This window comes from Halioglobus japonicus, from assembly GCF_001983995.1.
GTDB lineage: Bacteria > Pseudomonadota > Gammaproteobacteria > Pseudomonadales > Halieaceae > Halioglobus > Halioglobus japonicus.
Genome location: NZ_CP019450.1, coordinates 1,438,906 through 1,669,591, shown reverse-complemented (window position 1 = coordinate 1,669,591; position 230,686 = coordinate 1,438,906). Strand labels below are relative to the sequence as shown.

Here is a 230,686-nt window from a genome sequence, read left to right as displayed (position 1 = left end):
GAAACCATCGAAGAGATGGGCGAGGAAAATCGCGAAGTTTTCATAGACAACGGCGGTACCAGCTACGGGTTTATACCCTGCCTGAACAGCGGCCAGGACCATGTCGCCGCGCTGGCGCACCTGATCGAGGATCAACTCGCGGGCTGGCTATGACACCTGCCAATTCATTTACGGGACAACAACATGCGTCAATTTCTAGCGGTTCTCATCTGGCTTTACACCTCCGTCACCTGGGCCTCTGAGCCCGTATGGATTGACGTAAGGTCACCGGCCGAATTTAACGCAGGTCACGTCGACGGCGCGCACCATATCCCCTTTGACCAGGTTGAATCTGGCATACATGGCCTGGACGTGAATAAAGACAGCGAGATTTACCTGTACTGCGGCGCCGGTGGCCGGGCACAAGTAGCCAAGGAAAGCCTGGAGCGGCGCGGTTACAGCAATGTGATCAATGCCGGGGGCCTGGAAGAGGCCCGCGACCTGTCAGCCCAGCAGCAGCGCTGAACTAGATCCAGCGGCGCACCCGCTTGCAATAGGCAGGAAACTCTTCGGGGAACAGCTCCCGCAGCATTTGCTCTTCCGGGAGGATAAAACGCAGCTGGATAATCGCCATAAACACCGGCGGCACGATAAACGCCGCCGCTGCCCCCACCGTTACCGCACAGCCCAATAACACCAGCGTCATTCCCAGGTACATGGGGTTGCGAGTGAAGCGGTACACACCGGTAGTGACCAGTGCAGACACATTCTTGAAAGGAATCAGGTCGGTATCCGCCTGTTTGAACAGCCCGCCAGCCAACACCAGCAGCGCCAGTCCGGCAACTAGAATCACCCCGCCGACCATTTGCCCCGCCGTGGAGGTGAAGCGCGCCAAGGGGAAGTACTCATTGCAGACAAACTGCACGATCACCCCGATGGCAAGCCACACGGGAGGGTAGATGATGCGCTTTACCTGGGCCACTGTGTTATCCCCTCCGAATCAATGATGCATGGAGCTGGGTTCGATTGCCCCGATGCCATACGCAAGGACGATACCGAGCAGAAATGCCGCGGTCAATTTGCCACGGTCGTGGCTGTGAAAGTGGACCTCGGGCAGCAAGTCGCTAAGGGCAATACAGATAAACGCGCCGGCTGAGAACGCCAGCGCCGCACCTACCAGTACCTCGGGGCTGCCAGTGAGCGAATCGATGCCAAAGTAAAATGCCAGCGCCCCCAGAGGGCACAACAGCGCAAACGCCAGGTTGGTTGCCAGCCGGGCGCGTGGGCTCCAGCCGCCCGCTTCCATCACCGAGGTAATCGACATCGCATCAAGTGGTTTGTGCAGCAAAATCGCCAGGAATACGCCAAAACCGGCCAGTACAGTAGTATGCGAGTGAGACTCACCCACCATGACCGCACCCAGCGCCACGCCGTCAATGAGTGTGTGCACGCCCAGGCCCAGGGCAATCCCCACCCAGCTGAGGCTGTGCACGCCCTCCTGGCCATTAACATGGCCATGACTGTGCCCATGGCCATGCTCATAATGAACGCCCTCCTCCAGGCTGAAATCGTGCTGGTGGAAGTGAAACATGCGCAACATCAGCAACATGCCAATCAATCCGAGCATTAACCACCAGACCGAGCGATCGACACTGCCCTGCTCCAACGCGATGCTGTGTGGCAACAGGTGATAGAACGCCACACCCAGCATCAACCCTGACACCAGGCTCATCATCAGCTGGGTACGCGTGTGGGTCATCTTTACCCAATTCGGCAACTGCCCCCCGCCAGGGAGAAGCAGGCAATGGCTACGCAGTAAGCCAACAATAACAGTACGGGTGAGCCCGACATGACCAGAATAGTGCCCCGAGGTGGAAACCGCGCATTATTCCACAATCGGTCATGCGCCGCAGTATATGATCGTTTTCATCAGCTGAGGGGGCGGTGCAGGACATTGACGGCGAGACTAACGATCATTAGTTTATAACAAACCCAAGCATCCGTAGCAGGCCCTGACATGTCTCTGTACGAACCGATTGAATCCAACGACTCACGCCGCCACCTGCAATTGCGCAGCCCGGTGACCCTCGAGCCCACCGGCGAACTGGTGTGCGCCAATAGTGAAGATGTCGCCGCGGCCATCCAGAAGGCCCGCGCCGCGCAGCCGGCATGGGCAGCAACCAGCATGAAGGCGCGCGCAGCTATCGTCGAAAAGGCGCTGCAGATTCTTCTGGAGCGCCAGGACGAAGTCATCGACACTGTGGTCAGCGAAACCGGCAAGGCACGCACCGATGCGATGAGCATGGAAGTGTTTTCCGTGGCCGACCAGCTCTGCTACTACGCCAAGAACGCCGAGAAATTCCTTGCCCCCGCAAGCGCAAGGCCCACGGCCTGATAGGCATCATGAAACAGCTCCGCATCGTCTATAAACCGCTGGGTGTCGTGGGCCTGATCACGCCCTGGAATGGACCGTTTGTACTGGTAATGAACCAGGCAGCGCAGGCGATCCTGGCGGGTAATGCCGTGGTAGCCAAGGGCTCAGAAGTCACCCCCTATTCTGCAAGACTTGCTGAGGATATCTTCCGCCAGGCAGGCCTGCCTGATGGCGTATTGCAGGTACTGCTGGGCGATGGGGAAACCGGTGCTGCCATTGTTCGCGGTGGCGTCGACAAGGTTTCCTTTACCGGCAGCGTCGCCACCGGCAAGAAAGTGGCCGTGGCCTGCGCCGAACAGTTGATTCCCGTATCCCTGGAACTGGGCGGTAACGACGCCATGATTGTCTGCGCTGACGCGGACCTTGATCGTGCCGCCGACGGTGCGTGGGTGGGCTCATGTATGAACACCGGCCACTACTGCTGCGGTACCGAGCGCATCTATGTCGTTAAAGAGGTCTACGACGAGTTCCTGCAGAAGGTGCTGGAGAAAGGCAAAGGCCTGCGTCAGGGTAGCGAGCATGGCTGGAATGAAGACGTCGGCGCTGTGTTCTGGGATCGGCAAATGGCTATCATCGAAGCCCACGTCGAAGACGCCCGAGCCAAGGGCGCCAACATTCTCATGGGCGGCAAGCGCAACCCGGATCTTCCCGGCCTATACTACGAACCCACGGTGATCACAGAAGTCGACAACAGCATGGATATCATGCTGCTGGAGACCTTTGGTCCGATTCTCTGCATCCAGAAAGTCGACACTGAAGAGGAAGCTCTTCGCCTGGCCAATGATTCCGAATTCGGGCTCAACGGCAATGTCTGGACCCAGGACAAAGACAAGGGCTATCGCCTCGCCGCAGCCATCGACACCGGCGCCTGCTCGGTAAACGATATGGCCGTCAGCTACGGCATTCCCGCCGCTCCCTTTGGCGGCAAGAAGAATTCTGGCCTCGGCCAGGTCAACGGCAAGAAAGGCCTGCGCGGTTACACCCATGAAATGCCGATTGTCATCGACCGCTTCGGTGGCAAGATGCAAAACGGCTACCCCTACAGCGCTGACAGTGCCGAAGGCATGAAAAAGCTCATGAATTTCCTGTGGGTGAAGACGCCTCTGGGACGCTGGATGAGCTAATACCGGTGCGGGTTCAGCGCCTGCGCTAAAACAGGCGCTGATAGTTCAGGGAGAATACGTCGAAGTCTTCTTCGGCGTCATTGACCGAGCCCGCGGCATAGCTGAATTTCAGGACCTGACCGCGGGCCACTGGCCACACCACCGTGGCGCCGTACTTGGAATCCCGCTTCAAATCATCCAGGCGCCGGCCGTCGATTTTGCTGCGCCCGCCGCGATAACCGTTCAAATCCAGCGACGCCCAGAACCCCGGCGAAAAGCGATGCACAAGGTGCGCCTGCACCGTATACACGTCATCCTGCTCGCGGCGCAGGCCGAGAAAGTCGTCGTTATCGCCAAACATCCAGGCACCGACAGCGACCTCAATCAGCCACTGGCGCTGCAGCGGCAACATATAACCCACCTCGGCGCGCAACGCCCAGCGGTTTGCGCCCGCGTTAACGAGTTGGTCGTTGTCATAGCTACCGGTTGGCGCCACCACCTTGAGGATAGCGCCAACAATGGATGACGGGGCTTCGCGCATCGCGGTGAGCTCTTCCCGGGACATGGTCGGCGCCCCCAGCAGATTTATCGAGAGCGTGGCGGAGATATCGCCCACGCCCTTGTAATCCTGCTCTAGCAGGCCCATCTCTTCGTGCTCAACCCGGGTATTACCATCGGAATAAGGCAGCTCGACGATAAAGTTCGCGGAGCGGCCAAACAGGGAAATCGTGCGCAGGTAACCGAGATAGCCCTTAGTAATACGGGAGTCCACCCCCGTCAGGGGCAGTGAGGGATCGGGGACCGTATCGCCCGAGTGGTGCAGCACCCCCATGGTCAACACCTGTGTGCCCTTGGGCGCGGGCCAGTAGGCACGAGGCGTGAGCTCCTGAGCCAGACTCACACCACTTGCCAGTGACAGAATCGCAGCAAGAAAGCTTCTCATACCACTATTATTGTCGCCCCTCCGGCACAGGGCAATTTCAGAGGCACCCTAACTTTGGCGACTCTCCAGCAGGCGCCGCAGGCCCTGTATTTCGTCGCGCAGTTCAGACAGGGTAGGTTCACCGGCGGCCAGCGCCTCTTCCCGGGCCTGAGCCTGGTGCTCTTCCTCCAGTACGTTCACCACGATACCGATGATCATATTCAGGAAAGCGAAGGCCGAGAGGAAAATGAAGCTCAGGTAGAACGACCAACTGAGCGGATAAATCGCCATGGTTTCATACATGACATCAGTCCAGTCCTCAAACGTCATAATCCGGAACAGGGTGAGCATACTGATGGAAATATCGCCCCAGAGTTCGGGGTTAATGGCGGCAAAGAATGTGCTGCCCAAGGCCGCGTAGATGTAAAAAATAATAAACATCATCAGCATGACATAGCCCAGCTGTGGCAGGGCCTTGAGCAGTGAATTCAACAGGGTACGCAGTTCGGGAATAATCGATACCATGCGCAACACCCGGAAAATCCTCACCAGCCGGCCGATCAGGGCGAGTTCGGAATCTTCAATGGGTATCAGGCTGACCGCCACAATCAGCGTATCAAATACGTTCCAGCCACTACGAAAAAATTGCCGCCGATCACTCTCCCCCAGAAAACGGACGACAATTTCGACGGCGAAAAACAGCGTAATCGCCCAGTCCATGATGACGATGGCCTGGTTCGCCAGCGGTGGTAGCGGATAGGTCTTCACTCCGATCACCAGGGCCGAGATCAGGATGACGCTAATAACCAGGAGTTCAAACAATTTATTACTGCGCAGGCGCTCAAACTTCGCCTGCCAAACATCGGTCCGGGCACTCATTTCAGGGATTAACTCTCACAGGAAGGACAACAACAGTGGGCGCCCATTCTAATAAATTTACCCTGTCACTGCACCGCCACATTTTCGTAGCAATATCGTCACTGAATAGACACGCCGCTGCAAAATTCGCGCTCTAGGCTGGCCTGATAAATTGTTCACATCAGGAAAAAGGAAAGACCGCATGACCTTCGCCAAACACACCCTCGCCACCGCCATTGGCTACGCTGCCCTTGTTGCCTCGGCTCACTCAGCGCCCTTCGTAGTTACCAGTGCCGCCGACAGCGGCCCCGGGTCACTGCGCACCGCTCTGGCCAATGGCGCAACGCACATTACGATCGCCGAAGGCGTGGGGGATATCGGTATCAGCGACACACTGGTTTATGAACACAGCGATGCCCTCACTATCGTGGGTAATGGCCAGACGATTTCCGGCGGTGGTGCAGGCAACACACTGCTGGAAATTACCCAGGGAGCGAGCTTAAAAATTTCCAATCTCAGCTTTGAAGACCAACCTGCAGGCGGCTGGCAAATCATGCAGGGCGGCGGCAACGGCATTCTTGTAAGTGTTCCCGTGACCCGCCAGGGTATGGTGGAACTGACGCTGAATAATGTCAGCGTCAGTCATACAGGCGACCATGGCGTTCACGTCTTCGATTGCGACCTCGCAGACTGTGGGGCCGGCAGTGGCGGTGGCGGCAATGGCTCGCCCGCGTCGGTCAGTATCACCCTGTCTCGCGTCCATGTCGATTCGGTCGGTACCGGCCAGTTCGACGCGGACGGTGTCCGGGTGGACGAACGCGGCGACGGCAGTATTTTCTTCCGGGCACGCCATTCCACTTTCGAGAATGTTGGCGCAGATGGCATCGAACTGGATGAAGGCGACGATGGCGATGTCAGCATTGCGGCACAGTGGCTAACTCTCAAGGCCAACGGTCATTACTGCGCAGCGATTACCGACCTGGAAAACCCTGAAGACCCGACTTGTGTTGAGGATGATGATGGCGAACTCGTGCTGGACCTCGACGACGGGTTTGACATTGATGAAGCGGGGCCAGGCTCTATTGTGGGCCAGATTGGCAACAGCGCACTGAGCTTTAATATGGACGAAGGCCTGGACCTCGATGAAGAAGGCCCGGGTGGCTTTGACATTAGGGTGCAACGGGTTAGAGCTTTCGGCAACGCAGATGAAGGCATAAAAATGAGTGAGGCTGACGAGGGAGATCTCGTCGCCTACCTGCGCCGGGTCGTTATTGTGGATAGCAACGATGACGGTGCGCAACTCGAGGAAGAGGGCCCGGGTACGCTGGGTATCACCATACTAGGATCGCTCTCAACCGAGAACAAAAAGGAAGATTTCAAGGTCACGCAGGAGTCGGTGGACGGCGACAGTGATGGAGTACTTGAACTGCGCAACACTATCTTTGACAGCCTGGAGCTGGAGGCCGTCGAGAAACTGTGAAGCCACGGGGGACCGGGCTAGACTGCTATCAATAACAACAAGCAGGAAGCCCGGATGTCCTTCGTCAACGTAGAGTACCCCCACGACGGGGTCTGCCAGATCACCCTCAACCGGCCCGAGCGCATGAACGCCATGGCATTTGATGTCATGGTACCGTTTCGCGAGGCGCTTGAAGCGGCGAGCTTCAACAACGATGTTCGGGTGGTCATTGTGACCGGCGCCGGTGAAGGATTCTGCGCCGGGCAGATCTGGAAGACCCGGGTTGGCTGGATATTTTCAATGGCCTGACGGTACCGGGCATCGCAAGGCGCGCCATGAAGATTCTCGAGGACGTGGTGCGCACTCTGCAGGATATGCACCAGCCTGTTATCGGCGCCATTAACGGCGCAGCCATCGGCGGTGGCTTTTGCCTCGCCATGGCCACTGATATCCGCATTGCGTCGCATAATGCTTGCTTCCGCCCCGCGGGCATTAACAATGGCCTGACTTCCGCAGAGCTGGGCCTGAGTTACCTGCTGCCCCGCGCTATCGGCACCAGCCGCGCCTTCGACATCATGCTGACTGGCCGCGATGTAGACGCCGCCGAGGCCGCAGCCATCGGCCTGGTCTCACGCACGGTAGACCACGAGGCACTCCTTGAAGAATGCTATACCATCGCCGAGCGCATCTGTGGTTTCAGCCGACTGGGCGTGGAATTCAGCAAGCAAATGCTGTGGGCAGGTATGGACGCCGGCAGCCTGCATACCCACATGAACCACGAGAGCCACGCCCAGCTGTTTGTACGGATGACCACCGAAAACTTCGAGGAGGCTATCCGCGCACGCAAGCAGGGTCGCAGCCCGGAATTCAAAGACTAGAGGCACAACGCAGGCATTCAGGCCCGGCAAATCGGGGGGCTATTGCGCGCGGCGCATTTACTGTACGATAGTACAGATATAACGATAACACCAAGTTCGATAGGTTACCCCGTGGTAGAAACCCTCACCAAACCCCTGCGCCGGAGCCATGCTCAGAAGCGCGAAGAAACCCGTGGCAAAATTCTCCAGGCAGCCCTGGACATCATCGTCGAGGAAGGCATGCGCAGTGTACGTAATCGTGCCATTGCCAAACGTGCCGGCGTATCCCTTGGCAGTACCACGTACCATTTCAGCAGTATTGAAGACCTGATCATCAGCGCCTTCCACACCTGGAGTCAGCGCACCCAGATCGGCAATAACCCTTTTTACAAGGAAACCAACGAACTGCTGGCGCCTTTTGGCGAAGGTTCGGTACCGCCAAAGCAGCGTGCCAGTGCCGCCGCATTTATCTTCGAAATTGCCGTGGACTATGTGTTGGACCAACTGACCCGCGGTCGCCAGGACCGGCTGCTAGAGTTGGCGTTCTACCATGAATCTGTGCGCTACCCGGCGTTGCGCGCCATGCTCCATCAAGAGTGGCAGGCACAACTGAATATACTCGCCAGCATCCACAACGCCATGGGTTCCAATGATCCAGATACCGATGCCATGCTCACCGCAGCGGTTTTCCGCCACCTGGAGAGCACACTTACCCTCGCCGGCAATGAACAGCCCAACAAGCAGTTGATCGACGTCACCCTCAGGCGTCACCTGGCTCAGTGCTTTGATATCGCCATACCCGGTTAGGCCCCACATACATGACACAGTTTGTTGCGTACCTGAGGAATCATCATCTACAGAAGCACGCGTAATAACGCTTAGAACAGCCGCCCACTGCTAGACTGGCTAGATTATCTGTTTGGAACGATCCGGCCATGCCTCTCGCCCTACGCACACAGGATATTGCGCTTTCCAGTTACGATCGCGACTGCCTTGATGGTCGCTGGGGAAGCGCAACGGCAAGGGCCATGCAGTTCGTGGTGCAAACCGCCAAAGCGCTTCAGGCAAGGCGCCTCATCGACGTTAACCACTGTCACCTGGTCGGCCCCTACTACAGCGGCGAGGCTGACCTGACATTCTTGCGGCGGCTCGTTGAAGACGGCGCCCGGGTCAGAGTCCCCACAACACTCAATGCCAGCTCCGCCTGCCTCGCACACGACTCGCCCAGCCCACCCTGTGACCGCGAAGCAGCGGCGAGTGTGGTTGAACTATATCGGGCCATGGGCTGCGATGCGCAACTCACCTGTGCGCCCTACCAACTACCGGGTCGACCAATGCTAGGCGACACACTGGCCTGGGCGGAATCCAACGCCGTAGTATTCGCCAATTCGGTGCTGGGTGCGCGCACCAACAAGACCGTGCAGTACCTCGATCTCTGCGCGGCACTGACCGGGCGCATACCCGAGTACGGCCTCTACCTGGACGACATGCGTCAACCTACCTGCATTATCGACTGCAGTGCGCTCCCGGATGAAACCTGGCGTACACCGCTAGCGGGAGAACTCATCGGCTTATGGCTGGGCCAGCACTTTGGTACCGAGGTGCCGCTGTTGCGGGGGCTAAGCATTAAGCCAAGCGAGGACTACCTGCGCGGGCTGGGTGCCGCTGCCGCAAGCGCGGGGGCCATTTCCCTGTTTCACGTTGCCGGCGTTACACCCGAGGCGGACCAATACCCGGTGTCGCACCTGCACAGCGTGCAGCTGACGACTGAACAGTTGCACACCACAGCGGCGCCCTATCAGGGTACGCCCACGCAAACGGTGAATGCGGTTTGCCTGGGCACACCACACTATTCCCTGGACCAGCTCCGCGCCCTGACAAAGCGCATGATTGCAACGGATACCAGGGCGACCATTCCTGTATTTGTTACCACCTCGCGTTACAACCGCGATCAGTTACACAGTGAGTTATTGGCCGGTGAGCTGGCAACGCGCGGCGTAACCCTGGTGGTCGATGCCTGCAGTTACTATCGCGGTGTGATTCCCAACCCGCAAGGGACGGTTCTGACCGATTCCGCCAAGTGGGCTTACTACGGCTCAGGCAACCTGAATATCGCCACGGTTCTGGGTGACCTGAATGACTGCCTGGCCACGGCCAGCAGCGGACACTTACAACGCCTGGGGGACAGCCCATGGCTTTAGGTATTGCATTGGACATGTTAGTCGATGGCAGCGCTGAGGGCAGGCTCATGGTGCTCTCACAGGGACTGAGCTTCTGGGGCGGGCTAGAACCGACGTCAGGCATGATCGTCGATAACCAACACCCACAGCGTGGCGCCTGCGTGGGTTCGCGCATTCTGGTGCTACCCGCGCCGCGCGGCAGTACTGCGGCTCCCGGCGCACTGCTGGAATGTCTCGCTGCCGGAAGGGGCCCCGCCGCCATTGTGCTCGCCTACAGCGACCCCACCGCCGTTGCCGCCGTGCTCGCGGCCAGCATGATCGATCTGCCGGCGATTCCCGTGGCGCTGATTGCGAACACCGATGTGCTCGCACAACTTCCCGATGGCCAACAGGCCCTGGTGAGCCAGGGCCAGCTCATGCTCCGCTAAGCGGGATGATCCTGATGCAGTTGCACCATCAGGGAGCGCGCCATCATGTATCCCACTGCCAGTAACGGCACCGACACTACAATGGTGGTGGAGAGAATCACCTTGAGCCCGCCATCGACAAACATCAGTGTTATGGGGAGTACACCCAGGGCGCAGGCCCAGAACATCCGCAAGCCACGCGCGGGGTTTTCGCCCGCGTGCAGTTCCATGGTGGACACGGACGCCAACGCATAGGACGCCGAGTCATAAGTAGTGGCCAGAAACACCACCGCCACGACAACAAAAACGGCCAGGGCCAGAGTGCCCAGCGGCAGACTGCTGAATACCGCAACAATGGCCACTGCAGCGCTTTCCTCACTCATCAATGTGGTGACCGGTACCAGATTGTTCAGGTCCAGATGCATGGCGTAGTTGCCGAATACGATAAAGAACAGCCAGGCCCCTGCACTACCGAACGCGAGCATGCCACCAATGACTTCGCGAATTGTGCGGCCGTAGGAAATACGCGTCACAAAGATACCCACGAAAGGTGCGTAGGCAATCCACCATGCCCAGTAGAATATGGTCCAGTCTTCGACAAAGCGGGTGTTTTCTACCGGGTCGGTCCAGGTCGCCATGCGCACGAAGTTCTGCACCATCAGACCGATACCGTTCGTACCCATCTTGAGAATGAACAGCGTCGGTCCCACCGCCAGTACAAAAAACAACAGTGTCATCGCCAGCCAGAAATTGAAATCTGACAGCTTCTTGATGCCGCGCTCGAGGCCCAGATAAGCACTGGTACCGAACACGCCAATACAAAGCACAACAACAAGCGCTTCAAGCACGAAGTCATGGGAGACACCCAGCAGTTCAGCCAAACTGGCGGCAATCATCGGCGAGGACAAACCCAGCGACGTACCCGTGCCACCAATCAGGTTAATCATGAAGAAGAAGTCGAGCAGGCGGCCGCGTTTACTGGTCACGCCCCCCGGCAGAAAATGCAGGCAACCGGTGGACAACCGCAGGTAGGGAATTTTGCGCACGTAAAAAGGGTACGCAATGGCCAATGCCGGCAGGCAATAAAAACCCCAGGCACTGAAGCCCCAGTGAAACAAGCCATAACTCGCCGCCCACTCTACGGCCTCAGCACTGCGCGCCTCAACACCAAAGGGCGGCGTATCAATATAATAGCCCCACTCAATGACCGCCCAGTAGAGTAAACCGGCGCCAATACCAGTACTGAAGAGCATGGCCACCCAGCTGAGGGTACTGAACTCGGGCCGACTATCCGCCTCGCCGAGGCGAACTTTGCCAAAGCGCCCGAAGGCGAGATAAAGCAGAAATACCAGTACCGCGACCCCGTACCACTGATACAGAAAGCCCAGGTTCTCGGTAAGGCTGTCATACGCTGCCTGAATCAATACGCCAGCCTGTTGCGGCGCGACCCACATGGGCACCACCAGTATGGCGATCGTGAACAGCGTTGCCCCAAAGGCCCAGCGGTCGATACTTCCCTTGCTTGCGTCTGTCATGCGCCCTCCGCGGCGTCTTTTTCTTTCAGTATGCCGCAAAGTGACGCACTGGGGTGGGCTATTGCCGAGATTTGGGTATCAAGCTGCATGACCTGCCCTGCAATGGGCTTGAACGCAGGCCATGAGGGCTTGTCATCGCCGTTGGGATTCCCGCTGCGAGCGAAGTTCATCCAGTAGTCCATCATGGCGCTCGTTAGCGCGCGATCTTCCGCCGCCGTCGGCAGCCAGCTGTCATGCGTATTAAATACATAGGGCAACTCGGCGCCGTGATAAGCGCCCATACCCTCGGCCTTGTGCCCCGGCCGTACCCGCGAGAAATAGTAAACCCAGGTATTGGCACCGACCTCTGCCAATCCCTCTGCGAGGTCCATAGAAGGACACACATAAACACCGGCGGTAATCAGCCGGTCGAGAGCCTGCGCCTCATCTAACCCCTCGACGGCAGCGCGAGCGCGATCGTGCAATGGCTCGGGCAGGTTTTGCTGCAGCCAGGTATCGAGCGTCTCGTCCGCTGACAGATAGATTTTCCATTCATCCGCGTTGCTGCCAATGAGCAGGTCAATGGCCGGTAACTTGTCCGCAGCCAGTTGATCGGATAACGGCAGTGGCACGACCGTATCACCGGCCACAGGATCGAAACCGCTGTCGGCGTAAACCGCTTTCGCCAGCGTGTCCAGCTGCGACGCCGGCAGCGCACGCAGCCCCGCCAGATCCTCGACATTGGCCGCCTGCTGTAATGCAAGCCCCTGCTGCTGACCGGTCTCCAGACTGGGCAGTTCGCGGATGGCCCAACCAGCGCTCTGGTGTATCAGCCGCTGAAACAACAAGTTCGCCTCAGGCATCACCAGCAACATAGAGATATTCGACGCACCTGCCGATTCACCCATTACCGTGACCCGCTTACTGTCAGCGCCAAGCTCGGGTGCCCAGGTGCGCACCCAGCGTAGGGCTGCCACAATATCCTGCAGGCCGAAGTTGCTATTCGCCAGCTCCGGGTGGGCAAAGAAACCAAAGGGCCCCAAACGGTAGGCAACCGTAATGACAACAGCACCGCGGGACGCCAACTCATGGCCGAAATAGTTGGGCTCGTAAGACCAGCCGCCGGCGTTGCTGCCGCCGTGCACATACACAATGACCGGCAGCGTCTCGTCGCCGCGCTCGGCGGGCCGCCATACGTTCAGGTAGAGGCAATCCTCACTTACCGCCGGTGCCATTACCTCGTCGGGGTTGCCACCAAAACCCTCAACCACACCGCGATACCAATTGGTAATGTGATCGCCCTGAAAACAAGCAGGTGCAAAGGCATCCGCCGCTAGCTTGCCGACGGGGTATTCAGGAGGACGGGGAGATTGCCAGCGCAGTTCACCTACCGGTGGCTGGGCGAAAGGCAGCCCGAGAAACGCATCTACCGCACCCTGTTGCGCACTAACGCCCTGAAACCGGGCTTCGCCCAGCACCAGTTCCGGTACAGGTGCAGCCACTACTGGCGATGCCAGTCCACCTAACAACGCCAGCAATGACAGACATTTACGCATCAGTCGTTGATGCGTACCACGACACAACCGCCGAAGCCTCCCTGCTCGATCAACTCGTGGGAGCGCGCCATCTCAGCGAACGGCACACTGTGCGCGATGCGGTGCTGGAGACGACCGGCGGCCAGGGCCTCAGAGGTATCGCGAATGGCATCCTCTTTGGCCTGCTCGGGCATGGCGTACACAATCACCATGCGCAGCGTCAGGTCCATAAACATCATGTCGCGGAACGGCAGGCTGGGTTCGGGCACCACGGTGGATGAATAAGTCGCAATAGTTGCTCCAATGCGCACACATTTAAGCACTTCGGGCAGGTTAACCCCGAACTCGACTTCAACCACGCGGTCGACCTTCTCGCCGCCATTGGCAGCGACCACCTGCTCGCCCCAGTTTTCTTCGCGGTGGTTGACCACCTCGCTGGCACCCATGTCACGACACAGGGCCGCATCGGCATCGTTACTGGCTGTGGCGATTACCCGGGCACCCGCCTGGGCAGCCCATTGAATGGCGTAATAGCCAACACGGCCGGCGCCGCCGGTCACGAGAATGGTCTGCCCATTCACGTCACCGTCGGCAAACACACAACGGTGCGCGGTCATCATCGGAATACCGATACACGCTCCCACCTCAAACGACGCCTCGTCGGGAAGCTTCGGTGCCAGGGCAGCATCCAGTGCAACATATTCTGCAGCTGTGCCCAGACGTCGCCCGTACTGCGCCTGGTAGACGAATACGCGTTCACCGATCCGGCTTGCGTCTACGCCTTCGCCCACGGCTTCGATCACACCTGCACCATCGCTATGGGGAATCACCAGCCCACCATCGAGCAGATTGGGAAACGCGCCAGCGCGCTTCTTGACGTCAGATGGGTTGACCCCCGTGGTGTGCAAACGCACCAAAACCTCGCCGGGGGCGGGTTGCGGGGTGGGTTGGTCGCCCAAGATCAATGCATCTTGCGCCGAGCCAAAGCTTTCAAACCAGGCTGCTTTCATAGTGGTAACTCCTTACAGAAATCGGTTTAGTCCAACCAGTTGGAAAGACCTTCAGTGTGGCCATCAATGCCCATAGCCTGGCCGGAAATGGAGTGGCCGGCCGGTGAGCAGAGAAAGCGCACGGTTTCGGCAATATCGCTGGCCTCCACAAACAGGCGCATTGAACTCTGGCGCTGATAAACGTGCCGTATCTCGTCGGGGCTGACACCGCGCTCGGCGGCGTCTTTGTTGATGACATTTTCAATGCGCGGGCCACTAACGCTGCCAGGGCACAGGGCATTGACGTTAACGCCGTCCGGGCCAAGTTCCATAGCCCAGGTTTTCGTCAGGCCGATCAGGCCCCATTTTGCGGCGGTGTACGCCGAGCGCAGCGGGAAGCCAAACAAGGCCGCATTCGAGGCCATGTTCACAATACTGCCGCGACTTTGTTTCAGCAACGGCGCCGCAAGACGAGTCACGTAAAAGGCGCTGTTAAGATCCACGGCGATGGTGCGATCCCAATCCCCCGGAGCGATATCCTCCACGGCCGCGGTAGGGCCAGCAATACCCACGTTGTTCACCAGTATGTCCAGACGGTCGTAGTGCTGCCTGATGTCCGCAAACAAACCCTCTACCTGGCTCGCATCCGCCACATCACAACAGCTGGTGGTCACATCGGCCAGCTCTTCACGGCAAGCGGCAAGCGCAGCCTCATCAAGATCGCAAATATGAACACTGGCGCCATCAGCCAACAGACACTCGGCGATTGCACGCCCGATACCGGACGCACCGGCTGTCACCAGGGCTACTCGCTTTTCACTCATTCTTATTTTCTTCCTGTGGCCGAAACTCGGCTCCGATAGTGCGCTCATGCTCGCAGCCGACCCGCCGTCGGGCAAATGAATATATTCCATGCATACATGAATTATACTCATCATTTTTCATCATAAAGCTTTCGTGTATGCTGTCGGCAACGAACTACACCCGAAAAAATCTAATTTGAGAGTGTTATGTCAGGATTCCAGCAGCGACGCAAATTACCGCCCCTGAATGCGCTGCGCGCGTTCGAAGCCGCCGCCCGACACCAGAGTTTCAAGGAGGCCGCAGAGGAATTGGCGGTATCCCAATCTGCGGTCAGCCACCAGATCAAAGCCCTGGAAGAATACCTGTCGACGTCACTGTTTACCCGGCGCACCCGGGCGGTGGAACTCACCCGCAAAGGCAAGCTGCTCTATCCTATTCTGCGCAATGCCTTCGACAGCATCTGGGAAGGCACCCAGATGCTGCTGGAAGAAACCTCAGTGTCAGTGCTAACACTGCATGTGTATTCCACGTTTACCATGCGCTGGCTGTTACCGCGCCTGCCGCGCTTTCAGGAAGCGAACCCGAACATTCAGGTCAGGCTCCATACCTCACAGGCCGATGTTAACTTCGCCCAGGAGGATATTGATGCCGCGATCATGGTGGGCCACCCCTCCGACAGCAACCTGCACTACGACTACCTGTTCGACTGCGAACTATTCCCCGTATGCAGCCCCGGCTATCTGGAAAAACACGGCCCGATCAACACTCCTCAGGAACTGGCGAACCATCCGATTCTGCAGGTGTACCCCTCGGCGGGTGACTGGCACGTGTGGCTGGAGGGCAACGAGGTAACGGGTGTGGCACCCGATTCGGGCCTGCAACTGGAGAGCTACGATGTGGCCTTATCGAGCGCCGTTCAGGGGATTGGCATTGCTCTGGGACAACAACCCTACCTGGAAGGCGAGCTGGAAACCGGCGACCTAGTGGAGCTATTTCCCGAACTGCGCATGCCCAATACCAATCGCTGGTATCTCGCCTGCCGCACCGAAAAGCGCGACACCGCCAAACTGGAGGCGCTGCGTCAGTGGCTGATCAGCGAAGTGGAGAGCGACCCCAACCTGCCTCAGCTCTCCAAGGGATAACGTTCCAGCACAGGCCCAAGCGCCTCCTTCAGTGGATCCAGCCATTCCTCAAAAGGCCTCCAGCGATCCATGCCGCTGCGATTGATTGGCTGTCGCACCTGCTCGGAACTTGCGGTGCGCACGGTGCGGGTGTTGTCATGGAAATTCAGGCAGGCCTCTTCAAAAGGCAGGCCGCAATAATCGAGTAAGCGACGCACCTGGTTTTCGGTATCCGCGACCATCTCCTCATACTGGACGCGCAGCACCCGCCCGGGGAGCACCGCATCCCAGTGATCCATCAGTTCAACATACTCGCGATAGTACTGGCCGATGCGTTGCTGTCCGTAGGTAAACCCCTGACCGGAGGCGAACAGCTGTTTAAAGCCGCTGAAACAGCAATCCATAGGATGGCGACGAGCATCAATGATGCGCGCGTTTGGCAGCACCAGCTGAATCAGACCCACGTGGACAAAATTGTTTGGCATCTTGTCGATAAAGTAAGGCGCATCGGTGACGCGCTGCACGGCGGTATTATCGATGTAGCCCTGCCCCATCTGCGCCAGCTGATCAGCACTCGATTCCGCAAGCGCCTCCGGATAACGGGAAGGATCGTCGCGCCGCTGCTTGGCTGCGATTTTGCGCGCCAGGGCCATCATATCTGCCAGTTCCGCCGTACCTTCCACCTGTGAGTGGCTGGCCAAGATCTGCTCGATCAGGGTCGAGCCGGCCCGGGGTAATCCCACCACAAAAATGGGATCAGGCGCCTCACAGCCCTGCCCCTGGTGCGCAGCGAAACGCTCAGGCGTAAAAAACTCACGCAGCCGCAGACATTCATCGTGAAACGCACGACCATCCCAGGGCACATTGCGACCACGCACCTGGTTGCCTTTTACATAGGCGGCCATGGCCGCACGGTAGTCCTTGCGGTCCTCGCGGGCTTTGCCCAGAGAGAACAACAGGTGGTAGTAGTCGCGGAAAGGACACTGCTTGTTCTGCAACAGTGATTCAATGTGTTCAATTTGCGCATCGGTGAAACGGTAGGTTTTGAGATTGGCCAGGCTCCAGTAGGCCTCGCCCACACCGCCATCGAGCTCGATACAACGCTCATAGGCCACGATGCACTCATCAACCCGGCCAACCGCGCGCAGGGCATGCCCATAGCTCAAGTGAGCCTGGCGGTGATCCGGATGAAGCTCAATGATTTTTTCAAATAGCGGAATCGCCTGGTCGTGCTCATTAATTTCCACCAGATTCGCTGCCTTGAGCGTAATCCAGGCAGCATGATCTGGCTCTTTGGCCAGCAGCTGATCCAGCTGCACAAGCGCGTCGGCATAGCGATGACGTTTGTACAACGCATTCGCCCAGGCAAATCGAGCCGCGTCGTAATCTGGCGCCAGCTCTACGGCGCGGGCAAGCAGCCGCTCTGCATCGCGCAGTGCACCGAGCGACAGCCCCACTTCACCCAGCATGCGAATGCCGTTCACATCCACCGGATTATCGTGCACATAAGGGCGCAGAATCGCCTCGGCTTTGGCCAGTTCGCCCGCCACGATATGCGCTGTTGCGGCTCGCAATGGCTCTGGCAGGCTTTGTTTATCAGTTTCGATCTTCACTCGGATACTCGCGAACTCAGGTAAGACGCCAGTCTATGGGGGCAGCGCAGAAAAAAAAACCGCCGGTGATGCTACCGGCGGCTTCTCGGTCAGGCCTGGCCTGTTAGTCGAAGCGCATACCGAAGCTAACGCCAATGGTACGCGGCTTGTTGACGGTAACCAGGCGCTGGATATCGACGCTGTTGATATACAGCTCCGCCACTTCATCAGTGAGGTTTTCACCGAAGAGCGTAGCGTGCCAGCCATCACCTTCCACGCGCAGGCTTGCATTCAACAGGCCATAGTCATCCATCTTCTCGCGATTAGCGAGGAACAAATCGTTGTACATCTCATCGGTATACGCGTAGTTCAGCTGCACCGAGGAAGGCATGCTGAACATATCGAAGCTGTAACGCGCGGTCGCGGTGTACTTATTGTCAGGCGTAAACGGCAAATCCTGCCCGTCTTCGGCGTCCGGCGTTGTTGAGCTATCGTTGGCAAAATAATCTTCCGTCAGCTCCGCCTGATTGTAGGCGTAGGCCAGAGACAACTCAAGATTTTCGGTGGCGAGGAACGTAGTATCGAACTCAAAGCCAAGGCTCTCTGCCGTACCAACATTATCCACCAGGCCCAGCAGCGAGATGTCCGGGTTGAAGAAGCCCAACTGGATATCGTCCCACTCCATAAAGTAGGCGGCGCCATTCAAACGCCAGCGGCCATCCAGCAAGGTGCTCTTAAAGCCCAATTCATAACTATCCAGGAAGTCGGGGTCGTATGTTTCACCGACACCCGGCGAACGGTTTGCACCACCCGCGCGATAGCCTTCTGCATAGGTGGCGTACACCATGACATCTTCAGAGACATCGTAACTCAAGCTCAGCTTAGCAGTACCGTCATCGTAGGAAGCTTTGCTGTCGACGTTATCCGGTGGGCGTGTATCAGAGAACGTATAGCAGCAATTAGGCCACCACACGGTTCCTACAAAGCCCTCCAACGTGGTTTCGCCATCAAAGTAGCGATAGCCAACTGTGGCAGAGAAGTCCTCTGTAAATCGATATGTGAGTTCACCGAAGACCGAAACTTCCGAGTCCTCCCGCACCTGGTCGGTCTGGAAGTAGAGATCATCCTCTACCGCTGCGCCGGGGTTGATCGTAGGCACAGACCAGCGACTATCAAAGGCAGTCTCCTGCTCGGAGTAGAACGTACCGACAATCCAATCGACCCGATCACCCTGCGAGGCCAAGCGCAGCTCGTGCGTCTGGAAGGTCAGCTCAGAGTGGTTAGAATACTGAATACTCGGGTCCACACAAGGGCCAAAGTAAGAAACGTAACAGGTGTAATATGCCTCTACAGCACCATCAATGGAATAGTGCGAATAGTCGTTGTAAGTATCAAAGTCGCGATCCAGATACGAACCCGCATAGGTCAGATCGGCAAAACCCAGATCGCCCTCAACGGTCAATGCAAATTGCGCCCACTCGTCTTCCTGGCGATCATCGAAGAAGCGGTCGACCTCAAAATCATCAAATTCTTCTGGGTCGTGGTCCCAGACACCCTCAGCCTCCAACTCCTGATACATGGCGCTGGCAGTAGCCGTCCAGCTATCATTTAGGTCAACGAGCAGTGCCGCGCGCAGGCCCCGCTTTTCCGAGGTGTTGAAATCGTCTTCAACATAACCCTCGTTGCTCCGGGTAATTCCGCTAAGTGGATAGGTAATCGTATCGGGAACGGCGTCGATGTAGCCGCCGTCATCGTCCCACCACGCCGTCAGGCGCAACGCGGCAGCATCACCGAGAGGCATATTGAGAAAGCCCTCAGCCATATAGCCATTGTCACCCTCAGAAATCGTTTCCGCGGTGAGGTCAAAGCCCGCGTCAAACGCCTCTGGGTCAGGTTTGTTGGTAATGATGCGCAGGTTACCCGCCTGGGAAGCTGCGCCGTACAGCGTCCCCTGGGGCCCCATGAGCACTTCGATGCGCTCGACGTCGTAGACATGCACATCCAGGTTGAAACCAATGGCAGTAACCGGCTGCTCATTCAGGTATATCGCAACAGAGGGTCCCTGCAGTGACTGGTTACCGTTGCCGCCATCTGAGATGCCGCGCATGAATAGATTAGCCTGGCCCGGGCGTCGCTGAGCGAACGATACCGACGGCAACTGCATCACGTAATCCTGGAAATTGGTGATATTCAGGTCATCGAGATCACTTTGACCCAGAGCGGTGATGCTAATCGGCACGTCCTGCATACTCGCCGAGCGCTTGGTAGCGGTGACCACCACCTCCTCCAGCTGCATCGATTCCTGTGCCTGAGCAACAGGTGCACCTGCAACTGCGGCGATCAAACCGGCCCGGGCGATCTGGCCCACACTTTGCGACAAGCGGTGACGAGTAAAGGGGACGGACTTCGGGTGGCGAGGGTTGGTCTTGCGCGCCATAGAGTTTCTCCGGTGTTTATAGTTATTTGGCAGGTGTTCTATTCACCTACGCTCAGGTTACGTTTGCTCACCGGCGTGACGCAAACGAGTAATTTTTCAGAATACATTAGAAAAAATAACCCATCAATTTCTGCGCCGAGAAATTGCCAGTTAATCTGTAAAAATAACCGAAACACCGGCGCAGGGTTCGCTCTGATAGACCGTCTCACGAAGCCCAGTGGCGGCAAAGTAGCGCCTATTGACCTCATGCAGCGCCGAATCAACTAGGTCTTCGGCCAGTAGCGCAACGACACAGCCACCGAAACCGCCGCCGGTCATACGCGCCCCACCGCGCTCACCCGCCACCTCAGACAGGGTCTCGACCAGCAGGTCGATTTCCGGCGTGGTGATTTCAAACAAATCACGCATGGAGGCGTGGCTGGCCGCCATCAACTGCCCGAGCCTTGGCAGATCACCCTGCTCCAATGCGGCAACGGTATCCAGCACCCGTTGATTTTCCTCGAGTACGTGCTGGGCGCGCTTTCTGGCGACGGGCTCCAGCTCAGAGGCCCTGGCCGCAAACTGGGCGGGGTCTAACTGGCGCAGACTGCTGAGGCCGAAGTGCGCTGCTACCGCTTCACACTGCTCTCGGCGCGTGTTGTATTCACTATCGACCAGCCCGCGCTGCACGTTCGAATTAATCATGACCAGGCGCAGGGAATCCGGTAAGCGGACCGATGTGATGGCAAGGTCCTGGCAATCGATCAGCAACGCCTGCCCATTGACGCCAGCAGCGCTGATCAGTTGATCCATAATGCCGCAGGCACAGCCGACAAAGTCATTCTCTGCAGCCTGCCCGATCAGCGCCAACTCCAGGGGGTGCGCATCGAGATCGCTGGCGATCAGCATAGCCTTGGCGAGGCCTACCTCCAGCGCGGCGGATGAGCTCAAACCAGCCCCCTGGGGCACGTTGCCGGTGATGGCGATATCGCAGCCACGCAAAGCGTAGTCGCGCCGGATCAGCTCCACTGCGACACCACGCACATAATTACTCCACTGCTGCTGTGGGTGATGGTCTATCGGCTGCTGTAGATCAAAAGTGTCGCACTGCAACTCCCAGTCCAGCGCAATCACATTGACCTGTGAATCCTGCCGGGGGCTGATCGCCACCAGTGTTTCATAGGAAATGGCACAAGGCAGCACATAGCCCGCGTTGTAATCGGTGTGTTCGCCAATCAGATTGACTCTGCCAGGGGCTCGCACCAGCGCCGCAGGGCGGGCACCGAATGTCGACTCGAAGGCCGACAGGATTTGGTCTTGCATGGGCTAGCTTTCCAGATAATGTTTGCCAGGCTGGTCACGCAGCCTGGCAGCGGCCTGCTCAGGTGTGAGGTCTCGCTGCACTTCAGCGAGCATTTCATATCCCACCATGAATTTCTTTACTGTCGCTGAGCGCAACAACGGCGGGTAAAAATGGGCGTGCAACTGCCAGCACCCTCGCGTGTCACCCGCCGGCGCACCATGCCAGCCCATACTGTAGGGAAAAGAACACTTGAACAGATTGTCGTAGCGCATTGTGAGGTTTTGCAGTATGCCTGCCAGCGATACACGGCGCTCATTGCTCAGAGCCGCCAGGTCTGGCGTCGGGGCCAAAGGCATGAGTAAAGTCTCAAAAGGCCAGCTTGCCCACCAGGGAACCACCGCCAGCCAGTCATCGTTCTGGCAAACCACGCGCTCGCCCTGTTCCAGCTCGCGGTGGGCGTAGTCGAGCAGCAGTGAGGAACCATGCCTCTGTAGATAATCCGCCTGCTGCTCATCTTCGCGCGCGACCAATGTGGGCATAAAGTCACTGGCCCAAATCTGGCCGTGTGGATGGGGGTTCGAGCAGCCGTTAATCGCTCCCTTGTTTTCAAAGATCTGCACCCACCGGTATTGCCTGGACAATTCATCCCATTGTTCGCACCAAGTATCAACCAGCGCCTGCACGCCGCTCACGGGCAATTGAGGCAGCGTAAGATCGTGGCGTTCTGAATAGCAGATCACCCGGCTGACACCTGATACCGCCTGCATTGCCATGAGCGGGTCATCGCTGCGTTCGGTCAGCCCGGTATCCTGCAGGGCCGCGAAGTCGTTATCGAATACCCAGGGGCCGGTATAGTTCGGATTCTGCTCACCATTGACACGACGATTGCCGGGACACAAATAACAGCTTTCTTCATAGGTTGACGCCTCGCTTGGCACGGCCTCTTCAGTCTGTCCCTGCCAGGGACGTTTGCTGCGGTGAGGAGAGACCAACACCCAGTCACCGGTTAGCGGATTACGCCGGCGATGGGGATTATCTTCCCGATTGAAAGCACCCATTGTTCTATCCTTTCGCAGACTTATTTTGCGACGCTCATTCTACGCTTGCGAGCATTGGTCTGTCGCGGGTACTCTCCTGTTACTCCGTAAAAAAAGCCGTTTTTCATGCCACAATCACCAGCTCCTGAACAGCAATCCATCAGTGCCGTGGTCGCCGCCCTGCGCAATGGGGATATTGGCACTGCCGAAACCCTGTGCCGTAACTATCTAATCGAGAGCCCGGGTTCTGTTCCACACCTGCAACTATTGGCCCGCATCCTGGTTCGCCAAAGCGCGCTAACCCAGGCGCTGGAACAACTGGAGATGGCCATAAAAATCGCGCCGGACTTTGCCCCCCTGTACGAGGACCTCGGCAGCATACGCGGCATGCAAGGTGATCATCACGCTGCTATCGATGCTCTCAAGCGCGCGGTACAGATTGATCCGGGGCTCAGCTCTGCACACAAGAAACTGGCCCAGGCCCTGCAGGCAACAGGACGTCACAATGAGATCGATGAGGCCATGGAAGGGTTTCTCGATCACAATGCGGACGCCGCACTCGTGGCTACCGGCGCTGAACATTGGCGCGCCGGACGTATGACCGAGGCCGAAGACACACTCAAGAAAGCGCTGCGCTCCAATCCCGACAATGTAGACGCAATGCGTTTCCTGGCCATGGTCTATCACGGTGAGGGCCGCCAGCTCGACGACGCTGAAGCCCTGCTGCGCCGCGCTATTGGCATCGCCCCGGACTTTCACCAGGCGCTGGGCAATCTGGGTCGGATTCTTATCGAGAACGGCAAAACAGAGGAGGCGGCGGAAATCTACGAGCGCTGGGTCGCACTCAAACCTGACAATGACGAGGCCTGGTCAGGCCTGGGGCGCGCCCGCGCCCACCTCGGCGAAATCGAAGCCGCGGTTGCGGCGTATCGCGAGTCAATCAAGCTTAATCCAGACATCGCCTCGGTTCACATGGCCCTGGCACATATGCTGAAGACCATCGGCCAGCAAGAAGACGCCCTGACGGCGTATCGCGAGTCAGTACGCATCAAGCCCAGCCTGGGTGAAAGCTATTGGAGCATGGCCAACCTCAAAATATTCAAGTTCAAGCCCGAGGAAGTCACTTCAATGGAGGCTCAGCTGAACACCGAAGAAGTTTCGGAACAAGGTCGGGTCAACTTTCACTTTGCCTTGGGCAAAGCCTACGAAGACCAACGCGATTACGAGCGTGCCTGGCATCACTACCACACGGGCAATCAATTACAGCGCCCACGCGTAGACTACGACCCTGTCGAAAACGGCATGCACCTTCGCAAACTTCGCGAGGCATTCAGCGCAGCGCGTTTCGCCGCCAATACCGATGCTGGTTGCGATGATCCATCACCCATTTTCATTGTAGGCATGCCGCGCTCTGGCTCTACCTTGATTGAGCAGATTCTCGCGTCCCACAGCCTGGTTGAAGGCACCGCAGAGCTCCCCAATCTCGCTGCGATTGCCACTGGCACAGGTCGGTACCGCCATGACGGCCTGATTTATCCGGGCACCGTTGATGCGCTGACGTCGCGTGATTTCACAGCGTATGGAAAGGAATACCTGCAACAGGTGCAGCGCCATCGGGTTCAGGGTACACCCCATTTTATCGACAAAATGCCCAACAATTTTATTCATGTCGGGTGGATTGCACTCACCCTGCCCAATGCCCGCATCATCAATACCCGACGCCACCCTATGGACAGCTGCCTGGGTGTTTACAAACAGCTGTTTGCCAAGGGCCAGCATTTTACCTACGACATGTTTGAACTCGCCGAGTTCTATCAGGGGTATGTCGACCTTATGGAGTACTGGCACGAAGTACTGCCAGGTAAAGTGCTCGATGTCCATTATGAGGACACGGTGACAGACCTCGAAGGTCAAGTCAGGCGTATTCTGGATTATTGCGGACTACCCTTTGAGGAAAACTGCCTGCGCTACTACGAGACCGACCGGGCGGTAAAAACCGCCAGCTCCGAACAGGTCAGGCAGCCCATTTACACCAGCGCACTTGGTCTGTGGCGCAACTACGAATCACACCTGGGAGAGTGGCAGGAAGCGATGGCAGACATTATCGACACGCTGCCACCGTCGGTACGTGCTGCGTCAGGATGATTGCTTCAGGAGAAGGGCCAGACTTCGAGCCCGTGAATAGCGTTTCGCACGTCGGTGGACAGTGACACGCTGAGCAGTGTTTTACCGGACTTCAGATCGTGCACCGACAGTGTCGAAGGTGAAGCCCCTGCCGCTATCAGACCATTACCCAATACGCAAAGGCCCCGCCCAAACCCCGGGCGGGCGACTTTGCTGTCGTCCTTACCCTGACCGGTGACCTGGTCTTCAGCCATCATCGGCACTTTGAACGCGCGATCCTCCTCAGATACACGGCTGGCGTAGCGCACGAAATCGGCTTGCGTATCGTTGAACAACACACCATTGCCATAGGGCTGTGCATTGTGGGTGCCCGCCGGCAGACTGGCGCTGAGGTTCACTTTCTTGCCGTTGAAGTGCAGCATTCCCCCACTTTTCACGCCGGCGATATACAGTCCGTCAGCATTGGCAACGACACTGTTTAAATGCAACTTGTTGAGCTGCAGTGGTCCTTCGCCACAGCGCGGATCAAACACCCGGCCCTCATAACGATAGCCCGTGTCTTCCACGTATAAAGCCCAGTGAAACTCAGCTCGGGCAGTATCAAACGCCAGAATGCAGTCGTACCCGGTTGAGCTGAGAAACACCTGCCCTTCGTGCACAGAAATTTCATGACAGTGCTTGAGATAGGGGTTGCGCCATGCACCGGTCTGCCTGAAATTTCTATCGAACGCCATTAGCTCATCGCTGGCAGCAATGAAGATGGTGTCGCCATGAAAGGCAATCCCTCGCAAGCCGCGATCAGCGCCGCGGCCTTGCCAGTCAATATCCATTGTATTCCAGTCGAGCACCTGCTCGACCTGCTGCGCGTCCAGATCAACCAGGTAAACGCCGCCGTGGCTGTCGCCCTGCTGACTGCCGCGGACAACAGAACTGGCGATAAGTGTTGTCATGAATTTCTCTTTATTCTAAGTGCGAACTCAGGCTTCAGCCGGCACGCCCTTGCGGGTTGTAATGTGCTCGATGACCTGCTCCTGAAACTGATCGTGCAGTTTATACCAACTGCGATAAATCAGCGCACTCAGGATGACGAGAATAAAGGGGGTTCCAATCATCATAAACCGCAATCCGAGTACAGTTTCCTCAGACTGCACGACGTTCGGGATATAGCCCACCAACGACAAACCCACACCGATGAAGAACCCGGAGAAAGCGCCGGCGAATTTCACCAGCATTGTCTGCACCGAGAAAATAATGCTCTCTGAACGCTGACCGGTACGATATTCACCGTAGTCCACTACATCAGCCAACATGACGGTGGACAGGCCGTTGGACAGGCCGCCGCCAAATTTGAGCACCCCGCCCGCGATAGCAGCCAGCAGCGCGCTCTCCGGTGAAAAGATGCCGGTAAACAGCAGCACCAGCGAACACAGCACAGGGAACGCACACGCTAACAGCCACATGATCCGCCGCGGCAATACCCGGCACAGCCAGGGGAAGACAAATACACCGGCTATCTCGGCGGCACCGGAGGCCAGGGCGAAGGTCGGATATAGATCTTCGCGACCAACGGCATAGGTGTAATAGTAAATGGCGAAGCCGCCAATCAGCTGAATGGCGATATTGAACGTCAGTACAACACCGATAAGTACCTTGAGCTGGTCGTTACTCATGATGATGTTTTTCACATCGGCCATCGTAAACCGGGCCGCGGTCGCAGGAGCGCTGAATTTCTCTTTCACCATGAAGAACGTAATCAGGGCGCTGGCGACAAACGACACAACAATCGCCAGAGAGAGATAAAAGAAGCCTTCGCCCTTATTATCGCCGCCCAGGATACCCACGGCCCAGAGGCCATACCCGCCCATTAACATCCAGGCAATGCTCGCGAAAATGCGCGGCCAAACCACAAGACGCTCGCGCTGGGGGCGACTGCTGGACAAGGCCGGGACCATTGACCAGTAGGGAATATCCATAATGGTGTAGGTCACACCCCATAAAATGTAGGTGACCGCGGCATACACATACAACCAGGGGCCAGTCAGCATATGTGTGCTGAAAACCGCCACCAGCGCAAAAGAATTGACCAGCGTGCCGATAACAATCCAGGGACGAAACTTGCCAAAGCGACTGCGAGTGTTGTCGACGACCAGCCCCATCATCGGATCAGTCACCGCATCGACTCCCCGGGCCACCAGGAACAAGGTGCCAACAAACGCCGCCGACAGACCTGCCACGTCGGTGTAGTAATACATCAGGAAGATGTAAATGATGGAGCAGGCGAAGTCTTTGCCCAGCGCCCCCAGGCCATACGAAACCTTGGTACCGAGGCTGACGCTGTCGCTCTGTTGCGCGTCCATTTCGTTGCTATTGCTCACAGATTACACCTGCTTCAGTTCTAACGACCAATGATAGCGCTTACCGTCCAGCCGATACGCTGGCTTCACACTTGGCGACCAGGAGTCATCGCCACCGACACCCATATGAAAACCATCCAGATAGATATAGACAACACCCGCAGGCTCCAAATCGCTGGTATGCATTGCCTCACGCAGCTGCCGCTGCCCATAAGGCGATACGCTGAAATAGAAGTCTCCCTGAGCCTGCACGTTACCCAGCCGCAGATTCTGACAATGGGAGCGCAAGCCGTTGTCGGTAGGGAAAATATAGTCCGTGTGCATTTGCTCCAGTGGCAACTGCCACCGGCCCATTTGAGCGGCACGCAGGCGATCCGGGTAATTCTCATGGGGCCCGAGACCGGTCCAGTCGATGACCTGGGGGGCTGCGGTAAGTGCCATTGCCAGGCCGACTCTAGGGAGTGGCGGCGCATCTTCGCTGACCTCCACATCAATGCTCAGTGTCGCCTGCCCAGACTCGCTGAAATGCATGTCCCAGACAGTCGCCAATACAGTACGTCCGTTGTGCATATAGTCATGCATGCTGGTAACGGAACCCCGCTCCGGGTCTACAACCAGGTCACGGCACAAGTGCTGCAGATCCCATAGGCCCGCATTGTCCCAGCGCACTTGCCAGGCATTCGGATCGGGTCTGTCCACCTCACTGACGCCTATATCGTTGTCCAATGGCGCCCGCACAAAATTGTCCGCGACCTCTACCGCCAGTTGTTCCACGCCATCGACCAACCAGGATTCGATGCGGCCACTGGTCTTGCCAATTCGCCACTCACTGCGAGCAGCCTGAATACGCCAGTGATCACCCTGATCGAGAAATACTTGAGCCGACACATCGTAGTGCGATGCAGACGCCATGTCGCGCAGCACGAACTGATCCTGTGCCACCACGTGCTGCGACTCTGACCAGGCGGTGGCATGAGGCTGTTCGACGCGCAGGTTAAGCCATATCGACTCTCCGTTGTCAGGGAGCTCAACGGGCAGCTTAATCTCGCTGACCTCACCGGGTGCCAGACGCAGCACATGGTCACCGTGCGCAAGCACTTCGTCTGCGCTAACCACTTCCCAGTAGAGATGCTCGTTGTCGGTGCTACGGAACAGGTGCTCACTACTCACCTGGACGCGCAGTGGCTGTGCGGAACGTAATTCGAACTGCAGCGGCTGCTGGCAATAACGCGCTTCCTGCAGCGCCGGATGAGGCGTCATATCAGGAAACACCAGGCCATTAATACAGAACTGGCGATCGTTAATGGTATCGCCGAAGTCACCACCATAGGCCCAGAAACGGCGCCCTGCGTCGGTATACTTATCCAGCCCCTGATCCACCCAGTCCCAGATGAAGCCGCCCTGCAGTCGGGGCTGCTCACGGAAGGCATCCCAATAGTCGCCGAAGTTGCCCAGTGAATTCCCCATGGCATGGGCATATTCACAAAGAATCACAGGGCGCTCATGATCAAGTTCAAGCCGCGTCATCAACGAAGGCACCGGCACTGTATCGCCCGGATAAAGGAAATCTTCGTCGGTGCGTGCGTACATCGGGCAGATAATGTCAGTAACCGGTGTATCTGCGCCGCCGCCTTCATATTGCACCGGCCGGGAAGGATCGGCGGCGCGCACCCACTGGTACATCTTGTCATGAGCTGCGCCGTAGCCAGACTCATTCCCCAGCGACCAGATAATGACACTGGGATGATTGAAGTCACGCGCGACCATGCGCTGCATGCGGTCCACGAAGGCGCCCGTCCAGGCGGTGTCCTCGGCCAATGCATTCATGGGCTGCATCCCATGGGTTTCGATGTTTGCCTCGTCTACGACGTACAGCCCCAGCCGATCACACAACGCGTAAAACCCAGACTGATGCGGGTAGTGAGAACAGCGCACCGCATTAAAGTTATTCTGCTTCATCAACTTAAGGTGCTGCTCAACCTGCGCCAGAGGCTCAGCATGGCCAAGCGCGGGATGGTGCTCATGCTTGTTCACCCCACGAATCAGCAGTGGCTGACCATTGAGCATGAGCAAGCCATCAGCAATCGCCACTTCGCGCAGCCCCACATCAGTGGCCTCCACATCAATCACGTGACCATTGTCATCGAGCAGGCTGAGCGTCAAGCGGTACAGGTTCGGGCACTCTGCACTCCACAGGCGGGGCGCTTGTACAGGCAAGGACAGGTGGCACCAGCCTCCCTCCATATCGCTGTCGATGGTGGCTAACGTTTCGCTAATAGCGGTGCTGCCATCGTACAACTGGGCCAGTAGCGAATGGCCTGCATCTGCGTGCACACTCGCTCGCACCTCCACCTGCGCCACCGTTTGCAGGCAATCGCTGGTTGTGACCCGATAATCTGCCAGGTAGCTGGCTGGCTTATGGAGCAAACGCACTGAGCGAAAGATACCGCTCAGCCACCACATGTCCTGATCTTCCAGGTAGCTGCCGTCAGACCAGCGCAGGACCATGACGGCGATACGATTCATACCGGGAGTAAGTGCTCCGCTGATATCAAATTCAGCGGGCAGGCGGCTATCCTGTGAGTAGCCAACAGGCTGGCCATTAACAACCAGATAGAATGCACTATTAACGCCTTCAAACTGTAGCGTTACTCGCCCGTCATCGAGCCATGCCTCGTCCAGCTTAACGTCTAGCGAGTAGCAGCCGGTCGGATTGTCTGCGGGTACCTGTGGTGGCTCAACGGGGAATGGGTACTTCACATTGGTGTAGATGGGATGGTCGTGGCCCTGCAACTGCCAGTTGCCCGGCACGGTAATCTCATCGGTTCCTGCCACGTCCTCGTGTAACCACTGCGCAGGCACTTGCTCAGCGCACGCAAACAACTTGAATTGCCACTGCCCGTCCAGACACCTTACACGCGGACTGTCAGCACCGATCCTCGCCGCTGTTTCATCCGTCCAGGAAAACAGTGGCGCATGAGGCGCCAGCTGATTAACCGCGAACACAGCGGGATTTTCCCAATCACGCGGTTCGCTCTTACAAAGTATTTCCAGTGCATTCATATCATTGTGTATCCGCGACGAGATCCACCACCAGGCTGACGATACTGTGTGCAGGCAGCGTTACCCGCCCCTGATTCAGTAGAGCTGGTGAGTGGGCGAGATTGCTTGTCGCGTCGGTCTTGTAGATTTTGGGTAAGGCGACAGCACGTTCTGCCGGCAAGTTCTGGTATTCAAGTGACAGCGACTGGGATTGATCACCCGCATTAACGACAACCACCACCAGACGCTTGTTTTCGGGGCTGCGATAGGCGGAAGCCATTAGGCCGTGAACATCGTCAAAGCCGGGTGCTGCCACACGCTCGTAGCCCGGGCGAATAAAGCGGCTGTACTGCCCCAGCGCCCAGAACACTTTAGAAGGCTTCACGGACCCTGCATCGAGATCATCTGCCACCTGAATCAACCCGTCCTTGTAATCGTAGGGCGTCAGTGCCAACCACCAGAACCACGCGGTGACGTTGAGGCGAGTGAAGTCGCGATGAATGATGCGCGCAATATGCTCCGCCAGGTGATAATCCTCGGCATCAAAACCGTGCCCATCGAAATCGCGAACATCGCCTGGGCCGCCCAACACACAGTATTCACTCATCCACACCCTGGGTGACGGCGAATATCGGGAAAGATTTTCCATCATGGCGTCACGCAATGGACCCAGCTGTAACTCACCCTGCTCAGAGAAATAACCGTGCAACGAGACCTTGTTACCGAGCAGGGATTGCATCTGTGGGTCGCCCAGAAACTCGGTAAAGTAGTTCCTGAAACTGCCCTCGCCTTCCTTATTCATGCCGCCCTGATAGACCTTGCCATAAAGGTCCTTGTGCAGATCGTCGTCGAGGGCCACCCGATATTCGGGGGCTTCAGGGCCATCTATCTCCACGGCATGTTCAAGTCCCTGAGCTTTCAGTGCCCCGAAGAGTGAACGATACAGTGCTTTCAGATCTTCGTTGTTATAACGACTACCTTCCTGAGTCTGGTCCTGCCAATGCCAGGTGGGCTCGTTGGCGGGGCTGATGTAGTTCACGGGCACACCAACCGCATCACTGCGAAGATGCTGTAGCACCCGCACAAGAAACTGGGTGAAGTCATCACGGTGCACGGGGTTCAGGTTGGTGGAGCCCACGCCCGCACCGTCTGCTGGATGCGTCAGGCCATTCTTGGTCGCCCAGTGTGGAGGACTGTTCGCAAAGGCCACAAAGGTTTCCACGCCCCGCTGGTGAGCCGCCTGCAAAAACCGCACCTGGCCCGCCTGCTTACTTGCATCAACCTCACCGCCGGGCTCAGCCACAAACAACTCAGCACGACGATAGGGATCGGGAATACTGCTCTCATCCCCTTGCTCGGCACTGCCTGCGCCTATATTGAACCGCCAGGCTGAAAGGCCTATGCCCTCTTGGGTGTCAAACAGGAGATCGGCCAGCATGTCGACGGCCTCTGGATTACCCTCGTGCTGCCAGCGTTTCACTGCAGGGTCGATCGCCCAGGCATCGGATGCGCCAAAGGCTTCGATGGTCTGGAATGTCTGCTGGTAATCAATACTCAGGGTTTGAGCATCAGAAGCCTGCAGCGCAGGCGCCACCACCAGAGAAAGAAAACTGAAAGAGCGGAGCAGCCGCCGTGATCTGATCACTGTCTACCTCGGAAATTGCTGCCGCAGCGGCGCCCCGGCGCCGCATCGCGGCCCCGGGGAACAGAGAAGGTTTAGAAGGAAAAGTCCTTGCGGAACGTCAATTCGAATTCACGGGGACGGTTATACCCGGGCATATTCACGTAGCGACCGACACCTGGCCAGGTGCCCTCTGGCCCGAAACTGCCGTCGTAGCCAGAGTCAATCCACTCGGCATTACGATCGTCCCAGATATTCCATACACTCAGTGTCACGCTCCAGCTACCCGGTGCAAACAGCCCCACCTGCAGGCTGCCTTCATCGGCTTCTTCGAGCAGTTTGCGCCCGCCAAAGCCGGTTTCGGCGTTCATCGCGTTCCACCAGTCGTGGTACATCTCATCGCGCCAGGAATGGTCGTAGCGAATCCAGCCGTCCATGCCACCGATCAGCGCTGGCATGTTGTACTCGACACCCACCCACCATTTGGAGGGCGGTGCAATAGCTAACTCCTGCCCATCGGCACCCAGCTGCCAATCCTGACTGGGGTCACTGAGCGGGAACGTGTCGCTGGCCCAGTAATCATCCTGCAGTTCTGAATCACTCCATGCATAGGAGGCATCAAGTCGCAGGTTATTAGTGATCTGGTAGGCAAGCGTCGTTTCTACACCCATGATCTCGGCATCGCCCATGTTAATGGTGCCATTTGCCGTCCAATCGTCGGGATCGGTAATGCCGCGCTGGATGTCCTTCCACTCCATAAAGTAGCCAGAAATATTCCACTGCAGACTGTTATCCAGCCACTCGCTCTTCAGGCCGGTTTCGTAGTTGATCAGTTCATCCGAATTGTATGTGTCCGGCAATCGAGAGGACGGATTCTTGATCGAGTTGTAACCTCCCAGCCTGAAGCCTTCGCTGTATAGGAAGTAAATCATCTTGTCGTCAGACAGATCATAATTCACTGCGAACTTGAACAGCGTATCGTCGTCGGTTCCCTCGTAGATATCAGTATCGTAGGGGTTACCTTCCGGCCAACTCTTGAACTCGGTGCGATCGCGATCATATTCAAACCAGCGTGCACCCACCGTCGCTGAAAGGTTGTCAGTGAACTGGTAATTGACCTCACCAAACACGGCGATCTGCTCCGTGGTGGCTTCGTAGTCTTCCTTGTACCAACTGTCGGTATCTGGCAGATAGCCACCGAGATCCCAGTACTGGCCAAAATTGGTTTCACTCAGGTTCTCGACACGGGCAAAATCGTACACCCAGGCGTCGTCGGTTTTTTCGTAGAACGCACCGAGCATCCACTGCAGGCGAGAGTCGCCATAAGAGGCCAGGCGAAACTCCTGGGTTACCCTCTCGGCAGTCTGATCATTTACCGCGGTCTCAGGCTGGAAGCCAGTGTCATACCATACGTTGTAGTAAATATACTCACCGGGTGTACGCACGGACTGGGCGCGCACCTGCCCATCGAGATTGCCATCGAACTCATAAGTAATCTCACGATCCAGATAGCTGGTAATCGACTTGAACTCGGCAAAGCCGACATCACCGGTCACTGTCAGCGATGTAATCCACCAGTCATCTTCACGTTCGTCTTTGTGAAAGCGCACGATTTCCAGATCGTCGACACCTTCGGCATTGGGGTCGGACTTCCAGTCGCCCTCCGACTTCTGGTGCTGCTGCATGTACATGAGCTCAGCATCCCAGTCTTCAGTGATGCTCCAGAGGGCGGTAATACGTCCGCCGCGCTGGGTCCATTCGTTGAAGTCGTCCTCCACAACATCGGCATTGTCATCATCGCTGAATACGTTGGTGCCGTAGATGTTGTCGATAAAGCCACCGGTTTTGACGTCGAACAGCGCAGCGCGGATCGCCAGCTTGTCGTCGACCAGTGGAATGTTCATCCACCCCTCCAGCTTGTGGCCGGGATCACCTTCTTCCATATAGGTGCCGCCCACATCAACAGCACCGTAGGTACCGGAATAATCGGGACGGTTAGGGATAATGCGCAGAGCGCCGGACTGGGAGGACGAGCCAAAAAGCGTACCCTGGGGCCCGGGCAATGCCTCAACGCGTTCAATATCCACATTACGTGGGTCAACCGCCTGGGTGGCAGAGGTCATAGGTACGTCACCGAGGTACACCGCCGAACCGGAGTCCGTACGCCATTCGCCGGTGCCGGTACTGATACCGCGGAAAACCACTTCGTTGCGACCAGGCGAGGTCGTGACAGTCGACATACTTGGAATAGCGCGAAGCAGGTCGCCCATGTTGTCCAGACCGAGTTTGGAAATCTGCTCCGTATTAAATGCCTGGACACTCTGGGCCAGGTCCTGCATGTTCACTTCGCGCTTGGTAGCAGTGACGATGACTTCTTCCAGCGCCGGCGTTTGCGCTTCCTGACCGTAAACCAGTGCAGCGGCAGGTGCGGTGACGGTGGCAAGAGCAATCGCCCGGGCCAGTGGGTGCAGTTGGTAGCGAACCAGCTTGTTCTTCATGTGCGTGCAGCCTTGGTTATTTTTTTCATTATTGAGTGGTGCACCCTTGCGTAGGTGCGACTCTCCCCATTACCTGTATCCTAAACCAATCCCCCGCTTCATTGCTCGCCATACAGGGTGAGAATAACTACACGATGGATCTAATAATCTAATCTATAAATCTATTCACAGGGCTTTGCTACCGAGGTTTACTAGCACCCTCGAGAAACATACAACAATAACGCTCACCAATTAGCCCTTTCTGCCCCCCGGAGGAACCGCATGCGGACACTGGCCCTGAAGACCCTGATACTGCTCACCTGCCTGAGCCTGCTTGCCCCGGCTCAAGCGGCGGACGACACACTCTACGAGCAGCACGCCAGTGTCATGATCCCCATGCGCGACGGTATTGAGCTGTCCACCGACTTTTACTTCCCCAAGGGCTACAAGGGAAAGATGCCGCTTATCCTGGTACGCACGGTGTACAACAAGCGCCAGGTATTTGGCTGGAACCCGGCCTGGGTAGAACTCATCGGCCAGGGCTATGCCCTCGCAATACAGGACATCCGTGGCCGCTATGAGTCTGGCGGCAGCTACAAACTGGGGATTGGCCGGCGCGAAGACGGTATCGATACCCTGGACTGGATTACCCGCCAGGCGTGGTCCAACGGCAAGGTGGCCACGGCCGGTTGCAGCTACCAGGGCGAATCACAAGTGGTACTGGCCGCTACCAACCACCCGGCCCTGGTAACGGCGGTGCCAATGTGGCCCGGCTCAGGCTTCTATGCGCCAGGACGCGCCTGGCAGGCCTGGAGTGGCGGAGTGTTTGAACTGGGCCAGACGGCCGGCTGGTTCGCCGGCAGCGGCTCCAAGGTGTATACCCAACCGCCGGAAGGCGTCGACCGCGGTGAGTACTTCCGCGAACACGGTGGCAAGATCGAAATGACGCCTCCGGTAGACTTCGCCCGCTACCTCAAAGAACTACAAACCCTGCCCACGATCGACGTACTTCAGCGTGCCGGCGTACCCCCAACTGATTTTGAAACCTGGCGCCGCTCGGCACCGGACGGCGACTACTACCGCAGCCTCGACCTGGTACAGCGCGACGATGAATTCAGTATTCCGGCCCTGTTTATGGACTCCTGGTACGACTATGGCGCCACCGAAACCCTGGAAATGTTTGCCCAGTTCAGCGCCAACGGTCGCACCGAAGCCGCGCGCAAACATCAGTACCTGGTGATTGGCCCCGGCACCCATTGCAGCTTCTCCGGTGCAACCGAAAACACGATCGTCGGCGAACGCCCCGTGGGCGACGCCCGCTTTCCCTATCATCAGTTACAGATCGACTGGTACAACTACTGGATGAAAGGTGAAGACAACGGCGTACTGGATCGCGACCGGATCCACTACTTCCAGATGGGCGACAATGAATGGAGGTCCACCAACCAGTGGCCACCTGAGGGCGTAGTGCCCCAGAAGTGGTACTTCAGCAGCAACGAGGGAGGAAACTCACGTAACGGCGATGGCCGCCTGCTGGACGAGGCTGGCAAAAAAGCGGACGATGACCGCTTCACCTACGACCCGGGCAACCCGGTGCCGTCACTCGGTGGCCATACCTGCTGCACCGGCACTGACACCGAAGCCGGTGGCTACGATCAGAGCGAGATCGAGTTGCGCGATGACGTGCTGGTATACACCAGCGAGCCATTGACCGAAGACCTGGAAATGGTCGGCCGCATCAACGCCAAGCTGTATGTCAGCTCCTCAGCCAAAGACACCGATTTCACGGTCAAACTCGTAGACGTCCACCCGGATGGCACCGCCTACAATATTCAGGAAGGCGCGCTGCGAATGCGTTACCGCAACAGCCTGCGCGACAGCGAACTGATGACGCCTGGTGAGATTTACCCGGCCGATATCGATCTACATACCACCGCGAATACCTTTAAAGTTGGGCATAGGATCCGGGTGGAGATCAGCAGTTCGAACTATCCGCGTCTGGAACGCAATTTGAATACCGGTGGCAACAACTACGACGAAACAACCTATATCAAGGCCGACAACAGGCTTCTGCTGGGCGGTCAGAAAGCCAGCTACATCGCGCTGCCAATAAAAACCAGGTAACTGGCCCCGGGGCGGGCGAAACCCGGTTTAACAAACTGCGCCAACGGGGCCTGTCAGCAGGCCCACGTTTGTGGGGCACACTCTCAGCACATACACTGCACTGGCACAACATTAATCGCCAAATGCTGCGGAGTCTTACTATGACGGCAAGGTTGCCATTCGCGGTTCGGGCTATAAACGGCGCATTCAGTCTCACCGGCCCAGTGGGTCGGCGCATAGCCCGACTGAATCCTGACAAACTCATGCAATCGGCCCAGCGAAGTACCGGCCTCACGAACTTTGGGTCGGACTATTTCCGCGCTCCGCTGGTACGCCTGTGCCAATCTCTTGAAGAAGACGCCCACCTGAATGCGCTGGGCCGGATGATAGCGCGCCAGGATATTCTGCGCCTGCTGAGTAACCGCCTGCGCTTCGTGGACTTACTGGAGCGACACCCCGAAATCAACGACACTCCCATAGAGCAGCCTATTTTCATTCTGGGTATGCCGCGCACAGGCACCACCAGCCTGCATGAACTGGTGGCCCTGGACCCGCAGTTTCGCGTACCCATGAGCTGGGAAGTGGCATACCCTTTCCCACCCCCTGATTCAGCCACTTATCGGAGTGATCCTCGGATTGCTGAGGTTGACGCAGAGCTAGCAAACATCGACCGCCTGTTACCCGACTTCAAATATATGCACCCCATGGGCGCCGAGTTGCCCCAGGAATGCGTAGGGCTTTTTGCCTACGACTTCACGTCCATGATTTTTGACGTGCAATTCCGGGTTGCACAGTACCAGGAGTGGCTGCTGCAGGAAGACATGTCAGAAGTGTTCAAAAACCATCGTCGCTGGCTGCAAATCCTGCAATGGAAGTGCCCCGCCGACACCTGGGTGCTCAAATCGCCTCAGTACCTGTGGAATATCGAAGACATGCTGCGCGAGTACCCCGATGCCCGCATTGTCCAGACGCATCGTGACCCAGTGCGGGTAGCCATGTCGATAGGCAGCCTGACAGCTACCCTGCGCGAGCTCAGCTCCAATAAGGTCGACCTGACCGAGGTCACCCAGGAATACGCTGATCTACTGCATTACGGTGTCGGCAAAACCATGAGTGTCCGGCAGCGCGGCCTGCTAAGTGCAGAGCGAGCTTACGATGTACAATTCAAGGATTTCCGCCAGGATCCGCTGGCCGTGGTGGCAACTATCTATGACCAGTTCGGTTACGAACTGTCAGCCGATGTGCGCGAGCGCATGGCCGCCTTCCTCGCTGCAGGGCATGAGTCGAAACGCCACGGGCAACATGGCTATACCCTGGCAGACTCCGGCCTGGACCTAGACTTTGAGCGCGAACGTTTTGCCGATTATCAGAACGCTTATGGTATTGCGCTTGAGGAAGTGAGCTAGGCAGCTAGAGTGGCGCCGATACACAAGAGGCTGTTCACTCACCAGACCGCCATGCTCCATCAGCTATTCTGTTAATGTTATCAGTGCTTTTAAAGCGCCGAGGCTACCAGGGAATTGACTCGCCCTGGTAGTCATAAAAACGACCGTTGTCCTTCGTACCGAGTCCGGCGAACACCTTCAGCATACCCTTCACACTCTCTTCAGAGGTAATCGCGGCGCCAGGCCCTCCCATACGCGTTTGCACCCAGCCAGGGTGCATCACTACACAAGTGTAGCCTTCCTCTCCCAATTCCTGAGCGAGGGACTTGTTCATCATGTTCAGCGCCGCCTTGCTCGCCCGGTAGCCGTAGTAGCCACCGCGGTTGCGCTCGATGCTACCCATCACGCTGCTGATATGGATAACGGTCTTGTGCTTACCGGCGTCCAGGTTGTCGATCAGCGCCTGGGTGACCCGCATCGGCCCCAGGGTATTCACGGCAAAGGTCCAGTCGGTGGCGGCGAAATCAGTTTCCCGGAAACTGACGGGGGCCTGACCACCGACACCGGCGTTATTCACCAACATATCGATCTTCACGCCCTTGAGGGTTTCGGCGAGGGCCGCCAGTGATTCAGCATCGGTCACATCCAGCTGCTCTACCCGGGCACCGGTAGCACGCAGCTCCTCTGCCTCGGCAGGTTTGCGCGCCGTACCAATCACATCCAGGCCCTGGGCTTTCATTTGCTTGACCATCTCAAGCCCGATACCGCGATTGGCGCCGGTCACCAGCACCGTCATTACTGTGGCAGCACTGGCGGACACACTGGTCAGGCTAACCAACACAAAAAGTACAATTGATTTGAACACCGTTGTTATCTCCTATGGATTATTCAGATGGATTCAGTCTAGCAGCTGGGCTAGATTCGGCGCCGCGGTGTGGCTCGCAATGTGAACAGCTAGTTGAGCCAGCCCCCTGCGGCCTGCAGGGGACGCTGGGCGTCAGACCCACTCACCCACGCGGCAATGCCCAGGCGCGTCGCCTCTTCCCTAAGCGGTGCTTCAGGCAGCGTACCCTGCCATCGGCCATTGCCCTGGTAGCTCACAAAGCCCAGCACCACAAACTCATGCTCGAGCTGCTCACCACGGTTTTCACCGGCCCGCACAGGGGTTTCCAGACCAAAGCCGAGAATCGCCACAGACAAGCGAGCATTGTTCACCAGCTTGTTGCTGTTCAACTGCGCGGTGAACCCATTGCTATCCACTGCAAGGGACAGCGCACCTACCACCTCATCGCTGCGGGGAACGCCACTGCCTCAACGCCAGGCGCGCCATTCCCAACCCATGGCCATCACCCCCGGGGGTACACCACCTGCACGGCATCCTCGGCTTTATAGCGGCGCTGCCGTTGGCTGAACTCGGCCCGGGCAAAGCGATCTTTCCAGCCCAGGTAGCTCCAGTCATCCACGTGAAAGACCACCGGCACGAGATCGTCCCAGAGGCGAGATGAATCAGTCAGGGTATTAAACCAACGCTCCGCCGGCGGACAGGAGCTGCAGCCCTGGGAGGTGTAGAGTTCGAGCAAAGTCGCCTGGCGCTCGGGCGATACAAAGCGCTGCTCGGCCAGTGCCGGCAGTGTCAGGAAGACAAGAAAAATCGCAAGAGAAAAATATCGCGCCATGTGGGTAGGACCACACCACGGCGCGTAGGTTCGCCCGATTCAGCCGTGGCAAGACTTAAACATAGGCCACCGCACCACCATCGATGCGAACATTCTGCCCGTTGATAAAGGCGGCCTGCTCGCTGCACAGGAACACCACCAGATCCGCCACCTCCTGGCGTGTGGCCAGCCGGCCGCAGGGGTTGGGAAAATCCTCGGCGACGATGTGACGCAGAATGTCGTCCCAATCTTCACCCCAGCCTTTCTTCTGCGCCTTGAGGCGATAACCCGCCTCCAGCTCCGGCGTGTGGATCAGGCCCGGCGACACGGTGTTCACCGTAATGCCTGTGCCGGCCAGTTCCTGCATCAGGCTCACCCCGAGCGTCGCCAGCGCACCTTTGGCACCGTAATAATGGGGCATCAGGTGCCCGGGCCGATGCGAACCCACAGTGCCCAGGTTCACAATACGCCCCCAGCCACGCTCGACCATGCCCGGGCTCAGCCCCTTCACCAACCGCGCCATCGACATCACATTCTTTTGATACATATCCAACCAGTCCTCTTCGCTGGCGCTCTGCCACTTGCCCCGGGAGGCGGTGCCGTAGTTGTTCACCAGGACGTCTACGGTCATACCTGCTGCAGACAACTGCGCCAGCACCTCATCGCAACCGTCTACCGTGGCGACGTCCCCGACCACAGCATGGGCCTGCTCAATCTCGGCCGCGGTGGCCTGTGCGCTGCCGTCGTCGTTGCTGTGCACCACCACCTTTGCACCTGCCAGGGCCAGTGAGCGTGCGATCACCTCCCCGGTATTGCGGGAAGAGCCAGTGACGAGGGCTGTGCGCCCAGCTAATTCTATATTCATTGTGTTTCGGTTTTCCTGTCGCGCTGCGCGTATATGTTTCGATGCCGTAGCCGTGAAAGGATGATTTTTCTCGCCGCCGGTATCGCCGGTCATACTAGCAGGTGCACGCGATATACACTTATAGAAATGACCCATGACGCCGTTGTTATGATGGCGCGATGAAACGCACAACCATAGTACTCGCTTCACTGTGTGCCGCATTATGGCTGGGCTGGGCCTGGCTTAACGCCGATCCGGCGCGACCCACACCGTCAACAGCGGCCGACGTCCCCACTTTTCTCGGCAGCCCCGCACAGCCACGACCTGTGGCACTTACGGAACAGTCATCCATCCAACACCCGTACCTCGCCGGCGCCGGCGTGAACAGCATGCACAACGATGCAGGCCAGACCGACAGCTATCCGTGGAGCGGCCCCCTGGGGCACTCTGCGCAGGTGAGCTCGCGTCAGTTTCACCGTCTGGCGGGCAGCTGTGTGGCCCAGTCATTTACGCAGGCGGGGCCCATGGTAGGCACCTGCGTCAGCCCCTTTGGTGTCACGCTGGTAGCCCGTGATCCGGAGTCGCTCGAAGTATTGGCTCGGCAAATCATTACCCGCTGGCTACCCATCGGACAGAAGTTCAGCGGCGGCGTCTACTTTCATCTCGACCACCGGGACCGGGTATTGCTGGCCACCAACGATCTGGCGATACAGTTGTGGAAACTGGCCCGAGAAGGTGAAAACTGGCGCTGGCAGTTGGACGAGAGCCTGGACCTCGCCGCGCCACTTAACCGCATCGACAAGGGCCCTCACCACATCATCGACGTGATGCCGGACTGGCAGGGCAACTATTGGTTTATCACCCGCGCAGGCATTATCGGCAGCATCGACCGCGCCGGTCAGAACGGCCACGCAATTCAACTTGGTGAGGCGCAACGTAAAGAAGGCATTGATAATGCCCTGGCTGTGGGCAAGAACGGTGTGTTCGTTGTTTCCAGCCATGCCATGTACAACTTCAGCCGCGATGACAGCGGCAAGCCCAGCATTATCTGGCGCGCACCCTACGACCGGGGCAGCGCTCCCAAGGAAGGCACGATGGGCTGGGGCTCCGGCACCACGCCTACCCTTGTCGGCAATGACTACGTGGCCATCACCGACAACGCCGACGGCCGGGTGAACGTTATGGTGTATGCGCAGGCACCGCGCAATGGTTCGCAGCAGATCTGCAAGCATCCGATATTCCTAGAGAACCGAGGCACCACGGAGAATTCGCTGGCCGCCGTCGGCCTGTCATTGATCGCCGAAAACAACTTCGGTTATTCGGGCCCGAAGAACATCCCGCAATCCGAACCCGGCCTCGCCCGCGTGGACATTCGCGCTGACGGCAGCGGCTGCGACACCGCCTGGGAAAAACTGACAATCACCTCGCCTTCTGCCGTGCCTAAAGTGTCTACCGCGAATGGCCTGATATACCTCTATACCCGTGACGACAAGAACCCGGAGGGCCTACACGCCTGGTACTTTACCGCAGTGGATTTTCACACGGGTGACGTGGTGTATAAGCAGCTCACCGGCACCGGCTGGTTGTTCAACAACCACTATGGGTCGATCTCCATCAGCCCTGACGGCGCAGCCTATGTCGGCATGATGGGCGGGCTCGTGAAAATCACCGACAATGAGTGAACGGCTGCACCCGAACGGGTACAGCCGCTCCCGTTAGAGCGCTGACAATGCGTCCTCATCCTGCTTTGCTGGCACCAGCGCCATACCGTGCTGATCGACAAAACTGAGTTCACCGTCGACATCGCGTGTGCAGCGGACTCGTGTCACCCCCTGCCCTTCCGGATAAACGCGCAGCTTGAGAATCGTTCCTCGACCTGGCGCCTTACCGTCTAAACGCATGCGGGTGTCGTCGCCATAAATCGTCGCCAGTTGCGCCTTGCATTCGGTGAATTGCTGCCCGAGCGGGGACTCAGCCTGGGCCACACCTGCGCCGCTCAACGCGACGCCCATTACTGCCATTGCCACTACCTTGTTCATTACTCGCTCTCCTTTATGGGGTCTGCGAGATCAATACTAGGCATGCCCATTTATGTTGAAAATGGCCAAAAATGATTAGCTGCGTTGCATTTTTGGGCACCCTAGGTGCCGCGGCGATCCAGGTGCGGCCGCTGGTGCTGCAATTCATCGGCAATCACATCCCGCACCGCACGCAAACGGGCACTGGGGCGGAGGTCCTTGTGGGTTAACACCCAGAGGTCGGTTTGATGGACCACCGTGGCACCAGGAACACGCACCAATTCCTCATGGTCTGCTGCGTAAAAGCACGGCATAAACCCCATACCCATTTTGGCCTGCAGGGCGCTCACCAGTAACGAGAGATCGACAATAGCATGGCGCACCGGATTGTCCTGCAGATTCGTTTCCGCAAGCCAATCCTCACTGTCGCCAGCAGCGGCCTTTCCTACCCACGGCAGGTGCGAGACGTCATCGGGCGTATCGGGATTCAGCAGATCACGGTGTACATAGGTGCTGGCAGAAATGGGCGAAAGATAGCGCCCAATCAGGTAATCGGGAGGCTTCACACCCACCGGCATCACCCGCAAGGCAATATCGGCCTCCCGCCTGCTGAGATCCAGGGCTTGGGCGCTCGAGGATATCTCCAGTTCAATACCGGGGTACTCCTCGGCAAACAGCGCCAACCGGTCAATCAGGCGGCTCATACCACCACTGGCTGGCAAGGTGATTCTCACCGGCCCTTCCAGGTGCTGATCTCCCCCCTGAATACGGCGCTCCGCCGCAAGAATCAATTCCTCCACATGCTCGGCGGTGGGCAATAGCTGCTCCGCCGCGGCCGTCATGCGATAACCATCCGGGGTGCGATCGAACAAGTGCGTTTGCAGGGTTTGCTCAAGATCATCGAGACGACGGGTCACGGTGGAGTTGCTCACGCCCAGCACCTGGGCAGCCCCCCGTGCAGAACCCTGGCGCGCCAGCGCCAGCAGCACCTTGATATCGTCCCAATCCATCCCGTTCATCACTCGTTACCTGCAAGCTGCGAAGTCAGGCCATCTATAGTGAGTGATTGCAAAATGAGATGCCAGTGGCGCCTGATTGGGCGTGATTCTGACCCTGCAGACAGCCGCCAACCGACTGTTTTTAGGCCTGATCAAGGAGGGGGTAGAAATGCCTTCGCTGGGCCTTGACTCGAACCCGACAATCGCGGAAAATGCGCGCCTCCTCGGGACAGCCAGTCCCGTTTTGCAGAATGTGGCTACGTAGCTCAGCTGGTTAGAGCACAGCATTCATAATGCTGGGGTCGGTGGTTCAAGTCCACCCGTAGCTACCACTTAATTCAAGCACTTTTTCTTTATTATTCATAAGCTTAGCCGCATATTTTCGATTGCGCAAGATTGGCTGTTTTTTCCCGAAAATCGCTGGGGCCCAAATGGGGCCCAAATTGAGCCCAATCTGGGCCCGACCCAATATCTGCGTTTTCCCCTCCTCGAAAACACCCGCTGGAACAACGGTTAGCGGTTTCCCACAGCGAGGACAACCTACAGAATCTGTGATCGATATGTGGCCTTTGGCGGCGGCGAAAAATCCGGGCCTACAGCCCAGATTTTTCGCAGATTTGATGGGACAGCTTAGCCAAAGCCCTTCACTGCCTCCGCTGTGGAAAACGCTCATTTCCCATCTGCCAGCGCAATATCAATATCCATGAAATCTTGGCTCTACATGGTGATCAACAGGGCATGGGGCCCACCGGTCACCCAATTGTCTGGAGCCATTTTATGGACAACTTTACATACCTGACCACAGCACAACTTGCCGAGAAAATAGGCTACGACGTACGAACTGTGAGGTCACGACTGAAGGACTCCGTCCTCCTGGAGGGCATCCATTATTTCAGGCCGTTTGGCGGTAGGAAACTTCTTTTCATATGGGAGCGTATTGAGCAGGACATGCGGCGTCCCACTACCTCGGCCCTTATGGCCGGCATTCAATAAGGAGGCACCCATGGGATCCATAAGGTCTAGACGCGGTCTGCTCTTTATCGATTTCCGATATCGGGGAGTCCGCTGCCGTGAATACACAAAACTGCCGGATAAACCCGCTAATCGAAAACGGCTAGCCGCAATTCTGGAGCGCATTGAGGCGGAGGTCCTCTTGGGCTCCTTCAAATATGAAAATTATTTTCCTAACTCAGATCGAGTTGGTGAATTCAGGCAGCACGAAAACCGAATAGAGCAAGTGCAGGCAGATACGCCCACGTTCAGCGATTTCTCCCAGACCTGGTTCGACGAGAACGAAGTCAGCTGGAAGCACTCCTACCGGACCACGCTGCGGTCCTCCCTGGACAAGCATGTCATCCCAGCCTTCGGTGAGATACCCGTCAGCCACATCACCCGGGCTGACATCCTGGCCTTCCGGGCTAAGTTGGCCAAAATCCCCCGCAAAGACGGTAGCCAGGGACTCTCTCACGCCCGGATCAATACCGTCATGGTGCCCTTGCGCCTCGTGTGCAATGAGGCTGCGGACCGCTTTGGCTTCGAAACACCCTTTCAGAACATCAAGGCGCTGAAAGTTCCCAAGACCCAGGTGAATCCCTTCACCCTGGACGAGGTACAGCGGATCCTCACCCACGTCAGGGAGGACTTTCATTGCTACTTCACCGTTCGCTTCTTCACAGGTATGCGTACTGGTGAAATTCACGGCCTGAAATGGAAGTACATCGATTTCGAGCGCCGGGAGATTCAGGTGCGCGAGAGCCTGGTGGCCGGAGAAATGACCGACACCAAGACGGACAGTTCCTTCCGGGATATCCCCATGTCCCAGTTCGTCTATAACGCTCTGAAGGAGCAGGAAAAGCGTACCGGCGGCATGGAGTACGTGTTCTGCAACGGCGAGGGCAACCCCCTCACCATCCAGAACGTCAACAATCGCGTCTGGAAGCCACTACTGCGCCTCCTGGACCTGCCCTACCGCAGGCTCTACCAGAGCCGCCATACGGCCGCAGCCCTCTGGTTGGCAGCCGGCGAGAACGTGCTCTGGGTATCCCAGGTTCTAGGGCATTCAGACCCCACAGTTACCCTACAAAAATATGCCAAGTTCGCCCCCGACCTTACGCGGCGCGATGGCTCTGCCTTCGAGGCACTCCTCAACGAACGGATGAATAACGACTCTCAGAAAGGCCAAACAGGAGATCAACAATGAGTATCTGGAACAAGACATTCACACTGGATCAACTGGTTCAAGAGGCGAAGAAAGCCCAAAAAAAGTACGTTCAGCAGGTGGCCCGCCACCTCTGCCTCCGAGAAGGGATCGATCCTCAAGGGAAGACCATAGCGAGCTTCATCGCTAGAGAAATCTGCTCTTCCAACGAAGATGCAGTAGTAATTTGGCTCAGGGATTACCTGCTGGAGAATGATCTTCTCCCCATGGACGCAGACCTCACAGTGCTCGAGAGAGAGTTCCATCTACTTCTATTGGATCGCCTCCCGCCACACATGATCGGAGGGTATGAATAATGGATGATCCTGTAGTTACTGCGGTTCTATTCATTTTCACATGTGGGGGTTACCACTTCCGTACTATCTGGCGGATGCACAAGCAAGCCAAACGACAAGGGGACCAGGAGTCTCTGGGCCGTACCTGGCTCAGGCACTGGTACCGACCGGAGGTGGTAAAAACCTCCTTCAAATGCGCTACCCGCTCGCTGGCCGTGTACCTGGGTATAGAGATCGCCGAGGACGAACGCGATAAAAAGCCGGATACCGGCTCCACACAGGAAACCGACCACTACTAGCGGTGCTCGCACCGCTCCTCTATTCCCATTCTCTGGACGACACCACACCATGATGAAACCTTTAAACCAGGAAACCGCCTTAGAGATACGTTACCAGCGGTCCATAACAATCCTGCTCGACCTGGCCCTGGACCACAACCACAAGCAAGCGCGTATTGCCGCCTCTGTACTGCTGAGCGCCAACCGCGCCCTCATCCGGCCCACGCAGGAGTGGCTGGTCTCCATTCCGGACATCGGTTTGCTATACGAGAGAGAGCGCGATGCCGCCATGGGCGTAATCCATGCCAGAATAGCGCTGAATCGATACCCTGAGACCGTTATCCAGGGAGGGGCTGCTCTCTTCCATCGGTTATGGCACCGGTGGCGGAATGTTGAGCAGTGGCAGCCTGAATATGGCTTTCAATAAATTTTGAGTAAGTGATATGAGAACTAGAGAAGATTATCTTGAAGAAGTTGAAACCCGCCTCGCGCGCATGTTTCGAGCGTCAAGGGACGGCCACAAGGCCTCTCCAGTCGACCGTCATCGTCTTGAGGGGTTTATTCAGGCTGGCTCATTCCTGGGCCTTGCATCCAAAGATGAACTGCAGTCCCTGATGGCCCGAGTCCATTTCGAGGTATTCGGGAAATCTATCGAAGAGCGACAGTCTGAGCAGGCAAACTCATGGGTACTAGAGAGCATTGATTACAGCCAATACGATCAACCGGCTTACGAGCGCGGTAGGATTTGATCAGTCGCTAGAGTTGGATTATCCGCGACTGAGCTTCCCACCCTCAGCGGCCTGCAACCAACTCAACAAAGCCTGCCGGACGAGGACTGCTCCCTGGTTTTCGCGAGCATCGATGTTTTGACTGACAACCTCCACCGTCTTAATCAGGCTGGAAGAACACCGATAACTCAAAACCAAGAGTCACCTACCCGACAGTATCCTACAGGCTCAGTTTTGCAGAGCGAGTAGTGAGCCTCCCCCCGAATCAGCTCCGATCTGAAGTCAAAAATATCCGGCTGCCGTCCTTTTCCACCCGAAACCCTATCGTAACGTAACCTGTGTGACATGAGTGGTAGGCAACAGGCCCGGCCGGGTATGTAGGCGGGACACTGTGAACAAGCTCCAGTTCGAGGCTGCACGGCGTAGCCATCGCAAACCCACTTAGCGATACCAGGAGTAAAGTTAAAGTGACTCTTTGATTCATGTCCGCAATGGGGCCAAAAGCGGACGTTGATCTTAAGCACTTTCTCTCCTTCGAAAGCACCACGCTAGAACATATGTGAGAAGAATAGGAAGTCCAACAGAGACAACAAGCGTATACCACGCACTGAAATCATTGAAACGACTCTCTACGCCATTCAGCCTTGGAAGTAGCTCGTACCAAAAGTAGTAACTACATACTGCAAATGTGAAACCACTCACCTTTACTTGGGTTTTGGCCAACAAGGCCGCTATGCCAGTACAAATTATTGCTGCCAGACCAAAGACTAGCGAATTCATCAAGATCCGACCAATAACATCACCGCCTCGCAAGCCAGCAGATAGCAAGATCCACAAAAAGCCATAAGACAGGGCCGGATAAAGCGGCCCAAGTGATACGGCGATAAGAAGTGATTTATTATCTCCTGTGGATGTATTACTCATTGATTGTATCTACAGGAATGGGGCCAGGAGCGGACATTCATTTACGCCAAAGCTCAGGGTGTACGGCTATTTGCTTGCACTTTGATTGGTAGACTGTTGCAGACGCTTGCTCCCACTTAGCAGACGATTCTATAAGTACAATACTAGCTATATCTAAGTCGAGATTTAAATTGAATTGCCAAACGTTGGGGCCACTAACCGAGTAGGCAAACTTATAGTGTGGCTCATCCAAAACCACTGTCAGCTTCATAGCGGATTTACTGTCTCTATCCAAGACGGAATGATCAACAGCGTAGTCTATGGTGTCTTCGCCCTCCCTTAGGCCAAAACTAAAACTTAAGGGAACTTCTTTGTTGGCAAACTCTTTGACTTCCGACACTTGGGAATGGGAGCTGAGTGAGACCTCCGCACCAGATGCATCGTGGCACTCGTAAACTAGATCATACCTCTTCTCGGCAGCAGCAACAGATGCTGAACCACTAAATATCGTCAAAACTATTACTGCTAGAACCCTCTGTATCCGCTTACTGGTGACTATTGAGTGCAACGAAACATCCTTACTGTTCTCGCTTAAAGTTGAGGGTGACCATTAAAGGCAGCTAAGGGGCCAAAAGCGGACACGCGTGAACGCGAGCATTTTGGGCAATGGAAATGCAGTAGAGGCTGTCCCAGCCTCGAAATCGGAGACAAACTTGCTTCTTAGGTAAATTAGTCAAGTGAAAGGTCATCTGATTTGCCGAAGGCTCCACATAAACAGCATTGCTCTGGGTACCAAAACACTTGCAAGAAAGGAATATGCCCTTCAATTTTCTCTAATTCAAAAGAGGAAACATAGTTAGAGCCTTGCTCTATTAATTGAACCCTTTTTGAATACTCACCAATCCTGTGCTCAGAACTAGCAGGATAATATTGTACGGTAGCTTCAGCACCGTAACTTAGCCCCTTTGCTTCCTTAGAAATGGTAGCTTTAAAACCATTATTTCCGATTTCCTCTACTGTAATGAGCTCATCAAAATCTGCACCCATCATTGGAACAGTGCAAGCGAGCGCACACGCCGAAAAAAGTGAAAGAAGAATGCATGTAATAACTCGAATCATGCTAGTCATCTAACAGATACGTTTACGGAAAAGCCAGTGTGCATCGAAAATCCTTTCCAATATGAAGGGCAGCTAAGGGCCAAAAGCGGACGCTCATAACACTTGACGCGGGGGCGCAGGTCACGGCGTCCCCGCGCGAAGCCCCCTTGCTGCCGTGACTTTTTATGAGGCACGACGCTTGGGCCATAGTATTAATGCAATGCCGAGAAGAATAGCCATGTCTGCAATATTGAAGATACCCGTTCTAACGCTACCGATCCCTAAATTTAGAAAATCGATTACAGCACCATTGTTAAATATGCGGTCGTGGAGATTACCTAGCCCACCGCCAATAACTACAGACCAGCCGAATTGCTCCAAGCTCGTAAGACTTGGGCTTGTTAGAGTGTAAATGATGGCTCCGAGAAGCATTCCTCCTACCAAGATGGAGAAGATGGCGAATCTTGTGGTGTCCGGAAGTTTGGAACCAAGACTTAGAAAAGCCCCGGTGTTTTCGGCATAGGTTAACCGAAATGAGTCATAGAAATAGCTATGGGACTTATCGTGTGCCAGTTGCGACTGGGCAATATGTTTAGTGGTCTGGTCGCAACCAACTACTGACAAGGCAATCATAGCCACCAGGAAAGCTCTCTTAAGCATGACGCTCTGTTGCCTCATAACAGCTTGGAATGTAGAAAAAGTCAGTTTGCATCGAAAATCCTTTTCAATGTGAAGGGCAGCTTTGTGGACGAAAGCGGACGGTTTTACAGCCTATCCTAAAGACTCCCATAATCAAATAGCGGGGTCCTGGATATGGCCATACACCAAGCAACTTGTAAACGTACCGCGTGGAACCGAGGCCTAATCATTGGCCAAAAGAGACCGCTGAAATTGCGGGACATCTGGGAGATACGAATCCGGCTAAAAATTGCTCAAAATACACGCAATCTCGCCATGTTCAACCTAGCTCTTGATAGCAAACTTAGAGGCTGTGACCTGGTTAGGCTAGTCGTAGGCGACGTAGCGCAAGGAGGAAGGGTCGCCAGCCGGGCCACTATTATGCAGCGAAAGACCCAGAGACCAGTACAGTTCGAGATAACGCCCCAACTAGGGATAGCCTGACAGCCTGGATTCGTGAGCGGCAACTGAGAGATTGCGACTATCTATTTCCGAGCAGAATTAATGCTGAATCACATATCTCTATTAGGCAGTATGCTCGCCTCACTGATAACTGGTTTCGCTCCGCAGGTCTGGATGTCAAAGAGTACGGCACCCATTCCTTACGCCGCACGAAGCCATCGATGATCTATAAGCGAACCGGGAACCTAAGGGCTATCCAACTACTACTCGGGCACACGAAACTTGAAAGCACGATCCGCTACCTCGGAGTCGAGATGGAAGACGCACTGGAACTGTCCGAGCAGACTGAGATTTGATTACTAATTGATCAATGCCTCCAGAATCAAGCCGCGACCGGCAGCTGTTGTCTATGATAATCTTGCCGTACAGTCCGCTTTCGTCCACAAAGCGGACATTCTCTTTTCCAACTCATTTGATGGTTTTTTATGCACACTTCTTCCCGCTCTTTGATCGTAATTGGCGTATTGGCGCTGGCAGCTTGTTCAGCCACACCCCCGTATCAAGATTTATCTTCTGGATTTGGGGGCGGCTACGAAGATGAAAAACTGGGAGAGGGAAAATACAAGATAACTGCGGCAGGTAACGGCTTTGCTACGAATGAAGGGGTTCGTGAGCTATGGCATAGACGCGCAACGGACTTGTGCGGCAGTGGCGAATACGACTATCAATTTTCATATGACGGCGACAAGCCATCTACTAGCCATGCCACCGCTGTGCCGATGACGTTCGATTTTCCGACTGTTGTCGGTATTGCTACGTGCAAAGAAGTGGATGCACCAACCTCATAGTACGGACGGCAGATCCTGGCCCCTTAGCTGTCCTTCACATTGAAAAGAATTTTATATGCACACTGACTTTTTCCACATATCTGGCTGTTATGAGGCGTTGTGCTAACTGGAATGTTATCCGCAATCGCGCTATTGGCATTGCTTGTTTCGACATACGGTCTTGTCTCTTATCCGATTCTTAAGGGTTGCGGAGTAACGGAAAGACTCTGGCCCAGGTCGTATCTGTTTGGCACCGTCATATTCTTTCTGAATGTATTGCCTAATACAGTGTTCGCACTTATGGGCAGCGAGTGGATCGGAGCCGCAATCGGATTGATACTATCGGTAGCCTATATTGGAAAGGTCCTGAATATCGGCATGATAACGAAGGTATTGATAGCATTAGCCGTACCGTTCTTCGTGACCATCCCAGTTACATTCGTGATACTCATGCTCGTTGAAAATGCCTCATAACAAGTCAAGGCAGCAAGGGCGCTTCGCGCCGGGACGCCCGCTCTGCGGTCGCCCCTGCTTGAAGCGTTAAGTGTCCCAGTTAAGAATGTGCCAAGTTCATTCTGCATCGGTGGAAAAGGGATTATAAATGAGTGCTAGGAAGAGATTGCTGATAACTTGGTTAGGTCTCATGATGATCTTTCTATTGTCTATCATTCTTCATCCAGTGTTGCTTGTATTTGCTGTTTTTTGGGGGCTTTTCTCATATAGCAAATTAATACATTGTAATTGTCCTCAGTGTGGCGGTAGCTTAGGTTCACACTTGCAAAATATGAGTTTAATTACCGGTAAGTGTTTGTCTTGTACGAGCAAGGGAAACGCCTAACAAGCGCATGTAAAGGAATAGTTTCCGCTGCGCTCCAATTAATTCGTTAATGCGGGCTTTATGAACGTCCGCTTTTGGCCCCTTAACCACCGCTCATGATAGAGAGTTTTCTGTGCACAATTACTTAGTCCATATACTTGGCTGTTACATGGCGGGCTCTGATGCAAGTTCGAACTAAGGAGTCATCTCAATGGATAGGTGTGGCAATGGTTCTTACTATCATCGGCTCGTTTGTAGCAGTCGTTGCGTACGGAATGCTCACATTCGAATCACCCAATACCTTCACCGCCGAAATTGTTGGTTCAGAAACAGCTTTATTCCGAGCAGGGGGCCATGGTGCAGCTGGCAAAAAATACACCGTTCGATTGGCAGATGGGAGTGAGCACCAAATTGTTTCTAGGTATTCTTTGCAAAACGAATCTATGGTTTGCCTTACTCAAGCGGCCGGGGAATCTGTGCCCCCATTTGGCAGCTATCGCATTAGAAATCCGGGTCCTTGTGGCTAGCCATGTAACAAGTCAGGGCTGCAAGGCGCCTTCGGCGCAGGACCAGCTGACGCTGGCCTCAGCCTGAGGCGTTATGGTTCCTAATCCTATGACCAGCCATCTCGATCGTTCAGCCATAGCTCTATTGTTTGTGCTGTTTTCAAGTCCTGCGATTTCAGAGGCCCGAAACTGTAGTGGCGCGCACCTCGATTTGCTGAAATTCGGTCAGCTCGGAGAGATCGAGTATGGCCAGGTAGTTACACCGGTGGAAGTATCAAAGCGAGCGCTCCAAGAGCGAGCGCACGACATGCTAGATCTCTCCAAAAATGACCCCTTGCCAGGGGAGGAAATGGCGTATGTTTCAGCTTCTCTCGGATATCTAGGTGGGGCAGAAGGCCCTAGCTATTCGTGCCTCTTAGAGTTCTGGCAAGATGGCGATAAGCTTTTGCCATTTGAGGAGTTCGGAGATGATTCAAAGCGAACTGGGTATGTTCTGATCAGGGATGGCATAGCAATAGCCTATCTCTATGAGAGTGTGGTGAATGTCTAGCTCCGGCACCATAACAAGTACAGGCATTCGGACGGCCACTCCGTGGCCGCCGTTGATGTAGGCGTTATGAACGTCCGCTTGTGGCCCCATATCTGACATGAAAACCGTTGGCGTAATACTGATTTTTACAGCCTTCCTCGGAATGGCGCTATTCTGTTTCCAGGGTCTGGCAACACTGATCTTCGTTTCAAAAAGCGGTAGCGGCCTTCCTTTTCGTCATTGTGCTGCTCCGGGGCGGGCACTAAGGCATTACCGACAATGGTGTGAGGGTCTCGAGATACAGCCGGATCAAGGTCAGCTTCAAAGGTACAATATCGCCGCGAGAATATTAGGCAGCGCTGTCCTCGCGATGGTTGTTGGTCTCGGTCTGATAATCATCACTTTGGAGCCAGTCTGATGTCCGCTTATGGCCCCAAAGTGGACATTAGACTATCAGCGATCAACGTCTCCTCTGAGGTGAAAACGGACAGGCTGAGTCAGTCAGACTAACATCAGTCCATGCTCCCTTGGCAGCAGTGACGTCCGGTCAACCTGAGTACGTAGAATGCAGCTTTGACCAAAGTGTCAGTGATGCTGGGGTCAGCCTTGAGCAGAATCCATAGAGCTCATAAGCTCGAGATGACTGAATCGGCTACGCCCTATCGGCTACGCCCTATCGGCTACGCCCTATCGGCTACGCCCTATCGGCTACGCCCTATCGGCTACGCCCTATCGGCTACGCCCTATCGGCTACGCCCTATACGAAGGCAAACGCGCCTCTAATTGATCATATTTCGATCAATTAGAGGCGAGATTTCTCAATTTCTAATACTTAGATAACTCCTGAGAGCCTTTGCCTGCCTCTCCTTAGCCCCGTCAACCTTCATTTCGGCGGATTGAGGAACGACCTGTAGCCGATTGGACCACCCGAAGCCACCCTACGAACATCACGCCATTTTCCTGCCAAGTTCTGAGAAAAACGACAGATGAAACTCATTCACAAGATAAAGGAGTCTAAAACAACGCGTCTCTCTCGCGAACCAAGCGATCTAATGAACTATTTGGTATCGGGCGATTACAACCTCGCATCTGATGCAATTTCCGATGCTGACCTAAATGTGCAACGACCGAATGCTTAGGTGCCGATTTCGGCCTGGTAAAACGCGCTTTGCACGCAAAATAACCGAGGTTGACTATCTTGCCCTGATACTGATGAAGGTGATTCACATTAACCCTCTTCGCATCATTCCGCATTTTTCCGTCAAAACAACACTTAAGGAGCTCAATCTCCGTTGTCGGAGTTCGCCTGCCTACAGAGCCACCATCCACCACCATATAGACCCTATCGTTAGGCGATACAAATGCAGTCCATACATAGGTATCAATGGCTTCCTGCATGTGCCTTTCACGACAAGGATCCTCGTTCATCGCCTCAATGAGGCTATCTGAGGGACAGACCGGGATGTCGGTGTCGTCCATGCAGATTACCGATGAATTCAGCAGCCTGTGTTTCCGTAGGGACCGTTCAATGAAATCCGCGATATGCCGACTGCTCACTTCTACTTTGTCATCTATCTCAGACACTTTCTCGCTGGGACCCACAATGTATATAGGATGCTCCTCATCCAAGCTCTGCTGTTTGTGTAACAGGTCCTCCAACTCTGCATAAATCTTCCGCGTGGCATCCACAGCAGAAAAAAAGCGCTCCTGAATAGACCGCATAGCGGCTCGGATATCATCCGACCCGAACGGAAGGCAGTGCTGCGGCTCAAGCACTACCTCCAATCTCATAGAACAACCATCGCGAGGAATCTCGTCCGTGCTTACCAGGAAGAACCCCATTTCATCTATACCAAGCTCAGGGCTTTGTTCTTTGACCCAGCGAAAGATCGTAGAATAGAGAGAGTTCAACTGACCACACGCTTTCATCTCCCCCGCCATTATCCGCTTGACTTCACCTGGCGCTAAAGCTGACCAACCTTTAGGAAAATCCCGTTTCACGGTTGCAATAGTAAGTTTTGACTCTAAAACGCAATTTGATTCATTTGCAGCCTCATAGAAATCAAATGAATACTGCCTGGCATGTAGCTCCACTATGAGTCCCTCCCACATTTTTCGAGATACCGTTGATAAACGTATTCGACGAATGCCAATTGGTGATACCGCTTGTTCAGCTGAATCTTGGATTCAATGTCTCTGGCTAGTGTGACAATTGATGCTGCTTCGTAGGCCTGAAATACAAACTTACGTAGCCTCCGACGTGTGACCTCCACCAGATTCGCTCCCTTTTCCTGAACCAGCTGACTCGCCCTGCCCCCACACATCGCCTCGACAGAAATCTTCTCCGGTGAAAAGCCGAGCTTAGATAGATGCTCGATGAGTCTTTTCAAGTCCTCGACGCTTCGCATGACGAGTCGCTCACTGAACTCGTCGTGCTTCTTCTCTTCCACTACATATGACTGCAACCAAAGGCCGTCTTCGCTATAGATGGTGGTGTCGAGATTGGATCGAATTTCCGAATACCGTGAAATGGCTTCTCTGGGAATCGCTATGTCAAAGAACGGTGCGTGCGGAGTCCATGATGCCCCTTCCTCAAATCCAGGGTTCATGGACAAGTATTTGATCTCCGATGCGATCGCTGCGGCCAGCGACTGGATCTCGTACACTTTCGAAGAGACATCTCCCAGAAGTACATCTGTATGGGAAGTGTCATCAGGCAAACGCCCTGACATCAGCAAAGCAACCTCGGCTACATTGGATGGAAAACCTAATTTCCTAGGTTTTTCTGCCAGAGACTCCGGAGGGGTCTTGAAAGGTAGATCGGGCTTAATAATGCCCTTGGTACCAGCTTGGCGCTCCAGAAAGTCGCGGCGTTTATGCCCCGTGTTCAACTCCCCGAAGGAGAGCGCATGCATTGCAGGTTTCAAATCTTTCTCAAGCCCGATGCGACTCCAGTAGAACTGATAGAGCTCAGGGCCGTAAACCAGATAGTTTTTCACCGTGACCTCAAAACTCGAATGACCGAATCTGCTCGCTACCGCGTCGCCAAAGTAGGCATGACGTGCGCCACCGATCCTCCATTTTTTCGGGATATTCATATTGGGAAGAGAGCTAGGATGCCAGAGATGCTCAAGCCTGGCCGTAGCGTTGAGCGCACTCAGCATCGGATTCTGACTACTTTTGTCGTCTTTTTCGTCCAGCTTAAGCATGGATAGAATGACGTGATTGATATTCGTTTTGCGACAATCATGGCACCGAGCCGTGCTCCTCCCCGTAGCAACTTTCAGAATATCGTTGATGCTTCTTTGTAGCCTTGCACGATCAGCTTGGAGAACCTTCTTGTCAGCACAACGAAATACAAATCCTGTTGGTGCGCAACCCTCTTCCCTTTTCATTCTTACAAACTCGTCAATTGCCCACCGCTCCAGTTCAGTAAGCTCACCGAGCAAGCTGGACCACCTATGAGCCGCCTTCGACTTGGGCGGAGGGCCTCCTCGCCCGCCTACATACACATCAATCAGATCCTCGCTCACCAAGACCTGATTAAACTTGATGTTGTAGGCCTCAGAAATGCGAAGTCCACCTCGATACATAAGCGTGAGCACAAAGAGTCTTTGCCATTTCTCGCCCCCTTGGAAATGCTTAGCCACCAGGGATAGCGCTCTACCATATGCTTTTAGATGTATTAGCTCAGAGCACGCGGGCCCCTCAATTCGCTTAAGACCCTCGTAGATCACCGCTGGAGGTGGAGGCTCTAACACCTCCATCTGATCCATACATTGTAGAAAGTAGTGCAGACGATCTGCCCGCTTGACGTTGTATGCGCCATCGCCCCTGAGCTTGCGTAAAACCTCGGCCCAGTTTTCATCAGTAGTCTCTATATCGGACTGCCTACCATAGACTTCAAAGACCACTTGCTTGGCATGTGATAAGTAAGTTTTTAGCGTGCCTAGTGTACCGACCGAAGCATCCTTCACCGATTCAGGTATACCGACCAGTCCCATGTATTGCAGGAACAATCCAAGCAACTTCTGCGCACCAGTCAGCTGATACAATTCTGACGTGCCTTTCAGATAGAACATTACCTCTTCGGCGAGGGTCAGTCGCGCTTGCTCTTCCCCTCCACAGCTCATGCTTTCAACAAGAGCGATCTTTTCAGTTAACCCGGAATAGAAATCACCATCAGATATCTGACCCTCGCCAACATCTGTGAGTACTGCATCGATTCTGTCGCTAACCTCCTTGGGAATATGCTTATCTGGCCACGCCTTGGGATACTGCTGAGTTGTGCAAATAAAGTCGGACAACGGTGAGATCGGCGTCGAGAGGATTCGCCCCTCAAAAAGATCTCGGAGATAGACGGGAACATACAACTCACTAAGGGTATGTATGTATGCACCCACCTCCTCCAGTCCTTCGCATCCTCCATGGAAACCAACAATGCCTGCATGATTGAGTAATGCAGACATCGCCTGATCAAATTTCTTTGTACCAAGAATCTTTTCAGCCGAGTCTCGGCAGAAGCGACGGCGCATTTCCTTCAACAGAAACAGAACGGCTCGCGACAAAATCAACTTATGTGTCAGCGCAGGATTCGCGCAATCGTCACCATCGAACTCCAATGGCACCATCGCTACGTTCTTGATCGAGTACGCTTTATCGATGGCATTCAGCATGAACCCCTTAGCCAGATTTGGGTTGGGTACACCATGCAGAATCATTACTAGCACCCAAGCGACACATAGAAGATCCTCGTTACTCCATGCCCTGGCCGTCTTTACTTCACACTTCTGCGCCAGATATTCAGTTAAGAGTCCGATCGAGACCTTGGCGCGAGACTCCCGGCAAAACAGGTCAATACCTGGATATCGCGTGACCTCTTCCGCCTCACGCTCGAATTTCTTCTGGTCCTTCTTGGTGAGTTCAAGACCAAAATGGGACAACACAGCTTTCTTGGCGAGAAAGCGCTTGTTGAGAGGCTCATCCACCCTCTCCCTGATCTCACGTTCGGTATCGATCGACATCAAACCCTGGCTAGCGCCATGGATCTCGGTCAATTCATCGATCAAGTCCGAAACCGTACGATCAAGATTCAGGCGGCGTCGTTTGGCTCTGCCTAAACTACCCAATTCATTATCAAGGGGCCGTGTATGTAGGGCTGCGTTCACCAGTAAAGAGGGGCGGAACAATTCAATCTTACTCATAATCCCACCCTAGTTCCTCTACATATAGATCGAGAAACGGCTGCATGACCAGGCCGAATTCGAGTACCGTCAATTGGTTAAGGCGAGAAAATGCCGGTCGCAGACCTTTCATGTGGCCCATCTGAAATGCCACAAGGTGCCTCGGCGCCCCGGCACGCAGTAAGAACTGACACAGCTGAGGCCGAAATTCCTTAAGACGATGGTCGATCAGCTCAGCCAGGCCTTTTTTCATCGCTTCTCTATTCAGTTTTACTGCGTGATGAGAACCGTTGAGTAGAAAGAAATAGGGCAAAATCTGCTCTTCTCGGGAGATCTCCCGGGTCAGCAGCGCCTGTATTTTCGCGGCTAGCTCTAGATTACCGACGGATTCACTAGCAAGAGCTGATACCAACTGGCGTAAGTGCCTGGAAAACATAACTAGGACAACTTCGGCAAAACTGGGCAATGCCACGATGCGACTGGCATGAAATGCAGACACGATCTTGTCTTCGGCGTACATCACCGATAAATCATCACTGATCACGCGTGGCAAGAAACAGAATGGATGGACGGTGAAACGCACACCAGTGACAACGAGCAAGAACAGCACGACTAGAATCACAATTTCATTGTGGTTGCTGATCGGATCTCTCTCGGCCTTCTCAAAGGCATCGCGGAGATTGGCACTGGCAATCACCATCGGAGAAGCAAATGTCTCAAAAGGCAATGTGTGTGCGCCATAGAGTTTCTTTTCCCAATTCATCTCATAACCTCCCTGAAAAGTACGATTCGACGTACAAAGCGTAGAGAGAAGAAAGCTCCAGACCGCTCGGCGCCTCGTAGTGAGAGCCGACCGGTGGCAGGTGTTGCTTACCCCCGATCAGACAGTATGTAACCCAGGGCGTGGACTCAGAGCACATTTCATCATCAACTCCGTCGACACAGTCGTTCATATAGATGGGCAATTGTTGCGCCCACTGATCCATCCCAATCCGCGGAATGCCCATTGCATCAAGCAATATGCGCTTCCTGGTCTTCATGGCTTTCTTCAAAGATTCCCCAGTAAGGTCCAAATACTCACTAAGGCAGAAATCCGTGGAGACAGCTCTCCTAGTGACGAGCAGTGCGAGAATATCGGCAAGAATCGGCGGGATGGAAATCCGGAGCGTCTTGTGGACTTTCCTGTACCTGGACTTACTGTTTCCGGACGGCTTAAAACGTTCCTTGGGATACCGGATCTTTTTCTCTATCTGATATGTCTCGAGCGAAATGCCCATCTGTTTGATGCTAGAAGTCGCCAATGTGAGGGGATCGCGCGCCAAAACGATGGCCATCAAGTATTGAATGTCAATAAGAATCTCTCTCAGCAGTTCTTCACAGAGATCATTCTCTGCTTCCAGGCGAACTTTGATGCTATGGAAATGCTGGTAGATTAATTTGCGCTCAACAGGAGAACGGACTGATGAATTCCAGGTGGTTGCAGCTTGCAGATTTCTATTCTGCCATTGCGAGTTCTTCCTCTTCTTTTTCTTCTTCTGACCGTTTTTATTGCGAATCGCCTCATTCGCTGCCTCTCGGGCCCACTTATCGGGACATTGCTCCACCGTCGAAGGAACATTCCGAACAGGCTGAATCGACCGTGCGCGGTCAAGATCGACGGCAGGACCGGGGCCAATCCGTCTGCAAATGCTGCAAGTCGGGTAAAAAATATCTGCGACGACGTCTTTTCCTTCATTTTGAGACCCGCCCCACTCAAAGTCTCAATATCTTCAAAGAGCGCTTCAAAAGAAGGGTACAAGGAGAGGATAGCAACGACCTCAGGGACTTCTTCATGTGTGATAGAGCGACCGCCAGTTACCGTCGTAACACTCTTGCGCATCTGAGATTCAGGGTTTGTGGGCTGGCGACCATAATCCGAGGAAGAACATCCAAAATTGCGATATCGGTGGCAAGTCGCTACAACTATCGCAAAGGCATGAGTCTGATTTCTGGGGTTAAGGTTTCTTATCATGTGGAGGTGAGGCTGCCTACGCTGCATGTCCTTAAGGCTGCCCTCCTTTCCAGGTCTAACCGAATTTTCGACGTTCTCAGTGAGCAGAGGGTCAAGATCACGCTCTAAGGATGAGAGGATCTCATCTGTCTGCAACGAAAAGGTTCGAACGACCTCGATGCTGGTTTTAATAACCTGTAGATCTTGCTTCTTGATCGTTCGCAGCCAATCTTTACCAGTCATCAAATCATTGGCTGCAAGCTCACTTACCGCAGAAGATACGGCCGCAACTAAAGTTTCTGTATCGGTCTTTCTGTATTTCTCATCCATTTTCAAGTCTCGCTATGTGGCGGATACCTGAGATAAGAATAGGACTTTCCGAAAATCGACGTGGTGCATGAGGACAACAAAAAGCGCGAACGGTGGTGTGCAAACACAACATCACTCAACATCCGAGGCGATTCTGGAGGAAAACTCTAATGTTGCATCTGACAATCCGATGGATATTTAGAGCAGGCTTCGGTTTTCGATAGCAAACTGCCTATCCATAAGATAGATGAGGTATTATTCAGGTCTGGGGATAGCCCGTTGTTCGAACAGAAGCTTTGCGCACGGCTTGCCCCATAATCGATATGAAACATAGCCCCTACACCAGGCTAGATTCGACGCAGATAGACCACCACGAAGGAATGGCGTTGGGAGCGAATCAATATTTTGAGCCCAAATATTAAGCGTTGGCCCGAATCAGTGGGGGTGGAAATGCACGGGAGACATTTGGCCTGACTTCTGCGCCCGGGAATTTCCACCCCCGTATACCTTGTAGGTCATTGATTTAACAAGCAGGGTCAAGAAATTTACATCTCTTGAGGTGAATTAGCATCCCTCCACCCCCCTTAAAGGGGTGTGGGCGAAAGACTATTCATAAGAGCTTTTCCTTTCTATTGATAAGCTCTGTTCGGCGTCCTTAGATGGCGTGATCGTTCTATCAAGCAATCAGTTTATTGAGATAAAAACTGCGCTCAGGGTCGACTCCCGATGCTGATTTCAAGTATCGAGCAGCCCCCGGGGATTCAATCTCAGGCTTTTAAAGTCTGCTTAGCTGGCAACTGAGTCCGCAATGGTAGTGCGGTGAAGCAGCCGATCATAGCCATCGTAGCCACCAGTGGCAGAGTGCAGTAGCGACCGGTTATCCCATATAACCAGCATGCCTTTTTCCCACTTATGACGATAGACGAACTCTTCAGTTGACTGGTGGTTATAGAGGTCAACCAGCAGCGCATCAGAATCAGTCTTGTCCATACCGACAAACCCCTGAATATAGGCCAGCGAAGAGAACAGCGCTTTCTTGCCCGTTTCCCGGTGCGTAATCACCAGTGGGTGCTCTTGCTTTTCTCGCGCCTTTTCGCTGGTCACAATCTTCATACTGCGCTTGCTGTTTTCTTCGCTATCACCGTACAGACCGTCCGGCGCATAGCCTAATTCAGCGGAGTGGATCGCAATAAGTCCCTCTGTTCTCACTCGCAAGTCATCCGGCATCTGCTCATAAGCAGCTACCTGGTCGGCAAAAAGGGTGTCTCCTCCCATCGGTGGAATAGTAATTCCATAAAGCGCTGTTGCAGCGGGCGGTACTGGCATAAAGCTCCAGTCGGAGTGAAAGACCTCGGCAAAAACCGGTGCGGTTTCATCTGCATTGCGTTGAATCGCACAGATATGCTCATGTCCGTCGATATGCGCAAAGAACGGGTCGTCACCCAGCTCACCAAAGTAAGCTGACACACGCTCCAGATCATCATTGCTCAGGTCCTGCTGCGGGAAGACCAGCACCTTGTGTTCAAGCCAGTGCCTGCGCAGCTCAGCCACAACTTCAGGCGAAACCTCCTTTGCAAGGTTAACGCCGGTAGCGAAGGCGCCGCATGCCGCGCCTGACGGTTCAATAGTTATAGACATTATATTCTCCAACATTTTCTATGCTTGAATTGGGAGATGCGTTCTCGCAAGAGCCCCTCATTCGGGGTGTGGAGTTCACCGGTACTGGTCTTCGTGCGTACAGCCCTCGACCCACCAGCCACTTCCACTTTCTCAACTTCTTCAAGAATACAATTCAGTTCGTCTCCAGGCTATCAGTACACAAGGCAGGTAGCTCACTGCCGCATCATAGCGATATTGTTCCTTGGTCAGCGCTGCATCACCCTCTGGACCACGGGGGGCAGCCACTTTTAGGGCGGGTGAGACAGGCCGCATACCAACGAATAGGCACGGGCAATTCCAATAGAGCCAGCTCACCACGCTCAACCTCTCTACTGAAAACTGCACTGGGCCCCATGGTGATATGGTGGGATTCAATGACGACATCTAGAGGGGCCTTCGAAACGTAAGCACCACCCGCTCCCCCGCCCATACTGACCACTGCTGCCACCATGTGGACCAATCCCGCCCTGCGACACCTTATCGCAGGTTCAGTGGTCGCGGGGCTGATAAGTTACGGCCTCACACAGTGGTTGCCGACCTTCTTTTTCAGGGTTCACGATCTCAGCCAGTCCCAGACTGGCATGCTGATGGCCGGCGTATTTGGCATTCCGGGGTCAATAGGCGCGCTGGCCTTTGGCAAGTGGTTCGATCGGCTCTCCCACCGCGGCTTCCAACACGGCATATGGATGCTCGCCATGGTTTCCTTTGTCACCCTCCCCTTCTTCATCGCGGGCTTACTGGCCGACGACCTGCTCACAGCGATATTGCTGTTCATCATTCCGGGCGTAGCGGCAAACTACGTCATAGGACCCACGATCGCCATGGTACAGACGCTGTCGCCTGTGCAAATGCGAGCCGTATCCTCGGCCATCATGATGTTGTGCCTGAACCTGATTGGTATGGGCCTGGGGCCACTACTGGTAGGCTTGCTGAGCGACCTGCTGACCCCTCAACATGGCGAAGATGCACTGAGCGTGGCACTTGCCTTCTTTACCCTGGTGGGGCTTTGGGGCTCCGTACACTTCTGGCTCTGCGGGAAGGCCCTGGCGAAACAGCAACAGGATTTAGAGTAAACCCTCAGAGCACGGAAAACAGGAAAGTCATCGCTTTGCTATTGATAGAGGCCATCAATTTTGCGACGTTCATTGAATGCCCCATGAGACCTACAGAATCTGGGGTTCATAAATCCACCCGTTCATGTGTAAGGGCCCACCGATCGCCGCATCGTTAGGAGCCTACTATGGACAACCAAACCTATCTCACTACCACCGAACTTGCTGCCCTCGTAAAGTAAGACGAGCGGACGATTCGGAACCGGCTAAAAGACGCTGTACTGCTCGAAGGCGTCCACTATATCCGAGCGTTCAGTTCAGGCCGCAAGCTGATCTAGATTAGCGAAACAACGCTTCGTGATATCAGTCGCCCCACGAGTACCAGAGCCCTCATGGCTGTCCTTCAATAAGAAGGCGACCATGGGTTCAGTTAGAGCGATGGGAAAATATCTATTCCAAAGCCAACAGCAGTATGAAAACCACCGGACTCAACAATCACACGGGGCGACTGGGGTGCAAGAACAACGGATGCGACGATGCCAGTCCACTGACCAGACTCAGGTATTCGCAACCGCCTATGCTGCGGCTCAGCATTTGTTCGATCTAGGAAGGCAACTGGTCAGGGCTCAGCATTACGTCGCGCCGAGCTCGTTGCGATAAAAAGCCACTTGTAGTTCAGGTCGCTAGAATACTTGTCGCTGGCAGCAAACGAAAACTGACCCAGCCAGCGACAAGACGCTGTATGAATGCCTCGGCCTTGACGCCGTTTTTCAGTCCCTGGTGGACTGCCATTCAGTAGAATCATCCAGCATAGCCGAGATGAAATCCACTAAACGTACGCCCCCCGCTGTACGCTCGAACTCCTCACTAAATTGAACGAAAGTATGGCCGGTGGCGTCGGGAATCCAGTACTTGCTGCGCTCGGGGTGAGCATCTTCGAGTTGCTGCATTTCGGGATAGAGCGCCTCCTTCCAGGCTTCATAACCAATTTGGAGAAAACCCAATGCAAAGACAGTGTCCTCGCTGTGACTCAGCATGCTGCGACGCACGTTCGGATCCTGATTCATCTGCCAAATATGGTACTCACTGAAGTGACCATCGTCTGGAATGCACTCGGGGCAGCTCTCCGGAATAAATTCACGGGAGTTCCAGTCACTGAACAGCAATTCCAGATACTCTGGTTGCTGGGGCCTTGCTACACCCACTCCGGCATCGTTGATGATGTCAATGCGTACGTCCGGGTAAAGCAGTCGCACCAGGGGCAACGCAACCGTCGTACCCAGGCCACCTGCGCTTGATCCTGCGAGTACAATTCTTCTGGGATTTGGAAACGTACGTACGGCAACATCCAGACCGGCCGACAGATTATGCAGGCCGCGCTGGAATTGATCATCGCTCCCGTCTTCATCCCTGTCATAGTCGATATCGCTGCTAAAAATGCCGCCGTCGCAGTAGGGTAAGTAAGCAACGTTGTAGCCTTTCAGCGGATTGTCTGCTTTACCTGGGTCCAAAATGCCGACCTGCGGCACGCCAGAACCCTCAACTGACGGGGTTGCCGCACACAGTTCTGACCAGCAAGCACCCCCTCCCTGAAGAAAGATCATAAGATCTTCAGAGCCCACGTCCCGCGTGGCCATGGCATACTCAGAGCCATCGAGGCACAGCGGGCCATCACCCGCGCCGAAGGTGTGATCGACAACACCGTCGGCTCCTTCAGATTGCATCGGCGTGTAAACGCCTATGTACCGATTGATACCCTGGTCATAGAGTTCCTGAAACGGTGCGATCACGGGGTCTGGCCCGGAATCACTGCCACCGTCGCTACCGTCAGAACAGCCAACCAACAACGTCATTAACATCGCGCTGCACACCACCCAGCCGCGCCGAGCCCCGGAATTTCTCAAACTATTGATTTTTAACACTTTTATCTCTCTTTTCACTCATAGACTTGTCGGTAGTAGTGAAGGTTTGGCGGTCCCTGCGGTGCGCAACCTACTACACATCGTCGATCGCAGAATGACAGGCCATCCTGCGCTTAGTCGCAGTCTTCAGTCCATTTTTTCAACTGGTGTATCCTGAACTGGAGCGCCCGCCCGGTTTTACCTTTCAACCTCGCCGGGTGCGTCCGAAGGATATTCTTCAACGCACTCTTGTGCGTCCCTCGTTGTCACTGCTCAAGGTGTAAATTCGATTGATCCATGCTCGGTGCCGTAGCCCACGGGCTATCAGCCCGCGCCAATCAACATTCCACGCACACCGGCCGGATACTAACCTGAAAGGCCGCAACTTGACCAGTCCGGCACAGTGCGTTTCCCGGTCACAGGCATGAGCTACGAATAGCAATATCGGGGCAGTGCCTTATGATCATTGATCTAAACTGCGTGGGCAGCTTCAGGGCATCAAGGAACGACTTACTCGCCTGTCGACCTCATAGAATGAGCTGATGGTCTGGCTGAACACGGATACCTTATGAATAAACTCGCATTGATACGTTACCGCCTTGCAAGCGACGACGAAGCCACCTACCAGGACACATGGGTGGACGAGAACGCACTGCAGGATATTTAAACAAGGAGTTTCCTAAATTATTTGCTCAGGGTCGTTGCACAGAAACATTCATACGAATTATTGCTAGCAATACCGCGCAAGTTACGGCTCACAGTTATGCGCAAAAAATCAGCACAGTGACTGTGTATGGCTGTCAGGACGGATGCTGCTTCCCTCTCACAGTAACTTCTTACCAACAGCCGTAGGCAACAGACCGCCCATCTGTGGCGTTTTGTAAATAGACAGGTAACAGTTTCAACTTCGGCCCCAAAGCTGACGTGGGTCTCTATACTTAAGCTGCTCAGAAACTGTTGAGACTAACAAAAAGGAAAATAATCGTGAGCGACAACAGCAGGCCAGAGAAATCTCCCGGCGTAGAGCCTTTTGCCCGTATTGAAGAAGCCGGCACCGGAACACATGAACAGCCCGACCTCTCACCAGAGCAGGCGGCTATGTTGGCCCCTCTGCTAAAACCTTCTCTGTGGTTGATTGTGGTAGGGCTTATCTGCGCCCTGTATGTTCACTTCAATATTGATTCCCACTGGCTTGAGCAAAAGACCGTTTATCAGGTTGAACAGGGCGCCGAGGGACAGCTGGTGTACTCCCATCGTGGCAAGCAAATCGAGCTCCCAAACGTGGTGCCTTATGAGCGCTCGCCGCTGCGTCAGGAAGCGCTCGACGTACCCGGAGCGCAGCCCACCCTGGGACAACAATGGGTGGTGGAATTCGCAGATGACGCCACCCCCACCTATTCAACCTTGTCAGCCACCCGCCATTTCGGCTTCTGGTCATTACTGCCTGCGCTCGTGGCTGTCTCCTTATGCCTGCTGACCAAGGAGCCTCTCACCGCTCTGCTCGGCGGTATTATTGTCGGAGCGTTCCTACTGGGTAGGTTCGATATCACCGACGAAGTACTAATACCCAACCTGGCGACCGACAGCGCTGCGGGCGTACTCATGCTGTACCTCTGGCTTCTGGGCGGGCTCATGGGCATATGGTCGCGCACCGGGGCAGCCCAGGCCTTCGCCACATTCATGACCCAGCAGTTTGTGCGCGGGCCACGTTCAGCAAAACTGGTCGCCTGGCTACTGGGCGCCCTCTTCTTCCAAGGGGGCACCATGAGCACGGTATTGGTGGGATCAACCGTCAAGCCGCTGGCGGACCAGAACAAGGTCAGCCATGAAGAGCTTGCCTATATTGTCGACTCTACAGCGTCGCCGATTGCCTCAATACTTGCGTTCAATGCCTGGCCTGCCTATGTACAGGCCCTGATCTTTGTCCCCGGGGTTGCTTTTCTTGCAACTGAGGCGGACCGAATCGCTTTCTTTTTCAGCAGCATTCCATTCAGCTTCTATGGAATATTGGCAGTCACCGGAACCCTTCTGCTGAGCCTGGATATCGACCGTTTCGCGGGCAAGGGACTTCGGGAAGCACGGAAGCGCGCGCGTGAAACCGGTGCATTGGATGCCCCAGGGGCCTCCCCACTCAGCGCTCGTGAGCTGCAGGAGAGTCGCGTTCCCGCCGGCTATAGCCCACATGTACTCGAGTTCCTCGTGCCGCTTATCGTACTGATCAGTATTGCCATAGGGTCATTCATCGTCGGCGGAACCCCCAAGGTCAATTGGGCCTTCGGCGCGGCTTTGATGGTTTCGGCGTTCAGCGCGCTGTTCAGGGGCATGAGCCTGGGCAACCTGATCGAGGGTTTTGGCGATGGACTCAAGGGGGTTGTCGTGGCGTCCGTCATTCTTATGCTCGCCATTACCGTGGGTGCGATCAGTAAGGAGGTAGGTGCCGGGCAGTACATGGTCGACCTGCTTGGTCAAAGCATACCTTTCTGGGCCCTGCCGGTGATTCTGCAGTTGCTTACCATGGTGACTGCATTCTCCACGGGTACTAGCTGGGGCACGTATGCGATTACGTTCCCCCTGGCAATGCCGCTGGCGTGGGTGATTGCCCAGCAGCCCGGCATAGAAAACCCAATGCTCTACATGTCAATCTGCTTTGCGGCGGTGCTCAACGGAAGTGTCTACGGCGATCAGTGTTCGCCCATTTCAGACACCACGATTCTCAGCTCGATGACAACCGGCTGTGATTTAATGGACCACGTGAAAACACAGATTGCTCCCGCCACATTGGCTGCCGCCAGTGCCGGCGTATTGTGGACCTTTTCGGCACTGTTGCTTGCCTAGTTGAATGAACACCCGCCCAATCTGAAGAGGCCATGAGCCACCAGTAGGTGGCTCATAGCCGAGGATTGCTACTTCAGCGCACTCGACGGAGCACCACCAGCAGCACACCTCCAATAGTGAGCAACAGCAAGCCGGCAAGCAGTGCCGGAATGGGCTAAGGTATGCGGTTCACGATCTCTTCGGTCACTTCATTGATAATCTGGCGAGGTCCTGGCGTACTGCCGGTCATGCGCCAGATGACACTATTGGGATCGACAATTCGGCTATATTCACCAATGCTGTCACTCAGTGCGCCATCACGCAGTTTCGGCAACTTTTGTAAAAAGAGAGAAACAAGTCACTTCACTGGACCAGACTATTCGCGCGTCTCCTCTCCTTGCCGGCGGACTAGGCCTCCGAGCAGAAGCGCGCAATGCTCGCGGCGGTCTCGCGGCTCACATCGGGGCAGGCCACGGCGAAGATCTCAGTACCGTGGATAGTGCCCATAGTCTGCAAACAGCGGGCTGAAACACCTGCCCGCAGCAGCAAGCGGTAGAATTCAATACCCTCATCCCGCAGAGGATCACACTCGTTCACGCTGATGACCGTGGGTGGCAGCCCCTTCACGTCGTCTTCCGTTGCAAAAGCAGGCCAGGCCAGGGGGTTGCCCTTATCAAACTCCGCCATCCCGTACGCCATAGCGCCATAGTTACTGTGGAGGTCCAATAGCAGGCCATTATTCTCGATGGATGATGGATAGCGATCCTGAGGCCAGGCGCCGGCAATGTAAGGGCACAATGCATAGAGCCCCCGAATGAGATTGAGATCGCCATCCTGCTTCAGGCGCAGGGCCGTCGCAATGGTAAGGTTACCGCCGCCGCTCTCACCGGAAATTATGATGTGGTCTTTGTCGATACCCAACTCGTCGGCCTGCGCCGCCAGCCAACGCACACCGGATACACAGTCGTTCAGCCCTGCCGGGAAGGGGGCCACTTCCGGGGCGGAGGATGGGTTCACGCAATTGCGAAAATCGACCATGGCCACCGCCACGCCCTGGGCGGCAATAATCTTGCCCCAGGCCCGGTAAATGCCGTAATAACAGGACATAGACTGCATGCCTCCGCCGTGAATGTAGTACACGCAGGGCAGCGGCGCTTCCGATTCCGGACGAATAAACTGGATCTTGATCGTATTGCCATCGGGCTGGGAGGTGAATTCAAGATCGCTGATCGTCAGCCCCTCCGAGGGCGCCACATCTTCGTTGTCTACCATGTCCAACATGGCCCGCATCTGTTCCAGGCGCTCCTGGCTCTCCGGCCGCTGGGCGGCCTCCAACAGTTCTTCACGCGAGGCCATGTCCTTGCTCACAGGGGCGGGCATGCCGCCCATGAGGGCCTTGATGCGGGGATCGATTCGGGGATCGTCGTTGAGGTTACTCATGACTTACTGTTCCTTGGTTGTCGAGGTGGGAGACCGCCTCATTCGGTGATTGATACCAGATCGGTGAGGACCAGGCACGTTCCTGGAGAGTGCGCGGCAGGTCGCTGCGCGGCGCTACACCCGCCCTCAATGCATCCCAGGTTGACCAGCGGCAGGTGGGATTTTGCAGTACACGCACATAGTAGAACGCATCCTGATTCGATTCTGATTCCGGGTCCTGCCACTGCGCCTTGAGCTCCGACGCGCCAATTTCGGCGGGGATACTGCAGTCATCGCTAGACACCCAGGCGCCATTATCAGGGCAGCGGTGGGTCACGGGATCAACCTCGCCACCCCCGGAGCAGGCCACATCGAAGACCTTTTCGTGACTGACCCCCTTTTCCATCCACCCCTTAATCACCTGCATACGGTCCAATGGCGCGGCTTCAGCATCGGCGATCGCCCAAACCAGGAAACTGGGTCGTTCTTCGGGCTCGCCCACCAGGGATCCTCCCATAGGCACGCCCTCAGCATAGGCGGTCGACAGCAACTCGGGATCATTGATCAGATTGTCGGGGTAATGATTACCCGCGAAGAATCGCACCTGAATGCGCGGGCCCGAGGTGGCAAAGGTTTCCTTGCGCCGCAGCGCTGCATACACCGCTTCACGGGTATTGGATTCGGCCCACACTGCGGCCAAGCCGGAAGCACCCCAGTATTCGAACACACTGCTTGCCATGTACCTGCGGCCATCGACGTCCTTAACGAGGTCATCCGACACCCAGCTCGCCAGCACCCCGTAGAGCCAGTTCATGGGTATCGAGCCACGCCGCTCGGGCAACCCGTCTTGAACACCGGCTTTGGAAAAGTACTTCTCTTCCTTGAGTGCCCCGCCACCCACATGGGTATCGGTTGAGCCGATAAAACCTAAACGATAGGGGTTACCGTTTCCCGCAGCTTCCATCTCCAGGCCCATACGCAACGCATCACGCAAATAAGAGCCTTTGGGCTCTGAAGCCAGCTTGGTAGCTACCCGGTACTCCATAAGCTCGAAGCCGGCCCATTCGTCGGTATCCGACAGCATCGGATGCGTCTCGGAAGTACCCTTAATCTGAGTAATCTCTGCCAAGGGTTCGTTGCGCAGGCGCTGCTCGGAGTAGGCCTCATCCATGGCCTGGCCCGACCAGTCAATCTGTTTGAACATCTCCCCATTGGAGCCATTGGAGTTATGCGGTATCGCCAGGCTCTCAACCCCCTGCTCCCGCAAGCCATCCATCCAGGCCCACAATCCTTCCGGGTTTTGTGAGTGCAAGCGTGAATATGGCACCGCCGGCAGACGCTCAGTATCCCTGAAAATCACGTTGCGATGCAGGTTGCCACGCGCATCGGTGGAGGTGGTGTATTCGTAGGCCGCAAAGGTAGTCAGCGTGCCTGGATCATATGCGTCGTCAGTCGCCTGCACATTCTGCTTCCAGGTGGAGCGAGTAATCTCCAGCACCAATTCAGGATCGACCTCACCGTCCTGCAACATACGCGTCATTTCCGGCACAAACAGGCCAAACGCCAAGCCGCGCTCGAGCAGGCTTAGCGTTCCCATGTTGTCGGAACGATTCATATCATGCATGCGCTCTGAGATCGCCAGTCTGGAAACCTCAGTACTGGTATCAGCCGCGGCCTTGGCGACCCCCATCAACATACCGTGGTCAGTCACCGCATAGAAATCCAGCGGGCGATCAAGTTGGATGTCGTAACCAACCGGATGGGCGATAGCCTCGCCCCGCGCATAGCGATAGGCGTCTGCCGGAGTGGCCAGCGATGCGAAGGTGTAAGCGTCGAAGGAATTTTCGGTGTGCACGTGTAAGTCGCCAAATAAAGCCGTGCGTTGGGGGTAAACAGTGGTCTCCTTTGTCCGCGGATAGGGGCCCCGCTCAAGCGTGCCTCGCGGCTCAGGTAGCGCGGGGACGCTGGAGTTGGTGCCGGTCAGGCTGGCATTTTCGTCAGAGCCAATGCCCTTGAGGGCCTCGCCGTCACTGCCACAGCTAGCCAGAAGGCTTATGGCAGCAGATAACATCAACCTTCGGGCTATTTTAAAGTGCATATCGGATGCCGTCTAAATCAGATTGTAAAGGCTGTTCTGGCACATGGATCGAAAAGGTGACGTCCCCATCCGACACAGTATTGTTGTTATTCACAGTGTCCTCACATAAGCACTCATCATAGGTCTTGATTCAATCGATTTGCAATCGAATTGACTGGCAATCAACGTCCGGTGAATACCACTGTTCACTATGCGAAATCGCCGTGTACGAAGAAAAATCTGAATTCCGCGGATCGTTTATGCAAGTTACTGGCGAGACATACAATCGCCTCGCTGCAACGTAACTGGGATAAATATATCTAGATTGCGAGAGGACGAATATCTCTTTTAGTGCTAGCTTATCTATATTAGAGAAGGGACATTTCATGAAACACCCCGGTAAAATAAGAAATAAGTCGACCCGCGTTAACTCGAGCGGATTATTATTGGCACTCCCCGTTGTTCTGCTCTTCGTAGTCGCCCAGGTCTACGTGGGTTATAAACAGCGCGAAGCCACCGAAAAGTTATTTCAGACCCAAACGGTAATGGCCGCTATCACCGACCTACTCTCGGTCATGAAGGATATGGAAACCGGCCAACGCGGATATGTTCTCACAGCAGACCCCAAGTATCTGGCGCCCTTTGACAAGGCGCTGCGCGACGTGGACGGAGTGATCACATATCTAAGCGCCCTGACCGCCGATAATATCCGCCAGCGAGCACTGATCGACGACGCACGACACCTGGTAGATGCGAAAACAGCCGAGCTACAGGAAACCATTGATCTGACGGCCAATGGTGACCGGGCGGGAGCGCTGAAAATCGTGGACTCCGACCTGGGCAGGTCACTCATGGTACAGCTGCGGAAGGTATTGAAGCGCATGGCAGATGAAGAAACGTATCTGCTGAGTACTCGCGAGGCGACACTGAAAAGGACTCAAATAGCCGGCACTACCGTTGAAATTGTCAGCCTTGTTCTTATTCTGGCGATTTCATTCTCGGCGATTCGCAATTTTCGCCGACTGCTGGCGCACAGCCGCGGTGAAAGCCAGAGTCTGATCGAAGCACAGAAAGAGCGAGCCGCTGCACTAGAAAAGCTCAGGATACACTCAGACAACCAGGAACTACTGATTGAGGAACGCACACGCCAGTTGGCTGTGAAAGTGCAGGAGGCCGAAAAAGCAAACAATGCAAAAACCGAATTTCTTTCGAGCATGAGCCACGAACTGCGCACACCGCTCAATGCCATTATCGGTTTCGGCCAATATATGGACCACGATGAGAAACTTAGTCCAGAACACCGCGACAGCGTGCATGAAATCACAGCGGCAGGGCACCACCTTCTGGATCTCATTAACGAGGTCCTTGATCTTTCCAAGGTCGAAACCGGTACAGTGTCACTGTCATTGGAATCACTGGAGATTGAGTCAATACTCAGAGAATGCATCGAACTTGTACAGCCAATGATCGAAAGAAGAAGCCTGACTTTTAAATTTCAGAATATCCAGCCAGGGGTGATTTTTGCTGATCGAATCCGTCTGAAGCAAGCTGTACTTAACCTGCTTTCCAACGCGATTAAGTACGATGTTGAGTACGGCGAAATCGAATTATCGGGTGCCATAAGCAGTGACGGGAAATACCGCATCAGCATCTCCGATACGGGGCCAGGAATCGCCGAGGAAAACAAGGCAGCACTATTCAAGCCCTTTGAACGACTGGGTGCTGAATTTACCGACATTGAGGGCACAGGTATCGGGCTGACGCTCACCCAGAAACTCATCACACTGATGGACGGTGAACTTTCCTATGCAAACAATCGATACAGAGGAGCTACGTTCCACATTCTCCTCCCTCTTGGTGAACCGGTGTTTGCCACATTAGATGACGTCAATGAAAATGACGGAGAGGTTACTATGAGCACTCTGCCTGAGCAGCTGAAAACTGTCCTGTATATCGAGGACAACCCCGCTAATCTTAAGCTCATGCGAAAAGTTCTGGCTAAACGGAGTAAACTGCGGCTTCTAACCGCGCATACCCCCCAACTTGGTATCGAACTGGCGAATACTCACAAACCTGACCTGCTCTTATTGGACATTAATCTCCCCGGTATGGATGGTTATCAGGTACTCAACATCATTCAGCAAACCAACGAGCTTAAGACCATACCTGTGATCGCAGTGACCGCTAATGCTATGCACCGGGATATCGAGCGAGGCATGGACGCAGGGTTTGCTGCTTACCTGGCTAAACCTTTCGACTTTGCCCATCTCCACGATCTACTCGACGCCTACCTTAAAGGCCCGAATAATATAGTAGTGCCTGCTCCATCCTCGTGACGACAATGGCCAATGACAGTGATACGTAGTGGCTAGCAGGCCACTACCGGTCTATGTTGCACGAACTGGATTCAACTCGTGCAACCGCACGGTTATTGTAGTGATCTAAATTTGAAACAACTCGTTATGGCAATCAAGTATCGCTCTTGCATATTGACGATTCTGTGCCTGCTGTCGGCGATGAATACATCGGGCAATGAGCTTAGCGCTGAGATTAATCTGCTCGCAGACCAGAATTCCCTTGCTGTGTTCGAGACGAACCTCGACAGCAGGAATCTGAATCCGATTGGACTCGCCGAAGGATATGCGTTAATCGGCGCTCGGTGGGAAGCGTTCGAGCGGCACGAAAACGCGCACGCAAGTTACTCTCGCAGTGTGTCGTTGCTGGAGCCCTTTGGAGCCAGCCCTGAATTGATTCAGGCCCTTATCGATCGGTCTTATATGCAGTATCTCCTCACCGGGAGTACCGAAGACTATTGCCCTGATAGAGAGCAGGCCGTTGGGCTGGCGCGTCAACTAGATACAGCCGAGCCATTGGTGCGAGCACTGGTGCATCGGGCGTTCTGCTTTCACGATCAAGGCGAAATGCAACAGGGCCTCGGGGACGCCCAGGAAGCCATGGCGATTGCCACTGAATACCAGCTGAGCAGTGACTTAAAGGGCATGGTCGCGAATGCCACAGGTAATTTATATCGCAGCGCGTTACTGCCTGACCTCGCCTATGAGGCGTATGCTCAGGCCTATCAGCACTGGCAAAAGCGCGACGACCGCCCAGACATCTTCAACATGCTGCACAATATGACCGGCGAAGCGTTGAAGCTCGGGCTATGGGAAGCCGCGGAGGCCCATATCAATGAAATGTTCAATATGGCCGATCAACCAGGTGCCGGACGGGACTTCCTGTTTTTCGCCTTTTACAACCGCGGCCTGATGGCCATGGAACGCTACCAGTTTATGGAGGCTGCAACAGCGCTAGATAACGCTCTGGCGCTGAAGAAAACCACCAGTGAACTGCGGTTCGTGGCCCTCGCATATCATTTGAGGGCGACCCAGCACCTCTGGGGCGGCGAGCCAGACAAGGCTTTGGCCGACCTTGCCCGGGCGCGCGCGAGTGGTCTGATCGAAGAAGACAAACTCATGCCCCTCGAGGATCTGGCCATTGCTCTGAACGCTGTCGAGAATCCACTGGCTCTGACGAATCCCTTTGAACTGCTCCTTAGACAAGTTCGCGAGCAACAGCGCAAGTTCCGCAACGAGTACGCCAGAGCCGACTATGCACAACACATGCAACTCACAGCGGAGTACGAGGCTGAATTACTGGAGCGCCAACTGCAAGTGCAAGCACTGGAGCTTGCTCAGGCCCAGAGCGCGGCAGAACTGGCCCGCCAAGGCACGTTGAACGCAACGCTATTAATCGTATTACTCTGCGTGCTATTGCTTATTCTGGTCAAATCCTGGCGCAGCCAGAAGCGGAGGAGTAATACCGATTACCTCAGCGGAATCGCTAATCGCGAACGACTATTCGAACTAGGATTTCGGGCTGCGCGTACTGCCAGCAAGCAAGGCCAGCCAGTGGCGGTGATCCTGCTTGATATAGATCACTTTAAAAGCATCAACGACAGCCATGGCCACGCCGTGGGAGATCGCGCTATTGCCCTGACGGCCCAGACGATTGAGGAATTGTGCAGACACCGAGCATTGGCAGGCAGGTTGGGCGGAGAAGAGTTTCTGGTCATACTCCCTGGCTCAACTCTGGAGCATGCCTGCTTACAGGCAGAAACCATGCGTAAGGCAATCGCTGGGCTGGAGATACGCGGTTCACAAGAGCGAAAACTGTCGTTTACTGTCAGCGCTGGAGTTGCGATTGGCTCTGGGGAGCAGATCGATTTCGAGGGTTTGGTTCATGATGCCGATGTAGCTCTATATCGCGCCAAGTCTGCCGGTCGCAACCGAACCAAAGCCTTCCAAGATATGGGAGAAGGCACCATGCACCCTACCCCGGTGACGCGCTCAACCACTCGCGACCTGCCTGCATCAGACGCGCATACTAAAGCTACCGAGAACGGGTAAAACGAAGGTAAAGCGCCGGTGCCTCATGACTGCTGGATCGCTTGGAGTAGCTATGGCTGGATTGCGATGCGCTTTGCTCCGGCAGCACGACGAGCCACTCGCCGATTTGCCCCAGCAGTCGAGTATCAAAGCTAAATCTCTCACTACCGCGTTTCTTAGTGACCGACAGGTCGGCGATGACCGTGTCACCCTCAACACCCGGCGTGACACTGAAGGCCTCAACATCATGGGCCACCTGCTGAACCTGAGGCAAGCCAAGATAGCTGGACCGTAGCTCATAATCCACGCCGCTCTGGCGCTGCAACCGCGTGGTGCTGCCCGTCACTACTTGCACTAACTGTTGCTCTGGTCGGGCATCTCGCGTGCTGTAACGAGGCTCTACAGCCGGCGTCTGCCAGCGGATCTCCATGAGTAATGACTCCTGCGCACGTAGCGAACCTGCCAATACGGCCAGGGCTACCCCAACAAAAATGGTAACGAAACACTGACTCATACACCTACCTCTACCCAACATTATCGACGACGAAAGGCGTAACTTAAGGCTCCGGCATAATATTTATTGGCGTGCTCGGTCATGTATTTCAGAGAAGCCGCCAGCGGCCGATAGAACCTGGAATATCGAAGTTTACAAAGGCGATCGTGATGTCGAAATGCGACAGATCTGACACGCTCAGGTCAAGGTAATCGGGATGCAATATGCGTAAGTTCGCCATGCCACTGGTGTTATTGCTGCTGTGCCTGCAGTTGATATTTGGTCTGGTGTCGTACTATCAGCTGCTTTTCGAGACAACCGAGTTTTTCGGCTCGAAGGCCCTGCTGTGGAGTCACCTCCTGGTTACTCCCATGGCGCTGTTGCTGCTGGCCTTCCAACCACAACAGTACAACCAGCTCAGCGACAAACTCGTTCAGGCAGGTGAGCGCGCCAGGGCCATCAACCGGCTGATGCCGACTGGCCTGCTAATCATCAACAGCAAGGGGCTCATAACTGAGGCCAATAGCGCAGCGTGTCGATTGTTTGGTTTTTCGGAGGAGGAGTTTATGGATATGCCTATCGAGAACCTGATTCCACAGGAAAAACGCTCAATCCATCCGCGCTATCGCACCGCCTTCTCGCAGGAAAACCGCCAGCGCAATATGTCTGAAGGGAATGATCAATTATTCGGCTTGTCGCGGAGCGGTGAACTACTGCCGCTGCAAATCGGGCTGGCGCCTGTTGTGCTGGGTAAGGATCGTTCAGTTGCAATCTCCGTTATGGATGTTAGTGACCGTCGCCGGGTGATGCAGCAACTCGAGGAAAGCAATCGGGAAATGAATGTTGCTCTTGAAAAGCTTACCCAGTCCAATGAGCAACTGGAACGTTTCGCCTTTATTTGTTCACATGACCTACAAGAACCTGTGCGCATGATGCATAGCTTCAGCCAACTCCTAGAGAAACGCGCGGCAGATTCACTCGACCACAAATCCCGCGAATACTTGGAGTATATTACCAATTCAGCAACCACCACCAAGACCATGATCACCGATATTCTTAGCTTTTGCCGGGTAGATCAGAGTGCCGAGAATTATGCGCAGGTAAACCTCAATATTGTACTTGAACAGGTATGTACAACACTGCAGATTTCTCTGTCTGAAGCTAACGGCAGTGTTCAATGGCATGACCTGCCTACAATAGTAGGTGTGCACTCCCAGATTCTGCAGCTGCTTACCAACCTGATTACTAACGGCATAAAATTCAACGAATCCGCAGCGCCCTGTGTCGAAGTATCTGCTGAATGTCACGAGGACCTATGGACGATCAGCGTAAGCGACAACGGCATTGGCATCCCTCCAAAGTATGCCGACTCATTGTTCGAAATGTTTTCGCGATTGAACTCAAGAGCAGACTATCCGGGCACGGGTTTGGGGCTCGCCATTTGCAAGCGGGTAGCCGAGCGACATGACGCCACTATCAGTCTCGATCGCAGCGCCGATCAGGGTTCTCGATTCGTCCTGAAATGGCCCAGAAAGAACGCCACTAGCGCCGACAGCAGTAGCAATACCAGCGAGGAAGGTCATCATGTCAAGTCAGTCGCATAACCTATCCCCATTTAACCGAAGTATAAGTAGGATCGATGGTCAAAGCGATGACTCGACCAGGGCGAGTGGCTCGATAAGCATTCTCCTTATCGAGGACAATCCTGGAGATATTGAACTCACCCGCGAAGCACTTCTGGAAACGGGGCGACTCACCAATCAGCTGGATGTCATCACCGACGGCGAGACAGCCCTGGATTATCTACTACAACGTGAACCCCATTCGTCCACAAACTTACCTGACCTGATCTTGCTCGACTTAAACCTACCTAAGGTAAGCGGCAGGGAAATTCTCGCCCAGGTCAAAGCCGATGAAAACCTCAGGTGTATTCCAATCATCGTACTATCCAGTTCTGAGGCCAGCCGCGACATTCAAGAAACCTATCAGCTTCACGCTAACTGCTTTATTACCAAACCCGTTCAGCTACAGGATTTTCTCAATGTCATACAAATGATCGAAACGTTCTGGATTAACATAGTCGCGCTTCCACGCGCAGATCAGCCTGCAACCCCAAACTTTCAAGAGAGCGAAGTATGAGCCGACTTGAGCCTACAAACCAGACTGATATTGAACAAAGACTGCTATACGGGCTTGCCCATGACATGGGCGCACCGCTACGTTCGGTCGTACAATTTTCGGGATTATTGCTGGATCGTCTGGACTCGCGCCTGGACGACAAGGAACGCTTCTGGCTAGAACTCGTCGCCGAAAATGGTGCGCGTAGTCAGACAATGCTCGCGGCGCTTCTTCACTATACTAAACTAGCCAGCGAGCGGCAGGAGGGCCAGCCAATCGACGTTGACCAGGCCATCGCTAATGTACTGAGCGAGCTACAAGCCAAACTTCGAGAGGCCGGTGCCGTCGTCCATTCGAAAGCATCCAATCAATACATCACAGGTGATCGAGCTCAGTTCGAGGAATTACTGAAGCATCTGCTGAACAACGCCTTAACTTACCAGCTCACCGGTAACGCAGCACAAATTGCAATTTCTGCAAGCTCAATAGCGAACCAGTTTGAGCTTCTGGTGGAGGACAATGGCATTGGAGTAAAGCCCAAAGATTACGAACAGATTTCATCGCTCTTCTCTCGTCTGCATGGGGCAGAGGAGTACCCTGGCATTGGCATGGGCCTCGCTCACTGCTGTCGAATCGTCGACTTGGCGGGCGGTCATATTTCTTTCAATCACAGTGCTCTAGGCGGGCTAGCAGTGCACTGCAGAATGCCTCTTCGAAATCAAGGAGATGCACCATGTTAACGACACCAACTATCGCTCCAGCTATCCGAAGAATATTAGTTGCGGAAGACAACCTAGCAGATGCCGAACTCATCAAAGAGATGCTGAACCGCGCATTCCCGCAGCATCTGGAAGCTTGCTTTGTCACACGCCTGGACGATACTTTGGCAGCCATAGAGCGCAATGTGTTTGACATACTACTACTCGATCTCGGCCTCCCTGATCACCAGGGTGTCGACAAGATCGACGACATCAGCAACCGCGTGCCGGCACTGCCGATTGTAGTGCTTACAGGCAATGAGGACGATGAAGTGGCGGCATGGGCACTGCGCTCGGGCGCTCAGGACTATCTCCCAAAAAGCCAACTTAGCCCAGAACTACTCTCGCGGGGGATTCGTTACGCCGTAGAACGCAAGGAAATCACCCAACGCCTTCAGGAAGAGCTGGAGCGGACGGCCGAGCAAAACGAGCTGCTGGCCTGCGCAGCACGCTACGACTGCCTCACAGGGCTACCGAATCGTCTGATGCTGCAGGAAGTCGGAGAGCGCGCGATTAAACAGGCACGTCGGAGAAAACACTCGCTGGCGCTTATGTTTCTTGATCTTAACGGCTTCAAGCTGATTAACGACAGCTATGGCCACGATGTCGGTGATGAATTGCTCAAGGGCGTGGCTAGTCGACTAAATTCTCTGGTGCGTCAATGCGATCTGCTGGCCAGATTGGGAGGCGACGAATTTGTCATTCTCACCGACATTCTGCAAGACCTTTGTGAAGTTAAGAGCCTGACTAAACGCATAGAAGGCGCCTTTGACGAACCCTTTCGAGTGGGTGAGATCGATGTCACCTGCCGGCCAGCAATAGGCATAGCAACCTATCCCGAATGTCCCGACCTACCGGCGCTTCTCCGATATGCCGACAGGGCAATGTACAAGCAGAAAAAATACGCCGCTCTCAAACCCACAGAAATTCCACGTGGCGTACCAACACAACCGTTGACGAGAACTGTTCAGTACCACCCCTGACGGTGTCAGCCAACTCATCGACTTAAAGCGCTTGAGTTTCTTCCTCCAGCAGCCCCACCAGGCGCCGGTTACATCGCTTGAGTAACTCCAGCAAAGCACTGACGTCATCGATGCGTCGGTCGAGCGTGGCCATTTCTATGTCGCGGGCGAGATAGGCTACTTTGGAGGCGCTGATATTATCCGCCATGCCTTTCAGATCATGGGCTGCAGTTCGCAAATCACGATAATTGGCAGCCTCCAGCGTATCGTCCATCTGGGCAACAAGGTCTGGAGAGGTACGAGTATAGAGCTCAACAATAGTATGGAATATATCGCGGTTGTGGAGTATACGCCGCTCGAGATCTTCTCGACTCCAGTCTGGCAGGCCTCTCAGGTTTCTTTCTGCCAGCTTCAATTCCTCGCTTTTCGCGGCCAAACTCTGAACCTGGCTTCTCTCGCTTACGTCACTGCCGTCCGCACAGCGCACCAGGCTGAGCTCAAGGGCATTGGGCTCAAGTGGTTTGACTAGGTAATCATTCATGCCCGACTCAAGACACTTGGCACGATCCGCGCCCATGGCACCGGCAGTGACGGCTACAACAGGTACGTTGCGACGCTCAATACCGGCCGTGCCAGCACGAATACGTCGAGTAGCCTCATAGCCATCCATTACCGGCATCTGGCAGTCCATTACAATGGCGTCATACACTTTGCCGCGGTTGCGCAACAAAATATCTATCGCCTCCTGGCCTTGGCGCGCGTAATCAACGTTCGTTCCGTAGCTTTCGAGTAGGCCACCGACCACTCGCAGATTGATCTCGTTATCATCGACAACCATGACCGTCAATGAAGGTAATACCTCCCAGATCTTTCTGCTATCGTCGTCGCCCAGCTCGCGACTATCACCGTGCGTCGGCGGCTGCTCGCCCTCGGCCTGCAGAATCGCATTCTCCAGAGTGAATGGCGTGACCGGCTTCCTCAGAAGAAATACGTTGTCGTCGAAACTTGTTTGTCGCATAAGAATTTCTGGCAGCGGATAGGCAGTTACCAGCACCAGAGGTGGCACAGTACCCTTATCCCGATTAAGCCGATCCCGGATCATGCTGCGATACTCTTCATAGACCCCCAGCGGCACTATTAGTGTATCCAGCGACTCCCACTGGGAGAGTTTCAAATCCATTAAATCTTCACAGAAATGCGCCTGAACTCGTTGCGCATCCAACGTGCGGCGCATGACTGACAAGGCATTTGGACCACTCTCCATGACCACGATACGCCGTTGTTGTAAAACCCCGTCGGCAACAAGACTGGTAACCCGCTCCGGTTCCAACGCACTTAATCGAAGTTCCATGGTAAAGCGGCTGCCACCACTCTCGGGTGCCTCGACATGTAGTTCACCGCCCATCAGTCTGCAGTATTGGCGACCAACCGCGAGGCCCATGCCAACACCTGGCTTCCAGCCTTCGTCCCCGGCTGCCTGACCACGATAGTAGGGATCGAATAGGCTTTCCACCTCAGATGGCGTCACACCCGGACCGTCGTCAAGCACACTCAGATGGAACAACACTTCATCTTCGTAGCCAAGGGATGTGCTACCTAGCACATAGATTTCGCCCTGCTCGGAGAATTTGACTGCGTTGTCCAGCAACGACTCAATCACCGTCCCTACGCGATCGCCGTCGCCATAGATCAGCCCTTCACTCACGTCCACGATATCGACGACCAACTCCAGTCCTTTCTTGGCCGCCCGTGGCGCGATATCTGCCACTACCTTGTTTATCACCGTTGGCAAACTGATCTCGGACTCCTCGAGATCGAGTCGGTCGGCCTCGAGTTTCGACACATCGATTATGCCGCCGATAATGCGACTGAGTTCGGCAACGCTCTCCTCCGCCATCATTAGGCGGTGATTCTGACGTTCGTTGAGCGGATCCTGGCGCAGCAGGCGCAATGTACCAGAGATGCCGTGAATGGGCGTGCGCAGCTCGTGACTGATATTAGCAATAAACCCGGTTTTCAGCTCGTTGGTTGTCAGGGCCAGCTCATGCGCTTTTTCAAGTTCAATAGTGCGTTTACGAACTTCATCCTCTAGCTTCTCATTGGCGGATACCATGCGATGACGCAGAGCGACCTGCCCGCTATTATCAACAATGATGAGTGTAAAAGCCCCTTCGTGGCCCTCATAATCCAACCAGGCCACATTGATCAGTAGCTCCAACTTCTGCCCGGCCACCGTCCAAGTTACCTCGTTGTTACCGTGCCCGCGGTCGGCAAGTTCGTCCAGCACCTCGAAACTAAGCCTGACATCGTCGCCGCAATGCACTCGGCGATATAGATCGTCACCTACGATTTGCTCGTCTTCAAAGCCAAATATCGTCAGGCCCGCTTCATTACACGACAACACTTCGCCATCGGTGGCAACAACCATGACTCCTGCGAGACTGTGCTCTACGATGCGCTCGTATTCGACATTGCTCTGCAAAAGACGGTTTCTCCGATATATAGACTGATAGAGGTAGATACAGAACAGCGACTGAACAACCAAAAGTACAGCACCGGCAATAAAGTTATCCCGGGTCAGCTGTGCATGGTAACTAGCGACGACCTCGGGCTTGCCGATTAAGACCTGGCTGAGTTCGCGAATAATGCCTTCTTCTGCCAGTGGCACTCGCGCCGCGATCACAAACTCGCCGTTCCTCTGATAGGCCTGCATAAGACCACCCTCTTGCCAGCCCATGAGCGATTCAGGTTGAAGCTGGGAATGCAGAAAATCCCTGGCCCTGTCACTGACAACGTCTACACCTAAAAACTGGTTGCGTTCGTCCACCAGATAGCTGGACAGAAGATTCGACGGATCCCTAAGCGCAATGGATTTGGCCCATTTTACGATGCAGTACTGAATTACCATTTGCCCCGCCGGCCGCCCCTGGGAATCGAATAGATGTATCGCAGTGAGCCGCCCGGGGATCGTGTAACTGTTTTCTTCATCAAGCCCTTGTAAGAGCTCAAGCGAGTGGTACCGTATCTCCGTTTCCGAACTCACTACGGCACTGCCCAAGCCTGGCTGACGTAAGGCCGCCATAAGGGCCTCGGTATCGACATACATGCCACTGGTGGGGGTGTCAGATGGCCCGCGTTGAATCGAGTACGTCACCTCATCCAACGACTCATTGACGAAGTAGATACCCTGCATATTTGGATGACTGACCAGAACGTCGGACAGCCATTCGAACAACTCATCATTCGAACTCCCAACCTGAGATGCATCTGAACCCAGGCCCTGGTCTGCAAACGCCCTGACGGGCGGTGAACGAGTTAGGACGGGGCCCATCATGTCGACCCACAGACTGTAAACAGCAACTTCGTTTGCACGAGTCGAGATTAAAGCCGCAGCGGCATGATCAACGTCTCTTTGCAGCTCGCGATATGCCAGCGTAACAGACGCCATGTAGATAAATTGGAGTAATAGCACAAAAACCACGCCACCTATCAACAGCCGCAACGACTCAGGAAGTTGTCTCGGAGTATGTTTCGGTGCAACAAGCGGGTGATTATCGGCCATAGGATATTCCCCAGCGACTCATAGTTTCAATGCTTCAGCAGTGGGTGCGAGATTGCTCAGCAGGTCTAGAAATTCTTTAATATTAAAGGGCTTGGTGAGGTAGCGATCAAAGCCCAATTTTCTCCCTTCCAATACTTCCGCCCGGGTGGCCGAGGCTGTAAGTGCCACTACGGGGATACGCTCAGTGCTACTGTCCTCTTTCAAGGTGCGTAGAACGCTGAAGCCGTCCATATCCGGCAAGTTGATATCCAGAAGTACGATGTCTGGGAGTGTTGAACGCACCAGCTCAATGCCTTCACCACCTGTCGATGCGCCGACCATTTCAATTGAGTCGACAAGATCAATAATTTTTCTCACCAAGGTCATATTCGAGATATTGTCCTCGATGTAAACGATCTTTACTAAGTGCACTCGACGTCCTCCCTAACGTCACCGATATCCGCCTCGAAAATTATAGACGCGATTGAGAAAAGCGTCATCTTTTCGGACCAATAGCTGACGTGTCAGGGCAAAAAGCAGACTAGGGAACTGAATTGGAGATGAGTTCCAAAGTGCCACCCGGGGTTTCGGCAATGGGTGGAAGTTTTTTGTCACGAATCACGATCTCCACACGTCGGTTCGCGGCGCGATTGGCAACCGAATCATTGGGCTTTAGCGGGTGTGTATCAGCATGCCCCACTACCATAAAGCGATCTTCATCAAGCAGCCCATCGCGCATCAGCTCTCGCGCCACAGACATAGCGCGATCAATCGACAACTCCCAATTGGAGTCATAGCCCTCCCCGCGAAAAGGAACATCATCCGTATGGCCCTCTACCGATATCGTACCGTGAACCTCTCGCAAAGCCCAACGTAACTCAGCGATCAGCGGCAGAAAATCCTCATTGAGTACCGCCAGGCCCGAGGCAAAAGATCCGTGTTCACGGATACGGATCGTCACCTGATTATGCGTCGAATCAAATTCCACTTTACCTTCATCAATGCCCTGCTTGAGTACCTTGCGAAGCACTTCCTCCTCGCCAAGCTCTGCCAGTATACTCTTCAGTTCATCGATTTCTTGCGGCCGCATATTCTCGACGTCGTATTCGGACAATTCCTCGCTGTCGGGGTTCCCCAATTGCAGGTTGCGACTGACCTGATCCGTGGTTTGCTGCTTGAATTCAGGCAGAGGCGTGGGTCTGGGTGTACCGGGACTAAACTCCCGGCGAACGACACTGGTCCCCTTGGGGATCTCCATCGCAGGCACATCCCGCTGCACGCCAAAAGCTAGTCTCATAGATTCAGAAAGCTTCTTGTACTTGACAATATCCATTTGCGAGAACGACAGCAGCAATACGAAAAAACAAACCATCAACGACATAAGGTCGGCAAATGTTGCCATCCATGCCGGGGCGCCGCTGGAGCCTGAGTTTCGCGAGCTCACGCGGCGGCCCGCGAAGCCTCAGCTACTTCTTCTGTTTCCTCCCCCTGCGGCTGGGGCTTTAAATACACTGCTAACAGCGTTTCAACAATACGGTAATTCAATCCATCCTGGATAGCGAGAATACCGTCCAGGGAAAGCGCATTACTGCGTGCTTCCTCGTCTTTTCGCAGGCTGAGCTTGTCACCAATCGGTTTGGCAAACACATTGGCCAGCACCGCACCATACAAGGTTGTTAACAGGGCCACTGCCATCGCCGGACCGATACTCTTTGGGTCATCCATGTTCGATAGCATCTGCACAAGCCCAATCAGCGTGCCAATCATACCCATCGCCGGCGCAACGTCCGCCGCCGCATAAAATACTTCGGCGCCCCAGGAATGGCGATCCGCCGTCTGCTGCGACAACTTGCTCATACGCGCCTCGACAGATGCGCGGTCCATACCGTCAACCAGCATCACCACCGCATCCGCCAGGTACGGGTCGTCTATCTCTAGCCGCTCGAGTGCCAGCATGCCTTCCTTGCGCGATAATTTGGACATCTCTACGAGTGTATCGACCTGCTCCTGGGGAGGCACGAGGCGATATTTGAAGGCGCGGGAAGCCACACTGAAAGCATTGAGACAATCGTGCAGGGAAAATTTCATCATAACGACGAACAGGGTTCCCACCAGAACAATTAGTAATGCCGGCAAGTTGATGAACGTGGCTGCTGAGCCACCGAGCCCAATAGCCAATGCAACTACTATAACTGCACCCACCATCCCTATAAGCGTCGCCGAATCCATTTGCCTTTGCCACCACAATTAAACAATTCACCTAAGCAAATGATCGGCCCGCAAATCCAATACTTGAGCCCGGGGGTTAGGCTCAGTTCACCTCCATAGTTCGTCCCAGCCGTGAACGGATGCGGGCCACGGCCTGACTATGCAACTGACATACTCTGGATTCACTTACGCCCATCAGCGAGCCAATTTCTTTCAGATTCAGGTCTTCCTGATAATAAAGCGCCAGCAGAAGTCGCTCGCGCTCAGGGACGGCCTCGACGGCCGCTACCAAATGTTCATGTTGTTCCTCATAGAGGGCGTCCAGATAAGGTGTGCCATCTTCATCAGCGTCGTCACCCGGCTCCCACCCCTGTTCAGCCAACTGCGCCAGCGGCAGAATAAGGCCGTTATTGGTATCGGCCAGAAGATGCAGGTAGTCCTCCAGATCAATTCCCATGGCGGCTGCAATATCAGATTCCGAAGGCGGATGCCCCAAGGATTGCTCCAGCCGCGACACCACGGCTTCCATTTCCCGGGCGCGACGACGAACGCTGCGCGGCAACCAGTCACGCGAGCGCAACTCGTCCACCATCGCACCGCGTATACGGGCACTAGCATAGGCCTGAAATGGGGTGCCATTGTTCTCATCAAAACGCTGCATCGCTTCGAGCAAACCGAGATACCCCGCCTGAACCAGGTCATCCAACTCTATGCTGGCCGGCAACCGCACCCTGAGGCTCAGTGCGTGACGGCGTACAATCGGAATATATTCCTCGGCCAAGTCACGCTGCTCAAGCTGTCCTTTTGCCGTATACATCGTTTCTTCCATCCCTGACAGCCGCGTTGAGCGCCATCGTTTCATTGTCTTTACGTCAGGGATTCTAAAGCGTGTCGATTTTTCGAAAGCCGGGAATACGGCGTGCAATGTGAATCAATTCCCCGGTTCAGCCATTCAATAAACACAGATTAATGTCGCATCGCCCGGCAGCAACAGTAACCAGGTTGTCGAGTAGACCTTTGTGCGGCAGACCTGTGTCGTGCAGCGCCAGAACGCGCTCTGGACCACCGTTGCCGGCTATCCACTTTAGATGGGAGTATGCTTTCTGGAAAGCATGGATATCAGAGTCTATCCACAGGGCCCAGCGAGGACATCGAAGCACTTCGGGACCGGCGGTCAAATCATCGTCGGTGGCATCGATAATCTGCCACCCACCCGCAGGATCAAGCCACTCATAGCCAGCGCGCGACCATTCCGCCATGCGCCGCCCCACATAGTCGGATTCATTGGGGCGCCCACAACCACAAGGGTCTTACCGGCATTATCGCCGCACACTTGACCGTCACCCGCCTGGTCGCGAGCCTGCCGAGCGCGTTTCATTGCCCAGTCCCTTAGACTTGCTGCTTGATCGCTCATCGCTGTTAATTCGTGTTTGCCGGGACCAACAACTCCCGCGCTATCATGAGAAAAGTAAGGGATTCCAGAAGAGTATCGGCGCTGCGCGCGTCAACTTGACCCTGCATTGCTGCCAGTTCGGCCCTTAAATCATAGTCATCCAGATGGTCGCTATGCTGGACACGCAGCGCGGCCGCAGCCAAACCCTGTGCGACAAATCTGCGCAGGCCCTCACAGCACTGGAAGCCAGGCACCTGGGTCAGTTGACGGTAGCTGAAGCTTGCCAAATCACTAAAGCGCTCCAAGCCGATAAGCGCGGGGATCACGGTCTCATCTTCCATACATTCAGAACTTATCCAGTATTTCGAGATAAGGGCTTCACCCGAGGCATCAGCCCTGATGGTTACCAGCCAGAGTCGTGCATTGAGTTGGGCTACCTTGCGCATACTCGGCCCAGCCAGCCGGACAGGTATCTGCCGCAACTCCATCGTGGTGTCATGCCCATCAAAGTGCAGCGGCTCCCGGGCATGCAGTTCAGCTACCGAGACCAATTCTCGTACAGCCGCAACCTCGTCGTTCGTCCACACCTGGGTATCGGGCGAAGCCTGTGCAAGCCAACAGCTCTCATAAAGACGGATGACCGTGTCAATATCTGGCAACTCGGGAAATATTTGCAGCACTGCACGAAATCGTGCCTGCAACCATATCATGCTGTGCTCGCCCAGCGTCCCGCAATCTGCAATAACTGGCCGCAGGCTGTCATCCAGCAACAGACTGTGGCCAGGGACATTGGCTCCATCGCACTGCAAATCACCCTCCGCGCCCCAAAGCACCGCTGGACGACACAACGCTGTTAGCTGCGTCTGCGTCGTCAGTTCCTCAAACCTGGCTTGTTGCCAAGCTGGGTTCAGTAGTGAAATATCCCAGGCAGCCTCAAGCAGCGGGAAACCGGGTACAGCATCTCGCAGTTTATCCAGGCATAGCTTGACTTTTCGGCCACGCTGAAACAGCTCTCTAGACCAACCCGAGGGCGGCAGCGGCACTTGGTAATGGCGCGAAGCCTGCTGTGAAAACGCGCGATCCAATGCCATATCTATCAGTGCAGACATGTCAGGCTCATCGAGATCTTCAGGCACCCGCTGGCCGGCGGTCGTGTATAGCGGCAGCAGTCCAAAACGAATTACAGCATCCACTAGCAGCCCGGGCTACACGCCTCATCAAGTTTTGTCAGAATACAGCGGTTGATGGAGCTACCGGCCGCCAGCGCACTGCGTTGATATGCTTCTACTACTTCCTCAAGTGTCAAAGGATGGCAATTGCCACACAGCAGTAGTGCAAATTCCAGAGCACTGGACGCAGAAGTTAGCTCGCTGAACTGCTGCATAATCCGAGCATCACGCTGACTGAGGCCTGAGGTATCCACCAGCACAAAGCGCTTATCACGAAGTTCGTGCAGCGCCTGGCGCAGAGCGACTCCGTCTGCGACTGAACAAAAACTCACATCAAGCAATTGGGCGTATTCACGCAAGTGATCCTGCGCACCAACGCGGAAAGCATCCGCACTGATTAGGCCCACTTCTTCACTACCATGACTCATGACATAGCGAGCCGCTATTTTGGCGATGGTCGTTGTTTTTCCAGATCCGGTCGGGCCTACCAGAACGAGAATGCCACTGTCCTTGCCTTTACGCTCGAAAGTGTCGTCATGTGGCAACTGCGCTCTCAACTGCTGTCGCAGCCAATCCCGCATGGGCTCTTCCTGCCAGTTCAGCTCTTGCAATCTCTCGGGGAAGCGCAACATCAGGTCACTCTGGAGAGCTTCACTAAGGCCCATATCTCTAATTAGCGACTGTAATCTGGCCGCGTTACTGGTTCCCGGTTGCAGCAGCCTGGTTGAGCTGGCAATCATGCCCTTCAAATCGCGAACCTCTGACAACAGCTGAGCATTTCTATCTTCTGTACACTCACCCGTTGTGGCAGCGACACCAGGCGCAGGCGCCGCCAACACAATGTCACCCTGCGACGGCACCATATCGCCCTCTCTCGCCGCAACAATCTCCACTCCGCGTTCAGTCTCGCGATTGGTCATAATCAAGGCGGCGTCTCCGAAAGCAGATTTCACTTTGCGCAGTGCATCGCGATGACTATTACCTGTAAAGCGACGTACGCTCATGAATTACCTCCTAACCAGTTGGTGATTCGAATCGTCTTATCAATGGGAATTTCGGTATCAGACATCACGGCTATACCGGGAATGCGGTTCTGGAGTAAGCTGTTCAACATTCGCCGCAAGACCTGACGAACAACAACCACGGGGGCGCCCCCCTGCTCTTCCTGTGCATGTAACGCTTGTCCGGCCAGGGTAATAATCGTTTCTCCCAGACCAGGATCCAAGGCGCCACTTTCGGTGGCCTGCATCAGTAAGTCTTCGAGTTGCTGATCGAGCCCTATCACCTGTAACTCGGTCTGGGCACCAAACCACCGCTGGGTAATCGTTCGACCCAGCGCCACTCGGACTTTTTCCAGAACAGTCACCAGGTCTTCATTCGCCACATCACCATCAGCGAGCGCCTCGAGAATGCCCCTGATATCCCTAATCGGGACCTGATCGCGAAGCAGCTCCTGGAGTACACGCTGGAAATGAGCGACTGACAATCGCTTGTCGACGACGTCACTCACCAGTTCCTGGCCATCTTCGCCAAGTCTGTCCAGTAGCTGCTTGACTTCCGACCGGCTCAAAAGCTCGCTAGCATGCATCTGCATCAAGTGATTGAGATGGGTAGCGACGACGGTGCTTGCATCCACCACGGTATAGCCATAAATCTGGGCGCGGTCCCGATTGTCGCTTTCGATCCAGACTGCCGGCAGACCAAAAGCCGGGTCCTGGGCGTCAATACCCTGCAAACGGCCGGTCGTATTCCCGGGGTCGATGGCCATGTAGCGCTCGGGGTAGACTTCACCGCCGCCGATAACAGCTTCTTTCAGGAGAATCGTATACTGGTTGGCGCCCAGTTCCAGATTATCCTTTATGTGCACAACTGGTGGTAGGAAGCCGATGCTCTGCGCAAATTTCTTCCGGACACTCTTAATTCTCGACAGCAACTTACCGTCCTGCTCCTGATCTACCATGGGAATCAGGCGATGTCCCACCTCCAGCCCAAGGGCATCGACAAACTGCACATCCTCCCAACTCGCCTCAAGGCTTTCCGGAACAGGAGACAGCTCTTCCTGAATCGGCTCCGTGGGCGCCGGGTCGTCGCGAGTATCGATGTACCACGCGAGGCCGCCAAGGCAGGCAGTAATAAGCAGAAACATGAAGTTAGGCATCCCCGGTACGAGCCCCAGCAACCCCATCACCACGGCGGTGAGTGCCAGTACCCTCGGGTTGACAAATAGCTGCCCGATTACCTGCTGACCGACGTCTTCGTCGGTATCCACTCGCGACACCATGACACCGGCGGCAGTGGAGATGACCAACGCAGGTATCTGCGCCACCAGTCCGTCGCCAATAGTCAGCAGTGTATAGGTCTCAGCCGCTGTTCCCGCATCCATGCCGTGTTGAACAACACCAATAAGCAAGCCACCAATAATATTGACCAGCATAATGATCAAGCCGGCGACCGCATCACCACGCACGAATTTGCTTGCACCATCCATTGAGCCGTAAAAATCAGCCTCTTGTGATACTTGGAGACGACGCTCTTTGGCCTCGGCCTCACCGATTAGCCCCGCGTTAAGATCCGCGTCAATAGCCATTTGCTTGCCCGGCATTGCGTCGAGCATAAATCTGGCGCCGACTTCCGCGATCCGCCCGGCGCCTTTTGTAATGACCATGAAGTTAATGATTACAAGAATCGCAAAAACAACGAGCCCGACCGCAAAATTGCCGCCAATGAGAAATGCACCGAAGGCCTCAATGACTTTACCGGCGGCATCGCCACCCTGATGACCCTCCATTAGAACAACACGCGTTGACGCGACATTGAGGGCAAGCCGCAATAGTGTTGAGAACAATAGAACCGCAGGAAACGCAGCAAATTCCAAGGGTTTATTTGTAAACATACTCACCAGCAATACCATGATGGCGAGCGAAATATTGAAGGTGAAGAACAGGTCCAAAATTACCGGCGGCAGTGGCAGTATCATCATCGCCAATACGATGATGACCAACATTGGCCCCGCCATCACATGGAGTCGAATACCCTCGGGCAGTCTGGCCCAGTTTAGCGCAGGCCCCATTCGCTCAGTTAATTTAGCCAAGGCCTATTCCACCCTGTGTGAGGCAGGTATCGCCAGCGCCGCCGGCTCTGGCACTACCCCCTGCATGTGGTCGGGAAGGCGTTTTAGATTTAGTGCCCATGCCATCACCTCGGCGACGGCCGTATACAGCTCGTAGGGTATCTCCTGATCGAGGTCTACATGCCGATACAGCGAACGCGCCAAGGCCGGGGCTTCAAGAAGGGGTACCTTATGCTCTTTCGCAAGCTCACGTATCCGCAGGGCGACTCGCTCTGCCCCTTTGGCGACGACGCGCGGTGCACCTTCATTTGCTTGGGCGTATGACAGTGCCACCGCGAAGTGCGTAGGGTTGGTAATGACCACATCGGCTGTGGCGACGTTATCCATCATGCGGCGACGCGCCATTTCCTGCTGCTGGGCTCGAATGCGTGCCTTTAACTGCGGATCGCCATCGCTATCTTTCAACTCTCTACGGATCTCTTCGCGGGTCATGCGCAACTGCTTGGTATGGCTCCACAATTGAAACGGAACGTCGATCAGACTGACCAGAATAAGCGTAAGTATCATGAGCCCGCACACCAATGCAGCCAGGTACAACCCTGTCGAAATAGCCGCCATAGCGGGCAGTGTCAGGAGCGCCAGAAAATCGTCAACGCGGGACAGCAAAAACATGGCCACCACCGATGACAGCAAGGCCACCTTGGCGAGAACCTTCGCCAACTCGGCAATGGCCTGCGCTGAAAATATTCGCCCAAACCCTTTAATGGGGTCAATTTTCGACCACTTGGGTTTGAGTGACGTCGCGGACATCAAAAAACCCCCAATTAACATCGGGGCAAGCGCGGCTACGAGCACCATAATCAAGAACAAGGGCAGCAGCGCGCTCAGGCTACGCTCACCTAGCAATGCGAGCAGAATTAGCATTTCCCGTGGCTCTACCAGGTATTGCTGTTCGAAACTGAAGGCCTCGGTCATCACCTCACCCAGCGCGGTGAATAGCGCGCCGCTCAGGCTGGTAAGGGACAAAATTCCCGCGAAAAGCATGACAAATGTTGTCAACTCGCGAGAACGGGCCACCTTACCCTCAGCGCGGGCTTTCTCCAGCCGGCGAGGCGTGGGCTCTTCGGTACGTTCCTGTTGCTGAGAATCGTCACTCATATCGAAAAAAGGGAAGGTTCACTACTCTTCGTCTATGCTAGATAAACGGCGGGGCGACGATAGCGCAGAATAAGGCGCGAATTTACCTCTATTCCTGCCCATGCCGGCAGGTCCGTAAGCTTGCGACGTTCGCAAGACCACTCGAACCACCTGAGCGCGGCAGTGAAAACAAGGAAAGGCCAGGAATCAATGATCGCAGGCTCCATTTCAGACAACATTGTTCTCAATGTCATAGAAAAGAATCAGATCATCGAAGCGATGAATCAGCATGCCATTGTCAGTGTCACCGACGAGCGAGGCTGCATTCTCTACGCCAATGCCTTGTTTTGTTCTACCTCTGGGTATAGCAAGGAAGAACTGATCGGCAGTACGCATAATATTGTCAATTCAGGTCATCACCCGCCCGAATTTTTTGCCGACTTGTGGCGGACGATCAGCCGCGAAGCGACCTGGTCAGGGCTCATCAAAAACCGCAGGAAGGATGGGACCTACTACTGGGTACAAACCACGATTACCCCCAGCACCATAGGGGCCCAAGGACCAGTCTTTTACACTGCGATTCGCACAGAGATACGCAGAGGGCCTGACTTTGATTCGCTAGTCGACATTAATACACGCATTCTGTCGTTAATGGGACGGCATGCGAAAGAGTTACTCGAGATAGAGTACGAGAGTCATTTGTCGACCCTCAGGCGATTACTTGGCGAATGGCTGAAGGTACTCCCGGCCCAGGCCTTCGTGTTGCTGAAATCCAGCACCGAGAACAGTAGGCCGGTAGTCGAATTTTCCCACCCACAGATTGCTCTTAAACTCTACGACGCCTTTGAGACAGGTCATTACAGTTATTTGCAGGCGCTCAGAAGTGACGCCAACAAAGTATCACTACATCAGCCTGAAAACGAACCAACCGCCTGTGCTGATAATGACCTGATGAAATGCCTCGCTCAAGAAAACATCCCTGGCATTGCCTACCTGCCCCTTCAGATGAGCGGGGACTGTGAATACCTGCTGTGCCTTTTATGCGATTCAGAACGACAATTTCGAGCACTTGACGATTTAGCAGAATATCTGCAGATGATTCGCGACCATCTCAGCACGAGTCTGCGCCGCTGCGCACGCGAAAGACAGTCAGCGCTTGAGAAACAGCGTCTTCTGGGAAGGCAATTACTGGCTCATGTGGCTGATTTCGATCTGGATCTTCGTACGCTTCAGGTTCGCTGGTCACCAGGCATGTTCGGCCTGAGCAAGAACCTAGCGAAAATAGAATTCAATCAGTTCTTGGAGTTGGTCCATTCCAAGGACCGACGCCTATTGCTTGCGGAACTTTCAAACGCCGTCAACAACTACCGATCAATCGAAGTGGAATTCAGGATCAGCAATGAACAGGCCGCCGAGATCTGGGTCCAACTCCGCGGCGCTAGAACCCGGGTACCGAACGGCGACGCCGATACGCTGGTTGCCACGCTTATCGACATCAGCCGTATCAAGCACACCGAATCCGAACTGCGCAAATCGAAATCACTGGCGGAACATGCCAACAAAGCCAAATCCAATTTTATTTCACATATGAGCCATGAACTGCGCACCCCCCTGAACTCCATTCTTGGTTTTGGCCAGCTCCTGCAACTTGACCAACATCTGGAAAAGGAACAGCAGTCCAATATCTCCGAAATCGTCGGAGCAGGCACCCATCTCCTCAAACTAATCAATGACATCATCGACTTATCTGTCATAGAAACAGGCTCGCTAAACACTGTACTCGAATACCATCCACTCAAGGAGATCATTGATGAGACCGTGGCGCTGGTCAGCCCATTGGCGGCCCGAAGAAATGTCGATCTCGTATGCCAAGGGACATTCGATGGCCATGTGCTGGTTGATCGATTACGGCTAAAACAAGCGCTCATCAACCTGATCAACAACGCGATCAAGTATAACCAATCGGGCGGCAATGTGATTGTTTCGTGCACACATTCTGTCCCCTACCGAGTGCTGATAAGCATCGCAGACACTGGTGTTGGGATTGCGCCAGAGGATCAAAACAGTCTGTTTACGCCCTTCGAGCGCGGCGCTAAAGGCGGTTCGTCCATCGAAGGGACAGGTATCGGTCTTTCGATCACTAAAAAGATTATCGAGAACATGGGGGGAAGCATTGGCTTCACTTCGCGCCCCGGCATGGGTAGTACCTTTCACCTTGAGGTTTACGCGCCCTGTGCCACCCCGCCTACATTCGCGTTAGATCAGCGCGATGATCCAAATACTGCAAATAGCAGCGTGGCCCTTTTCTCTGATCACACCGCCACGCGGGAACTCATTGATAGCACCCTTGCTATGCACGACGGGCTGGAGGTTAGAAAATTCCATGCCCACGAATACCCAGAGGCACTTCAGCATTGCGCTACGCCAAGAGTTATCATTCTGGACAGTGATACCTCACATAAGACCCTAGAATCTACAAATGACGATCAAAATTCGGCTCTTCGACGTATTCCTCATGTCGGTATACTTTCATCTCAAGAGTTTACAGATTTACTACCTTCCAGCATGGGCATTTTCAGTGCCATCTGTCTGACACCAATTAACAGCGCGGAACTAGAGTCTGCGATTACTTCCCTGCTTACCGGCGTGCCTGGGTAACAAGCTCTCCATAGCTGGTTGCTTCAAGCAGCGCCGCAGCGATCTGCCCCAATGGCAGTGTTTCGCAAGCTCCCCCCAGGCGCACGGTTTCGCCGGGCATACCCCAAACCACACTGGTTTCTTCGTCCTGGGCGATGGTATGCACGTGCTGATCCTTTAAAGCACACATGGCGCTGGCGCCGTCTCCGCCCATCCCAGTGAGTATCGCGGCCACGGCATTGTCGCCGACAGCGGCCAGAACAGACCGAAACAGTACATCGACGCTGGGCTTGTGGCGGTTGACCGGTTCGGAATCGTCGAGCAGGCAGAGATAGCGCGCTCCGCTACGAGTCAATCGCAAGTGACGATCCCCGGGCGCAACAAACGCGTGGCCAGGTAGCACCTGGTCACCGTCTTCCGCCTCTTTTACGGACAGTTGTGTTATCCGGTCAAGTCTCTCCGCAAAAGCGGCACTGAAACCAGGCGGAATATGTTGGGCAATAACAATGCCTGGAGCATCTGATGGCAGCCCCATTAACACTTCGCGAATCGCCTCCGTGCCGCCGGTAGACGCACCAATGGCGATCAACCGATCAGTCGTTCGAAAGTTTCGCTGCTTCGACGCAGCTCTTGCCCCGGTGATTGGGGTATGGGTAGGAGTATTGGCTGGATTAGCGTTTCGGCGATGAACCTTTACGCGTGCAGCGTGCCGAACCTTGGTGAGAAGTTCGTCTGCGTAATCCTGTAAGGTATGGGAGACATCAATACTGGGTTTGGTGACAAAGTCGACAGCACCTAACTCCAGCGCACGCAACGTGACATCGGCACTGCGCTGGGTGAGTGACGAAACCATGACCACGGGCAGCGGGCGCAAGCGCATAAGATTGCCAAGAAAGGTCAAGCCATCCATACGCGGCATTTCCACGTCCAGGGTAATTACATCCGGATTTAGTGACTTGATCTTGTCTCTGGCGATATACGGATCGCCGGCAACACCTACAACTTCTATATCGTCCGCCTCTTCGAAAATCCTGGATAAGATATTGCGTACCAGCGCCGAGTCATCGACCACTAATACTTTAACTCGGGAATCTTCCATGAGCTTGTCAGAATAGTTCTACGTCACTGCTTATGGGCTGATGCGAGAGATCTTCACGATACTTACTCTCACGCTCGGTGATGGTGTCATTGGTGACTTTGCGCAGTCGTTTCACCATCGCCTTACCTGTCTCAGGGAAAAAGACCACGCGTCGAGGGTAAACGTCTCCAACATCTCTGGAGGTAACCAATAGCCCCTCCTCCGCGACATACTCTTCGACGAAAGCAATGTTTCTCGCGCCAATATCCGTCATCTGATCGAGCACCTGCCCGCCACCAAATAGCTTGACTTCAAGTCTCCGGCGGCGCCCGCCATGCATAATAATCTGATTTATGAGTGTTTCCATGGCGAAACTACCATAGCGCGCCTGGGTGCTGGCACAGTCACCGCCGCTCTTACCCTCGGGGAGCATAAAGTGATTCATTCCGCCGACACCAAAGTCGACGTCGCGCACACAGGCCGAAATACACGACCCTAGAACGGTGGTTATCATCTCGCCTTGGGTGGAGACATAGTACTCACCTGGCAGTATTTTCGCAGCATGGCAGGCGAAGGCCCGATCCCAATAGCGATGAACATGCTCATAGCCATCCAACACATTAGGCTGTTCGCCGCGCATCGCTTGACTGCTATTGCTGAGAATCTGGCTCACCGTCAACCCTTCCGCCGGTAGATAGTTTTGCCGATCAACATGAATCTGTCACTGACCTTGTTCAGGCTTTCGGAATGTCCAATGTAGAGAAATCCCTCGGGCGCGAGTTGGTTACCTATGCGATCGAACAGTTTGACCTGGGTCAGCTTTTCAAAGTAAATGACGACGTTTCGACAGAAAACAATGTCGAAGCTGCTCTTCATGGGCCAGGCCTCGAGGAGATTGAGCGGTAGAAAACTGATCATACTGCGCAACTCATCTCTTATTCTGATTCTGTCCGAACCTGGCGTCGGGTCGCGCTGAGCCCAGCGTTTCAAGCGCTGTGAATCCAGACCTTTGTTAGCAAACTCCGCTTCATAGATCCCTGCCTTCGCTATCTTCAGTACCGCCGTGTCGATGTCGGTGGCAAGTATCTTTACGTCCCAGTCTGCCGGCACTACGTCCGCAACAACCATGGCAATGGAGTAGGCCTCGGCACCAGTAGAGCAACCCGCAGACCATATGCGCAGCTTCCTGCGAGGGTTTTGCATCAACTCAGGAAGCGCTTCGTTCCTTAAATGATCAAAATGATGGGATTCACGAAAGAAACTGGTCAGATTGGTGGTTAGCGAATTTACGAAAAACTCGAACTCTTCACCGCCGGTGTCACGTTCAATCAATTTGCAATAGTCTGAAAAGTTGCGCATACCATGGGCGCGCAATCTCTTTACCAGTCTCCCATACACAAGGTCTTTCTTTACATCGGTGAGTACGATTCCTGCGTGCTCGCCAATGAGTCCGGAGATATACCGAAAATCGCGATCTGTCAGCCGGAATTCAGAAGCGCCATCCCCCTGATTCAACGCCGGGGGCATGGGTAATGACCTTGAAAGTAATCAATCACGCTACCATTCCTCCGCCTCTAATCAGGTATTACTCTAAAACTCTTCCCACTCGTCGCTCTCTGACTTACTCACCTTGCGTCGCGGTGCTGCTGCCCGCGGAGGCCTGCCCTGGCTTTGGGCCCGTCCTCCTCTCGCAGGGGCCGCCGGTGATGAGTCATTTTCGCCGATATTAAAGAACTCCATGAGCTGGATGAGGCCATTGGACTGCTCGTCCATTGATTCACTTGCAGCAGCTGCTTCCTCGACCATTGCGGCGTTTTTCTGGGTGACCTCATCCAACTGTGAAACTGCTGTGTTCACCTGGTCGATGCCAAGTGATTGCTCCTGCGCCGCAGCTGCAATCTCAGCGATGATGTCACTCACCTTTTTGACAGCAGTGACAATCTCGGTGAGCGTATTACCGGATTCACCTACCAGTCTTGAACCATCGTCTACTTTGGCAACGCTATCTTTAATCAATGCTTTAATTTCCTTGGCTGCTTCAGCACTGCGCTGCGCAAGATTACGCACCTCTGCTGCAACGACGGCGAAACCTCTACCCTGCTCGCCGGCACGTGCCGCCTCAACAGCCGCGTTCAGCGCCAGGAGGTTGGTCTGGAACGCAATCTCATCGATCACGGAAATAATCTCTGCAATCTGATTGGAAGACTTATTGATTTCACTCATCGCATCCACGGCACGGCTGACTACCTGGCCACCGGTTTCCGCCTGCTCACGCGCGCTGGCTGCAAGCTGGTTGGCCTGACGGGCATTGTCCGCGCTCGATTTAACCGCCGCTGTCATCTCTTCCATACTGGACGCAGTTTCCTCAAGCGAAGAAGCCTGACTTTCAGTGCGCTGCAGGAGATCCGAATTACCTTCAGAAATCTCGGAGGAAGAGCTTGAGATATTCGTAGAACTGGTCAGAATCTGGTTGACCATGTCGCGTAGCACGTCGACAGTGCCATTTACGTCTTCCTTGAACTTAGCAAACAAGCCGTCGTACTGACCGTTCATACCGCAGGTGAGATCCCCCTGGGACAGGCTGGCAAGCACTTCGGACAAGTCTTTGAGGCCGACCATAATACCGTTAATGGTCGTACCCAGATCCCGATAAAAGCCCTGGTACCTCTCGACGTCCATGGAGATAGAGAAGTCGCCTTCTGACGCAGCAGACACCAGCGCACTCAGCTCTGTCTCAGCATTGTGCTGCTCAGTCATATCGACCCACTCGACGATATTTCCGAGATATTCGCCGTTCGCTCCCTCGATCATGGTGGCATTGACCTGGAACACCAGATCCAGCACATGAATCTTCGCGCTGGCCGGCAACATGTTCTTATCTTGCAAGAGGCGGCGCTGGTGGGCTGGATTCTTGTGGAACTGATCGATGCTCTCGCCAATGAGCTTGCTGGCATCAAAGCCAGGGAACACCTCACGCATCTCGCTGGAGCGATTTTGGAACATGTCCATTACTGCGGGGTTGCAGTAGATAATGTCGAGATTCTCGTCACAGAGCATCAGACGGGTTGTGGCTCCGGCAATGGCTGACTGCAGGCGTGCATTCTCCATTTCCTTCTTGCGCAACTCCGTCACATCCGCCCATTCGAGTGTATTGCCCAAATAGTTCCCATCGCCATCAACGATGGCCGTGACATTCAACGAGAACTTAAGGTGTCCGACTTCAATATCAGTCCGCCAGGGTAAGTTGGACGGATCGCTGAGGATATTTCGCTGATGCTCGGGTTTTTTGTGGAAGCCATCAATACATGCCCCTATTAGTTTGTCGGGGTTGAATCCGGGATATATTGAACTCAACGTTTCCTGATTATTACGCAGAAGCTGCAGCGTGGCATCATTAGCATAAGTGACGATGAAATCTCTATCAATCATCATGATTGCCGTCATTGCGCCATCAATCGATGAATTAAGCCGCGCAGTTTGAAGTTCCTGCTGTCGCAAGGTAGTGACATCGGACCATTCAAGTGTGTTTCCGAGATAATTACCCTGCGCATCAACAATGGCAGTTACGTTCAGGGAGAACTTGAGGTCAGCCACCTCAATGTCTGTGCGCCAAGGTAGGTTAGCCGGATCAGACAATATGTTTCTCTGGTGCTCGGGATTCTTGTGGAAGCCATCGATACAAGAACCGATAAGCTTATCCGGGTTGAATCCAGGATAGATCGAGCTAAGCGTTGCCTGATTGTCGCGCAACAACTGTAGAGTGGCTTCGTTGGCATAGGTAACAGTAAAGTCGCGATCGATCATCATAATCGCTGTCATAGCGCCGTCGATTGACGAATTCAACCGGGCGGTTTGCAATTCCTTCTCGCGCAGGGCCGTGACATCCGACCACTCCAGGTTGTTACCCAAATAGTCTCCCCGTTCATCGACAATTGCAGTCACATTTAGGGCAAACTTCAAAGGACCAATACTGATGTCAGTGCGCCATGGCAGGTTCGCCGGGTCCGCCAACAACGCTCGCTGATGCTCAGGACGCTTGTGGAAGCTGTCGATGCATGTACCAATCAGCGCGTCCGGACTAAAGCCGGGATACACGCTCGCCAACGTATCGCAATGTTTGGACAGCAGATCCAGGGTCGCCTGGTTTGCATAGGTCACTACAAAGTCACGGTCGACCATCATGATCGCCGTCATCGCACCATCGACGGCTGACCGCATACGGCTCAGTTCTTCCGCTGTGTGTTCATACTCTTCTGGTACCGCCAGCGCCGCTACACTACTTGAAGCCATGTCTTCATCCTTCTCAGATTCGTAGCCCACCAGCATCATCTGCGCAACAGACGATAAGGTAAACTTCCACGCGTGGTTAATATCTTTATTCCATTCTTCGCCAGAAACGTCAGCCAGAACCTCGACCAGCGTTTCCGCAACTGCACCGTAATGTTCGACCTCCGCCCCATACTCCTGGTGCCGAGACCCCATCTCCGCAAGGATCGGCGCCAATTTCTCGGGATTGCGCAGACTCGCTACCATGGTACTAAGGGCAGCGAGCAGTTTCGTTTTTTGCTCCTGTTGATCTACACCTTCAAACAAAAGTTCAACTTGGGGGTAGCGATCAAACAGACGCTCATAAAAGATACTTACAATCTCTTCGCCCCGCGACGCCACCTGTTTAAAGCTCGCCTCAACCAGAGCTGCTGGATCGGGCACTGATGGCTGCTGGGTTACTGATGTCGACAAGCGTTTCGCCGCAGGTTTCTTCCGCGAATCACCGCGGCCGACAGGTTTTCTTCCACCGCCCTGCTTGGCTGATTTCTGCAGCCACTCCAGCGGATCGTCACCTACTTTCTTAGTACTGCTCCTACTCATGCCGTCTTCCTCGTCTCCTGCCCGGTTTCTATCAGTTCGCGAGCCAGGGCGGCATACTCGCTCGCAGAACGAGAGGTGCCCTTGTACTCAAAGATCGACTGGCCAAAACTGGGACTTTCAGTAAGTGCTACAGACTCAGTTATCACGCTGTGCAACAGTTGGTCTGGAAAATATTCACGAAGCTTGTCATACACTTCTCGAGCATGATTTCTTCGCGTGTCAAATCGGGTAACGACTATCCATTTGGTTAGCGTCCTGTCTATCTCCGCCTCAATATTCTCGAGCAGCTCAAGCAGGCTGGAGAGTCCCACCATTGCCAGGTAATCTCCCGGCACCGGTATGAGTATTTCAGTCGCCGCGACGATGCCGCTTCTGCCGAGAAAGCCGGAGGAAGGAGGACAATCGATCATGACAATATCGTAGGTGTCTGCATCGTTAAGCCGCTCACCGAGAAGCCCTGTATCTCCACTTAATCCTGCGTCCAGCCCCTCAAAGTCTGCCAGTCGAGATCCTGCACCGAGCAACGCCAAACCGTCTCGGCTTTGGATGACTAAATCGTGAAGGGGCAAATCATCCGCCAGCAACGCATCGACACCTGCAGGCGCCGCATCGTTACCGAGTGTTGTGGAGAGATGCCCCTGTGGATCGAGGTCCACCGCCAGCACGTTCCGACCGATGCGGTGTCCGACCATAGCGAACGCATGGGCGAGGTTGGCACAGGTGGTTGTCTTACCTACGCCCCCCTTCTGATTAATGACGGCTATTCGACGCATTGCTCCCGCTTACTCCAGGCTCGCTTTTACGTCGACGTTAAGGAATGCATCGACGTCGAGCACGATGATCATCTTGTCTTCAACTGAGGCCAGCGACTTGACGAACTTGTCCTCCAGGCGGCTGCCAAATTCCGGGGGTAACTGGCACTGGCTGTCGCCCAAGGTGTACACCTCAGATACTGCATCAACAACAAGTCCCATGACCCTGTCTTCCTCGCCATTCTCTACCCTGACGACAATCACTACGGTGGTCGATCCATACTCAAGTGGTTCGAGACTGAAGCGCTCGCGCAGGTCTATGATCGGGACTATTGTGCCGCGCAGATTGATCACACCTTTAAGATACTCAGGCGAATTGGGCAATGGTGTAACCTTCGACCAGCCACGGATTTCCTGAACACGTAATATTTCAACTCCATATTCCTCGTTGGCAAGAATGAACGTCAGATACTGTCCATTGTCGCCCGGTACACCAACGATATCGTCTTGAATCGCAGCTGCATTATTCATAACTGTACTCCGGTATCTCTAGCGGGTGACCAACGGGCAAAAAGCCTATCGGCCAATGCGCGAATGTCTTCATCTTCGGCATCGTCTGCTTTCTATCAGTGCAACACCTTCTGCACTACGCCTTGCAAAATCTCGGGGTCGAAGGGTTTGGCAATCCAACCATTGACACCGTTCGCCTTGCCCCGTTGCTTTACTGCCATACTTGAATCGGTACTCAATACCAGAATGGGTGTGTCGCGATAACCGGGTATTGTTCTGATCTCACGCGCCAACTCGATACCATCAAGCCCACACATGTAGAGATCGGTTAGCACAAGCTCCGGAGCAAAACTCTCGATCCGACTGAGCGCCTGCTCAGCGGATTCCGCCTGCGATATTTCATGCCCCGCCTCTCGTAGCACGTGCACCACCATGTGACGCAATGTCGCCGAATCATCTACAACCATGATTTTTGCCATGGGCATTTCCTCAGTGGGCAACCTTCATAAACCGAGTTGATCCAGGAGGTCATCTACCTGATCCTGGCCACTGACTACTTCATCGCCAGCGGGATCTATCTGAGGCCCGTTCAGCAGCGAGCCATCTTTTGATTCCGAATCCGCTTCCTGGAATTGAGAGTAGATGCGACGCCGTACCTCGTCCCGATCCTGCTCGGGGTAAAGTCCATCAACCAGCAGATCGAGCAGCTGATGTTCCACATCGATCACCACTTCCATGAGTTTCTTAATGACCTGGCCGGTTAGGTCCTGAAAGTCTTGCGCCATGGTAATTTCCAGCAGTTCCTTGTTGGTCTCGCGGGTCTGCTCAGGTATGTCTTCGAGGAACACCCGGGTTTCAAGGACCAGTGACTTGACCTCTTCATACTCTATCTGGGTGGCGCTCCAATGCGCCCAACGCTCTGCCAGGTCACGCGACTGTTGATTCAATCCATCCTGTATGGGCTGGGCTCTGTCCACGGCATTCAAAGCGCGCTCTGCCGCTTGTTCTGTCATGGTCGAAATATAGGTGAGGCGATCCCGCGCATCCGGGATCATTTCAGCTGCCCTCTCGACAGCACGATCAAGGCCCATCGCCTTCATGCTTTCGCGCAGAGAGCGCACCACCGTGCCAATGCGGCCGAGCATTTCGTCGGACTCAGTAGCCTCAAGTATCAACGTTTGTTGTGGCTCCGGCGCAGAGATATTGGCCTGACTGTTCTCCATCAGACTGCCATCTTCTCGAAAATTTTATTCAACTTGCCTTCCAAAGTCGCAGCCGTGAAGGGCTTAACCACATAGCCGCTTGCACCGGCCTGAGCTGCAGCAATAATGTTCTCTTTTTTCGCCTCAGCGGTCACCATGAGCACCGGCAGCTCTTTCATCGCGTCATCGGAGCGAATCTGCTTGAGCATTTCCAGGCCATCAAGGTTCGGCATATTCCAATCAGAGACTACAAAGTCGAATCCCCCTGCACGAAGCTTGTTTAACCCTTCACGTCCATCCTCTGCCTCTTCCACGTTATTGAACCCGAGCTCCTTCAGCAGGCTGCGCACGATGCGGCGCATGGTAGGAAAGTCGTCCACAACCAGTATGCTGATATCTTTGTTCACCAGATTCCTCCGTCAAGATGGCACGCCGGCTTCTGCACGGCGCAGCGAATAAACTAACAGGCCCCCTACGAGCCGAATGCTTGAATAGCGCTACAAAAAACTGGCATTTACAACCCTAGCTTGCACTAATCGTCGGCAGGCAAAGCCTGTTGTTCTGTGGAGTCAGCTGGGTTAACTTTTTTGGTTGCAGTGCGTTGCGTGCTGAGCCGCGATTCCTGGCCTAGCCTGTACAGATCACCAATATCCAGAATCAGTGCCACGCTACCGTCACCGAGGATGGTGGCCGCTGAAACACCCTCCACCCTTCCATAATTATCTTCGAGATTTTTGACGACGACCTGTTGCTGACCTATCAGTTCATCAACCAGTAGCACATACTTCAACGAGCCCGCCTGTAGCATGACTGCAGTTTTGCGCTCGTCGCTGTCTCGCTCCTCGCGCGTATCCTGCAAACCCATCGCATCATAGATAGCCACCACGGGATAGTATTCCTCTCGCACACGCAGCATGGGTATGTTGCCTGGCAAGGAGGATAGGTTCTCATCCTGCAACTGAAGCGATTCGATAATGGAGCTCACTGGCAGAATATAGATTTCGCTACCACCACGCACCAACATGCCGTCAAGAATCGCCAACGTCAGCGGCAGGACAATTCGCGTGGTTGTACCCTTGCCTCGCTCAGACTCGATCTCTACATAACCTCCCATGGACTGAATGTTGCGTTTCACTACATCCATACCCACACCGCGGCCGGAAATATCACTGACTTCGGCTGCAGTAGAGAAACCCGGGGTGAATACCAATTGCCACACATCCTGATCGGAGGGATTTTCAGCCAGTCCGATACCCCTCTCCTTGGCCTTCGCCAAAATTTTGTCGCGATCTAGGCCCAACCCGTCATCTCGAACCTCGATCACTATGTTCCCGCCTTCATGTTGCGCAGAGAGCACTAGGCGACCCTCTCTGGACTTGCCAGCCGCCTCTCTCACTTCCGGCAGCTCTATACCGTGGTCGAGGCTATTGCGCACCAGGTGTGTCAGTGGATCTATAATGCGTTCTGTCAGGCCCTTGTCGAGTTCGGTCGACTCACCTTCCGTTACCAGATTGATCTCTTTGCCGAGTTTGCCTGCAAAATCGCGAACCAGCCTCGGAAAACGACTGAATACGTAGTCCATGGGCAGCATACGAATCGACATCACCGCTTCCTGAAGATCACGGGCATTGCGTTGCAATAAGTTGATGCCATTGAGCAGTTCACTATTGGTGACGCCCTCAAGACTATTAGCAGTTTCGTTCAACATCGATTGTGTAATGATCAGTTCACCCACCAGGTTGATCACCTGATCTAACTTGTCGACGGCTACCCTGATCGTCGTCGACTCGCTGGAAGAGCGCTTAGCCTGCTTTTCGCTGTTCGCGCTATCTTGTGCATCGACATTCGAATCAACCTGTGCGTGATCTGCCTTGGGCCCCGCGATTGGTACATCTGCACTGCCATTTGCATCGGAGGTTGCTTGCACAATAATGGTTAACTGCTCCGGCTCAATCACGAAATTGAGCACCGCCGCGAGATCTTCGCAGAGTTCGTTGGTCGACACGATAATGTCGTAAAGCTCAGCGTCGCCTGATTGACTAAGCACGTCGCCCAGATTGCCAAGCTCCTCAATTATCAGTGCCCTATCACACTCATTCACGGAGTTCAGCTGCACCAGCAACACCTGTGCGGGTGAGCGACTGGACGGCAACTCTGCTTCGTTGAAAAGTTCGAAATCGCTACTATTTTCGCCAGCAGTCGAGGGATTAGGGTTTGCTGAACCACCCTGAACTGCAGATATCGGGCCAAAGTCAGTTCTGTTTTCCTCTGCTACTCTCTGGAGGGCGCGACAAAGTGCATCGAAGTTCGCCTGGTCAGGTGCGGTGCCATTCTTGTAGGCGTCCAATTGATCTTTCAGCATGTCTCTGGCTTCCAAAATTTGGTCTACGATAACCCGGGTCAGAATCAACTTCCCATTACGAGCATCATCCAGTAGGTTTTCCAGTATGTGTGTGGTCTCCTGCACAACCGTAAAGCCAAATGTACCCGCACCGCCCTTAATCGAATGAGCCGCTCGAAACACCGCATTGAGAGTTTCAGAATCTGGATGTTCGAGATCCAGGTTCAGTAGACAACATTCAATTTCCGACAGGAGTTCGTCGGCCTCATCAAAAAAATGTTTACTGAATTCGCTTAGATCCATGGTGATCTGCCTCTACCTCAGGTCGCGTGGCATCCGAAGTGCCAGTGAATAGGTCTTCTGGTGTCTTGGAGTCTATAAGCGCCGTTCGACCGACATCATCCAACAAGAGAATCTCGATGCGCCGGTTCATCGGGCTATCAATGGGCTGGTCCTTGATCGGTAACATGTTGGCAACTCCCGATACTCGTATCACTTTTCCCGGGGCCAGACCCGCTGAAACTAATTGACGCCTGGAAGCATTCGCCCGTGCGCTGGAGAGCTCCCAATTGCTGTACCCAGCCTGCTGGCCCGGGTAGGTGAGAGAGTCAGTGTGCCCGGTAATGCTGATGGCTTGCGGGAATTTGTTCAGCACCGGGGCGAGTGCCGCTAGCAGCTCGCGCATCTCCAGTTCCAACTCACCGCTACCTAGCTGAAACATCGTTTCACGGGTAGAGTCCGATAACTCCACCTTCATTCCCTCGGCCACGGCGGCCACTCGCAGCTGCGACTTCAAACGCTGCAACTTTGGATTGGCAGTCATCACTTTGTCTAACTCCCAGCGCAAAGTCTCGACATCGTGCTCTGCAGCTGCCGGGGCTGGTCGCTGCTGTGCAGCTGGAAGCACGACCCCCTGTGACCCTGGCAACAGCCCCTCTCCATTTACCTGGCTCGATGCTTTGATTGCCAATTGGGCTTTGGGGCGAATGTTCAGTGGTGAGTTGAAGTAATCCGAGACCTGCTGGCGTTGCGTGTCACTGGCTCCAGAGAGTATCCACAGCACCAGAAAGAGGGCCATAAGGGCCGTCATGAGATCTGCCAGGGCAATCTTCCATCCACCCACCTGGTGATTATCACGCGCTCGCTGCCGACGCAGGACAAACGGTGCCGAGGCCGCACTCATATGACATGCTGCCCACGAACATGGGCTTCCAGTTCAAGAAACGTGGGCCGCTCAGTGCTAAATAGCGCTTTGCGACCAAACTCCACTGCTATACGAGGCGCATAACCATGAATATTCGCGAGCAGACATACACGTATGCACTGCAAAACCTTGACCACCTCCGCGCCCTGACGCTCGAGACGGCTGCCCAGCGGCGCAATGAAACCATAACCGATGAATAGACCGAGAAAGGTCCCTACCAGCGCGTGGGCAATCATCGAGCCCAACTGATCGGGGCCGGCTGAGGCCCAACTAAGAGCATGCACCACACCTAGTACAGCAGCTACAATGCCAAAGGCGGGCATGGCGTCGGCAGTTCTGTGCAGCGACCTGACAGGTACTTCATACTCAAGCTCGAAAACTTCTATCTCATGCAGCATGAGCTCGTCCAATTCAACGGGGCCAACGCTCCCTGTGGCTGTTAGCCGCAGATAGTCGGCGATGAAATCAGTAATCAGTCTGTCGGCCGATGCCACGGGATGCGCAGCAAAAAGAGCGCTGTTCGAGGGATCCTCAATGTCACTTTCAATCGCCAGCGCACCTTCCCGTCGAGCCTTGGTCAGCAATTCGTAGAGCAGCCCCATCAAATCCATATACAGCGCTCGACCATATCCAGAAGCCGGCCGCAGTCGCTTGAACGCTCGCACGGTAGTGCGCATCGACTGACTGTTATTGGACGCGACAAAAGCACCCAGCGCTGCACCAGCAATCATCAGTATCTCCGCTGGCTGAAACAAAGGTCCCAGCCGTCCTCCAGCCAGTAAAACCCCCCGAATACCGAGACGACAACGATTAAAAAACCAATGGCTATCAGCAAGGTAAGTCCTCATTCCCTGGGCCAGCTACACCGGAAGTGTATCGGCACCTTAGAGCTGAGCTTTACCGCACCGCAGCATCGCTATCGAATGCGCAGTGATCGTAAGCAAGATTCAGCATCAACTATGTTGCAATTAGGCGACAATATCGCGCCTATTTTTCCTGTTAGGGGCCGGAACTACCAGTAGGGGAAACAGTGATTGAGAATCACCACGAGTTAAAGATGGCAGTGATGCCCGCCGATTATCTCTATAGGCAGACAGACAATAGAGAGCATAGCGGTGAGCCAGTCAAGTTCTGATAAAGGGCCGAAAAGCCGACCCACAGCGCAGCAAATAGCCCGGCTGAATCATGGGGTTAGCGGCAGTCTTAGAGTATCACTCGCCGCCCTGCTACTGATGATTGGTGGATTTAGTGCCATATACCTGGCGACCTCAGGTCTTATCAATTCACCGGCCATCAGCCTGCCTGTTCTGGCGATTCTGCTGCTTGGCGCTACCCTGTTGGGCAATTCGTTGCCGGTAATCCTGCCACTGGATGGCCATCCGGGCGACGCATCTACCACCACGAAAGCAGCACTGCTCGATGACCCTTGCCTGAAAACTGCAGGAATTGGCGTGATCTTCTATGATAGCGATGTCGATGGCTTCATGGTAAATAGCCTGGCTCGTCAGCACCTCGGAGTCACCCGGACAGGGTGGATTTCGCCAAGCATACTCGCCAACAACCTGGAACAATCCAATACCACGTCACTCTGGACGACAATCCAACGTGCTGTGAAAGAACCGCTGCTAGAGCCCCAGGAATTCGTTATATGCTGTGGAGACGGCCACGAGAAATATATTCAGATCGAACCTGCGGAATCCAATCGCGAGGGTTTGGAACTACTGAGAATAATGACCAGAGACATAACCCACCTCCATCACTTAAAGCGGAAGATCCAGTTTGCAGAGACAATGTGGGACAAGCATCACGACGCACTGGTCCTTCTGGATGAGCAATTTACCATTATAGACGTGAATCCTGCCTTTCTCTCGCTCATTGGTAGCAGCCGTGCCAGCGCACTCGGTCAGCCCATACAGCGATTTCGCGCAGATCCAGAAGACCGAAAATGTGCCGCAAGTATTCGCAGCGCGCTGCGGCGCAAAGACAATTGGTACGGCCGCACCTGGAACCGCACGCGTGAAGGTGAAGTATTCCTCGCAGAGGAAAGAATCGTTAAGTTTGAGCCGGACGTTGGTAAAAACGCACGGTACATCGCGTTACTCTCCGATCTTGCATGTCGCGCCCCAGAAGCCGCGGCGATCGACCGCGAATCTGATACAGATTCCCTCACCGGACTGGGTAACCGCGAGGGCATTCTTGCCCATCTACGCTCTAACCTCGCGCGCGCCAACGTGTTCAACCGTCACCTAGCAGTTTGCTACATCGACCTGGATTGCTACCAGGGTGTCCACGAACGATTCGGCAAGACCATTAGCGACGAACTACTGATCGCAGTGGCCAACCGGCTTCGCTCACAGTCGCGAACGATTGACTACATAGCGAGGCTTGGTGGGGATGAATTCGCCCTTGTACTAGCTGGCGTCGAAAGCCCGGAAATGGTCATGGCCTACGGTAAACGCCTGCTGATGTCGATTCGCGGCACCTATCAGCTAAGCAATCGACATAAAATCTACCTCACAGCCAGCATCGGCGCTTCGTTCTACCCTTCCGCCGACGTCAGCGGCGAGGTACTGGTGCGGCACGCTCACCAAGCTATGTACCAAGCCAAAGACAAGGGGCGCGATCGCATCGAATTGTTCGATGCGGAGCGCCACCGCATCGAGGATGGTAATCGACGCCGATTGGAGCGTCTTAGATACGCACTAGAAAACAATGAGCTATGTATTCACCTACAACCACTCGTCAATATGCGAAGCGGCCAGGTGCTAGGCGCGGAGGCACTGCTGCGATGGGAGCATCCTGAGGACGGTCTGGTTTTCCCGGATCAGTTCCTGCCCCTGGTCAGTGGCACAGATCAAGCTATTGAAGTAGATCGATGGGTCATGGAAGCGGTCATGCTACAGATTGAGCGATTCTCCCGGCATGGCTATCCATTGCAGATCAGCGTCAATATCGATGCAGGCTACATTCAGAGTGATCACTTTGTGAGCGATCTGGAAGCGCTTCTGGCGCGTCACCCTAGGGTCAGCCCCGCTTTGCTCGAAATAGAGATTCTGGAATCAGCAGCTCTGACGGATATAGAAAGAGCCTGTAGTATCGTGCGCGAAGTTCAGAATATGGGTATTACTGTCGCTCTGGATGACTTCGGCACCGGCTACTCTTCACTAACCTATCTGAAGCGCATTCCGGCAGATACACTTAAGATAGACAAGTCGTTTATCATCGACATCCTGTCATCGACGGAGAGCCGGCATCTCGTAAAGGCAATAATCAGTATGGCGTGCAAGCTGCATCACACTGTTGTCGCAGAGGGTGTCGAAACTGACGAACACGCCAAGATGCTTCTCGACATGGGCTGCGAGCTCGGTCAGGGCTACGGCATTCAAAAACCGATTGCGGCAGATAGCCTGCTGGAATGGTTGAGGGCATTCGAACAACCGCTGCTACAGCAAGAATCGAGCAACGTCTATTGGCTCGACCAGGCCGGACAAAAATAGCGGTCAGGAACGATCCAGCGTTTTACCGGCGCGGGATGGCGGCTGGCATATACCACAGACAAATCCGGTATGCAGATCCTGGGGGTGTCGCACAAAATCCACACCACACTTCTCACAGCAGCAGGTGTCCAGCACGCCACTTTCGCAGAAGCGCAGCAAAGTCCAGGCCCGCGTTAGTGTAAGCACTGGTTCCATCTCATCTAGTAAGAGCTGCTCTTTGTAGAGCGAGTAGGCGCCAATAAAGTTATTGATGCGCTCGCTACCGGGCCCCTGCGACAGCGCCCGGTAAATATTGTAGAACAGTGATGAATGGATATTCGGCATCCAAGTCAGGAACCAATCGATGGAGTAAGGCAGCATCCCACGCGGCGGTGACTCACCCCTGACTTCTTTATATAACTTAAGCAGTCTACCGCGACTCAGATCAGTTTCCACCTCCAAAACCTGCAGGCGCGCCCCCAATTCAATGAGGTCAATACAGAGCTGAACCTGCCGTGACTCCTCGACAATATTACGAGTCGTCATTGCATCGCTCCGTAATGATTGAAACCCTCACTGTTCCACTGCATTCGCTAGCTTAGAGGCCAGCAGAATGGCCTGGTGACTGGGTGTTTCAATGTGATCACGCCGGGTGGCCAGCGTTACTTCCAACTCTCTAACCTCAGAGAAACGCAGAGCGCAGATCACCTGGCTACTTCTGGCGATCTGAACCAGCTTGCGAGACGGGAGAGATTGAATATAGTCAGCCACATCTTCAGAAATGCCTAAACGAAATATAGCCGCAGCGCGATCATCGCTGAGGAGCTGCTTGGCCAGAAGAAGATATGTCATGTTCATCTCCTGAATTTCATCAAGCGTGTCTCTGTTAATCATAGCCGCGTCTATCCTTGATCGCGCAGCCGAAAACTACGCGTGCGAGTATGGAAACTATTTGGCAACCGCGGTGAGCCCCCGCGGAGACCACGAACAAACTCGATTCAGTATAGCAGAGCATCAGATATGCTGAGCGAAATCGTGAATTTTTCGAAATAAATGTCTTGAGAGCGTAAATACACTACAAATAATCCGATGTCCTGGCTTACTCAAATTTCTATTATCAGCGCTCATCAGCGACTTTCTTATCAACAGCAGACAGCCAAACGAGCAGCTCTGCGATTGCGGTATACATGTGCGGCGGAATATATTCATCGAGATCGATTTGCATAAGCAGAGCGACAAGCTCAGGTGAGTCGTGCACAAATACATCATGCGACTTCGCTTCTTCGATAATTCGCTCAGCAATAGCGCCATATCCGCGCGCAACAACACGAGGCGCAGGATCGTCGGACACTTTATACCTCAGCGCCACAGCACTGGATTTAAGCGAATGAGTCTTGTTATCTGGATGCTGCACTGATATCAGACCGGTTGATCATCACAGCCACCTCGGTGGCGAGCTTGTGCTGCACTTGACACCGCCAGACCTCGGAAAGTGAACGTAAGGCCCTTAGGCCGCGCTGACTGGCACATTGCAGATCAAATGAGAAGCCACGTGGGCCATCCACAAGTGTCGCAGTTACTTTACCCAGGGCAGGCAACACAATCTGAATGCGAGTTCGGCAACGCGTCAGAGGCTCAGCATCTGACGTTCCATCGTAGCCTTCGCGAGGCGCGCTGCGCCCACGGGGCGACGACAGCCAGTCGACATTGAGCGTCAGGGGAATCGCCGGCATCAGCTCACCCTCCCACGTTAACACCGGCCTGGAGAGGAGATCGACTTGCTGCCGCACCAGGGAACGCAGGGGTGGCAAATCAGCCTGGTCGTGCCGCCACATCCGAACCTGTGGCTCCCGCAATAGCGTTTCCAGTGTGAGCCGCCCATGAATCCACTGGCGTAAGTGGGATTCGTAGAAAAGTCCACTGGAGCATATGCTCCTCTGCAAGCGCACAGCTATCAATGTGCCCGCCTCTGGGCTTGCTATTCCATCCTGGGTTAGATGGCCTACCGCCCGGATCATCGCGCGCGCCTCAGGAGGATCTGACCCGAGTATACCTGCCAGCAATCTCGCCGGGGCGCTCAAATGGGCAATAGAATTGGTCTTATGGGCATTGCTGGTACGGCTTGCCAACTGATCGGTCGGCTTGTCAGCCGCACTTCGGACTGGCTCCACTCGAGATACCCTGAGCCTGTCTACGGCGCCAAATCTTGCAACAGACTCAATGAGCACACCAATCTGGTTTAGCACGGTACTCGTCCGGAGAGCCCGTCATGAGCAAAACCGGCCTTCTTGGTTACGCAGAATTCCGGCAACAAGGAGGCACCCTGACGAGACAGTTCGCGGCTCAGCTCGAGTTGACGCTCATTTAATAGCCGCCAGACTTCATCCACCTGAACGTCAACTTCATGGATTAGGCGATCACGCTGGGCGACTTGCGGCTCATTCAGGCACGCATTAACACCAGAACGTTCCAAACGCTCCCAGGCTTTACAGAACTCCAGCTGTTCGGTGGCCAGACTGGACCATTGGGAAGCTCGCGCCTGCCGTAGCATCCTGCGGGCACTCGCCATCAGATCGTCGTAAGGCAAGAGTGGTTCGGATATTCCGGCGTCATTTACAAGTTCACAGCGCATAGAGTCACTCCTTGCGTAACGTAACAGCCAATTCTCGCCAGGCCGAACTGATTTCCTGAAGCAGGTGCTCTGCCTGATCGAGAAGCGTCACGTCGACACGAACGTTAGCCTCCAGCAGCAACCTTATAATGTAGTCGTAGATTCTTGCCAGATTGGCGGATATCTCTCCACCGCGCTCCATATCAAGTGCCGCCAACAACCCTTGGTTTATGATATCGACCGCTCGCGAAATAGACCGGCCGCGTTCGGCGATCGCACCCATTTCGACATGAATGCGCGCATTGCGGATACAGCTTTCAGCGCCGTCAAAGAGCAGAACAATGAGCTGGTGTGGGTCTGCCGACATTACCCCACTCTCTAGCCCTACTCTAGCGTAGGCGCCTGCACCCGAATTACCCGGAACTATGTGTTGTTGACCATACACTTCTCTACTCTCCATTGCTCAAACACTCCGAGCCCCATGTCTCTATTCAGCTCGCTATACGCGCTGCGACAACTGGGCGTTGAGAATGTCAAATTGCTGCGCTACGTACGCACTCGTTGAATTCAGGTTACCCACCAGAATGTCCAGCTGGGAAAACTGCTTGCGATAGCGTTCTACTGTTCGATCAATACTCGCCTCAACCCGCTCTTGACGCTGATCGAGTGCGTCAATACGGCGATCCAGGCTATCGCTTGCACTGCTGATAATGCCATCCGAATCCAGCAGTGCTTTCAAGGCCGCTGACAATTTTTCGGCAATACCATCACCACTGTCATCGCCGGCGAAGAATGCTGACAATTCGGCCAACTGCTCCTCGACTATGTCAGACAGCATGTCTTCATCGACCTCAAGCGTTCCATCTAACTGCAGTGCAATACCACTATCGCTTAACTGGACCAGCTCACCTCCGGGACGCCCAGTGGTAAAGATGCCGCGCAATTGCACTTGAACCGAACGCAGGGTGGAGTCTCCAAGCAGCGCACCCGACACACCACTTTCAGGTTCATATCTCGTCAGGTTATCGATCTCTGTCTGCAGCCGGTTATAGGCTTCGACAAATTCAGCGACACCGGAACGAATGGTTTCATCATCAACATCAATTCGAACACCGACCTCGCCCTCCTCTAGCAATGCCAAAGTCAGCCCTTCGAGAGCGCCTTCGACCTGATTTGTCTGGCTGACGATATCAATGCCATTAACAGTGAGTTGTGCGTTCTGCCCCTGCACTTCGGTGGCGTCATCCAGCACCAGCGAACCCGCCAGCGCGCCGAAGTCGATATTCGTAATGGCAGCATCCTCGCCAGCTTCAACTGAGCCTATGGACAGACGGTAGGGCGCATCACTACCGTCATTGACAACACTGGCTTGTATATCGATCCCACTCTTGTTGATCGCATCACGCACATCATTCAATGTGCTTGCCTCGCTATCGATATCAACTTCAACGCTGGTATTGTTGGCAAGGGTAATCGTAATAGTGCCAGCACCAAGATACTCGTCACGGGCATCCAGACCCGTTGTCGCGATACTGTATGTGCCAGCCAGCTGGGTAACATCGATATTGTATTGCCCTGGCACCGCATCGCGAGTGGCAGCTACGCTGATGCCTTCACTTGTCGACGAACTTGTCACCGACTGAAATGCCGTACCGTCCGAAAGTTGATCGACTTTGTCCTGAAATGACTCCAGCGCTGATCGGAATTGTCCTAGCGCAGAGAGCTTAGCTTCGAACGAGCGCTGCTTGTCCACGATCGGAACAAGCTTCTCGCGTTCAGCACTGTTTAGCTGATCCAGCAAGCCATTCAAATCCAGACCAGAGCCGATACCAAGTGCACTAATTGTGGGCATAATTCAACTCCACGCCGTCGTCAGTCGTGCCATGGACTCAGGTAACTTTGAAATAAGGGCGCCAGGCACACAGACTGTATCGGCCCTTGCGAGGTAGAACTTAAGCCCGGCGTTAGATGTGAGTATTAACTGGCACCAGTAACTCACGTAGTGACTTTGTTTGCAGCTCCATCATTTGGCGTTGCAAGGATTCTCGATTTGGGAGGCATCGCTTACCACAGGGCACTATAACGGCGGGACGCTGATCGGCATCCAGGGCACGCACCCAGAAGTTTTTGTCATCAGGATCACAGACCCGACTGGCCACTGGCATCTTTCCAAAACAAGCCACAGTGATATCAGCCCAGTCGGCAAGATCCGGATAGTCGGAGCAAACGCGCTGTAAAGCGTAGTTCCAGGGCTGCGCAGTCTTGTAGGCCACATCGCGGCATTGCCAGTCCAACAGCCCCAGTAGCAACGCCAGTTTCCCCAGGGGAGTTCTGGAACAGTTCGGTGGCGAACAGGCCCCACTATCCAGCACGGCTTCAACGGTTGCATCGGGAATCCAATTGCAATGTGCAAGAGCTGACTTTATGACAGCCACGGCCTCAGCCTGGTATACCGGCCTAGATGCATGCTCCAAAGAGCAGCTGCCGTTAACCAGATACCCTATGTCGTGAACCAACGCACAGGCCACCGCCGCTTTCAGCTCACCCTCGGGCAAACCGCAATGGTGGGCAACACAGGCCATCCGTACTGCCAGGCAGACGTCATGCCAAATCAATGCTGGATGGCCTGGATCGTCCAAAGTGGCAAACAGGGCCTCCTCGGCGTCGCTTGCCGCAAGGACAATCAGATCTTCTGCCGCCCACAGCAAACTTTCCATGGACAGCGATTTACCGCTCCTGAGGTAGTACCACTGAAAACAAAGGCTATCTGCAATATGGCGTAATCGAACGGCTGCAGCGGAAAGCGGCTTCCTAGAGTCAAGTACTTCATTGTCGACTGATGAAACAGGCCTGAACAACTCGGATGGCTCAAAATCACGCTCGGAGTCGGCAGCCCGGGCACTCTCCCGCTCAATGTCACGAACCAGCTGCCAAACCCGGCTCTCATGCTGCGCCGAACAGGAATGAAACTTAAATCCCGCTGTGACTGAGAAATTCTCTTCAGACAGATCCAGATATCGAACCTCAGCTGAGGATTGGAACAACTCGCCACTGGGAAACGCAACTTCCACTGAATAATCTGGGCATTCCGGCTGCATATAACAGGCGTGACTGGACAGGTGAACACGGCACCCTCCCACCGACAAGTCCGCCAGTTCACCCTGTACCGGCCTGATCAAGCCAGGACCGCTGATGGTCACGGGGCAATCGAGATCCTTTCTGAGCCTCGCATGAAACTCGCCACGCCTCGCGTTAATCACTATGCACTCTGGCAAACCTGTGTAGACAGTTGCGGCGTTCTCCAGCACGTGACAGTGCTCTATATGAAGTGAGTTGCTCTGGGCGTACTTGACACCCTCGTTGGTAAACAGGGTGATGGAACTCCCTGCAGAATGTGCCCGCTCAGCCAAGTTAGCATCGACCACTTCGAGCGCTAATTGATCGCCCTCGTCTAAGCCCACAACCACCACTGGGCAAGCTTCACTTGGGCTTGCGTCAAGACGGATCCACAGGCCGCCTACGCCAACAAAGCCCTCCAGCCATTGCCAGATGTCATCTCGCCCCTCAAGTAGATCCTGCTCAGTTGGCTGTTCTTCAACCATTTCCGACCTCGACGTCAGCCCGACTATTCTGCCGCTGCGTGCGCATCCGACAATCAATGTGCGAGAAATATAGAACATTTTCCGCTATTGCAATGCTAAAGGATTTTGGCGACTGGCCGAAACACAGCCTAACGGCAAAACGGCCGTCAATGCAGGGGCACAAGCTCGAGCGCTTCGGCATTCATGAACGAGAAACCTGAAAAGGAATACGACCATGTCAGTCATCAACACGAACATCACCGCGCTGGTCGCCCAACAAAATTTGGGAAGTTCGCAAAGCGCTTTATCAACCGCCATGGAGCGTCTGTCTTCGGGACTGAGAATTAACAGTGCCAAAGACGACGCAGCCGGCCTCGCCATCGCAAACCGGATATCATCACAAATTACCGGCTTAATGCAGGCTCAACGCAATGCAAACGACGGTGTTTCCATCTCCCAGACGGCTGAGGGTGCACTGGACCAGGTTAACGACAACCTACAGCGCATTCGCGAACTCAGTGTTCAGGCCGCCAACGGGACGAACTCGTCCAGTGACCTGACATCAATTCAGAATGAGATCCAGTCGCGCCTGGATGAGATTGATCGAATCTCAGCGGAAACCTCGTTCAACGGCGTCAACGTACTTGCCGGCGACGGCACCTTCACTATTCAGGTTGGCGCGAATGACGGCGAGGCTATTACGATGAACCTCCGGGAAACGTCAGCGAGCACGCTGGGGCTATCGGGTTTCCAGGTCGAAAATACATTGCTGTCGAACGAGTTATCAAGCTCAGCAACCACGGAAATTACCCAAACGCTGGACGTGAAGAATGCGACATTCGCAGACGGCGGATCCAGCGCCAGCTATGACATCTATGTAGCAGGTGACGACCCGGACAATGGCTTCTACGTGTGGGATGCGGCCACCAGCCAAGGCTATGTGGCCGACTACAACACCACCAGTGGCGTGGTGACTTTCGATAGTTCCGGTACAGCTAAAACTGCAAGTGATCTCGGTACCGGCAGCGGCGATATTACCGCGGTGTCATCCGGCGATGGTGTCTTCGTCGGCGACGGCATTACCATTAATGTTGATGATTTAAGCGTAGTATCAGATACCAACTCTGCAGCAACACCGGCGCTTTATCAGGATGTTGGGGGTGACTACTACGTCACCTTAGATAGCGGCGCCAACTACTTTACCGCATCGGTGAACTTTACCACGGGGGTGGTTAGCTATACATCTGGAACCAATGCGATCACCAGCGGCGCAACAACGGTTTCAGCCTTGAGCGCCCAGTTGACTCAGATTACCGACAATGACGTTGTGAGCGTTGACGTCAGCGGCATCACTGCACTTACCAACCCCAATGTCTACGCGTATTCGGACGGCAGCGGTTACGTGGTGAGTGGCAATGACGCAGACGGTAACACCGCCTACTACGAAGCAACAATAGCCACTGATGGCACGGTTTCACTGGGAAATCAGCTAACCGCGGACCCGCTTGCCACGCTCGACGCGGCGCTCACTCAAGTTGACGTATTACGATCCGAACTGGGTGCAGCACAGAACCGCTTTGAATCAGCCATTACCAACCTCGCCGAGACGTCGACCAACCTGTCTGCAGCACGATCTCGAATCGAAGACGCTGACTATGCGGTTGAAGTATCAAACCTGACCCGAGCCCAGATCCTGCAACAGGCAGGCACCTCGGTACTCGCTCAGGCCAATCAGGTCCCACAGACTGTTCTCAGCCTGCTTGGATAGTGGTCACGCGGCTCCACTCAACGCCCCTGATGGGGCGTTTTTTGGGAGTAGGATCATAATAAAGATGAAATAGCGTACTTTTCCTCTGTTTATACGCACTTTGAAGAAGACAAGGTGTGGCTATAGTGGAATTCTCGCAGTCAGCGTGGGGACGCGAACTGCACCCATCTAGGTCAACGGGCTCCTATCTTTCCTTCCCCTGGGAAATCGCCCGTAATTCCAAGCCCCCTTTATTGGGGGCTTTTTTTGTCTGACGATAAGAGCCCTTTTGTTCGTCTTATTCACCTCATTGGCAACGGCTCAACCTGCCTACACTGCAGACTGAAGTAAAACCGCGATGATCCCGAGGTATTCTGAACATGCATAAAAAGTCTAGCCAGGCCACACCTTTTTCCGCGCCATCGGCACGCCTTAAGCTTCAAGAGGTAAACCACGTCGCCTTTGGCCAGGTGCCTATAGAGAAACAGCAGCAGTACGTAGACCTGCATCAGGCCGGCGATAACCAATCCTGCCTCGAATTGGCCGAGTCGTTTGCCGCCCACTATCCGGACAGCCGTTTCGCCTGGAAAGCACTGGGATCATCCCTCCTGCGCAACGGAGCGCTGGATGAAGCTGAACGCGCACTGAACCGCGCCGCGAGCTTGCAAGGCGAAGATCCCGAAGTCTGCAACAGCCTTGCCAGGGTGTATCATGCTCAGGGCAGAACTGAAGAAGCCATCAAACTGATGCATCGGGCCCTGGAAATAGAGCCTGATTTCGCTTCTTCGCTGCTATGGCTTTGCCGGGAGCTGGCCGACAAGAGTCAGTATGACGCGGCCATAGAGCTGCTGGATAACGCGCTGCTTTGCAACCCTGAGCATCGTGACTTTCTCAAGAAGAAGGCCAATTTGCTGCTGCGCGCCATTCGCTATGGCGAAGCTGCGGAACTGCTGGAGAGCTTGTGTGCGCTGGAGCCGGACAACGCGATATTGCTGCACAGCCTGGGCAACGCCTATTACAACCTGGGACGCTTTGAGGACGCAGAAAACAAGATCCAGGCGAGCCGTGAACTGGACCCGACCAATTTCCTTCTGGCAAGCGATCACTTGTTGTTAATGCACTATAACCCCCATCTGAGCGCTGAGACTATTCACCAGGCCCATCTCAACTGGGATGCACTGTTTGCGACAGAAGCTCCCGTGCCACGCGCGACGGTCGACCAGAACCCTGATCGCCGTATTAGAGTTGGCATGATTTCAGCAGGGTTTCGAATTCACCCAGTGGGGCAGATGATCACTTCCTGCCTTCAGTTCCTGCCCAGGGAGGATATCGAGCTCTACTGTTACACCATGAATGACAAGTGTGATCCCTACACACAGCTCATCCAGCGTCGCTCGGATGAATGGCGATCCGTCATCAGGCTCAGCGACGAGGAGTTGGCAGAACGCATTGCAGAGGACCGGATAGATATCCTTATCGACCTGTGTGGACATACCGAGGGCAATCGCTGCAAGACCATCGCCATGCGACCCGCGCCGTTGCAAGTCAAATGGGTTGGCGGGCAAATCAATACCACTGGCCTGACAGCCATGGACTACATGATCACCGATCACGTAGAGACGCCTGAAGGGGTTGATCACCTCTACACCGAGAAACTGATACGTCTCCCCGATGACTACATTTGCTACATCCCCAGAGGGGATACCCCGTCAATTGGCGCCGTGCCAGCTCTCGAGAATGGGTATATCACTTTCGGGTGTTTCAACAATCCCACCAAAATCAATGCGCAGCTCATTGAACAATGGGCCAGCCTGTTGCTGGCTGTGGAACACAGCCGATTGTTCCTCAAGGGCAGTCAATTCGGCTCTGAAGAGTTATGTGGACGGGTCCGGGCTATGTTCAAGCACCATGGCATTGACGAGCACCGGATTCATATTGAGGGTCGATCGCCGCACGTTGAACTTCTGGAGGCCTACAATCGCGTAGATATCGCGCTTGACCCTTGGCCCTACTCGGGAGGTTTGACGACCTGCGAGGCCATACTCATGGGCGTGCCGGTCATCACTCTACCTGGACCTACTTTCGCAGGGCGCCACTCGGCAACGCACTTAACCAATGCAGGCTTGGCTAACCTTGTGGCCAGAAACTGGCAAGACTATCGACGAATCGCAATAGGCCTCGCCAATGATATCCCAAAACTGGAGCACTATCGCAGCTCACTACGACAGCAATTGCAACACTCGCCCGTCTGCGACGCGCATCGCTTTGCGCGTCACCTGAATAGCGCGCTGCGTGCAATCTGGCAACGCCATTGCTCAGGCGAAAACCCGGCTGCCTTGTCTTTCAACCCCAACGGGCAAATGCAGTTTGCCAATGAAGATACGTTCACCAGCGTCAGGATTAACGAGCTGCCGAACCCCAGAGACCCCAATCACAGTATGGTGCAGCCCGACTTCGTATGGTCTCTGGAGCGCCACATAGTGGTCATGGATTGCGGCAGCAAACTACTGCTTGACCCAGGTTTTGACGCACTGGCCAGCACCAATGCCTTTCAGGTTATAGGCTTCGATCCCGCCAGCCGCGTGCCACGCAGTGACGACGATGGCACCCGCGAAAATGTGCAAGTGTTCCAGCACACGGTACTGGGTGACGGCAAACCAAGTGTGTTGCACGCGTGCATCGACCCAGCGTGGAGCAGTGTGTGCAAGCCGCTACCCGCCGACGCCCTGCCGGGCGCCATGCAACTCCCTGCACAGGTACTTACGACCCTGCCTATTAGTACGTTGGCGCTGGATGATATTGAGGGCATGAACCAACTTGACTGGCTCATTCTGGACACCTCGGGAAACCCGCTCACCATCCTCGAGAACGGGCGCAAAACACTGGAATCTACTCTGCTTCTACAAATTCGCTGCCCCACCCAACCGCGCTACCTGCACCAACCGGATCTATCTCATTTGATCGCCAGCGCAGCGGAATCCGGCTTTACCCTTCATTGTCTTACTGATTTACAGCGAGTGAGTTCCTGCGATGGCCTACAGAACGCATTCCCGGCAAGTCAGTTAGACTCGGTGGACTTGCTGTTTGTGCCCTGTGAAGCCAGGCTTGCCAAGCTACAGATCGAGCAGCTACTGACGCTGAGCTTTATACTGCACAATGTGTTCAATATTAGGGATTTACCAGCATCGTTAATCCACCGCGTTGATCCCGATCTCGCGCAGCGGTACATTCGCGCTGCTGCCCACATGGAGAATCCGCAACAGGCACCCATGGAAAGTTTTGTGCGACCCGGGACTGTCAAAAATCAGGACAAAGAATTCAATCTCCCCACCGCACCACATATGTCGCGGGATGAACGGGAGCTGTTTGCCCGATGCCTGTCTTCTGCCGAGTCTTACTTCGAGTTTGGCTCTGGCGGTTCCACCGTATGGGCAGTAGCAGCTGGTCTAGAAGTCCACGGCGTTGAGAGCGATGCGCAGTGGGTTAACGCCTTATCGCGCGAGCTGGGAGATCGCTGCCACCTTGTGGCAGTCGATATCGGAGAGGTCGGCGAGTGGGGTATGCCTACCTCAAACAAATTTGCGGAGCTGTTCGTCGATTACAGTCGCGCCATTCATCAGCTACAGCAACCCTTCGACCTGATTCTGGTCGATGGACGCTTCCGGGTCGCCTGCGCGGCACGAGCGATAGAGCATACTCTTCGCCACAATACGAACCTCGCAAGCACCAGAATATTCATTCATGATTTCTGGAACCGTGAACAGTACCACCCGATCCTAGAGTTTCTAGAATTGGTGGAGCGGGTAGAAACCGCGGGTGTGTTTACTGTCCGTGAAGACCTCGATCGCGCTGCCTTGCGCTCGCTTTGGGAAAGCTATGCGCACGACCCTGCCTGAAGGCAAGGTACTAAAGTCGAAATTTCTACTGCCGATAGACTAGGCGTGAGTGTTCAAAGAGCACGAGTATCTCAAAAAAAGGGGGTGAGTAGAGGCCTATGTCTATCACAGTCAGCCCATTGACAATGAGCGCCGATAACAGCCGCAGCACCACGCAGGCAGAGGGTAAGAACAGGCATTATGGTGCGCGAATGATAGATGATGCCACGCTATCTTATCGTGCTGCCTATGGCGCGCTCGCTGTGAGAACAGAGCCCCCGCCCTTGAGCGACCGTGACTTGCAGCGCATTAACGGAGTTATGCGCCCGTACACTCTCCAGTTCGACCTGGTTAAGAACAGTGACCAGGTGAGAATCCGGATCGTCGAAAGCGACAGCGGCGAAGTTACTCGCCAGATGCCCAGTGAAGCAATGTTGCGTGTTGCGGCGCACCGTGAAGAACTGAGCGTTTGAATTATTGATCAAATAGCCTGAGGATTTAGCACGATGAAAACATGGATTAGCAGCACCATTGGCCTGATAGCACTAGTAGCCGTTGCCGGCGCCCCCGCACACTGCATGCTCTACACCTGCATGTTCATGATTTCCTTGTACGCGGTGAGCAGCCTGTTGCGTAGCTGGACTCCGGCTTCGAAGGCCAAGGAAGCTTTCTGCGAATTCACCATAACCTGATTCAGGCTGTAGCCTGAATCGCCAGCCTGGAAAGCCATCGCCTGTTCGCGGGCAGTAGACTGCAGCTGATTAATTCGTAGCAGAGAGCTGTGCAGCTCATCGGCGAAACCTGCCTCGCCAACGGAATGCCTGACGCCATGACCTTCGCCGGGCTCATGCCGGGCCTCAATGGACAACTGCTGCATTTGATACAGCATCGCCTTCTGCGCGCCTGGTGGCGTCACCATAACCAGTGCTCCCTGCACAATAACAAATTCCATACTAGCTTCTAAAGATTGAGGGCAGTCGGGCGATAAGCAGCAATAAAGTCGACTTTATTGTGCTTTAGCCTATTGGCAGCCCTGCCATAATCTCACCGTGCGATATTTTCGGGTCAACCAAAAAGCCTGAGTATCGGACGTACTTCCAGAGGCTGAGGTTGGCATGGGCGAAACGCAGAGTACTGAGCAGAAACTGAAACCACTGCAGGGCAGTGATTTTGCGTACGGGCAGGTATCGCTCCATGGCTGATACAGCGACTGTCGCAACCCCTGTCTCTGTCGCGCCGGTTCCTGCGGCGCAACTGCCGGCCGTCATTCCCGAAGACACACCCGCTAAACCACAAACAACGCTTGAGCGACTTGCAGCCAATCATTCGACAGTTCCACTACTGATTGTATCGGCCGCGTTTCTTGCCGTAATGATCGCGGCCGCGCTGTGGGCGACTAATACAAGCTATCAGTTGCTCTACAGTAATCTGAGTGATGCCGAAGGCGGCGAGCTCATAGCAGCGCTGGACCAGCGCGGCATTGACTACAAAATCAGTCAAGGCGGCGGTGCTATCCTGGTCCCCGCCGAGCATGTTTACAGATTGAGGATGGAGCTAGCTGAACAGGGCTTACCCCGAAGCGGCAAAGTCGGCTTCGAACTCATGGACAATCAAGCCTTCGGGATTAGCAAATTCGCCGAGCAGGTCAATTTCCAGCGCGGCCTCGAAGGTGAGCTAGCACAATCCATAGAACAGCTGAGTCCCGTCAAGTCAGCGCGGATTCACCTGGCCATGGCTCGACGCTCCGTTTTCGTCTCCCAAAACCAGCCTGCCAAAGCTTCAGCGGTGCTCAATCTGCACGCGGGCAGAACAATGACAGAGAGCCAGGTGAACGCCATTGCGTTAATGATCGCAAGTGCGGTGGCCGACCTGGAAGCGGAAGATGTGTCCGTGGTTGACCAGCGAGGCGAGCTGCTATCAGCACCCAAGGATGACATTGACGGCCTGAAGCACACCCAGCTGGAGTATACCCACACGGTCGAGTCGAGCTACCAGCAGCGGGTGCAGAATATTCTCGAGCCTATTCTTGGCACGGGCAGTTTCAAAGTGCAGGTTAGCGCCAGCCTCGACTTCACCCGCGTCGAGGAGACCACCGAGGCCTGGAGCCCAAACAAAAGCAGCGACAGCGCCTCCATTCGCAGTAGTCAGACTCGCACCAATTTTTCAGGTAACGAAGACGCCGCTCGGGGCGTGCCGGGCGCATTATCTAACATAGCACCGACTTTCGAGCCGCCCGTCGCAGAGCAACTTGACCCGGAGGCTGCCGATGGCCAGGCCCTCGGCGAAGCAGCAGCCGGGCGGAATACCAACAAGTCCAATCTGTCACGCGACGATATTGTGAACTACGAACTGGATCGTGCAGTACGCCATATCGAACATCCGCGTGGTTCTCTGGAAAGGCTCAGTGTCGCCGTTGTCGTAGATCATCGCCAAAGTATCAACGACCAGGGTGAGCAGACGAACGAACCCCTTAGCGAGGCTGAACTTACCAACATCACACGACTGATCCAGCAGGCAGTCGGATTCACACCCGAGCGGGGAGACAGTGTTGAGGTGGTAAACAGCGCCTTCAAAGTCGTTAAGGTTCCGGTCGTGGAAGAGGCGCCCTGGTGGCGAGAGCCCGCCAACCTGGACATGCTTGCCGGCTTCCTACGCTACCTGGTCGCGGGCATTATGATAGCGCTTAGCTACCGCCTGATTGTGCGCCCGGTAATGAAAAAGCACCTGATAGAGGCTACACCGGAGACTACGCCCGCGTTAGCTGAGGGAGGCGCATTGAACAAAAGCGAAGGCGGTGTAGGTGACGATACCACAGACCCTGCGGCTTCCATCCCCTTCAAGCGCGTAGACCGATCGGCCAGTTACGCAGAGCAGCTACGTGAGCTACAGCGCTTGGGTGGCGAAGATCCGAAAATGATTGCCATGATCGTTAGAAACTGGATGAAACATGACAGCAACTAGCGCCCATTCTTCGATGAGTGGACTCCAGAAAAGTGCCATATTACTTCTTTCACTCGAGAATGAGAGTACCGCTGACGTGCTCAAGCATATGTCTGCCGTTGAGATTCAACAACTCTCTCAACAAATGGCGTCCGTCGCGCAGGTATCACACACCGAGGTGGCCGAAGTCCTAGATGAATTCTTTACTGAATCCGAGGACTTTGCCGTACTCGGGGTCTCCTCTACCGACCATATACAGGACATACTAACGAAAGTGCTGGGTTCAGATCGAGCGCTCAGCCTGATCGAAGACATAACCGAGACCAAGAACACTCATAACGGTATCGAGGCCTTGAACCTGATTGAACCTGCCACCGTTGCAGAAATGATCAAGGAAGAACACCCGCAAATTATTGCCACCATTCTCGTGCATCTTGATCGCCGACAATCTGCAGACATTCTTGAGCTTTTCGATGAGAAAGAACGCAACGACATAGTTCTGCGAATCGCCACCTTCAGTGGTGTACAACCCGCCGCGTTACAGACACTGACCGAAGTGCTCGGTTCGATGTTACGAGGCCAGAATCTGAAGCGCAGCAAAATGGGCGGTGTCAAAACCGCTGCCGAGATTCTCAATATGATGAACTCTTCTACAGAGGAATCCATAATCGAGAACGTAAAGGACTACAGCGAAGAGCTTATGCAGCAAATTATCGACGAGATGTTCCTTTTTGAAAGCCTTGAATTCCTCGACGACTCGGCGATCAAAATAGTTCTAAAAGAAGTAGATACTGCGACTTTGGCGGTGGCGCTAAAGGGTGCACCGGCATCAGTGACCGAAAAATTTACTCGCAATATGTCTCAACGGGCTTCCGAAATGTTGATCGAGGACATGGAAGCCCGTGGCCCGATGCGTCTATCTACGGTGGAGAAAGAGCAGAAGAATATCCTACAGTTGGTTCGGCGCCTGGCTGAATCCGGTGAGATAGTATTGTCCAACGGTGACGAAAGCTATGTCTGAGTTGAATGAACGCACAGAACTACTTACCGCCTCAGCGCCCTGGCAACACTGGGAAATGGAATTACTCGATCCCCCCCGAGGCACAAATGACAGCCTTGCACGGCCTGAAGAACCCGCAGCCGAAGCCGCAATCGAAACTGCGAAAACTGATGACGAGCCCTCGGCCGATGACGCAGCCATACTTGAGAAAAATAGATTAGAGGCCAAAGCCAAAGGCTACGAAGAAGGCTATCACATGGCCAGGGACGACGGCTATGCGGTGGGCTTCAAAGAAGGCATGGCAGCAGCAGAACAGGAGCTTGAACGACTACGCCAATCGGTATTTGGCCCCCTACAAACTATGCGCGACGAATACAGAAACGCCCTAGATACTGCTAGCGCCTCGATAAGCAACGAGTTAATCGAACTATCACTGGCTATTGGCAATCACATGGCACTGGATTGCATTGCGCTCAATCCTGAGACCATTAGGCGTTGCGTAGAGGGGCTACTGCAGGAGAATCTGCACCTGGGTGGAGATATCGAGATTACCATGAATCCTGATGACGTTGAGATCATCAATACCCACTGTGCTGACGAACTCAAAGCGCGCTCCTGGGAAATAAGACCCTCCCGCGCCGTCAGTCGTGGCGGGTGCATTGTGCGAACCGCAGACACTGTCATCGATGCCTCACTAGAGTCGCGCCTGCAACAGATTTTCACTAAAGTCAGGCAGCGCGCAGACCAAGGCGTCTCTTAATCCACTGATCGATGTCCTTCAATATGAACTCACCTGTTCAAGAGAACTCATACGAAAATCGCCACTTTGCTCGCTGGCGAGAAACTCTTGTCAGTGTCAACAATCGGCTGCAAGACCTGCCGCGCTACCAGCAAAGCGGCCGGATAACGCGAGCTGCTGGACTGGTGCTCGAGGCAACAGGCATTCAGTTGCCGCTGGGCAGTTTCTGTCTGATTGATTTGCCGGGTGTGGATCCCCGGGGCGACGGCACTCGAACGGCGGAAGCGGAGGTGGTGGGCTTTGGCAAGGACACACTGTTCCTGATGCCACTCACAGTGATCGAAGGGCTTGTGCCTGGCGCCCGAGTGTATTGTCCGAGCGAACACTGTGATCGGGGTAAGCGATTTCCTGTGGGCATGAATTTACTAGGCCGGGTCGTAGATGGATTCGGCGATCCGATTGACGGAAAAGGCCCGCTGCACCCCGATAGCTATGCCTGCTCGCCGACCACCCCGATCAATCCTCTAGATCGTAAACCAATTGAGGCCCAGATAGATACCGGCATTCGTGCAATTAACGCTCTTTTCAGCATCGGTGAAGGCCAGCGCATCGGTCTGTTCGCAGGGTCAGGCGTAGGCAAATCAGTTCTGCTAGGGATGATTGCCCGATATACGTCCGCCGATATAGTCATCGTGGCACTGATTGGCGAGCGCGGCCGCGAGGTCAAGGAGTTCATTGAGCATAGCCTTGGTGCCGAAGGGCTTACCCGAGCTGTTGTGGTGGCCACACCCGCCGACAACTCACCCCTCCAGCGCTTGCACGGTGCTAGCTACGCAACACTACTGGCAGAGTACTTTCGAGACGCAGGTCATCGAGTTCTGTTGTTCATGGATTCGCTGACCCGATTCGCCATGGCACAAAGAGAGATCGCCCTGGCAGTGGGCGAGGCGCCAGCGACCCGAGGTTATCCACCATCGGTGTTTGCGCGTTTGCCAGCATTGATCGAACGGGCGGGCAATGGCGCATCCGGGTCGGGCTCTTTGACGGCCATCTACACCGTGCTCACAGAAGCCGACGACTTACAGGACCCAATAGCAGATGCTTCCCGTGCAATTCTTGATGGCCATATTGTATTGTCACGACAGCTGGCGGAGTCCGGTCACTTCCCAGCCATCGACGTGGAGGCCTCTATCAGTCGGTCTATGGACAAGCTGGTGGGCCGCGAGCAACTCGATAGGGCGCTGGAGATAAAACGCTACTTCAGTATTTATCAGCGTAACCAGGATTTGATAAGCCTGGGAGCCTACAGCCCGGGTCACGATCCACTGCTTGATGTCGCAGTCGCCAACTACCCCGCGGTAGAGGCATTCCTGCAGCAGAACATATCAGAGAAATCCACTATTAACGATTCACTCGCCGAGCTATTGCATATCAATGGAGACAGGCCATGAAGACAGACGCCGTCAACTATCTAAAAGACAAAGCCGAGCAAAAGAAGCTCTCGGACACAGCCTGTTTCTCACGCGATCGAGCATCCAAAGCGCATTTACAGGAACAGTGTAATGCGCTCCACGCTTACCGCAACGAGTATCGGGAGAAACTTCGGCTAGCTCTCATAGAAGGCTCTCCACTCCAATTGGTACAGGAGTATCAAGTGTTTATTGGGTCGCTGGATCGCGCCATTGAACACGCAAATTTGTCCATGGAACGCCAGGAGCGCGACATTGAGCAATCGATGCTCAACATGAAAGATAGTATTCGCGAGCACGCGTCATTGAATGCGCTCTGCACTCGTCGTGAGGAACGGCGAATTGAGGAGGAAAACAAGCGTGAACTCAAGGAGATAGACATGATCGTTACATCGCTCTATCAACGCAAGCAGCGATCGGAACTCTAGCGCATTGACGCACTAACACTATGGATGCCGAACTACTCAGCCTCATGGCAGCGCCCACTCCAGCGCCGCTGCCCGTTGATGCCACGCCAGGAGGCAATACCCAGGGGACCAGTGGTCGCTTTGCCTCCATTCTGCGCTCCCTTGCTGTGTCCGAAAACCTGACTGCGGATCAAGGAACAACACCAGAGGCGCTGATCCAACCTAGCAGCACTTATAACGTGGCGCAGCTGGCACCACATTGGCTACCTGGAATTCTTTCATCTCAGCCTCTAGACCCCGCCAGCCCGATCACCCAGATAACTAACTCGCAAGCCACCGCACTGATCCCGCGCGACATGTCATTGGTGGGGACGAGCGAAACTGCCGGGCCAGTTTTTGAAGCGATGGCCCAACGCCCTCGCCCGGTGGATCGTCAAATCGCAGGAATTGAGCTAGGCGTGAGAATGGCTCCGCCCGCCATCCAAGTATCCATCCGCGGCAGCGAGTTGGGGCTTGATCTGGTGAAACCTGAGACGATGTCCAAGGTTCAGAACCCTGCTATCGGGCGGGCAAGCGGCGAGCTCGCAACTACCAATCCAAAAGAGCAACTTCCAGCGCTCACGACGCAGTCGAATAGCCAAACGGAGCAGGGTGTGACCAAACCACTCACATTGGAGCTTGGGATCAATACAGTCAGCGAGCCGAAACATACGCCAGTGACTACATCCTCTTTAGGCAACTATGGCGTCAATCTTTTTGCAACTGCAGCACCCTCCAGTTTAGACGTAAACACGCTCCATGCGCCGTCCCCACAAGGCATGTCCCATAGCAACCAGCAACTCGCTATAGCCTCACCGCTCGGCAGCCAGAAATGGGGGCTTAGCCTGGGCCATCAGTTAGGTCGCATCACACTGAGTGGCGAACAGCAGGTGGCCATCCAGCTGCATCCACGTGAGCTCGGTCCGCTTTTGGTGGAGATGCATGTTAAAGAACAGCATGCTCAGCTCAGCTTCTTCAGTAACCAGCCGCTGGTGCGGCAATCGATTGAGCAGGCGCTGCCGCAACTGCGGGAGATATTGGGCGAACAGGGTATCGAGCTTGGTGAGACAGACATATCGGCTGAACAAGGCGCGCATCAGCAACAACCTCAGAATAGGCACCCAAGTGCTGAGCTGAGAGGGCTGATTGACACACCATCGGCAACTGCCCCAACCGCAACCAGCGAGCGTCATATACACGCTCTCGGCATCAACATTTACGTATAGTGCGGGGGCAGCAAATAGACGCTTCAATTGCTCTCTTTTCCACGGATTGCTTCTGCTCTGAACACTTACACTTAAAGAATCGACGCTTAAGGATTGGCGCTATGGCAGATGAAAAGAAGTCCGGCGAAAAAGAACAGCAACCAAAATCCAGAAAACGAATCATCCTTGTCGCCATGATGCTTGTTGGGATTATGGGCGCGGCGGCGGGAGCGTACCTAACTCTCGGAAGCAGCGACGCTGATGAATCCAAAATTGCGGAGCCGGCGATCATCGTTGACCCATTGTTTGTCAAAGTAGGGCCGATGACCGTAAACCTGCAAGGAAAGAGCACCGACAGGCTTCTCTACACCAGTGTTATGCTGCGGGTCTCCGACGATACAACCAGAAATTTCCTTACCACCTACATGCCAGACATCAATAATAGGATGTTGGTTTTGCTATCACAGAAGAGCGCTGAACAGCTAAAGGCTGCCGAGGGCAAAAGCCAAGTTGCTGATGAAATTCTGCTCGCCCTATCTGAGCCATTCTCAGATCCGCAGCCAGAGCTCTCGATTGTCGGCGTTTACTTCCAGGATTTCATCGTCCAGTAGGCGGACCCTGTCATGGCCGAAAGTGATCTACTGTTACAAGATGAAATCGATGCACTGCTCAACAGTGTCAGTGGCGATGAAGAATCGGCTGAAAACTCCCGGGAAGTAGAAGCCAGAATCCGCCCCTACGATCCACGTACCCAATCGCGGATCATCAAAGAACGCCTACATGGCCTGGACATGATCAATCAGCGATTTGCCCGGCTTTTTCGGGTGGGCCTGTTCAATCTGATTCGACGCAATGCTGACATCAACTGTGACTTTATGAAGTTTGAAAGCTACAGCACTTATTCAAAAAATGTCCCTGTACCCAGCAACATTAACCTGGTCAACATCAAACCGCTACGCGGCACAGCACTCTTCGTATTCCCGCCGGACATTGTATTTCTGGTGGTCGACAGCTTATTCGGTGGCGACGGCCGGTTTCTAACCCGATCAGAGGGCAGGGAATTTACAGCCACGGAGCAGCGTATTATTCATCGACTTCTGGACCTGGCAATCGAAGCCTATGTAGAAGCATGGCGCCCGATCTATGAAATTCATGTTGAATACGTGCGTTCAGAGATGCAGGTGAAGTTTGCCAACATCACCAATTCACCAAATGAAGTCATCGTAAATACCAACTTCCATCTGGAGGTAGGTGCTTCCACGATGTCGTTTCAGGTGTGCATCCCTTACACAATGATTGAGCCTATACGCGATGCCCTGATTAACCCGGTCGAGAAGAATGAGGAGGAAGGCGAAGCTCCATTTCGTGACCGTTTCTCGAATGAAATCAAAGGGTCACAAGTGGAGCTTATTGTCGACTTTTGTCAGATACCGACCAGTATCGGCAGCATTCTTTCCCTGAAAGCGGGCGACATTCTGCCCGTGAATCTCCCCGATTCCATCCCTGGGCATGTCAACGGTGTTCCCATTCTGGAATGTGGCTACGGAAGCCGCGGCGGGCATCGCGCGCTGTCAGTGAAGCAAGTACTCAACATTTCGCAGGACCAATTTGAACAGGATACCGAATCCCGGTAGCCCGGAAGCATACTCATGGAGCCAACACCGTGATTAACGAAACCGAAGACACACTCGAAGCGCCAGACCAGACCCTGGTCGATTCGACCGAAGCGACGGCCACTATTGCAGCTACAGCCGATGAGACCTTAGAAAAGGAAGACCCGTGGGCTGCGGCTCTCGCAGAGCAGGGTGTGACGCAGGAGCAGGATCAAAAACAAGTCGAAGAGAATCCAAAGGCTGACCCCGGTACAGGCTCCGCTTCTCATAACCACAGCGTCAGGGATGGTAGCGCAGAGGCGTTCCCGCCGCTGAGCGCAAGCCCTGCCAAAGGTTCGGCACAAGAGCTGGACCTCATCATGAACATCCCGGTCAAGCTCAATGTGGAGTTGGGCCGTACCCGTATATCTATCCGCCAGCTGCTGGAACTCGCACAAGGCTCTGTGCTCGAACTCGATGGACTGGCAGGCGACCCTATGGACATTCTTATCAACGGCTATCTCATCGCCCAGGGCGAGGTCGTCGTCGTCGAAGACAAATACGGCATCAGGATTACCGACATCATCACTCCCACAGAGCGAGTGGAAAAACTCAACCGCTAGTATGCAGACCGACGATTCAGCGCCTTTGAATTCCAGTGCGGTAGAGCCGCTATATGGCGCCAGTATGCTCGGCCAAACTCTGTTGTCGCTACTCGTTGTCGTAGCGCTGATTTTGTTGTTGGGCTTGCTGGCGCGCAAGTTGCTGCGTCCGACGCGCAGCAAGGACGATATTCTGCAGCAGATCGCCACCACCCATCTTGGACCACGCGAACGTCTGGTGCTTATTGCGTTCAGAGGTAATACCGAGCTGTTGCTGGGCATAAGTAACGGAAATATCTCGCTCATTCACAAGCATGACCGACACGCCCTATCGCCCCCCAATACGGACCATGACTTCGACCGAATGCTGGCCGCTCACAGTGAGACACTCACCGACGCTGACCTCTCGAGTCTATCTGGCGAGTCACAGTGATGAGCCCTGCGTTTGTCAGATCGATCACCTGCACTGCAATGGCCTTGTTCTGCGGCGCTGCAGAAGCACAGATTACCGGACTCACAAGCAATACGCAGGCCGATGGCAGCCAGTCATGGTCCATTAATCTGCAGTTACTGCTGCTATTATCCAGCCTGGCTTTTCTACCAGCGATCCTGCTGATGATGACCAGTTTCACTCGCATCATCATCGTGCTGAGCCTGTTGCGAACGGCTATGGGCACACAGTCTGCGCCTCCCAATCAGGTGTTGATTGGCATGGCCTTGTTTCTGAGCCTGTTTATCATGACGCCGGTGCTCAGCCAGATCTACGACGAGGCCTGGCAGCCTCTCAGCAACGGCGACATAGAATTCGAGGAATTCATCAGTCGCGCCTCAGGCCCAATGCATCGGTTCATGCTGGCTCAGACACGGGAGAATGATCTGACGCTATTCGCTGAGTTATCCGGAGACCAGCAATTTGCCAGCCCGGCTGACGTACCTATGTCTGTGCTGATTCCGGCGTTTGTCACCAGCGAGCTTAAGACCGCGTTCCAGATTGGATTCACGATCTTTATACCCTTTCTGATTATCGACCTGGTCGTCGCCAGTATTCTAATGGCTCTGGGCATGATGATGGTACCTCCCGCCACCATTTCGTTGCCTTTCAAACTCATGCTTTTCGTACTCGTCGATGGCTGGCACTTGCTAATCGGTTCACTGGCGATGAGCTTTACCTAAAGGAGTTCCCATACCATGACACCCGAATCAGTAATGGATCTCGCCTATGCCGGCATGCGGGTCGCCGTACTACTGGCCGCGCCGGCACTACTTGTGGCTCTGTTTCTGGGCCTGACCGTTAGCTTGTTCCAAGCCGTCACCCAAATCAACGAAATGACCCTGTCATTCATTCCGAAAATTCTCGGCGTCGGGCTGACGCTGTTAATTTTCGGACCCTATATGCTCCAGTTGATTACCAATTATACGGCAGAGTTACTCCAGGGCATTCCAAGCATGATCCGCTAGCGAGTAGGAAAGTGCTGGAAGTCAGCTTTACAGAGCTGGAGACGTGGCTATCCCAGTTCTTCTGGCCCTTTGTTCGGATTTCGGGGCTGGTGGCATCTGCCCCGCTGCTGGGTCATCAAAGTATCCCAATGCAGGCAAAAATAGGCCTGTGCGTCGTGCTTACCATCATTGTTTCCCCTACACTGCCACCGTTACCGGATGTACCGATGCTATCCTGGAGCAGTGCCGCGATCATCGCTGAGCAAGTCATCATCGGGGTGGCCATGGGCACGACCATGCGCGTGGTGTTTGCGAGCGTGCAGGCCGCCGGTGATTTTATCGGCCTGCAGATGGGGTTAGCGTTCGCTGCATTTTTTTCGCCGGACACGAACACCAACACGATGATCGTCGCCCGCATTCTATACATCGTATCTCTGTTACTATTCGTGGCGCTGGACGGACATCTACTCCTGATTGCCGCCGTTGCACAGTCATTCCAACTGCTTCCCATTGCCGCGTTGTCGATTAATTCCGAAGGCTTCTACTCCCTTGCAATGTTTGGCGGGCAGATCTTCAAAACCGGACTGTTACTGGCACTACCGGTACTGTGCATGTTGCTTATCATTAACCTCTCGATGGGAATCCTAAACCGTTCCGCGCCGCAATTTACCGTTTTCACGGTGGGCTTCCCGATTTCACTGGGGCTGGGAATTCTACTAATCGCGCTCCTAATGACCCGGCTGCAACCGGTACTTGAGGAGGTGTTTGATCGCGGGCTGGAGTTTATTGACTTTCTGCTGACACGCGGATTAGTTGTAATTTAGCGCAGATAGTCGAATAGCGACATACCGTTGATGTCGACAAACGAGCGCTGTGCCGCCTGCAGACCCACCTGGCGTAAACTGTAGTCAGCAACCGCTTCGTTATAGTCAAGATCTACTAGCTGCGAGAGATTGGTCTGGTACCCGAGACTACGACTAGCCGCCACGCTGTCGATAATATCCAACTCGTTGAGCCGCCCACCCACCGAGGCACGTACGGTGAGAACGTTGTCAAGACTATTGTCCAGCTCTCGCATGACAGTATTCAAGGAATTGTTCAGCGCAGCACGATCAGCTTCTGTAGACACGGGTTGACGAAGCACCGCCAGCGCCTTGTTCAAGGTTTGGAAGATATCGGTATTCATTGTTTCAGCAGGCCCGACGTCGATAGAGTCGCCGATCTCGGGCACTCCCCTAAGCTCCAAGGAGAGGCCGCCAAAGGTGATTGCTGCGCCATCTACGTACAAAGACGGCGGCGCTCCGTTAATCGACACGCCTAGCTCACCGGCCATATCAACAAACGCAACGGAGAAATTAGCGCCATAGCCAGGATCTGCAGGATCAATCACACCCGGCCCCTTGAAGACCACACTGCCGGTATTGGCTGAGTCAGCCTCGGCCACATAACCGGAGCCCGGGGTCACTCTGAGAAATACCTGATCGCCGCTGTCGGCCACCGACATCAAGCGTGAGTTGTCTACGCGCTGAGTGCGTTCATTGGTGTCTCCCACATAGACAATATTGCCCAGCCCGTCATCAAAGAACGGCGGCGCACCATCGTTGAAACCACCGAAGAAAAAGCGTCCATTGCCGTCGGCTGCATTGGCCTGCCCCAATACCGTTTCGAAAACGGCCTGCAACTCGGTAGCAACTGACAGCCGATCTGCATTCTGCAAGGTGCCGTTTATACCCTGCAGCATCAGTGTTTTCGCTGCCGATAACGCATCGCTTACACTAGAAAGCACGCTTTCTTCTTGGGACAGGGAGTTGCGGGCGGTCGCTCGAGCGCCGGAGTATTGCTCGATAACCCCGATGGCCTGGCTAATTCCTACGGCTTTTGCACTGGCCTGCGGATCATCCGAGGGCGTTACTACCCGACGACCGGTCGCGATCTGCTGACCGACGCGAAGCAGCTCACCCTGTTGCCGGTTCATTGAGGCAATACTCTGCTCATACATGTTTACGGTGCTAATCCGCATTAAATGCTCCTAGGAGGCCTATGACCTCAATCCAAGCAAGGTGTCGATGATGACTGTGCCCACTTCAATCACTCTTGCGTTGGCTTGGTAGTACTGTTGATAGCGCACCAAATTGGCAGCTTCCTCGTCCAAATTAACACCCGACTCAGACTGCTGCAGGTTGCGCACCTGCTGGCGGATACCCGCCTGGGCCTCGAGATTGATCTGGGCGATATTGGTACGGTTGCCAACATCGCCAAGTATCGCCGCATAGCCCCCACCAGGGCTGGCACTGCCGCCAACAATATCTGTCGACTGCAGCTGCTGCAGTGCGAGCGCATTAAGGTTGTCACCCGTGGCCGCAGACTGGCCTGCCGCTACCTGAGCGATGTCCACTAGCGCTGTCGAGAACTGCGAGGCAGCGAAGCGCGTTGGCTGTAACGCATACCGATCGCCATCGGCCAGCAGACCGGGATCATCCAGTGTCAGCACCACACCGTCCACCGTTAGCTGGTTGGCACCATCGAGAAAGCCCATGGTGGTGCTCTGATCATCTTTGCGGGTGATTGAAAACTCACCGGTTCCCGCATCGACTACGCGAATTTCGTAGCTGGTACCGGTGAGATCGACGGTATCACCGAACGCAGCAGAAAAAACCGCAGTACCCACATTCCGATCATTAGCAAATGCACTGGGAGAACCAATATCAAAAAAATCTAGTCCCGGATCTCCATTGAGATCTACGCCGGCCCTATGCTGCTCGTTAACTGCAGACGCCACGCTCACCGCCAGACGACCAATACTGTCTCGAGCTGAATCGAGGACCTCGCTTCGGAAGGCCAGCAAGCCGCCAATCCGGCCACCGTCAAAACTATCGTCTTCCAGTTCCAAGATGTTGCCCCCAGAGTCTCGATAACCAATCGCTTTTCTGCTGGAGTCATCGCTGGCATCCACAACAGAGAGCTCATAAGCATTGTCACCTGATACGAGGGGCTGCCCATTGCCAATACTCACACTGTACGTACCGTCACCCTGCACCAGCACCCGAGTGTCGACAATTTCACTCAGCTCGGCAATCACCTGGTCACGCTGATTCATCAGCGCATTCGGCAACTCACCGGTGCGGGCAAGAGTCACCGTAATCTGTTCATTAAGATTCGCTATTAGGTCGGCTTTGTTGTTAACCAGGTCAACCTCCTGAGCCAACTGAATATCAATGCCCCGAGCCATATCCTCGAGGAAACCCGACACCGAGCGAAACTGCGTTGCCAGACTATTGCCCGCTCCAAGCACGCCTTGCCTGGCAGCTGGGTCAGAGGGGGCAGCGGCGAGGTCAGACACTGAGGAGAAAAAACGCTGCATCAATGCCGACAGTCCCGAGTCCTGATCTGCCAACAGATCATCGATCTGAGAGGTATTAGTGGCATAGACCTGATAGAACTCCAGCCGTGTCGTCGCCTGATTGAGCTGGCCAGCTGTGAAGGCATTGAACTGTCGCTGTATTGCCGACACACTGGCCCCGCCACTGACCACCGAGTCTTCAAGAACGGTCAGTTCTCGATTGTATCCGGGCGTGTAAACATTACTGATGTTCCGACTGGTGACGTTCAGTGCGGCCTGTGCTGCATTCAGTCCACTGAGCCCGGTGGAAAAAATGCTCATAGATTAGGATCCTTTCCCGCCGTTGCTACTAGATCGGCCCAAAAGTGCAGGGTCTTGAGTAAATTGGCCAACATTTTTCTCACTCCCTAGGATCTCGACGAACGCGGCCGCAGGCCCTGATCGATTAATGCACGCAGTTTGTCGGCGTAAGCCGGATCAGTGGCATAGCCGGCTTCTGACAGCGCTTGGACAGCCTCGTCCAGCGATTCAGCGGCCCTGACTCTCTCGTAGCGGTCGCTCTCGCCCATTATCCGTGCGTAGTCCTGAAACGCTGCCTGCAAAGACTGGTAGACCCTGAAGCGAGCATTCACCTCGGCACGACGCCCACCGATATACTCGTGCGTCTCGACAGTAACACGCTCTCCGCGCCACTGCGGATCGGCTTTAATGCCAAAAATATTGTGCCCGTCACTACCGTCCGAACGCTCTATTCTGCGACGCCCCCAGCCCGTTTCGAGAATGGCTTGAGCAACTATCAGCTCACTGGGAATACCACTTTCCCGTGCCGCCGACCGCGCGTAGGGCGTAATGCGATCCACGAAGGCATCCGGACTCTCGCCATCGTCCCCTGCGCTTGGCACAGCATCCATCGGCAGCGGGCCTATTGGTTCGACAGGCTCGGGGATTGAGGCAGGCATGCCCATAGAACGAACTTGCCAAGCTGCACGCGGCGACGGCATTTTAGCCAGAGTTTCTCGGCCCGCGGGTACCGTCGATCCGGCGTAGGTAAGCTGCTCAACCAACATGTCGGCCAGACCAATCCCGCGCTCGGAGAGATGCTGTGCCCATTGTTTATCCATCATCGATTCGTAGAACGACAAGTGATTGCTACGGCCGAGATCAGACTTGAGATACGCATCGCGCATTGTCGATAGCATCTTACCGAGGAAAATCGCTTCGAACTGCTTGGCAGTTTCCCGCAGCGAGCGCTCATAGTTACCATTTTTCGCGTCCGTGCTGAGCTGGCCTAGGCGGGCAATATCGAGGGCGTACTGACTGGTCACATCAGGCAATGACATTAGATCACCTTCAACGAGGCGCGCAGTGAGCCGGCAGCTTTAAGCGCTTCCAGTATCGACATGAGGTCCACTGGAGAAGCGCCCATAATATTCAAGGCACTCACAACATCTGCCAATGCAGCGCCTTCCATCATATGCAGGGCGCCCTCACCCTGGTCAATGACAATCTCTGTATCGGGTGTAACAACAGTGCGACCGACATCTGCAAAAGGACCAGGCTGGCTAACCCCATAACGTGTATCGATCGTAATCGAGAGATTGCCATGGGCGACCGCTGCCGGTCGCAGCGTGACCCGACTGTTCATCACGACAGAACCCGTGCGCGAATTGACAATTACCAGGCTGTCATCGATGCGCGGATCCACCTCGATATTTTCGATGGTCGCCATGAAGTTCACCAACTGCCCGGGCTGCTCCGGTGCCGACAGACGGATAGCACTGCCATCGACGGGGTGGGCGACCTGCTGGTCGAAAACCTCATTGATTCTTTTTGCAGCCAGGCGGGCATTGTCGAAATCGGGGCGCTTCAATTGCAGGGTCAGACTGCCATCGGAACCCACGATATCCAGAGGCACCGTACGTTCCACCATACCGCCATCCGGAACTCTGCCACCGGCCAGCTGGTTAATCTGAACGCCGCTGCCTCCGGCCTCTACTCCAACACCACCGACATGAATGTTGCCCTGACCGATGGCATACACCAGACCATCAACACCCTTAAGCGGCGTCATCAATAGCGAACCACCGCGCAGGCTTTGGGCATTGCCAATCGACGAAACATTGAGATCGATGGTCTGACCAGAACGCGCAAAGGGCGGGAGCTCAGCAGTGACGACAACAGCGGCGATATTGCGGAGCTGCATATTGGCGCCCTGCGGAATGGAGATACCTAACTGAGACAACATGTTTGCCAATGCTTGACCCGTAAAGGGGGCCTGCATGGTTCGGTCGCCTGTCCCGTCCAGCCCAACCACCAGGCCATAGCCGATCAATGCATTGCTGCGTACGCCAACGAAATCCGCAAGCTCACCAATGCGCTCTGCACGACCGGCACCGGCATGCACAAGCAGCAGCAGACACAGCAGCAAGCGCGCCAGTATCGAAACATTGCCACTAACATACATCGTGCACGACTCCAGCTCTCAGCGAGCGACGAATTAATAAGGTGAAACGCTGTTGAACAGCCGCTGCAACCAGCCCATACGCTGTGCCTCTGAAATATATCCCTTGCCGGTGTATTCGATTTGGGCATCAGCCACTTCCGACGACCTCACTGAATTATCCTCGTCCACTGAAAGGGGGTTGACCACACCCGAAAAACGCAAAAACTCTGCACCCTGGTTGATCAGTATTCTTTTTTCGCCGACGACATGTAGGTTGCCGTTGATCAGGACATCGGCAACGGTCACGGTTATCGTCCCGGTTAACCGGTTGCTGGCCTGGGCGCCACCACTACCGGCAAACTCACTACTCCCGGAGATATCAAAGCCCCAGCGATTCAACTCCTCAAGACCCTCCGGCGTCGCAGTGGTTACCAGTGCACCAGTCCCCTCGCGGCTCGCCTGAGCGGAAGAGTTCTTGCTTGCACTCACCCGTTCATTAAGAACAATCGTGATGATGTCGCCCGGGCGACGCGGACGGCGATCCTCAAACAAGGGCATGTAGACACCCCGATCATGATAAATAGATCCATCGGCAACCGGGGCCTCCGGCTGCTGTATTTCAGCCTTGGGAAAGTTATCCGGCTGCGGGCTACCGGGCACTTGCGCACAACTGGACACGAGCAGTGACACGATCAACAATGTATTACTGTGCCTATTCATCATTTGTTATCTCATCGCTTTAGAGCTGGGTGAGCCTAGCCAGCATTTCGTCACTGGTCTGTACAGCTTTACTGTTAATTTCATATGCTCGCTGAGTCTGGATCATACTCACCATCTCCTCCACAACATTCACGTTAGAGGTCTCTACAAAGCCCTGATAAATACGACCTGCGCCATCGAGGCCGGGGTTACTTTCTGTTGGCGTCCCGGATGCGGTCGTCTCTACGAAGAGGTTTTCGCCGATGGCCTGCAAACCAGCTGGGTTGACAAAGGTGGCTATCGACAATTGTCCCACCTGGTTACTGTTCACATTTCCCGGCGTAACCACAGACACGATGCCGTCCTGACTGATAGAAAGCGATAGCGCGTTCTCCGGAATAAGAATGGCAGGTTCAATCGGGTAGCCGGACGCTGTTACCAACTGACCGTTCTCATCGACCTGGAAGCTACCGTCGCGCGTAAACGCGGTGTTGCCATCGGCCATCAGCACCTGAAAAAAGCCTTTGCCGTTAATCGCCAGGTCGCGGGAGTTGCCAGTTTCCTGCAGACTTCCCTGGGTGTGCAGCCGTTCGGTAGCCACCGGCCTTACCCCGGTACCCAACTGCAGGCCCGAGGGAATAGTGTCCTGACTGGTTGCGTCTGCGCCAGGTTGGCGCACCGTCTGATACAGAAGGTCCTCGAAGACGGCTCGCGATCGCTTAAAACCGTTGGTCGATACGTTCGCCAAATTGTTGGCAATGACGTCCATCTGTACCTGCTGTGCTTCCAGGCCTGTTCTCGATGTCCACAATGAGTTGATCATGCTAATACCTGTTTATTGTGTTAGCGCAGCGACAGCAGGTTGGCGGCACGCTGATCATTCTTTTCAACGTTCTGTATCACCTGCATCTGCATTTCGAACAGCCGTGCATAGCTCATCATCTCCACCATGCTTTTAACGGCACTTACATTGCTACCCTCCAGCGACTGAGTGGCGATTCTGGCCTCCTCGCTGGCGGGTAACATTCTTCCTGTCTTGGGCCTGAACAGGCCGTCTGCCTGACGGACCAAAACAGCCGTGGATGCATCCACAAGCTTGAGTCGACCTGCCTGGGTCACTGCATCCGGATCTTCACCGCTGCCGAGCGTGCTGAAGGTGCCGTCCTCACCAATGAATAAATCAGCCCCGAGCGGTAACTGCACCGGACCGCCATCGCCAAGCACCACAAAGCCACCTGCGGTTAACTGCCCATTGCCATCAACCTGCAGGTCACCGCGACGTGTATAGGCTTCTGTGCCGTCAGCGCCACGCACCGCCAGCCATGCATTGTCTTTCATGGCAATATCCAGGGTACGACCAGTGTACTGCACAGGGCCGGGTCTAAACTCGGAGCCCGGCGTCTGGGCGATCACCGAAACGCGGCTACCCAGGGTAGAGTTGTCGTTTACCGGCACTGAACGGAACGCAAGCAGTTGCTCTCTAAACCCTGTTGTCGCTACGTTTGCCAGGTTGTTGCTGATGACTGCCTGCGCATTCAAAGACTGTTGCGCACCACTCATCGCGGTATATACCACTCTATCCACGGTTTATTACCTCAGGTTAACCACACTTTGGAGAACTTCATCCTGAACCTTAATGGTCTGGGTATTAGCCTGGTAATTACGCTGCGCAATAATCAGATTAACCAGCTCCCGGGTCAGATCGACATTCGAGTTTTCCACCACGCCCGAAGCCACAGTGCCGGCCAGCCCCACTCCGGGAGCGCCAATAATCGGCTGGCCAGAGGAGGTCGTTTCAGCCCAGGCATTGTCACCCACAGGCTCCAAGCCCTCTGCATTGGCGAAGTTGGCAATGACCAAAGTGGATATCACCCGGGTCTGGCCGTTGGAGTAATTACCCACAACATTACCCAACTCGTCGATCGCAATACCGACCAAACTGCCCGAGGTGTATCCGTCCTGGCCCAATGCAGTAAGTTCAAAGTCATTGCCGAATTGCGTGGTACCGTCCAACTGCAGAGCCATATCAAGATCAGTAACACCACCACCGGGAGAGAACTCAAAACTGTCAAGACCGGCAGTACTGCTGAGCAAGCCGTTGGCATCGAAGTTAAGCGTGCCCGCGGCAGTGGCAATCTCTCCATCCCTGCCAACGCGAACCTCCCAGGTGTTGTCGCCCGTTTTGGTGTAATACAGCGTCGCGGCGTAATCGTTGCCCTGAGAGTCATAAATAGTCACGTTACTCGTGTAGGAATAAGTGCTGTCGTCAGTCGCGTCAAACGGCACTCCAAGACGATCGATTTCTAGCGTCGCCGCATCTAGGTTAAGCGTGGCGCTCACGGATGTGGTTGCAGAGGCCTCCAGCCCGCCAGAGGGTATGAAGATAGCTTCCGGGTCGCCACCAACTTTGCCGTCAGGGAAGCCAGTGAGCCTCGCACCCTGGGCATTGACGATGTAGCCATTGGCATCCATGTTGAGCTGACCGTTGCGCGAATACACCGTCTGGCCATTCTGGTCGAACCGGAGAAAGCCGGACCCGCTGATCGCTACATCGAGATTGCGCCCGGTGCTCTCCAGCGTACCCGAAGTAAATGTTTGCTGCACCGCAGCTACTTTGACGCCCAGCCCTGCCTGAGCTCCGGCGTAGACATCAGCAAACAGCGTCCGACCGGCCTTGAACCCCACTGTCTGGGAGTTGGCAACATTGTTACCAATCACATCCAGGTTGGTGGCAGCGGCATTCAAACCGCTTAACGCTTGTGAAAATCCCATACTATTGTTCTCCCGCTGGCCTGCTTGCCAGCTGTTACTCGATCAAAGAATCTGCCTCACTTCACTCAACAACACCGGCTCCATAAGCCCACCAAGATCGAGCAAGGGCTCGCCTGAGGGGTCGATTGATACACCGTTAACCAGTGCAAAAGCCGTTAATTCAGTAGGTACCGTTCGGGTGCCGGTGCCGCGTGCTGTGACGCGAAGTTCATAGGCGCCCTGCGGTGCCGGGGCTCCACTGGTCAGCTGGCCGTCCCAGTTTAAGGTCCGTAAGCCTGCCTCTATGGGACCCAGCTCCAGACTGCGAACCACCTCGCCAGCCTCGCTGACAATCTCGACTGTCACCGACTCCGCCGCCTCTGTCAGCTCAATGCCAAACGGCGTGGTCACGCCCTGATCCCCCACCAGTACCGTATTACCAGGCACCATGACACCGCGACCAATCAACATAGACGCCTGCAGTTGCTGACCGGCATTGATCTGGCTGTCGATGTCCTGCAAGGTACGGTTCAACTCTTCAATGCCGCTTACTGTATTAATTTGCGCCAGTTGAGATGTTAGCTCGGTATTCTCCAGAGGTTTGAGAGGGTCCTGGTTCTGCAGCTGGGCCACCAGCAATGTCATGAAGTTCGCTCCTATTGCATCTGCCTCACCACGGGTGGGCTGCTGATCAGTCTGGTTAACACTGGCAAGAACGCTGCTGTCATACACACTGGCTATAGGCATTAGTTCTCTCCCAGAGTGAGTGTCTTGAGCATCAGCTGCTTGGTGGTATTCATGACTTCGACACTCGCCTGATACGATCTGGATGCGGCCATCATGTCGACCATTTCATGGACCGGCTCCACATTCGGCTTGCGGATATTGCCTTCAGCATCGGCTAGCGGGTGATCGGGACGATACTCTGAGGCAAACGGTTTGTTGCTGTGCACAATTCCTACCGTTTGCACCCCTCCCATGCCGCCAGCCTGACTTTCGAAGATGAGATGCCGAGCCCGATAAGGCTCTCGACCGGGGCCGGCAACGCTACCGGAATTGGCCATATTGCTAGCGGCCACATTCAGGCGCTGAGATTGTGCTGCCAGGGCAGAACTGGAAATATTAAATATGGAGAACATCGTACTCACCTCTCTACCGTTGCCTTATTACGCTATTCCGACTGCATGGCTGTTCTCAGCCCTTTCAGATAGCTGTTGGCCAGCGTCAACGCTGCCTGATAACGAACCGAGTTATCAAGAAACTCCGCTCTCTCCTGATCAATATCCACACTGTTGCCATCGATCGAGGCCTGGCTCGGAATACGATAGAGCAGGTCGCTATTTCCGAACGAGGTTTGGACAGGAGTTTCGAGTGCTATATGTCCCTTTACTTGTCGCACCGGGTGCGCGAATTGTCTGGAAACATGTGAGTTGTCGGTTGCTTTGGACAAAGCGTCGGAGAAACGGATATCCGTCGCCTTGTAATTTGGCGTGTCTGCATTGGCAATATTGTTTGCCAAAAGGGTTTGCCTGTAGTGCCGCAAACCCAGATTCTGCTCATGAAACTGAAACATTGCATTGAGCTTGTCGTACATTGCCGTTCTCCCACCACTCATCACTACGACTCAAGCTTAGGCCGAATCTGCCGATAACAATGCGTGGATAAACGGCATTTTTATGTCGCTATCTCAGCCTTTCCCTGTACTTAATGCGCTTACACTGCGAAGCATAATCAACCGCCCCGGTAGTCAGCCATGAGCGCAACCGTTTGTATATATAAAGGCAGAGCCTCCTCGGCAATCGCCTGTGTAGTGGCGCTCTCCTTCTACCTGGCGATGACCATGACAGCCGCGCTGGCTGCGAGCGCAACGGACATCCCGGCGAACGATCCACGCACCATTGCTAGAGAGCACATTGAGACGGAATTAGCCCATGTCGGCACCAGTGTCTCTGCCACACTGCTTCCCAGTCGCCACGATCTTAGTGACTGCGCCAACCCGGTTGCCTTTCTGCAGAGCAAAAAATTCAATGCTAATGGCCGGCTTTTCGTGGGCCTGCAATGCCAGGGCGCTCTAGAGCGAACGGTCTTTCTTCCCGCCCAAATCAATGTTCAGGGCGCGTATCTGGTGGCTACTACGTCGATCAAGCAGGGCACGCTGGTGACACCCGCGATGCTAGAAGTCCGCAAGGGCGAGCTGACATCCATGATCGAATCTACATTTTCAGAACCATCTGATGCCATTGGTAAAATGGCAGCGCGCAATATAGAGCGTGGCGGGATTATCAAGCGCGCCTATCTACAGCAGGCTCTACTGGTCAGGCGTGGCCAGCCAGTGTTCTACGAGATTATTGGCAGCGGTTTCAGAATCAGTGGTCGGGGCGAAGCCTTACAAGAAGGTCACGCCGGCGACCTGGTGAATGTGCGCACCGAAGGCAGCAAATTACTCGCCGGACGACTGAGCCCCGAGGGCGTGGTAAAAGTCAGTTTCTAGTTAGCAACCAGTCCCACTAGAGCGCCAAACGCAATAGCCTAAAGTCTTTCCCAGTCTCGCCGATAGTCACTTTAGAACCCTTTAAATGTAGAGGCCGCGACAATGAAGATTAACAACACCAGCCCACCGGTGCCCTTACCCCTAAACAATCAAGGCAAGGCAGGACCGGCTCGCGAGTTAAGCAGCGGTACTCCCGGTACCGGCTCGACCAGTGCCAAGCTATCCAGCGAACTGCAGCAGAAACTCAGCGACTCCAGCTTCGACGTCAGCAGTCTGAGAGTTAACGAGGTACGTCAGGCTATCGTCGAAGGACGTTTGCAAATCAATCCGGAGAGGATAGCTGAGGGCTTGATCAACAACTTCAAAGGAAAGTAAGCAATGGATTCGCAATCTGACAGTGCCTTGCAGGCGCTTAGTGCCAAATGTAACGAGTTAACTGCTCTGGAAGATATTCTTACCCAAGAGCGTTCTGAGTTGTGCAGGATCAACCCTGACGGCGAGCAACTTCTTAGGATCGCAGAGCGCAAACAGACCTATTTTCATTCACTGCTTCAGATAGAAGAGCAATTGGCTACGATTCAGGAAGAAGTTGACTTGGCATCGATGAATGATGCGACCCCCGATAACGAGAGCCTGATGAAAGTTCAATTGCTCAACGACCTACACGACAAGGCTGTCGTTGTCAGCCAGTTAAACAAGGGTAATGGCCTGATGATCCATGAGCGGATGTTGAGCAATGAGCGCATTCTGGAGTTCATTCGCGACGCCAATCATAATTGGATATACGGTCCTGAAGGCACCACGGCACCCTATGAATCGCATATATCCTCCCATGCCTGACTCTGCACCACTACTGGCCATGCGCGCCATTTATGCGAGCGATCTAGAACTGGCTGCCATCGAACCACTGCTCGAAGCCAACCAGGACCGGCACTCCAGGCTCGCCACCATCGAACTGATCAACGAAGAATACAGCGATCTCATCGAAGGACCTGCGCAACGTCCAGCGCCGATCTTTCTGCCGGCACAACTTGCCAGCGCGCTGCCCCCGGGACTCTCGACAGAGTTGTTCGTGCCTGTTCTGAGCCCCCTGCAAGCCCAGGACAGCGATATCCAGGACGTGTTTCAACGTCTCGCAGACGCAGGTTACCGGCTTGCCCTAGAAGTCTCTGATGCACATCCACCACCCCCGGTTTCCTGGCTGCAGCAAGCCCACATCATCAAACTACAATACGGCGCACAGGGCATACAGGGCGCCCAAAAAATCGCCCAGGTGGCAGAACAGTACGACCTTGAACTAGCTGTAGACAACGTACCCGGCCATGAGGAATTCCTGGCCCTCCAGGAACTCGGCTACTGCTTCTTCTCCGGAATTCTTCTCGATAAACCGGACTGCGCCAGCGGTGGTCAACTCAGTAACAACAGGATGACGCTTCTGCAGTTACTCAGCGCGCTACGCGACGATTCCACCAATGCCAGCGACATTGAAACCATCGTCCTCAACGATCCAGGCCTCACCTTCAAGATTCTCAGGATGGTCAATTCAGCGGCTCTGAGCCTGAGTCGCGAAGTGGATTCACTCGCCCACGCGGTAAACCTTCTGGGCGTTCAGCAGCTGCAGCGCTGGGTAAGCCTATTTCTGCTGGAAACCGCGCCTGGGCAACCCACGGAACTCTTCCGAGCATCATTGATCCGCGCTAGGATGTGCGAGATACTCGCAGAGATGGCGGACAGGGACCAACCGCTGACCTATTTCCTCACCGGCTTGCTATCAAATCTCGATCTCATCGCAGAAATCCCCATGGACGAGCTTGTCGACCAACTACCGCTCAATCAGGAGATCCGCGATGCGCTGCTTGATAAGAGCGGGCCAATGGGGCAGGTCGTCGGTGAAGTAGCGCATTACGAAGCCGGTGAATTCGAGCAACTCACCTACCTGATTCCCAAGGCGCACTACGAGCCCTGCTATCGCCACTGCAATGCCTGGGCCACCCAGATACAGCGGTCCCTAAGTCACTGAGCCCGCAGCCCATGGCACCTAATAACAAAACGCACCGTAGAACTGACATTGCATATCGATGATAGTGAGCTATCGTTATCTTGATAATTGGTGAACAAGGATTGGCCACTTCCGGCGCCTAATTACAATGTCCGAGCATGTATCCACCCATTTGCTATACCAACTGTGATCTGCGAAGCCGCCCATGAAGACTCCCGCTCGCCCGATCAACGAGGATGCCAGACTAGCGTCGCTGGATAAGCTGCACATTCTGGACACCCAGAACGAAGAACGCTACGAACGTATAGTTCGCCTTGCGGGCATCGTTTTTGACGCTTCGGTTTCCTCCTTTGCGCTTGTCGATCGAGATCGGGTCTGGTTCAAAGCCAGTGTAGGTTTCGTTGACCAAGGGAGCGAACGCCCCCGGGACTTTGCCTTTGCCGCCCACGCACTTCTCAGCGAAGAGCCGCTCATTGTGCCAGACACCCTGGAAGACCCACGTTTTCACACCAACACCTCAGTCACCGGTCCAATGAAGATTCGCTCCTATATAGGACAAGCGATCAAGGCGCCGGACGGTCACAACATTGGTGTACTGAACATTGCCAGCCGCGCCCCCATTACAGCACTGACCCCCCAACACTATGATGCCTTGAGATTGTGCCGTGCCATGCTCGAGGAGGAGCTGGAACGGAGTCCAGCGTTCGAAGTAGGCCCTCAACAGCCCGAATCCGATCAGGAGCAAAAGCTCACGCCCATATGGCGTGGCCTGATGCTGACTGGAAACGACGCGAAGATTCTGCTGGATCAGAACATGCGCCTGCTCGATTACAACGGCACTGCCACAGAGTATTTTCTGCTGGACCAAGACCACATAGGTGATAATTTCCTGGCGCTGGAAAACTTACTCAGTTACCCCGGTCTGCAGCAGGACATCGGCGAAGTCATAACTCACGGTGTGGCGTTGGAACGCAGGATCAAATGCATACGGGGTCGGTACCTGATCTGCCAGATAACACCCTATCGGCAACCTAAGGAGTCCCGCTTTGGCGTCATTATCGGTCTACAAGACATGAGTATCGTGAGACGCCATCGATTACTGGCAGCGGTCATCAGCAAACTGCCCGGGAATATTGCTCTGATTGATCGCAGTGGAAATATTATTTTCACGAATGCCGCCTGGGACAGTTTCGCGAGACGCAATGGTGCTCCCATGTCGATGGGCGTCGCGGAGGGCGTTAACTATCTCGAGGTCTGTGACAATGCAGAGCTCGATGAGGCGAAATTAATCGGCGACGCGATTCGTGATGTAATCAGCGGACAGCTCGGTCAATTCTCCCACATGTACACATGCACAACAAGCGAGGGCGATCTAACCTTTCATATGAGCGTCAATGCTACACACGCCTTAGATGGCGCGGCGGTGATCTGTCATCTTGACGTGACAGACTGGACGGATCAGGGGCACTCCAGACAAAGCGACCTGACCCTGACCAGGCACGAATAGCCTACGCTTCGCTGCGATTACTTGAGTTCACTAGACGATTTACCCAGCACCCCCCGGGCCACAATCAATTGCTGAATCTGCTGCGTGCCCTCGAAGATATCAACGATCTTGGAGTCACGGGCGAACTTCTCCAGCAGGTGTTGCTCGCTGTAACCGAGGCTTTGGCAAAGCTCCACACAGCGCAGAGCAACCTCATTACCCATGCGACCCGCCTTCGCCTTGCACATCGATGCTTCCACCGAGTTCGGCTGGCTGTTGTCAGCCATCCAGGCGGCTTTGAGAGTTAGCAGACGAGCGCCTTCCCACTCGGCTTCCATCTTATAAAGCTCTGCCTTGATGGCACCGACATTGTCGGGTTTTTCCCGGTAGTCCAGCTCCACACCTTCTTCGGCTAACAGTTCACGCGCCAGATCAAGGGCCGCGCGGCCGATGCCCAGCGCCATAGCCGCTACCGGCGGGCGGGTGTTATCAAACGTCTGCATAACCCCGCCGAACGCTTTTTTGCGGCCGGCCGCATCTGCGGCAATTTCGGCGCTACCCAGCAGGTTCTCCATAGGAATACGACAATCGACGAAACTAATAGCCGCCGTATCCGAGGCCCGAATCCCCATCTTATGCTCCAGGCGCGTTACTTCGCAGCCGGGAGTCCCCTTCTCTACAATAAAGGATTTTATGGCGGCCTTGCCCAGAGACTTGTCGAGGGTTGCCCACACCACCAGGGTGTCACTGAACTCGCCCCCGGTGACGTAAATCTTCTCGCCATTGAGCACCCACTCATCACCATCGCGCACCGCAGTGGTTGATATGTTGGCCGAATCAGAGCCCGTGGAAGGCTCGGTAATACACATGGCGGCATAACTTTTGCCGTATTTCTCGCGCTGCTCGGCCGTACCTACTGCGTTAATGGCGGCGTTACCCAGCCCATTGGTGCGCATGCCGAGGAATAAACCAAGATCGCCCCAGGCAAGCCCCTGCAAACCAATGACAGCACCCATGTTGCCACCGTTAACGGTTTCATCAGCGGGGTGTTCCTGGCGGGCGTCACCGGAACCGCCGGACCTGCCTGCCTCAAGCAGCTTTACCACTTCATCCATTTCTTGCGGGTAGGTGTGCTCTTCTCGGTCATATTTGCGCGAGTAAGGGCGCATCATGTGCTCCGCCAGCAAGCGCACATTTTCATAAAGCTTCTGGTGCTGTTCAGACAACTCAAGCTGGATCATGGCTCTTCCTCCTATACACTCGCTACGCCGTCAAGCAAGGCAATTGATCGCATATTGCGATACCACATTTCCACCGGGTGCTCACGACAGTAACCGTGACCGCCCAGCAACTGTACGCCGTCGGTGCCTATCTGCATGGCATATCGACCACAGGCAACTTTGGCGAGATAGGCCTGCTCGTGAAACGCCTTGCCCTGCTCTGCCAGCGATGCGGCACGCCAGGTCATCAGGCGCATGGCTTCCAGCTCGATCGCCATATCAGCGACCTTAAAAGCCACTGATTGGCGGTTGCTAATAGGCTCGCCAAAGGCCTCTCGCTCATTAACGTAGACCTTGGTGTAGTCGAGTACGCTCTGTCCAACGCCCACTGCGAGCGCGCAAATGCCTATCCGCGACAAGTCGACAAACCGCTGCAGGTCGAACTCGCCGGCACCAAGAATCGACTCCGCAGGCAGTGTCACATCAGTGAATTCCAGAGAGGCCAGTCGCAAAGACCGCAGGCCCATATGGGTTTCCGCTGCGCGCGTCATGCCCTCAGGCGTGCCTTCAACGATAAACGCGGCCGCGCCCTCACCCTCCACGCTGGCGATCACCAGCAACAATTCGGCGTCAAGGCCCAGCGGCACCATGCATTTCTTACCGTTGAGTACATAACCGCTCTCGGTTCGACGGGCAGTACAGGCCAGCTGCTCAGGATCAAAGGTCGCCCTGGGTTCCAGCAATGCCGTCGTCGCGGGCACAAACACACCCTCACAGAACTTCGGCAGATACTGCTCGCGCTGCGCATCACTGCCCTGGTCCAGCAGTGTATTAACGAAAGCCTGAGGCATCACAGCGCCAAGCGCCAGTGACATATCGCCCCGGGCAAGGTCTTCCATAATCAGTGCATTGGACACCGGGCTACGGCCCATACCCGAACCGCCGAGTGCCTCTGGGATGGGCAACATGGTCAGCCCCAGTTCTGCCGCCTGGGCATAGAAACCGACCGGCGACTCGCCTGAAACATCCGCGGACTTTGCCAGAGCCCGCATATCGTTGTCCGCCAGTCGCTGCAGGGTATCCCTGAACATGAGCTGCTCTTCACTCAGGGTCAGGTCAAACATCGGGGCTTGCTGTGCCTTGCTCATCATTGATCTCGCTTATCGGTTACGGCCGAGTTTCTCGTGGGCGTCCACCCATTCATTGGTCCCTGTTTCCTTGTCGGTCTTGGTGGCGGAGACAAGTGACAATTCCCCCGCCACAACCAACCCGGCTGCGATTTCGAGCAGCTTGTAAGCCTTGCCCTTCCCGTAACAGCCCATTAGCTCCAGGCACTCGCGCTGCGTGGCAAGGCCGGTACCGCCACCGTAAGTCGCCATAATCAATGCCGGCAGTGTCACGGAATAATAGAGATCGCCCGCGGTGTTCACATAGCTGTACACGGAGCACTGGTTTGCCTCACCAATGTTGGCCATGTCCTGGCCCGTCGCCATAAACAGGGCCGCCAGGCCATTGGCCGGGTGTGCCGCGTTATTGGATGCGCCAGTAAGAAAAGCAGCCAGCGTATTCACACCGGTACTATTGCGCAAGTGCTCAGGCGTCGTCCGCAGTACATCCGACAACACTTGGCGAGGGATGGTAATTTCCGCCGTCACCTTCCGACCCCGCCCTTTCAGGGAGTTTACAAACGATGTCTTCTTTTCGGTGTCCATACCGCCGGACAAACCGTATGTGCGCAGCTTGGGGTAGTTGGCCCGAATCCACTCACAGGCTACGAATGTGGCACCGCCAGTCATATTTTGGCCCGCTGCGTCGCCAGTGCTGTAGTCAAAGCGCGTGTAGACCATGTTGTGTACCGGGTACTGCTCGATCTCCAGCAGCTTACCCACTGAGGTGGTGGATTCCGCCTGGGCCTTGATCGCCGCAAAATTGTCGCGAACCCAGTTACCAAAGTCGCGGGCATCGCGCGCATTCTTGAACATGAATACCGGTGCACGCTGCATCGCCTCGCCCATAACAGTGGTGGTGACGCCGCCGCTCTCGCGGATGACTCGCATACCACGGTTATAACTTGCCACCAACGTACCTTCGATCGTTGCCATTGGGACGTAAAAATCACCCTGGGCGTGCTCACCATTTACCACCAGCGGGCCCGCGACACCAATGGGCACCTGAGCCACGCCGAACAGTTGTTCACAGTTGCCCGCCATGCTCTCGGGGTCGAAGGTAAAACCCTTGGTGTGATGCAGCGTAGTGCCGGCCTTGTCTTCCAGAAATGTCTGGCGCTCGGCAATCATCTCCGGTGTGTAGTCGTTTTCCTTACTGCGGGGGATTTTCGTGCTCATCGCTTACTCCATATAGACGATGTCAACATTTAATCGGAAGATACCCGTTTATATTGACAGTGTCAATATAAAGGCTGCGTGCATGAAGGAGCGCCTGCCCTGGTCACGCGACCAGGAGGTTGCCGGCTGCTCGGGGCCAGGCAGGCGACAGCGCTACTTGCCATCCCGGCAGCATGAGGTAGATTGCCACGCGTTTGCTGACCGTTGTCAGCGTCTGCTCGGCAATCAGATGCGCACTACATCGCAGTGCCTCAGGTCACAGTTGGGCTAAACTACTTCGGCCGCGCAAGCGGCAAATCACTGCCATAGGAAATGTGAATGCAGGACGACCTATACGTAATCGCGTGGGAGACAGGCTTTAGCCCCACACCCATGCCCACCTGGACTGACAGGCCCGGCACTGTAAACCCCTATAAAGACGCGCGAAACGAAACCATTACCCGCGTAGATATTCCCGACGTCCCCGGCGCATTCCAGCTGCTCAATATTCTGAGCGAGCAAGAGGCCGACAATATTGTCGCCATTGCCGAGTCACTGGGGTTTCACGAAGATTCGCCGGTATCACTGTCCCACGATGTGCGGCACAACGAGAACATGAACTGGGTTGTCAGCGAGCACATCGACGGCACGCTGTGGGAGCGCTCCCAGGCGCTGATCAGCGAGAGCGTTGGCGGCCAGCACCCAACCGGGCTCAACGCGCGCTTTCGATTTTACCGCTACGGGCCAGGTGACTTCTTCAGCCCTCACACCGATGGCGCATGGCCTGGTAGCCGCGTCATTGACGGCGAACTCATCGCCGATGCCTATCCCGGCCAGTACAGCCAGTTCACCTACCTCATCTTTCTCAGCGATGATTATGAAGGGGGAAAGACACAGTTTTTGGTGAGCAAATCGGATGTGAGCCAACCAGCCACTCACAATGAAGATATCAATGTGGTCAGCGTTCATACTCCCAAGGGCGCCGTGCTGTGCTTTCCCCACGGCACTCACCCCCAGCATTGCGTTCACGCCAGCGAAAAGATCCGCAGTGGCGTGAAGTACATCATTCGTACGGAAATACTATTCGCTTAAGAGGGTCTTCGCCTGATTCAGTTTTGCCTGCATGGCGAGCACCAAGTCGCGCAATGCATCCACTGACACGCCAGCGTCGATCGCCTTGGGCAGGCGCACATTGAAGTCGACCTCAAGGTCTTCCGTTAGTTCGGCATCGCGCTTCTCGATCGCATCTTCAATGCTCTCGAACTGTTCGGCATAAGCTGCCGTAGCAATATTCCTGGCTTGCTCAGGCAATTGTTCCGCGTACTTCGCGAGGACCCGATCCAGGCGCTGCTTGATAACGTCAATCGTTTCAGTGGGTGAGTCCGCCGAGATCGCTGTGTACTCAGGCAGCAGGCCGCGTTCCTGATATTGCGCTGCGACCTTTACCGCGCCCAGTGACTGCCAAAGCACACTCTCAAGTGACGCCTGCGCCGCCCGCACATCAGCCTCAGGCTTGCCTTCATCCATCGCCGTCTTAACGGCGAATAGCCCTTGCCAGATACTAGCGTAGAGCGGGATATAGTGCGTTTCTATTGCTGAATGAAAATCCACGGCTTCCCAGTGATCGACAATGGCATCGGTACCGGCGGCAGCGCTCCCTTTGGTCTCGTAGGTAGAGATAATGCCGTCGATTTTGCCGATGAGCCACACCACTTCTTCCGTGTACTCATCAACGTGTTCAGACAGTGCATTAACGTGATCACCAACGGCGCCGCTCGCACTTACACGAGTGGCAAAGAGCGCCACCAACATGCCAACACTCAACAGTTTCCAGGTCCTGGTCAGCGCCAACATTCACACCTCCAATACTTAATTGCGAATAATATTCATTTACAATCAAGCATAGCGGCTACATGTGCATAGATAAAGCACAAATTTTGCGATTCAATGCGCGGCTGTGAAAACTCCCCCGGAATGAGGACGCGGCAACATCACCTGCGGAGATGGCCGGTCTGAACCTCACGGCCAATTAGCTGAGCAAGGACTTGGCCGCGCCCATCAGCCCACCCAGGCCGCCAACAGATTCCAGTAGAGCCCCACCGCTGCTCGACTGATCCATCAGCTGAGGCAATACCTCCGCCAGCCCGTTTGCAGCAGTGCCGGTGTCGGTACCGATACTGCCGGCGAAATCGGCCATCGGGCCCTCGCCCATTAACCCAGTCAAGCTCTCTGCGCTGATGGGGAATTTGCACCGTCACCCAACCAAGAGTTCACGATGTTGCCCAGTTCACCACTGCTCGCCATCTTGCTGGCGAGGCCTGCAAGGTCAACATTGCCCTGACCATCGCCCAACAGCGTGCTTAGCGCACTCCGAATGGTCGCCTCATTAATTTGCAGTCCCAGTTTTTGTGACAATAACTGGGCACCCATTTGCACAATATCCATCACTTCCTCCCCGTTGCACCGGTAAGTGTCACTCAAGCATAGACGAATTCCCCGAGCCCGCGAATCAAAAATGCAACCGTCAGCCCACCGCCCATTTCGCGAGCCATCACTTCCTATCCTATAGTGAGGGTCACACAACAATCCGGGGGGAACAGCATCAATGAACGGATTACTATGCGCGCTAACAGCCTTGCTAACCGTGGCAGCCTGCAGCGTGAGCGATGTCAATGTACCCGCTATTAGTAGCGGCAGTGATCGACTCGCGGGAAAAATCGTGTGGCATGAACTACTGACCGACACGCCGGCAGAGACAGAACGTTTTTACGCGACTTTACTGGGCTGGGAATTTCGCTCCTTGCCCGACGCCAACCTCAATTATCGAATGATTTACAACCAGGGCCGTCCCATCGGCGGCATGATAGACCAGACACAGCTGGCCACCTCCGCTGACATCTCCCAGTGGGTTTCGCTGCTATCGGTTTACGATATTGCCGCGGCGACTGATGCTGTGGCCGACAGCGGCGGTACGGTTTATACACCCCCGACTTCACTCGGTGATCGCGGCGACATCGCCACGGCAGCGTCGGTATCTCCAGCGGCTATAGCTCCTGGGGAGGCCGCGGCTGTGGCAGCGGTATCCATACCAGCATCTCGCTGGGCGGACGGATTCTATAATCGCGTCACACCCGTTTGGCACTGGGCCGATAAGGCTCAGGCCTTAACGGGCGCCAACGCCTCCAGCTCCGCAGCCAGGTATTGCGCGAGTTGCAACATGGCGTAGCGCTCGGCCACAGCCTCCGCATCGGAGTTGTAGTTGGTATTGGTGTTTACGTCGTAGGCGTAGATCTGACCAGCGTCATCCTCAATCGCTTCAATCCCTGCCACCTGAATATTGTTGGCCTGCAGGAACGCTTCGTATTGGTCGATAAATTCAGGGTGGTAGTCAGTGAGAATTTCAAACTTGGCTTTGGGCTCCTCGGGCTGCCCCTCCACCGGACAAAACATGGTGTCGATGCTGCAGGCGTCCGCCGGGCAGAGTTCAAACCCCTCTGAGGTATCAATTTTCACTGCGTAGAAAAATTTCCCGCCGATAAATTCGTGGCGAATAATGTGCGGAGTGGGGGCCTTGATGTACTGCTGGATTAGCGTGGTACCGTCCACCGGGGCATCGTACGCGGGACTATAGAGATAATCTTCCAGGGCCTCGATGGAGTGAAACAGTTGTACCCCCTGCCCCTTGCCAGCGCGATTGTGCTTGGTGATAAAGCTATCCATACCCAGTTGTCGGGCCGCTTCAACCACGTTATCCCTGCCAACGGCGGCCAGTGTTCTCGGCGTGGCAATGCCCGCCTCATTCAACGCCATGTACTGGTTAACCTTGCTCACTTCCAGGCGCAGAGCGCGGCTGCCGTTAATCACTACCCGGCCATGGCGCTCAAGCCACGCCAATACACTTTCGGTGAATTCCGGCGCGTAGCGGTGATCGCGCGTATGCGAAGACGCACTGATTCGACTGTAAAACACGCCCTCAGGTGGCGCTTTTGACAGATCCAGAAGCCCCTGATCGAGGTGCCACATTTCATAGGGCACACCCAATTCCTCGAGCCTGACCTGCAGGTGCGAGGTCCATTCGTCGTGCTCGTGCAGCACATATACTTTCGGAGTAGAGGCGTTCATAGCCGCGCGCAGCGGTTGCGCTGGAAGTGCCGAATTCATACCAGTTTTGTCTCAGTTCAGGGGAGAAGCGGGCCTGTGGTTACGCAGGTATACGCAGGGAGGCCCAAGGTGGCGCACTTTAGCCAAAAATTGATCAATTTTCCAGCTCTGCGCTATCACCGCCAAGGCGCGCCATACGGGGCACAACAGCCATGCAAGCGGCCGCTGTCTGATCTGTGGTTGATGCAGGCATCCCATTGCACAGGGCGATAAACCGTGGCAGAAGACGACGAAGACAGCGCTGAAGAAGAATATAAGTTTCCCGAGTTACATCGCGACGAAGAACTGGACCACGATGGCGTCGAGCAGGTTGTTATTGAGCGCTTTGTTCGCTATCGCTTACCCTTCCTGCTCAAGGTCAAGGATGAAATGGACCAGGGCAAGGTGCTCACGGAGGGTGAACTGGTGCTGATGAGCCGCATGGTCACACGGGCACATCGCTTTAACGACCTGGTCTACGATCATCCTGAGCTCAAGGAAACCGTCGCCAAGATCATCGATCTCATTCATGTGATTGTCGGCGAGGCCGTGCACAACGCCACCGAGCCTGACGATCGAGGCTGACTCCGCGACGGGCGCCTCGGTACGCTAGTTACAGAACCAATCCCTCACCGCAGGCAACGAGTACTGCGGATCGGCAGCGTAGTTAGTGAGCTGCACCAACAGTGGCAACGTGGTTCTGCCTGGCTGGGCGACGTTGGCGGTGAGGTAACCGTAGAATTGTCCGTCGGTGTCGCGAATGACCGGAGCGGCGGTGGCGAAAATATTCCATGGACTGTAATTGGTGACTAGGGACCCGAAATCACCGGCAGCGTTCCAGATACTGTAATGGGCTAAAGCAGCACCATGGTTGCCGTTCGCATTGCACACTGAATCAAGAAAGGTTCCCGGACAATTGAGACATCCCAGATAAAACTGTTGTTCGTCACCCCCATAGAGCAGCAGAAACGGCGCCGTGGCCTCAAAGACTGGCTCCAGATAGAACACCTCATCTGACTCCAGCACTGCCATCAGGCTCGCATTGCCTTCCATACCCGCGGTGGTGAGATGGCAGGCTTCCACACTGCCACCGCAAAGGCCGCGGTCACGAGTTCGCCAGCCCACAAAAGTAAAGCCCTCGGCGGGCAACGCAGTAAATACCTGGTCGAAGAACAAGTCGTTGACGTCCAGCCGACAGATTTGGCCCGCTTCGCAGCGGACATCACCGGATGTCGTGACCACAGCGCCACCATCAGGCACATAGATTTCGATCTTGCAGCCGGCCAGAAACAATGCTGCAACTACTCCAAATACCAACCTGACCATACTACTGGTCTTCATGCCCGATGCCCTAGTGCCTTACGTTTCACAGCGACATCATCCACTCTGGATGCCGCTTTACAGCCATGCTAACTGCGGCCGTGCCCATAGGCCAGAGTAAAAATCACCAGTTACCATTAAAGTCGACGCCTGATCATAAAATCAGCAATTACTCAACTGGCAGCGCTAACCGAACACGAGAAAAACGCCAACGCACTGCAGAAAAACGCTATGATACGTACTGGCATAAATAACGCGGATTTATCAGGGTGTCTTACGAACTTACCGGCAAAATCAAACTCATCCAGGATCTCAAGACCTTCGACAGCGGCTTCCGCAAGCAGGAGATGGTGGTGACCGTCGACGACGGCCGATACCCCCAGGATATCAACCTCGAGTTTGTGCAGGACAAGGTGGCGCTACTGGAAAGTCTGCAGCCCGGTCAGGAAGTGACAGTCACTTTCGATATTCGTGGCCGCGAATACAACGGCCGTTATTTCAACAACCTGCAGGGCTGGAAAATTTCTGCCGCGGCAAGCGACAGCGCCCCCATCACCAACGACTACCCGGATACCGCGCCCCCTGCATCCCAGGGCGGCAGCTTTGACGACGACATCCCGTTTTGACGAGGTGGTTTCTACCTTCTGTACACCAAATCGCATAAGTCCCTGCTAGAAAACGACTTTTATTAAGATTTGAGCGAAAAACTGTAAACCACTTCGGTTTTGTGGAGTGTCGTCCGTTAAGCGTAATTTTATGTTTACCAAAACGGTCGGCACATTCGCCAGATAGATACCCTCATAGTCGACGAGGTTGAGCGGTTTCTGGTCATTCGCCTGGACGACCATGCCCTCGATTTCTTCCCGACCCTTTATACCACTGAAAACTTGAGGCATGGCCTTGCTACCAACTCTATTAACTATTTCTTGCGAGAAATTCGACATCTTCAATTCTGGGAAGAGATGGAGGAGCGCAAGCTGTTATGGGAAATTGCCGAGGGCTATTTCCCTTCAACGGAGCCTTTTTCTTATAACACGCGGCCCTCCTATTGGAGGACCCTTGGCACAAGATTGGCGCTGTGGTGTGTTTACCGAACCGGTGTTTGTGGGACTTTTGTTTATCGAACTACAGCGCCCTCAGCGAACGCTCGACGGCCCTCAGCTTTGCCGATTTCAAGGTAGTGCTCAAGGCCATTCTCGAATTCGCCCTTCTTCACCAGAGCTACGACATCGGGATTCTCTGTGAGATAGTAGTACTCGTTATAGCCCGCCGCGCCGTGCCGCGATGGGTCAGTGGCATTTGGCCCGGTATGTAGCCGACTGTTCGCCCTGACATCGAAATAAAACTCGCGTTCATTGGCCACCCCATAAGTGATGAAGCCGAGTCGGCCGTCAGCCAGCAAATAGGGGAAGTATTTTTGGCCGCCCAGAAAGTAGGGTTCATAGGTTGGCCCATAGGATTTCAGGATTGACTCCGTGCGCTGGTCCAGTTCGGCGAAGCCCTCCCAGAGGGTCGATACAAACTTTCCGTTGCCGGTGTTTATAAGCACCTCATTTGCCCAGGCTTGATCTGGGACGCGGTAGATCTCACCGATCCAGCCTGTCCACTCGTGCGGCTCGGCTACCCTCGTTGATGCGTCAACCGCCAGAATGTCAATGAAACCATCGCCATTCACGTCCATAAGCAGGTTGTCGTGCCCGCCCTGGTTGCCGAGGTTGTAGTTGTAAAGCGCTTTATCGGTGATATCGCTAAACCTGCCATTTCCCTTGTTTTGCAGGAACTGAAGTACGCCGGCAGATTCCTTGTAGTCATCGTTCCAAAGCATCGAGCTAACGAGTATGTCCTGATCGCCATCGTTGTCCATATCGAACAGATCGACCTGTATATCGTGCGCGCGCCCGGTGCCAAATTCAGAGGACAGAAACTTTGATTGACTGTCCTTAAACCTGTCTTGCTTGTGAAAATACGGTATCGGAAGTGGCTTGATGTCTCCGTAAGCGCGGCTGCTATCAAAACGAATATTGTCTATGATGATTGAGCTGCTACCGTAGCTGCTTGTAGAGACATCACCATTGCTTCCGTCGTATGCATCGACAATGACCAGTTCTGCCTCCGGGTCGTCATCGAGGTTAGCCGCGGCTACGGCCGAACCCGTGTGTATCCATTGTCCACCGATTTCTTGGAAGTCTGCGCTGCCCTCGATTGAGACGTTGAATCTGAGTGGCCACGCTTTGAAGCCTCCATTCTGATCATTGATCAGGATCATGACCGCATCGCCATAAGAAAAGGGCGCAGCCGGATCGTCGGACCAGTCGTAGCTAGACATATAGGCTGATCCGATGATGTCGGTATAGCCATCGCCATTGATGTCAGCGAGGTTTCCCTCGTGCATAGCCATGGCAGGCTCGATAGAACGTGGTGTAAGCCGGTTACCGTCATTCAGGAATAATATATTCTCGGTCGGAACGAATGGCGATTCATTGTGGCCGATAATCAGCAGGTCGTCGTGCCCATTGCGATCGAAATCGTGAACCCTTATGAACGCGGTTCCGTCAGTGGTGGATCGGCCCAGTAGTTCGTTTGCATCCAGCAATTCTGTTGCATCGGGACCCGCTTCAAAAACCTGCAGCCTGGCATTGGCGGGACGCTCTTCTCCGTTGGTGTCTATGTATGAGCCGCCGTCTGTCCAGCCGCTGACAAAAACCTCTGGATTGCCATCGGCGTCAGTGTCGCCCAGACCAAAATACTTGATTGTGGAGTAGTTATCCTCGACGGCGATATGGTCAATCTCTCTGATATCGAAGAGCCCATCGTCAATCAAAACACTTGTTGGCAGCGGATTCAGTGTGACCGCATGTTTGCCACCCGAGGCTTTTCTGAACATCGGAATAAGGCGGGCCTCGATGTCATACGCTGTATGTTCACCGAGCAAACTGATGGAGCACGGCTCAGATTGTCCGCCACAAGCTCCTCCTGATTGCCAGCTATCGAAGACGTAACCAGGTTGCGGCTGGGCAATAAAGGTGCCCGCCCAAGCCTCTCCGTCAGGAATGTCGACCTCGCAGGTTTTGCCAGCTTCGCAGTAGTAGTCTCCTGATGCAGTTGTAACTCCGCCGCCTTCCGGCGCCTCCATATTGATCTTGCATCCCGTAAAAACAGACAGGCTAAGACCTAAAACTATCATCCTTGAATACATTTTTTACTGCTAACTCCGTACGGTTTTGGTTTCCCTTTCCGTTTTAAGTTTCCTAGATCGGGCTAACGCCCCTACCACTTGTCTCCGGGGAGGGGAGTCGCGCTTGGCGTAGGTTGTTTTGCCGAAACTCTGCTTGCGTAGAGATTGTCAATCGCGACGCCGAAAGGGCATTACTATAGCGGACCGGGGATGCTTTGTAAGCAAGACGCGCTCTGGATCACGGCTTACTATATCGCACCAGTCCTAAGGGGTCAGACCCCTTTATCAGAGACCGACTGCCTTGGTGGATGCCGCCCAGAATGCGTCACGCTGCAGGTTGTCGTCGGCGACGGGCGAGTAACCGGCGAGCTTGCACTGGTCATAGTACTTGCCACTGACGCCTTCCAGTTCCGGATCACTAGCCAGCATCATGGTGGTTTTAGCTCCTTTCTCTGGCGAGATAAACAACAGCCCCACGATCTTACGCACCAGCCAGGGGAAGCTGCGCACGATGTCCGTGGCCACCGCACCCGGGTGCAACGCGTTAACAGTCACTCCCGAGCCATTCAACCGCTCTGCCAGTTCAACCGTGAACATCATATTAGCCAATTTCGACTGGCTGTACGCGGCCTGCATCTTGTACTTGTGGAATCCGGTAAAAGTCGCCAGATCCATCTCACCCTTCTTGTGCATCATCGAAGACACATTCACAATGCGCGCCGGTGCACTGACTTTGAGACAATCCAATAACAGGTGTGTCAGCAGAAAATGGCTAAGATGGTTCACCGCCATCTGCATTTCAAAACCATCTTCAGTAATTTCCTGCTCCGCGGGCATGATTCCCGCATTATTAATCAGCACATCCAGGCGATCGTAGCGAGCCAGAAATGTCGCCGCGAGTTCGCGCACACTGGCGAGACTGGCGAGGTCTACCGCCAGATTCACCGGCGCGATTTCTGCGCCGGCACCGATTACTTCCAACGCCTGTCGAGTTTTATCACTGTCCCTGCAGGCCAATATCACCTCGGCGCCCGCTGCGGCCAGCTCACACGCAGCGACCAGACCGATGCCGCTGTTGCCACCTGTTATGAGTACTCTTTTGCCTTGCATCGCATCACTCCCCTTACGTTATTATTCTGTATTCTCGTGTGCCGCCAGAAGCGCCTGCAGGCCCTGCAATGACGTTGCCACCGTTTCCAGCGGCGTCATGTCATCGGGATAGGCCTCTTGTTCCACCAGCAACCAGGCCGTGCCGCCGTCCGTGAGGTTGGCGTCGAGCAGCGCTGGCCAATCTGTATCGCCCTCCCCCACGAAGGGTCGTTTATTCAGGCTAAACGGCGGTTTGTGCACCTTGTAGTGTGTGCTGAAGGTGCGGCCAGGATACTTCTGCACATAGGCGACGGCATCAACATCAGCATAGGTGGCCCAACCCACATCGAGCTGCAGCACAACTTCATCGAGGGTATTTTCCGCCAGCACATCCCAGAACGTACTGTCTTTAAAGCTGCGAAACTCCTTGTCGTGGTTGTGATAGCCAATTTGAATACCACTGTCACGACTGCCCTGCGCTGCTGCATTGAGTAATCGGCTGAGTTCGTAAACCCCCTTCTTATTCCAGGCCCGCTTATCCATGCCCACCACCAGTGCCGGCGAACCCAGTTGTTGATGGAACGCCAGTGTCTGGGCCAACTGATCGGGCTCCAGCGCTTCTGCTGACACATGTGCCCCGGCAGATACCAGGCCAATACTTTCCAAATACGCTTTTAGTGCAAGCGGCTTGCTTCCATAGGGGCCAAATTCATTTCCGTAGAACTCAACCCCGTCAAACCCCATGTCCGCCAGGGCGGCCAATGTCCCGGCAAAATCCGCCTGCAGCGCATCGCGCACCGACCAGAGTTGCACGCCTACTTTAGGATTCATCGGAGCCTGGGCCGCGGTAGTCATATGCCAGAACATACCCAAACACAGCGCGAGTGCGCCTGTTATTTTTCTCATTCACGATCTCCATCTCTTGCAGCCGCTGTTATTTTTTTCAGACCGCAACCACCCCAGGAGGGCAAAGATTTATATACTGCGTGGTGAAACCCACATTAATGAGAATTCCATGTCCGATCAAGCTTACGATGTGGTGGTAGTCGGTTCCGGCGCCGGCGGTGCCATGGCAGCCCACACCCTGACCAAATTGGGCAAGCGGGTGCTAATGCTCGAGGCCGGTCGCGACTACGACCCGGTTACCGAGACGCCAATGTTCAATTCCCCGGCGGACGCACCGTTGCGCGGTGCGCCCACGCCAGACAAGAACTTCGGTTATTACGATGCCACAGTCGACGGCGGCTGGGAGGTGCCGGGCGAACCCTACACCATGGCCGATAATACCGAGTTCAAGTGGTGGCGAGCGCGCATGCTGGGCGGGCGCACCAATCATTGGGGGCGGTATTCACTCAGATTTTCTCACCATGATTTCAAAGGATTCAGCCGCGACGGTTTCGGGGCAGACTGGCCCTTTGAATACGATGAACTCGCCCCCTGGTACGATCGCACCGAAGAACTGGTGGGGGTGTGTGGCACGAATACGGGGCTGGACGACATGCCAGACTCATCTCCCGACATATTAATGCCGCCGCCTAAACCGCGCGTGCCTGAATTGTTAGTTGCCGCTGCCGCGGGCAAGCTGGGCATCCCCGCCGCTCCCATGCATCGCGCCATCCTGACCCGACCCAAAGACGATCGGGCCGCCTGTTTCTGGGCAACACAGTGTGGCCGGGGCTGTTCCATCGGCGCTGCCTTCCAGACCACGACTTCGCTCATTCCGATGGCCAAAGCCACCGGTTTACTGACTGTACAGACCGACGCCATGGTCAGGTCCGTCGAGGTCGATGCACAGGGACGCGCCGAAGCCGTCACCTATATCGACCGCAAAACGGGCGCCCCTCGCACCGTCGCCGCACCCGTGGTCGTTCTGGCGGCCAGCGCCTGTGAATCGGCACGGATACTCCTCAACTCAAAGAGTGAGCAACACCCGCAGGGGCTGGCCAACCGCTCGGGCCAGGTAGGGCGCAACCTTATGGATTCAACCGGGGCAAATATGAGCGCCGTGATTCCCGCACTGAAAGGCCGCCCCATTTATAACGAGGACGGCCATACAGCCAATCACCTGTTCCTGCCCTGGTGGGGCCACGATATGCAGGCCAGGGGCGAGCTGGATTTTGCGCGGGGCTATCACTTTGAGATGAGTACAGGTTTCAAACCGCCCGGTGGTTACTATCCCGAGAAGCTTCAGGGCTACGGCGTGGAGATGAAGCGCCGGGCCAGGTTCGACTATGGATCACAGATCTCTCTGGCTCTGCGTGGAGAGATGGTACCCAACGCCGATTGCTATATGGAAATCGACGATGCGGTCACTGATCGCTGGGGCATTCCGGTGGCCAAATTTCACTGGAAGTGGTCCGAACAGGAACTCAACCAGGTGCGTCACGGACTCGCCACAGCGCGCGATATCTTCAAGCTACTCGGGGCCGATGTGCCAGACGAGTTGCCAGATCCCGCCGAAGCGATCAAAAAAGGCGGCGAGATTATCCACGAGGTGGGTACAACGCGCATGGGCACTTCGCCCAAAGATTCTGTCACCAACCAGTGGGGGCAGGCCTGGGACTGCGACAACCTGTTCGTGATGGACGGCGGCGTATTTGCCTCCAACCCCCACAAGAATTGCACGCTCACCATTATGACTCTGACCATGCGCAATGCATCATGGCTGGCTGAGCAACTGAACAAGGGGGCGATAGCATGAGCCACGAGACACCTGAACCAGGCATCACCCGACGCCAATCGCTGAAATGGCTGGCAGCCGTGACCGCAGCAGTGACAACGCCGCTGATTACCGGCTGCGAAGCCACGGTGATCAAGGCGGCCAAGCTCGCCGGAAACTGGCCAGACCTGCAACTCCAACCCATTACCGCAGAGGGCTACGGCACCGACCCGACACTGAATCCACCAGTCCAGGCGCCCTGGCCTCTCACCATGACACCTCATCAGCGCAAGCTCGCCACAGCGATACTCGACTTGATGATTCCCCGGGAAGGCGACTTCCCCTCGGCATCGGAAGCCGGTGTTGTCGACCTGGTCGATGAGTGGGTCAGCGCGCCCTACCCCGAGCAGCAGGAAACGCGGCCGGAAATCCTGTCTGCGCTGGTGTGGTTCGATGAGGAATCCCAGCGCCGCACAGGCCAGTCGTTTCTGGCAACCAGCGCACAACAACAACGCGCCATCCTGGATGACGTCGCCTACGAGGAGGCCGAGAGTAAGCTGCAATACGCCTATATTTCCCGGGTATTTGACGGACTGCGCTCACTGGCGGCCATCGCCTACTTCAGTTCACCCGAGGGTGTGAAAGACATGGGCTATGTGGGGAATGTGCCCATAGCGGGCGACTATCCGGGACCAAGCCCCGAGGCCATGACACACCTCGACGGTGTGCTCAATGACCTGGGGCTCCTGGACTATGCCTACCAGGAACCTGTAAGCGGCTAAACATCAATCGGCGGTGCAGGGACATCCAGTGCCTGCATAGTGCTCGAGAGCATCTCCGGCTGCAGCTCGCCCATTACATTGACCAACACGACCTCGGAGCGGTCGGCAGTGAGTACGGTGAGGCCAGCGATACGTTCTTCCACCATTTTCATCAGCACGTAGGTCGTCTCGCCTTCCTCGCGCACCAGAATAATTTGCTGCCAACCATCTTCGTTAAGACGGGCGTTAATCTCACCCAGGTCTTCTGCCACCGCGATCGGGTCTTCCTCGATCTCGTAGAGCTTGACCCGTACACCATCCAACTGACACAGCAAAGCCTTGGTCGCCGGATCATCTTCAATGGCGTTTGATGCGATGCTGAGCAACGTGGGGCCGATTGACAGGGTCATGGTGGCATCGACATCCCACATCGACAGGCCATCGAAATCGGCGTAACCGGCGTTGCGGTGCGGAGCGGTCACACCGCAGCCGGTGAGGGCAACCATTACCAATAGCAGTGCTATTTTCAAGGTATGCATGGCCTTACTCCGTGTCGACGTCAACATCGACGTTAATCTGCTCCATCACCTTGCTCACCTGGGCGGGATCGATATTGCCAAGAATGTTCAGAAACACGGCCTCTTCCTGGTTGACCACCATAATGGCCATGCCTTCCATGTTGTCGGCATTCACCCGGGTAAACATCTGCACCTGCTCATCCGCTTCCTGCACCTGCACAATGGGCTGCCAGTTGGCGGCCTGCAGGATGGTCTTGGCCTGATTCATGCGTTCCAGCGCCGGCGCCAGATTACCGCCCGTATCGTAGACATTCACGCGGATACCCTCCAGTCCCTGCATAATCGCGGCCGCTTCCGGGTCCTTAGAGGCTGCTGCTGCCGCAGACAGTAACTGCATCAGAGGTCCGCCGATATTGATCATCACCCGGGGTTCACCGTAGATCTCGTTCATGGTGCCGAAGTCCACATAGCCCGGCATGCTTTCATAGTCCTGCGCCAGGGCTGCAACACTGATCAAACAGCTGGTAACAATTGCAATCAAGGTTCTCATAGTTCGTACTCCCGAGTAGTGTCCAGGGGCTTTTCAATCACCTGGATTGTTGTGTCCGTTACCGGCCGGGCCACACCCGAACCGATACTGGCCGCCATCTGACTGGCGACTTGTTCATTGGCTTTCTGCAAATAGGTCAGCGCGATCGCCAGATCCTGCTGGGCCTGGGCAAGTTGCTGTTCCTGCCGCTGAATTTGTTGCTGCTGCGCCATGAGCGCCACAGCCAGGGGCACGGCAATCACGCCAAACGCGAAGGCTGGACGCAACCAGCTGGCACGCCACCAGGGGTGACGCTCGGCATGATCGCGGGGAATCCGCTGCAGCTTGTTCTGCAAGCTGGCCGGCATAGGCTCGGTAGGCAAATCAGCCAGGGCCTGCTGCAGCACCTGCTCCCACTCATCACTGTGCAAGTCTGGTTTTTCCGTCATGGTCGCAACTCCGTCAGTTGTTCCCGCAGTGTTTTTCGCGCCCGGTGCAGGTAGGTCTTTACCTGGGGCAGGCTCAATTCCAACGTGGCCGCCACGTCTTCATAACTGTGCTGCTGCACATCGCGCATGATGACCAGCGAGCGGTAGGGTTCGTCCAGGCCCATTACGGCGGCCTGCAGTACCTGCCCTTCCCTGCTGCGCTGCATACTTGCAAGCGGCTCTTCCCCCCCGGCCAATTCATCCGGCCCGGAGTCTGCTCGAGGGCGCTCAAGGCGCAGTCGATCCAGGCAGAGATTGCGCGTTACACGCAGTAACCAGGGTTTCACCCGCGCCTCCGAGAGCGTGTCGCGGTGCTGCCAGAGGCGGATGAATGCATCCTGCACTACGTCCTCTGCCTCGGCCTCGTCCTTGAGTAGAAATCGGGCCATTGACCAGCTCTGCTCCTGGTGGGCGATCGTCCATTGTTGAAATTGTTTGTCCATATTCACGGACTATACGACTGGGGAGAAGAAAAGTTACTTCGCTGGCGCGGGTTGCGACGAACCGCGCGATTCCAGCGATGAATGGTGGGAGATCAGGCGAAACTAAGCGACTTGCCGGATTTTTCGATACGCACCTGACGAATACTGGCGGGGCGGTAGTCGCGCGAGACCACACTGCTCACGCCCATGTAGTCGACCGTGGCGGCCTCGTGCGTCAACACCAGCCGCACATAGCCGTTGGTCTGACCACTGGTCCACAGCACGTCCGGACTGGCGTCTGCCAATACCCGATCGAACGCCGCAGCCTGCTCCGGACCCAGCCCACTGAAAGGCCCGGGAGAGGTAATACCAGAAGTACCAATCTCAACGCCCATCGCCTGGCCGGCGGCGTTAAACAGCTGGTTCTGCCAGAAGGCATGAGTATCTCCGGTCAACACCAGCAGGTCGTTCGCACCTGCCTGACTGGCCATGCCATACAAGGTTTCACGAGCATAGGGATAACCATCCCAGGCATCGAGGTTGAGCGGCAGGCCCGCTTCACCCAGCGGCCGGAAGCGATGCGCATACTCATAGAGCGTGGTGCCGGGCTCGACGCCCATGTCCGCAAGCTGTTGATCGGTAATTATCGGTGCCAGCCAGCGCGCCATGAGAATCTGGTTGCCGAGAATGCGCCAGGACCTGCCCGCCTGAACCGACTCAGCCAATGCCTCGCCGGTGAATGCCTTGCCTGCGTCGGATAACAGCTCCCGCGAAGGGTCCCATAAATCCTCGCGATAAAAACGGCGCACATCATCGGCGGTTTGCAGCTGTTCCAGATGATCTTCGTAGTTGAGCTGTTCGCTGCGGCCCGTCAACCGGGTTTCCAGCGTAATCAGACTGGCCAGATCGCCGTAGCCAAAGTGCCGCCAGTACTCTGCCCGATTTCCGCCGGCACCAGGTTCGCGGATCGGCATCCATTCATAGTAGGCCTGCAGCGCGATTTGCTTGCGCGCCGTCCAGTCGCCCTCGGTTTCAGGCTGGTGATTTTCCGCTCCATCCATCCATGGGTCATTGGTAATCTCATGGTCATCCCAGATGGCAATCAAAGGGTGATTGCTGTGCATAGCCTGCGATTGAGCGTCGGCTTTGTACTGGGCGTGGCGCTGGCGGTAGTCCGCCAGGCTGAGAATCTCCCGCGGCGGCTGGTGATTGCGATTCAGCGCTGCGCCGCTTTCGCCGCCGTAACCATCGGGACCATATTCGTAAATATAGTCACCCAGGTGCAGAACCAGATCGACCTGTTGATCCAGGGCAATCGCTTCATAGGCATTAAAGTAACCGAAGGGGTAGTTGGAACAGGATGCGACAGCCAGGCCAAGACGCTCCACATGGCCGCTGGGCAGTGTGCGGGTGCGTCCCGGCAGTGAATAGATGTCACCGACATTAAACCGGTAGTAGAAGCGTTCGCCCGCCGACAAACCGTCGGGCACCACTTTCACCGTCCAGTCGCGCGAGGCATCGGTGCTGAAGTCACCCTCGGCTACCACTTGCGCAAAATGGGGATCACTGGCGAGTTGCCAGCGCCCTGTCACCGGCCCGGAGGCACCACTCACCCTGGTCCAGAGCACAACACTGCTCTGGTCGGGGTCGCCGCTGGCAACGCCGTGGGAAAACGTGGCCCCATTGATATCGGATGCTCCCGGCCCCGTGGCACAGCCCACCACCGGCAGGACGGCCGTGGCTGACAGGCCCTTAATAATGTTGCGGCGACTGATTCTGCTCATTACCTTCTCCGTGCAATTGAAAAGGCCCTCACGCGGAGGGCCTTACAGAGAGTAATCGCGACCGGGTTGTTGTCAACCCGGAACTGCCGTCAAGATCAGTCAAGCAGCTCTGGTTGCTCCTCGATAATCACATCGTACAGCGGCTGGAAGCTGAACCAGCCTGCGAGCGCCGAGCCCACAGTGTCGCGCGTACCCAGCGCTACATCGTGCTCAATTGGTTTGGGGGTGCCTGCCGCCTCGGCCAGCAGCTGCGCCTGGCAGCTGCGCTCCAGGGTGATGTACCACCAGGCGGCGGCGTCGATGGTTTCGCCCACGGTCAGCAGACCGTGATTTTGCAGAATCGCCGCCTTGCGCCCATCCAGGGCGGCTGCGATACGCTCGCCTTCGCTGTTATCCAGCACTACGCCGGAGAAATCATCGAACAGCACGTGGTCTTCGTAGAAGGCACAGGCGTCCTGGGTTAGCGGCGCCAGGGTCTTGCCCAATGACGAGAACGCCTTGCCGTACACCGAGTGTGAGTGCGCGGCTGCGGTAATCGAGGGGTCGGACATGTGGATCTGGGAGTGAATGGTAAACGCTGCGCCATTGAGCAGACCTTCACCTTCCACCACTTCACCTTTGTGATTGACCAGCAGCAGGTCGGACACCTTCATCTGCTTGAACGATTTGCCCATGGGGTTCACCCAGAAGTGGTCGCTGTGCTCCGGGTCACGCACAGTAATGTGACCCGCCACGCCTTCGTCGAAACCAAACTTGCCGAACAGGCGCAGGGCCGCCGCCAGCTTGTTCTTGCGATCCACACGGATGGCGGCGACATCTTCCGGCTGGGCCAGAATATCTTCGGCCTTGTCCATGTTCATCACAATTTCGTTAGCAACGTCGTTCATCTCAATCTCCTTTCACCTTGGTTCGGTTTATACTGCTGCCATGAGCGCAGCGGATTTCAATACTACTCGCAACCAGTGGCTGCATCGCTGGGGCCTGCATGACCTGCCAGCGGATTTACCCTGGCTGGCACGCATGGCCCCGGTTAACTGTGACGCCGGCGAATTCCTGATTCACGCCGGCGATGTCAGCGACACCCTGTACGTTGTTAACACGGGGCTGGTACGCCTTTTCTACACCACGCCGGAAGGGCGAGAACGCAACAAATCCTTTATTCGCGCGGGCCAGATCGCCGGCCCCGTGAGTGCCGCCATTTCCGGCGGTGCCGCACCCTTCTCCATCGAGTGTCTGGAGCCTGTCGAGGCGATCAGCTTTCATCTCAATGACCTGCTAGATGCCGCCGATCAGAATCTGCAGATCGCCCGCCTGTACCGGGTGTTTCTCACCGAGGCTTTCTTGCGCAATCAGCAGCGTGAGGCGGTCCTGCTGACCTGTAATGCTGAAGAACGCTACCAATGGCTACTCGCCAATGAACCGGATCTCAGCGACCGAGTCACCCAGGGCCATATTGCCTCATACCTCGGTATCGATGCTGTCTCACTCTCCCGAATCAAACGCAAGCTTAGGGACGCGACCCCTGAGCATCATTAACATATGTTAAAAGGCACACCATGAGCGACCCACAGCCGGGTATCTACCAGCACTTCAAAGGCAACGAGTACGAACTCATCGGCCTGGCCACACACTCTGAAACCGAGGAGACACTGGTAGTTTACCGCCCCCAATACGGTGAACGCGCCCTGTGGGTGAGGCCACTAGCCATGTGGCAGGAAACCGTGGAACGCGACGGCGAGGTCAAACCCCGCTTCAGCTATCTCCGGCCCGCCTGAATACCGCCTTCCCCATCCCCGCGCCTTTCCCGCCATCGGCGACTGTGACACTATTGCGGTTTTTCAGGCACAGGTAATCAGGCCCACTATGCAAGCACTGTTGGAACGACTGTTCAAACTGGAGCACCACCAGACCCGCGTAAGCACGGAGCTGGTCGCAGGCCTCACCACATTCATTACCATGGCCTACATCATCTTTGTGAACCCACAGATGATGGCTTCAGCCGGCATGGATCATGGCGCCAGCTTTGCCGCCACCTGTCTGGCGGCCGCCCTGGCCTGTATCTTCATGGGCCTGTACGCCAACTGGCCCGTCGGCCTCGCACCGGGCATGGGCCTGAACGCCTTCTTCACCTACACAGTGGTCGGCGAGATGGGCTACAGCTGGCAGGTGGCTCTGGGGGCGGTATTTATCGCTGGCATCCTGTTTGTCATCATGAGTGTCACCCCGCTGCGCGCCTGGATGCTCAACAGTATTCCCAAGGATTTGCGCGTGGCCATGGCCGCCGGTGTCGGCCTGTTTATCGGCTTTATCGGCCTCAAGAGCGCCGGACTGATCATCGACAACCCGGCCACCCTGATTTCCCTGGGCGACCTGACCCAACCGGAACCCCTGCTCGGCGCCCTTGGCTTCCTGCTCATCGCAGGACTCTCGGTCCGCCAGGTACCTGGCTCCATCATGCTGGGCGTGCTGCTCATTACCGTCATTGGGCTGGTGGCCGGCCTGGTGGAATACCAGGGCATTGTGTCGCCCCCCCGAGCATAGCCCCCACCTTCATGCAGCTAGACATCGCCGGCGCCCTGGAAGTGGGCATGGTCAGCGTAGTGATTGCCATTCTGTTCGTGAACCTGTTCGACACCGCAGGCACGCTGCTGGGTGTAGCCACCCGCGCCCACCTGGTCAATGAAGAAGGTGAAATCCAGAACATGAACAAGGCCCTGCAGGCGGACTCTTCCTCGAGTGTTGTCGGCGCATTGTTCGGCTGTGCCCCGGTAACAAGCTACGTGGAAAGTGCCGCGGGTGTCGCCGCCGGCGGACGCACTGGCCTCACCGCGGTCGTGGTAGGCCTGCTGTTCCTGCTGGCAATGTTCTTCGCCCCACTGGCGGGTATGGTGCCGGCCTATGCGACTGCTGGCGCGCTGGTGTATGTGGCACTGCTGATGATGTCGGGCATGGAACAACTGGACTACTCCGACGCCACTGAGCTCACCCCCGCCCTGCTCACCATCATCATGATTCCGCTGTCGTTCTCGATTGCCAATGGTATTGCGGTGGGCTTTATCAGCTACACCGTCATCAAGGTATTTGCTGGCCGGGCCAATGATGTCTCATTTGGAGCCTGGTTCCTTACCACCATATTTGTTGCGAAGTTTGCGTTCTTTTAGGCCGGCAGATTATTCAAACTGGCTTGACATAAGCCGTCGTTGAGAGCCGCAGTGTTGTGCGGTTCTTGACCCGCCGGCATAGAGCTCCAATTCACCTTCTGAAACCGCTGCAAGGCCATCCATGGCGCCCGACAATTTCAGAAGCGGAATTGGAGCTCTACACCTCTGTCAATGATCAAATAAATCTAACCTTCAACTCAGCCCACCTATCGACGGGAGCTATCTGCGACTGCAATTAAGCTCACCCGCTGCCTCGATTAATGCTGTCGGTGTAACTTTCGAAATCTAATCATCGCTACCCCGAGACTACCTGCGGGACTAGGCATGGGGACAGGGCGGGGTTTTCGAAATCGTCGGGAGGCATGGATGCCGCACGCCGAAACGCTCATGGATGACTAGCAGTGGTTTCGAAAACCCCGTCCTGTTCCTATGCCGATGAGTAAAGATCCCCACAAACTGCCAGACAAAAAAAAGCGCCCCGAAGGACGCTTTCTCTCAGATGACCTTAGCCCAACTTAAAAGTCGAGGCCAAAGCGCACCATATACTGGCGCGGAGCGATCAGCTCGTCACCAGTGGCGCCCACACCGAATACGTCGGTGAAGCGGGCGTTGATGCCGTCTTCGTCGGTGAGGTTCTTGCCGATCAGTTCGACGCGCCAGTCGCCATCAGCCGGATGGAAGCCCAGGATCAGGTCGATCACGTCGTAGCTGTCGACAGAGTCAGTGACATCGTTGTTGAAGATACGGTGCTTGAAGTCACCGCGGTAGGTGTACTGCAGTACGCTGCGCAGGTCACCCCAGCTACCCAGAGTAGCGTCATGGCTCAGGGCCAGGTTACCGGTAAAACCAGGCGTCTTGGCCAGTTCGTTGCCTTTGACGTTGGCGATCTCGGCCGCACGGGCGATCTGGATCTCGGGGCTGAACAGGTCAAAGCCCTGGCCCAGCAATGCGTTGGTGGCCGCGTCGGAAGCGACGTTGTCGAGGGCGTCGTGGTCGGCGGTGATTTCTGTTTCCAGCCAGGCCATGCGCGCGTCCAGCACCAGCGAGTCGGTCAGGAAGGCGGCGAATTCGAGCTCGGCGCCGTAGATTTCAGACTCGGGAATGTTGCCTACACCGCCCTGGAAAACCTCCGGGTCAGTCGCCTGGTACTGCAGGCCCTCGTAGTCGTAGTAGAACGCGGCACCGTTGAGGCGAACGCGGCCTTCAGCGAGGTCGGTTTTCAGGCCAACTTCAAAGGCGTCGACCACTTCTTCGTCATAAGTGGGCAGCACCACGATCGGGGCGATTTCATCTTCGCGACCGTAAGTCAGGTTGGAACCGCCGGGCTTGAAGCCACGGGTGTAAGAGACGTAACCCATGGTGGCGTCACCGAAATCATGCTCCAGTACGACACGGCCAGTGACCTTGTCGGATTCCACTTCGAGAATGTCGGTGCCGTCGCGACCATAGAAGTTGGTGACTTCAGAATACACCTCGTCTTCGGTGTAACGCAGGCCGAACACACCGCGCCAGGTATCGTTGAAGTGCCAGGTGCCCTGACCGTAAACGGACACGGAATCACGCTCGGGCTTGGAGTCGGAGATGAAGCCGAAGTCGCCGTCGAAATTGTATACATCTTCCACAGTGAAGGGATCGAAGGTGCCGTCAAAGCCGAAGTCCAGACGCTCCAGGATGCTGATATCTACCTCGGTGTCGAGGTAGAACACACCCGCTACCCAGTCCAGCTTGCCGAACAGTGGGTCGCCGGAAATCAGGTTGATCTCCTGGGTAAAGGTGGTCTGCTCGTTGGTCTCGGCATCATAGAAGCTGGGCAGCAGCGCGAAGGGCGGCAGGCTGTCCAGGTCGTGGCGGTCGTTGTCGCGACGGATCAGGATGTCATCGTCCTGGTAGCTTGTCAGCGACTTCACGGTAAAGGCATCCAGGTCCCACTCCAGCACCGCGCTGTACAGCTCAGAGGTCAGCTGGTACTCGGCGAGAGAATCCTGACGGAGTTTGCGGGGGTCGCGAGTTTCATCCAGCAGGCCCTTCTGCGCGGCACCGTTCACATCTTCATCGAAGTACTGCGCTGTCAGGTGCGCGCGGAACGTCGCTGAAGGTTCGATCAGCAGGCGCACACGGCCGGAGATGCTGTCGCGGTCATCCAGATCCTGGTTGAGAACCACGTTCTCGGAGAATCCATCGTGCTTGTTGGTTGAGACACTGGCACGCAGGGCCACTTTGTCACCCATGGGCACATTAATCGCGCCACGGGCCTGGACCAAGTCGTAGTTACCCAGCGTCAGATCGGCAGTACCGTACACCTCATCAAGGGTGGGCGCCTGGGTGATCACGTTGATCGCGCCACCGGTAGAGTTCTGGCCAAACAGGGTGCCCTGGGGGCCACGCAGCACTTCAATACGCTCCAGGTCGAGGAAATCGGTCTGCAGAGCGTAGGGCGATGCCACGTAAATGCCATCCAGGTGGTAAGACACGGAGGGGTTGGCAATGGCGTTCTGGTTGGCCTCATTACCGACACCGCGAATGGTGATAACGGTCTTGAAGCCTTCGTTCTTGGCGATGTTGACGCCGGGTGCGACGGCACTGAGATCGACGAATGACGTGATCTGACGCTCATCGAGATCCTGGCCAGAGAGCGCGGTGACGGCCTGAGACAGGTCCTGCAGGCTCTCGGTGCGTTTCTCGGCGGTAACCACGACCTCTTCAAAGACCGGGCGAGCGTCCTGCGCTGAGGCAGAAAAGGGAATGGCGGTGCTGACTGCGACGGCAATTGCCCGCAGCCTGAAACGGGGCTCAAACATGTACGAATCCTCTGTAGACAAGTGTGCTTTACAGGAGTCTGTGCCCCTTTCGTTTTACGGTTGATACCGAAGGCGCCGAAATGTAGCAGTTGCTTGCCAAAATGCAACACCGAATCCGGTGGCAAAATAACAGCGTTACGCCTCTTCAGCGACCTCCTGGCGCGTTCCCAGAATACTGGTGAACAAATCGGTGTTCTGACTCTGCCAGGCCCAAACCGCAATGGGTGCCACGGTGGGCACAATCAACACATTCAATTGGTAGAGAAGGCCAATCACATTGCCGTTGGGAATGAATACCCCAGGGTGCTCCATAAATAGCGCGCCGAGGTTAACCATCAGGTCCTTCATACACAGGCTCACCAGCCCGAATAAAATGAAGGGATAGAGAATGAGCACGCCGGCCAGGAAGCTGGTGAGGTATTCATCTTTCTGGGTAGCGAAATGCAGCGTGGCGTAGAACGGCAAGGAGTACGACAGAATGGCCGGATTAATCTGGAAACCGAACTGATATTCGGACTGCTCAGCTGGCACCGGCCGGCCACCGGCCTCGCCAAACTGGGTCAGCAGATACACATCGGAATTCTGGAAAATAATGGAGTCCACCGCATAGGGGAACCAGTTACCGAGAATAATATTGCTCAGGCCGACCACAGGCATGGCGACCATATCCGCCGCCACCGTCCACAGCGCAAAGCAGGGGATGATGAGCGCAAATACAAACAGCAGGAACTGCCGCAGATGGCGGTTCTCAGGCAGCGGCGACATGGGCCTCTTCCTCGCGATTGGACAAATAGCGGAGGTAGAAGATGAATACCACCAGCACATCGAGCATGATGAGGGCCGGCCACAGGTAGAGGTGCACCCAGCCGAAAATGTCGAGGTCCCAGTCACCGAGGTAGAACAGGCTGATAATCCGGGCAATATTCATCACCTGAACGGCCACAAATCCTAGCAGAATCGCCGCTGAGCGCTGTTTCCAGGTGGCAGGGAACGCCAGCACCGCGGCAATCAGGACAATAGTGGCTTCTACCCCATTACAGCCAGCCTCGATCGACACTGCAAAGCCAGTGTCCTGGAACTGGAGGATTTTGCCGTAGGCGATGACGTTTTCATCAAACGGCGAAATCAACGCCGCACTGAGCTTGGCCAGGCCCGTGGTAAAGGGCACGATGACATGCTCCTGCACAGGATTGAGCATCTCCACGGTAAACAAGGTTACGAGCACCACCCCGAACACGACGATAAACCGGTTCACTTCACACCTGCTAACGACAAAACTGGAGCCGATGGTAGCACAGCTGGGGTCAGAGCATGATTTCAGGCTGCGGGTGGAAAAAGGCTTCGATCATATCCCGCTGATCCAGGGCGTCCCGATAACCAAACTCAATCAGGTCCCGACAGAAAGCCCCCTCAAACAACAGGTAACTGGCGAGGCTGGTGCCGCCGCCTTTGGGTGTGGCCCCGGTGACATTCAACAGCGTACGCATGGCCGATGGCAGGCGATGCAGGTGATCCGAGGCCACCTGGTCGATCTCAATCGACGGGTTAATGCAGAGAAAGTCCACCAACCGGGATTCACCAGTTTCCGCGCTGGGGTCGGCATTATGCACAATGCCCACCAGTTCATTGATGCGCTGCAGGTTCTCCATGTCGCTTTCCAGAGCATCAATAAAGGCGCTGTTGAATACGTGGCCAATCATCTTAGCCAACGAAGGCGAATGGGGTTCACGCACGTCGGCCGGCTCATGGCTGGGATTACCACTCACCCCCACCACCATAATCCGCTGGGCACCCAGGTGCAGCGCCGGGCTGATGGGTGACACCTGCCTCAGGGCACCATCGCCGTAATAGGCACCGTCCACCTGCGTGGCCGGGAGGATGGCCGGAATCGCCGACGACGCCAGCAGGTGCTCAACACCCAGTGTTGCCGGCACTCCGCGACGCCGGGAGCGGCGCCAGGGCAATAGAACACTGCCATCCAGGTCGCTCTGGTAAAACGTCACCGATTCGCCGGTGTGATAGCTGGAGGCGGTGACACCAATGGCATCGAGCTGACCACCTCGCAGGCGCTTCTCCAGTGTGTCAAAGTCAATCGACGATGCCAGTAACTCCGCCAGTGGCGCGGTATCGAGCAGTGCCAGGGGTTTGCGGATCCCGGTGCCCCGGTGAAAGAGGGAGCCCAGCAGGCGAAGTACGCTACCCGCCAGGTCCAGATAGCCGGAACGGTACACCTGATCGACACTCAGGTTGCTCCAGATCTCCTCCACCTTCTTGACTGCGAGGCGGAAGTTACTGGCGGACGCCCCAAGCGCGACGGCATTGAGCGCGCCCGCGGAGGTGCCGGTAATAATGGAAAAAGGGTTGTGAGCTTGTTTTTCAAGGACCTCGGACGCTGCCCGCAATACACCCACCTGATAGGCTGCCCGGGCGCCGCCGCCAGTGAGTACAAGGGCGGTGCGGTCCTGGGCGGGCAAGTGATTGGCAGTCATGTCCTACGTTTTACTGGAAGTTGGTGTCGAAGACCAGTACCTGGATGCGTGAACTGGCCATTAGCGATAGCATAGTCGTTTTGGTCCCCCGGAAATGCCGTTCGCATGAAACGCCAACTCTACAAACCACTGGGCTTTCTTTTTCTTGGCCTAGCGCTGGCCGGCATTGTGCTGCCGGTGCTGCCCAGTACACCCTTTGTTTTGCTCGCCGCGTGGTTCTTTGCCCGCTCCTCGGAAAAATGGCACCAGCGATTAATGGCCAGTGAGTTGTTCGGCCCGATGATCAGAAACTGGGAAGAGCAGCGCTGCATTTCGCAGCGCTCTAAAGCTATAGCCATTCTCTCCATGCTGGCCGCAGGCGGGGCGTCGATCGCCTTTGCCATGGAGAGCACCACCCTGAGAGTCGGCACTGCCTTGCTGATGGCCATTGGTGCCACCGTTGTGCTCAGCCTGCGCACCTGCCCTAACTGCGATCGCATTACAGAGGAAGCGTAACCTCCACTACTTCCGGGTCTTCGGGGCTGCGCAGGGCGCGAAAGCCCAGCCGCTTGCACATGCGCAACATGCGGGCATTCTGGGCCAGCACCTCGCCTATCATAGTTTCCAGGCCCCGTTCTCTGGCGATATCGATTAACCGCTCCATCAAACGCGGGCCCAGGCCATGTGACTGCCACTCATCGGCGATCGCCAGGGCGAACTCACAGGAATTTGCATCAGGGTTGGTGACGTATCGCACCACGCCGATAAAGGTGTCTTCGCCCGCACTGTTCTGCTGGATCGCAACCAGCGCCATCTCCCGGTCGTAATCAATCTGGGTAAAGCGGGCAAGCATGCTGGGCGTGAGCCGATCCAGGCCATGCATGAAGCGGAAGTACTTACTCTCCGCGGATAGATTGGCGACAAAATTTTCCTCACTGCGGCCGTCCTCGGGACGAATCGGGCGCATCAGAATCTCGGCGCCATCGGTCAGCTGCAAGCGACTTTGCATATCGGCAGGGTACGGGTGGATCGCCATGTGGCCGTAGTGATCCGTGGCCAGACTGTCCGCCGCGACATGAATATTCGCCTCTACCGCAACCGCGCTGGCCTCATCGACCAGCAGTGGGTTGATTTCAAATCGGCTTATCACAGGCAGTTCACAGGCCATTTCCGACACCCGCTGCAAGACCTCCGAGAGTGCAGCCATATTAACCGCCGGCATTTTCCGAAATTGACGCAGATAGTGCGACACAGCAGTGCGATCAACGAGTTCTCGCGCCAGGAAGTCATTCAGCGGCGGCAGCGCGACCTGGGTTTTCCCGGCCAGCGCCTCGGCGGCCGTGCCAGCCGGCCCCATATGGATAACCGGCCCGAAGACCGGGTCCCGGGAGATACCAACCAACAACTCCCGGGCATGGGGCCGATCCACCATCGGCTCAATACAAACCCCACACAGCTGGGCATCACCCTCGCGATCCGCCACATCGCGCATGAGTTCTTCGTACGCTGCCGCCACGGCCCGTGAATCACTGATATTCAGCCGCACGCCGCCCACCTCAGACTTATGCTCAATGTCCGGGGAGACAATTTTCATCGCAATGGGAAAGCCGATGTTCTCCGCGGCAATGAGTGCCTCGGCAGCGCTGGCGGCCACCATGCTCGGCAACACCGGAATATGGAACGCCCGCAATACAGCACGCGACTCGGCCATCGTCAGCGTACTCCGCCCCTCGCTCAGGGCGTGGTCAATCATTGTCTTGGCGCCATGCACGTCCGGGTCGGGGTGTTCCGATAAGGGTTCAGGCACCTGCAATAGCGCGCGCTGATTGCGCCGATAGCGCGCGAGATAGTTGAAGGCATCCACACCGGCCTCCGGGGACATAAATTGTGGGATACCCGCTGCGGTCAGTTTCTTGCGCCCCTCGTCCACCAGCTTGCTCCCCATCCAAGATGCCAGCACGGGCTTGCGGGCCTTGGTGCTGGCTGCAATCACGCCGTCTGCACAGGCCGAGGCATCGGTAAAGCCCTGCGGTGTCAGTAGCGCCAGTACCCCGTCCACACCGGGATCATCGAGCAGTGCCGCAACCACCTTTTGATAACGCTCGGCATCGGCATTACCAAGAATGTCTACCGGGTGGGAACAGGTCCAGTAGTCGGGAAGAGCATCGCTTAATCGCTCCATGGTGTCATCGGACAACTGGGCCAGCGCCAGATCGGCATCACCGGCCCAATCCGCCGCCATAACCCCGGGTGCTCCGCCGTTGGTCACCACCCCGAGACGACCTTCTTTTACCCTTGCCCCCGAGGCCAGAATCGTGGCGGCGGCAAAGAGCTGATGAACAATAGTGACACGCACAGCGCCAGCGCGGCGTATGGCCGCATCAAACACCTCGTCGCGCCCCAAGGGAGTCTGCATCTGGCTGGCCGCCGCCCGGGCACCGGCATCGTTGCGACCCGACTTGATGACCACAACCGGTTTCAGTCGCGCCGCTGCGCGCAGGCCACTGAGGAACAGCCGGGCATTGGTAATGCGTTCCACGTACAGAAGAATGCTGCTGGTATGGGGGTCCTGTGCGAGATAATCGAGGACATCGCCGAGTTTGACGTCTGACGTGGCCCCCAATGATGCGACCGCAGAAAAGCCAAAACCGGCGTCATCCGCCCAGTCGAGAATGGCCGAGCAAAATGCGCCAGACTGGGTGACCAGCGCCACCTTGCCCTCGCGAATCGGACTGCGAGCCGAGGTGGCATTAAAATGGTTACGCGGCCTTGCAATGCCCAGGCAACGCGGCCCCACCAGGGCGATGTGGTAGCGGCGGGCAATTTCGACCAGTTCGTTCTGGAATGCCAGGCCGCACTCCTGCATCTCGCTGAAGCCACCGGAGAGGATCACCACCGCTTTGACCCCGATCTCGCCACAGGCATGCATAATGTCGGCTTGATGCTCTGCCCCCGCTGCGACAATAGCCAATGCCACCGGGCCGTCCAGATCCGCTAGGGCAGCTCTGGGTTTGTACCCGGCCAGTTTGTGCTTACCCGCAGTCACCAGGTGAATAGCACCGGCAAACGCCCCACTGCGAAGATTGTTCAGTACTTGTTCGCCGATGGTGGCATACGCTTCATCGCACACCATAGCCACTGCATCGGGACTGAAGAGGCTTTCCAGATAATGTTTTCGCATTGTGACCGTCAGCCAGTGCCCCTGCGCCGCCCCCAAGGAATGATCCGGAACAAAGTATAGGCACAAATCTGTCCTGCTTCTTGCCTGCAACACGGCCAGGGTGCAAGATCACCCTGAGCATGGAGCGCATCATGAATATTGCCTACATCAGCCACCCCACCTGCGAATTGCACGACATGGGAAGCTACCACCCGGAGCAGCCCGCCAGGTTGAGCGCCATCAACGACCGACTGATAGCCAGCGGTCTGGATATGGCGCTGCAACGCTATGACGCCTCGGCCGCGCAACGCGACCAGTTGCTGCATGCCCACAGCAGCCGCCATGTAGATCATTTGTTCGCTCAATCGCCGGAAATCGGCTCGGTGTCGGTCGATCCCGATACCACCATGAACCCTTACTCCCTGCAGGCAGCGCTGCTTGCCGCGGGCGCTGTTATTCAGGGAGTGGATCTGGTGATGGGCGAGAAGACCCGTCAGGTTTTCTGCGGCGTGCGCCCGCCCGGGCACCACGCGGAACGCGACAAAGCTATGGGGTTCTGTCTGTTTAACAACATCGCTGTGGGCGCCTACCACGCCCTCGAACACCACGGCCTGGAGCGCGTGGCCATCGTCGATTTTGATGTTCATCACGGCAACGGCACAGAGGACATCGTGGCTGGCGACGAGCGGATTCTTTTTTGCTCAACGTTCCAACACCCCTTTTACCCGCACAGCGGCGAAGCTTGCGAAGCGGCGAATGTGGTCAATTCGCCGCTGCCCGCAGGCAGTGACGGCGAGTCTTTCCGCGCCGCCGTAAACAGCCACTGGCTGCCGGCACTGGAGGCCTTTGCCCCCAATTGATATTCATCTCTGCCGGTTTCGACGCCCATCAGGCAGACCCCCTGGCAGACTTCCAACTGGTCGATGAGGATTTTGCCTGGGTCACCCGGCAGCTGTGCCAACAGGCGTTGGCCAGCGCTGATGGCCGGATCGTTTCTTCGCTCGAGGGCGGCTACGACCTGCATGCGCTGGCGCGCAGCGTGGAAGCACACCTTAAAGCCCTGCTGGGCGACGACTAACCCAAACTGCCGCTCTGCACCCTCTACCAGGCCCAGCCGTCCTTGCTGGCGGCTTTGCGATGGTGTGCTCGCCCTCCTTTTCTCCGCTCACGATTTGTTCAGGTATAAAAGCTCATACGCACCAGTAAATGAACGATCTGTCACTTGCGGCAAAAGTAGACATATGTATACTTTTGCTATCGCATAATAATCCCGGAGACGACTATGTCGGAGGCTGCAACCGCCCTGCCCCCAGTGGCAGAAATTTTTAACCCCCATTCGTCGGAGTACATGAATGACCCCGTGTCGCAGTGCCTGGCCCTGGCCGAGCGCGGCCCCATCGTCTGGTACGAGCCCTGGCAGGCCTGGATTGTCACGCGCATGGAAGACATCATGGCCTGCTGGAAAACGGAGCCATTGTCGTCCGATTTCTATGACTGGGAATTCGCTCCCGAGCGCCCCAGTGAAGACAAGTGGAGCAACTTTGAGCGCGCCATGATTGGCCACAGCCTGCTGGCAGACCACGGCCATCATCGCCTGGTGCGCAAAGTCGTCTCCCCGGCGTTCTCACGCAACGTGGTCGACAAGATCCAGGAAAAGATCAAGCCGGACGTGGAGAAACTGTTCGACGAGCTGGGATCACCCGAGACTTTCGATTACATCGAAGATATCGCCCAGCACATTCCCTTTATCTCCATTACCCGGATGGTCGGCATCCCCGAGAAGTATTGGCCGGAAATACGCAAAGTGATCCTGACCTTTACCGAGACCTGGAACCCCACCATCTCCGATGAGCAGCGCGAGGCCGCGCGCCAGGACTGCAACAAAGCCATCGATATCATTCTCAAGGTGATCGCTGAACGTCGGGCCCAGCCTGAGCAGGATGATTTTCTGTCCACACTGTTGAAAATCGAAGAAGAGAACGAGAATTTCAAGGAGTGGGACATCGTGACACTGGTACTGGCACTGATCGGTGCCGGCGCCGATACCACCCTGGTGGCCCAGCAGTGGTCGGTGTATTCACTGCTCAAACACAAGGATCAGGTAGCAGCGGCACTGGAATCTCCAGATGCATTTTCCAACGCCTTCTCCGAGATCAACCGCTGGGGCGTCGCGTCCAAAATGGGCTTTGCACGCTATGCGCCGAATGATATGGAGTTTATGGGCGAGCAGTTGCGCAAAGGCGTCATGGTGCTGATGATGCCGCACCTGAAGGACTACAACCCTGCCTACTATGACTCACCGGAAACATTCGACGTGAAGCGGGAATTTAATCCCGACGCCATGTTCGGTTATGGGCCGAGGTTCTGCATTGGCGCGGCACTGGCCAAGCGCCAGCTGTACCTGACCATGTGTGAACTGTTTACGCGCTTCCCTGATGTGGAACTGGCTGAAGAGCCGGAACGCGACGCGGACGACCACAACGCCATTGTGTTCAAGCGCCTGATGCTGCGCACTAACGCCTAGCGCGACCTCCCCGCCTCCAGCCCCTGGCGATAGTCGCCAGGGGTAACACCCTGCCATTTGCGAAAAGCGCGATAAAATGCGCTGGGTTCGGCAAAACCAAGCTGCCCTGCCACCGTCGCCAGTGATATCTCACGATTGCCCAGTAACTCCAGTGCCAGTTGATGGCGCGTCTGGTCGAGCAATCGCTGATAGCTGGTCCCCTCCTCCTGTAAACGCCGCTGTAAGGTGCGTTCACTCATGCCCATCTGGGAAGCAATCGCCTGCTTCGCAGGCAGGGTCTGGGTGAGTTGTGACGCCATTAAACCGGCCACCCGGGCAGCCACGCCTGGCTCCAGCGCCGGCGTCGCGAGGACGCGATCAGCGCGCTCCGTCAGCAAGGCCAACAGCTCCGCACTGGCGTGAGGAATTGGTAGAGCCAGCACCTCAGGTGAGAACACCAAACGATTGGCGCTGCTGCCACCGGCCACAGGGCAGTGAAAATATTCACTGAATGGTGCAGGTTTATCACCTGGCAGTACGCACAACTGCAATCGTAGCGGCACATAGGCATCACCAGCCAACCAGCGACCGAGCGCCACAATCGATGCAAACATTGCCACAACACGATGGGCTGTTACCGCATCGTCCGCGTTGACGGCATGGTATTCCAGCGCGGGATAGCCATCGCACTCGCTGCGCACAAAGCTGCCGCCCTGCCCGGCGAGAAACTGGTACTCAACGATCACATCGAGGCAGGCATCAATGGTGCCGCAATTCATGACCATATACCCCACCAGGCCAAAACTGGCGGGCTGAATCGCTCGGGCAAACTGCAGACCAAATTCCGGCGAACCACAGCGTTGCACCGCTTGCTGCCACAGCGCCTGCTGCTGATCAAAACTGATGCGGTTCTCGGGGCGCTCAAGCAGCCGGGCATCAATGCCCAACTCGCCCAGCAGGGCCTCAGGCTCGGCCTCACCCGCCAGACGCATGGCATCCAGCAGCGCCAGGGTCAGGCTGACACTCACCTCGCGCTCCTTGTCAGGCAACATGGCCCCATTCCTTCATTTCACCCCCCTTATTACAGCCACCAAGAATACCAGTGAACGCCTTCATCGGCAGCCGTTGGCGCGCATTGCCATAGGCCCTGGCACCTGAGGGCAATGGCAATTCAGCTGTGCTCTGCCACAATAAAGGTTCTATCTGGAAGGACTACTCGATGCGCTCCCTATTGCCTATCGCCCTGCTGCTGTGCTCGGCCGCCGCCCACGCGGATTCACTGCTCGTCACCGACGCCCAGGGCCAGCCTCTTGCCCAGGCCATGGTCACCCGCACCCCGCTGGAAGTGCCCGTCGCGGACCTCAGCGATGATGGCTACACACCCGACGGCACCAGCAACACAGCCGCGGTTACCGTCACCCGATTTAGCGATGCTGAAGGCCAGGTCGATATTTTCCAGGACGGTAAATTCAGCTATCGTGTGCGGGCCCAGGGTTATCGCGATGCCTACCTGGACGCACCAACCGCCACAGTGGCACTGGCGCCCATGAGCGACGAGGAGCACTATGCCAGTTACCCGTCGAATGTATGGTTGTCACAGCTGACCTTCGGCGGCGATCAGGAACTCAAGCAGGTGTTTCAGCTCAACTGTGCCTTCTGTCACCAACAGGCCTCACCTTTTATGCGCAATGAGCGCACCGTAGAACAGTGGCTAAGCGTAATCCAGCGCATGAATACCTATGGTGCCCGTCTGCCCACCGATGACCAGCTGCCCATTGCCGAAATGATGCAGTCTGAATACCGCGAACTGCGTGAAAACCCGGACCAGGTGCCCCTGCCGCGCCGCTGGGAGAGCCACCTGGCAGACATAGAGATGACCGAGTGGCCCATCGGTGATGGATTCTCCCAGATGCATGATTTTCTGCTTCACCCCAATGGCTATGTCTACGTGGGCGACAACCTGTTCGACCGGATTTACGAGATCGACACCGACACCGGTGAATACACCGTATACAAAGTACCTCACTACGAAGACGCCCGCCTCGGCGGCATTCTGGGCAACCGCTTCGAAGTGTTCCCGAAAATGCACAACTATATGGGGGTCCACTCGTTCGCTGTATCACCCTCGGACGGCAATATCTTTATCACGCCCTCCATGCAGCAGGCGCTGCTGGAGTTTGATGTCACCAAAAAGGAATTCATCATTCACGACATGCCAGGCGGCCTGTATCCCCACACTATTCGCACCGATGCCAATGACGATGTGTGGTTTACCCTGGCACTATCCTCCCAGGTCGCAAAGTTTGATCGCGACACCCGCGAGTTCACGCTTTACGACCTCCCCGCTCGCAGTGTCAAAGAATGGCTGATGTTCAAGGCATTGCCGTTACTGTTCAGCATTGACCCGGAAGATCGCCCCCTGCCCTCACCCGACCGTGAGTCCACAGGACTGCCCATGCCCTATGGGATTGATGTCGCTCCGGACGGTGGTATCTGGGTTGCGCGGCTGTACGCGAATGATCTCGCCCACATTGACCCAGACAGCGGCGAAGTCACGATGATTGATTTCCCCTACGAGGGACCGCGCAGACTGCGGGCCGACGCCGAGGGCAATCTGTGGATTGTGGCGTTCCAGAATTCATTGCTCGTGAAGTACGACCCGCGCAAGCAGGAATTCACCGACTACGAGCTTCCGGTTGTCAACGAACTCCCCTATGCGCTTAACGTCGATCGCAAACGCGACGTCGTATGGGTTAACGGCAACCAGTCTGACACCATTCTCGGTTTCCATATCGCCAGCGAAAGCTGGAAGGTCTATCCCATGCCGCGCCAGCGCTTCTTTACGCGCGATATTGAAGTGTCTGAAGAAGATGGGGCGATCTACACCAGCAATTCCCACTTCCCCACCTGGCAGACAGAAGGTGCCGTGCCTACCCTGCTGCGCATCACACCGCTGGCAGACTAATGCGCCGCACCGGTCTCGCGACAGCCCTGGTGTGCGCCGCCTTCGCGGCGCAGGCCGACGAGTGGCGCCACTATGGAGGCGACCCGGGCGGACAGCACTTCTCGACCGCCGACCAGATCACTCGCGAGAACGTCGCCGATCTGGACGTGGCGTGGATGTTCCGCAGCGGCGACCAACAGCGCCGCGCGGCGCTCATGCCCCAGACCTCCGCTCAGTCCACACCCCTGTTGCTGCCTGCGGCTGCTGGTGAATCCCTGGTGTACTGCACCCAGTTCAATGAAATCATTGCCCTGGACCCAGGCACGGGCGAACCTCGCTGGCGCTTTGACCCGGACATCGATACCAGCGGAGAGCGACCCTTCCGCTGCCGCGGCGTTGCGTACTACGAAGAGCCGCGCCTCACAGAGCAGCAAACCTGTCGCCATCGCCTGTTTACCAATACGCACGATCGGCGCCTGATCGCGGTCGATGCTCTAACAGGCAAACGCTGTACAGACTTCGGCAACAACGGCGAAGTGACTCAGTTTGGCCGCGAGCGCGGCGCCGACCAGGTCAGCAATTCTTCGGCGCCGGTCGTTGCGGCGGGCGTTGTCGTCAGTGGATCAACCGTTATCGATTTCCACTACGCCGAATCGCCCCGGGGGCAGGTCCAGGCCTTTGACAGCCTCACCGGCGAGCGCCTGTGGGGGTTTGACCCACTCGAAGGCCACAGTGGCAGCGGCAGTGCCAATGTCTGGGCCCCCATGTCGATCGATGCATCCCTGGGCCTGGTATATCTGCCCACCAGCGCCCCCTCGCCGGACTACTACGGCGGCAACCGGCCCGGCGACAATCGCTACGCCAACAGTATTGTCGCGCTGGATATCACCACCGGTGAGGTGCGCTGGCATTTCCAGCATGTGCGTCACGATTTATGGGACTACGACACCCCGGCCCAGCCCATTCTCTTCGAGTGGCAAAAGCACGGCGAACAGATTCCGGCGCTTGCCCAGCCCACCAAACAGGGCTTCGTATTCGTACTCGATCGCCGCACCGGCAAAAGCCTCTGGGAAATCACCGAACAGCCGGTACCGCCTTCGCAAATACCCGGCGAACACACCGCACCCACCCAGCCGAAACCCATTGCCCCGCCACCCCTGCTGGACCCGTTCCTTATGCCCGAACAGGCCTGGGGTCTGACCCCCTGGGACAAGGCAGACTGCGCCCGGCAATTGTCGGCACTGGATAACCTGGGTTTGTTCACGCCACTCAGTGAGAAATTGACCCTCATGCTCCCGGGCAGCCTCGGCGGCGCCAACTGGGGCGGCGGCGCCATTTTGCAAGACAGCGGTATTTTGCTGGTCAACGTCAACACCACACCGTTTAGCGGCCGCCTGGTCCCCCGCGCAGAAGCGAGGGGCGAGTCCACCAGTGACCATCCTGCCGCTGGTGCACGCATGCGCGTCCCTATGCGTGGCACACCCTACGATGTGGAAGTAGGCGCACTGGTATCGCCGCTGGGCATTCCTTGCAGCCCGCCACCGTGGGGCAAGCTGGTGGCCGTAGACCTTGTTGCCGGCAAGACCTTGTGGGAGAAACCGCTGGGCTCTGTACACGATATGGCACCTTTCCCAGTGCCCTTTCACCTGGACTGGGGCACACCCAACCTGGGCGGCGGCATTGCCACCGCCGGGGGCTTGTTTTTCATCGGTGCCACCATGGATCGCCAGTTTCGCGCTTTCGATACCACCACCGGGGAAGTGCTATGGCGCCATCAACTGCCCGTGGATGCGACGGCAACGCCCATGACCTATACCTATCGCGGCCGCCAGTACGTGGTCATTAACGCGGGGGCCACGCTATGTTCAGTCGGCCCCAGAGCGACTATCTCATTGCTTTTGCCCTGGAGCGCCCGTGAAAAAACTACTGCTACTGCTGGTGGCGCTGCCCGCGGCAGCCGCGATCTGGTTCTTCAGTGCCGATAAGCCGCTGAAAACAATTGAAGGTCTTGCCATTCAGCATGCGGACAAACTGCCCTTGGCCTTTTTTGGCGAGCGCTTGTTTAACGAGCACTGCGCCAGCTGTCACGACAACCCGCAAATGCACGCCCCTACGCGCGAGGCCCTCGCAGGCTATTCCCTGGATTCGGTGATGGTCGCCATGAAGTTCGGCAAGATGCAGCCCATGGCCGCCCATCTTGCTGACATAGAGCGCGGGCTGATCGCCATCTACCTCAGTGGCGCAGAGAGTGACGATTTCAACTGGATGGCCCAGCAGCAATGCGATACGCCAGACACCTCTTCGCCCACATTGTTTGTAAGCAACTGGGGCCAGGGGGACGGCAACAGGCGCTTCGTTGACCCGGCCGCACCAATATTCATCGCGACAACGTGGGATCGCTGCAATTGGCCTGGGCCATGGCGTTTCCCAAAGTCACAGATATGCGTTCCCAGCCAGCTGTGGTCGGTGACACGCTGTATTTTGGCGACAAGACAGGACGGCTCTACGCCATTGATCGCAAGCGTGGCTGTGTTCACGCCCATACTAAAGTCGCCAGTGGCATTCGCTCGGCAATCACCGTCGTTCCGGGAGATTCAGCGCCGGTACTGGTCTTCGCAGATTCAATGGCAGTGGTTTATGCCGTGGACAGCCAATCCCTGGACATTCGCTGGCGCGCGGATATGCGCCTGTTCAGCACCTCGACCATTACCGGCTCAATCAGTCATCACGACAATCGTTTGTATGTGCCGATCTCATCGTACGAAGTTGCGGCAGCCGGCAACCCCAATCATGTTTGCTGCGAATCACACGGCGGCGTGGTGGCCCTGGACCTCGCCAATGGCGATCGCCTGTGGGAGTGGCATGCCACCGCGGACGCTATCTTGCAGGGCCAAACCAGTGACGGTAAGCCCCTACTGGGCCCGTCCGGCGCCTCCGTCTGGAGCACACCTACCATCGATGCCGCCCGCAACCGCTTATATATCGGCACCGGCGAAAACCTGTCCCACCCCGCCACCGCGACCTCCGATGCGGTAATTGCGCTCGATCTCGATACCGGTGAGACAGTGTGGCATTTCCAGGCAACCGCAGACGATGTCTGGAACGCGGCCTGTTTGAACGACGGTACCAATTGCCCAGAAAATGCCGGCGGCGATTTCGATATCGGGGCCTCGATCGTCCACGCCAAACTCGATGACGGCAGCGAGCTATTACTGGTGGGCCAAAAGTCAGGAGATGCCATGGCGCTCGACATGAATGGCGAACTGCTGTGGAAAACCCGGGTGAGCAATGCCGCCCTGGGGCCGGACCTTCATCAGACCACTACCAACGGTGGAATCCACTGGGGGATGGCACTCGCCGGGGAGCGCCTGCTGGTGCCCGCCGCCGATCCGGAACGCACGCGACCGGGCTACGACCCACGCCCCGGGATTCACGCCCTTGATGTACGCAGTGGCGAGGTACTCTGGTTTCAGGGGGTGGAACGCGGCTGCTATCTTGCGGACGAAGATAAGCCGTTGGTGGGACTGCAGAATATGCGTACCGGCAAGCATCGGCCGCTGGAGGATCAGTACAACTGCTCGTTCTACTATGGCCTCTCATCAGCAGCGACCGCTACCGAGGATCTGGTGTTCAGTGGTGGGCTCAACGGCGTGTTACGCGCCTATGCCATTGAAGACGGCGAGGTGCTCTGGGAATACGCTACCGCGACGCCCGTTACCACCGTCAACGGCGTAACAGGTCATGGAGGAGCAATTGATGTTGACGGCCAACTGCTCGCGGGAGACTGGCTGTACGTGCAGTCAGGCTATGCCATGTTCGGTCAACTGCCTGGCAACGTGCTGTACGCGTTCAAGCTCTCGGCGGACTGAATTGCCGATCAGGCCTTCTCCTCTTTCGTTTCGCTCTCACCGTCCTCGTCATCGCGCGGCAACACTTCCGGCACATTCACCGGGTTGCCATCGCGCACGGCGCGATAATGAGGCGAGGTAATCTCCACGTTGTGGCCGTGGAACTCATCGAGAATATTGGCATGTAATGCTGAGTAGATCCTGGGCAACTCTTCCGGCTTGCGGGTCCAGCCATTCACTTCATAAGCCACATAATTGTCTTCCAGCGACACTTGCAGCACAAATGGCGGCGGCGATTCAGCAATACCATCGGTCTTTTCCGCCGCCGCGATCAGCAAACGATTGACGACCTGCCAGGGCACATCGTAGCCAATCGTAATCCCCGTGTGCACCAGCAGACCTCGCTGCCCCATATTTTTGCTGTAGTTAATGATGTTGTTGTTCAACACCATGGAGTTGGGGATCGACACAATCACGTTTTTGAGGGTCTGGATGCGGGTGACAAACATGCTCCGCTCCACCACCCGGCCACGGGTCTCCGCTACGTCGACCTGGTCACCTATTTGGAAAGCGCGGGTATAGGTCAATACCACGCCAGCAATGATGTTGGCCACGGCGGTGGTCGAACCCAGCGATACCAACACACCGACGAAAATCGAGATTCCCTGAAATGCCGGCGAACTGGAACCTGGCAGATAAGGAAAAATAATCACTGCCGTCAACGCGTATATCAATAGCTTGATAATGCCAAAACTGGTGTCGGCCCACTCGGGATAGAAGTTCTTCAGGTAGATTCTGCGAGTGCGAATACCATCGAAGACCATTGACAGAGTGCGGATAACGAAGCGGGCCACCATGATGATGAGCACAATCGTAATCAGGTTTGGGAGGTAACTGACAAACCCCTGCCATATAAATGACACAATCTGGTAGAAGCCATTGATCATCCGCGCTGCCAAACGCAGGGTCCAGCCTGACGTCATCAATAATCCGTTGATGGCCGCGAGAATAAATACCAGCGACACGAACCGTCCAATCCACTGGGTAAAACTGATCCGAAACGCTTTCATATCTTCGGCGGACAGTAAGTCCTGTGCCTGCCATCGCAGTGCCTTGTAGCGATCATCCGGTAGCGCTTCCATGCGCCCCACTCGGCGCTTGAAATGAAAGCGAGTAATTAACAGCAGTAACAGCGAGATACCGACAATGGACGCGCCAATAACCAAACGCATCAGTGGCGCCTGAGCATCCATCTGGTCAAACATTTGCAAAATGAACAGGGTTTCCTCGTCAATAGCCGCTGGGGTTATCAGGGGCTTTTCGACGACCAGTGCGGCGGCTTCCACCGCCTGGTTCGGATCAGCGGCTACGGGATCTGTATCGGACATGACGGAACTCTTATGCTGTTATCACTGTCAGCATAGCAGGGCTTGGCAATACTGACACCTCGATGGCTGTACCCGGGGGAAGGCTTTGTTCTACACTGCGGGCATGGAGAAATTTACCGCAATTTACGCCCGTGCCTGCGAACGCAAAGGCGGTGAACGCGCTCTCGCGCGGCTCATGCCCGCTGTGAAATCCAGCCGCGTCCTGAGCGCCAGAAAAAATGATCGCTGGTTGGCGGAGATGACCCGCTGTGTGTTTCAGGCCGGCTTCGTCTGGCGTGTGGTCGACAACAAATGGGATGAATTTGAAGAGGTGTTTTTCAACTTCCCACCCGACCGCATTCTTATGCTAAGCCCCGACCAGATCGACCGTATCAGCCAGAATCCGAAGATCATTCGCAACCGCCAGAAAGTGCTGAGCGTGCAACATAACGCCCAGTACATTCTCGATGTCAGCAAAGAGCACGGCAGCTTTGGCAAAATGGTCAGCCGCTGGCCCAGCGATGATCTGATCGGTTTATTTGCCCATCTGAAGAGAGGCGGCAGCCGGCTCGGTGGCATGAGCGGCCAACGTGTGCTGCGCAATATGGGTAAGGACACGTTTGTCCTCACCGGCGACGTGGTCTGCTGTCTGCGCCGCGCCGGACTCGATATCAAACCAAACCCCACTACCCAGCGTGAACTCAAACTCATTCAGGGGGCGTTCAATGAGTGGCACGCGCAAAGTGAACTCCCCTACAGCCATATCAGTCGCATTTGCGCATGCTCGCTGGATGACTGAATGACTCGACGCAACCTAAAGCGCATTCGCCCATGGCTTCGCGCGACGGGCCTGGCGCTCGGGATCGCCACACTACAGGCCTGCTCTTCGTCAACCACGGTAGACCACACGGGTTCTAGTGCGCTGCGCAATCTCGACAGCGGCTGGTGCCCAGGCTCGATCGTGAACAGCCAGGGCAAAGACGCCCGCGGTAAAACCCGTTACCAGCGATCACTATCGGCCGGGGAGCTGGCCAATCTGCGCCAGCGCGAACTGCGCAACTGCCAACAAGCCCTAGACCGCGGCGACACCCAGGCACTGGCGACGCTGGTGGATTACTACGACATCATCGGCCAGGAGGCCGAACTGGTGAACATACTGGAACAGTATGCACTGACCGGCACCGACAGCCAACGCCTGGGCCAGGCGGGCACCTACCTGTACCGCGCTTACTCTGAAGGCTCCGCAGCCGTGCCGCGTGATCCCACCAAGGCTTTCAACTATCTCGGCCTGGCGGTGAACAATGGCGCCCGGGCGCTGGAAATCAACTATGCCCGAGCGCTGACGGCGCGCAGCTTGTACACAGACGCACACAAACGCTTCAGCGCCATACTCGCATCGCCGGCGGGCTGGTCGAGCCTTGACCGCTGCGAAGCCCACCTTGGCCTCGCCTATCTGGAGTTTGGTCTGGCGCCCGCGATGGAAAACTGGAACACCGCCTACTACCACTGGCGCGACGGCATGGCGTTAGCCAAAGGAAAGGAGTGGGCGTCCTGTAGTGCCGATAATTTCACCAGCCCGCACTACAGCTACGAGTCGCGGCGCAAAGCGTTTGTTGAAGCCCGACTGCCTAGGATGAGTGCTGCCCAGAAACAGATTGTCGATGAAGCACGCCGCGATGCTGCCAAGGGTCTGACGTTTGTCGCCGCCCTGAATTTCCGGGCACCACACGTCGCCGCCAGTAACGCCCGCCCGGCCGCCACGTTCAACAGCGCCGGACCGACACAGCCGGCGGTTGCGGGTAGCTGGCGCCCGCTGCAGGCAGATATCTGCCGCTTGCAGAGTATTCCCTACGCCCAGCCCTGGACTACCGTGTTTGAAAACAACAGCCAATCGGTCTGGACCGTGGACTCTCGCGGTAGCGCCGGTCGCTCCACCGGCACGGCGATTGCTGTATCACCGCGCACCCTGGTCACCAACTGCCATCTGTTGAGTAACCCGCGGCAAATCAAGCTGCGAAGAATTGGCACCGAACTGTCTGCCAGCCTCGTTGCTGTAGACACGGCCGGCGACCGCTGCGTGTTACAGACCGCACAAACCCTTCCCAGTTACGTGCAGTACGCCCGCGCCCATGACAACGTCCGCATTGGTGAGGAAGTAGCCGCCATCGGCAATCCTCGCGGCCTGGAGACATCGCTGTCCCGGGGTATTGTGGGCCAGAAAAGGGCCCGTAGGGGTTTGCGCCTGATCCAGACCGATGCGGCGATCTCTTCAGGCTCCTCGGGCGGAGGCCTTTTTGATCAGACGGGAAACCTGGTAGGTATCACGACTTTTTCGGTCAGCGAGGGCCAGAGCCTCAACTTTGCCATTGCCATTGAAGAGTTCTGCCGCTAACGCTGCGCATGAAAAAAGGGCGCCACATGGCGCCCCTTTTCTCACCAGAATGCGATTACTGGGCGATATCCATCACCAGTTCAACGCGACGGTTCTGAGCCCGACCTGAATCAGTGTCGTTACCTGCCAACGGCATGCTTTCACCGCGGCCGATAGCCACCAACTGATCAGCTGGAATGCCGTGCGACTGAATCAGCAGATCCCGCACGGCGTTGGCGCGACTTTCTGAGAGCCACTGGTTGTACTGATCGTCGCCCACACTATCGGTATGACCTTCAACCGTGGCACGCACACCAGGGTGCTCCTTGAGGACTGCGGCAGCATTGGCCATCTCTGTATCGTAAGAGGAGGAGATACGTGACGAGTCGAACTCAAACTGCACATCCATGGTCAGCGACACCATATCGCCACCCACCGCTGTATAGCGGTCGCTACCTGCTGCGAGCCCAGCCAGAGCAGCGGCAGAGGCTGCAGCAGCAGCTGCATCGTTAGTGCCGTTCAGGCGGGCAAACAGCGCATCGCGATCCACAGACGCGGGCAAAGCCACCCCGGGGGACACAGCGCCTGAGCGTTTTCATCATCGGCGTCACGGGACAAGTCGAGGTCCAGCTCGGCGAGCTGTTCCGCATTCAGGCCATCCACATCCAATGAAGCCAACAACAGGCCCATGTTGGACAGCGTGCGCGCCTGGGCGGTACGCAGGTCAGTCAGGGCACTCATGTGGGCGCGCTGGGTGTCGAAATATTCGTTCTGCGAATCCAACAGATCCAGCAGCGTGCGCTGGCCGATATCGAACTGGTCGCGATAGGCGCGACGGGTTTTGTCCTGGGCAACACGGTTACGCTCCAGTAGCATCACCTGTTGTTCCAGGGCCTCGATATCGTTAAACGCAATGGTCACCTCCTGACGCACGTTTAAACAGGCCTGCTTCCGCTCCTCAATAGCCGCGTTATACAGGTTGTAGAACTCGCGCTTGCGCGCACTGTCGGCACCGCCGCGATAGAGGTTGTAGCTCACCACAACTTCAATGGCTTCCTCGTCGTAGCGCCCTTCCAGGCCATCGGTGTCGTGCTCCACCTCATTGCGATAGCGCAAATCAAGGCGCGGCATAAACGGCGCATTGGTGGCGTTCAGTGCTTCCTGTGCAGAGCGCAGGTTTTCGATGGCCGAGTTAATCACGGGGCTGCGCTGGTAGGCGAGATCCAGAGCGGTCTCCCGCATTTCGGGAATCTGGCCTGAAGGTACATCGGGTAGCTGCAGGTTCTCAGCCGGCATACCGTGCACAACACGGTGGAAGCGGGTGATCACGTCATGCAGGTTGGTAATCTCAGTCACCAGGTTGGACTCGGCCAGCGCCACACGCGCTGCGGCTTGATCGAGGTCTACACCCTGGCTGACGCCACCGCCGGTACGCTCGGCAATACGATCGTAGACCTGCTTGTGAACCACGTAGTTTTCTTCGGCGTACTTCACCAGTTGCTGGAACTGGACCGTGTCAAGGTAAGCCTCCGCAGCCTCCAGCGCCAACTCTTCCGATGCACGCTTGAAGTCATAGTAGCGGGACAGCTTGGCATAGCCCAAGCGCGCTACCTCATCGCGGGTGGCGAAACCGTCAAACAGCATCTGGGTAATGCTGAAGCGGGTGGCATCGCGAGAGTAGTCGTCGAAATCAATCAGCGGCGTTTCGCGCTCTTCCCGACCCCATTCGGAGTAAAGGTCAGCGCTGGGCAGATAGCCGCCGCGGGCACCGCGCTGGGCCTCGCGGGTCGCTTCGAAGTTATACCACTCGGCATTCACCCTGGGGCTTAAGGTCACACCCTGGGTAATTGCGGTTTTAAAGTCAGAGACAATGTCGTCAGATGGCGCACTCGTGGTCTGCGCGGTTGCGCCAAGGGCTGTAGCGGACACAGCCAGAGCCAGCGAGATTCGCTTGAATGGGAGATATTTCATTGTACCAATCCTTGTGATCCCAAATAGATTATCACCGCGGCCGACACCGCAGTGCTTTTATTGCTTTCAGGCACAACGTCCTGCCGTGCCGATTTCCTTCCCTGCTCGCCTACCGAGTGTAGGCTATCGCTTAATTTTTGCTGTACACGGCGCTCTTTGCAATAACACGCGATATCACGTGATTACAGAGCTAGAAAAGTTAGTTTCAGAACGCAGTGAACCCTAGAAAGTAGTCTATTATTCTTTGCACGCCAGCTTTAGAGCGGTTTTTTGAATAAAAATTATCCAACTGCGCCGAATTGCAGCGAAAAAGCTGCCTACTGGGAGCCATGCCTACATACCGACTGATCTGCTCATTGCTTCTGGCCTGCGCCTGTCTGGGCTCGCTCGTCTGGGCACAGGTTGACTATGCGAAGCTGCGCTCGGTTGCCATGAACCGCTACGGCCAGGAGACGGTGAATCTGGTAGACGAGTGGCGTGCGTCTATTGATGCTATGGCCGCGCAGGACGAACTGGCGCAACTCAAAAGCGCCAACGACTTCATCAATCGCCGCATACGCTGGGTGCAGGACCCGGAAGCCTGGGGGCAGAAAGACTACTGGGCAACGCCGCTGGAAACCATGTCCAAGCGCATGGGCGACTGCGAAGACTTCGCTATTTTCAAATACACCACGCTGATACTCGCCGGCGTCGACGTCAATAAACTCAGGATCACCTACGTTAAAGCCCAGACAGGCGGACCCAACAGCCAGATTCATCTAGCCCACATGGTATTGGCCTACTACGCAACTCCCACATCGGAGCCCCTGATTCTGGACAACCTGATCGGCGACATTTACCCCGCCAGCAAACGCACCGACCTGACCCCGGTGTACGGATTCAACAGCAAAGGACTTTGGGTGGGTGGGGCTGCCGCCCCTGCTACGACTAACCCGGGCGCCAAGCTTTCCCGCTGGCGCGATCTGCTACAACGCGCCGCCGCCGAAGGCCTGGGCTAGCGAAAACCAATAAGGAAGAAAGACGATGTCACTACGAACAAAACTCTGGCTGGCCATCATCGCACTGTTACTGGCGGTGTTCAGCGGCAGCTTCCTGGTTTCCATGCTTTCGGCCAAGTCCTACCTGGAGCAGCAGATCAGCATGAAAAACGCCGATAACGCGGCAGCGCTAGCCCTGTCGCTCACGCAGCAAGGCGCCGACGAAGTGCTATTGGAACTCACCTTGTCCGCTCAGTTCGACACGGGCTTTTATGAGTTGATCGAACTGCTCTCTCCAGAGGGCGAGGTATTAATCCGGCGCCACGACACCCAGTCGGCCAGCGAAGCGCCGGCGTGGTTCGTCAATGCCTTCCCGCTCAACATTGACGACGGTGCCGCAGTCATCCAGTCCGGCTGGTCTCAGGTGGGCACACTGAATCTGCGCAGCCACTCGCGCTTTGCATACGACCAATTGTGGCAAAGCACCCAGATACTGGCGCTGATTTTTGTGCTGTTCATGCTGGTGTCTTGCCTGATCGGCGGACGTATTCTGCAGCACATCCTCAAGCCCCTGGACGATGTTGTAGATCAGGCCCAGGCCATTGGCGAGCGTCGATTTATTCGCATCCCGGAACCGAAGACCCTGGAGTTCAAGCAGGTCGTTAGTGCAATGAACGACTTGTCGGGGCGGATTAAAGGCGTACTCGAGCAAGAAGCAGAGCGACTTCAGAAATATCAACAGGCCGCCAATTTCGATAAGGTCACTGGCCTGAGTAACCGCGAACCCTTTCTCAAGGAAGTGGCTGCGGCGCTGGAAAGCGATGACGTTAACGCCACCGGCAGTGTAAGTCTGGTGCGTATTCGCCAGCTGGCCGAGCTCAACCAGCAATGGGGCCGCGCCACCATGGACAGTGTATTGCAGGATATTGGCGCAGCACTGCAGGACATCGTCGCCGGTCACAGTCGCTGGTCGGCCAGCCGGCTTAACGGTTCTGACTTTGCCTTACTGGCTCCCCGGGCCATCGACCCACAGGAAACGGCGGAGCTGGCACTGAATGCTATTGGCCAGAGCCTCGATGGCCGCGATGTGGGTACCGAGATTGAGCTGCCCACCGCCTGCACTATCTACGCCCATGGCGACACGATTAGCACGCTATTGACGCGTCTCGATAATGCGCTCCAAAAAAGTGAGGAACAAGGCGGCAGAACCATCAGCGTAACCGTGGAAAGCGATTCGCAGCTGCGGCCGGTGCGCCAGCAACTGGAAGACTGGCGCGCCATTCTTGAACAGGCCTTTGCACAAAAGAGTTTCAGCCTGGATTTTTACCCCGTGCTGGGTTTGCAGGGCCAGCTCATCCATAACGAAGCCCCCGTCAGGCTCTTGCAGAACGGCGAGCGTCTGTCCGCCGGCGTCTTCCTGCCCTGGGTGAATCGGCTTGAGGTCTCTCTGGAGCTCGACAAAACCCTGATTCAATTGGCCCTAGACGCACTCAACAATGGCAGCGAACCCATTGCCGCCAACCTGTCGGTCGCGGCAGTGGTTGAGCCCGGATTCCTGCCCTGGCTTGAGGAGACCCTCGCCGGCTCGCCGGAAGCCGCCCGCAAGCTGTGCCTCGAACTACCCGAGGCCATGGCCTTCCGCCACCTCGAGCGCTTCAAGCCCCTGTGCCACGGCGCCAAAGCGCACGGCGTGCAGATGGGTATAGAACATGTGGGCCACCAGCTGGCAGAGCTTGGCAAACTGAGCGACATAGGTCTTGATTACCTCAAAATCGACGCCAGCTTTGTACGCGACATCAATGACAACGCGGCCAATCAGACCTTGCTGAGAACGCTATGCACAGTGGGTCACTCGATTGGCGTCAGTGTGTATGCCGAGGGAGTGAACAATGAAGCAGAGTGGAAAATCCTGCAGGAACTCGGGGCCGATGGTGCTACCGGCCCCGGCATGAGAACCCCGGGGTAGTCAGAAATCAGTCGTCGCCAATCAGGTTGAGCCGCTCGCCAAGCTCGCTTCTCAGGCGCTGGCGGCGCATGATTTTGTCCTGCGCCGACTGCGGAAGCTCGGTAAAGAGGATAATCCCCTTGTCGATTAACAACTCGACAACGTCTTCCAGTACCCGCACGAAGTCCTTGTCGGTTTCGTCCAGCCCCCCCGTACTTACACCGATATTGCGAAACGCTGTCAGCTCCTCCGAACCCTCGGGCAATTCCTCATTGAAACCATCTTTCTGAACAAGACTGATGGCGACGACGGAACCGTCGTCGCCCCGCATCACAAACGGCATCAGTCGACGTTCAGCTGCTGATTGCTCAACAGCTCAGCGATGGCGGCCGCCGTATCATTGCCAAGGTCGACATTGAGCAGCGTGATGGTGGAGTCTACCTCGGCAGCATCGTAACCACTGCTGAAGCCGCTCGAGGCTATCTCGATCACGGTATTGGTACCGTCAGACGTGATGTTAAGATAGTTCTCCAGCGTGTCCTCCGACTCACCCTGCAACAGGTCGCTGAGATCAAGCGCATCCTGACCGTCCGCGCCGAAGTTGGAAACTTCATAGCTGGCAGAAGAGCCCGCATCGGCCAGATCAAACATGAACACGTCGTTGCCATCGGTTCCGATAAGTGGCACCTCGCCGGCAGCCAGCTCATTATCAGGTGTACCCACATCCTCCGCGGGATCGACCACACCAAGGTCCTGAGCGAATGCGGCGGGAGCTGCAAACGCTGCGGCGGCAACAGAGGCACCAGGTACCGTCACCACGTCAGACGTGAACTCGTTCTGAGCCGTATCGCCATTAGCAGCCTCGGTAGTTACTGCAGTGATCGTGACCGAGAAGTCAAAGGCCTCTTCGGTTTGCAGCATACGCAACTCGAAGACATCATCCAGGCTCTGACCGGGGTCAAGTGTCACCACCCACTGGTTATCGGCCGGTGCGCCGGTATCAGGCACTTCGTCACTGGACCCATCAAGCAGATTGGCAGCCACCTCCACCGGCGTATTAGTACCCTCTTCAAAAGTGTTCAGAGTAATGGTCACCGTCATGCTTTCACTGCCGTCCGCATCAGCGATACCGACGTCCAGATTCACACCGTAAACATAGGTATCCGGCGCGTCCGCCACAGCAACACCGTCAATCACGACCGACTCGGACTGCTGGGTGGTTTCTGCGCCAAAGACCACATAGGCCTGACCATTTTCGTTAAGCTGAATATCCAATGACGTAGTGTGCGAGAAGGCGAAGGAGTCGTTCTCGCCATTTTGGGGCGTACCGAAGCGGTAGTAGTCCACACCATCGATGGTTTCGATATCCGGAGTAGTATCGTTATCTTCGATTATATTCTGGTTGTAGAAGAAGAACGCCACCGGGTTACCTACAGCACCGTCCGGAATAGAGCTCTGACCGGGGTTAAACCCACCGCCAAAGGCACCATCCTCGGGATCGTAGACAATCATGCCCCAGTTATCATCGAAATAGGGCCCGTCACCGTCGTGGTTCCAACTACCGCTAATGTCCACTGAGGGATTAATCGTGATGACCTGGTTGGCGAATTCACCACCGAAGTCCAACGGCACGACCACGATATCGTTATAATCGAAGTTTGGTGTACCGTTGATGACATCGTCACCGACCTGATCACCCACCTCCTGGTTAATGAACACCTCAAGGTCATTACCCTCGATTGAGGGACTACCAAAGGCGATAGCCAACCCGGTCGGCACATCTGCCACTGGTTCCACTTCCACCTGGTGCGAATCGGAGGCTGTATCGCCATCGCTATCGGTTACCGTGGTTGTGAACGTAAACTCGAGGTTATCTGGATCGGTCTCGGCGGTATTGTCTACCGGCTTGAATTCCCAGCTGGCGTTACTGCCATCCCATTCAATCGTGAGTTCGCCGAGTTCCTCTCCGTTCTTGACAATCGTCGCCCACGTCGACGCAGACACACCTGCAGTCAATGCCAGGGCTGAGGGAGCAGCATCGATGAAGTTCGCATCGTCGAGACTGATACTGAGTGCAGAGCCCTGATCGGCACCTTCGACAATGTTGATGGCCGCGCCAATACTGACGTCACCGCTCTTGTCTTCGGGCACAACATCGGAATCGTCACGCACGTCGTATTCATCGGCTTCATCAATCTCAGCTGCAGGGCTGTCATCCTCAACAAATACCGACAGGGTGCTGCTCGTCTCGGCATCACCATCACTGACAACAACGCCCAGATCAAAGCTCAGATCTTCCTCTACAGTGGTATCTGTGTGGTCAAAAGGTGCCGACAACTCAACGCTGTAGCTACCTGCATCATTGAGCAGAGTAATAGTAATAACCGTTTCGCCATCTGCAATGCCGGTCACCACTTTTTCATCGGGGCTTAGCTCCCACTCAATCGCTTCACCACCTGAAGTCCAATCGGTATTCAGCGGCAGGGATGCGGCATCAAACGTGACCGTCAAAGCTTCACCGTCAGTATCGCCCAGAACTATCGTGCCGTTAGCGGTAACCTGGTTAGTTGTATCCTGGTCACCTTCACCATCCGGATCTGCGCCGGCCAGACCTTCTTCAGATACCCGAGCCTCTTCATCTTCAGCAGTGGGCGGATTGTTTTCAATTGTGATCCTCAGCATCGCCGTGCTGAGATCTCCATCACCATCGACAATGGTGTAGTAGAAGACGTCCTCACCGGTAGCATCTTCGTTGGCAGTGTAGGTATACGTGCCATCCGCATTCAGTTCCAGCGAGCCCTGGGCACCGGCGATAACACCGACACCGTTCTCAAGGTCTCCACTCACGTAGTCGGCCGCAGCCAGCACGCCAACAACACCTTCGATGCCATCGGCACCCGTAACATCGTTGGTAATGACATCACCATTGGTACTAGCGCCGGCATTTGTGCTGTCAGTGTCGTCCTGGGCATCTGCAACATCGTCAACAATCTGGATCACCAGATCATCGCTGTCGCTGTCGCCCTGCGGATCGGTCACGATTACAGCGAAGGTCTCGAAGATCGCATCCTCACCCGTTGCCGGGTGCGCTTCGTTCTCTTCCAGGGTGTAGCTGTAGCTCACCGTTGAACCGTCAAACCCGGTAATGGTCAACATGTTGCCCAGAGGCGTGACCGCACTGGCCGGGAAGCTCTGCACCACACCGCCAACAACAACCGCTATAACACCCACGGTCAGGTCCTCTACACCATCAGGCGAAGTGACGTTGAAATCACCTGTCACTGTGTTCGGATCGGTCGGCGTATCAGAGCCGTCCATATCCTCGCCATCCTGCTCCAGATCATCTTCATCTATGGTCGCGTCACCGCCTTCCTGCAGCGGCGTCAGATTAGAGATCATCGGATCGGAATTAATATCAATGGTCAGCATCGCCGTGCTGAGATCTCCATCACCATCGACAATGGTGTAGTAGAAGACGTCCTCACCGGTAGCATCTTCGTTGGCAGTGTAGGTATACGTGCCATCCGCATTCAGTTCCAGCGAGCCCTGGGCACCGGCGATAACACCGACACCGTTCTCAAGGTCTCCACTCACGTAGTCGGCCGCAGCCAGCACGCCAACAACACCTTCGATGCCATCGGCACCCGTAACATCGTTGGTAATGACATCACCATTGGTACTAGCGCCGGCATTTGTGCTGTCAGTGTCGTCCTGGGCATCTGCAACATCGTCAACAATCTGGATCACCAGATCATCGCTGTCGCTGTCGCCCTGCGGATCGGTCACGATTACAGCGAAGGTCTCGAAGATCGCATCCTCACCCGTTGCCGGGTGCGCTTCGTTCTCTTCCAGGGTGTAGCTGTAGCTCACCGTTGAACCGTCAAACCCGGTAATGGTCAACATGTTGCCCAGAGGCGTGACCGCACTGGCCGGGAAGCTCTGCACCACACCGCCAACAACAACCGCTATAACACCCACGGTCAGGTCCTCTACACCATCAGGCGAAGTGACGTTGAAATCACCTGTCACTGTGTTCGGATCGGTCGGCGTATCAGAGCCGTCCATATCCTCGCCATCCTGCTCCAGATCATCTTCATCTATGGTCGCGTCACCGCCTTCCTGCAGCGGCGTCAGATTCGAGATCATTGGATCGGAATTAATATCAATCGTCAGCATCGCCGTGCTGAGATCACCATCACCATCGACAATGGTGTAGTAGAAAACATCCTCACCGGTAGCATCTTCGTTGGCAGTGTAGGTATACGTGCCATCCGCATTCAGTTCCAGCGAGCCCTGGGCACCGGCGATAACACCGACACCGTTCTCAAGGTCTCCACTCACGTAGTCGGCCGCAGCCAGCACGCCAACAACACCTTCGATGCCATCGGCACCCGTAACATCGTTGGTAATGACATCACCATTGGTACTAGCGCCGGCATTTGTGCTGTCAGTGTCGTCCTGGGCATCTGCAACATCGTCAACAATCTGGATCACCAGATCATCGCTGTCGCTGTCGCCCTGCGGATCGGTCACGATTACAGCGAAGGTCTCGAAGATCGCATCCTCACCCGTTGCCGGGTGCGCTTCGTTCTCTTCCAGGGTGTAGCTGTAGCTCACCGTTGAACCGTCAAACCCGGTAATGGTCAACATGTTGCCCAGAGGCGTGACCGCACTGGCCGGGAAGCTCTGCACCACACCGCCAACAACAACCGCTATAACACCCACGGTCAGGTCCTCTACACCATCAGGCGAAGTGACGTTGAAATCACCTGTCACTGTGTTCGGATCGGTCGGCGTATCAGAGCCGTCCATATCCTCGCCATCCTGCTCCAGATCATCTTCATCTATGGTCGCGTCACCGCCTTCCTGCAGCGGCGTCAGATTCGAGATCATTGGATCGGAATTAATATCAATGGTCAGCATCGCCGTGCTGAGATCACCATCACCATCGACAATGGTGTAGTAGAAGACATCCTCACCGGTAGCATCTTCGTTGGCAGTGTAGGTATACGTGCCATCCGCATTCAGTTCCAGCGAGCCCTGGGCACCGGCGATAACACCGACACCGTTCTCAAGGTCTCCACTCACGTAGTCGGCCGCAGCCAGCACGCCAACAACACCTTCGATGCCATCGGCACCCGTAACATCGTTGGTAATGACATCACCATTGGTACTAGCGCCGGCATTTGTGCTGTCAGTGTCGTCCTGGGCGTCTGCAACATCGTCAACAATGTTGATCGATACGGTGCCAGTATCAAAACCGCCATTACCATCGGATACCGTGTACTCGAAACTCTCTGCACCAAACTCAGTCTGAGTCCCATTGTCCGCATCCGGATTGGTATCGAAGCGAGAATTCAGCGTATAGACGTAAGAACCATCAGCATTGATTTCCAACGTGCCATAGGTACCCACCTGCACACCGGGAACGAAGCTGAGTGCATCGCCGTTGGGATCAGTGGCATCCAACTGTCCGGAGACAGTCTCTGAGTTGCTGCCTGGATTGCTGCCGCTGGCAAGCGCGGCCTCATCCACCGTAATGGTTTCAGTTTCAGTCACAGGGGGATCATTCGGCGTATCAGGCACCTCGTTATCACGAATAGTGACCCTACCCTGCGGATCCTCGATCTCTGCGTTAGTGGGGTTACTCAGGTCAATGAACATATTCTCGGAGGCTTCATCCTCCGCGTCATCGAGTGTCACCACATTAATGACAAGCTCGGTTTCACCCGGTGCAAACGTTAACGTACCGGACGTACCCAGGTAGTCGCCATTGACTTCAATCGCAGTACCGTCGGCACTGACAAAGTCCACGGTGACTTCTTCCTCGACAGCACGGGACAGGCTCACAACCAGCTGGGCGGTGTCGCCCTCAACAACTACGTCATCGCCAATCGTAATGGTGGGATCTTCGTAAACATCGACGATTTCCACAACGCCTTCACCATCGGCGATGGTGGCGTTCACCGGGTCGCTGAGGTTGACGTTGAAGAACTCAGAGCCTTCGCGAATGTTGTCTTCATTGGTGGACACCAGAATCACCAGCTCGGTGACACCGGGCGCGAAAGTAATGGTGCCTGTCTCGGGGTCGTAGTCGCCGCCGATGACTGTCGCGGTGTCGTCTTCGGTTTCGAAGGCCACGGAAATCGGTTCATCCCAGGGCTTGTCGATGGACACGACCACCTGGGCGGTACCACCTTCGATCACCACGTCATCGCCAACGCTGATTTCCGGCAGTGCCTCCACCACCGGGGTTCAACCACCGGGGGTTCAACCACGGGGGCTCAACAGGGGGCGGCGGGGCGGATCCGCGGGGGGATTCACCTCAACAGTGACCACCGCGGTATCACCCTGGGTGCCATCGGGATTGGTCGCTGTATAGGTAAAGGTGTCTGTGCCGCTAAATCCTTCGTTGGGAATATAGGTCACTGTGTCGTCGTCATTGAGAATCGCAACACCGTTCTCTGGCTGGGAGATAGAGATAACGTCCTCACCCTCAGCGAAGATATCGTTGTTTTCTACCGAGATGACGACCGGCACACCGGCATCGGTGGAGGCCTCGTCATCAATCGCATCGACGGGTGTGCTGTCCTGCCCGGCCTCGGCCTCAGCTTCGTTGCCAGTGCTGCCGCCAATGCCATCAAATTCCGACGTGGACTCGGCAATACGGCCAAGACGGATAAAGCTGTGACCTTCGCCACTGGGGCCAGAAAGGCTGCTGGGGCCTGCGGCAGTTGCCTCGAGCACTTCGCCGAGGTCTTCGCCACTTTCCAGAGCGGCCAGCACGGCCTCTATCGTCTCGTCCTGAACAGCGCTCTCGTCGGGGCCGGGGGCCGTCTCAGCCACCAGGTCGGGGCTCAGCATCATCTCCGGTGCGTCGACAACCATCAGCGAGCCATCGGTGAGCGTCAGCTCCACCATGACTCCATCCGGGGTCACTACGGTTTCTCCTTCGAACAACGCATCGCCTATCGACAATTCGCGTAATTCACCCTCAGCGTTCCTTACATAGGCCTTGCCCGTTAAGCCGGCCACTACCGCAATTTGAGCCTCATCCATGATCGTACTACTCCGTGAATCGAATGTATTAGCGCGCCCGACCGACGCATCTCCATGCCGCCTAGCGTAAACCCGTACCGACAAGCGTAAATTGTACTTTTGTACATGTTAGCCCCGGACTCGAACCAAAATGTGAACCAGTTCACATAGTTACTCCCTCCAGCTGCGTGAGCGGGGGCCTTCCCAACCGTCGGAGAATTTCGCTAAGCAATTGATTTAAAGAAATTTTACCAGCCCCACCTACCCCTAATTGATGGTTGTATAGGTGGGGATATTATTCATCGCTAGAGCCAGCTGAACGCGGTCCCGGACTTCCATTTTTTCGAAAATAGCGGACAAATGTGCCTTCACCGTCCGCTCAGTGATATTGAGCGTCTGAGCGATCTCCCGATTACTGGCCCCATGGGCAACCTGCTCCGCCACCATGAGCTCCCGGGAGGTCAGTTCATTCAGTTCCGGCTCGCGGGGCGCCGTGCCAGGCACAACGCGCAGTGACAGTGCCAGGAAGCGCTGCATCAGCTCTGGCGGCATCCAGAAGCCGCCGTGCTCCACTACCAGCGCTATCTCGCGCAGTTGCTCCGGCGCCGCGCAAAAATGACAGTAACCCACCGCCCCCAGATTTAGAAATTCAAACGCCTCTGATTCCCCCGGGGCAGCAGACATCACCACCACCGGCCAGCCAAACTCCACCGCGGCCTGTACCTGCACCTTGCGGGCCTCGGGTGCCGCTGTTGCCAGGTCCAGCCAGATCACGCCCCGGGCGCGGGTGGTGGCTGCGCCGATCTCCGCAATGCTGGCCGCGCGCTTGGCGAGGGGAAAGGCCTGTCGCCAGCGCTGCCGAATCTCGCCCGCCGATGTCACAAATAAATGCTCCATCATCGCTCCGTCATGGCGTACTGGCGGGCGCGCAGCACCGGCTTCATCAGGTAAGACAGAATCGTTTTCTTACCTGTGAGAATATCGGCTTCCACTGTCATACCCGGGATGATTGGTTTGTCTTCAGCGATACCGGCTTCATGAGTGCGCACCAGAATCTCGTAGAAGGGATTGCCTTCTTCATCCATGACCGTATCCGCACCAATGTGCTCGACCACGCCGTCCAACCCACCATAGACCACAAAATCGTAGGCCGTGAACTTCACCAGTGCGGGCTGCCCGGGCACCAGGAAGGCGATATCCTTGGGGCGGATACGCACTTCCAGCAGCAGCGTATCGTCGGCGGGCACCACCTCTATGATTTCCTTACCCGCAAGCACCACACCGCCAATAGTGTGATAGTGCAGCTGTTTAACCGTACCGTTTACCGGCGAGCGCACTTCGGTTTGTTTTACCCGATCCGACAACCCCAGCCCTGCTTCGCGCAACGCATTCATGCGGGTAATCGTATCCGCGAGCTGCTCGCGAACCTCGTTCATAAACTCAAGCTCAACTTCCGCGACCTTGCTCTCGGCTTCCTGAATCGCAGACCGAATGCGGTTAATCTGGGCGGCGGCCTGCTTGCGCTCGCCGCTGAGCTGATTCACCTCGCGCTCCAGGCGCAGGATTTCCACCTTAGACACGGCTCCGGACGCTACCATGGGACGGGTGAGATTAAGCTCTCGCTCGGTAAGCTGAAGTGAACGGGCAGCCTGGCGCTCGCGAGCGGTGACTTCCACCAGTTCCTCGCGGCGCTGGGACAACTGCTCACCCGCCATGCCCTTCTCCAGCCCCAGTTCGGCGCGACTGGAGTCATACAACGCCTGCTCCTGGGCGACAATGCGCGGCACCGCGGCGGTCAGCGAAGGATCGGGCTGGAACTCGGTATCGTCGGCGACAGCACGCAACCGCCCAGCCTTCACGGCAAGCGCCTGATACTCGGCGCGGTTTTCCCGCAGAGACGATTGCGAGCGGGTCTGGTCGAGGCGCACCAGCAACTGGCCTTGCTCCACCGTATCGCCCTCGCGCACCAGAATTTCTGTGACCACGCCGCCGTCCTGGGACTGAATGACCTGGACCTGGCGCGAGGGAATCACTTTCCCCTGCCCGCGGGTAACCTCGTCGATCTCGGCAATCGACGCCCAGACAACCAGCGCGACAACAATCACTGCCACCACATACAGCAACGCGCGCGCCCGCAGTGGCTGCTGCTCGACATAGGCACGGTGTGCATCCTGCTCCCAACCTGCCGGGGCAGCCGCATCCTCCATCCAAGGCGCGAACAACTTGTCGACCAGACTCCGCCCTATACCTCGACGCGGAGCCCCCGCTTCCTGAGCGACGTTATTTTCCCGTTGCTCAGTCATTGGGCCTTCCCTATCTTGCCCTGCTTCAAGGCCTGCACCACATTATCTCGCGGCCCGTCTGCCACCAGCTTGCCGTTATCAATCACGATAATGCGATCCACCATTTCCAGCAGTGAATTGCGGTGGGTCACCACAAGCCAGGTCCGGCCTTCCACAAACTCCGCCAGCTTGCGCTTCACGGCCATTTCGGTGGAGTGATCCATGGAGCCTGTAGGTTCGTCCATTAACAGAATCGGCGATTCATTAATGACACCGCGCGCCAGTGCCACCGACTTGCGCTGCCCACCTGACAGTGAGTCACCGCGCTCACCGATCTGCATATCAAAACCCTGCGGATGTCGATTCACAAAATCGGCCAAGTTGGCGATCTCCACTGCGCGTACTATCGCGGCATCGGAGGCTTGCGGATTGGCCACCGTCAGGTTGTCCCGCAAACTGCCATAGAACAGGGTCACGTCCTGCGGCACATAGCCCACCCGTGAACGCAGCTCGGTCGGATCCAGCTGACGCAGGTCAATGCCGTCAATCATGATGGCGCCTGCGGTGGGCTGGTACAGCCCCATGGCAAGCTTCTGCAGCGTCGATTTACCGGAGCCTACCCGGCCCAGAATTGCCACGCGCTCCCCGGGGCTGATCTTGAACGACACGTTGCTGAGCGAATCCAGCTCTGCACCGGGATAGGCAAACGACACATTCTTGAATTCGATTTCGCCGCGAAACATTTCCCGGGACAGGAACTGCGCTCCCGGCGGACGCTCCACCGGCTGGTCCATCACCTCGTCTAGCGTTTTCAGGGCAATCTCGGCATTGTGGTATTGGGTAATCAGGCCCGCGGTCTGGCCAAAGGGCGCCATGATTCGTCCCGACAGCATCGTACAGGCAATCAGCCCGCCCATGCTCAGCTCACCGGCGGTAATGAGATAAACCCCGGTGACAATTACAAACATCGTCACCATCTGCTGCGCCCACTGGCTGACATTCATGGTCGAGGAGGACAACAGACGCAACTGCACGGCCACGTGCGCCAGGAATGAGGTGGTCTCCTCCCAGCGCCGCTGCATGCGGGATTCGGCGCCCATGGCCTTAATCGTATCCAGGCCGACCAGCGACTCGATCAAGGTTGAATTGCGCATGGCGCCGGCGCGATACGTCGTCTCGGCGAGTTCTTTGAGTTTGCCCTGCACCGACAGCGCAAAACCCAGTACCAACACCAGGCCAATCACAATGGGGATTAACACCGGCCAGGCAATCCAGGCGATAACGCCAATAAAAATCAGCGCAAAGGGTATGTCGATAATCGTGGTTACCGAGGCGGAGGTGATAAAATCGCGCAGGGTCTCGAACGAGCGCAGATTTACGGCATAGGACCCCACCGACACCGGGCGGTGCTCGAGCCGTATCCCCAACACTTTCTCCATAATCGTTGCCGACAATGTGATATCGACACGCCGACTGGCGAGATCGAGAAAGTAGCCGCGCATGGTACGCAACACAATATCGGCAATCATCACGATGACCACCCCCGCCGCCAGCATCCACAGGGTCTCAACAGCGTGGTTAGGCACGACCCTGTCATAGACATTCATCGTAAACAGCGGCAGCGCCAGGGCGAACATGTTGATAAAAAAGGCGGCCAACAATACATCGCGGTAAACAGGCATGTTGGCGCGCATGGCGTCCCAGAACCAGTGGCCGCGCTCAGAAGTCCCTGTGCGTGGCGCACGCTGATCAAATTTGAACCGCGGACGACACACAATCAACGTGCCGGTCGCCGAGGCAAGTAGCTCTTCCCGCGGTACGTCGACCACGGCCTCGTTCAACTCGGGATAGATAACGCGCGCGAAGGCACCGTCGTTTTTCCAGCCCATGAGCAGGCAGGCGCGTTCGTTTTTAAGCAGCAATACTGCTGGCAACAGGGCCGGCTCAATATCTTCCGGGGAGCGGTGCACCAGACGACTGGCAAGCCCTACCCTACTGGCTGCTCTCTCAAAGAGGCCGGGGCTCAATTTGCCTGCGTCTGCCGGCAGGCCGCCCATCACGGCTTCCGCCGTCGAGGCGTTGCCATGGCAGCGGCACAGCGCCAACAAGCACTGCAACAGCGGGTCGTCCACGTGGTTCATTCCTTGATATCCACTCTGATACAGCCGGCTTACGCGATTTTTTTATTGGCCGTATGGGGGCCTTGCGTATAACCGACTGAAACTAAACACGTTATCCAGCCGAAAAAGCATAGGCCAGAAGAAGGGTTCTGACTATGGACTGAATGCGCTGTAATTCACATTTCGCTCGATTACAGGCAGCTTTCTGTACATTTTTTAGGCTGATCGCCACTTAAAATGTGACACTCATCACACTTTTTTGGCGATGTGTCCGAAACGCGCGCTCAGAGCAGGTCTGTACTGAGCTCGGAAAAAACAAAAATGGGGCTATCTGACATGGGTGACAAGGCAGTTTTTGAAGCCAGGGACCTGTCCGCACCGTTTAGCGGCAGCGATGGGCAGGAACGGAAATACGTAGGCGAGGAACGCCGGCATCAAACAATACGCTAGGGTGAAGATCGCAGGGACTCAGTGCGGTTTGGTGCAAACGCCAAACCCGAGCGCCGCCAAAATGTCGGCCGGCGCGAAGACGATAAGAACCTGCAGTTCTGGTAGGTCAGCCCCGCTGCCTGAGCAAAACATGGCTGGTATATAGACTGGTCGTGAGCAGCAACACCGCGCCGCCCTGATGCAGGGCGGCCAACCAAACCGGCACATGAAGTAGCAGAGTACTGATTCCCAGAACCACCTGAAACCACAACGCAGCGACCATCAATCCGGCGGCCATGCCTGCGCCGCTCGCCAGCGCGCGCCAGGCATACACATGCACCAGGCCAAACAACACATAGGCAAACATGCGGTGGTTGAACTGCACGGTGGTGATATCTTCAAACGCCGATACCCACCAGGGATCTAGAGAGTAAAGCAACGGTGGAATGAAGGATGTACCCATCAAGGGCCAGGTGTTGTAGGCAAAACCGGCGCGAATACCCGCCACCAGCCCACCGGATAAGATCATCAGGAACACCAGCACAGGTATCGCCCGCGCCCATGCCGCTGCCGCAGGCGCCGCGACCCTTTTACCCTGAAACGACAGGTCAAAGGCCACCCAAAGCATGTAGGAATATATAATCACGGCAAGCCCAAGATGCGATGTCAGGCGGTACTGGCTCACCCTGGGGTTATCCACCAGACCACTCTTCACCATGTACCAACCGAGCAGGCCCTGCAGACCACCGAGCACAAACAGTATCCAGAGTTTGGGCATAACGCCCTGACGCACTCGCCCTTTAATGGCGAAAAACAGCATGGGGATGAAAAACAAAACCCCAATCAAACGCCCCAGCACCCGGTGCAGGTATTCGTACATAAAAATAGACTTGAAGCCGTCCAGATCCATGCCGCGATTCACCTTCTGGTACTCGGGAAACTGCTTATACTTGTCAAAGGTTGCCTGCCACTCGGCCTCACTCAGCGGCGGAATCACACCCATTAGCGGTTTCCACTCTACCATCGACAGCCCGGAGTTGGTGAGCCGTGTCACCCCCCCTAGCAGAATCATGCCAAAAATAACGGCAGCACAAAGTAGCAGCCAGGCAGCTACCTGGCGGTCGTATTGGGTTTGCTGGGATAACAACATAACTGGGGTCATTTTTGTTCGAGGCAACATGATACCCCATGCAAGGGGCTAACGGGGGGACTCAGGTGCCCCACATTGAACCAGGATGTCGAACATTGCCTGGGCAGCCACCGACAGCGGGTAGCGCCGTCGGGTAATGACGCCCACTTCACGAGTCACCGCGGGTGCGCCGATCGGCCTGACCTCGGCGCCCATCTCCAGCATCTGGGATTCACTCAGCGAGGGCACCACACTCACACCCAGGTTTTCGGTAACCATACGTCCCACACTGACTAACTGATGGGCCTCAAAAGCGGGGTTAAGCACAATGCCTTTGTCTCGCAGCATGCCATCGATCAGCAGCCGAACACTTGAGGGGCGCTGCAGGGTGATATAGCTGTGATCCTGCAGGTCGCGCCAACGTAGGCCGCGCTCCAGCGCCAGCAAAGGGTGATCGCGGGGCAACACGGCAACCAGCCGATCGGTGAACAATGGGTGAAACTCCAGGTCAGAGGCCTCGCCGGGATCGAAGGTCACCCCAAGCTCCGCCCTGCCTTCTCGCACCATATCCACCACCTGCTCAGCCACGACGTCGTGCACCGTCACATTGATATCGGGGTAGTCGCCATGGAAGCGTTTCAACAACCCTGGCAGCAGGCTGGAGGTGAAGGTAGGCATCGCGGCCACATCCAGCTTGCCACGTCGCAATGCAAACAGATTGTGTACATCATCCAGCGCCTGATCCCAGTCAGACAGCAACCGCCGGGCTACCGGATAAAAAGCCTCGCCCTCCGGTGTCAGCGTGACTGAACGCGTCGAGCGTGCGAACAGGCGGCCGCCTACCGCATCCTCCAGCTTGCGAATGGCGATGCTCAGGGCGGGCTGCGATAAGTGCACCAGCTCACAGGCCTCGGCAAAGCTCTGGCAGCGCGCTACCGCCACAAAAGCCTGCATCTGCTTAACGGTTACATTCATTTGCAATACTTATTAATTGTTCATTATTTTCTATTTGTTAAAAATAGCGCTGTGCTGCAGTCTTGGCAATCCCGACCTGGCGGCAACGCCCGGTCCCTCTACTGGCAGGCAATATCAGGAGAACAGCATGTCCGGTTTCGACAAAGTGGTAGGCAGCTATGAAGAAGCGATGGCGGGCCTCGAAGACAATATGACGGTCATCGCCGGTGGTTTCGGCCTGTGCGGCATCCCGGAAAACCTGATCAAGGAAATCAAGCGCAAGGGCACCAAGGGCCTGACCGTGGTCTCCAACAACGCCGGCGTCGACGGCAAAGGCCTGGGCATTCTGCTGGAAGACCGCCAGATTCGGAAAATGGTGTCGTCATACGTGGGCGAGAATGCGCTTTTCGAGCAGCAGATGATGAGCGGTGAACTGGAGGTGGAACTCACACCCCAGGGCACGCTGGCGGAAAAAATGCGCGCCGGTGGCGCCGGCATTCCCGCGTTCTTTACCGCCACCGGTTACGGCACCCCCGTGGGTGAAGGCAAAGAAGTGCGCGAGTTCGATGGCCGTCACTATATTCTGGAGGAGTCCATCGTTGGCGATTTCTCCATTGGCAAAGCCTGGAAGGCCGACCGCTACGGCAATCTGGTGTTTCGCAGAACCGCTCGCAACTTCAACCCCGGCGCCATTACCGCCGGCAAGATAGCCGTCGTTGAAGTCGAGGAGATTGTCGAGCCCGGGGAACTGGACCCCGACGAGATCCACCTGCCGGGCATTTACGTCAATCGCCTGATCAAGGGCACCTTTGAGAAAACCATTGAACAGCGCACTGTGCGCAGCGCCTGAGGAGAGACGACATGGCACTCACGAGAGAACAACTGGCCCAGCGTGTATCCCAGGAATTTCAAGATGGCTTTTATGTCAATCTGGGTATTGGCATTCCCACGCTTGCGGCGAACTATATCCCCGATGACATGGAGGTCATGCTTCAGTCAGAGAATGGCCTGCTGGGTATGGGCCCCTTCCCCACCGAGGACGAGGTCGACGCCGACCTGATCAACGCAGGCAAACAAACCGTGACCATGGCCACCGGTGCAGCCCTGTTCGATTCCGCCGAATCCTTCGCCATGATTCGCGGCGGCCACGTTGACCTGACCGTACTCGGCGCATTTGAGGTAGATGTGCAGGGCAATATCGCCTCCTACATGATTCCCGGCAAACTGATTAAAGGCATGGGTGGCGCCATGGATCTGGTGGCCGGCGCCGACAACATCATCGTGGTCATGACCCACGCTTCCAAGCACGGCGATTCCAAACTGCTCAAGGAATGCACCCTGCCGCTGACCGGCAAGGGCTGTATCAAGCGCGTGCTGACCGACCTCGCCCTACTGGACATCGAGGACGGGAAATTTATACTCCGCGAGCGCGCTCCCGGTGTGAGCGTCGAAGACATCGCCGCCCTCACCGAAGGGGAACTGGTAATCCCCGACAACGTGCCCGAAATGCAGCTGTAACAGCGCACCCACCGCAACACACAGGATAGATTCATGAGTAATAGAGAAGTAGTAGTACTGAGCGGCGTGCGCAGCGCCATTGCCGACTTCGGCGGCAGCCTTAAAGACGTGGCCCCTACCGAAGTTGCCGGCCAGGTTGTCGCGGAGGCGGTCAAGCGCTCCGGCCTCGAGCCCACTGACATCGGTCATGTAGTGATTGGCAATGTGACCCACTCCGACCGTCGCGATATGTACATGAGTCGCACCGCGGCCCTGAAAGGCGGCCTGCCGATTGAAACCCCTGCCCTCACCGTTAACCGTCTGTGCGGTTCGGGCCTGCAGTCAGTCATCTCCGCCGCCCAGATGATTCTGCTGGGCGACTGTGACGCTGCCGTCGCCGGCGGTGCCGAATCCATGAGCCGCGTCCCTTACTGGCTGCCCAATGCGCGCTTTGGTGCACGTATGGGCGACGGTCAGATGGTCGACGCCATGATGGGCGCACTTACCTGCCCCATGGGTGACACCCACATGGGCATTACCGCCGAAAACCTGGCCGACAAGTACAGCGTCAGCCGCGAAGAGCAGGACGAACTGGCTGCAGAGAGCCACCGTCGCGCCCAGCAGGCCCAGGAAGAAGGCCGTTTCGAGAGCCAGATCCTGCCGATTGAAATCAAAACCCGCAAAGGCACCGTGGTGTTCGACAAAGACGAACACGTGCGCAATGACGCCAAGGCCGAAGACATGGCCAAGCTCCGTCCGGCCTTCAAAAAGGACGGTTCCGTCACTGCCGGCAACGCCTCCGGCCTCAACGACGGCGCAGCCGCCGTGGTACTGATGGAGCGCAGCGAAGCCGAAGCCAAGGGCCTCAAGCCCATGGCAAAAATGGTGGGCTACGCGGTAGCGGCGGTCGACCCTGCGATTATGGGTATTGGCCCGGCACCTGCGGTTCGCCAGCTGATGGAAAAAACCGGCGTTGCTATCGAAGACGTGGACATCTGGGAGTGCAACGAAGCCTTTGCCGCCCAGGCCCTGTCTGTGGTGAAGGAACTGGATCTGGACCCCGCCAAGGTGAACCCCAATGGCTCTGGTATCAGCCTGGGTCACCCCATTGGCGCCACTGGTTCCATGCTGACCGTCAAAGCGGTTTACGAACTGGAGCGCACCGGCGCCCGCTACGCCGTGGTCACCATGTGCATTGGCGGCGGCCAGGGCATTGCCGCCCTGTTCGAGCGCTGCGAGTAACACCCTTCCCGCAGGGGGCACATGCCCCCTGCAATTCTCCCCCCGAGTAACGTAGAATTCGCGTCCTCTCAACGCGGATTCGAGCATGCCCCTACTCACGCTTTCCAATGCCAGCCTGCACTATGGCACCCATGTTCTGCTGGACGACGTCGAGCTGTCGATCGACAGCGGCGACAAGCTCGGCCTGCTCGGGCGCAACGGCGCCGGCAAAACCACACTGCTGAAAGTTCTGGCGGGCGAGCAACCGCTGGACAGCGGCGAACGCTGGCTGCGCCCCGGCACCAACATGGCGCGCCTACACCAGGAACTCCCCGCCGCCGACGACCTCACTGTCTACGACGTGGTCGCGGCAGGCCTCGCTGAAGTCGGCGAACTCATTGCCCGCTATCACCACCTGGTGCTGGAAGGCGATATGGATGCCCTCGCTCAGGTGCAAACCGAACTGGAGGCGAAGGACGGCTGGAGCCTGCAGCAGAAAGTCGAAACCACGATCAGCCAGTTACAGCTGCCCGCGGACGCCACCATGGGCGAGCTCTCCGGCGGCTGGCGGCGGCGTGTGGCGCTGGGGCAGGCACTGGTGAGTGAGCCTGATATCTTGCTGCTGGATGAGCCCACCAACCACCTGGACATTCCCGCCATTGCCTGGCTGGAAGAGCAGCTGCGCAACTACCGCGGCTGCCTGATTCTCATCACCCACGATCGTCGCTTCCTGCAGAATGTGGTGAACTGCATCGCCGAACTGGACCGGGGCCACCTGAGCCTGTGGCGCGGCGATTACCGCGGTTTCCTCAAGCACCGCGAACAGGAGCTGGCAGCCGAGGAACGCGCCAACGAACTGTTCGACAAGAAACTGGCCCAGGAAGAAGCCTGGATCCGCCAGGGCATCAAGGCCCGCCGCACCCGCAACGAAGGTCGCGTGCGCGCCCTGAAAGCCATGCGCAATGAAAGGGCCCAGCGCCGCGAGCGCCAGGGCAGCGCCGGCTTCTCGGTGGAAGATGCCAGCCGCTCCGGCAAGATCGTGGCGGAGCTGCAACATGTCAGCCAGGCCTACGACAACAAGACCCTGCTGCACGACTTCAGCACTGTTGTGCAGCGCGGCGACCGCATCGGCATTGTCGGGCCCAACGGCGCCGGTAAATCGACGCTGGTAAAAATTCTGCTGGGTGAACTCGCGCCCGACAGCGGCACCGTCAAGCTGGGCACCAAACTGGAAATTGCCTACTCGGATCAGCTGCGCGGCCACCTCGACCCCGAGAAGGACCTGATCGACAACGTGTGTGGCGGCCGCGATTTCATCGAAATCGATGGTAAGCGCAAACACGCCATTTCCTATCTGGGCGAGTTCCTGTTTTCACCTGACCGCGTGCGCACACCAGTAAAAGCGCTGTCAGGGGGCGAGCAAAACCGCGCCGTGCTGGCTCGCCTGTTCAGCAAACCCGCCAACCTGCTGGTGCTCGACGAACCCACCAACGACCTCGACATCGAGACCCTGGAACTACTGGAAGAAATTCTGTTAAGTTTTGAGGGCACTGTTCTGCTGGTCAGCCACGACCGCGAATTCATGGACAATGTCGTGACCAGCCTGTTCGTGCTGGAAGGCGATGGCGTCGTCAACGAACAGGCCGGCGGCTACAGCGACTGGGAAGCCCGCGGCGGCAAGCTTTTGGAGCTCGGCCAGGCAAAAGAAAAACCCGCCGCGCCAGCGGCTAAGCCCGCGGCTGAACCTGAGACACCGGCCGCAGCGAAGCGTAAGCTTTCCTACAAGGAGCAACGCGAGCTGGACGCCCTGCCCGCCCTGATCGATGAACTGGAGACCCGCCAGGCGACGCTCGAGGCGCAGACCTCAGCGGCGGACTTTTATCAGCAAGACCATGTCGAGGTGCAGAAAGTGCTCGACGCAATGACCGAAGTACAAGAACAATTAGACCAGGCCATGGAGCGCTGGGCCGAACTGGAAGACTGAGGAGCTAAACACATATGCTGAAGTGGCTTGTAGGAATCGTTGTTGCACTCGTGATCGCGGTAACAGTTGCGCTGTTTAACACAGACAAACACGTACGCCATCTCGTCACGCACCTGCCCACCGACCGGGACGTGTTGTTCTGGAGCATTGAGCAGCGCGACGGGGCGTTCCGCACCATGGACTGGTTTCCCTTTCTGGCCGGCGCCAATGTCATTGCAGCCGGTGACGACGTCAAACCACTGCCGCAAGGACGCCCGCTGGCGCTGGATGTAGACATCGATCAGTACATGCAGGACCAGCGCAGCGCAGCCATTGTCATTATTCATGACGGCCAGGTGCGCTTTGAAAAATACGGGCTGGACTTCACGGCCGAGGGTCGCTGGACCAGCTTCTCGGTGGCCAAGTCCTTTACTTCTACGCTGGTAGGCGCGGCGATTGCCGACGGTCATATCAAGAGTATCGACGACATGGTGTCTGATTACATCCCGGACCTGCGCGGCTCGGTATACGACGACGTCTCCATCGAGCAACTGCTAACCATGACCTCCGGTGTGCAATGGAACGAAGACTACGAAGACCCCGACAGCGATGTGGCCCGGTTCAATAATCACGAGCCGGCGCCTGGCGTGGACGCCACTGTCAGTTACATGCGCAACCTGTCACGGGAAGCGCCCGCAGGCAGCAAGTGGGTGTACAAGACGGGAGAAACCAACCTGATCGGTGTACTCGTGAGCTCCGCTACGGGCAAAACCCTGTCGGATTATCTATCGGAGAAAATCTGGCGACCCTATGGCATGCAACAGGACGCGACCTGGCTGCTCGGGCTTACCGGCCACGAGATCAGCGGCTGTTGCATACAAGCAGCGACTCGCGACTATGCCCGCTTTGGTATGTTCATGCTCGACGGCGGCAAAGTGAATGGCAACGCTGTGCTGCCTGAAGGCTGGATCGAGAAGGCCACCGTCACCTCAGTCGACACCTACTACTCAAGCAAGGGCTATGGCTACCAGTGGTGGACCTACAGCGACGGCAGCTACGCCGCCCAGGGTATTTTTGGCCAGGGTATTTTTATCGACCCGCAGCGTAAGCTGGTAGTGGCGTCGAACAGTAACTGGCCACGGGCATCGCACCACCCGACCGTGGGCCAGCAGCGGGACGCGTTCTATCTCGCGGTGCAGGCCGCGATTGATTCAGAAAACGCTGCCGAATAGCAGCGTTAGCGCACCAGGGTGTCGTTGGCCGTATCCAACAGGATATAAACACCGACCCCGATCACAATCCAGGGCACAATTTTCACCCCCCACCTATCCACCACTTCCGCCAACGCGCGCTGGGTGCCAATTTTGAGAGCCAGCCCCGCCCAAAGAATGCCACACGCCAGGTAAGACACGATAAGCACCAGTTCACCGGCGATACTGGTATCGGCAAGTAATGGTATCAGCACCAGTAAGCTATCGCTGCTGTTGGCCAGCATCAGCGTCAGGGTCGCCAGCACGGGGCCGGCGGTGGTTGTCGGGAGGCTATTGGTCACACCATTCGCTGCGTCCTTGCGAGCCAGGTAGAGCATGCGCAGGCCCAGCGCAATCGGCACCAGCCCAAAGTAGCCAACCAACCCCGCATCGAGCACACGGCCAATGGCCAGGCCCAACAGCGACACCAGAATCACAAGTATCACCGCGGCGAGGTACGCGAGCACAATACGTTTGCGCTGTGCAGGGTAGGCCCCCTGCAACAGCACGAGAAGCAGCAGGTTGTCGGTGTTGGTGGCCACAAAGCTACTCGCCGCCAGACCGATCAGGCTAAGCTCGTTGACGGAGATCACAGGCAGGACTAAACAGCCCCGCGCGAACGGGGCTGGATGAGCGCTTTATAGCACCGCCGCGACAGCACTGGCGAAGTGGTCGATGTTCTTCGCGTTAACGCCCGCAATATTGATACGCGAGGAATTGAGCATGTAAACCGAGTGCTCCTCGCGCAGGCGAATGGCCTGCTCTGCGCTGAGTCCCAGGAAGGAGAACATGCCTTTCTCGTTTTCAATGAAGGCGAAATCGCGCTGGGTCGCCGCTTCCAGCTTGTCGCGAATGGCTTTACGCAGATCGTTGATCCGGCCGCACATGGCGACCAGTTCGCTGCGCCACAAGGCGTCGAGCTCCTGGTCAACGAGAATACGTCCGGCAATAAGGGCGCCATGCGAAGGCGGCATGGAATAGACGCGCCGCGCCGCCACCAGTGCCTGGCTGACCAGGGCCTCGGCGCTTTCCGGTGTTTTGGCGATAAAGATCGTGGCTCCGGTGCGCTCACGATACAGCCCCATGTTTTTGGAGCAGGACGCGGCCACAATCATCTCGGGCACACGCTCCGCCAAAAGGCGCAGGCCGGCGGCATCCTGGTCGAGGCCATCGCCCAGCCCCTGATAGGCTATGTCTACATAAGGCAGGAAGCCCTGCGCTTCGACCATGTCGGCAATGACGCCCCACTGCTCCAGCGTAAGGTCGGCGCCACAGGGGTTGTGACAACAGCCATGCAGCAATACCACATCGCCCGCCGCTGCCTGTTGCAAGTCTTCAACCATCGCGTCGAAATTCACACCGTGGGTGGCGGGATCGTAGTAACGGTAGTTCGCAAACTCCAACCCCACACTACCGAGCAGCGGGATGTGCACCGGCCAGGTGGGGTCGCTCACCCATACCTTGGCACCCTGGTTGGCGGCATACACCAGTTCAGCGCCGATGCGCAGCGCACCACAACCACCAGGGGCCTGGACACTGGAGACCCGACCACCGGCCAGGGCTGGATGCCCTGCACCCAATAGCAAACGCTGCATACCCGCATTGAAATCTTCACTGCCGGCAGGCGGCATATACGCCTTGGTCACTTCCTCCTGGGCGAGCAGCTCCTGGGCCTTGGTCACGGCTTCAAAGACCGGACACAATCCGTGCTCATCCTTGTAGACCCCAACAGTCAGATCCACTTTATTGGGATGACTGTCCTCTCGGGCCGCAGCGGCGAGGCCGAGAATGGGATCGGGTGGAAGACGTTCCAGTTTATCCAGCATGGTTGGTTCCTTTCATTCAAATATCAGCCAGCAGGGCTTTCAGGTACTGCCAGAAAGGCGTCACGGTAGCAATGTCGAGACGCTCGCTGGGCGAGTGGGCACCACGAATGGTGGGGCCGAAGGACAGAATGTCGACATCGGGTTTCTTGCCCTTAAGAATACCGCACTCCAGCCCGGCGTGTATCGCTTTCACTTCAGGTGTGACATCAAACAGCTTCTCATGCAGGGCAATACCCTGAACCAGCAGAGGTGATTCGAAATCTGGTTGCCAGCCGGGATAACCGACATCGGGAGTGACCTCCAGATCAAAGGCGCGAGCCAGTGCCAGCACCGCTTGCTGCAAGGGCACGGACTGCTCTTCGTTAAAGAACCGGTAACTCGATTCCAGGAAGAGCTCACCGTCACCCAGGCGCAGAATGGCCAGATTGATACTGAGATCGACCAGGTCCGCGGGCTGAGCCAGGCTGTAGGACTGCGCGCCGTGAGGCCAGGCGCTGACCAGGTCAAGCAGCTGCAAGGTGTCCACCTCATCCAGGGCACTGTCGATGGCAGCCGGCGCCAGCGTCGCCTCAATGCCATGATCAACCGCCGGCAAATAGCTGTTCCAGCGCGCCACACAGGTTTGCAGGCGCTCTTGCAGCAATGCTTCCTGCCCGGGCGGGCAGACAAAGCTGATATTGCCTTCGCGCGGAATCACATTGTGGGCCACGCCAATATCAATCATCGCCAGACGCAAGCCGGGCACTTCGCGCAGATACTCCGCGGCGAGTTTAATGGCATTGCCCAACTGCTCGTGAATCTGCACGCCAGAGTGGCCACCGGCCAGGCCGCGCAATGTGAGGGCCCAGCCCTCGCCATTGGCGACGGCATCGTTCGAGAAGCTGCGCGCAAACTGCCAACCGCCACCACCGGCACAGCCAATGTAGAGTTCGTTCCAGTCTTCCGTATCCAGATTCAGCATCACGGTACCGCTTAGCAGCGAGGCATCCAGGTTCAGTGCGCCGCCCAGACCGGTCTCTTCATCCACGGTAAACAGCAGCTCCAGGGGTGGATGCTCCACCGACGGATCGGTCATGACCGCCAGCGCCGCCGCGGCCCCCAGGCCATTGTCCGCACCGAGCGTGGTGCGATCCGCACTCAACCAACCTTCCTCTACCTGCAGCGTGAGAGGGTCAGTGTCAAAATCGTGCGCCTTGTCGGAAGTCTTCACTGTGACCATATCCAGGTGGTTCTGAATAATGACTGTGGGCCGATCTTCACGGCCCGGGCTGGCGGCTACGGACACCACTACATTGCCTTCGGCATCCATCTTCCAGCTGTGGCCACCCTGCTCTGCCTGATCAAGCACATACTGCCGTACAGCCTGTTCTTTCTTGGAGGGACGGGGAGTCTGGGTGAACTGATAAAAATGCTCCCACACATGCGCGGGTTCGGCAGGGTAATTTTCTGGTTTCATGGATCCAATCTGGCGATTTGTCAGGGCCGGAGATTATAGCCCTGCCGGGCTTTTTTCACACAATTTCCCGGTAATTTTTACGCCACTGCAGGGGAACCGCTGGCATACACTGGAGTCGTAGAAAAGCCATAGAACAGCTTTCGATTTAAGAGTGAACAATGAAAAGAATTGATGACGGCAAAGTGAGCCTGGTGGAATTTATGGCGGCGATTAAATTTGCCCGTCCGCGCCAGGCGTTCAAGCGCGATGAACATACAACCCAGTTCGCCGGGTTTACTCCCCGCGCTCGCGCCCACGGCCAGCTTAACCTCGAAGAGTCACACCTGATCCGCAGCGCCAACTAGGCGGCGAATCACTCACGAAACGCGCGGCAGCCCTGCCGCGCCTCAAAGCGCCCTCCAGTAAGCGCTGTCAACATTACAACTACTGCCCCGTCCAATACTGACTAAACAGCGCGCACCAGCGGCGCCCAGCGCGCGTCGCCACAGGATCGCCAGCGGCGATCCTTGATCACCATGTGATTGGCAATCACGGCAAACACCACCGGATTAAAGGGAAAACCGACGTGACTTGCGGCCACCGCCAGATTGGTCACGAAGCGGGGATCCGCCTCGCAGCGCGCAATGCCTGTGCCGACAACGCCATCCGTTTCGCTAAACAGCGCCAGCACCGGCACTTCCAGTTCGCCGCAATAGGTAGAGTCGACCCAGGCCCTGAGTGATTCCTCGGCAACATGGCCCTCGGTGCCATTGAGGCGGCTCATGATCTTGTAAATAGCGGTTCCGCGCGGGTCACCATAGGGCGTGCCCAGCGTAATCACCTGACGTATCCACTGCGGATAACGGTGGGCCAGCGCCACGGCATACAAGCCGCCCAGGCTCCATCCCACGAGCGTTAACTTGCGGCCGCTGGCCCGACACTCGCGACCAATACGGCGGGCAATTTCCGCTTCAGTGACAGCACGGTGTTCCATGAACTCCTCGAGCGTATCGGCACTGGCCTCAGAGGCATTTCGCCCCAGGCCCCATGACACCGCGCGGTAGCCACGGCCTTTTAGAAAGCGCCGCAACATAGCTGTCGAACCGTCCGCCCCCATAAAACCGGGAATTGTCATGACCGTATGGCCATCGCCTTTGGGCAACGAACGCATGAGCGGCGCCATGCACAAACTGGTGCTGGCCTCCAGAAATACCCGCCCCAATTCACTGACGGTGTGACGGAGCTTGGGTGGGGAGAGATCGACCGGGTCTTGGAGTGCGTTCAAGGGCATGCGTAAGGTCCTGCGAGCTATTGTTTTTTATTGATGCAATTGTGGCTTCTTAAGGTTCGCGGGGACAGGCCATGCCACCCGCACCGGTTTAAATAACTATGCTAGAATCGCGGCCTTTCAAACGGGCCCCCAGGGGCCGCGCAGGAGCACCGTGACCGACACCAGGGACAACATTTACGCCGCAGCAGACCCGCTCAAGGAGGCAGGTCTGTTCCGCTTTGACGACAATGTCGCCAAGGTCTTCCCGGACATGATCAAACGCTCTGTCCCGGGCTACACCACCATCGTGGCCATGACGGGCCTGCTCGCCCAACGTTACGCCGCAGAGGGCTCACGGCTCTACGATCTGGGCTGCTCACTGGGCGCTTCCACACTCGCCATGCGCCAGAACCTGCAGGTTGCCGACTGCCGTCTCGTCGGGGTGGACAACTCCGCCGCCATGCTCGAGCGCTGCCGCAGCATTGTCGATACGGACACTCACGACACGCCGGTTGATCTGGTGTGCGCGAAGCTGCAGGACATTGCCATTGAGGAAGCCTCCGTGGTGGTACTGAACTTCACCTTACAGTTTATTCCCGTGGCCGAGCGCGACGCCGTTATCGCGCGCATTTTCGAGGGCCTGCGCCCCGGCGGCGTCATGGTACTGTCGGAGAAAGTTACGTTTGAAGACCCGCATCTGGATGAACTGAATATCGAGCTGCATCACGAGTTCAAACGCGCCAATGGTTACAGCGATATGGAGATCGCCGGCAAACGGGCGGCGCTGGAGAATGTACTGCTGCCTGAGACCCTGGCGCGGCACAAGCAACGTATCGCTGACGCAGGCTTCAGCTCATGCGATGTGTGGTTCCAGTGTTTTAACTTCGCTTCTCTGGTTGCTCTCAAAGCATGAACTATCAGCCGCTGATTGAGCGCTGGCAGGGCACGGAGATGAATGCCTGGGCAGAGCGCCTGCCTGAACAATTAGCAAAAGGTCTTTCTCATCAACGCTACGGCGACCTGGCTCGCTGGCTGGAAGCACTCGCGGCATTGCCAAACCTTGAGGTCGGGGAGCGGACGCTAAACACGTCGCGAGTGGGGGCGACAGGAACTGAAGCGCTCTCTGTAGAGGCGCACGACCAACTACGACAAACGCTGATGGGCCTGCACCCCTGGCGCAAGGGCCCCTTTGAACTGTTCGACGTGCACATTGACACCGAGTGGCGCTCGGACTGGAAATGGGAGCGCCTGGCAGAAAGCATCGCGCCGCTGACAGGGCGCCGTGTCCTCGATGTGGGCTGCGGTAGCGGCTATCACTGCTGGCGGATGGCTGGTGCGGGCGCGCGCGAGGTGATTGGCATCGATCCGACGCCGCTGTTCATTGTGCAGTTCTGGGCCCTGCAGAAATATCTGCTGCAGGATCACGTGTGGGTAGTTCCGGCGGGCATCGAAGATGTGCCCGCGGCACTCAAGGCCTTTGACACCGTCTTCTCCATGGGTGTGCTTTATCACCGGCGCTCCCCCATGGACCACCTGATTGAACTGCGTGATTGTCTGCGTCCCGGCGGCGAGCTGGTGCTGGAAACCCTGGTCATCGAGGGCGAAGCAGGAGAAGTGCTGGTGCCTGAGGGGCGTTACGCACGCATGGGCAATGTGTGGTTTCTACCCAGCTGTGCCACCCTCGAGGGCTGGCTGCGCAAAGTGGGTTTTGTCAACCCGCAGGTCATTGATGTGAGCAACACCAGTACCGATGAGCAGCGCAGTACCGACTGGATGACCTTCCACTCTCTGGCCAATTTCCTGGATCCGGAAGACCCCAGCAAATCGATCGAAGGCTACCCCGCTCCACGTCGCGCGATCGTGACAGCCAATGCCCCCGGCAAATGGCAGCCGCTATAGGCTAGTGTTCGCGCGTCGCGCGGAAATCCAGATCAGGCCAGCGCTCTTCCATGAGTGACAGATTCACCCGAGTCGGTGCCAGGTACGTGAGGTGGCCACCGCCGTCCACCGACAAGTGCTCGGCTGCCTTCTTTCGAAAGTCTTCCAGTTTGCGCGGATCATCGCAGCTAATCCAGCGAGCTGTGTAGACATTCACTGGCTCGTAAATGGCCTCCACCTTGTACTCGTCCTTGAGGCGGTAAGCCACCACATCGAACTGCAGCTGACCGACCGCGCCGACAATCAGGTCGGTTGAACTAATCGGTGCAAACACCTGGGTTGACCCCTCTTCGGAGAGCTGCTGCAAACCCTTTTGCAACTGCTTGGATTTCATCGGGTCCGCCAGGCGGATACGACGAAACAGCTCCGGTGCGAAATGCGGAATCCCGGTGAACTGCAAATCGTCACCCGCAGTGAAGGTGTCGCCGATCTGGATAGTGCCGTGATTGTGCAAGCCGATAATATCGCCGGATACCGCTTCCTCAACCAATACACGCTCGCCGGCCTTGAACGTAACAGCGTCGGCAATTTTGACATCCTTGCCAATCCGCACGTGACGCATTTTCATACCCTTGCTGTAGCGACCGGAACACACGCGCATGAACGCGATACGATCGCGATGCCTGGGATCCATGTTCGCCTGGATTTTAAATACGAAGCCGGAGAATTTTTCCTCGGTGGCAGGCACATTGCGCGAGGTCGTTTCACGACCCAGCGGTTCTGGTGCCCACTCAACAAAGTCATTAAGCAGTTCGCGCACGCCGAAGTTCCCCAGGGCCGTACCGAAAAAGACCGGGCTTAATTTGCCCGCGAGAAATGCCTCAAGGTCGAATTCATGGCTGGCGCCGCGGACCAGCTCAATCTCTTCCACAAAGTCATCGTACTCATCTTCGAGCAGCGCCCGCGCCTCGTCACTATCCAGGCCCTTGATCTGCACGTCGTCGTGAAGCACAGCGCCCTGCCCCTGCTGAAAGCAATGAATCGTATCGGTATAAAGGTTGTAAACGCCTTTGAAGAAGCTCCCCATACCGATGGGCCAGTTGATCGGCGCGCCCTGAATAGCAAGTACCTCTTCGATTTCATCGAGCAGCTCGATGGGATCGCGGATATCACGATCCATCTTGTTCACAAAACTGAAGATCGGCGTGTCGCGAAGGCGGCACACGTTCATCAGCTTAATAGTGCGATCTTCCACACCCTTGGCGCCGTCAATCACCATGAGCGCTGAATCCACAGCGGTGAGGGTACGGTAAGTATCTTCCGAGAAATCCTCGTGTCCCGGCGTATCCAGCAGATTGACGGTGCGTTCGTTATACGGAAACTGCATTACCGAGGACGTCACTGAGATGCCCCGTTCCTGCTCCATGCTCATCCAGTCAGAGGTAGCGTGGGGCCCTTTCTTGCCTTTCACACTGCCGGCCACCTGAATAGCACTGCCCCACAGCAGCAGCTTTTCGGTAATGGTGGTTTTACCGGCGTCCGGGTGCGAGATAATCGCGAAGGTACGACGGGCGGCGATGTCTTTGCCGAGATCTGACATGAGGGTATCCAGGGGAAAAGCGCGGATTTTAACCGAATTTGCTGCTTTAACCACTATCTGGCGGTGAATAGTCAACAAGTCGGATCAGCCGCATGGCACGCCAGGACGCTTTGTGGGATCTTGACAGGCTATTCATCATGGAGGAGAAAATGAGGTATTCCCCCATTTTGCTGGCGTTGTTCGCTATCGCGAGCCAGGCGCAAGATGCACCAACAGACCGAAATTCGTACTGCAGTAATATCGCCAAATTCGCTGAGCAGGCCATGCAAAACCGCCAGGCAGGCCTGCCCCCCAGAAGCCAGATCAATAATATTCGTTTGTACTTCACCACCGATGCAGAGCGCGGGGCCGCAAATGCACTGGTTGAATCCGCGTGAAAAAATAAACAGGCGAGCACGCCGCGACGTCAGCAAATCCAGACCAATCGCTTCCGCGACAATGCTGAAGAATACTGCCTCAAGGGCAAAATCTTCCTCTGAGCGCACCCTGAACCGCTAAAAAATCACCAAAAAGGGCGCAAAAAAGCCGCTATAGTTGGTTTTTTGCCAACCAGGTCACGCTCTGGCTTTGGCAAGCACAGAGCGAATAGGCTAGATTTTAGGCAAATAACACATAAAACGGAGGAAGTATCATGAAGACTTTCCCTGCATTATTCGTTGTTTGTTCCCTCGCCAGTGGCGCAGCCGCTGCTAGTTCAACTGATCGCGCCGGATACTGCGCAAGCATCTCCAGCTACGCTGAACAGGTCATGTTTATCCGCCAGATGAATAAGCCTATCGAAAGCCAGATGGAAAGCGTGCGCTACCAGTTTGACACCGCCGTCGAACAGGCGTCCGCACAGGCCCTGGTGCAGCGAGCCTGGACCGTCGAACGCAGCAGCACATCGCGCGACCAGCAAAAACAAATCAGCCGCTTCGGCGAGAGCACCGAAGCAGCGTGTATCGCTGGGGAAATTTTCCCGGCCTGAATCACGACAGGGGCTCGTCAGCACCCGCGACAGGCCTTTTTGGGCTATCTTTCTGGTCTCCTAACCAGCGGACCAGATCGCGATGGTGGCCTGAGCCGCAGCGAGCGCGGCTGGACACCGCCGCCCAAAAACTACCAGCACACGATGACCGAGGAACAACAGGACTGAGATCAGGCCTACGTGGCTGCAGGAATGTGCGACACTCGGTCGCTGCCCACAACCTGAACACCGGCGTATAATGCCGACGTGAACACGATAGTCGCCAAGCCGGCCAGCCCCTCGCTGGAAAATCTGCGCAGCCTTCTGATCATCCGCAGCATTGCACTGCTGGGGCAGATCGGGGTGCTTTGCTATGTGCTTTACAGCAGTCGCACCACGGAGGATTTGTGGGGCATGACTGCCAGCCTCGCCGTGCTGGGCCTGTTTACCATGGCCACATTCTGGCGCAGCCATCAGGCCTGGCCGGTGTCGGACGGTGAATTCCTGGCGCAGTTACTCATCGACGTAGGCGCCTGGACGGTACTCATGTATTTCACCGGCGGCGCTAACAACCCCTTTATTTCCTACTATATTGTGCCGCTGGTGATCTCCGCCGCCGTACTGCCCTGGCGTCACACCTGGCTGGTAGCGGTAGCCTCACTGGCAGCCTACAGCCTGTTGCTTTACTACTACCGGCCATTCCCGTTATTTACCCCGCACGCCCACATGGGTCACGACAGCAACGCCAATGTCCATATTCTCGGCATGTGGTTTAACTTCCTTTTCAGCGCCGGACTGATCACCTATTTTGTGGTGCGAATGGCCGCCCAACTGCGGCAGCAGGAAGCGCGTGCCGTCGCACAACGCGAAGACCAATTGCGCAACGACCAGATTATGGCCGTGGCCAGCCTGGCCGCCGGCACTGCCCACGAGCTGGGCACGCCAATGTCGACCATGACGGTGCTACTGGATGAAATGCTCGCGGACGATGAGCTATCAGGGCAGGCACGCGAGGACTGCGAACTGTTACAAGCGCAGCTACAACTGTGCCGCAACACCTTAACTGACCTGACCCGCACTGCTGAACTGAAAACCACCACCCAGAGCCAGCCGCTGCCGGTCGATGCATTCGTTGCCCACAGCGTGGAACGCTGGGCGGTACGCAGACCCAACATTCAATACCAGACGCGCATCCTGGTCGCCGGCAAGGCACCGCAAATTCCTTTTGACCCCACGCTTGCTCAGGCCTTTGAAAACCTGCTCAACAATGCGGCCGATGCGGGATCTGAGCGTGTCGAGGTCTCACTCAGCTGGGACGCCCGCAACGCCAGCATCGAAGTACGCGACTGGGGCGAGGGTATTAGCCCTGATCTGCTGGAGGACATTGGCAAGCCTATTATTCGCACCAGCCGCAATGGCCTGGGCATTGGTCTGCTCCTCAGTCATGCCACTGTGGAGCGATACGGTGGCCGGGTGGAGCTGCGCAACGCCGAGGATACTGGCGCCATCGCCACACTGACCCTGCCCCTGCTGGAGGCCGGCCGTGAGTAACAAGATACTACTGGTCGATGACGATCCCACCTTTACCGCAGTGATGACCCGCGGTTTCGAGCGCCGGGGCTTTCAGGTACACAGCTGCTCTAACGGCGCCGAAGCCAAGCGCGAGGCTGAAACTTTCCATCCCAGCCACATCCTGCTCGACCTCAATATGCCGGAGGTTTCAGGGTTGGTCGTATTACCGGAGCTGCTAGCCGCAGCTGCGTCGGCAAAACTGGTGGTTCTCACCGGGTATTCCAGCATTGCCACCGCAGTAGAGGCTACCAAGCTGGGAGCCACGAACTACCTGTGCAAGCCTGCAACCATCGACGAGATACTGGCGGCCTTCGGTGAGACCCAGGCCCAAGCGGAAGTCACGGTACCCAGTGACCCCATCTCTGTTGACCGCCTCGAGTGGGAACATATTCAGCGTGTCCTCAATGACAATGATGGCAATGTCTCAGCAACCGCGCGGGCGCTGGGCATGCATCGACGCACACTACAGCGCAAGCTGCAGAAGCGCCCGGTTAGACGTTAGGCGGGGGTTGACCAGGCGCTAGTCATACGGCGAAACGGTCAGTAAGGGGCCGCTCTTTTCCGCGTCAGGTCAGTTCAGGCACTGTCTGCGAACCAGCTACGAGCACGCTTGGAACAACGCACGGCTTGCGTCTCTGGGGACGCAGCAGCAAATTTTGCAGGGATAACTAGGCAGCCGTCAGTAACTGCTTGAGACGCTCAATAAGGCGCCTGCCAACCAGATCAGCATCGGGGATCCAATCGGGCAGCTGCTTCGCCATCGAAGTCACCTGCAAACCTTCGTAGCCGCAGGGGTTGATACGCTGGAAGGGTTCCAGGTCCATGTCCACGTTCAACGACAGGCCGTGATAGGACCTACCTTTGCGGACCCGCAGGCCCAGCGACGCAATCTTGTTGCCATCGACATAAACGCCCGGCGCCTTGGGATCGGCCGCTGCATCGATATCAAACTCGGCGAGCACTTCGACGATAGCATTCTCGATCAGGGTCACCAGCTCGCGCACACCCATACCGCGACGCTTGAGATCTATGAGCAGATACACCACCCACTGACCCGGACCGTGATAGGTAACCTGACCACCACGGTCTACCTGAATGACCGGAATATCGCCCGGGGCCAATAAGTGCTCAGCCTTGCCCGCCTGCCCCTGGGTAAAGACCCGGGGATGCTGCAGCAACCACAGTTCGTCGGGGGTTGTTGCGTCGCGCCCGTCAGTGAACGCTCGCATATCGTCGAGCACGGTCTGGTAGTCCGCGAGGCCCAGCTCGCGGCTGACAATCTCCATCAGATAACCATCTGCACGTGGCCAGTGGCCATCAGATCCTCGTGTAGCGCGGTCAGCTGGTCCTTACCCGTGGCGGTAATCGTTATCGTCATCGAGGTGAACGTACCCTTGGCACTGTCCTTGACGGTAATGGCGGCCTCATCGAAGCCGGGCGCATGTCGCTGAAAGACTTCCAGGATGACACCGCGGAATTGCTCTGAGCTGCGGCCCAACACCTTGATGGGATATTCGCAGGGAAATTCTATCTTGGGGGGTTCTTGATCGGTCATAACTACACCTTGAACAGGCCGGCAATCCACATCAGGATCATATCCCAGATACGCGCAAAAAAACCGCCTGGTTCAACTGCCTGCAGAGCCACGACCGGACCGGTATACACCGTCTCGCCGTCAAGCGTCATGATCACGGTACCGACCTCGTCGCCAATGGCCAGGGGCGCTTCAAGATCCTCATTGATCTGGACATCGCTCACCAGGTGCTTTTTCTTACCGCGCGGCA

The 230,686-nt window shown here is 55.8% G+C and carries 204 protein-coding genes, 1 tRNA gene and 1 pseudogene (2 of these 206 running past the window's edge); 86 read left to right on the top strand and 120 right to left on the bottom strand.

The features are described from left to right. On the top strand, nucleotides 1-153 hold the 3' end of the coding sequence (gene hemH / locus BST95_RS07935) for a ferrochelatase (protein ID WP_229801674.1). The gene continues 846 nt to the left of window position 1, outside the view; 153 of the gene's 999 nt are visible here — the last part of the coding sequence; its start codon lies off the left edge, out of view; it ends in the stop codon at nucleotides 151-153. A gap of 30 nt (nucleotides 154-183) precedes the next feature. After that, on the top strand, nucleotides 184-504 hold the full coding sequence (locus BST95_RS07930) for a rhodanese-like domain-containing protein (protein ID WP_066057893.1): 321 nt from the start codon (nucleotides 184-186) through the stop codon (nucleotides 502-504). 1 nt (nucleotide 505) lies between these two features. On the opposite strand, the gene BST95_RS07925 is transcribed toward BST95_RS07930, so the two are convergent. Together BST95_RS07925 and BST95_RS07920 are read right to left on the bottom strand one after the other, a co-directional pair. Then, nucleotides 506-961, bottom strand: coding sequence for a methyltransferase family protein (locus BST95_RS07925; protein ID WP_084198818.1), 456 nt, complete (start codon nucleotides 959-961; stop codon nucleotides 506-508). Nucleotides 962-979: 18 nt separating this feature from the next. Next, the gene (locus tag BST95_RS07920) at nucleotides 980-1,738 is read right to left on the bottom strand and encodes a ZIP family metal transporter (RefSeq protein ID WP_240500279.1); all 759 of its coding nucleotides are present in this window, start codon (nucleotides 1,736-1,738) and stop codon (nucleotides 980-982) included. A gap of 258 nt (nucleotides 1,739-1,996) precedes the next feature. Here BST95_RS07920 and BST95_RS20925 point away from each other — a divergent pair, with 258 nt between their 5' ends. Next, a complete protein-coding gene (locus BST95_RS20925; protein WP_205737355.1) occupies nucleotides 1,997-2,374 on the top strand; it encodes an aldehyde dehydrogenase family protein in 378 nt (125 codons plus the stop codon). Between the two features lie 8 nt (nucleotides 2,375-2,382). Continuing rightward, entirely contained in the window at nucleotides 2,383-3,537 is a 1,155-nt protein-coding gene (locus BST95_RS07915; RefSeq protein WP_205737354.1) for an aldehyde dehydrogenase family protein, read from the top strand. A 25-nt stretch (nucleotides 3,538-3,562) separates the two neighbouring features. On the opposite strand, the gene BST95_RS07910 is transcribed toward BST95_RS07915, so the two are convergent. Together BST95_RS07910 and BST95_RS07905 are read right to left on the bottom strand one after the other, a co-directional pair. Further along, the gene (locus BST95_RS07910) at nucleotides 3,563-4,459 is read right to left on the bottom strand and encodes a transporter (protein WP_084198817.1); all 897 of its coding nucleotides are present in this window, start codon (nucleotides 4,457-4,459) and stop codon (nucleotides 3,563-3,565) included. 48 nt (nucleotides 4,460-4,507) lie between these two features. Beyond that, complete coding sequence (locus tag BST95_RS07905) at nucleotides 4,508-5,317, bottom strand: ion transporter (protein WP_084198816.1); 810 nt, start codon at nucleotides 5,315-5,317, stop codon at nucleotides 4,508-4,510. A gap of 181 nt (nucleotides 5,318-5,498) precedes the next feature. On the opposite strand from BST95_RS07905, the gene BST95_RS07900 reads away from it, so the two are divergent. The 6 genes from BST95_RS07900 to BST95_RS07880 all read left to right on the top strand — a co-directional run bounded on the left by BST95_RS07900 (nucleotide 5,499) and on the right by BST95_RS07880 (nucleotide 10,220). Then, complete coding sequence (locus tag BST95_RS07900; RefSeq protein ID WP_084198815.1) at nucleotides 5,499-6,776, top strand: hypothetical protein; 1,278 nt, start codon at nucleotides 5,499-5,501, stop codon at nucleotides 6,774-6,776. 54 nt (nucleotides 6,777-6,830) lie between these two features. After that, entirely contained in the window at nucleotides 6,831-7,064 is a 234-nt protein-coding gene (locus BST95_RS20920) for an enoyl-CoA hydratase-related protein (RefSeq protein ID WP_205737353.1), read from the top strand. Nucleotides 7,065-7,090: 26 nt separating this feature from the next. Continuing rightward, on the top strand, nucleotides 7,091-7,633 hold the full coding sequence (locus BST95_RS07895; protein ID WP_205737352.1) for an enoyl-CoA hydratase-related protein: 543 nt from the start codon (nucleotides 7,091-7,093) through the stop codon (nucleotides 7,631-7,633). 111 nt (nucleotides 7,634-7,744) lie between these two features. After that, on the top strand, nucleotides 7,745-8,419 hold the full coding sequence (locus tag BST95_RS07890) for a TetR/AcrR family transcriptional regulator (protein WP_084198814.1): 675 nt from the start codon (nucleotides 7,745-7,747) through the stop codon (nucleotides 8,417-8,419). 128 nt (nucleotides 8,420-8,547) lie between these two features. Beyond that, nucleotides 8,548-9,813 (top strand): aconitase X, encoded by a 1,266-nt coding sequence (locus BST95_RS07885; protein ID WP_084198813.1) that lies wholly within the window; start codon nucleotides 8,548-8,550, stop codon nucleotides 9,811-9,813. Continuing rightward, entirely contained in the window at nucleotides 9,804-10,220 is a 417-nt protein-coding gene (locus BST95_RS07880) for an aconitase X swivel domain-containing protein (RefSeq protein WP_084198812.1), read from the top strand. Before BST95_RS07885 ends, BST95_RS07880 begins: the two co-directional genes overlap by 10 nt. Here the strand turns inward: BST95_RS07880 and BST95_RS07875 are convergent. Genes BST95_RS07875 through BST95_RS07860 form a run of 4 tightly spaced genes read right to left on the bottom strand, consistent with a single transcriptional unit; the run spans nucleotide 10,217 to nucleotide 15,061 of the window. After that, entirely contained in the window at nucleotides 10,217-11,734 is a 1,518-nt protein-coding gene (locus BST95_RS07875; RefSeq protein ID WP_084198811.1) for a BCCT family transporter, read from the bottom strand. The genes BST95_RS07880 and BST95_RS07875 overlap by 4 nt on opposite strands. Next, the gene (locus BST95_RS07870; RefSeq protein WP_084198810.1) at nucleotides 11,731-13,269 is read right to left on the bottom strand and encodes a carboxylesterase/lipase family protein; all 1,539 of its coding nucleotides are present in this window, start codon (nucleotides 13,267-13,269) and stop codon (nucleotides 11,731-11,733) included. The genes BST95_RS07875 and BST95_RS07870 overlap by 4 nt, the downstream gene beginning before the upstream one ends. Continuing rightward, nucleotides 13,269-14,258: an NADPH:quinone reductase gene (locus BST95_RS07865; protein ID WP_084198809.1), complete on the bottom strand. Its 990-nt coding sequence runs from the start codon at nucleotides 14,256-14,258 to the stop codon at nucleotides 13,269-13,271. Before BST95_RS07865 ends, BST95_RS07870 begins: the two co-directional genes overlap by 1 nt. A gap of 26 nt (nucleotides 14,259-14,284) precedes the next feature. Beyond that, nucleotides 14,285-15,061 carry an SDR family oxidoreductase gene (locus BST95_RS07860; RefSeq protein WP_229801675.1) on the bottom strand — a complete coding sequence of 259 codons (777 nt, stop codon included), beginning with the start codon at nucleotides 15,059-15,061 and terminating at the stop codon, nucleotides 14,285-14,287. A 186-nt stretch (nucleotides 15,062-15,247) separates the two neighbouring features. Here BST95_RS07860 and gcvA point away from each other — a divergent pair, with 186 nt between their 5' ends. Beyond that, a complete protein-coding gene (gcvA, locus tag BST95_RS07855) occupies nucleotides 15,248-16,183 on the top strand; it encodes a transcriptional regulator GcvA (RefSeq protein ID WP_084198808.1) in 936 nt (311 codons plus the stop codon). On the opposite strand, the gene BST95_RS07850 is transcribed toward gcvA, so the two are convergent. The 4 genes from BST95_RS07850 to BST95_RS07835 all read right to left on the bottom strand — a co-directional run bounded on the left by BST95_RS07850 (nucleotide 16,165) and on the right by BST95_RS07835 (nucleotide 22,531). Next, a complete protein-coding gene (locus BST95_RS07850; protein ID WP_229801677.1) occupies nucleotides 16,165-17,775 on the bottom strand; it encodes a tetratricopeptide repeat-containing sulfotransferase family protein in 1,611 nt (536 codons plus the stop codon). The two genes, gcvA and BST95_RS07850, sit on opposite strands and share 19 nt — an antisense overlap. Nucleotides 17,776-17,878: 103 nt before the next feature. Further along, nucleotides 17,879-20,191 carry a TonB-dependent receptor gene (locus BST95_RS07845; protein WP_084198807.1) on the bottom strand — a complete coding sequence of 771 codons (2,313 nt, stop codon included), beginning with the start codon at nucleotides 20,189-20,191 and terminating at the stop codon, nucleotides 17,879-17,881. 150 nt (nucleotides 20,192-20,341) lie between these two features. Next, nucleotides 20,342-21,493, bottom strand: coding sequence for a galactokinase (gene galK, locus BST95_RS07840; protein ID WP_084198806.1), 1,152 nt, complete (start codon nucleotides 21,491-21,493; stop codon nucleotides 20,342-20,344). Between the two features lie 3 nt (nucleotides 21,494-21,496). Next, nucleotides 21,497-22,531, bottom strand: coding sequence for a UDP-glucose--hexose-1-phosphate uridylyltransferase (locus BST95_RS07835; RefSeq protein ID WP_084198805.1), 1,035 nt, complete (start codon nucleotides 22,529-22,531; stop codon nucleotides 21,497-21,499). A 105-nt stretch (nucleotides 22,532-22,636) separates the two neighbouring features. Here BST95_RS07835 and BST95_RS07830 point away from each other — a divergent pair, with 105 nt between their 5' ends. Beyond that, nucleotides 22,637-24,655, top strand: a complete 2,019-nt coding sequence (locus BST95_RS07830; RefSeq protein WP_084198804.1) for a tetratricopeptide repeat-containing sulfotransferase family protein — start codon at nucleotides 22,637-22,639, stop codon at nucleotides 24,653-24,655. Between the two features lie 5 nt (nucleotides 24,656-24,660). On the opposite strand, the gene BST95_RS07825 is transcribed toward BST95_RS07830, so the two are convergent. The 5 genes from BST95_RS07825 to BST95_RS07805 all read right to left on the bottom strand — a co-directional run bounded on the left by BST95_RS07825 (nucleotide 24,661) and on the right by BST95_RS07805 (nucleotide 34,149). Beyond that, on the bottom strand, nucleotides 24,661-25,584 hold the full coding sequence (locus tag BST95_RS07825; RefSeq protein ID WP_084198803.1) for a hypothetical protein: 924 nt from the start codon (nucleotides 25,582-25,584) through the stop codon (nucleotides 24,661-24,663). 27 nt (nucleotides 25,585-25,611) lie between these two features. Further along, on the bottom strand, nucleotides 25,612-27,009 hold the full coding sequence (gene melB, locus BST95_RS07820) for a melibiose:sodium transporter MelB (RefSeq protein ID WP_205737351.1): 1,398 nt from the start codon (nucleotides 27,007-27,009) through the stop codon (nucleotides 25,612-25,614). A 3-nt stretch (nucleotides 27,010-27,012) separates the two neighbouring features. Continuing rightward, nucleotides 27,013-30,051 carry a beta-galactosidase gene (locus BST95_RS07815; protein ID WP_084198802.1) on the bottom strand — a complete coding sequence of 1,013 codons (3,039 nt, stop codon included), beginning with the start codon at nucleotides 30,049-30,051 and terminating at the stop codon, nucleotides 27,013-27,015. A gap of 1 nt (nucleotide 30,052) precedes the next feature. Further along, nucleotides 30,053-31,675 carry a glycoside hydrolase family 30 protein gene (locus tag BST95_RS07810; RefSeq protein ID WP_102106208.1) on the bottom strand — a complete coding sequence of 541 codons (1,623 nt, stop codon included), beginning with the start codon at nucleotides 31,673-31,675 and terminating at the stop codon, nucleotides 30,053-30,055. Nucleotides 31,676-31,746: 71 nt separating this feature from the next. Then, nucleotides 31,747-34,149 (bottom strand): TonB-dependent receptor, encoded by a 2,403-nt coding sequence (locus BST95_RS07805; protein ID WP_084198801.1) that lies wholly within the window; start codon nucleotides 34,147-34,149, stop codon nucleotides 31,747-31,749. 261 nt (nucleotides 34,150-34,410) lie between these two features. On the opposite strand from BST95_RS07805, the gene BST95_RS07800 reads away from it, so the two are divergent. Further along, complete coding sequence (locus BST95_RS07800) at nucleotides 34,411-36,252, top strand: CocE/NonD family hydrolase (protein WP_084198800.1); 1,842 nt, start codon at nucleotides 34,411-34,413, stop codon at nucleotides 36,250-36,252. Between the two features lie 140 nt (nucleotides 36,253-36,392). Next, nucleotides 36,393-37,637, top strand: coding sequence for a sulfotransferase family protein (locus BST95_RS07795; RefSeq protein WP_169843882.1), 1,245 nt, complete (start codon nucleotides 36,393-36,395; stop codon nucleotides 37,635-37,637). 103 nt (nucleotides 37,638-37,740) lie between these two features. Here BST95_RS07795 and BST95_RS07790 read toward each other — a convergent pair whose 3' ends face one another. The 4 genes from BST95_RS07790 to BST95_RS07775 all read right to left on the bottom strand — a co-directional run bounded on the left by BST95_RS07790 (nucleotide 37,741) and on the right by BST95_RS07775 (nucleotide 40,136). Next, complete coding sequence (locus tag BST95_RS07790; protein ID WP_205737350.1) at nucleotides 37,741-38,481, bottom strand: SDR family oxidoreductase; 741 nt, start codon at nucleotides 38,479-38,481, stop codon at nucleotides 37,741-37,743. Between the two features lie 89 nt (nucleotides 38,482-38,570). Continuing rightward, a complete protein-coding gene (locus BST95_RS07785; protein WP_146004184.1) occupies nucleotides 38,571-38,876 on the bottom strand; it encodes a hypothetical protein in 306 nt (101 codons plus the stop codon). 86 nt (nucleotides 38,877-38,962) lie between these two features. Next, entirely contained in the window at nucleotides 38,963-39,292 is a 330-nt protein-coding gene (locus BST95_RS07780; RefSeq protein ID WP_084198797.1) for a DUF1223 domain-containing protein, read from the bottom strand. A 55-nt stretch (nucleotides 39,293-39,347) separates the two neighbouring features. Further along, nucleotides 39,348-40,136: an SDR family NAD(P)-dependent oxidoreductase gene (locus BST95_RS07775; RefSeq protein WP_084198796.1), complete on the bottom strand. Its 789-nt coding sequence runs from the start codon at nucleotides 40,134-40,136 to the stop codon at nucleotides 39,348-39,350. A gap of 158 nt (nucleotides 40,137-40,294) precedes the next feature. On the opposite strand from BST95_RS07775, the gene BST95_RS07770 reads away from it, so the two are divergent. Continuing rightward, nucleotides 40,295-41,797, top strand: a complete 1,503-nt coding sequence (locus BST95_RS07770) for a hypothetical protein (protein WP_084198795.1) — start codon at nucleotides 40,295-40,297, stop codon at nucleotides 41,795-41,797. Nucleotides 41,798-41,830: 33 nt separating this feature from the next. Here BST95_RS07770 and BST95_RS07765 read toward each other — a convergent pair whose 3' ends face one another. Together BST95_RS07765 and BST95_RS07760 are read right to left on the bottom strand one after the other, a co-directional pair. After that, nucleotides 41,831-42,154 (bottom strand): hypothetical protein, encoded by a 324-nt coding sequence (locus BST95_RS07765; RefSeq protein WP_084198794.1) that lies wholly within the window; start codon nucleotides 42,152-42,154, stop codon nucleotides 41,831-41,833. A gap of 101 nt (nucleotides 42,155-42,255) precedes the next feature. Further along, entirely contained in the window at nucleotides 42,256-43,152 is an 897-nt protein-coding gene (locus BST95_RS07760) for a LysR family transcriptional regulator (protein WP_229801679.1), read from the bottom strand. A 234-nt stretch (nucleotides 43,153-43,386) separates the two neighbouring features. Between BST95_RS07760 and BST95_RS07755 the strand changes: the two genes are divergently transcribed. The 6 genes from BST95_RS07755 to BST95_RS07725 all read left to right on the top strand — a co-directional run bounded on the left by BST95_RS07755 (nucleotide 43,387) and on the right by BST95_RS07725 (nucleotide 46,651). Next, a tRNA-Met gene (locus BST95_RS07755) sits at nucleotides 43,387-43,463 on the top strand. Between the two features lie 671 nt (nucleotides 43,464-44,134). Continuing rightward, nucleotides 44,135-45,331 carry a tyrosine-type recombinase/integrase gene (locus BST95_RS07745; protein ID WP_084198792.1) on the top strand — a complete coding sequence of 399 codons (1,197 nt, stop codon included), beginning with the start codon at nucleotides 44,135-44,137 and terminating at the stop codon, nucleotides 45,329-45,331. Next, on the top strand, nucleotides 45,328-45,645 hold the full coding sequence (locus BST95_RS07740; RefSeq protein ID WP_084198791.1) for a hypothetical protein: 318 nt from the start codon (nucleotides 45,328-45,330) through the stop codon (nucleotides 45,643-45,645). Before BST95_RS07745 ends, BST95_RS07740 begins: the two co-directional genes overlap by 4 nt. Next, the gene (locus BST95_RS07735) at nucleotides 45,645-45,923 is read left to right on the top strand and encodes a hypothetical protein (RefSeq protein ID WP_084198790.1); all 279 of its coding nucleotides are present in this window, start codon (nucleotides 45,645-45,647) and stop codon (nucleotides 45,921-45,923) included. The genes BST95_RS07740 and BST95_RS07735 overlap by 1 nt, the downstream gene beginning before the upstream one ends. Before the next feature lie 49 nt (nucleotides 45,924-45,972). Continuing rightward, complete coding sequence (locus BST95_RS07730; protein WP_084198789.1) at nucleotides 45,973-46,329, top strand: hypothetical protein; 357 nt, start codon at nucleotides 45,973-45,975, stop codon at nucleotides 46,327-46,329. A 16-nt stretch (nucleotides 46,330-46,345) separates the two neighbouring features. Further along, a complete protein-coding gene (locus tag BST95_RS07725; protein ID WP_084198788.1) occupies nucleotides 46,346-46,651 on the top strand; it encodes a hypothetical protein in 306 nt (101 codons plus the stop codon). A 1,611-nt stretch (nucleotides 46,652-48,262) separates the two neighbouring features. On the opposite strand, the gene BST95_RS19670 is transcribed toward BST95_RS07725, so the two are convergent. Together BST95_RS19670 and lspA are read right to left on the bottom strand one after the other, a co-directional pair. Next, complete coding sequence (locus BST95_RS19670) at nucleotides 48,263-48,652, bottom strand: hypothetical protein (protein ID WP_146004183.1); 390 nt, start codon at nucleotides 48,650-48,652, stop codon at nucleotides 48,263-48,265. A gap of 162 nt (nucleotides 48,653-48,814) precedes the next feature. Further along, on the bottom strand, nucleotides 48,815-49,291 hold the full coding sequence (lspA, locus tag BST95_RS07715) for a signal peptidase II (protein ID WP_084201093.1): 477 nt from the start codon (nucleotides 49,289-49,291) through the stop codon (nucleotides 48,815-48,817). Nucleotides 49,292-49,749: 458 nt separating this feature from the next. On the opposite strand from lspA, the gene BST95_RS20405 reads away from it, so the two are divergent. From BST95_RS20405 to BST95_RS07695, 3 genes are all read left to right on the top strand, one after another. Then, nucleotides 49,750-50,067, top strand: coding sequence for a tyrosine-type recombinase/integrase (locus BST95_RS20405; RefSeq protein WP_338073419.1), 318 nt, complete (start codon nucleotides 49,750-49,752; stop codon nucleotides 50,065-50,067). A 129-nt stretch (nucleotides 50,068-50,196) separates the two neighbouring features. Next, a complete protein-coding gene (locus tag BST95_RS19665) occupies nucleotides 50,197-50,559 on the top strand; it encodes a CC0125/CC1285 family lipoprotein (protein WP_146004182.1) in 363 nt (120 codons plus the stop codon). Nucleotides 50,560-51,970: 1,411 nt separating this feature from the next. Then, nucleotides 51,971-52,411 (top strand): hypothetical protein, encoded by a 441-nt coding sequence (locus tag BST95_RS07695; RefSeq protein ID WP_084198784.1) that lies wholly within the window; start codon nucleotides 51,971-51,973, stop codon nucleotides 52,409-52,411. Between the two features lie 993 nt (nucleotides 52,412-53,404). Here the strand turns inward: BST95_RS07695 and BST95_RS07685 are convergent. The 6 genes from BST95_RS07685 to BST95_RS07660 all read right to left on the bottom strand — a co-directional run bounded on the left by BST95_RS07685 (nucleotide 53,405) and on the right by BST95_RS07660 (nucleotide 61,510). Further along, on the bottom strand, nucleotides 53,405-54,484 hold the full coding sequence (locus BST95_RS07685; protein WP_146004180.1) for a hypothetical protein: 1,080 nt from the start codon (nucleotides 54,482-54,484) through the stop codon (nucleotides 53,405-53,407). Then, nucleotides 54,484-57,594 carry a site-specific integrase gene (locus BST95_RS07680; protein WP_084198781.1) on the bottom strand — a complete coding sequence of 1,037 codons (3,111 nt, stop codon included), beginning with the start codon at nucleotides 57,592-57,594 and terminating at the stop codon, nucleotides 54,484-54,486. Before BST95_RS07680 ends, BST95_RS07685 begins: the two co-directional genes overlap by 1 nt. Beyond that, nucleotides 57,587-58,336, bottom strand: a complete 750-nt coding sequence (locus tag BST95_RS07675; protein ID WP_084198780.1) for a hypothetical protein — start codon at nucleotides 58,334-58,336, stop codon at nucleotides 57,587-57,589. Before BST95_RS07675 ends, BST95_RS07680 begins: the two co-directional genes overlap by 8 nt. Nucleotide 58,337: 1 nt before the next feature. Next, complete coding sequence (locus tag BST95_RS19660) at nucleotides 58,338-58,850, bottom strand: hypothetical protein (protein ID WP_157114468.1); 513 nt, start codon at nucleotides 58,848-58,850, stop codon at nucleotides 58,338-58,340. Nucleotides 58,851-59,005: 155 nt separating this feature from the next. Next, nucleotides 59,006-59,893 carry a hypothetical protein gene (locus BST95_RS19655; protein WP_157114467.1) on the bottom strand — a complete coding sequence of 296 codons (888 nt, stop codon included), beginning with the start codon at nucleotides 59,891-59,893 and terminating at the stop codon, nucleotides 59,006-59,008. Between the two features lie 765 nt (nucleotides 59,894-60,658). Continuing rightward, nucleotides 60,659-61,510, bottom strand: coding sequence for a TauD/TfdA dioxygenase family protein (locus BST95_RS07660; protein WP_084198777.1), 852 nt, complete (start codon nucleotides 61,508-61,510; stop codon nucleotides 60,659-60,661). A 470-nt stretch (nucleotides 61,511-61,980) separates the two neighbouring features. Here BST95_RS07660 and BST95_RS07655 point away from each other — a divergent pair, with 470 nt between their 5' ends. After that, nucleotides 61,981-62,604, top strand: a complete 624-nt coding sequence (locus BST95_RS07655; RefSeq protein ID WP_229801684.1) for an MFS transporter — start codon at nucleotides 61,981-61,983, stop codon at nucleotides 62,602-62,604. A 749-nt stretch (nucleotides 62,605-63,353) separates the two neighbouring features. Here the strand turns inward: BST95_RS07655 and BST95_RS07645 are convergent. Continuing rightward, on the bottom strand, nucleotides 63,354-64,436 hold the full coding sequence (locus BST95_RS07645; protein WP_229801686.1) for a pectinacetylesterase family protein: 1,083 nt from the start codon (nucleotides 64,434-64,436) through the stop codon (nucleotides 63,354-63,356). 1,032 nt (nucleotides 64,437-65,468) lie between these two features. Between BST95_RS07645 and BST95_RS07640 the strand changes: the two genes are divergently transcribed. Further along, on the top strand, nucleotides 65,469-67,319 hold the full coding sequence (locus BST95_RS07640) for a Na+/H+ antiporter NhaC family protein (RefSeq protein WP_205737348.1): 1,851 nt from the start codon (nucleotides 65,469-65,471) through the stop codon (nucleotides 67,317-67,319). A gap of 387 nt (nucleotides 67,320-67,706) precedes the next feature. Here BST95_RS07640 and BST95_RS07635 read toward each other — a convergent pair whose 3' ends face one another. Both BST95_RS07635 and BST95_RS07630 read right to left on the bottom strand, forming a co-directional pair. Beyond that, nucleotides 67,707-68,738, bottom strand: a complete 1,032-nt coding sequence (locus tag BST95_RS07635; protein WP_084198775.1) for an alpha/beta hydrolase — start codon at nucleotides 68,736-68,738, stop codon at nucleotides 67,707-67,709. Beyond that, a complete protein-coding gene (locus tag BST95_RS07630; RefSeq protein WP_084198774.1) occupies nucleotides 68,731-70,815 on the bottom strand; it encodes a DUF3604 domain-containing protein in 2,085 nt (694 codons plus the stop codon). The genes BST95_RS07635 and BST95_RS07630 overlap by 8 nt, the downstream gene beginning before the upstream one ends. Nucleotides 70,816-71,180: 365 nt before the next feature. On the opposite strand from BST95_RS07630, the gene BST95_RS07625 reads away from it, so the two are divergent. Together BST95_RS07625 and BST95_RS07620 are read left to right on the top strand one after the other, a co-directional pair. Beyond that, nucleotides 71,181-73,130 (top strand): CHASE3 domain-containing protein, encoded by a 1,950-nt coding sequence (locus tag BST95_RS07625; RefSeq protein ID WP_084198773.1) that lies wholly within the window; start codon nucleotides 71,181-71,183, stop codon nucleotides 73,128-73,130. 111 nt (nucleotides 73,131-73,241) lie between these two features. After that, a complete protein-coding gene (locus BST95_RS07620) occupies nucleotides 73,242-75,200 on the top strand; it encodes a GGDEF domain-containing protein (RefSeq protein ID WP_146004179.1) in 1,959 nt (652 codons plus the stop codon). Here the strand turns inward: BST95_RS07620 and BST95_RS07615 are convergent. Then, nucleotides 75,184-75,693, bottom strand: coding sequence for a hypothetical protein (locus BST95_RS07615; protein WP_084198771.1), 510 nt, complete (start codon nucleotides 75,691-75,693; stop codon nucleotides 75,184-75,186). The genes BST95_RS07620 and BST95_RS07615 overlap by 17 nt on opposite strands. 350 nt (nucleotides 75,694-76,043) lie before the next feature. Here BST95_RS07615 and BST95_RS07610 point away from each other — a divergent pair, with 350 nt between their 5' ends. The 4 genes from BST95_RS07610 to BST95_RS07595 are packed head-to-tail and all read left to right on the top strand — an operon-like array spanning nucleotide 76,044 to nucleotide 79,531. Further along, complete coding sequence (locus BST95_RS07610) at nucleotides 76,044-77,276, top strand: sensor histidine kinase (RefSeq protein ID WP_169843881.1); 1,233 nt, start codon at nucleotides 76,044-76,046, stop codon at nucleotides 77,274-77,276. Beyond that, nucleotides 77,257-77,811, top strand: a complete 555-nt coding sequence (locus BST95_RS07605; protein WP_084198769.1) for a response regulator — start codon at nucleotides 77,257-77,259, stop codon at nucleotides 77,809-77,811. The genes BST95_RS07610 and BST95_RS07605 overlap by 20 nt, the downstream gene beginning before the upstream one ends. Beyond that, complete coding sequence (locus tag BST95_RS07600) at nucleotides 77,808-78,530, top strand: sensor histidine kinase (RefSeq protein ID WP_084198768.1); 723 nt, start codon at nucleotides 77,808-77,810, stop codon at nucleotides 78,528-78,530. Before BST95_RS07605 ends, BST95_RS07600 begins: the two co-directional genes overlap by 4 nt. Further along, nucleotides 78,524-79,531, top strand: a complete 1,008-nt coding sequence (locus BST95_RS07595; protein WP_084198767.1) for a diguanylate cyclase response regulator — start codon at nucleotides 78,524-78,526, stop codon at nucleotides 79,529-79,531. Before BST95_RS07600 ends, BST95_RS07595 begins: the two co-directional genes overlap by 7 nt. Nucleotides 79,532-79,553: 22 nt before the next feature. Here the strand turns inward: BST95_RS07595 and BST95_RS07590 are convergent, their stop codons facing one another. From BST95_RS07590 to flhB, 10 genes are all read right to left on the bottom strand, one after another. Further along, nucleotides 79,554-82,844, bottom strand: a complete 3,291-nt coding sequence (locus BST95_RS07590) for a hybrid sensor histidine kinase/response regulator (protein ID WP_169843880.1) — start codon at nucleotides 82,842-82,844, stop codon at nucleotides 79,554-79,556. A gap of 246 nt (nucleotides 82,845-83,090) precedes the next feature. Further along, nucleotides 83,091-83,483 carry a response regulator gene (locus tag BST95_RS07585; protein ID WP_084198765.1) on the bottom strand — a complete coding sequence of 131 codons (393 nt, stop codon included), beginning with the start codon at nucleotides 83,481-83,483 and terminating at the stop codon, nucleotides 83,091-83,093. Between the two features lie 109 nt (nucleotides 83,484-83,592). Beyond that, nucleotides 83,593-84,453: a MotB family protein gene (locus BST95_RS07580; protein WP_084198764.1), complete on the bottom strand. Its 861-nt coding sequence runs from the start codon at nucleotides 84,451-84,453 to the stop codon at nucleotides 83,593-83,595. A gap of 38 nt (nucleotides 84,454-84,491) precedes the next feature. Next, on the bottom strand, nucleotides 84,492-85,280 hold the full coding sequence (locus BST95_RS07575) for a MotA/TolQ/ExbB proton channel family protein (protein WP_066057778.1): 789 nt from the start codon (nucleotides 85,278-85,280) through the stop codon (nucleotides 84,492-84,494). 82 nt (nucleotides 85,281-85,362) lie between these two features. Further along, complete coding sequence (locus tag BST95_RS07570; RefSeq protein ID WP_084201091.1) at nucleotides 85,363-86,076, bottom strand: RNA polymerase sigma factor FliA; 714 nt, start codon at nucleotides 86,074-86,076, stop codon at nucleotides 85,363-85,365. Nucleotides 86,077-86,203: 127 nt separating this feature from the next. Beyond that, nucleotides 86,204-86,518 carry a hypothetical protein gene (locus BST95_RS07565; RefSeq protein ID WP_084198763.1) on the bottom strand — a complete coding sequence of 105 codons (315 nt, stop codon included), beginning with the start codon at nucleotides 86,516-86,518 and terminating at the stop codon, nucleotides 86,204-86,206. Nucleotides 86,519-86,678: 160 nt separating this feature from the next. Beyond that, nucleotides 86,679-87,845 carry a hypothetical protein gene (locus BST95_RS07560; protein ID WP_084198762.1) on the bottom strand — a complete coding sequence of 389 codons (1,167 nt, stop codon included), beginning with the start codon at nucleotides 87,843-87,845 and terminating at the stop codon, nucleotides 86,679-86,681. Continuing rightward, a complete protein-coding gene (gene flhF, locus BST95_RS07555; RefSeq protein ID WP_084198761.1) occupies nucleotides 87,845-88,825 on the bottom strand; it encodes a flagellar biosynthesis GTPase FlhF in 981 nt (326 codons plus the stop codon). The genes BST95_RS07560 and flhF overlap by 1 nt, the downstream gene beginning before the upstream one ends. After that, on the bottom strand, nucleotides 88,822-90,912 hold the full coding sequence (gene flhA, locus BST95_RS07550; protein ID WP_229801693.1) for a flagellar biosynthesis protein FlhA: 2,091 nt from the start codon (nucleotides 90,910-90,912) through the stop codon (nucleotides 88,822-88,824). Before flhA ends, flhF begins: the two co-directional genes overlap by 4 nt. Nucleotides 90,913-90,915: 3 nt before the next feature. Beyond that, nucleotides 90,916-92,049 carry a flagellar biosynthesis protein FlhB gene (gene flhB / locus BST95_RS07545; RefSeq protein WP_084198759.1) on the bottom strand — a complete coding sequence of 378 codons (1,134 nt, stop codon included), beginning with the start codon at nucleotides 92,047-92,049 and terminating at the stop codon, nucleotides 90,916-90,918. 189 nt (nucleotides 92,050-92,238) lie between these two features. Here flhB and BST95_RS07540 point away from each other — a divergent pair, with 189 nt between their 5' ends. Further along, complete coding sequence (locus BST95_RS07540; RefSeq protein WP_084198758.1) at nucleotides 92,239-94,686, top strand: PAS domain-containing sensor histidine kinase; 2,448 nt, start codon at nucleotides 92,239-92,241, stop codon at nucleotides 94,684-94,686. Here the strand turns inward: BST95_RS07540 and BST95_RS07535 are convergent. The 12 genes from BST95_RS07535 to motA form a co-directional block, all read right to left on the bottom strand. Beyond that, the gene (locus BST95_RS07535) at nucleotides 94,667-95,764 is read right to left on the bottom strand and encodes a protein-glutamate methylesterase/protein-glutamine glutaminase (RefSeq protein WP_084198757.1); all 1,098 of its coding nucleotides are present in this window, start codon (nucleotides 95,762-95,764) and stop codon (nucleotides 94,667-94,669) included. The genes BST95_RS07540 and BST95_RS07535 overlap by 20 nt on opposite strands. 7 nt (nucleotides 95,765-95,771) lie before the next feature. Then, a complete protein-coding gene (gene cheD / locus BST95_RS07530; RefSeq protein ID WP_229801695.1) occupies nucleotides 95,772-96,416 on the bottom strand; it encodes a chemoreceptor glutamine deamidase CheD in 645 nt (214 codons plus the stop codon). A 2-nt stretch (nucleotides 96,417-96,418) separates the two neighbouring features. Continuing rightward, entirely contained in the window at nucleotides 96,419-97,270 is an 852-nt protein-coding gene (locus BST95_RS07525) for a CheR family methyltransferase (RefSeq protein WP_084198756.1), read from the bottom strand. Nucleotides 97,271-97,333: 63 nt separating this feature from the next. After that, nucleotides 97,334-100,612, bottom strand: a complete 3,279-nt coding sequence (locus tag BST95_RS07520; RefSeq protein WP_084198755.1) for a methyl-accepting chemotaxis protein — start codon at nucleotides 100,610-100,612, stop codon at nucleotides 97,334-97,336. Then, nucleotides 100,609-101,385, bottom strand: a complete 777-nt coding sequence (locus tag BST95_RS07515) for a ParA family protein (protein ID WP_084198754.1) — start codon at nucleotides 101,383-101,385, stop codon at nucleotides 100,609-100,611. Before BST95_RS07515 ends, BST95_RS07520 begins: the two co-directional genes overlap by 4 nt. 9 nt (nucleotides 101,386-101,394) lie before the next feature. Beyond that, nucleotides 101,395-101,895, bottom strand: coding sequence for a chemotaxis protein CheW (locus BST95_RS07510; protein ID WP_084198753.1), 501 nt, complete (start codon nucleotides 101,893-101,895; stop codon nucleotides 101,395-101,397). A gap of 95 nt (nucleotides 101,896-101,990) precedes the next feature. Then, nucleotides 101,991-102,353 carry a response regulator gene (locus tag BST95_RS07505; RefSeq protein ID WP_169843879.1) on the bottom strand — a complete coding sequence of 121 codons (363 nt, stop codon included), beginning with the start codon at nucleotides 102,351-102,353 and terminating at the stop codon, nucleotides 101,991-101,993. Between the two features lie 24 nt (nucleotides 102,354-102,377). After that, entirely contained in the window at nucleotides 102,378-103,097 is a 720-nt protein-coding gene (gene cheZ, locus BST95_RS07500) for a protein phosphatase CheZ (RefSeq protein ID WP_084198751.1), read from the bottom strand. Next, entirely contained in the window at nucleotides 103,097-103,483 is a 387-nt protein-coding gene (cheY, locus tag BST95_RS07495; RefSeq protein ID WP_255359757.1) for a chemotaxis response regulator CheY, read from the bottom strand. Before cheY ends, cheZ begins: the two co-directional genes overlap by 1 nt. Before the next feature lie 125 nt (nucleotides 103,484-103,608). Further along, nucleotides 103,609-105,720 carry a chemotaxis protein CheA gene (cheA, locus tag BST95_RS07490; protein ID WP_084198750.1) on the bottom strand — a complete coding sequence of 704 codons (2,112 nt, stop codon included), beginning with the start codon at nucleotides 105,718-105,720 and terminating at the stop codon, nucleotides 103,609-103,611. Next, entirely contained in the window at nucleotides 105,698-106,600 is a 903-nt protein-coding gene (locus tag BST95_RS07485) for a flagellar motor protein MotB (protein ID WP_084198749.1), read from the bottom strand. Before BST95_RS07485 ends, cheA begins: the two co-directional genes overlap by 23 nt. Next, nucleotides 106,597-107,469, bottom strand: coding sequence for a flagellar motor stator protein MotA (gene motA, locus BST95_RS07480; protein WP_276205922.1), 873 nt, complete (start codon nucleotides 107,467-107,469; stop codon nucleotides 106,597-106,599). Before motA ends, BST95_RS07485 begins: the two co-directional genes overlap by 4 nt. Before the next feature lie 489 nt (nucleotides 107,470-107,958). On the opposite strand from motA, the gene BST95_RS07475 reads away from it, so the two are divergent. Beyond that, entirely contained in the window at nucleotides 107,959-110,118 is a 2,160-nt protein-coding gene (locus tag BST95_RS07475) for a putative bifunctional diguanylate cyclase/phosphodiesterase (RefSeq protein ID WP_169843878.1), read from the top strand. A 3-nt stretch (nucleotides 110,119-110,121) separates the two neighbouring features. Here the strand turns inward: BST95_RS07475 and flhC are convergent, their stop codons facing one another. From flhC to BST95_RS07435, 7 genes are all read right to left on the bottom strand, one after another. Further along, on the bottom strand, nucleotides 110,122-110,643 hold the full coding sequence (gene flhC / locus BST95_RS07470; RefSeq protein ID WP_066057726.1) for a flagellar transcriptional regulator FlhC: 522 nt from the start codon (nucleotides 110,641-110,643) through the stop codon (nucleotides 110,122-110,124). A gap of 27 nt (nucleotides 110,644-110,670) precedes the next feature. Beyond that, the gene (flhD, locus tag BST95_RS07465; RefSeq protein WP_084198747.1) at nucleotides 110,671-110,991 is read right to left on the bottom strand and encodes a flagellar transcriptional regulator FlhD; all 321 of its coding nucleotides are present in this window, start codon (nucleotides 110,989-110,991) and stop codon (nucleotides 110,671-110,673) included. A 223-nt stretch (nucleotides 110,992-111,214) separates the two neighbouring features. Further along, the gene (locus tag BST95_RS07460; protein WP_276205934.1) at nucleotides 111,215-111,466 is read right to left on the bottom strand and encodes an EscU/YscU/HrcU family type III secretion system export apparatus switch protein; all 252 of its coding nucleotides are present in this window, start codon (nucleotides 111,464-111,466) and stop codon (nucleotides 111,215-111,217) included. A gap of 870 nt (nucleotides 111,467-112,336) precedes the next feature. Beyond that, on the bottom strand, nucleotides 112,337-112,729 hold the full coding sequence (locus BST95_RS07450) for a flagellar protein FliT (protein ID WP_084198745.1): 393 nt from the start codon (nucleotides 112,727-112,729) through the stop codon (nucleotides 112,337-112,339). A gap of 4 nt (nucleotides 112,730-112,733) precedes the next feature. Beyond that, on the bottom strand, nucleotides 112,734-113,168 hold the full coding sequence (gene fliS / locus BST95_RS07445) for a flagellar export chaperone FliS (protein WP_084198744.1): 435 nt from the start codon (nucleotides 113,166-113,168) through the stop codon (nucleotides 112,734-112,736). 39 nt (nucleotides 113,169-113,207) lie between these two features. Continuing rightward, nucleotides 113,208-114,560 (bottom strand): flagellar filament capping protein FliD, encoded by a 1,353-nt coding sequence (gene fliD, locus BST95_RS07440; protein WP_084198743.1) that lies wholly within the window; start codon nucleotides 114,558-114,560, stop codon nucleotides 113,208-113,210. A 112-nt stretch (nucleotides 114,561-114,672) separates the two neighbouring features. Continuing rightward, on the bottom strand, nucleotides 114,673-116,310 hold the full coding sequence (locus tag BST95_RS07435) for a PilZ domain-containing protein (protein WP_084198742.1): 1,638 nt from the start codon (nucleotides 116,308-116,310) through the stop codon (nucleotides 114,673-114,675). 214 nt (nucleotides 116,311-116,524) lie between these two features. Here BST95_RS07435 and BST95_RS07430 point away from each other — a divergent pair, with 214 nt between their 5' ends. From BST95_RS07430 to BST95_RS19930, 3 genes are all read left to right on the top strand, one after another. Beyond that, the gene (locus tag BST95_RS07430) at nucleotides 116,525-118,057 is read left to right on the top strand and encodes a flagellin N-terminal helical domain-containing protein (protein WP_084198741.1); all 1,533 of its coding nucleotides are present in this window, start codon (nucleotides 116,525-116,527) and stop codon (nucleotides 118,055-118,057) included. A gap of 359 nt (nucleotides 118,058-118,416) precedes the next feature. Further along, nucleotides 118,417-121,932, top strand: a complete 3,516-nt coding sequence (locus BST95_RS07425) for an O-linked N-acetylglucosamine transferase, SPINDLY family protein (RefSeq protein ID WP_084198740.1) — start codon at nucleotides 118,417-118,419, stop codon at nucleotides 121,930-121,932. Between the two features lie 263 nt (nucleotides 121,933-122,195). Beyond that, nucleotides 122,196-122,384, top strand: coding sequence for a flagellar protein FlaG (locus BST95_RS19930; protein WP_169843877.1), 189 nt, complete (start codon nucleotides 122,196-122,198; stop codon nucleotides 122,382-122,384). A 110-nt stretch (nucleotides 122,385-122,494) separates the two neighbouring features. Here the strand turns inward: BST95_RS19930 and fliE are convergent, their stop codons facing one another. Further along, nucleotides 122,495-122,863: a flagellar hook-basal body complex protein FliE gene (fliE, locus tag BST95_RS07415; RefSeq protein WP_205737345.1), complete on the bottom strand. Its 369-nt coding sequence runs from the start codon at nucleotides 122,861-122,863 to the stop codon at nucleotides 122,495-122,497. Between the two features lie 242 nt (nucleotides 122,864-123,105). On the opposite strand from fliE, the gene fliF reads away from it, so the two are divergent. From fliF to fliR, 13 genes are all read left to right on the top strand, one after another. Further along, nucleotides 123,106-124,872, top strand: coding sequence for a flagellar basal-body MS-ring/collar protein FliF (gene fliF, locus BST95_RS07405; RefSeq protein WP_084198737.1), 1,767 nt, complete (start codon nucleotides 123,106-123,108; stop codon nucleotides 124,870-124,872). Continuing rightward, on the top strand, nucleotides 124,859-125,872 hold the full coding sequence (gene fliG / locus BST95_RS07400; RefSeq protein ID WP_205737344.1) for a flagellar motor switch protein FliG: 1,014 nt from the start codon (nucleotides 124,859-124,861) through the stop codon (nucleotides 125,870-125,872). Before fliF ends, fliG begins: the two co-directional genes overlap by 14 nt. After that, nucleotides 125,865-126,611: a FliH/SctL family protein gene (locus tag BST95_RS07395; protein WP_084198735.1), complete on the top strand. Its 747-nt coding sequence runs from the start codon at nucleotides 125,865-125,867 to the stop codon at nucleotides 126,609-126,611. The genes fliG and BST95_RS07395 overlap by 8 nt, the downstream gene beginning before the upstream one ends. A gap of 23 nt (nucleotides 126,612-126,634) precedes the next feature. Next, on the top strand, nucleotides 126,635-128,041 hold the full coding sequence (locus tag BST95_RS07390) for a FliI/YscN family ATPase (protein WP_084201088.1): 1,407 nt from the start codon (nucleotides 126,635-126,637) through the stop codon (nucleotides 128,039-128,041). Next, nucleotides 128,038-128,487 (top strand): flagellar export protein FliJ, encoded by a 450-nt coding sequence (locus BST95_RS07385; protein ID WP_084198734.1) that lies wholly within the window; start codon nucleotides 128,038-128,040, stop codon nucleotides 128,485-128,487. Before BST95_RS07390 ends, BST95_RS07385 begins: the two co-directional genes overlap by 4 nt. A gap of 20 nt (nucleotides 128,488-128,507) precedes the next feature. Beyond that, on the top strand, nucleotides 128,508-129,731 hold the full coding sequence (locus BST95_RS07380; RefSeq protein WP_084198733.1) for a flagellar hook-length control protein FliK: 1,224 nt from the start codon (nucleotides 128,508-128,510) through the stop codon (nucleotides 129,729-129,731). A gap of 101 nt (nucleotides 129,732-129,832) precedes the next feature. Next, nucleotides 129,833-130,321, top strand: a complete 489-nt coding sequence (locus BST95_RS07375; protein ID WP_084198732.1) for a flagellar basal body-associated FliL family protein — start codon at nucleotides 129,833-129,835, stop codon at nucleotides 130,319-130,321. Nucleotides 130,322-130,333: 12 nt separating this feature from the next. After that, nucleotides 130,334-131,344 (top strand): flagellar motor switch protein FliM, encoded by a 1,011-nt coding sequence (gene fliM, locus BST95_RS07370; RefSeq protein ID WP_084198731.1) that lies wholly within the window; start codon nucleotides 130,334-130,336, stop codon nucleotides 131,342-131,344. 29 nt (nucleotides 131,345-131,373) lie between these two features. Beyond that, on the top strand, nucleotides 131,374-131,925 hold the full coding sequence (gene fliN, locus BST95_RS21505; protein ID WP_229801700.1) for a flagellar motor switch protein FliN: 552 nt from the start codon (nucleotides 131,374-131,376) through the stop codon (nucleotides 131,923-131,925). A 1-nt stretch (nucleotide 131,926) separates the two neighbouring features. After that, nucleotides 131,927-132,337 (top strand): flagellar biosynthetic protein FliO, encoded by a 411-nt coding sequence (locus tag BST95_RS07360; RefSeq protein ID WP_084198730.1) that lies wholly within the window; start codon nucleotides 131,927-131,929, stop codon nucleotides 132,335-132,337. Continuing rightward, entirely contained in the window at nucleotides 132,337-133,077 is a 741-nt protein-coding gene (gene fliP / locus BST95_RS07355) for a flagellar type III secretion system pore protein FliP (protein ID WP_084198729.1), read from the top strand. The genes BST95_RS07360 and fliP overlap by 1 nt, the downstream gene beginning before the upstream one ends. Nucleotides 133,078-133,092: 15 nt before the next feature. Beyond that, complete coding sequence (fliQ, locus tag BST95_RS07350; RefSeq protein WP_084198728.1) at nucleotides 133,093-133,362, top strand: flagellar biosynthesis protein FliQ; 270 nt, start codon at nucleotides 133,093-133,095, stop codon at nucleotides 133,360-133,362. A gap of 11 nt (nucleotides 133,363-133,373) precedes the next feature. Next, nucleotides 133,374-134,165: a flagellar biosynthetic protein FliR gene (gene fliR / locus BST95_RS07345; protein WP_066057664.1), complete on the top strand. Its 792-nt coding sequence runs from the start codon at nucleotides 133,374-133,376 to the stop codon at nucleotides 134,163-134,165. Here the strand turns inward: fliR and flgL are convergent. The 11 genes from flgL to flgB all read right to left on the bottom strand — a co-directional run bounded on the left by flgL (nucleotide 134,162) and on the right by flgB (nucleotide 144,168). After that, nucleotides 134,162-135,361: a flagellar hook-associated protein FlgL gene (gene flgL, locus BST95_RS07340; RefSeq protein ID WP_084198727.1), complete on the bottom strand. Its 1,200-nt coding sequence runs from the start codon at nucleotides 135,359-135,361 to the stop codon at nucleotides 134,162-134,164. The two genes, fliR and flgL, sit on opposite strands and share 4 nt — an antisense overlap. Before the next feature lie 18 nt (nucleotides 135,362-135,379). Further along, complete coding sequence (flgK, locus tag BST95_RS07335) at nucleotides 135,380-137,002, bottom strand: flagellar hook-associated protein FlgK (RefSeq protein WP_084198726.1); 1,623 nt, start codon at nucleotides 137,000-137,002, stop codon at nucleotides 135,380-135,382. 86 nt (nucleotides 137,003-137,088) lie between these two features. Further along, nucleotides 137,089-138,021, bottom strand: a complete 933-nt coding sequence (gene flgJ / locus BST95_RS07330; protein ID WP_084198725.1) for a flagellar assembly peptidoglycan hydrolase FlgJ — start codon at nucleotides 138,019-138,021, stop codon at nucleotides 137,089-137,091. Further along, on the bottom strand, nucleotides 138,021-139,145 hold the full coding sequence (locus tag BST95_RS07325) for a flagellar basal body P-ring protein FlgI (RefSeq protein ID WP_084198724.1): 1,125 nt from the start codon (nucleotides 139,143-139,145) through the stop codon (nucleotides 138,021-138,023). The genes flgJ and BST95_RS07325 overlap by 1 nt, the downstream gene beginning before the upstream one ends. 33 nt (nucleotides 139,146-139,178) lie before the next feature. Continuing rightward, entirely contained in the window at nucleotides 139,179-139,847 is a 669-nt protein-coding gene (locus BST95_RS07320; RefSeq protein ID WP_197484274.1) for a flagellar basal body L-ring protein FlgH, read from the bottom strand. Between the two features lie 16 nt (nucleotides 139,848-139,863). After that, a complete protein-coding gene (gene flgG / locus BST95_RS07315) occupies nucleotides 139,864-140,646 on the bottom strand; it encodes a flagellar basal-body rod protein FlgG (RefSeq protein WP_066057650.1) in 783 nt (260 codons plus the stop codon). A gap of 20 nt (nucleotides 140,647-140,666) precedes the next feature. Beyond that, nucleotides 140,667-141,407, bottom strand: coding sequence for a flagellar basal body rod protein FlgF (locus BST95_RS07310; RefSeq protein WP_084198723.1), 741 nt, complete (start codon nucleotides 141,405-141,407; stop codon nucleotides 140,667-140,669). 6 nt (nucleotides 141,408-141,413) lie between these two features. Continuing rightward, nucleotides 141,414-142,595, bottom strand: coding sequence for a flagellar hook protein FlgE (gene flgE / locus BST95_RS07305; protein WP_084198722.1), 1,182 nt, complete (start codon nucleotides 142,593-142,595; stop codon nucleotides 141,414-141,416). Between the two features lie 42 nt (nucleotides 142,596-142,637). Further along, nucleotides 142,638-143,321 carry a flagellar hook assembly protein FlgD gene (locus tag BST95_RS07300; RefSeq protein ID WP_084198721.1) on the bottom strand — a complete coding sequence of 228 codons (684 nt, stop codon included), beginning with the start codon at nucleotides 143,319-143,321 and terminating at the stop codon, nucleotides 142,638-142,640. Beyond that, on the bottom strand, nucleotides 143,321-143,713 hold the full coding sequence (gene flgC / locus BST95_RS07295; RefSeq protein ID WP_066057638.1) for a flagellar basal body rod protein FlgC: 393 nt from the start codon (nucleotides 143,711-143,713) through the stop codon (nucleotides 143,321-143,323). The genes BST95_RS07300 and flgC overlap by 1 nt, the downstream gene beginning before the upstream one ends. A 32-nt stretch (nucleotides 143,714-143,745) precedes the next feature. After that, complete coding sequence (gene flgB, locus BST95_RS07290) at nucleotides 143,746-144,168, bottom strand: flagellar basal body rod protein FlgB (RefSeq protein WP_084198720.1); 423 nt, start codon at nucleotides 144,166-144,168, stop codon at nucleotides 143,746-143,748. Between the two features lie 159 nt (nucleotides 144,169-144,327). Here flgB and flgA point away from each other — a divergent pair, with 159 nt between their 5' ends. The 5 genes from flgA to BST95_RS07265 all read left to right on the top strand — a co-directional run bounded on the left by flgA (nucleotide 144,328) and on the right by BST95_RS07265 (nucleotide 148,571). Further along, on the top strand, nucleotides 144,328-145,065 hold the full coding sequence (gene flgA, locus BST95_RS07285) for a flagellar basal body P-ring formation chaperone FlgA (RefSeq protein WP_084198719.1): 738 nt from the start codon (nucleotides 144,328-144,330) through the stop codon (nucleotides 145,063-145,065). Between the two features lie 102 nt (nucleotides 145,066-145,167). After that, nucleotides 145,168-145,440, top strand: a complete 273-nt coding sequence (flgM, locus tag BST95_RS07280) for a flagellar biosynthesis anti-sigma factor FlgM (protein ID WP_084198718.1) — start codon at nucleotides 145,168-145,170, stop codon at nucleotides 145,438-145,440. 3 nt (nucleotides 145,441-145,443) lie between these two features. Next, entirely contained in the window at nucleotides 145,444-145,905 is a 462-nt protein-coding gene (gene flgN / locus BST95_RS07275; protein ID WP_084198717.1) for a flagellar export chaperone FlgN, read from the top strand. Further along, nucleotides 145,898-147,085 carry an EAL and HDOD domain-containing protein gene (locus BST95_RS07270; RefSeq protein ID WP_169843875.1) on the top strand — a complete coding sequence of 396 codons (1,188 nt, stop codon included), beginning with the start codon at nucleotides 145,898-145,900 and terminating at the stop codon, nucleotides 147,083-147,085. The genes flgN and BST95_RS07270 overlap by 8 nt, the downstream gene beginning before the upstream one ends. A gap of 184 nt (nucleotides 147,086-147,269) precedes the next feature. Continuing rightward, on the top strand, nucleotides 147,270-148,571 hold the full coding sequence (locus tag BST95_RS07265) for a GAF domain-containing protein (protein ID WP_084198715.1): 1,302 nt from the start codon (nucleotides 147,270-147,272) through the stop codon (nucleotides 148,569-148,571). 17 nt (nucleotides 148,572-148,588) lie between these two features. Here the strand turns inward: BST95_RS07265 and BST95_RS07260 are convergent, their stop codons facing one another. Genes BST95_RS07260 through BST95_RS07250 form a run of 3 tightly spaced genes read right to left on the bottom strand, consistent with a single transcriptional unit; the run spans nucleotide 148,589 to nucleotide 152,115 of the window. Further along, the gene (locus BST95_RS07260; protein WP_102106198.1) at nucleotides 148,589-149,791 is read right to left on the bottom strand and encodes an acyl-CoA dehydrogenase family protein; all 1,203 of its coding nucleotides are present in this window, start codon (nucleotides 149,789-149,791) and stop codon (nucleotides 148,589-148,591) included. 11 nt (nucleotides 149,792-149,802) lie between these two features. Further along, nucleotides 149,803-150,921, bottom strand: a complete 1,119-nt coding sequence (locus BST95_RS07255; protein WP_205737343.1) for an acyl-CoA dehydrogenase family protein — start codon at nucleotides 150,919-150,921, stop codon at nucleotides 149,803-149,805. A gap of 9 nt (nucleotides 150,922-150,930) precedes the next feature. Next, nucleotides 150,931-152,115, bottom strand: a complete 1,185-nt coding sequence (locus BST95_RS07250; protein WP_084198714.1) for a hydroxymethylglutaryl-CoA reductase — start codon at nucleotides 152,113-152,115, stop codon at nucleotides 150,931-150,933. 318 nt (nucleotides 152,116-152,433) lie between these two features. On the opposite strand from BST95_RS07250, the gene BST95_RS07245 reads away from it, so the two are divergent. Continuing rightward, nucleotides 152,434-153,186, top strand: coding sequence for a 2OG-Fe(II) oxygenase (locus BST95_RS07245; RefSeq protein WP_084198713.1), 753 nt, complete (start codon nucleotides 152,434-152,436; stop codon nucleotides 153,184-153,186). Here the strand turns inward: BST95_RS07245 and BST95_RS07240 are convergent. From BST95_RS07240 to BST95_RS20395, 3 genes are all read right to left on the bottom strand, one after another. Then, a complete protein-coding gene (locus BST95_RS07240) occupies nucleotides 153,175-153,948 on the bottom strand; it encodes a hypothetical protein (protein ID WP_102106197.1) in 774 nt (257 codons plus the stop codon). The two genes, BST95_RS07245 and BST95_RS07240, sit on opposite strands and share 12 nt — an antisense overlap. Nucleotides 153,949-154,123: 175 nt before the next feature. Beyond that, nucleotides 154,124-154,318, bottom strand: coding sequence for a hypothetical protein (locus tag BST95_RS20400; RefSeq protein WP_240500277.1), 195 nt, complete (start codon nucleotides 154,316-154,318; stop codon nucleotides 154,124-154,126). Further along, nucleotides 154,315-154,539 (bottom strand): hypothetical protein, encoded by a 225-nt coding sequence (locus BST95_RS20395; RefSeq protein ID WP_240500276.1) that lies wholly within the window; start codon nucleotides 154,537-154,539, stop codon nucleotides 154,315-154,317. The genes BST95_RS20400 and BST95_RS20395 overlap by 4 nt, the downstream gene beginning before the upstream one ends. Nucleotides 154,540-154,699: 160 nt before the next feature. On the opposite strand from BST95_RS20395, the gene BST95_RS19650 reads away from it, so the two are divergent. Continuing rightward, a complete protein-coding gene (locus tag BST95_RS19650) occupies nucleotides 154,700-155,320 on the top strand; it encodes a VOC family protein (RefSeq protein WP_146004174.1) in 621 nt (206 codons plus the stop codon). On the opposite strand, the gene BST95_RS07230 is transcribed toward BST95_RS19650, so the two are convergent. Beyond that, complete coding sequence (locus BST95_RS07230; RefSeq protein WP_229801701.1) at nucleotides 155,251-156,255, bottom strand: ATP-grasp domain-containing protein; 1,005 nt, start codon at nucleotides 156,253-156,255, stop codon at nucleotides 155,251-155,253. The genes BST95_RS19650 and BST95_RS07230 overlap by 70 nt on opposite strands. 216 nt (nucleotides 156,256-156,471) lie before the next feature. Between BST95_RS07230 and BST95_RS07225 the strand changes: the two genes are divergently transcribed. After that, nucleotides 156,472-156,819 carry a hypothetical protein gene (locus BST95_RS07225; RefSeq protein ID WP_084198712.1) on the top strand — a complete coding sequence of 116 codons (348 nt, stop codon included), beginning with the start codon at nucleotides 156,472-156,474 and terminating at the stop codon, nucleotides 156,817-156,819. Nucleotides 156,820-156,843: 24 nt separating this feature from the next. Here the strand turns inward: BST95_RS07225 and BST95_RS07220 are convergent, their stop codons facing one another. Then, complete coding sequence (locus BST95_RS07220; protein ID WP_146004173.1) at nucleotides 156,844-157,575, bottom strand: hypothetical protein; 732 nt, start codon at nucleotides 157,573-157,575, stop codon at nucleotides 156,844-156,846. Nucleotides 157,576-157,823: 248 nt separating this feature from the next. On the opposite strand from BST95_RS07220, the gene BST95_RS07215 reads away from it, so the two are divergent. After that, entirely contained in the window at nucleotides 157,824-158,180 is a 357-nt protein-coding gene (locus BST95_RS07215) for a DUF3127 domain-containing protein (protein ID WP_084198710.1), read from the top strand. Between the two features lie 491 nt (nucleotides 158,181-158,671). Here the strand turns inward: BST95_RS07215 and BST95_RS07205 are convergent, their stop codons facing one another. The 3 genes from BST95_RS07205 to BST95_RS07195 form a co-directional block, all read right to left on the bottom strand. Further along, a complete protein-coding gene (locus BST95_RS07205) occupies nucleotides 158,672-160,687 on the bottom strand; it encodes an FG-GAP repeat domain-containing protein (RefSeq protein WP_169843874.1) in 2,016 nt (671 codons plus the stop codon). 327 nt (nucleotides 160,688-161,014) lie between these two features. Beyond that, a complete protein-coding gene (locus BST95_RS07200; RefSeq protein WP_084198707.1) occupies nucleotides 161,015-161,839 on the bottom strand; it encodes an SDR family oxidoreductase in 825 nt (274 codons plus the stop codon). Between the two features lie 21 nt (nucleotides 161,840-161,860). Next, nucleotides 161,861-162,724, bottom strand: a complete 864-nt coding sequence (locus BST95_RS07195; RefSeq protein ID WP_205737342.1) for a sugar phosphate isomerase/epimerase family protein — start codon at nucleotides 162,722-162,724, stop codon at nucleotides 161,861-161,863. A 109-nt stretch (nucleotides 162,725-162,833) separates the two neighbouring features. On the opposite strand from BST95_RS07195, the gene BST95_RS07190 reads away from it, so the two are divergent. Both BST95_RS07190 and BST95_RS07185 read left to right on the top strand, forming a co-directional pair. After that, nucleotides 162,834-164,519, top strand: coding sequence for a GMC oxidoreductase (locus BST95_RS07190; RefSeq protein ID WP_084198706.1), 1,686 nt, complete (start codon nucleotides 162,834-162,836; stop codon nucleotides 164,517-164,519). Continuing rightward, nucleotides 164,516-165,259 carry a gluconate 2-dehydrogenase subunit 3 family protein gene (locus BST95_RS07185; RefSeq protein WP_084198705.1) on the top strand — a complete coding sequence of 248 codons (744 nt, stop codon included), beginning with the start codon at nucleotides 164,516-164,518 and terminating at the stop codon, nucleotides 165,257-165,259. The genes BST95_RS07190 and BST95_RS07185 overlap by 4 nt, the downstream gene beginning before the upstream one ends. Here BST95_RS07185 and BST95_RS07180 read toward each other — a convergent pair. From BST95_RS07180 to BST95_RS07155, 6 genes are all read right to left on the bottom strand, one after another. After that, nucleotides 165,256-165,777 (bottom strand): DUF4252 domain-containing protein, encoded by a 522-nt coding sequence (locus BST95_RS07180; protein ID WP_169843873.1) that lies wholly within the window; start codon nucleotides 165,775-165,777, stop codon nucleotides 165,256-165,258. The genes BST95_RS07185 and BST95_RS07180 overlap by 4 nt on opposite strands. A 4-nt stretch (nucleotides 165,778-165,781) precedes the next feature. Further along, the gene (locus BST95_RS07175) at nucleotides 165,782-166,306 is read right to left on the bottom strand and encodes a DUF4252 domain-containing protein (RefSeq protein WP_084198703.1); all 525 of its coding nucleotides are present in this window, start codon (nucleotides 166,304-166,306) and stop codon (nucleotides 165,782-165,784) included. Then, entirely contained in the window at nucleotides 166,303-166,734 is a 432-nt protein-coding gene (locus BST95_RS07170) for a hypothetical protein (RefSeq protein ID WP_084198702.1), read from the bottom strand. The genes BST95_RS07175 and BST95_RS07170 overlap by 4 nt, the downstream gene beginning before the upstream one ends. Continuing rightward, complete coding sequence (locus BST95_RS07165) at nucleotides 166,731-167,216, bottom strand: RNA polymerase sigma factor (protein WP_146004172.1); 486 nt, start codon at nucleotides 167,214-167,216, stop codon at nucleotides 166,731-166,733. The genes BST95_RS07170 and BST95_RS07165 overlap by 4 nt, the downstream gene beginning before the upstream one ends. Before the next feature lie 92 nt (nucleotides 167,217-167,308). Next, nucleotides 167,309-168,979 carry an alkaline phosphatase D family protein gene (locus BST95_RS07160; protein ID WP_084198700.1) on the bottom strand — a complete coding sequence of 557 codons (1,671 nt, stop codon included), beginning with the start codon at nucleotides 168,977-168,979 and terminating at the stop codon, nucleotides 167,309-167,311. A 95-nt stretch (nucleotides 168,980-169,074) separates the two neighbouring features. After that, nucleotides 169,075-169,866, bottom strand: coding sequence for a class II aldolase/adducin family protein (locus BST95_RS07155; RefSeq protein ID WP_084198699.1), 792 nt, complete (start codon nucleotides 169,864-169,866; stop codon nucleotides 169,075-169,077). A gap of 40 nt (nucleotides 169,867-169,906) precedes the next feature. Between BST95_RS07155 and BST95_RS07150 the strand changes: the two genes are divergently transcribed. The 4 genes from BST95_RS07150 (at nucleotide 169,907) to BST95_RS21495 (ending at nucleotide 172,140) form a co-directional block, all read left to right on the top strand. Continuing rightward, nucleotides 169,907-170,515: a Crp/Fnr family transcriptional regulator gene (locus BST95_RS07150; RefSeq protein ID WP_066057558.1), complete on the top strand. Its 609-nt coding sequence runs from the start codon at nucleotides 169,907-169,909 to the stop codon at nucleotides 170,513-170,515. Between the two features lie 20 nt (nucleotides 170,516-170,535). Continuing rightward, nucleotides 170,536-170,754, top strand: coding sequence for a DUF1653 domain-containing protein (locus tag BST95_RS07145; RefSeq protein WP_084198697.1), 219 nt, complete (start codon nucleotides 170,536-170,538; stop codon nucleotides 170,752-170,754). Between the two features lie 88 nt (nucleotides 170,755-170,842). After that, nucleotides 170,843-171,520 (top strand): NCS2 family permease, encoded by a 678-nt coding sequence (locus BST95_RS21500; protein ID WP_276205921.1) that lies wholly within the window; start codon nucleotides 170,843-170,845, stop codon nucleotides 171,518-171,520. 11 nt (nucleotides 171,521-171,531) lie between these two features. Continuing rightward, on the top strand, nucleotides 171,532-172,140 hold the full coding sequence (locus tag BST95_RS21495) for an NCS2 family permease (RefSeq protein WP_276205920.1): 609 nt from the start codon (nucleotides 171,532-171,534) through the stop codon (nucleotides 172,138-172,140). A gap of 515 nt (nucleotides 172,141-172,655) precedes the next feature. Here BST95_RS21495 and BST95_RS07135 read toward each other — a convergent pair. From BST95_RS07135 to BST95_RS07120, 4 genes are all read right to left on the bottom strand, one after another. Further along, nucleotides 172,656-174,938, bottom strand: coding sequence for a TonB-dependent receptor (locus tag BST95_RS07135; protein ID WP_084198696.1), 2,283 nt, complete (start codon nucleotides 174,936-174,938; stop codon nucleotides 172,656-172,658). Nucleotides 174,939-175,073: 135 nt separating this feature from the next. Further along, nucleotides 175,074-175,703 carry an exosortase H-associated membrane protein gene (locus BST95_RS07130; RefSeq protein ID WP_084198695.1) on the bottom strand — a complete coding sequence of 210 codons (630 nt, stop codon included), beginning with the start codon at nucleotides 175,701-175,703 and terminating at the stop codon, nucleotides 175,074-175,076. Next, the gene (gene xrtH, locus BST95_RS07125; protein ID WP_084198694.1) at nucleotides 175,687-176,193 is read right to left on the bottom strand and encodes an exosortase H; all 507 of its coding nucleotides are present in this window, start codon (nucleotides 176,191-176,193) and stop codon (nucleotides 175,687-175,689) included. Before xrtH ends, BST95_RS07130 begins: the two co-directional genes overlap by 17 nt. Nucleotides 176,194-176,242: 49 nt before the next feature. Beyond that, the gene (locus tag BST95_RS07120; RefSeq protein ID WP_084198693.1) at nucleotides 176,243-177,427 is read right to left on the bottom strand and encodes a patatin-like phospholipase family protein; all 1,185 of its coding nucleotides are present in this window, start codon (nucleotides 177,425-177,427) and stop codon (nucleotides 176,243-176,245) included. A 105-nt stretch (nucleotides 177,428-177,532) separates the two neighbouring features. Between BST95_RS07120 and BST95_RS07115 the strand changes: the two genes are divergently transcribed. Further along, a complete protein-coding gene (locus tag BST95_RS07115; RefSeq protein WP_084198692.1) occupies nucleotides 177,533-177,922 on the top strand; it encodes a YbaN family protein in 390 nt (129 codons plus the stop codon). On the opposite strand, the gene BST95_RS07110 is transcribed toward BST95_RS07115, so the two are convergent. Beyond that, nucleotides 177,906-180,587, bottom strand: a complete 2,682-nt coding sequence (locus tag BST95_RS07110; RefSeq protein WP_084198691.1) for a bifunctional acetate--CoA ligase family protein/GNAT family N-acetyltransferase — start codon at nucleotides 180,585-180,587, stop codon at nucleotides 177,906-177,908. The two genes, BST95_RS07115 and BST95_RS07110, sit on opposite strands and share 17 nt — an antisense overlap. A 119-nt stretch (nucleotides 180,588-180,706) precedes the next feature. On the opposite strand from BST95_RS07110, the pseudogene BST95_RS07105 reads away from it, so the two are divergent. Next, a pseudogene (locus tag BST95_RS07105) lies at nucleotides 180,707-181,644 on the top strand (histone deacetylase family protein). 204 nt (nucleotides 181,645-181,848) lie between these two features. Beyond that, entirely contained in the window at nucleotides 181,849-183,090 is a 1,242-nt protein-coding gene (locus tag BST95_RS07100; RefSeq protein ID WP_169843872.1) for a cytochrome P450, read from the top strand. On the opposite strand, the gene BST95_RS07095 is transcribed toward BST95_RS07100, so the two are convergent. Then, a complete protein-coding gene (locus BST95_RS07095; protein ID WP_084198689.1) occupies nucleotides 183,087-184,121 on the bottom strand; it encodes an AraC family transcriptional regulator in 1,035 nt (344 codons plus the stop codon). The two genes, BST95_RS07100 and BST95_RS07095, sit on opposite strands and share 4 nt — an antisense overlap. Nucleotides 184,122-184,288: 167 nt before the next feature. Between BST95_RS07095 and BST95_RS07090 the strand changes: the two genes are divergently transcribed. Beyond that, the gene (locus BST95_RS07090) at nucleotides 184,289-186,034 is read left to right on the top strand and encodes a Vgb family protein (protein WP_084198688.1); all 1,746 of its coding nucleotides are present in this window, start codon (nucleotides 184,289-184,291) and stop codon (nucleotides 186,032-186,034) included. After that, the gene (locus BST95_RS07085; protein ID WP_240500275.1) at nucleotides 186,034-187,998 is read left to right on the top strand and encodes a pyrroloquinoline quinone-dependent dehydrogenase; all 1,965 of its coding nucleotides are present in this window, start codon (nucleotides 186,034-186,036) and stop codon (nucleotides 187,996-187,998) included. The genes BST95_RS07090 and BST95_RS07085 overlap by 1 nt, the downstream gene beginning before the upstream one ends. Here BST95_RS07085 and BST95_RS20390 read toward each other — a convergent pair. Continuing rightward, entirely contained in the window at nucleotides 187,943-188,293 is a 351-nt protein-coding gene (locus BST95_RS20390) for a hypothetical protein (RefSeq protein ID WP_240500274.1), read from the bottom strand. The genes BST95_RS07085 and BST95_RS20390 overlap by 56 nt on opposite strands. Nucleotides 188,294-188,430: 137 nt before the next feature. Between BST95_RS20390 and BST95_RS07080 the strand changes: the two genes are divergently transcribed. Further along, nucleotides 188,431-189,882 (top strand): outer membrane protein assembly factor BamB family protein, encoded by a 1,452-nt coding sequence (locus BST95_RS07080; RefSeq protein WP_240500273.1) that lies wholly within the window; start codon nucleotides 188,431-188,433, stop codon nucleotides 189,880-189,882. 8 nt (nucleotides 189,883-189,890) lie between these two features. Here BST95_RS07080 and BST95_RS07075 read toward each other — a convergent pair whose 3' ends face one another. Then, entirely contained in the window at nucleotides 189,891-191,249 is a 1,359-nt protein-coding gene (locus tag BST95_RS07075; RefSeq protein ID WP_084198687.1) for a mechanosensitive ion channel family protein, read from the bottom strand. An 85-nt stretch (nucleotides 191,250-191,334) separates the two neighbouring features. Between BST95_RS07075 and BST95_RS07070 the strand changes: the two genes are divergently transcribed. Both BST95_RS07070 and BST95_RS07065 read left to right on the top strand, forming a co-directional pair. Beyond that, nucleotides 191,335-192,027: a DNA-3-methyladenine glycosylase I gene (locus BST95_RS07070; protein ID WP_229801705.1), complete on the top strand. Its 693-nt coding sequence runs from the start codon at nucleotides 191,335-191,337 to the stop codon at nucleotides 192,025-192,027. After that, a complete protein-coding gene (locus tag BST95_RS07065) occupies nucleotides 192,028-193,620 on the top strand; it encodes a S1C family serine protease (RefSeq protein WP_084198686.1) in 1,593 nt (530 codons plus the stop codon). Nucleotides 193,621-193,675: 55 nt separating this feature from the next. Here BST95_RS07065 and BST95_RS20385 read toward each other — a convergent pair whose 3' ends face one another. Both BST95_RS20385 and BST95_RS07060 read right to left on the bottom strand, forming a co-directional pair. After that, nucleotides 193,676-194,161, bottom strand: a complete 486-nt coding sequence (locus tag BST95_RS20385; protein ID WP_240500272.1) for an OmpA family protein — start codon at nucleotides 194,159-194,161, stop codon at nucleotides 193,676-193,678. Continuing rightward, the gene (locus tag BST95_RS07060; RefSeq protein ID WP_240500271.1) at nucleotides 194,119-195,570 is read right to left on the bottom strand and encodes a TolC family outer membrane protein; all 1,452 of its coding nucleotides are present in this window, start codon (nucleotides 195,568-195,570) and stop codon (nucleotides 194,119-194,121) included. Before BST95_RS07060 ends, BST95_RS20385 begins: the two co-directional genes overlap by 43 nt. A 329-nt stretch (nucleotides 195,571-195,899) precedes the next feature. Between BST95_RS07060 and BST95_RS07055 the strand changes: the two genes are divergently transcribed. Both BST95_RS07055 and BST95_RS07050 read left to right on the top strand, forming a co-directional pair. After that, nucleotides 195,900-196,568, top strand: coding sequence for a transglutaminase-like cysteine peptidase (locus BST95_RS07055; protein WP_084198685.1), 669 nt, complete (start codon nucleotides 195,900-195,902; stop codon nucleotides 196,566-196,568). A 25-nt stretch (nucleotides 196,569-196,593) separates the two neighbouring features. Next, a complete protein-coding gene (locus tag BST95_RS07050) occupies nucleotides 196,594-198,513 on the top strand; it encodes an EAL domain-containing protein (protein WP_084198684.1) in 1,920 nt (639 codons plus the stop codon). Between the two features lie 7 nt (nucleotides 198,514-198,520). On the opposite strand, the gene BST95_RS07045 is transcribed toward BST95_RS07050, so the two are convergent. The 8 genes from BST95_RS07045 to BST95_RS07010 all read right to left on the bottom strand — a co-directional run bounded on the left by BST95_RS07045 (nucleotide 198,521) and on the right by BST95_RS07010 (nucleotide 212,465). Beyond that, nucleotides 198,521-198,835, bottom strand: a complete 315-nt coding sequence (locus tag BST95_RS07045; RefSeq protein WP_084198683.1) for a hypothetical protein — start codon at nucleotides 198,833-198,835, stop codon at nucleotides 198,521-198,523. Next, complete coding sequence (locus BST95_RS07040) at nucleotides 198,835-204,741, bottom strand: Ig-like domain-containing protein (protein ID WP_084198682.1); 5,907 nt, start codon at nucleotides 204,739-204,741, stop codon at nucleotides 198,835-198,837. Before BST95_RS07040 ends, BST95_RS07045 begins: the two co-directional genes overlap by 1 nt. Before the next feature lie 21 nt (nucleotides 204,742-204,762). Continuing rightward, nucleotides 204,763-205,551 carry a retention module-containing protein gene (locus tag BST95_RS07035; RefSeq protein ID WP_084198681.1) on the bottom strand — a complete coding sequence of 263 codons (789 nt, stop codon included), beginning with the start codon at nucleotides 205,549-205,551 and terminating at the stop codon, nucleotides 204,763-204,765. Nucleotides 205,552-205,797: 246 nt separating this feature from the next. Then, on the bottom strand, nucleotides 205,798-206,430 hold the full coding sequence (locus BST95_RS07030) for a response regulator transcription factor (RefSeq protein ID WP_084198680.1): 633 nt from the start codon (nucleotides 206,428-206,430) through the stop codon (nucleotides 205,798-205,800). Next, nucleotides 206,427-207,833 carry an HlyD family type I secretion periplasmic adaptor subunit gene (locus BST95_RS07025; RefSeq protein WP_084198679.1) on the bottom strand — a complete coding sequence of 469 codons (1,407 nt, stop codon included), beginning with the start codon at nucleotides 207,831-207,833 and terminating at the stop codon, nucleotides 206,427-206,429. The genes BST95_RS07030 and BST95_RS07025 overlap by 4 nt, the downstream gene beginning before the upstream one ends. Then, on the bottom strand, nucleotides 207,830-209,953 hold the full coding sequence (locus BST95_RS07020) for a type I secretion system permease/ATPase (protein ID WP_084198678.1): 2,124 nt from the start codon (nucleotides 209,951-209,953) through the stop codon (nucleotides 207,830-207,832). Before BST95_RS07020 ends, BST95_RS07025 begins: the two co-directional genes overlap by 4 nt. Nucleotides 209,954-210,488: 535 nt before the next feature. Continuing rightward, on the bottom strand, nucleotides 210,489-211,511 hold the full coding sequence (locus BST95_RS07015) for a COX15/CtaA family protein (RefSeq protein WP_084198677.1): 1,023 nt from the start codon (nucleotides 211,509-211,511) through the stop codon (nucleotides 210,489-210,491). A gap of 48 nt (nucleotides 211,512-211,559) precedes the next feature. Next, nucleotides 211,560-212,465 (bottom strand): LysR family transcriptional regulator, encoded by a 906-nt coding sequence (locus tag BST95_RS07010; protein ID WP_084198676.1) that lies wholly within the window; start codon nucleotides 212,463-212,465, stop codon nucleotides 211,560-211,562. 127 nt (nucleotides 212,466-212,592) lie between these two features. Here BST95_RS07010 and BST95_RS07005 point away from each other — a divergent pair, with 127 nt between their 5' ends. From BST95_RS07005 to BST95_RS06985, 5 genes are all read left to right on the top strand, one after another. After that, nucleotides 212,593-213,294 carry a CoA transferase subunit A gene (locus BST95_RS07005; RefSeq protein WP_084198675.1) on the top strand — a complete coding sequence of 234 codons (702 nt, stop codon included), beginning with the start codon at nucleotides 212,593-212,595 and terminating at the stop codon, nucleotides 213,292-213,294. 11 nt (nucleotides 213,295-213,305) lie between these two features. Further along, nucleotides 213,306-213,962 (top strand): 3-oxoacid CoA-transferase subunit B, encoded by a 657-nt coding sequence (locus BST95_RS07000; RefSeq protein WP_084198674.1) that lies wholly within the window; start codon nucleotides 213,306-213,308, stop codon nucleotides 213,960-213,962. 33 nt (nucleotides 213,963-213,995) lie between these two features. Beyond that, on the top strand, nucleotides 213,996-215,183 hold the full coding sequence (locus BST95_RS06995) for an acetyl-CoA C-acyltransferase family protein (protein ID WP_084198673.1): 1,188 nt from the start codon (nucleotides 213,996-213,998) through the stop codon (nucleotides 215,181-215,183). An 85-nt stretch (nucleotides 215,184-215,268) separates the two neighbouring features. Next, nucleotides 215,269-217,146, top strand: coding sequence for an ATP-binding cassette domain-containing protein (locus BST95_RS06990; RefSeq protein ID WP_084198672.1), 1,878 nt, complete (start codon nucleotides 215,269-215,271; stop codon nucleotides 217,144-217,146). A gap of 14 nt (nucleotides 217,147-217,160) precedes the next feature. Continuing rightward, nucleotides 217,161-218,357 carry a serine hydrolase domain-containing protein gene (locus tag BST95_RS06985; protein WP_084198671.1) on the top strand — a complete coding sequence of 399 codons (1,197 nt, stop codon included), beginning with the start codon at nucleotides 217,161-217,163 and terminating at the stop codon, nucleotides 218,355-218,357. A 5-nt stretch (nucleotides 218,358-218,362) separates the two neighbouring features. Here the strand turns inward: BST95_RS06985 and BST95_RS06980 are convergent, their stop codons facing one another. The 3 genes from BST95_RS06980 to pepD are packed head-to-tail and all read right to left on the bottom strand — an operon-like array spanning nucleotide 218,363 to nucleotide 221,657. Next, on the bottom strand, nucleotides 218,363-218,968 hold the full coding sequence (locus BST95_RS06980) for a cadmium resistance transporter (RefSeq protein WP_169843871.1): 606 nt from the start codon (nucleotides 218,966-218,968) through the stop codon (nucleotides 218,363-218,365). 45 nt (nucleotides 218,969-219,013) lie between these two features. Next, nucleotides 219,014-220,201, bottom strand: a complete 1,188-nt coding sequence (locus BST95_RS06975; RefSeq protein WP_084198669.1) for an amino acid aminotransferase — start codon at nucleotides 220,199-220,201, stop codon at nucleotides 219,014-219,016. 16 nt (nucleotides 220,202-220,217) lie between these two features. Beyond that, nucleotides 220,218-221,657 carry a beta-Ala-His dipeptidase gene (gene pepD, locus BST95_RS06970; protein ID WP_084198668.1) on the bottom strand — a complete coding sequence of 480 codons (1,440 nt, stop codon included), beginning with the start codon at nucleotides 221,655-221,657 and terminating at the stop codon, nucleotides 220,218-220,220. Between the two features lie 158 nt (nucleotides 221,658-221,815). Here pepD and BST95_RS06965 point away from each other — a divergent pair, with 158 nt between their 5' ends. Next, on the top strand, nucleotides 221,816-222,001 hold the full coding sequence (locus tag BST95_RS06965; RefSeq protein ID WP_066055063.1) for a hypothetical protein: 186 nt from the start codon (nucleotides 221,816-221,818) through the stop codon (nucleotides 221,999-222,001). 101 nt (nucleotides 222,002-222,102) lie between these two features. On the opposite strand, the gene BST95_RS06960 is transcribed toward BST95_RS06965, so the two are convergent. Further along, the gene (locus BST95_RS06960; RefSeq protein ID WP_084198667.1) at nucleotides 222,103-222,927 is read right to left on the bottom strand and encodes an esterase/lipase family protein; all 825 of its coding nucleotides are present in this window, start codon (nucleotides 222,925-222,927) and stop codon (nucleotides 222,103-222,105) included. Nucleotides 222,928-223,078: 151 nt separating this feature from the next. On the opposite strand from BST95_RS06960, the gene cmoA reads away from it, so the two are divergent. Further along, nucleotides 223,079-223,819, top strand: coding sequence for a carboxy-S-adenosyl-L-methionine synthase CmoA (cmoA, locus tag BST95_RS06955; RefSeq protein ID WP_084198666.1), 741 nt, complete (start codon nucleotides 223,079-223,081; stop codon nucleotides 223,817-223,819). Continuing rightward, nucleotides 223,816-224,805, top strand: a complete 990-nt coding sequence (gene cmoB / locus BST95_RS06950; protein ID WP_084198665.1) for a tRNA 5-methoxyuridine(34)/uridine 5-oxyacetic acid(34) synthase CmoB — start codon at nucleotides 223,816-223,818, stop codon at nucleotides 224,803-224,805. Before cmoA ends, cmoB begins: the two co-directional genes overlap by 4 nt. Before the next feature lies 1 nt (nucleotide 224,806). Here cmoB and BST95_RS06945 read toward each other — a convergent pair whose 3' ends face one another. Next, nucleotides 224,807-226,384 carry a peptide chain release factor 3 gene (locus BST95_RS06945; protein WP_084198664.1) on the bottom strand — a complete coding sequence of 526 codons (1,578 nt, stop codon included), beginning with the start codon at nucleotides 226,382-226,384 and terminating at the stop codon, nucleotides 224,807-224,809. Between the two features lie 128 nt (nucleotides 226,385-226,512). Continuing rightward, complete coding sequence (locus tag BST95_RS19645) at nucleotides 226,513-226,869, bottom strand: hypothetical protein (RefSeq protein WP_102106190.1); 357 nt, start codon at nucleotides 226,867-226,869, stop codon at nucleotides 226,513-226,515. 146 nt (nucleotides 226,870-227,015) lie between these two features. Between BST95_RS19645 and BST95_RS06935 the strand changes: the two genes are divergently transcribed. The 3 genes from BST95_RS06935 (at nucleotide 227,016) to BST95_RS06925 (ending at nucleotide 229,404) form a co-directional block, all read left to right on the top strand. Then, a complete protein-coding gene (locus BST95_RS06935; RefSeq protein ID WP_084198662.1) occupies nucleotides 227,016-227,351 on the top strand; it encodes a hypothetical protein in 336 nt (111 codons plus the stop codon). 246 nt (nucleotides 227,352-227,597) lie between these two features. Then, complete coding sequence (locus BST95_RS06930) at nucleotides 227,598-228,881, top strand: ATP-binding protein (protein WP_084198661.1); 1,284 nt, start codon at nucleotides 227,598-227,600, stop codon at nucleotides 228,879-228,881. Next, nucleotides 228,874-229,404: a response regulator transcription factor gene (locus BST95_RS06925; protein WP_205737341.1), complete on the top strand. Its 531-nt coding sequence runs from the start codon at nucleotides 228,874-228,876 to the stop codon at nucleotides 229,402-229,404. Before BST95_RS06930 ends, BST95_RS06925 begins: the two co-directional genes overlap by 8 nt. Nucleotides 229,405-229,570: 166 nt before the next feature. On the opposite strand, the gene lipB is transcribed toward BST95_RS06925, so the two are convergent. The 3 genes in view from lipB to BST95_RS06910 are tightly spaced (at most 2 nt apart) and all read right to left on the bottom strand, a layout consistent with a single transcriptional unit that may run on beyond the window. Next, entirely contained in the window at nucleotides 229,571-230,188 is a 618-nt protein-coding gene (gene lipB / locus BST95_RS06920) for a lipoyl(octanoyl) transferase LipB (RefSeq protein ID WP_066055090.1), read from the bottom strand. Beyond that, nucleotides 230,188-230,457 carry an HP0495 family protein gene (locus tag BST95_RS06915; RefSeq protein ID WP_084198660.1) on the bottom strand — a complete coding sequence of 90 codons (270 nt, stop codon included), beginning with the start codon at nucleotides 230,455-230,457 and terminating at the stop codon, nucleotides 230,188-230,190. The genes lipB and BST95_RS06915 overlap by 1 nt, the downstream gene beginning before the upstream one ends. 2 nt (nucleotides 230,458-230,459) lie before the next feature. Continuing rightward, on the bottom strand, nucleotides 230,460-230,686 hold the 3' end of the coding sequence (locus BST95_RS06910) for a D-alanyl-D-alanine carboxypeptidase family protein (RefSeq protein WP_084198659.1). 934 nt of this gene lie beyond the right edge of the window; the window shows 227 of its 1,161 coding nt (coding positions 935-1,161); its start codon lies off the right edge, out of view; it ends in the stop codon at nucleotides 230,460-230,462.

Bases quoted from the DNA above. Each gene is read 5' to 3' on its own strand.
- fliF (WP_084198737.1), top strand. From the start codon at position 123,106: ATGGCTGATACAGCGACTGTCGCAACCCCTGTCTCTGTCGCGCCGGTT.
- fliP (WP_084198729.1), top strand. From the start codon at position 132,337: ATGAGCCCTGCGTTTGTCAGATCGATCACCTGCACTGCAATGGCCTTG.
- BST95_RS07220 (WP_146004173.1), bottom strand. From the start codon at position 157,575: ATGAAGACCAGTAGTATGGTCAGGTTGGTATTTGGAGTAGTTGCAGCA.
- BST95_RS07385 (WP_084198734.1), top strand. From the start codon at position 128,038: ATGAAGACAGACGCCGTCAACTATCTAAAAGACAAAGCCGAGCAAAAG.
- BST95_RS07195 (WP_205737342.1), bottom strand. From the start codon at position 162,724: ATGAGAAAAATAACAGGCGCACTCGCGCTGTGTTTGGGTATGTTCTGG.
- BST95_RS21495 (WP_276205920.1), top strand. From the start codon at position 171,532: ATGCAGCTAGACATCGCCGGCGCCCTGGAAGTGGGCATGGTCAGCGTA.
- flgA (WP_084198719.1), top strand. From the start codon at position 144,328: ATGAGCGCAACCGTTTGTATATATAAAGGCAGAGCCTCCTCGGCAATC.
- BST95_RS07920 (WP_240500279.1), bottom strand. From the start codon at position 1,738: ATGACCCACACGCGTACCCAGCTGATGATGAGCCTGGTGTCAGGGTTG.
- BST95_RS06975 (WP_084198669.1), bottom strand. From the start codon at position 220,201: ATGCTGGATAAACTGGAACGTCTTCCACCCGATCCCATTCTCGGCCTC.
- BST95_RS07165 (WP_146004172.1), bottom strand. From the start codon at position 167,216: ATGGACAAACAATTTCAACAATGGACGATCGCCCACCAGGAGCAGAGC.
- BST95_RS07615 (WP_084198771.1), bottom strand. From the start codon at position 75,693: ATGAGTCAGTGTTTCGTTACCATTTTTGTTGGGGTAGCCCTGGCCGTA.
- BST95_RS07025 (WP_084198679.1), bottom strand. From the start codon at position 207,833: ATGACTGAGCAACGGGAAAATAACGTCGCTCAGGAAGCGGGGGCTCCG.
- flhD (WP_084198747.1), bottom strand. From the start codon at position 110,991: ATGATTAACAGAGACACGCTTGATGAAATTCAGGAGATGAACATGACA.
- BST95_RS19655 (WP_157114467.1), bottom strand. From the start codon at position 59,893: ATGGATGAGAAATACAGAAAGACCGATACAGAAACTTTAGTTGCGGCC.
- BST95_RS07120 (WP_084198693.1), bottom strand. From the start codon at position 177,427: ATGACTGCCAATCACTTGCCCGCCCAGGACCGCACCGCCCTTGTACTC.
- fliM (WP_084198731.1), top strand. From the start codon at position 130,334: ATGGCCGAAAGTGATCTACTGTTACAAGATGAAATCGATGCACTGCTC.
- BST95_RS06990 (WP_084198672.1), top strand. From the start codon at position 215,269: ATGCCCCTACTCACGCTTTCCAATGCCAGCCTGCACTATGGCACCCAT.
- BST95_RS07880 (WP_084198812.1), top strand. From the start codon at position 9,804: ATGGCTTTAGGTATTGCATTGGACATGTTAGTCGATGGCAGCGCTGAG.
- BST95_RS19650 (WP_146004174.1), top strand. From the start codon at position 154,700: ATGAACGGATTACTATGCGCGCTAACAGCCTTGCTAACCGTGGCAGCC.
- BST95_RS07035 (WP_084198681.1), bottom strand. From the start codon at position 205,551: ATGGATGAGGCTCAAATTGCGGTAGTGGCCGGCTTAACGGGCAAGGCC.
- BST95_RS07590 (WP_169843880.1), bottom strand. From the start codon at position 82,844: ATGATGGGCCCCGTCCTAACTCGTTCACCGCCCGTCAGGGCGTTTGCA.
- BST95_RS07205 (WP_169843874.1), bottom strand. From the start codon at position 160,687: ATGGAGGCGCCGGAAGGCGGCGGAGTTACAACTGCATCAGGAGACTAC.
- BST95_RS07730 (WP_084198789.1), top strand. From the start codon at position 45,973: ATGATGAAACCTTTAAACCAGGAAACCGCCTTAGAGATACGTTACCAG.
- BST95_RS07010 (WP_084198676.1), bottom strand. From the start codon at position 212,465: ATGAATGTAACCGTTAAGCAGATGCAGGCTTTTGTGGCGGTAGCGCGC.
- BST95_RS07100 (WP_169843872.1), top strand. From the start codon at position 181,849: ATGTCGGAGGCTGCAACCGCCCTGCCCCCAGTGGCAGAAATTTTTAAC.
- BST95_RS07795 (WP_169843882.1), top strand. From the start codon at position 36,393: ATGACGGCAAGGTTGCCATTCGCGGTTCGGGCTATAAACGGCGCATTC.
- BST95_RS06915 (WP_084198660.1), bottom strand. From the start codon at position 230,457: ATGACCGATCAAGAACCCCCCAAGATAGAATTTCCCTGCGAATATCCC.
- BST95_RS07240 (WP_102106197.1), bottom strand. From the start codon at position 153,948: ATGTTGGCGCTGACCAGGACCTGGAAACTGTTGAGTGTTGGCATGTTG.
- BST95_RS07655 (WP_229801684.1), top strand. From the start codon at position 61,981: ATGTGGACCAATCCCGCCCTGCGACACCTTATCGCAGGTTCAGTGGTC.
- BST95_RS07535 (WP_084198757.1), bottom strand. From the start codon at position 95,764: ATGGAAGATTCCCGAGTTAAAGTATTAGTGGTCGATGACTCGGCGCTG.
- BST95_RS07245 (WP_084198713.1), top strand. From the start codon at position 152,434: ATGCAGGACGACCTATACGTAATCGCGTGGGAGACAGGCTTTAGCCCC.
- BST95_RS07080 (WP_240500273.1), top strand. From the start codon at position 188,431: ATGGCGTTTCCCAAAGTCACAGATATGCGTTCCCAGCCAGCTGTGGTC.
- BST95_RS07390 (WP_084201088.1), top strand. From the start codon at position 126,635: ATGAACTCACCTGTTCAAGAGAACTCATACGAAAATCGCCACTTTGCT.
- BST95_RS07115 (WP_084198692.1), top strand. From the start codon at position 177,533: ATGAAACGCCAACTCTACAAACCACTGGGCTTTCTTTTTCTTGGCCTA.
- BST95_RS07675 (WP_084198780.1), bottom strand. From the start codon at position 58,336: ATGAATTGGGAAAAGAAACTCTATGGCGCACACACATTGCCTTTTGAG.
- cmoB (WP_084198665.1), top strand. From the start codon at position 223,816: ATGAACTATCAGCCGCTGATTGAGCGCTGGCAGGGCACGGAGATGAAT.
- BST95_RS07145 (WP_084198697.1), top strand. From the start codon at position 170,536: ATGAGCGACCCACAGCCGGGTATCTACCAGCACTTCAAAGGCAACGAG.
- BST95_RS07230 (WP_229801701.1), bottom strand. From the start codon at position 156,255: ATGAATTCGGCACTTCCAGCGCAACCGCTGCGCGCGGCTATGAACGCC.
- BST95_RS07130 (WP_084198695.1), bottom strand. From the start codon at position 175,703: ATGTCGCCGCTGCCTGAGAACCGCCATCTGCGGCAGTTCCTGCTGTTT.
- BST95_RS07300 (WP_084198721.1), bottom strand. From the start codon at position 143,321: ATGCCTATAGCCAGTGTGTATGACAGCAGCGTTCTTGCCAGTGTTAAC.
- BST95_RS07895 (WP_205737352.1), top strand. From the start codon at position 7,091: ATGAAGATTCTCGAGGACGTGGTGCGCACTCTGCAGGATATGCACCAG.
- BST95_RS07425 (WP_084198740.1), top strand. From the start codon at position 118,417: ATGCATAAAAAGTCTAGCCAGGCCACACCTTTTTCCGCGCCATCGGCA.
- flhF (WP_084198761.1), bottom strand. From the start codon at position 88,825: ATGAGCGTACGTCGCTTTACAGGTAATAGTCATCGCGATGCACTGCGC.
- BST95_RS07735 (WP_084198790.1), top strand. From the start codon at position 45,645: ATGGATGATCCTGTAGTTACTGCGGTTCTATTCATTTTCACATGTGGG.
- BST95_RS07875 (WP_084198811.1), bottom strand. From the start codon at position 11,734: ATGACAGACGCAAGCAAGGGAAGTATCGACCGCTGGGCCTTTGGGGCA.
- BST95_RS07540 (WP_084198758.1), top strand. From the start codon at position 92,239: ATGATCGCAGGCTCCATTTCAGACAACATTGTTCTCAATGTCATAGAA.
- motA (WP_276205922.1), bottom strand. From the start codon at position 107,469: ATGAGGACTTACCTTGCTGATAGCCATTGGTTTTTTAATCGTTGTCGT.
- BST95_RS07625 (WP_084198773.1), top strand. From the start codon at position 71,181: ATGAAACACCCCGGTAAAATAAGAAATAAGTCGACCCGCGTTAACTCG.
- BST95_RS20925 (WP_205737355.1), top strand. From the start codon at position 1,997: ATGTCTCTGTACGAACCGATTGAATCCAACGACTCACGCCGCCACCTG.
- BST95_RS19660 (WP_157114468.1), bottom strand. From the start codon at position 58,850: ATGGGCATTTCGCTCGAGACATATCAGATAGAGAAAAAGATCCGGTAT.
- BST95_RS06985 (WP_084198671.1), top strand. From the start codon at position 217,161: ATGCTGAAGTGGCTTGTAGGAATCGTTGTTGCACTCGTGATCGCGGTA.
- fliD (WP_084198743.1), bottom strand. From the start codon at position 114,560: ATGCCCACAATTAGTGCACTTGGTATCGGCTCTGGTCTGGATTTGAAT.
- BST95_RS07170 (WP_084198702.1), bottom strand. From the start codon at position 166,734: ATGACGGAAAAACCAGACTTGCACAGTGATGAGTGGGAGCAGGTGCTG.
- BST95_RS07000 (WP_084198674.1), top strand. From the start codon at position 213,306: ATGGCACTCACGAGAGAACAACTGGCCCAGCGTGTATCCCAGGAATTT.
- BST95_RS19670 (WP_146004183.1), bottom strand. From the start codon at position 48,652: ATGATTCGAGTTATTACATGCATTCTTCTTTCACTTTTTTCGGCGTGT.
- BST95_RS07110 (WP_084198691.1), bottom strand. From the start codon at position 180,587: ATGCGAAAACATTATCTGGAAAGCCTCTTCAGTCCCGATGCAGTGGCT.
- BST95_RS07135 (WP_084198696.1), bottom strand. From the start codon at position 174,938: ATGTTTGAGCCCCGTTTCAGGCTGCGGGCAATTGCCGTCGCAGTCAGC.
- BST95_RS07020 (WP_084198678.1), bottom strand. From the start codon at position 209,953: ATGAACCACGTGGACGACCCGCTGTTGCAGTGCTTGTTGGCGCTGTGC.
- BST95_RS07885 (WP_084198813.1), top strand. From the start codon at position 8,548: ATGCCTCTCGCCCTACGCACACAGGATATTGCGCTTTCCAGTTACGAT.
- BST95_RS07695 (WP_084198784.1), top strand. From the start codon at position 51,971: ATGACCAGCCATCTCGATCGTTCAGCCATAGCTCTATTGTTTGTGCTG.
- flgC (WP_066057638.1), bottom strand. From the start codon at position 143,713: ATGTTCTCCATATTTAATATTTCCAGTTCTGCCCTGGCAGCACAATCT.
- BST95_RS06960 (WP_084198667.1), bottom strand. From the start codon at position 222,927: ATGCCCTTGAACGCACTCCAAGACCCGGTCGATCTCTCCCCACCCAAG.
- BST95_RS07595 (WP_084198767.1), top strand. From the start codon at position 78,524: ATGTTAACGACACCAACTATCGCTCCAGCTATCCGAAGAATATTAGTT.
- BST95_RS07510 (WP_084198753.1), bottom strand. From the start codon at position 101,895: ATGAATAATGCAGCTGCGATTCAAGACGATATCGTTGGTGTACCGGGC.
- BST95_RS07870 (WP_084198810.1), bottom strand. From the start codon at position 13,269: ATGCGTAAATGTCTGTCATTGCTGGCGTTGTTAGGTGGACTGGCATCG.
- BST95_RS07150 (WP_066057558.1), top strand. From the start codon at position 169,907: ATGAGCGCAGCGGATTTCAATACTACTCGCAACCAGTGGCTGCATCGC.
- cheA (WP_084198750.1), bottom strand. From the start codon at position 105,720: ATGGATCTAAGCGAATTCAGTAAACATTTTTTTGATGAGGCCGACGAA.
- BST95_RS07190 (WP_084198706.1), top strand. From the start codon at position 162,834: ATGTCCGATCAAGCTTACGATGTGGTGGTAGTCGGTTCCGGCGCCGGC.
- BST95_RS07155 (WP_084198699.1), bottom strand. From the start codon at position 169,866: ATGAACGACGTTGCTAACGAAATTGTGATGAACATGGACAAGGCCGAA.
- BST95_RS07050 (WP_084198684.1), top strand. From the start codon at position 196,594: ATGTCACTACGAACAAAACTCTGGCTGGCCATCATCGCACTGTTACTG.
- BST95_RS06935 (WP_084198662.1), top strand. From the start codon at position 227,016: ATGAAGACTTTCCCTGCATTATTCGTTGTTTGTTCCCTCGCCAGTGGC.
- BST95_RS07835 (WP_084198805.1), bottom strand. From the start codon at position 22,531: ATGGGTGCTTTCAATCGGGAAGATAATCCCCATCGCCGGCGTAATCCG.
- BST95_RS07200 (WP_084198707.1), bottom strand. From the start codon at position 161,839: ATGCAAGGCAAAAGAGTACTCATAACAGGTGGCAACAGCGGCATCGGT.
- BST95_RS07825 (WP_084198803.1), bottom strand. From the start codon at position 25,584: ATGACAACACTTATCGCCAGTTCTGTTGTCCGCGGCAGTCAGCAGGGC.
- BST95_RS07775 (WP_084198796.1), bottom strand. From the start codon at position 40,136: ATGAATATAGAATTAGCTGGGCGCACAGCCCTCGTCACTGGCTCTTCC.
- BST95_RS07865 (WP_084198809.1), bottom strand. From the start codon at position 14,258: ATGAAAGCAGCCTGGTTTGAAAGCTTTGGCTCGGCGCAAGATGCATTG.
- BST95_RS07265 (WP_084198715.1), top strand. From the start codon at position 147,270: ATGAAGACTCCCGCTCGCCCGATCAACGAGGATGCCAGACTAGCGTCG.
- BST95_RS07430 (WP_084198741.1), top strand. From the start codon at position 116,525: ATGTCAGTCATCAACACGAACATCACCGCGCTGGTCGCCCAACAAAAT.
- lspA (WP_084201093.1), bottom strand. From the start codon at position 49,291: ATGCTTAAGAGAGCTTTCCTGGTGGCTATGATTGCCTTGTCAGTAGTT.
- BST95_RS07645 (WP_229801686.1), bottom strand. From the start codon at position 64,436: ATGACGTTGTTGGTTGGCTGTTCTGACGGTAGCGACGGTGGCAGTGAT.
- BST95_RS07610 (WP_169843881.1), top strand. From the start codon at position 76,044: ATGGCGCTGTTGCTGCTGGCCTTCCAACCACAACAGTACAACCAGCTC.
- BST95_RS07765 (WP_084198794.1), bottom strand. From the start codon at position 42,154: ATGAACAAGGTAGTGGCAATGGCAGTAATGGGCGTCGCGTTGAGCGGC.
- BST95_RS07360 (WP_084198730.1), top strand. From the start codon at position 131,927: ATGCAGACCGACGATTCAGCGCCTTTGAATTCCAGTGCGGTAGAGCCG.
- BST95_RS07815 (WP_084198802.1), bottom strand. From the start codon at position 30,051: ATGAATGCACTGGAAATACTTTGTAAGAGCGAACCGCGTGATTGGGAA.
- fliS (WP_084198744.1), bottom strand. From the start codon at position 113,168: ATGGAGAGTAGAGAAGTGTATGGTCAACAACACATAGTTCCGGGTAAT.
- flgK (WP_084198726.1), bottom strand. From the start codon at position 137,002: ATGAGCATTTTTTCCACCGGGCTCAGTGGACTGAATGCAGCACAGGCC.
- BST95_RS07380 (WP_084198733.1), top strand. From the start codon at position 128,508: ATGGATGCCGAACTACTCAGCCTCATGGCAGCGCCCACTCCAGCGCCG.
- flhB (WP_084198759.1), bottom strand. From the start codon at position 92,049: ATGAGTGACGATTCTCAGCAACAGGAACGTACCGAAGAGCCCACGCCT.
- galK (WP_084198806.1), bottom strand. From the start codon at position 21,493: ATGCAAGACCAAATCCTGTCGGCCTTCGAGTCGACATTCGGTGCCCGC.
- gcvA (WP_084198808.1), top strand. From the start codon at position 15,248: ATGTCAGGATTCCAGCAGCGACGCAAATTACCGCCCCTGAATGCGCTG.
- BST95_RS06965 (WP_066055063.1), top strand. From the start codon at position 221,816: ATGAAAAGAATTGATGACGGCAAAGTGAGCCTGGTGGAATTTATGGCG.
- BST95_RS07160 (WP_084198700.1), bottom strand. From the start codon at position 168,979: ATGAGCAGAATCAGTCGCCGCAACATTATTAAGGGCCTGTCAGCCACG.
- BST95_RS07570 (WP_084201091.1), bottom strand. From the start codon at position 86,076: ATGTATACGGCAAAAGGACAGCTTGAGCAGCGTGACTTGGCCGAGGAA.
- BST95_RS07255 (WP_205737343.1), bottom strand. From the start codon at position 150,921: ATGATGAGCAAGGCACAGCAAGCCCCGATGTTTGACCTGACCCTGAGT.
- BST95_RS07450 (WP_084198745.1), bottom strand. From the start codon at position 112,729: ATGCGCTGTGAACTTGTAAATGACGCCGGAATATCCGAACCACTCTTG.
- BST95_RS07630 (WP_084198774.1), bottom strand. From the start codon at position 70,815: ATGCACTTTAAAATAGCCCGAAGGTTGATGTTATCTGCTGCCATAAGC.
- BST95_RS07805 (WP_084198801.1), bottom strand. From the start codon at position 34,149: ATGAAGAACAAGCTGGTTCGCTACCAACTGCACCCACTGGCCCGGGCG.
- flgE (WP_084198722.1), bottom strand. From the start codon at position 142,595: ATGGGATTTTCACAAGCGTTAAGCGGTTTGAATGCCGCTGCCACCAAC.
- BST95_RS07185 (WP_084198705.1), top strand. From the start codon at position 164,516: ATGAGCCACGAGACACCTGAACCAGGCATCACCCGACGCCAATCGCTG.
- BST95_RS07525 (WP_084198756.1), bottom strand. From the start codon at position 97,270: ATGCCCCCGGCGTTGAATCAGGGGGATGGCGCTTCTGAATTCCGGCTG.
- BST95_RS07830 (WP_084198804.1), top strand. From the start codon at position 22,637: ATGCCACAATCACCAGCTCCTGAACAGCAATCCATCAGTGCCGTGGTC.
- fliQ (WP_084198728.1), top strand. From the start codon at position 133,093: ATGACACCCGAATCAGTAATGGATCTCGCCTATGCCGGCATGCGGGTC.
- BST95_RS07860 (WP_229801675.1), bottom strand. From the start codon at position 15,061: ATGAGTGAAAAGCGAGTAGCCCTGGTGACAGCCGGTGCGTCCGGTATC.
- BST95_RS07395 (WP_084198735.1), top strand. From the start codon at position 125,865: ATGTCTGAGTTGAATGAACGCACAGAACTACTTACCGCCTCAGCGCCC.
- BST95_RS07930 (WP_066057893.1), top strand. From the start codon at position 184: ATGCGTCAATTTCTAGCGGTTCTCATCTGGCTTTACACCTCCGTCACC.
- BST95_RS07515 (WP_084198754.1), bottom strand. From the start codon at position 101,385: ATGCGTCGAATAGCCGTCATTAATCAGAAGGGGGGCGTAGGTAAGACA.
- BST95_RS07725 (WP_084198788.1), top strand. From the start codon at position 46,346: ATGAGAACTAGAGAAGATTATCTTGAAGAAGTTGAAACCCGCCTCGCG.
- BST95_RS20395 (WP_240500276.1), bottom strand. From the start codon at position 154,539: ATGGATATTGTGCAAATGGGTGCCCAGTTATTGTCACAAAAACTGGGA.
- BST95_RS07600 (WP_084198768.1), top strand. From the start codon at position 77,808: ATGAGCCGACTTGAGCCTACAAACCAGACTGATATTGAACAAAGACTG.
- BST95_RS07015 (WP_084198677.1), bottom strand. From the start codon at position 211,511: ATGTTGTTATCCCAGCAAACCCAATACGACCGCCAGGTAGCTGCCTGG.
- BST95_RS07780 (WP_084198797.1), bottom strand. From the start codon at position 39,292: ATGGCGCGATATTTTTCTCTTGCGATTTTTCTTGTCTTCCTGACACTG.
- BST95_RS06995 (WP_084198673.1), top strand. From the start codon at position 213,996: ATGAGTAATAGAGAAGTAGTAGTACTGAGCGGCGTGCGCAGCGCCATT.
- BST95_RS20920 (WP_205737353.1), top strand. From the start codon at position 6,831: ATGTCCTTCGTCAACGTAGAGTACCCCCACGACGGGGTCTGCCAGATC.
- BST95_RS07745 (WP_084198792.1), top strand. From the start codon at position 44,135: ATGGGATCCATAAGGTCTAGACGCGGTCTGCTCTTTATCGATTTCCGA.
- BST95_RS07030 (WP_084198680.1), bottom strand. From the start codon at position 206,430: ATGATGGAGCATTTATTTGTGACATCGGCGGGCGAGATTCGGCAGCGC.
- BST95_RS07740 (WP_084198791.1), top strand. From the start codon at position 45,328: ATGAGTATCTGGAACAAGACATTCACACTGGATCAACTGGTTCAAGAG.
- BST95_RS07900 (WP_084198815.1), top strand. From the start codon at position 5,499: ATGACCTTCGCCAAACACACCCTCGCCACCGCCATTGGCTACGCTGCC.
- lipB (WP_066055090.1), bottom strand. From the start codon at position 230,188: ATGGAGATTGTCAGCCGCGAGCTGGGCCTCGCGGACTACCAGACCGTG.
- flgJ (WP_084198725.1), bottom strand. From the start codon at position 138,021: ATGTCATTGCCTGATGTGACCAGTCAGTACGCCCTCGATATTGCCCGC.
- flgB (WP_084198720.1), bottom strand. From the start codon at position 144,168: ATGTACGACAAGCTCAATGCAATGTTTCAGTTTCATGAGCAGAATCTG.
- flgM (WP_084198718.1), top strand. From the start codon at position 145,168: ATGAAGATTAACAACACCAGCCCACCGGTGCCCTTACCCCTAAACAAT.
- BST95_RS07065 (WP_084198686.1), top strand. From the start codon at position 192,028: ATGACTCGACGCAACCTAAAGCGCATTCGCCCATGGCTTCGCGCGACG.
- BST95_RS07565 (WP_084198763.1), bottom strand. From the start codon at position 86,518: ATGGCGGAATGGTCGCGCGCTGGCTATGAGTGGCTTGATCCTGCGGGT.
- BST95_RS07660 (WP_084198777.1), bottom strand. From the start codon at position 61,510: ATGTCTATAACTATTGAACCGTCAGGCGCGGCATGCGGCGCCTTCGCT.
- flhC (WP_066057726.1), bottom strand. From the start codon at position 110,643: ATGACGACTCGTAATATTGTCGAGGAGTCACGGCAGGTTCAGCTCTGT.
- BST95_RS07045 (WP_084198683.1), bottom strand. From the start codon at position 198,835: ATGCCGTTTGTGATGCGGGGCGACGACGGTTCCGTCGTCGCCATCAGT.
- BST95_RS07580 (WP_084198764.1), bottom strand. From the start codon at position 84,453: ATGGCAACATTTGCCGACCTTATGTCGTTGATGGTTTGTTTTTTCGTA.
- BST95_RS07770 (WP_084198795.1), top strand. From the start codon at position 40,295: ATGAAACGCACAACCATAGTACTCGCTTCACTGTGTGCCGCATTATGG.
- BST95_RS06945 (WP_084198664.1), bottom strand. From the start codon at position 226,384: ATGTCAGATCTCGGCAAAGACATCGCCGCCCGTCGTACCTTCGCGATT.
- BST95_RS07090 (WP_084198688.1), top strand. From the start codon at position 184,289: ATGCGCTCCCTATTGCCTATCGCCCTGCTGCTGTGCTCGGCCGCCGCC.
- BST95_RS07270 (WP_169843875.1), top strand. From the start codon at position 145,898: ATGCCTGACTCTGCACCACTACTGGCCATGCGCGCCATTTATGCGAGC.
- BST95_RS07260 (WP_102106198.1), bottom strand. From the start codon at position 149,791: ATGATCCAGCTTGAGTTGTCTGAACAGCACCAGAAGCTTTATGAAAAT.
- cheZ (WP_084198751.1), bottom strand. From the start codon at position 103,097: ATGGAGAACAGTCAGGCCAATATCTCTGCGCCGGAGCCACAACAAACG.
- BST95_RS07055 (WP_084198685.1), top strand. From the start codon at position 195,900: ATGCCTACATACCGACTGATCTGCTCATTGCTTCTGGCCTGCGCCTGT.
- BST95_RS07180 (WP_169843873.1), bottom strand. From the start codon at position 165,777: ATGCATACCTTGAAAATAGCACTGCTATTGGTAATGGTTGCCCTCACC.
- flgN (WP_084198717.1), top strand. From the start codon at position 145,444: ATGGATTCGCAATCTGACAGTGCCTTGCAGGCGCTTAGTGCCAAATGT.
- BST95_RS07005 (WP_084198675.1), top strand. From the start codon at position 212,593: ATGTCCGGTTTCGACAAAGTGGTAGGCAGCTATGAAGAAGCGATGGCG.
- BST95_RS07175 (WP_084198703.1), bottom strand. From the start codon at position 166,306: ATGAGAACCTTGATTGCAATTGTTACCAGCTGTTTGATCAGTGTTGCA.
- BST95_RS07485 (WP_084198749.1), bottom strand. From the start codon at position 106,600: ATGAGTGCGGCCTCGGCACCGTTTGTCCTGCGTCGGCAGCGAGCGCGT.
- BST95_RS07435 (WP_084198742.1), bottom strand. From the start codon at position 116,310: ATGGTTGAAGAACAGCCAACTGAGCAGGATCTACTTGAGGGGCGAGAT.
- BST95_RS07520 (WP_084198755.1), bottom strand. From the start codon at position 100,612: ATGAGTAGGAGCAGTACTAAGAAAGTAGGTGACGATCCGCTGGAGTGG.
- BST95_RS07375 (WP_084198732.1), top strand. From the start codon at position 129,833: ATGGCAGATGAAAAGAAGTCCGGCGAAAAAGAACAGCAACCAAAATCC.
- BST95_RS07800 (WP_084198800.1), top strand. From the start codon at position 34,411: ATGCGGACACTGGCCCTGAAGACCCTGATACTGCTCACCTGCCTGAGC.
- BST95_RS07635 (WP_084198775.1), bottom strand. From the start codon at position 68,738: ATGAGTAACCTCAACGACGATCCCCGAATCGATCCCCGCATCAAGGCC.
- BST95_RS19665 (WP_146004182.1), top strand. From the start codon at position 50,197: ATGCACACTTCTTCCCGCTCTTTGATCGTAATTGGCGTATTGGCGCTG.
- BST95_RS07325 (WP_084198724.1), bottom strand. From the start codon at position 139,145: ATGTATGTTAGTGGCAATGTTTCGATACTGGCGCGCTTGCTGCTGTGT.
- flgG (WP_066057650.1), bottom strand. From the start codon at position 140,646: ATGATCAACTCATTGTGGACATCGAGAACAGGCCTGGAAGCACAGCAG.
- BST95_RS07680 (WP_084198781.1), bottom strand. From the start codon at position 57,594: ATGAGTAAGATTGAATTGTTCCGCCCCTCTTTACTGGTGAACGCAGCC.
- BST95_RS07605 (WP_084198769.1), top strand. From the start codon at position 77,257: ATGTCAAGTCAGTCGCATAACCTATCCCCATTTAACCGAAGTATAAGT.
- BST95_RS07505 (WP_169843879.1), bottom strand. From the start codon at position 102,353: ATGGCAAAAATCATGGTTGTAGATGATTCGGCGACATTGCGTCACATG.
- BST95_RS07320 (WP_197484274.1), bottom strand. From the start codon at position 139,847: ATGATGAATAGGCACAGTAATACATTGTTGATCGTGTCACTGCTCGTG.
- fliE (WP_205737345.1), bottom strand. From the start codon at position 122,863: ATGGAATTTGTTATTGTGCAGGGAGCACTGGTTATGGTGACGCCACCA.
- BST95_RS21500 (WP_276205921.1), top strand. From the start codon at position 170,843: ATGCAAGCACTGTTGGAACGACTGTTCAAACTGGAGCACCACCAGACC.
- BST95_RS07060 (WP_240500271.1), bottom strand. From the start codon at position 195,570: ATGAAATATCTCCCATTCAAGCGAATCTCGCTGGCTCTGGCTGTGTCC.
- BST95_RS07915 (WP_205737354.1), top strand. From the start codon at position 2,383: ATGAAACAGCTCCGCATCGTCTATAAACCGCTGGGTGTCGTGGGCCTG.
- BST95_RS07095 (WP_084198689.1), bottom strand. From the start codon at position 184,121: ATGTTGCCTGACAAGGAGCGCGAGGTGAGTGTCAGCCTGACCCTGGCG.
- BST95_RS07575 (WP_066057778.1), bottom strand. From the start codon at position 85,280: ATGGATTCGGCGACGCTTATAGGGATGGTGGGTGCAGTTATAGTAGTT.
- BST95_RS07845 (WP_084198807.1), bottom strand. From the start codon at position 20,191: ATGGCGCGCAAGACCAACCCTCGCCACCCGAAGTCCGTCCCCTTTACT.
- flgL (WP_084198727.1), bottom strand. From the start codon at position 135,361: ATGCGGATTAGCACCGTAAACATGTATGAGCAGAGTATTGCCTCAATG.
- BST95_RS07085 (WP_240500275.1), top strand. From the start codon at position 186,034: ATGCGCCGCACCGGTCTCGCGACAGCCCTGGTGTGCGCCGCCTTCGCG.
- fliG (WP_205737344.1), top strand. From the start codon at position 124,859: ATGACAGCAACTAGCGCCCATTCTTCGATGAGTGGACTCCAGAAAAGT.
- BST95_RS07760 (WP_229801679.1), bottom strand. From the start codon at position 43,152: ATGAACGGGATGGATTGGGACGATATCAAGGTGCTGCTGGCGCTGGCG.
- BST95_RS07075 (WP_084198687.1), bottom strand. From the start codon at position 191,249: ATGTCCGATACAGATCCCGTAGCCGCTGATCCGAACCAGGCGGTGGAA.
- pepD (WP_084198668.1), bottom strand. From the start codon at position 221,657: ATGAAACCAGAAAATTACCCTGCCGAACCCGCGCATGTGTGGGAGCAT.
- BST95_RS07905 (WP_084198816.1), bottom strand. From the start codon at position 5,317: ATGAGTGCCCGGACCGATGTTTGGCAGGCGAAGTTTGAGCGCCTGCGC.
- BST95_RS07250 (WP_084198714.1), bottom strand. From the start codon at position 152,115: ATGAGCACGAAAATCCCCCGCAGTAAGGAAAACGACTACACACCGGAG.
- BST95_RS07910 (WP_084198817.1), bottom strand. From the start codon at position 4,459: ATGAGAAGCTTTCTTGCTGCGATTCTGTCACTGGCAAGTGGTGTGAGT.